A 168,629-nucleotide genomic window follows, 5' to 3' on the forward strand; every position below is an offset into this window, starting at 1 on the left:
TCATCATGAAAAGGGCCGCGATCATTTACTCGTACGATTACCGATTTACCATTATCTAGATTAGTCACACGAGCAAAACTGGGTAAAGGCAGCGTTTTATGAGCGGCAGACATAGCAAACATATCGTATATTTCGCCGTTAGAGGTGTGGTAATTATGAAATTTTCGCCCGTACCACGACGCTATACCTTCCTCAGAATAACCGGTTTCATCAAGCATAGGTGTGTAGCGTTTACCTAGTACTTCATAAGGACGACCAGCACTTGCACTTTTCACTACAGGTGTGACGACGGCATCTTGCATTTCAAGCTCTGTAGGCTTACGCAGCGGAGCAGCATCATGTTCCATTGCATACCTGCCTCGTTGTGAAGAAGAGCTACATGCTGTTAGCAACACACACATTAAAACAATAAATAGAAGGTTCACGCGGTTTATCATTATTTTAAAAGCATCCTTTTATCGGTAGCGATGGACATAATAATACCAAATCCGGCCATCAGGGTTACCATCGATGTGCCACCGTAACTAATTAATGGTAAGGGAACACCCACTACAGGGAGTAAACCCGATACCATGCCAATATTTACAAATACATAAACAAAAAAGGTTAACGTGAGCGCTCCCGCTAGAAGTTTACCAAATGCATCTTGGGCATTAACAGCAATGTAGAGTCCGCGACCTATGATAAATAGGTACATGCAAAGCAGTAAGCAAACACCAAAAAGACCAAACTCTTCACTGAGTACTGAAAAGATAAAGTCAGTGTGTCTTTCTGGTAAAAACTCGAGTTGTGATTGTGTACCTTGCAGCCAACCTTTTCCTTCTATACCACCAGAACCAATGGCTATTTTTGACTGAATTATGTGGTAGCCAGAACCAAGAGGGTCACTTTCAGGATCTAAAAACGTGAGCACCCGTTGGCGTTGGTAGTCGTGCATTCCGTAATGCCAAAATGGCCATGCAGCGAGCGCGATGGTTGCACTAAAAAAACCAATCAAGCGCCAACTTAAACCAGACAAAAACAACACAAAGATGCCAGAACTGGCAATTAAAATCGAGGTACCTAAGTCAGGTTGCTCTTTTATTAAGACGGTTGGTACCATCACGATCGCAAAACCAATAATTAGGTGGATGACTCTCGGTGGTAAGTGGTTACGCCCGATATACCATGCAACCATCATAGGAACGGCTATTTTCATTAATTCAGACGGTTGAAATCGAGTTACCCCCAAATCAAGCCAACGCTGAGCACCTTTTGAGCTAACGCCGAATAGCAAAACACCAACCAGCATCAGAAGCCCCACACAATAAAGGGGTATAACCATGCTTTTTAATGTATTAGGTGAAAATTGAGCAAGAATAAACATACCTAGCACTGCACCAAACATACGGGTTGCATGACGAATCATCATCGCCGAGTCTTGGCCACTGGCGCTGTATACGATAGCAAGACTCGCCACCATCATAGCCATAAGGGCTATAAGAAGTGGTAAATCGAGGTGAAGGCGCTGCCAAATAGAGCGTTTTTTATTTAATGGGATCATGGCGCGTCACTTTGAGCTGTTTGAATTGGGTTAGCCGAAAAATAGTAATCCATTAACTGGCGGGCGATTGGCGCACCAACGGTACTACCACCACCAGTATTTTCTACGACCACAGAAACAACAATTTGTGGGTCATTATAGGGTGCAAAACCAATATAAATCGCGTTATCACGTTGGCGCTCTTTTAATGACTTAGCGTCATAACGCTCACCTTGTGCAATACTGACAACTTGTGCGGTTCCCGTTTTGCCAGCAGGGTCATAAGTCGCCCCTTTAAATGCTTTATGGGCTGTCCCTGTTACTTTATGTACGGTGTTGTGCATCGCATCAAGTGCAATTTGCCAGTGATGTGGATCTTTAAGTACCACAGGTGGCTTTTCATCATTATTGATTTGCGTTACTTCGTTTTCTTTTTTGGCTACTTGAACAAGATGAGGAGGGTGGTCCAAACCACGGTTCACCAAAATGTTAGTTGCATTGGCTATTTGCATCGGAGTGGCAGTCCAATATCCTTGTCCGATACCCACTGAAATTGTATCGCCTCGCCACCACGATTCTCTGAAACGGGCTTCTTTCCATTCTTTGGATGGCATAATTGCCGTTGTTTCTTCATGAATATCAATACCCGAGAGCTCGCCAAAGCCAAATTGAGTCATAAAGTCACTGATTTTTGTGATGCCTAATCGGTAAGCTACATCGTAAAAGTAGGTATCACATGACTCTTCAATGGCTTTGTAAACATCGACATGACCATGGCCCCAACGTCTCCAGTCACGCCATTTGTGTTCAACATTAGGTATTTGGAAAAAGCCAGGGTCCCAAATTTTTGTTTGCTCGGTGACCAGCCCTTCTTCCAATGCCAAAATAGCCATGTGTGGCTTCACTGTTGATGCAGGGGCATACCGGCCTTGGGTTGTACGATTTATAAGTGGTCGATCAGGGTTTAGTAATTCTTTGTAATCTTTGCTACTGATACCATGCACAAACAAGTTAGGGTCGTAGCTTGGATTTGAGTATAGCGCCAATACTCCGCCATCTTTGGCATCAAGCACAACAACCGCACCCCGCATATCTTTTAAGGCATGTTGGGCAATTTGCTGTAAACCTATATCGAGGGTAAGCACTAAATCATGGCCAGGCTCTGGTGGGGTAAGGCTAAGAGTACGAATTACTCGACCACGGTTATTTACTTCAACACGTTGTGAGCCAACCATACCATGCAGGAGTTCTTCGTAATACTTTTCGATACCCAGCTTACCAATGTCGTGCGTTGCACGGTAGTTAGTCGCCTGATCCTCCGCCTCGAGTTTTGTAAGCTCTTTTTTATTAAGCTTAGCAACATAACCTAAGGCATGGGTGAGGGTATCACCATATGGGTAGTAGCGAGCGAGGCGAGCTTCAATACTAAACCCCGGAAATTTATGCTGATTTACCGAAAACTTTGCTACTTCGGTTTCATTTAATCGTGATTTTAGTACTTGGCTTTTAAAGCGACGGTTATGCTTTATATCATCTAAAAAGTCAGCTTTTTGTTGCTCACTGATATCGATAATCTGTTGAACAGCTGTGAGCGCTTTATCGAGGTCGTCGACATCTTCAGGGATCACTTCAAGATTGTAAACTGGTTTGTTTTCGGCCAGTAATACCCCATTTCGGTCATAGATAAGGCCACGATTGGGCGCAATCGGAATGACTTTAATACGATTATCGTTCGAACGAGTTTGGTAATCTTGGTGATCAATTACCTGTATGTTATATAAATTTGATAATAAGACACCAATTAGCAGGGTAACAAACACAAAACCCACAAATGCTCGGCGAGCAAATAAGTTTGCTTCAGCCGAGTGGTCTCGAATCGTGGGTCTGTGTTTTCGCATTGGTTTTACTACTCGCGATGATAAGGGTGGTTGTTATTCAAGCTCCAGCCACGGTAAAGGCTTTCGGCAACAATAATACGCACTAAAGGGTGCGGTAGTGTTAGGTTTGATAGTGACCACTTTTGTTCAGAGGCTGCGATACATTCAGGTGCTAAGCCTTCAGGGCCGCCAATTAACAAGCTAACATCACGGCCATCAAGTTGCCACTTCTCCATACTCTTAGCGAGTTGATGCGTATCCATTGGTTTACCGGTTACTTCCAAGGTAACAATACGGTTACCCTTTGGAATAGCCGCCAAGGTTTTTTCACCTTCGAGTTGTAAAATACGTTTGATATCCGCATTTTTACCACGCTTTCCTGCTGGTATTTCAACAAGTTCAAGTGGCATATCACGCGGAAAACGGCGTTGATACTCTGTAAATCCGGTTTCAACCCATGCTGGCATTTTTGTGCCAACAGCAATCAATTGTATCTTCAAAATGCGTACCTATGTTCTTGCTAAGGGTTAACCCCAAAGTTTCTCTAGATCATAGAAGTCACGTGTTTGATCTTGCATTACGTGTACAACAACATCACCTAGGTCAACAAGTACCCATTCGCCTTCGTTTTGGCCTTCATAACCAAGCGGCTCTTCACCCGCGTGACGCGCCTCTTTGGCAACGTGATCGGCAATTGATTGTACGTGACGCTTAGAGTTACCAGAGCACACTAACATATAGTCAGTAATATCAGATTTACCACGAACATCGAGTTGTACCACATCACGAGCTTTCATATCGTCGATTTTATCAAGGGCAAAGGCGAGTAGTTGTTTAGAATCCAAAGTGTTTTCTCAAAATTAAATTATCGTAATTTGTTATTTTATCACGCAACCGCTATTTATTCATCTGTTTGGTAAAGATGATGCTGCGCAATGTATTGACTGACGCTGTGTGGTAAAAGTTCCGTCATGTCATCATCTAAAAGTAGTTTTTTTCTGATTTTACTGGATGCGGCATCAACTTGTAAGCCATTTAAAAAGAACAGCTTACCTGCATGGTTGTGCGCTAGTTGGTGAAGGTCATCCGTTTCAGCGTGTGTTTTATAATCAGCCAGTTCACCGGTTACTTGGCAGTGTTGCCCAGGACGTTGGTAGACCACAATATGACATAGCTTGACAATATCTTGCCATTTAAACCATTTATCTAGGTTATTGAATGAATCCATTCCAATTAAGAACATAATTGGCGCTGCTGGGTTTTCTGCACGCAGCTCTTGCAAGCTCAACAGTGAATAAGACGCACCATCTCGATTAAGTTCTCGGTAATCAATGGCAAAATGTGGATTGTTTTCAATCGCGAGTTTGAGCATATTAATGCGGTGCTCATCGCTTATACCTGGCTTAGCTTTGTGGGCAGGTATTGCGCAGGGCATAAAATAAAGCGTGTTTAAGCTGCATTGCTGAACACATTGCTCAGCCATATTAATATGACCTAGATGGATTGGGTCAAATGTGCCACCAAAAATAGCAATCATCAATCACCACGCTTAGCCGAATGCTGGATGGCAAGGTAGTGCCATTTCGACAGGCTGACAAAACACTAAACATATATGTGTTAATGCTTGATAAGGTGCGACTAGATTCCCTTGCTTATAAGCGGCATCAAACTGCGCTAGGTGTTTAGTGATTTGTTCAAGAGCTTTAATATTAAGGCGGTTTAGGGCTTGTTGAGTCGTTGCTTGTTGGTTTTTCCAAATATTAAACTGCTTGTATAAATCAGCCATATTGGCACCATTTAATCGCCCGTGTTGCATTGCCAATAAACTTGCTGCTTCTTTATTAATAGCCCAAAAGATACTCATGGCTTCCGTGTTGTCATCAGCAAGTTTGCTCATAATTTTAACGACTTGTTCAGACTGACCTTGTAAAAGAGCATGACTTAAATCGAAAATATCAAACTTAGATTGATTGAGTAGTCCTTGCATCACAGCTTGTTGATCGACTAAATCACTTCCATACAGTAGCGATAGTTTTTCAAGTTCTTGATGGCAAGCAAGCAGGTTTCCTTCAGTGGCATCAATTAAGCTTTGCTTTGCATTGTTGTGCAGGTTTAGGTTTAAACTGTCACACTGCTCATCTAGCCAGCGACTTAAGTGATTCCCCGTCAGCGGGTAGCAAGGTACAAATACACCTTGTTTATCAAGTGCTTTAAACCACGCGCTACGTTGAATGTCTTGACCGGCTTTAGCCCCTTTTAGCACTAAAATAGTGTCTGGATTGACAAGCTCTACGAGCTGTTTAAATATTTGGCTGCCTTGTGTTCCAGGCTTTTGCTCGTTTAAGTCAAACTCGATTAAAGTACGAGCACTAAATAACGACATACTTTGATATTGGGCAATAATTTCTTGCCAATCAAAGCCAGGCATTAGCGTAAATTTAATAACTTCGTCAAAGCCTTGTTGTTTGGCCGTTTGACGAATTTGCATGATGCACTGTGTAATTTGATAGGGCTCTTCACCAAACACCATGTAAAAAGGCGCAAGGCCTTTTTTTAACTGGCTAGGTAGCTGGTTTGCATAGCAACGCATTACAGTTGTGATAACTCTCGTACAATTCGACGACTCGCTTGCTTACGAATCTCGCTTAATAGCAAGTCAAGCTCCTTCGCTTTTGCAAGAGCATTATCAGGGTCGTCTTGGTAATTACGATACAGCTCGAAGTTTTGATTAATAGCTTGCTGACCAGGTCGCTTAAGTGTGTAACTAACACTGTAGGCCAGTTCATATTCTGCAACTTGGCCATTGTCGAATAACGATAGGATTTGACGTTCTAAGCGATCTCTGTGAATTGTTAGCTCCGGCAATAATCGATCGCCATGCTGAAGGTCAACTTTACTGGCAATCAGCTCTTTTTCCACTAACTCGAATAAGGCCGACTTTTCATCATCACCCACCAGTGAAATGACTTTTAAATCGTCAGGTAAGTTTGAGGCTTTCTTTAAATGAAAGCCACAACTTGTTAGTAGCAAACAGACTAGCGCAAGGGCTAGTCCGTTTTTAAGTGCATGAAGCGCTGCCATCTTAGTTGGCAACCACGTTAAGTAGCTTACCAGGTACGTAAATAACTTTACGAACTGTTACGCCATCTGTGAACTTAGTCACGTTTTCTTCAGCAAATGCTAATGCTTCAACTTGCTCTTTGGTTGCATCTGCAGGCACTGTTAACTTAGCACGTAGCTTACCGTTAACTTGTACGATGATTAGCTTCTCATCTTCAACAAGTGCTGACTCATCAACTGTTGGCCAAGCTGCATCTAAGATGTCACCTTCTTTGCCAAGATCTTGCCATAACTGGTGACACATATGCGGCGTGATAGGCGCAAGCATGATAAGTAATGCTTCAAGTGCTTCGTTAGCAATTGCCACATCTTGCTTATCAGCAAGTGGTGCTTTAAGTAACTTGTTCGAGATTTCCATGATTGCGGCAATTGCGGTGTTGAATGTTTGACGACGCTCAACGTCATCAGTCACTTTTGCAATGGCTTTATGTAGTTCACGACGAAGTACTTTTTGGTCGCTATTTAATGCAGATTTATCAAGCGCTTGGTAGCCCACAGTTTCAACATCAACCGCGTATTTCCAAATACGTTTTAAGAAACGCATTGCACCTTCAACACCTGAATCAGACCACTCAAGAGTTTGCTCTGGTGGTGCTGTGAACATCATGAATAAACGCACTGTATCTGCACCGTACTGGGCAATAACTTGTTGCGGGTCGATACCGTTATTTTTCGATTTCGACATTTTGCTCATGCCTGCAGAGAATACCGGCTCACCATCTTCTTTGTGCCACGCTTTAACAACACGACCTTTGTCGTCTGTTTCAGTTTGTACATCAGTTGGTGAAATCCAGATATCACCGCCTTTCTCATCTTTACGATAGAAAGTATCAGCTAATACCATGCCTTGACATAGTAAGCGCTCAAATGGCTCATCTGAGTTTACTAGGCCAAAGTCACGTAATAACTTGTGGAAGAAACGCGAGTAAAGTAAGTGCAAGATCGCATGCTCAATACCACCAATGTATTGGTTTACTGGTAACCAATAATTTGCAGCACCTGGTTCAATCATGCCTTCGTCAAAACGTGGGCTACAGTAACGCGCGTAGTACCAAGACGACTCCATGAAGGTATCGAAGGTATCTGTTTCGTGGAATGCAGGCGCGCCATTTACAGTTGTTTTAGCCCACTCAGGATCAGCTTTGATTGGTGAAGTCACACCATTCATTACTACGTCTTCTGGTAAGCGAACTGGTAGCATGTCTTCTGTTGCTGCAAGCTCATCACCATTTTCGTCGCTTAACATTGGGATTGGAGAACCCCAGTAACGCTGACGGCTAACACCCCAGTCACGTAGACGGAAATTAACTTTACGCTCACCTACACCCAGCGCTTCTAGTTTGTCTGCAACGGCATTAAACGCTGCTTCAAACTCAAGACCGTCAAACTCACCAGAGTTAACTAACACGCCTTTTTCAGTAAATGCTTGATTGTCTAAATCAACCGTTTCTTCAGAACCTGCAGCTGGTGCGATTACTTGAGCAATCTCAAGGCCATACGCTGATGCGAATTCAAAGTCACGTTGGTCGTGTGCAGGTACTGCCATTACAGCGCCTGAGCCGTAATCCATTAATACAAAGTTAGCAACCCAAATAGGTACTTGCTTACCCGTTAATGGGTGAATTGCATAAAAGCCAGTTGCAATGCCTTTTTTGTCCATGGTTGCCATGTCTGCTTCAGCGATTTTCGTGTTTTTACACTCATCAACAAACATTGCTACAGCGTCACTGTTTTTAGCGGCTTCTTGTGCAATTGGGTGACCGGCTGCAACAGCAACATACGTCACACCCATAAAGGTATCTGGGCGCGTTGTATAAACACTGAATGTATCTTCGTTGTCAGCACGCTTGAATTCGATTTCTAAACCTTCAGAACGACCAATCCAGTTACGCTGCATGGTTTTAACTTGCTCAGGCCAGTGATCAAGTTTGTCTAAATCGTCTAATAGCTCTTGTGCATAATCAGTGATTTTGATGAACCATTGTGGAATTTCTTTTTGCTCAACAATGGCACCAGAACGCCAACCACGACCATCAATTACTTGTTCGTTAGCAAGTACTGTTTGGTCAACTGGATCCCAGTTTACTGTTGACATCTTTTTATATACTAAGCCTTTTTCGTAAAGCTTAGTGAAGAACCATTGTTCCCACTTGTAATATTCTGGGTGACATGTAGCGATTTCACGATCCCAATCGTAACCAAAGCCCAATTGCTTTAACTGGTCACGCATGTAATCGATGTTTTCATACGTCCACTTTGCAGGTGCAGTGTTGTTTTTGATTGCTGCATTTTCAGCGGGTAGGCCAAACGCATCCCAACCCATAGGTTGCATTACGTTTTTGCCTTGCAAGCGTTGGAAGCGAGATACTACGTCACCAATGGTGTAGTTACGAACGTGACCCATGTGGAGTCGGCCGCTTGGGTATGGGAACATAGATAGGCAGTAATACTTTTCTTTGCTCTCATCTTCAGTGACTTTAAATACTTGGTTTTCTTCCCAGTAGGCTTGTACTTTTGACTCTATGTCTTGCGGGTTATATTGCTCTTGCATCTACGATTCCAGACTTCTTGCAGATTAATAAAAAATTGTCGATAAGGATAACTCAAAATACACGCTAATCACAGCGGCAAATAAGGGCTTTTATGAAATTCTCACTTTCAGGGCAGGTTAACCTATACTTGACTATAGTAAGTACTGATTTTTCATCATTTTTGAAGGAGTAAACGATGGCAGATTATAAATCATGGCTTAAAGACTTAAGCGAATGGCTAAAGGATGTTAAAGACAACGAGCTAAAAGATGCGATGGATAAGTTTGTTGAATCAGAGCAAGCACTCAAAGACTTAGGACAAGAAAAACTTCATCAATATCGTGACTATTTAAAGCGCGATATCGATCACATTAAAGAAAACGATCACCATTATGATTCCTTGGCATGGATGGAATTAAAAGAGTCTCTATGGTACGAGTTATCGCACATCGAAGACAAAACGCAACTTGAATGGCATGCACTAAATCAAGATTTTAAACACAATGGCGTCTATCATCAGGGAGAATGGATAGCCATGGGCACATTAGTATGTAAAAATTGCCAGCATAGTTACGATGTTTACCATGCTACGCAAATTACCCCATGTATTGAGTGTGGTGGTATTTACTTTAGCCGTAAGGCATTACAACCTTAATCAGTAACGCAGGCTTGGGCTGGGCGTTACCTATAATGCCCAGCTAACGCTGGGAAATAAGAAGTTAGAATGACAAAAAAACTGATCCCTCTACCTGTTAGCGCATTGGCACCTGAAATTGCCGACAATCATGTAGCCACTTGCATGAAAAATCCCTATCCAGAAACACTCACGTTTATTGGTCAACAACGAGCTCAAAGTGCGCTTGATTTCTCATTAGGTATGGAGTTACCTGGTTACAATGTGTATGTGATGGGGGAAGCCGCACTTGGCCGCTTTACTCTTGTTAAAGACAAATTAACAACTCATTCTAAAGAGCGCCCAACGCCAAATGAGTGGCTGTATGTTAATAATTATGATGATCATCGCGAACCAATAGCAATGTTTATGCAAGCAGGGCAGAGCAAGCAACTAGCTGATGATATAGATTCATTTATAGATGAAGTACTTGATACATTTCCTGCTGCATTTGACAATCCAGGTTATCAGCGCAAAAAAAAATCAATCGACCGTGAATTTACCGATACTTACGATGCCGCAATCACTGCCGTGGAAATTGCAGCTCTTGAGCAAAGTGTAGCGTTGATTGAAGAAAATGGCGTTGTTGGTTTTGCGCCTTTAGTTAATGGCAAACAGCTCAGTGATACAGAATTTTCATCTCTTGATGAGCCACTTCGAGACGAGTTTTATGAGGTCATTGAAAAGCTTGAAGATGCGTTAATAGAAGCGCTAATTGAGCTACCACGCTGGAAACGTGAATCCTCAGAAAAATTACGTAACTTAAAAAAATCAACCGCAGAGCTTGCTACTAAACCCTTGATTAAAGCACTTGAGCATAAATATGCTACACATATTGGTGTTCTGCGTTACTTAAAAGACATTCGCGAAGAAATCATCGATGCGGTACTTGAGTGGCTTGACGATGATGACAACGATGAAAACAAAGAGGACTTTGACCGTAAAGGCATGCTAACTGACTTCTTTGCGCCAAATATTCTGGTGGAGTACAAAGAAGGTGATGCTGCCCCTGTGGTGTATGAACCGAATCCAACCTTTGGCAATATTTTCGGTAAAATTGAATATGCAACCTCACAAGGTTCGCTTATCACCAGTTACCGTTCAATCCAACCAGGAGCACTGCACCGTGCGAATGGCGGTTACTTGATTATGGATGCAGAGAAAGTTATGGCTAACCCACAAGTATGGGATGGACTTAAACTGTCTTTAAAAACGCATCAAATCAAAAACGACTTACCCTATCAAGACAGCTCCGTAGGAAGTAGTTTTACGCTACGTCCGCAGCTTATTCCTCTTGATGTAAAAATAGTGCTTTTAGGCTCACGAGACCTTTATTATACCATTGGTGAGTACGACGAAGAGTTTGCTGAGCTGTTTCGTGTACTGGCTGACTTTGATTATTACTTGCCAAGTAGCGATAAACTGCAATATCAGTTCATTACTAAGGTGACTGAATACTGTCAGCAAACATTACATTGCACGACAAACGAAGCCGCTATGGCGCGTTTGCTTAAGTTTAGCTACCGCCAAGCAGAGCATCATAACAAGCTCTCTGCGCGTTTTGCTGATGTACTAGAATTAGTGGCAGAAGCGAGCTTCTATGCAAAGCAGGATGGCCAAACTGTAATAGATGCTCATCATATTGATGAGGCTATTGTTGGGAAACAATACCGCACAGGGCAAATCTCTGAGACCATGCTAAGTGATATCAAAGAGGGGCAAATTTTAATTGCCACTGAAGGTCATGCCGTGGGTAAAGTGAATGGTTTAACTGTACTGCATATTGGTGATACTTCATTTGGTACACCAGCACGCATTACAGCCACTGTTTATGCAGGTGCTGATGGTGTGATTGACGTTGAGCGCGAAGCAGAGCTGGGTAAAGCAATTCACTCAAAAGGGGTGATGCTATTAACCGGTTACTTAGGTAATAAATACGCTCAGCAATTTAGTTTGACGCTCAGTGCTAATATCGCAATCGAACAAAGCTATGGCTATATCGACGGTGATAGCGCGTCACTGGCGGAGTTGTGTGCGCTTATATCAGCAATAACGAACTTACCTATTAGCCAATCAATTGCATTAACTGGCTCTATCAACCAACACGGAGACGTGCAATCAATTGGTGGTGTGAACGAGAAGATCGAAGGCTTCTTTAAGTTATGTAAAATGCGTGGCTTGACCGGTGAGCAAGGGGTGATTATTCCTAAATCTAACCAAGTGAATTTAGTGCTTGATAATGAAGTGCTCGACGCTGTTGAAAAAGGTCGTTTTAATATTTATGCCGTTGAAACAGTAGATCAAGCGTTGAGTTTATTAATGGAAAAAGAAGCTGGCGAAATGACAGAGCAGGGCTATACCGATGATTCTATCAATGCGCTGGCACTTGCTAGGCTTGCCAATATTGCAGATATCGTTAATGGCGATAATGATGAGAAGGACGCGGAATGATTAATTTAATACTTTTACTGATTATTGGTATTTTTTGTTTCTTAATTTTTAAAAATAGCAAAAAGGCTAAGCTACAAGCCCTTGAAAATGAAAAACTCGCTGCTGATTTTTTAGCGAATAACAGTAAAGCTGATGATGTACACGAAACAGCCTCAGGTTTGCAATACAAAATAGAGCAAAGCGCAGGGAATGACGAAAAACCCAATGCTACTAGCAAGGTTAAAGTGCATTATCATGGTACGCTTATGGATGGCAGCGTATTTGATAGCTCAGTAGTACGTAACTCGCCAATTAGCTTTGGTTTAAACCAAGTGATTGCCGGTTGGACTGAGGGTTTACAGTTAATGAGCGAAGGGGATAAATTCACCTTTTATATCCCGCCGCAGCTTGCTTACGGGCGTAAGCGCGTTGGTAGTATTCCAGCTGGCTCATTACTGATATTTGATGTCGAGTTGATAAAGATAGAATCTTAAAACACAAAAAAGGCTTCATCATGAAGCCTTTTTAATGGTTACTTTTTGAATCTTGCAATCACACCAGCAGCACTGAGCAATATCACTATAGCCCATACTGGCAAATTGCCGTATTGGCTATAAATACTATCGCCTTTGATAAGCGTAATATTTGCCTCGAGTACATCGGCTTTAAATTGCGGCATAGCTAATTGCGATTTAGCAATAGGGTCGTAAACGGCGCTAATGCCATTGTTGGTCACTCGAATTAGCGGGCGCTGTAATTCAAGGGCGCGCATACGCGCTATTTGCATGTGCTGATGTGGGCCATGCGAATCACCAAACCACGCATCGTTACTGACCGTGAACAAAATGTCAGAGTCACTGCGATAATTACCACGAACCAACTCAGAAAAAGCAATTTCATAGCAAATAGCCGGTAAAATATTTAAGCCATTTGCCCGTAAATTATTTTGCACTTCATCGCCGCGGGTAAAAGATGACATAGGCAAATCAAATAATGGTGCGATTGGGCGCAGTAATTCTTGGAATGGCACAAATTCACCAATCGGCAATAACTGATGCTTTTGATAGCGGTTTTTAGCTAAATACTGATAGTGGCCTTCGCTATCTTCCAGCTCTTTTTTACCAAGTACGATTAGGGTATTGAAAATATTACGGGTGTCGTATTGGTAATCAACGATACCTGTAATAAGTGCCGTATTATTAAATGTGGCAGCGCTATCAAGACCTGTTAAATAGTCAGTAGCCAATGCTTCGAGCTCTGGGACTGCGGCTTCAGGCCAAACAATTAAATCAGCATTCCAATGCAGGCGGGTCATGTCTTGGTATTTACTCATGGTATTCCAAAATTCTGACGGCTCAAAGCGTAAGTGCTGTTTAATATTACCTTGTACGAGAACTGTTTTGATTGTTTTATCTTGATACTTTGTAGGGCTGCTATTTGCGATAAAATATAAGCCTGTAAGTATTACGACAGAAATAATTAACGGTTTAATATCTTTGCTTATCAAGCGATAAAGCGAAAAGGCAATGAATACGCAAATTAGCGTGATACCAAACTCACCAATCACGGGGGCTAAAAAGTTCAGCGGGCTGTCTGTTTGGGTGTAACCAAAGCTCAGCCAAGGAAAGCCGGTAAGCAAAGTGCCGCGTAAATATTCTGTAATAGCAACGGTAGCAAGTAACCAACAAATAAAGCTATAGGGGCCGTTAGCAAGACGTGTAGTGAGCCAAACGGCTAATGCAGGATACAGGGCTAAATATGCGCACAGTAAAACCATAAGCGAAATAGAGGCAATCAGTGGCATGCCGCCAAAAGTCGCAATAGAAACATGCACCCAGCTAATACCTGCACCAAACCAGCCCAAACCAAAGATAAAGCCATATTTGGCGCTTTGTTTTGCTGCGGCCTTACCACTTGCAAGGGGATTAATGCAGTAAAGAAGGGCACCGAGTGATATAAAAGCAATATACCAAAGGTTAAAGGGGGCGTAACTAAGGGTCAAAAAGAGGCCCGCAATAAGTGCGAGCCAGGCTTTTTTATCTTTTGCAAGAAGGCTTAGGTTAGTTAGCAGTTTCTTCACTGTCGTTATCATCAGCCTTAGGGATAGTTATTTGCAATTGCAAGATGCGACGATTGTCCGCATTGGTGACTTTAAATTGTAAACCATCAATGTCAATGGTTTCACCACGGCTCGGCATATGGCCAAACGCATGCAATACAGTACCACCAATAGTATCTGCATCTGAGGTACTGTAACCTGTTTTAAAGTATTCGTTAAAGTCGTCGACCGGTGTCAGTGCTTGCACGGCATAAACATGCTTTGCAACTTGACGAATATCTTGTTGGTCTTCGCTTTCATCGTGCTCATCTTCAATTTCACCAACGATGATTTCGAGAATATCTTCAATAGTCACAAGACCAGATACACCGCCATATTCATCGATTACAATGGCCATGTGGTAACGCTGTTGACGAAACTCATTAAGGAGCGTGTCAACACGTTTGCTCTCTGGCACCACAACGGCTGGTCGTAAATAATCACGCAGCGAAGGCAGTTGCTCATCTTTATTGATGATCAATGGTAATAAGTCTTTAGCTAATAAAATACCTTCAACATGGTCTTTATCTTCGCATACGACAGGAAAGCGTGAGTGCGTAGAATCGACCATCATAGGTAATAGCTGTTCTAGAGGTGTATCGACTTCTAGGGTTACCATTTGTGAGCGCGGTATCATTATATCGCGCACTTTTAGCTCTGATACACCCAGTACCCCTTCAATCATATCCTTTGTTTCAGGGTCGATAAGGTCGCGTTCTTGCGCATCGGCAATTACTTCTACCAGCTCTTCTCTATTCTGGGGTTCCCCTTGCAACATTTGGGCTATACGGCCCAACCAAGTTTTGCCAGAAGAACCCTGGCTAGTTTGCGAGTTGTCGTCGCTCATTGCGTCTAATTGCTCCGTTAATTTAAATATCGTCTCGATATGGGTCAGCGATGTTCAGATCGGCAAGTAACTGCTTTTCTATGCTTTCCATTTCAAGTGCATCTTCGTCCTTTATATGGTCAAATCCAAGTAAATGCAAGCATCCATGAATCACCATATGGGCAAAATGGTCGTGAAAGGCCTTTTCTTGTTCAATTGACTCGGCTAAAACAATCGCCGGACAAATGATTAAGTCACCGACTAAAGGTAACTCAATACCAGGTGGTGCTTCAAACGGAAACGATAAGACATTAGTCGGCTTGTCTTTACCACGATAGTCATTATTAAGCTGTTGGCTTTGCGCCTCATCACTTATCACAATAGTCAGTTCAGCGTCTTCACGATAATTGCTAAGGGCTTTATCAGCCCAAAGCTGGAATTGTTCAAAGCTGGGTAAGTTATCAAACTCACAGGCTATTTGTAGGTCTAATTCGGTCACGAGTTTGCTTCTTGTTGGTTTGCTTGTGATTCTTTAATACGTTGCTTTTCAGCTCGCTTTAAACGCTCAGCTTCATCATTACGCTCGTAGGCCTCTACAATACGAGCTACGACAGGGTGACGCACAACATCATGAGATTGGAAGAAGTTAAAGCTAATTGCTTCAACATCATTTAGCACCTCAATTGCATGGCGTAGGCCTGAGCGCGCACCGCGCGGTAAATCGACTTGGGTGATATCGCCAGTGATTACCGCTTTTGAATTAAAACCAATACGGGTTAAGAACATTTTCATTTGTTCTGCTGTGGTGTTTTGGCTTTCATCTAGGATGATAAAGGCATCATTCAATGTACGGCCACGCATATATGCAAGTGGGGCAACTTCTATGATGTTTTTTTCGATCAGTTTTTCAACGCGCTCAAAACCAAGCATTTCAAATAATGCGTCGTAAAGAGGGCGCAAATAAGGGTCGATTTTTTGACTCAAATCACCGGGTAAGAAACCCAGTTTTTCACCAGCTTCAACGGCAGGGCGCGTAAGTAGAATGCGACGAATTTCTTGACGCTCAAGGGCATCAACAGCGGCTGCAACAGCGAGGTAAGTTTTACCTGTACCAGCAGGTCCAATACCAAAGGTAATATCGTGATGCAGAATATTTGCAATGTACACGCCTTGGTTGTCGTTTCGCGGTTTAATTACGCCACGGCGGGTTTTAATCACCATGTCTTTGCCATAAACGCCTGGATTTTCATCTTGCTCTAGGGCATTTGATTCGCTAATTGCTAAATGAACCGCTTCAGGTTCTATCTCACCAATTTGGCCACGTACAGGTTGAGTATCAACATAAAGGTTTTTTAAGATTTCGACACTCGCTGCAGCACAGTGAAGCTTACCAGTGACTCTGAAAAAATTATCGCGATGAGCAATTTCTACACCTAATCGGCGCTCAATTTGTTTGATATTTTCGTCAAACGGACCACATAAAGATGAAAGGCGTTTATTGTCGGCGGGTTCTAAATAAATCTCTAAAGTTTTTAATTGATTACTCAAAATAGCTTCCTATTGATGGGTGCAGGCGGTGCCTGCACCAAATTTTCCCCTACGGGACGAAAGTAGCAACGCCAATTTCGTTAGGGGCTTGTGCAGCTTCTGCCTCGGCTGCCTTACTTAAAATAGATGATGGTGCCACATCACGGCGTAAGTTCATCTCTGATTCTGTACGAATTAATTCACCACGTAAAGAATTTGGCAATGCTTCAGTAATACGTACATCAACGAATTGACCGATCACAGAGTGTGGACCTTCAAAATTTACAACTCGGTTGTTCTCTGTACGACCACGTAATTCCATTGGGTTCTTCTTAGAAGGGCCTTCAACTAAAATACGTTGTTCTGTATCAAACATTTGACGGCTGATTTGCTGCGCCATTTGCGTAATACGATTTTGTAACAGGTATAAACGTTCTTTTTTCTCTTGCTCTGATACATCATCAGGTAAATCAGCAGCAGGCGTACCAGGGCGCGCACTGTAGATAAAACTAAAGCTCATATCAAAACCAATATCATTGATAAGGTTCATGGTTGCTTCAAAGTCCGCTTTACTTTCGCCAGGAAAACCAATGATGAAATCTGATGACATGCTTAGGTTAGGGCGAATTTTACGTAACTTACGAATTGTCGATTTGTACTCGATTGCAGTATGGCCACGTTTCATAAGGTTAAGAATGCGGTCTGAACCACTTTGCACAGGTAAGTGTAGGTGATCAACAAGCTCAGGCACGTCTGCATACGCATCAATGATATCTGGCGTAAACTCAACAGGGTGCGAGGTGGTGTAACGAATACGGTCAATACCGTCAATCGCTGCCACATAACGTAATAGATCAGAGAAGTAACAAATTTCACCGTCGTGAGTTTCACCGCGATAGGCATTTACGTTTTGACCAAGTAGGTTCACTTCACGAACACCTTGCTCTGCAAGTTGTGCAACTTCAAGTAATACGTCATCAAGTGGGCGGCTTACTTCTTCACCACGCGTGTAAGGTACTACGCAGAATGTACAGTATTTAGAGCAACCTTCCATAATTGATACGAATGCAGTTGGGCCTTCCGCTTTTGGCTCTGGTAAACGATCGAACTTTTCAATCTCAGGGAATGAAACGTCAACTACCGAGCTGCTGTCGCCACTTTGCACTTGCTTAATCATTTCTGGTAAGCGGTGTAATGTTTGCGGGCCAAAAATTACATCAACAAACGGCGCACGTTGGCGAATTGAGTCACCTTCTTGCGATGCAACACAACCACCAACACCAATGATTAACTCTGGTTTGTCGTCTTTTAATAGCTTCCAACGGCCAAGCTGATGGAATACTTTTTCTTGTGCCTTTTCACGGATTGAACAGGTATTGAGTAAGATCACGTCAGCGTCCTCGGCTTCTTCAGTTAACTGATAGCCGTTAGTCGCATCTAGTAGATCAGCCATTTTCTGAGAGTCGTACTCGTTCATCTGACAACCCCAGGTTTTAATATGCAGCTTTTTACTCATTGAAATATAGCCTCGTTTTCAATTCGGTAGTGACACAAAAATGTGTTAGAAACAGGATTAAGTGGCAAGTATGCCGACTTAAAGGACGCGTATTTTAGCTGGATACCCGCACAGATCCAAGTATAGTTTTTATCTTTGTGGTGTGAAATCAAACAAGTCACTGTTTTGAAATTCTTAAGCAGTAAATGCACTGACACTGATTATTGAATTACGTTACAATTTACAGCGTATTTAAATAGCCAAATGAGCGAATGCTAAATGAATAAAAATAAGGTAATTGTTGTCGGTGGTGGCATGGTAGGTGCTGCTACTGCTGTAAAACTGGCCAAGCAGGGTAGGGATGTCACCGTTATTGAAAAGCATCTTATCGATGCTGATCATATTCTTAGCTCAGGTAAGGTCGATATTCGCATTTCGGCTATTAATCGTTTTTCAGAAAATTTACTTGATGATCTCGGTGCCATGCCGTTACTAAGACAAAATCGCATTGCACCTTATCAACAACTAGAGGCCTACCAGCAGCAAGGTGAGAATTTATTGTTTGATTGCCATGAGATTGGCGAAACGCATTTAGGTCATTTAATCGAAAATAATTTAATTCAAGCAAGCCTCTGGCAGCAATTCGCCAAGTACAACATCGAAGTGATAGAGCAAACGTCAGCCATCATGGATATTACTCAAACGGCTGATTCAATCACCTTACAGTATGGTGACACCCAATATACTGCCGATTTAGTTGTTGCAGCAGACGGTGGACAGTCACAATTACGAACTAAAGCTGGCTTAGGTGTAACGGGTTGGCAATATGGTCAGCATTGCATGGGCGTGTTAATCAAATTAGATGCCCCGCAGCAAGTAAAAACGTGGCAACAATTCACGCCAACCGGACCTGTCGCGTTTTTACCTATGCAGGCACCTTATGCAAATTTAATTTGTTATCACGATGCTGCGGTTTTAAAGCAGTGGCAAACATTGTCGAATGAGCAACTTAAAGCAAAGCTCATTGCGCATTTCCCTGAACTACCGGGCGACTTTGAGCTGCTTGAGCATGCTGTTTTTCCACTTGCACGCCAACACGCCAATGATTATTCGCACGGCCGTTTAGTTTTAGTCGGTGACTCGGCGCACACAATTAACCCGCTCGCTGGGCAAGGTGTGAACTTAGGCTTTCAAGATGTCGTTGCACTGGCAGATGTTTTGGCAGATCAACCTGATGTGGGTCAGCAAGCGTTATTAAAACGATACGAGAAAAAACGCCGCCACGCTAATTTACTGATGATGAGCATGATGGATGCATGTTACTTTGGTTTTTCAAACAAGATAAAACCACTGAGCTGGGTGCGCAGTAAGTTTTTAAAGCTTGCTAATAACACAGGCCCTGCAAAGAACTGGGTTTTAAAATATGCGATTAGCGGGACATTAAGTTAATCACATAGTGATAGAGACTAAACACGGGTTAATGAAAATTAGCCCGTTTTTTTTGTGCTAAATAAAAATGAATTAAATTTTGGAGAAATTAGAAATTAGAAATTAGAAATTAGAAATTAGAAATTAGAAATTAGAAATTAGAAATTAGAAATTAGAAATTAGAAAGAGAAGTAGTTGGCTGGGATACCAGGATTTGAACCTGGGAATGGCAGGATCAAAACCTGCTGCCTTACCGCTTGGCGATATCCCAACGCTAAACTTGAAGAGTTTTAGTTCTACTTAAGAACATGGTGCGGAAGGAGAGACTTGAACTCTCACAACCGAAGTTACTGGAACCTAAATCCAGCGCGTCTACCAATTCCGCCACTCCCGCACATAGTGTGATGCAAGTGTAAAGTAATGGAACCTAAATCCAGCGTCTAATCAAGACTCCAGCCAATTCCGCCACTCCCGCATCATAGGGTCTGCTAATTTTAACTCTTAGCCTGAGTTTTCTTATTCACTTTCTTGGTAGAGAAAGTGGCTGGGATACCAGGATTTGAACCTGGGAATGGCAGGATCAAAACCTGCTGCCTTACCGCTTGGCGATATCCCAACAAAGAATAATTGATAGTTTGAGTTCTTATCAAGAACATGGTGCGGAAGGAGAGACTTGAACTCTCACAACCGAAGTTACTGGAACCTAAATCCAGCGCGTCTACCAATTCCGCCACTCCCGCATCGTTCGTACTAATGTACTGGTAGTTATTTTAGACTCTTCATTGAGCATTCTTTATTCACTTTGAGAAAGTGGCTGGGATACCAGGATTTGAACCTGGGAATGGCAGGATCAAAACCTGCTGCCTTACCGCTTGGCGATATCCCAACAAAGAATAATTTGATAGTTTTGGTTCTTATCAAGAACATGGTGCGGAAGGAGAGACTTGAACTCTCACAACCGAAGTTACTGGAACCTAAATCCAGCGCGTCTACCAATTCCGCCACTCCCGCATCATTCGTACTAAAAGTACTGGTAGTTATTTTAAACTCTTTATTGAGTGCAGCTTTAACTCCTGCAGAGCCATTCTAAAGAAAGAATGGTGGCTAAGACGGGATTTGAACCTGTGACCCCATCATTATGAGTGATGTGCTCTAACCAACTGAGCTACTTAGCCATTGTGGCTGGGATACCAGGATTTGAACCTGGGAATGGCAGGATCAAAACCTGCTGCCTTACCGCTTGGCGATATCCCAACAAAAGCTTGATAGTTTGAGTTCTTATCAAGAACATGGTGCGGAAGGAGAGACTTGAACTCTCACAACCGAAGTTACTGGAACCTAAATCCAGCGCGTCTACCAATTCCGCCACTCCCGCATACCTTTTGCGTTTGCAATAAAGGAACCTAAATCCAGCGTCTTAATCAAGACATCGGCCAATTCCGCCACACCCGCATCATTCGTACTAAAAGTACTGGTAGTTATTTTAAACTCTTCATTGAGCAACAAAAAGAATGGTGGCTAAGACGGGATTTGAACCTGTGACCCCATCATTATGAGTGATGTGCTCTAACCAACTGAGCTACTTAGCCATCTTTTTTGTTAACACTTCATCGCTGAGTGCGGGGCGTATTATGCTGATATGACCTAAATCCGTCAACACCTTTTTTGCAAAAAAACACTTAACAGGGTTTGTTTGCATTAAAATTAAGCTAACAGGTTAAATTTTACTTAAATTGCTGTTTTTTTGTCGGTCAAAGACGACTCTAAAAGTATGTTACGTATTATTGTTAATAAAAGCTCATTTTTAATCTGTTTGATTTTTATACAAAAATTAAGATCATAAATTTAAAAACTATTCTGTTGAGAGTTTTTTTAACTCATGAATGCATTTACAGCTATATAGAGTAGAAGAGTAGGGAGATAAAATGGCGCTATTGCAGTGCTAAAAATAGCATGCGTATCGTGATGTAAACCCAGAAAATAAAAAAGCTCGTAATAACGAGCCTTTTAAATAGAGTTGCTTAAGAACTTATACGTTAAATAAGAAGTTCATGACATCACCGTCTTTAACGATGTACTCTTTACCTTCTTGACGCATTTTACCAGCTTCTTTTGCACCGCTTTCGCCTTTGAACTCAATATAATCGTCAAAAGCGATCGTTTGAGCACGGATAAAGCCACGTTCGAAGTCTGTGTGGATTTTACCAGCAGCTTGTGGTGCCGTCGCACCTACTGGAATGGTCCATGCGCGTACTTCTTTTACACCTGCAGTAAAGTAGGTTTGTAATTTAAGTAACTCGTAACCACCACGGATCACTAAGTTAAGGCCTGGTTCTTCTAAACCTAGGTCAGCCATAAATTCTAATTTATCTTCTTCTTCAAGTTCAGATAACTCAGATTCGATAGCAGCACAAACAGGAATTACAACAGCGTCTTCAGCAGCGGCAATTTCACGTACTTTATCTAGGTAAGGGTTATTTTCAAAACCATCTTCTGCTACATTCGCAATGTACATCGTTGGTTTGATTGTTAAAAAGTTAAGCGTTTTAATTGCCGCTTTTTCTTCTTTCGTGAGTTCTAAAGAACGTAATGTTAAACCTTCATCTAGGTGCGCTTTTACTTTTTCTAACACTGCATTTTGTTCTTTAGCGTCTTTGTCGCCGCCTTTTGCTTTCTTGGCATTACGAACAAGCGCTTTATCTGCGCTATCCATATCTGCAAGTACTAATTCGGTGTTAATAACATCAATATCGTCAGCTGGATCGATAGTACCAGCAACATGGACGATATTTTCGTCTTCAAAACAACGAACAACATGACCAATTGCATCTGTTTCACGAATATTCGCAAGGAACTGGTTACCTAGACCTTCACCTTTTGAAGCGCCTTTTACAAGGCCTGCAATATCAACGAACTCCATCGTTGTTGGTAAAATGCGTTGTGGATTTACGATTTCAGCTAGTGCATTTAAGCGCGCATCAGGAACTGGCACCACACCCGTATTTGGTTCAATAGTACAGAAAGGGAAGTTAGCGGCTTCGATTCCCGCTTTAGTTAGTGCATTAAATAATGTTGATTTACCAACGTTTGGCAAACCAACGATGCCACATTTAAAACCCATAGTAAGATACCTTGTGTAATTTCATTAAAACGGATTAAGGTTTAAATGAATGTAGTCTGTTTTGTGCTTTTAACACACCATCTTTTGCAAGAATTTCCATGCAACGAACTGCTTCGTCGATTGCGGCATCCATTTTTTCTTGATCGTCTTTCGCAGCTTTGCCTAGCACCCAACCTGTTACCATTTCTCGGTGACCAGGGTGTCCAATGCCAATACGAAGGCGCATAAAATCTTTTTGGTTTGCCATTTTCGCAATAATGTCTTTTAAACCATTGTGACCACCGTGGCCGCCACCTTTTTTTAGTTTAGCAATGCCTGGTTCTAAGTCCATTTCGTCGTGAGCAACGAGAATGTTTTCAACAGGAATTTTAAAGAAATTAGCAAGACTACTCACCGATTTACCACTTAAATTCATATAAGTTGTAGGGATCAGTAGTTTAAATTCTTGGCCTTGAATAATCACTTTGCCAGTGAGGCCGTGATATTTAGGATCATGTTTGAGAGTGCAATTATAACGTGCAGCGAGTTCTTCGATGAACCAAGCACCTGCATTATGGCGTGTGTTTGCGTATTCGGGGCCTGGATTAGCCAGGCCCACAAGCATTTGAATAGAATTCAAGGTGTGTACACCTTAAAAATTATTCTGCAGCGTCTTCTGAAGCTTCTTCAGCAGGAGCAGCTTTGTTAGCTTTAACAGTAACAACTGACTGATCGTGATCTGCACCTTTAGCAAGCTCAACAGATGAAACACCTGAAGGAAGTTTAAGGTCAGAAAGGTGGATTGAATCACCAGCTACTAAATCTGCAACGTTAACTTCAACGAACTCAGGAAGTGACTTAGGAAGACACGTGATTTCGATTTCAGTTAATTGGTGAACAACAGTGTTACCTGCTTTAGTTACTTTCTCTTCACCGATGAAGTGTACTGGCACTTTAGTGTGAAGTTTGTGAGAAGCATCTACACGTTGGAAGTCTAAGTGAGTGATCTTAGGCTTGAACGGGTGACGTTGAATATCTTTAAGGATAGCTTCAACTGACTCGCCACCGATGTTTAAAGTAAGGATGTGTGTGTAGAAACCTTCGTCTTCTTGCGCTTTGATCATATCTTTGTGTGCAAGAACGATAGATGCAGCTTCTTTGTCAGCACCGTAAAGGATTGCAGGAACTTTATCTTCACGGCGTAGGCGGCGGCTCGCACCAGTACCTGTTTCTGTACGTAATTCTGCATTGTATGTATAAGTTGACATAATGTCTCCAATAATTAATAGTCTTAGGGCCTTTGCGACCAAGGTCCCTAGCCAAAAGGCGCGCTATCATACCACCCCTTGTGGGGAAAATAAATAACGGCTACAAAAAAAGCACCAAATGGTGCTTTTTTCAATATCATGCGCTGTTGATTAATGCTCAAACATCGCAGAGATTGATTCTTCGTTGCTGATACGACGAATTGTTTCAGCAAGCATGTCTGCAAGCGTAAGTACTTTGATGTTATCAAGTGCTTTAAGCTCGTCAGTAAGTGGTATTGAGTCAGTAACAATCACTTCGTCAATAACTGATTCACGAATGTTCTGTGCTGCATTACCTGAAAGAACTGGGTGGGTTGCATAAGCAAAAACACGTTTTGCACCATGCTCTTTAAGCGCCGCAGCTGCTTTACATAAAGTACCGCCCGTATCAATCATGTCATCAACGATGATACAGTCACGACCTTCAACGTCACCAATAATATGCATTACTTGTGATACGTTTGCTTGTGGGCGACGCTTATCGATGATAGCAAGGTCAGTGTCATTTAATAGCTTCGCGATTGCACGAGCACGAACAACACCACCGATATCAGGAGAAACAACCACGACGTCTTCGAAGTCGCGCTCTTTCATGTCTTCTAATAGCACAGGGCTACCGAATACGTTATCAACCGGTACGTCGAAGAAACCTTGGATTTGTTCTGCGTGTAGGTCAACAGTTAATACGCGGTCAACACCAACACTTGATAAGAAATCTGCAACTACTTTAGCTGTGATTGGTACACGAGCAGAGCGCACACGGCGGTCCTGACGCGAATAACCAAAATAAGGAATAACTGCGGTAATACGTCCAGCGGATGCACGACGTAGGGCATCAACCATAACGATAAGTTCCATCAGATTATCGTTAGTGGGGTTACAGGTTGATTGAACAATGAAAACGTCAGAACCACGAACATTTTCATTAATTTGAACACTGATCTCACCGTCACTAAAACGGCCAACAACAGCATCGCCTAATTCAATATACAAACGTTTTGCAACTTTTTGAGCTAGCTCAGGTGTTGCGTTACCAGCGAAGAGCTTCATGTCAGGCACGGTAGGGTTCCTCAGGCACTGAATTTTGGGACTAACAGGCTATGGTAGGCACCAAAGCAGGTTAACATTTACTTGTACGTTACTTCATTTCAAAGTGAGCATTTAAAGCTGTATGAGCAGGAGAAATTGTAGCACTACTTGCAACAAACCCTGTCCATTTTTCTGGTAATTCGGCTAAAACTTGCTGTGCTTGTGCCTCGGTTGAAAACTCAGCAAAGCAGCAAGCGCCTGTACCAGTCATCTTTGACGGGGCGTATTTTAGCAACCACTGCAGGGCTTTTTCAACCTCGGGGCAGAGCTTTTTAACTAAAGCCTCACAATCATTGCGTAAATTTTCTGTTTGCCAGTCTGCTTTTAGTTTCGGTGTATCGCGTTTTAAATCGGGGTGAGTAAAAATTTTCGCGGTGCTTACATGCTCTCCTGGGTGGATCACACAATACCAACGCTTTGGTAACTCGACGTTATGAAGTTGCTCACCAATGCCGTGCGCAATTGCGGTGTGGCCATTAATAAATACGGGGACATCAGCGCCTAAGGTCACGCCTAAATTTGCTAACTCGTGTAAAGATAAATGACAGTCCCATAATTTATTAAGCGCAAGTAAAGTTGTGGCGGCATCGGAAGAGCCACCACCAACACCGCCGCCCATTGGCAAGCGTTTTAACAGTTTGATAGTAACACCCTGCTGGCAACGACAGTGTTGTTGTAACAAGAGAGCCGCTTTATATATAAGGTTGTCTGTTAATGCAATGCCGTTTGTATCACCCGTCACTTTGATATCTGGATCATGGGTCACTGTAAACGTTAAATCATCACCAAATTCTAAAAAGGTAAATAAGGTTTCTAACTCATGGTAGCCGTCATCACGACGCGCATTTATATGAAGAAATAAATTAAGTTTTGCAGGCGCTATTAACGTTAGCGGGGCGGTTGATACTTGCGTCATGATTAATTTAACTGCCAATCATTAAGTTGAATTTTGATACGGATTTTTTGGTTTTTAAGGCTTAACTTTACAGGAAGCCAATAGCCATCTTGTTTAATGTAATCTGAATAGGTTATTTGCCACTGTTGGCCATTGTGTGCTTGCCAAATAAGATTTTTTAATCGGCCTTGCTCGTCATAGCTGGCTTGGTCGTTTTCGACAGTGCCTTTTAGCCACTTTGCGGCGTTATCTAATGGAATCGAAAAGCCAGTTAAACGGTATAACAACATAGCGGCATCACGATCGGTATAAACATCACCGTCATATTCAAGTTCGGCCCCTTGCGCACTCTGTTTTAAAGACAAAATACGCGTGCCAATAAAACTGGTGAGTACTATGTCACTGTATAGCTCATCATGTTGCCAATTTAAATTAGCAGATTGGCGCTGCTCTGTACTAATAAATGCCATTTTTCCCTGTACTTGCCACTGAGCTTGTTGTTCTAAACGGCTTTTCCAGTCAGGATAAATGTAATCAACGGTTGACATTTTTTGCGCACAACCGCTGATAAATAAAAAAAACATGAATAAAATCAAATATTGTTTAATCAAATGTCGTTCCTTACTTTCCATATTCCGCTGATTTTTGGTAAAATTAACGCCTTTACAGCTGGGCTTAGCAATATTTGGTACATATGACCATCGTAGCACTTGGTATAAATCACAAAACCGCATCCGTAGAATTACGTGAAAAAGTCGCGTTTTCACCTGAGCAAATGGCTGAGGCGTTACAGCAATTAAGCGGTCATGCGCATTTTAATGAAGCGGTTATTGTTTCGACCTGCAACAGAACCGAAATCTATTGTAGCCTTGCTGAGCGTAATTCCCAAACCTTGTTACGTTGGTTGGCAGGTTTTCATGGTTTGGATGAACATGAACTGAGCAATAATACTTATTACCACGAAGGTGATAAAGCAATTAATCATTTAATGCGAGTATCGTGTGGTCTTGATTCTTTAGTGCTAGGCGAGCCGCAAATTCTGGGGCAAATTAAACAGGCTTATCATAACGCTAAAACACACGATGCTATTGGCGTAACCTTCGATCGTTTATTCCAAAAAACCTTTTCGGTGGCGAAACAAGTTCGAACTGAAACGGACATTGGTGCCAGTGCAGTTTCGGTTGCCTATGCCGCTGTTAACCTAGCTAAACATATTTACGGTAAACTCGATAAAACCAATGTACTGCTTATCGGTGCGGGCGAAACTATAGAGCTTGTTGCCAAGCATTTATATCAAAATGACCCACAAAAAATAACCGTAGCGAATCGTACTATTGAGCGAGCGAAGAGCTTAGCAGCAGAGGTCAATGCAGATGTTATCGCGTTGGCTCAGCTACCGGAGCGGTTACATGATGCAGATATTGTTATAAGTTCCACCGCCAGCACGCTACCAATTATTGGTAAGGGTGTCGTGGAACAAGCACTTAAAAAGCGCCGCCACAAACCTATGCTATTTATTGATATTGCCGTTCCACGCGATATCGAAAGCCAAGTAGGCGAGCTTGATGCAGCTTATTTATATTCAGTTGATGACTTACAAGCCATAGTAAGCGAGAATATCGCGGCTCGTGAGCAAGCAGCCGAACAGGCACAAGACATTATCAGTGCACGTACGAATGAGTTCGTTATGTGGCTGCGTTCACTGGATTCAGTGGATTTAATTCGTCATTATCGTAATGACGTCCAAGATATAAAATCTGAACTTGTTGAAAGGGCGCTTAGCCAGTTGCAAACAGGTAAAGAGGCAGAGAAAGTGATACTCGAGTTGGCAAATAAACTGACCAACCGCTTGATGCACGCACCTACCCGTGCCATTCAAGATGCAGCAAAAAATGGCGAAGCTGCTGAGTTAAGTCAATTAAAGAAAATGTTAGGTATTGATCAGGAATAGTCGTTAAATGAAAGAGTCTGTTTATAGAAAATTAGAAACCTTAGTTGAGCGTTATGAGGAAGTGCAAGCGCTACTAAGCGACCCCTCTGTGATCAGCGATCAAAATCGCTTTCGTACCTTATCTAAAGAGTATTCAGAGTTAGAAGAAATTGTTAAAGCGTTTTTAGCGTATCAGCAAGCACAGGATGATGTAGCTACAGCTGAAGAAATGCTAAAAGATTCAGACCCTGATATGCGTGAAATGGCGCAAGAAGAATATAAGGAAGCAAAAGCACAAATAACGGCATTAGAAGACGAAATCCAAATTCTAATGCTACCAAAAGACCCTAAAGACAATAATAACGTCTATTTAGAGGTTCGTGCGGGGACCGGTGGTGATGAAGCCGCTATCTTCGCTGGTGACTTATTCCGTATGTACAGCCGTTACGCTGAAACCAAAAAGTGGAAAGTAGAAGTAGTAAGTACTAACGAAGGTGAGCACGGCGGTTATAAAGAAGTCATTGCGCATATCTCTGGTGAAGGTGTATATGGTCAGCTGAAGTTCGAATCAGGTGCACATCGTGTACAACGTGTACCAGAGACTGAGTCGCAAGGCCGTGTACATACATCAGCTTGTACAGTTGCAGTTATGGCTGAAATTCCTGAAGCGGAAGCAATTGAGATTAACCCAGCGGATATTAAAGTTGATACCTTCCGTGCATCGGGTGCCGGTGGTCAGCACGTAAATAAAACTGACTCAGCAATCCGTATTACACACATTCCAACGGGTGTGGTTGTAGAGTGTCAGGATGAGCGTTCACAGCATAAAAACCGTGCCAAAGCAATGTCTGTGCTTGGTGCACGTTTACAACAAGCTGAAGATGAAAAACGCCAAGCTGCTGAAGCATCAGAGCGTCGCAATCTAGTGGGTAGTGGTGACCGTTCTGAGCGTATTCGTACTTATAACTACCCGCAGGGTCGTATTACCGATCACCGTATTAACTTAACTCTTTATCGTTTGAATGAAGTGGTTGCAGGTGATTTAGGCAGTGTAATCGAACCACTTATGCAAGAACATCAAGCTGACTTACTTGCTGCGATGGGCGATGAATAATCGTGCCACAAAGCATAGAGCAAGCAGTTGTTGCTGCGACGGCGTTACTAACGCCTAGCAGCGACAGTGCAAAATTAGACGCCCAGGTCCTGTTATTATCCATCCTAAATAAACCTCGTAGCTACTTATTCACCTGGCCAGAAAAACACCTTACTGAACAGCAACAGCTTGATTTTGAACAGGCATGCCAACGCCGCTTAAAGGGTGAACCTGTCGCTCATATTGTCGGTTTTCGTGAATTTTGGAGCCTTCCACTTAAGGTAAACCCAACAACCTTGATTCCACGACCTGATACCGAAACGTTAGTTGAATATGCGCTAGGTCTTGACTTACCTGTTAATGCAAACGTGCTTGATTTGGGCACAGGCACAGGAGCTATAGCACTTGCGCTGGCCAGCGAAATGCCAAATTGGCAGGTGACAGGGGTAGATAGAGTGGCTGATGCCGTCGCATTAGCCCAAGAAAACCAACAGCGACTCGATATTAACAACGCCACTTTTGCTTTGAGCAATTGGTTTAGTGCTGTAAAAAAAGAAAAATTTAACTTAATTGTCAGCAATCCCCCCTATATCGAACACGATGATGAGCACTTAAGCCAAGGTGATGTGCGCTTTGAGCCACTCTCTGCATTAGTGGCTGATGACGACGGCATGGCTGATATAAAACAAATTATTACTATCGCGCGTGACTATTTGACAACAAATGGCTATCTTTTAATTGAACATGGTTACCAACAAAGTGTGAAAGTCCAAGAATTTTTTGCACAAATGTCGTATAGCCATATACTTACAGTAAAAGATCTTGGCGGTAATGACCGTGTAACGTTAGCGCAGTGGGCTCATAAATAAAAAGCTTTGCTGGGCATACATAGCCTTTGAGGATCCCAAACAATGGATGAATTTTTGTTTTCGGATGAAGCACTTGATGAAGTGAATGAAGTGGTTCAAGGTAGTTGGAAAGTCATCGTTGTTGATGATGAACCAGAAGTACATGCCGTAACAAAGCTTGCGCTCAGTGACTTTGAATTCCAAGACAAACGTCTTGAGTTTATCAGTGCCTATTCAGGAGAAGAGGCTAAGCAAGTTATTGAACAACACCCTGATGCTGCTATTGTTTTACTAGATGTTGTGATGGAAACGGATGATGCGGGCCTTAAAGTCGCTAAATATATCCGTGAAACTGCGAAGAATAATCATATTCGTATCATTTTGCGAACAGGTCAACCAGGGCAAGCACCTGAACGACAAGTTATCGTTAACTATGACATTAACGACTATAAATCAAAAACAGAACTTACCGCACAGAAGCTTTTTACGGTGGTGATGTCGAGCTTACGCTCTTATCGCGATATTTTATCTATTGAACAATCACGTCAAGGTCTTGAAAAAATAATTAAAGCGTCGCGCGATATTTTTTCAACCCATTCGTTAGAGCACTTCATTGAAGGTGTAATGCAGCAACTTACATCCTTGCTAGGCACTGTTGAGCAAGCTATGTATGCGACAAGCTTAGTTGCTAGTAACCCCCTTGATAATCAAAAAAAGCTAGTGGTTTTTTCAGGTCGAGGAGAGTTTGAGCGCAGTGAAGGTAAAGCGATTGAAGAAGTGCTCAATGATGAACAGCTCAATGCCTGCCAACAAGCTTTGAGAGATAAAACGATTGTTTATCGCGAGAATTATTTATTTGCGTATTGCAGTAGTGAGTTTAACCACAATTCAATGTTGTTTATCTCGGGTATTCCAAAACATTTAACTGACACACAGCGCCATTTAATTGAAATATTCTCGCAAAATGTTCAATTGGCGTATGAGAATGTACAGCTTCAAGCTGAAATTGAGGCAACACAGCAAGAGCTGGTGTTCAGACTTAGTGAAGCATTAGAGCAACGTTCAACTGAAACAGGTAACCATGTAAAACGTGTTTCGCATATTTGTTATGAGCTCGCTTTAGGTTATGGCTTACCTAAACGAGAAGCTGAACTTATTCGTTTAGCCGCACCGCTTCATGATGTGGGTAAAGTGGGTATTCCTGATGCCATTTTAAATAAACCTGGCCCGCTAACAGATGAAGAGTGGGCTATTATGCAGCAGCATGCTGAAAAAGGGCATCTTATCTTAAAAGACTCATCGAGAGAAATTGTCAATACAGGCGCAGTGATTGCATTGTCTCACCATGAACGTTGGGATGGTACCGGTTACCCTAAAGGCTTGAAAGGTGAGGACATTCCTATTGCAGGGCGAATTGTTGCCTTAGCTGATGTATATGATGCACTACGCCATAAACGCTGTTACAAAGAGCCTTGGTCACTTGAGGATGTTGTAAAGGAAATTAATGCACAACAGGGCAAACAATTTGACCCTAAGTTAATAGAAGTGTTTAATCAACGCGTTAAAGAAATAGAAGACGTACTCGTACGTTATCCAGATTAATTAAAAAAGTAGTATTGGGGCATATGGATTATTTAGCAGTAAAGCATACTCACATGTTATTTGCCGTGTTGAGTATTGTATTATTCTACGTTCGTTCTTTCTCACGTTTAAAAACGGGCGCACTAGCAAAAAATAAAGTCGTGTTCATAGGAAGTCATAGTATTGATACACTATTGCTTGTTTCGGCAGTTGCTTTAATCGTAATGGCAGGATTTAACCCATTAGAGCAATCATGGTTATTAGAAAAAATTATACTTGTTATTGCTTATATCGTACTGGGTGTTGTGGCTGCAAAGCAAAGCGCACAGAGTGCGAAAGTAGTATTGCTTGCTATAACTACCTTCATTTTATTAGCAATCGGTTACTTAGCTTCGGCTAAAACTGCACTTCTTTTATAAGAATCCCTCAGCGGTATTTAATGGCCTGTGCCGTCGTACCGCTTTTTTATATCTCATCGTTCAGTATTGGTAACTTAGGGTAAAAGTAGGTAAACTAGCACCTCGTTTTTGAAAGAGATGTAGCAGTATAAATGACCACCCCTTGGTTTGAAGATCAAAATGAATCCTATCAAGATGAGGCCTACGATGCATTTTCTTCTAAAGTGCTTTATCGTTGTATTGATGCCGAATTAAAGTGGGATACGCAAGTAGATTTAACGGCTTGTTATAAACTACTCAATGAATTTGAGCATGCGGTTTCAGTGCTTTGTGTTGAACATAAAGAGCCTCATGAACGCTTAGATAAACTTCTTGATACCTTTTATCAGCAATGGCTTTTCAGTGCTTCAAGCTTAAAAGTGCCTGAATACACTTTAAACAGCTTTAGTTATACCATTACCATGCGTAGTGGCACGCAAACAACACTGGCTATTTTACTGTGTCACTTATTACAACATGCTAACTTGGATGCTTCGGTGACCTTAGGTCAGGGTGAAGTGCAGGTGCATGTTGCCATAAGTGATGAAGAAGGTTATCTCATTGAGCCAAGTACAGGGCAGCAAAGTTGGTATATCATTCCTGAAAATGCCAGTGAAGAGAATGGCGATGAGCAAGAGCCGCTTGAACTGGTGTTTGATGAAGAGATATATAAACTTTATTTAGCTCAGCAAAAATGGTCATTCATTAGCGAAAGTAAATTTGGTCATGCGCTGCATTGCGTTGACATGCTGATGGAATTATTAGGCGATGACCCTTATGAGCGTCGTGACCGTGGCTATCTACTTAATCAGTTAGATTGCCCAAAAATGGCCAGAGATGATCTACAGTATTTTGTTAATGAATGCCCCGATGATCCCGCTATCGATATTATTCAGCACCAAATTGCTGAAATAGAAGACAACAATAATACACACCACTAGTTTTAAGGAACACTTATGACTGACGCCCACAGTGCGCTAATTACCAATGACGCAGTCGTACTTGGTTTACTCGCCGTTATTTTGGGGTTTGTTTTTAAAACCTCGCATAGCAACAACGCAGCGTGTCAAAAATTTTATAAATACGTACCCGCTTTACTGCTTTGCTACTTTTTACCATCATTATTAAATACCTTTGGTATTGTTGATGGTCATTCATCAAACGTTTACTACGTAGCATCTCGTTACTTACTTCCAGCTTGTTTAATTTTATTAACCATCAGTATCGACCTAAAGGCTATTATTAACCTTGGTCCGAAAGCGTTGATTATGTTTTTAACGGGGACCATGGGTATCGTTATTGGCGGACCTCTTGCTATTTTAGTGATGAGTGTAGTTTACCCTGAAGCGGTTGGCGGACATGGCCCTGATGCCGTATGGCGTGGTATGACAACCATTGCGGGTAGCTGGATTGGTGGCGGTGCTAACCAAGCCTCTATGAAAGAGATGTTTGAAGTAGGCGGTGATATCTTCTCAGCTATGGTGACTGTTGATGTTATTGTGGCGAACTTATGGATGGCCGTACTGTTATTAATGGCTGCAAACCATAAGGCAATTGATGCTAAAACTGGCGCAGATACGCGTGCAATTGAAGATTTAAAAGAGCGCGTAGAAAAGTATCACGCTGAGCATGCGCGCATGCCTACGCTTAATGATTATATGACGATTATTGCCATAGCCTTTGGTATTACAGGCCTTGCGCATTTTTGTGCTGACTTTTTAGGACCGTACTTCGGTGCTAACTTCCCTTGGGCACAGGAGTATAGTTTAAATAGTAAGTTCTTTTGGTTAATCGTTATCTCAACCACTATCGGGATTAGTCTATCGTTTACTAAAGTACGTCATATTGAAGCATTTGGCGCCTCAAAGGTTGCATCAAGCTTTTTATATATTCTTGTTGCTTCAATTGGTTTACACATGAATATTACCGCCATTTTTGACTCGCCTATGTACTTTGTACTAGGTGTGATTTGGATGCTAACACATGCAAGCTTGATGTTGATTGTGGCTAAACTAATCAAAGCACCGCTGTTTTATATGGCTGTGGGTTCACAAGCTAATGTTGGTGGTGCTGCATCAGCACCTGTGGTTGCCTCTGCGTTCCATCCATCGCTGGCACCGGTTGGTGTGTTACTTGCGGTTTTGGGCTATGGTGTAGGTACTTACATGGCTTATATTTGTGGTTTAATGCTACAAGCTGTCTCACCTTAAGGAATAGAAATGAACAACCAGTTAATTAAAATTAACGAGATTGAATTAGCAAACAACAAACCATTTGTGTTGTTTGGTGGTATGAATGTACTTGAATCACGTGATTTAGCAATGCGTATTGCTGAGCATTATGTTGAAGTAACTTCAAAGCTGAACATTCCATATGTATTTAAAGCGTCTTTTGATAAAGCGAATCGCTCGTCAATTAATTCATACCGTGGTCCAGGTATGGAAGAAGGCTTAAAAATCTTTGAAGAGATTAAATCTACTTTTAATGTGCCACTTATTACTGATGTACACGAACCACATCAAGCAGCACCCGTTGCTGAGATTGTTGATATTATTCAGTTACCAGCATTCCTTGCCCGCCAAACTGACCTCGTTGTTGCAATGGCAAAAACAGGTGCCATTATCAATGTGAAAAAACCACAGTTTTTAGCACCGCACGAAATGCGCCATATCATTAAGAAATTTAATGATGCAGGTAATAACAATGTTGCCTTGTGCGAGCGCGGCACTAGCTTTGGCTATAACAACCTCGTGGTTGATATGCTTGGCATGGATGATATGAAGCCAATGGCGCCAGTTATTTTTGATGCGACGCATGCATTACAGCGCCCTGGTGGTCGAGCTGACTCGGCGGATGGGCGTCGTGCTCAGGCGGCAGAGCTTGCGCGTAGTGGCATGGCACTCGGTCTTGCGGGTCTTTTCATTGAAGCGCACCCTAATCCTAATGAAGCTAAATGTGATGGCCCTTGTGCACTTGCATTAAGTAAGCTAGAAGGCTACTTAACACAAATGAAAGCTGTGGATGAGCTTATTAAAAGCTTTGCACCATTAGATACCAGTGCCAATGACCTGTAATATTTAATTAGTTGATGAGAAGGCGACTATGGTCGCCTTTTTTTATTTGTGTCGCTATAATCGATGCATAAGAAAAACTAATTCTAAGCTTGGTGTTTATGTCTCGTCGTTTACCTCCATTAAATGCGTTAAAAGCATTTGAAGCTGCTGCACGCCATTTAAGCTTCACCAAAGCTGCGGAAGAGCTCTATGTAACGCAAGCTGCAGTCAGTCATCAAATTAAAACGCTTGAAGAACATTTAGGTTTAAAACTCTTCCTCCGTAAAAATCGCTCTTTACTCTTAACAGAAGAAGGCCAAGGCTACTTCTTGGATATTAAAGAAATTTTTACTCAACTTATTGATGCAACAGAGAAACTACTAGCACGAGGGGCCAAAGGGTCACTTACGGTAAGTTTGACACCAAGTTTTGCAATTCAATGGTTGGTACCAAGGCTTAGTTTATTTAATGAGTTACACCCTGAGATAGATGTACGGATTAAAGCACAAGATCAAGACGAGAACTCTCTGTCGGATGATGTTGATATTGCTATCTACTACGGTCGTGGCCACTGGAGTGGAGTGCAAACTTATAAACTTCATACTGAATACCTTGTGCCTCTATGCAGCCCACTGCTTTTAACTGGCCCTAAGCCACTTGATCAACCAAGTGACTTGGCAAATCATACATTGCTTCACGATACGACCCGTAAAAATTGGAAGACATGGATGAAAACGGCAGGGGTACGTAATGTGCAAGTTAATCAGGGCCCGATCTTTAGTCACTCATCAATGGTTTTACAGGCAGCGGTTCATGGTCAAGGTGTAGCTATAGGTAATAGTGTACTTGCAAAACCAGATATTGATGCAGGGCGTTTGGTTATTCCATTTAGTCACTCTATCGTTAGTAAAAATGCCTATTATTTAGTTATAAGAGAATCTCAAACAGAGCTCGGCAAAATTGTCTCATTTAAAGATTGGATGCTGAGCTTAGTTGAGCAAGAACAAGAGTATTAACATGTTGCAGTGGTTTAAAAGCACAGGCAGTAAAGCCTGCGCACAATTTATATTTGCTCATGGTGCCGGTGCGGGCAGTGATAGCGAATTTATGCAAACAATGGCGAAGCTAATTAGTCAACAAGGTATTGATGTGGCGTTATTTGATTTTCAATACATGCAAATTGCTAAAGAGACTGGCAAACGCAGACCGCCAGATCGAGCCCCCAAGCTGCTTGCATATTTTGCAGAAGTTTTAGCTGGGCGTCAGCCTGAATTGCCGCTATTTATTGGTGGCAAATCGATGGGAGGCAGAATGGCTTCAATGCTGTGCACTGAACAGAATATTCCAAAAGTTGCTGGTGTTGTGGCTTTTGGGTATCCGTTTCACCCACCGGGTAAACCTGAAAAACTTCGCACAGAACATTTTGCAGATGTACCATGCCCGTTTTTAGTACTGCAGGGAGAGCGAGACACGTTTGGTAACCAGCAAGAACTCGCTGAGCTTGAAATGGTTAACCCGCCGGAAATTAAATTTCTCAAAGATGGCGACCATTCATTAAAGCCACGTAAAAAAAGTGGTATTACAGAACAAGAAAATTTACAACAAGCTGCGGATTATGCAGCACAGTTTATTATGAATTTAGTGGCAGGAGATGAGCAATGATCAAACTCTATTTAATGATTGGCAGCTTATTTTGCATGCTTTCGGTGATGCTTGGTGCCTTTGCTGCACATGGTTTAAAAAGCCGTGTTTCAGAATACGCAATTGGGATTTTTAAAACGGCTGCTGAGTATCAAATGGTACATGGTCTTGCTTTAATTGCTATTGCGATATTAATAAAGTGGGGCATGAACTTAAATTGGGCTGGTGGCTTTTTTATCGCGGGTACAGTGTTATTTAGCGGTAGTTTGTATTTACTCGCATTAACGGGCATGAAATGGCTGGGCCCTATCACCCCGATTGGCGGCGTTTGTTTTATTATTGGTTGGGCTATTTTGTTAGTTCAAGCCGCACGATATAAGTTTTAAGGGTTATCTATGTCGAGTGTAGTTATTTATTGTCGCAGTGGTTTTGAAAATGATGCCGCTGCTGAAATTACTTTTCAAGCTGCTGAACAAGGATTTGCAGGTTACGTAAAAACGAAACCAAATACAGGGATTGTTGTTTACGAATGTTTTGATGCTAGCCACGGCGATGAAATCATTAAAAAAATAGATTTCAAAAATATGGTTTTTGCGCGTCAATGGTTTACTGGCATCTTAGTGGATAATATGCCACTTGAAGATCGTGTTAGTGCCATTGTTGATGCTGCTGTTGATTTTCCTGAATGTGGAGACTTACGCGTAGAAACGCCCGATACCAATGAAGGGAAAGAGCTGTCTAAATTTTGTAAGAAGATATCTACTCCCCTTAAAAAAACACTTGAAAAGCGCTCGAAGGTGACACGCGAGCTGGCAGATAAAAAGCCTGTTATGCATGTTGCGTTTTTAACAAATGATTCTGCTTACGTTGGTTATTCATATACGTTCAATAACTCGCCCTTTTTTATGGGGATACCACGTTTACGGATGCCAAGTGATGCACCAAGCCGTTCTACACTTAAGTTAGATGAAGCGTTTAATGTATTTATTCCACCTCATGAAGCTGAGGATCGTGTGCAAGCGGGGATGCGAGGTGTTGATTTAGGTGCTTGCCCAGGTGGTTGGACCTACCAGCTGGTACGTCGAGGCATGTTTGTGAGTGCTATCGATAATGGGCCAATGAATGATGAACTAATGGAAACGGGACAAGTTAAACATTTCCGTGTTGATGGTTTTAAGTATCGTCCCGAAAAGCGGAATATTAGCTGGTTAGTTTGCGATATGGTGGAAAAGCCAGTAAAAGTTACTAATCTTATGATTGATTGGGCGGTAAATGCCTACGCAAAAGAGCTTATTTTTAATCTGAAATTACCAATGAAAAAGCGCTTTGACAGTGTCTATGAATGCTTGAAGTTGATTAAAGAAGAGCTTGAAAAATACGGCGTAAGTTATGAACTCCAAGCGAAGCATCTGTATCACGATCGTGAAGAAGTGACTGTACATTTAAATGTCATAAAGGTGCCGCAAAGCTTATACAGTTAAAGAGAGGACAGAAAATGGGTAATAAACGATTAACGCTCTGCTTGTATGCTTTATTTCCCATTTTCTTAACAGCCTGCGGGGGCGGTGGTGGTGATAGTGAAACGCCAACTACCCCAGCTCCCACAACCAATCAATCTCCTCAGGTTTCAATTTCGGGAGAGCAAAACCTCCAAGAAGGGCAAATAAGTTCCCTTAGCGCAACTGCCACAGACTCAGATGGCACTATTGCAAATTACAGTTGGTCGCAAACACAAGGCCCGACTAGCATTTTCACTTTTAATGCTGCTGTACTTAACTTTACTGCGCCAGATGTTGAAAGTGATACGACGATTACTTTTCAGGTGATGGTAACTGATAATGATGGGGCCTCGGCCTCGGCAAATTATACGATTAATATTCAAAATGATACCAATGCGGCACCTGTAATTAGTAGTGAACCGATAGCTGATATTACTGAATTGAGTGAAGCATCAATCCAAGTAAGTGCTGAGGATAGTGATGGCAGTATTGTATCGATTGAGTGGCAGCAGGTGCGTGGCCCTGTTATTAACTTTACACAAAATGGCCTGATAATAAATTTTACAGCACCTGAAGTACCCAGTACGAGTGAAGTTGAGTTTTTAGTTACAGCAACGGATGATAGGGGAGCATCGTCTGAGCTGTCGGTCACTTTTATGATTGTGAATGTTAATAAAGCACCAATCCTTAACGATACTAACTTTGTCTCAGAGTTTAACCAAAGCACTGAGTTCACGCTTAACGTACAAGATCCAGATAATGACGAGCTGACGGTGAGTTTTGCATCAGAGCTTGATGGTGCAACGATAACAGTTGTTGATGAAGCGAGTTTTACTTACCAGTATGTATCTGCGATTAATCGTATTTCACAGGCACCCATTAGCGTGAGTGTGTCGGATGGCATCGCCACTACACAAGCAACGATCAATGTAGCAATTATAGATAGTACTGCTGCGACAATTATCAATGTTAATCCGCAAAATAACAGCCAAGCTGTGAGCGTAAACGCAAGTTTGTCGATTGATTTTTCTGATGTGATGAAAACGAGCAGCTTATCAGTGAATGAAACGGCAGGGGGGTGTGTAGGCTCGTTGCAATTATCGGATGATGACTTTAGCTCTTGCTTAGCAATAACCTCTTTAAATTTGTCAGGCCCAGAGTCAGATACCAATACCTATTTTAATGGCGTGACGTTTTCACCAGCACTACAGCAAAATAGAACGTATAAATTGAGAGTAACTGAAGATTTAGTCAACTTTGATGATACTGCCATCAATGCGCAAGAAATAACTGAATTTAGCACTGGCAGTGGTGATTTAGTAATTACGGAGGTGGTTGCAATCCGCTTTGGAACCGATGCGCCTTGGTTTGAAGTCTACAATGGCACTGGCAGTGATATCAATTTAGCCGATTATAAGGTTAGAACAAAGAGCCGAAATTCAAGTGATGGAAGTATAACCTCATCAACAATGTTTAACTTACCTAATCAACTAATAGAGGTTGGTGAGTATGCGGTTATCCATAGTCGCTTTGGAGACGAGCTTTTTCATGATGCAGCAGAGCAAAATAAATACATCGCATTTATTGGTGAAGCTGGCTCTACGATTCGTCCATATTGGTTTGTAAATGGGTTTGTTGAACTTCTCTCGAGTGATGAAACAACCACAATCGATTTTGTCAGATTTGGCAATGATACGACTGAGCCAACTTCGCCAGCGCATTGGTCAACTGGCGCAGCCCCAAGTATAAATAATATCACTGGCTCAAGTATTAAGCGTGACAAAGACAGTACAGATACAGACAGCCCTTCAGATTGGATTTATAGCCTTTTCACAACACCTGCTGGTGCTAATGATTTAACGTGTGAAGACGACCTTGATCAAGACGGTATACCCGATTGTGCAGAGCTGCCAGGCTCAAGCTTTGCGGGACTTCCATTATATGATTGGGGAGCGAGAGTTAATCAAAAAGATCTTTTTGTTGAAGTAGACTATATGGACAGTAGTGATGCAGGCATTATTCCGCAAAGGATAGCCCTTGAAAAAGTTATCTCGTCATTTGCCACTGAGAATATTGTTGTTCACTTTGATGTCGGTGATTTATATCACCAAGCAACAGGTATATCAGTTGAAAATCATGATTTAGGTGGCGGTGAACAAGTTATATTCCGTCCCTATACACCTTATAATTTCAATGCAGGTGTAGAAGGTTTATTCCATTATAAAATGGCTAATTTTGATATGCGCCGCAAACCTATTTTTCATTATATGTTAATGGCAAGCAGCCTTAATGAGGATGGGAGTGTTGGTCCAGCAGGGCTGGCTGAAGTGAATGGCAACGATTTAATGATAACATTTGGAAATTGGGGTCTCTCGCTTGATAATGAAGCCTCACGTAATCTGACATATAACTATCAAGCTTCAACGATAATGCATGAGCTTGGGCATAATCTTGGTCTAGAGCATGGTGGCAATAACAGTATTAACTACAAGCCAAACCACTTAAGTATTATGAACTACTTATATCAACTTCGGGGCTTACCAACCATTGGCAACAATGAAGGAGATCGCTATTACTCAAGTCGATACAGAACAAATCCAAATTGTGGCGTAGAAACGTCTGAGTTAGTGAATGGCCCATTGGGTTCACCTGAAAATTTTGTTATGTCTTTTTCGCATGGTTTAGGTGCACCTTTGGATGAAACCTCCATCGAAGAAGCTAATGGCTTGGGTTACCCAGGTTCTGTTGCTGTCGATTATAATTGTAATCTTAACCTGACAGAAACACTTAGCCAGGATACCAATGACGATGCAAGCACGAGTATATTAAACGATGTTGATGAGTGGTCATTAATAGATCTTCGTTTTTACAGTTATTTCTCTGGTAATCGATTTGGTTTAGATTTCACAGAGTTAAACACTGTTAATAACGCAAACACGTCTATTCGTCAGCGGATTATTAAAGAAGAAGCGCCGCCATTGTTTATACTCGATGAAATTCAAGCTGTGAGAAAAGCGGCTGCTGAGCAATGAAGAGACTGATTTTTGCAATTATCTTGGTGAGTTTGCAAGCGTGTGGCCCTGCAAATAATTCGCACTGGCAGATGACAACACGCTTGAATTATAACGATTATCCAGTTAACTGGCAGGCTGAGCGTATAAAAGGCTGCGATACGTGTGAGATAAAAAAAGAGCGACTCTACGAGCCTGATGGTGTTACAGAGCTAAGTACTATCTATCAGCAAGGGCAGTGGCGAGCGCAGAACAGAAAAGCCCATAAAGCGAGACTCGTTTTTGAAATGGGGGCCCAATTTTTGCTGGTTCGCAGTCGAGAGGATGGCTTAATACAGTTAGAAAATAAGCACGCCGACATTGAAATTATCACCAAGCTTGAGCAGCCTTTTGAAGTGATCATGGGGCAGAGTCGTTATGAGGCAGTCATAACAAAGTTTGAAGAGCCGCGGGCTGATTTTGCGCTGTCAGAGCCTTTATCTGTAAAGTTGCATTACAGTGTTTTAAAAAGCCAGTAGGGTTCATATCCACTGGCTTTTTAGTGCGGGTTAATGGCGATATTTGCTGCGGTAATTTTCAACCCACAAGCGCGTGCCACCGCACACAGCGACGGGCATAACAATTAAGTTAATAAAAGGGATGGCTGTTAGAATCATAACCGCCAAGCCAAAGCCGTAAGAGAGCGTTTGCTTTTCTTTTAAATCATCCTTCATATCTTTAAAGCTTACTTTATGATTGTCGAATGCATAATCCTCATACTGAACCGCGTACATCCAGCAGGTAAAAAGTATCCAAAGCAATTGACCTATAACAGGTAAAATCCATAATAAAATGAAAAACCCTATCGCTCTTGGTAGATAATAGCAAAGCTTTGTCCATTCACGGCCAAGCATGCGTGGCACGTCTTTCATTGTATCTAGAATGCCATCATCATTGACTTTTTGACCGGTTAAATACAGCTCGACTTTTTCACTGAGTAAACCATTAAATGGCGCAGCAATAAAGTTAGTAATAACGGTAAAGAGCATGCTGTAGCTAAATAAAATAACCAATACGGCAATCGGCCACATTAACCACTCTAACCAACTTAGCCATTCTGGAAGTAGTGAATTCATATAAGCGAAGCCGTCAGTTAGCCAGCCATATAAAAAAAATAATGAACTACCAAAAAGCACAATATTGATTAATAAAGGAATAAGTACAAAACGTTTTAGCCCTTTTTGGCTAATAAGTTTAAAGCCAGAAAAAAAGTATTCCATACCTTGAGTAAACTGCACGAGATAACCCCATATAATTACTTATTGTCAGCAGTATAAGATTTTCAACGTGTTTGAACAGCCCTTTTCCGTAACAAAGTGTTTTTAAGTGATGTTGTGTTGAACTAAGCGGTACGATGCGGGGTCTGAAAGTACCTATAAAAACGAATAATGAAAACAGCACTAGAGGATCAGTTGAGGATCCTATACTATTGTTAACATAATTAACAAAAACGACATCTTGAAAATGGGAGTTTTATGCAGTTAGTCGATTTAAATCCACATGATCCTGACGTAGTACACGTGTTTTCCGATATAGACCGACTTATAAACTCTTTATATCCAGTCGCCACAGCTCAATCATTAAGTGTTGAAGAGCTCGCTGAGCCAAATGTATATGCGATAGGGTTAAAAAATGATGATGGTATTGTGGCGTGTGGCGCAATCGTGATGCAAGAGGGGAATCCGCCATATGGTGAGATTCGTCGTTTATACGTAAAACCAAGCTATCGAGGAAAGGGATTATCTCGCCGTATTATGCAAATTTTATTGCATTATGCCGGTGAGCAACAAATTCCCCTTATTCGACTTGAAACAGGCCCTAAACAAACAGAATCAATTAATTTGTATGAAAACTTAGGCTTTAGTCGATGTGGTCCATTTGGTAATTACAGCGAAAATCCACAAAGTTTATTTATGGAATTAGGCCTTAATCAGTAAATTTTTACAGCTACTTGTCATTTTAACCCACTACTAAGGCTCACCTTAAGTGGGTTTACCATTTAATTTACACATCAAAAATCACTCGTTACGAGTAAAAATTCTTGTTGGACTTGAATCACTATTTTTCTTTTAATGCGCGGCAACAACCCTTGCCGATTTCGGCACTACTAAAATAAAAGAGAAAGATAGATGAAAGAGACAACATCACTAGAACAAGCTCGCACGAGTTACAATGTTCGTCATTGGAGCCAAGGTTTCTTTGGAATTAATGATCAAGGTGATGTGTATGTTGCGCCAAAGGCCCATGCCCCAGAGCAAACCATTGCACTAATCGATATTGCACAGCAATTACAAGACAAGGGCTTAAGCTTGCCTGCGTTGGTTCGTTTTCCACAAATTTTACATCATCGTGTACATAGTTTATGTCAGGCATTTAACACGGCAATTGAAAATTATGGTTATCCGAAAGACTATTTGCTTGTTTACCCAATTAAAGTAAACCAACAACGAGAAGTTGTTGAAGAAATTGTGGCAAGCCAAGCTGATATTGAAAAGAAACAATTGGGTCTAGAAGCGGGCAGTAAACCTGAGCTATTAACTGTATTAGCAATGGCAGAAAAAACCAGTGCGGTGATTGTATGTAATGGCTATAAAGACCAAGAATACATTCGTTTAGCATTGATTGGCGAAAAGCTAGGTCATAAGGTTTACATTGTTCTCGAAAAATTGTCTGAGCTTGACATGGTGCTTAGCCAAGCAAAAGAGTTAAACGTAAAACCGCGCATTGGTATTCGCGTACGTTTAGCATCGCAAGGTAAAGGTAAATGGCAAGCAAGTGGTGGCGAAAAATCAAAATTTGGTTTATCGGCATCGCAAGTATTGAGTGTAGTTAATCGCTTAAAAGCGTCTGATCAACTTGATTTGATCCAGCTTGTGCATTTCCACTTAGGTTCGCAAATGGCCAACATCCGCGATGTCCGCTTAGGTGTGAGTGAAGCTGCGCGTTTTTACTGTGAGTTACGTAAATTAGGCGCACAAATTGATTGCTTAGATGTGGGTGGTGGTTTAGCAGTAGATTATGACGGAACACGCAGCCAGTCTCATAATTCAATGAACTACAGTCTAAGTGAATATGCTAATAACATCGTATACACCATTGGTGATACCTGTAAGTTATATGAGCAGCCAATGCCGCGCATTATTTCTGAATCCGGTCGTGCGTTAACAGCGCACCATGCTGTATTGATTTCGAATGTGATTGGCACTGAAAGCTATGTACCAGAAGACATTCAAGCGCCAGCCGCTGATGCACCCCTATTATTAAAGAATATGTGGACATCATGGCAACAGTTAAGTGATGACAATGACGACCGTGCATTAATTGAGATTTATCATGATAGCCAAGGCGATTTAGCTGAAGCACATAATCAGTTTGCACTTGGTTTGTTAGATTTAACAGAGCGAGCATGGGCGGAGCAAGTTAACTTACGTGTATGTTATGAACTTAACAAACATATGGATAACAAAAACCGTTTTCATCGCCCGATTATTGATGAATTAAATGCGCGTTTAGCAGATAAGTTTTTTGTGAACTTCTCATTGTTTCAGTCATTACCGGATGCATGGGGTATTGACCAAGTGTTTCCTGTTCTACCATTAAGTGGCTTAACAGAAGCACCACAAAAACGCGCCGTGTTACTTGATATCACTTGTGATTCAGATGGCGCTATGGAGCATTATGTAGACGGTCAAGGTATTGAAAGCACATTACCTGTGCCAGCATTTAGCGAAGAAAAACCTTACTTAATGGGCTTTTTCTTAGTGGGTGCTTACCAAGAAATTTTAGGTGATATGCACAACCTATTTGGCGACACGCACAGTGCAATTATAAAAATGGATGAGCAAGGTCAGGCGCAAATCACTGAAGTTAACGAAGGTGATACCGTTGCAGACATGATGCGTTACGTACATTTAGATGTAGAAAGCTTCCAGCAATCTTACGCCCAGCTGGTGGCAGCTAAATTGCCAGAAACTGAGCAGCAAAGCGTTTTAGATGAGCTGCAAACTGGCTTAAATGGTTACACTTATTTAGAAGAGTTATAAGCAATGTCGACATTGTTTGACCACACAGATCATTCATTATATTCAAACGGCATGACGTTTTTACGTCAGCCGATGGTGCAAAACATCACTGCAATCGATGCCGATGTGGTGGTGTTAGGTTTACCATTTGACTTGGCAACCTCAGGGCGCCCAGGTGCACGTTTAGGGCCAGATGCAATTCGCCGTGCCTCAGTGCACCTAGCATGGGAAGAAACCAAGTACCCGTGGACGTTCCCGTTGTTCGAGCGTTTAAAGTTAGCGGATGCAGGTGATTTTACTTACCCAGTAGGCGACCCAGAGTATTTTACCGCGCAATTAGAATTAGCGGCTGAGCAAATTCTTCGCCAAGGTAAAACATTATTGGGTTTAGGTGGCGACCACTTTGTGACTTTGCCACTACTACGTGCCCATGCTAAGCAACACGGTAAGATGGCATTAGTTCATTTTGATGCCCATACAGATACTTATAGCAATGGCTCACGTTATGATCACGGTACCATGTTTTATCATGCGCCGATGGAAGGATTGATTGATGTTGAGCACAGCATTCAAATCGGTATTCGTACTGACTTTGATCAGAGTAAGCATGAGTTTGCAGTGATTGATGCGATGGCAGCCAATGATTTGCCAGCACAAGATATCGCAGAGCAAATCAAAGCACGCGTGGGTGACTTACCTGTGTACTTAACCTTTGATATTGACTGCCTTGATCCAGCATTCGCGCCAGGGACAGGCACCCCAGTGTGTGGTGGCTTAACTAGCGATAAAGTACTTAAAGTACTTCGTGCATTGAAAGGGATTAATATGGTCGGTATGGATGTGGTTGAAGTATCACCATCCTATGACCAAAGCGAGTTAACAGCGATTGCAGCAGCGACCATTGCCAATGAGTTACTACATTTGTGGGCTTTGAAGCACAAATACTAAATGAGAGAGACAAAGAGCGCCATTAGGCGCTCTTTTTTTTGATATTAGATGAAGCAATTAAGCGCTTCGTACATCAACCTTTAACTTAAGTTTTTGCCCAGGTTGAATGTATTTTTGCCCTGCTAATGAGTTCCACTTAACAATATCTTCTACAGACACATTAAACTTGGCAGCAATTCGTGCTAATGAATCACCACGACGCACTTTATAAGTAATGGTGCGCTCTTTGCTTTGTGTAGCAGCAAGTTGTGACTTTTCTTGTTTATATACTGTGAGTTTTTGACCAACACGCAGTACTGAATCTTTTTTCAGTTTATTCCATGTTGCAAGCTCTGCAATGGTCACATCATACTCACGGCTGATATCCCACAGTGTATCGCCACTGGCGACTTTATGACTCAGCTTTTTACGTGTTGCTTTATTCGCTGCCATACGTACTGATTTTGGTAAATGCTGGCTATTGATTTCACCGTCACTGAGTGGCACAAGTAACTGCTGACCAACACGAATAGTATTTGATGAAAGCTTATTCAGCGTTTTTATCGCGCTTGCGCTCGTTGAAAACTTTTTCGCTATCACTGATAAGCTATCACCACGGGCAACCACATATTGCTGCCAACGTAGGCGATCTTTTTGCTCTGTTTTTGCTAGTTTCTCAGTAAAAGACTCAACTTTATCAGAGGGTAATAATAAAAAATGCGGACCGTTTGGATCCGTTGCCCAGCGATTAAAGCCTGGGTTTAAGCGGTAAAGCTCAGTTAAGCTAATATCAGCCATATCAGCGGCAAGTGCTAAATCAATTTGGCTACCGATATTAACGGCTTCAACTACTTGCGCGTTGATAATCGGTTGCCATTTCACACCAAATTCGTCACTGCGTTTTACAAGATCAGACAGAGCCAATAGCTTTGGTACATACGAAGTGGTTTCTCGTGGCAGGTCTAATGACCAAAAATCGGTAGGTAAGTGTTTTTTGCGGTTCTTTTTAATCGCACGCAGTAAACGACCTTCACCTGAGTTATAGGCGGCAATAGCATTTAACCAATCACCTTCCAAGGTCTTGTGTAAATATGATAAGTAATCAAGCGCTGCACGCGTCGATTGCACAATGTCACGGCGACCGTCGTACCACCAGTTTTGTTTTAAATCGAAACGCTCACCGGTTTGTGGCATAAATTGCCAGATACCAGAGGCACTGCGGTGTGAATAACCAAAGGGGTCAAAGGCACTTTCAACAATGGGTAAAAGCGCTATTTCAATTGGCATTTCACGCTTTTCAACTTCTTCGACAATGAAGTAAAGGTATGGCTCTGCGCGTTTTGCGATGCGGTCAAGGTATGCTTGATGACGTGCATAGTAATTACGCTCAGCAACTACGGGACGGTTTTGTGGCACATCAATAGATAGCTGATAACGAATACGTTCCCATACATCGTCAAAAACTGGTGGTGGCGCATCAATATCAGTTAACTGTTGGTATTGTGCGTTGATCATCAATGCATCATTGACATCACTTGGACTGGCACCACCCAGTTGCTGCTCAACATCATTATTAGCAATGTTAGGTTGTGCAGTATCAGAAGTTGTTAGTTGACAACCACTTAAAGCCAGCGCGAGTGTAAAAACTAGAGGAGATCTATACATATATACCCATACATCAGGTAAAAAAACTCGGCGAATATTACCTGCTCTGAGAACATATTGCCACTTTATGACCAGTTTATGTCAGCTTATTGTTGCAAGATGCTGATCTAAATCTACAAAATTGTAACTGAAGTCATGCTTGTTTTTTTAAAAATTATCTTTCCAAGCCCTGAGACCTGCAAAGCGTTGCCAAGGTTCATCAAGATTCAAATTATTTTTTAGCTCATTGGGAAGTTCATCAGTGATATTAGGCAAGTGGCTACGTAAGAATGGGTTTATTTGCTTTTCTACACTTAACTTAGTTGGTAAGCTTATTTCATTATTAGCACGCAGTGTATCGACTTTCTCACTGTAATTGGCTAAGTATTCATTCGTTGGCTCAACCGCCTTAGCAAAGGCCAGGTTTGCTTGTGTGTATTCGTGCGTGCAGTAGATTTTACACTCATCCGGCAGGGCTCTTAATTTACATAAAGAGTGCCACATTTGCTCGGCACTACCTTCAAATAACCGCCCACAACCTGCACTAAACAGCGTATCGCCAGTAAAACTTAGCTCATCATGTAAGTAACAAATGTGATCCAGAGTATGGCCAGGAGTTGCAAGTACGGTAAAGGTGTAATTATATACGGTGACTTTATCTGCTTCTAACACACCATGATTAATGCCTTTGAACGGACTGTGCTTAGGACCATAAACGGGAATAGTTGGGAATGTTTTTACCAGCGCAGCCACGCCGTCAGTGTGGTCATAATGGTGGTGGGTAATTAAAATCCCCGCGAGTGTTAAGTTATGCTCGCTTAGGTAGTTTAATACGGGCTCAGCTTGACCTGGGTCAACCACCCATGCTGTTTGTTCACTTTCATTTGTGATACACCAAATATAATTATCAGAAAAGGCTTTAATTGCTTTGACTTGCACCATGTTTAATTGCTCTATAAAGTGACAGTTAAGATACAGTATAACGAGCTCAGAAAATGAAACCAGCCCTTAGTTTTCAAGAAGGTCCTAAGCCATACTCATGGCAACAGTTCCCTCATGGTGACTATTTACGTGCTGAAATAGAGCGTAAGTTAGTTCCATGGTTGCCACGCATGTTCGGTTATCACATGTTAAAGCTTGGTAATTTAAGTGGTGAAATAGCAACCAGTGAAAGTCCTATTAAGCATCAAGTTTGCGTCGCAGAGCAGGGGTTATTTACCGGTGTAATTGCGGATGTCGATGAGTTACCTTTTTATGAGCACAGTGTTGATGCTTGCATATTATCGCATTGCTTAGAATATCATTCAGATCCGCACCATATCTTACGTGAGGCGCATCGTACTTTGATCCCCGGTGGCTATATTGTGATTACAGGCTTTAACCCGTTTAGCTTGTGTGGGTTGGCGCAGTTACTACCTTTTAGTCGCCAAAAGCTCCCTTGGACAGGGCGCTTTTTTACACCATCTCGTGTAAAAGATTGGTTGAATCTTTTAGGTTTTGAAATTATTTCCGATGAGCGTTTTATCCATTCATCGCTTGCCAGAGGCAACCGCTTATCGCGCTTTGCAGCGTGGAGACGTTTTGGCCAACAATACTTAAAACCTATGGGAAGTGTGTATATTTTAGTGGCACGAAAACGGGTTGCTCCGCTTACACCAATTAAACCTAAGTGGCATGCAAGGCCCCAATTTTCGCCAGTAAAAGGAGCGGGGCTCAGACAAACATCAAAGCAGCACTGTGAGCGGGATAGCTAAATAATGCTGCTTACTATCCGTTTTGCTTGGATACTGACCTGCACGAATATTTAATTGAATAGAGGGGTGCAGCAGCTTTGGTACAGCTAAAGTTGCATCTCGACCTTCACGAGTCGCAATAAAGCTTTGTTTATCCCCTTTTAAATGAATGTTTTGCTCACGCTGTTCTTTCACTGTGGTGTTGTTCGCAAGAGGGCGACCGTCTGGTTGGTAGTCATGACACATCCAAAGTAGGGTATCGTCAGGTAAGGCTAAAATTCGTTGTAATGAATCATATAGCTCTTGCGCACTGCCGCCAGGGAAGTCGCAGCGGGCTGTACCGCTGTCTGGCATAAAGAAGGTGTCACCGACAAATGCATTGCCATCAATGTGATAACACACGCTGTCAGGCGTGTGGCCAGGCGTGGCAATCACATCAACCGTGTATTCACCTAACTGAAATTGTGTTTTATTAGCAAATAAGGCATCAAAAGGTTCACCATTGCATGGCATATCAAGATTATAAAGTTGACTAAAGTGCTTTTGAACCAGTGTGATCCCTTCGCCAGTGCCGAGCTTGCATGGGTGAGTATCTTGTAATTGCTGCTTGATATAACTTGCCGCAGTGATATGGTCAGCATGGGCATGAGTTTCAAGTAGCCATTGTAATGTCAGCTGCTCAGTCTTTATGTAGCTTATGATCTCATTGGCTGTGGTAAAACTTAACTCACCACTTGGCATATCAAAATCAGCAGGCGCATCAATTAGTAAGCAATCTTTAGTGTGTTCACAACTGACTAAGTAACAGAGAGTGGCGCTTTGTTGATGAAAGAAAGAGTGAATGCGCAGAGCCATAAAAAGTCCTTAGTTATACTTTATAGCTAAATCTTATATCATATAACAAAAATATAAAACGGCTTGCGCTAAGTTTATTTCAAGGGACTTTTAATTACCGTCGTAACCTGTGTCTTCAAGTAAATCATTGCTGCCAGCTGCTTCACGAGCAAGATCGTCAACAATCTCATTATACTTATTGCCGCTATGACCTTTTACCCAGCGCCATTCTACGCTGTGTTGTTGGCAGGCAGCATCAAGTCGTTTCCATAAATCGACATTTTTAACAGGTTTTTTTGCTGCGGTTTTCCAGCCGCGTTTTTTCCAATTTTCGACCCATGATTCAATACCTTGTTTTACATATTGGCTATCGGTGGTCAGAATGACATGACAAGGGCGGGTGAGAGTTTCAAGTGCGACTATGGCTGCGAGCATTTCCATCCGATTATTGGTTGTTAAGGTATAGCCTTGACTTAATAGCTTCTCGTGGCCGTTGTATCGCATCACGATGCCATACCCTCCAGGCCCTGGATTTCCTAAACATGATCCATCGGTGTAAATCTCTACGGTTTTCTGCACTGTTTTACCTTGATATTGTGTACAATAAAGTGAATAAAGAAAGATACCAGAGTCAGGCTTAAGACGATATGGCACATAGACAAATAGTTTTAGATACAGAAACCACGGGTATTGACCCAAAGCAAGGCCACCGCATCATTGAGATCGGTTGTGTTGAACTTGTAAATCGCCGTCTTACTGGCAATAACTTTCATGTGTATATCAATCCGCAACGTGAAATAGAAGAAGAAGCAATAGACGTACATGGTATCACCAATGAATTTTTGCGTGATAAACCTTTGTACCACCAAATTGCCCATGAGTTTTTAGAGTATATTCGCGGCGCTGAACTTGTTATTCATAACGCAGCGTTCGATATCGGCCATATGGACAATGAGTTTGCATTGTTAAATCAAGGTTTTCCAAATACTGCCGATGTATGTAGTGTGCTGGATACTTTGAAAATGGCGCGTGACTTGCACCCAGGTCAAAAGAATAACCTTGATGCACTTTGTCGTCGTTATGATATTGATAACTCAAAACGTACCTTACACGGCGCATTACTGGATTCTGAGATCCTAGCGGATGTTTACTTAGCAATGACAGGGGGTCAAGTTAAGTTAAACTTAAATCAGAATAAAGATGAAGGTTCTGAGCAACAAACTGGGGGGATTCGACGCTTAAGTGCTGACAGAGCCCCTTTAGTTGTATTAAGAGCTACAGAGCAAGAACATGCCGCTCATGAAGAACGTTTAGACTTGGTCGCTAAAGGCGGTGAGTGTTTATGGCGGGCAGAATAAGGTAATAAAATGAAAAAATTATTTCTAGCGGGATTGCTATGTACGTTGCCCTTAATGGGTATATGTGCGGAACAAGATAAAATAACGCCATTGGAGCGAGATGGGATTCAAAATGAGATCCCCCTGCTAGAAAATCGTTTTCGCATTGATCACAAAGTCGAAAAAATTACCTTACTCTTCTTTCGTGAAAGAGGAACCCCCGCGGTTGTATTAGTTAGACCCGATGGTAGCAAGTACCATGTGACCGAGTCATTGAACAATGATGATTTGGATTGGCATGATGAGATGACCTATGACCTAATCACCATAGCAAATCCAATGCCTGGGCCTTGGCAGGTTGTTGGCAGTATTTTACCTGATAGTCGGATTATTGTGATGGGGGAAATTGAGTTAAGCGTGGATCCACTTCCCCCTGTATTATTTCGTGGTGAAACAATAAAACTAACAGGGCGTGTACTCAACGATGGCGAGCCAATAGAAGTCGGGCAATTTAGAGATGTTATTAGCTTACATGTCGACTTTGTAAGTACAAATAATAGTGACTATGCTAACTTTGGAGCGGGGACGCAAAGTATAACCGACTTTAAAGATGATGGGCGGGGCTTTGATGAGCGGCCTCTTGATGGCGTCTTTACGGGTGAATTTCAGTTATCCTTTCCGGCTGGAGAATGGCAACCAGAACTTTATATAGAAACACCTATCCTTAAACGCACTGTAGTACAGAAACCTATTGTTATTCATGAACCGCCATTTAGTTACGAGATGACACTGGCTGAGCATGAAGCAGATGACCATTTGCTCACTATAACTCTTAATCCTGAGGTGATTAAACCTGAAACGGTATTAGTCCAAGGGAAAATCTATTACCCAAATAATGAAGAGCAGATGTTTTCTATGGATGCGAAGGCATCTCAGACACGTCAGCTCGCTATTAAAAATTATGACTGGGGGCGATACAGTGTTGAGTTGTCAGTATTTGGTAGCAATATAAATGATCGAGAATTTATGGCTACATTGCCCACCTATAAATTTGAGATTGATAGGCCAATCGAAGTTGTACCTGAAATTGTTCGCCCTGAAATTGATTTAGAAGCGCAAGCAGAGCAACAACGAATCCTCGAAGAAGAGCAAAGAGCATCAACGATGTTAATGATAACGTTAATTGTTGTTGGAAATTTAACCGTCTTGTTGTTAGGCTGGCTAGCAATTCGAGTTTTTGTACAAAAGAAACCGCTTAAATTTAAATTTTCTTTGCCATTTTTAAAGAAAAAAAACCAAACGAGTAATGACGAACAGACAGCCGGTGAAAAAGAAGTTGGCAAAAATGGCTCAAAAAATGATAAATCAGGTGAAATTTTAAACCTTTCGATGTCAGATGACTAAAAAACCTGTAAAAAAACAAAAAAGCCCTTGACGAACTACAGGGTGATTCGTATTATTCACGCCGCTGTCAGGGGAGACTCTCTCAGCAACGAAAATGTGGAGTGGTAGTTCAGTTGGTTAGAATACCGGCCTGTCACGCCGGGGGTCGCGGGTTCGAGTCCCGTCCACTCCGCCAATTTTCGACAATTTGTAAGTATGTGCTGGAGTGGTAGTTCAGTTGGTTAGAATACCGGCCTGTCACGCCGGGGGTCGCGGGTTCGAGTCCCGTCCACTCCGCCAATTACTTACACAACTTATGGTTGTAAAACATTTTCCTTTGCGGAGTGGTAGTTCAGTTGGTTAGAATACCGGCCTGTCACGCCGGGGGTCGCGGGTTCGAGTCCCGTCCACTCCGCCAATAGGAAAAATAAATAGCATTTAGATACTGCGGAGTGGTAGTTCAGTTGGTTAGAATACCGGCCTGTCACGCCGGGGGTCGCGGGTTCGAGTCCCGTCCACTCCGCCACTATTTAAACGCTATTTTATTACAAAATTTGTATCGCGGAGTGGTAGTTCAGTTGGTTAGAATACCGGCCTGTCACGCCGGGGGTCGCGGGTTCGAGTCCCGTCCACTCCGCCAACAAATTAAGTAATAACAATGATATCTCTGCGGAGTGGTAGTTCAGTTGGTTAGAATACCGGCCTGTCACGCCGGGGGTCGCGGGTTCGAGTCCCGTCCACTCCGCCATTTGATATCATAAACAAATTAAGTGCATTACCCCATGCACATACCACTGCGGAGTGGTAGTTCAGTTGGTTAGAATACCGGCCTGTCACGCCGGGGGTCGCGGGTTCGAGTCCCGTCCACTCCGCCATTTGTTTTCCTCAAGCAGATGATTAAATAAATCTTTACGTTACACCTTACAATTTCCTTATACTGACAACGTATCTCGTATCTCGTATCTCGTATCTCGTATCTCGTATCTCGTATCTCGTATCTCGTATCTCGTATCTCGTATCTCGTATCTCGTATCTCGTATCTCGTATCTCGTATCTCGTATCTCGTATATCTATTTCTATGTTGCCGTGCTGTTAAGTGCGCTAGGTTGTGCCATGTTTTATTTAGGGCATCAAGAACAGCTATTCAATACAATGTTCTATGAGTACAAATCATATGATGTAGTGAAATGTGATGAACTGGATGGCATTTGTATAGTCATACTTCAAAAACACCTATTATCAAGCCCCATAAAGGCCATGTGTGGCTTGAGTTTATCGGTGTCTTATTGGTTGTAATTGGTGCTGGCCTCATCATATTTGAGAGTAAACTGACAAGACAGCATTAATGTGTTGTAGAAGCTGACGCCTGTTAAATGGCGTCAGGTTCTCGGGGAATCAAATGAGCAAACTGTTGCTGGTGGATCTGTTCATATAGGGTAGCTGCATAGCTTTGTGCATCATGTAAGCGGCGTGTGCTAATGTGCTTACGCAAATCGTTAAGTGCCGCTGTTGCTGGTTCATAGCCTTGGCTACTTGCCAGAGTTAACCATACTGCACCGTGAAAAACGCTATGGGGCACACCTTGCCCTTTAATAAAAAATAGCCCCATATAAAATTGCGCTCTTTGATTCGCTGCCATCGCTGCAAGGCGCATCCATTTGGCTGCTAAAGGGGGCTGATCATTTTTTAAGTAATACAAAGCTTTATTTAGTACATTTTCAACAGAGTCTGTACTTTTTGCTGGCTCCCCACCAGTGTCTGGTTGGGTTATGAAGGCAAGTACATTATCGAGTTGTTGTTCTAAATCTAAGCCTACAGGTGTTTTATCAGACATAGTTTAGTTATTTTCTTGAAATAAAAGACCTTATTAGTTTAGAACATTGCAAGGTAAAATGTCCTCTAATTAAGTTAAAATATGATAAAATTAGCCAATTAATCTTAACTTAAAGTTCAACATGTTCGACAGACTCTTCAAATTAAACGATAACGACACCACTATTCGCCGCGAGACCATTGCGGGTATTACCACTTTCATCACCATGGTCTACATCGTATTTGTAAATCCTGCGATGTTAGCTGAAGCGGGTATGGATCAAGGTGCAGCCTTTGTTGCTACGTGTATTGCTGCTGCGATTGGCTGTTTTATTATGGGATTATGGGCTAATTATCCTTTAGCTCTTGCACCAGGGATGGGTCTGAATGCATTTTTCACCTATGGTGTTGTGCTAGGAATGGGCTATAGCTGGCAAGCTGCGCTAGGTGCTGTTTTTATGTCAGGCTGTATTTTCCTGTTCTTAAGTTTATTCAAAGTCCGTGAGTGGATTATTGATGCGATTCCTTTAGTTTTAAAGCGTGCAATTGCAACGGGCATTGGGGCATTTTTAGCACTTATTGCTTTGAAGAATGCGGGCATTATCGTGGCAAGTCCTGCAACACTTGTACAGTTAGGGGATATAACGGCTCCAGGGCCTTTACTCGCTATTTTTAGCTTTTTTGTAATTGCGGCTCTTTTATATCGCGATATGAAAAGCGGTGTACTTATCAGTATTTTATTAGTCACTGCCATTGCGTTAGGTTTAGATTTAGTTGAATACCAAGGTGTTATGTCTTTGCCTCCATCGATCGCACCGACCTTTATGCAACTTGATTTCGCCGCCGCGTTTGAAATATCAATGTTAACGGTTGTCTTTGCGTTTTTGTTTGTAGATTTGTTTGATACATCGGGCACGCTTGTCGCTGTAACGCAAAAAGCAGGCCTTGCCGATGAACATGGTAAAATGCCACGTTTAGGCCGCGCATTAAGTGCAGATAGCACCGCAACTATTGCAGGCTCAATGCTAGGTACATCAACGACCACGTCTTATATTGAATCGGTTTCAGGTGTCTCTGTTGGTGGTCGTACGGGGTTAACTGCGGTTGTTGTGGGTATTTGCTTCTTATTAATGATGTTCTTCGCACCGCTTGCTGCGATGATCCCTGCCTATGCAACAGCAGGAGCGATTTTATATGTTGCAGTGTTGATGATGCAAAATTTAAAGCTGGTTAATTGGGATGACATGACCGATGCGATCCCTGTCAGTGTTGTACTATTGATGACCCCATTAACTTTTTCTATCGCGCACGGTATTGCACTTGGTTTTATTTCGTATACTGCGGTGAAATTAGTATGTGGTAAAAAAGATGAGATCAGTGTGAGTGTATGGATTTTGACTGCATTGTTTATTATTAAGTTTGCATTCTTATCATAAAGTAAGACTTAATACCCAAAAGCCCAAAGAAAAAGTGGCTTACCACTTTTTCTTTGGTGCAAACAAAACATCTAAATCGTCTTGCTCTTGTTCTGCTTTTTTCTTCAGTGACGTTGCATTTGACGCTTTTAATTCAGTGCTAATTGTTTCTAAATAACCTTCCACTTCATTACGCTTTGCATTTGTGTATTCGTCGCTGTAACTAATTGAAGAGAGCGTCGCAAGGGCTTTTTCGAAATATTGTCTTGCAGAGCCAATCATGTTCGCTGAACGAGCGGAAATTCCTCGTTTGATTTGACTCTCTACGTTAATTCTCAGTTGCAGCTTTTCGAGGCGTTTATCTTCTGCAACAAATACTTGGCTATCAACTTTCCCTTTTCCATGCTCAGAGCGAAGTACAGAGCGTAATTTTTTTATACCTTGAATGAGTGATATTAGCTGTTTGTCATTATCTGGTAGCACTAATGACTCTGAGTTATTTCCATCAATTGGTGCACTTAATCGTTCTTTAGATTCATTAAGGCGGTTTTTTAATTCTTTTGAGGTAGGTGATAATTGCACCATTGATGCTAGAGCATCGTAGACTCGACGTTGAATAATACGCAAAAGATTTTCAGACATAGGAATATTTGTACTATTGATAAGTACATCTTCAGCTTCTTCAATAATCTTTTTTTGTTTGGCTAATTCTTTTCGGCGTTCAGCTTCTTGTTTTTCTTTATGCTGTTGAACCGCACTGACCCAAAGAGCAATGACAATCAAAGCAACAATGAGCATAATGATGATAGAAACGATCATAGCTAAATCTCAGTTTTCACTATCTAATTTTTTTATCTTACATTAAAAATATTACATCTGGGTAGTTTTGCGCATACTAATGTGTAATAAAGTTATAATAACTAGTTATTTTTTACTAACTCAAGACTAAGTTAGCATGTTTATTGAGTATTTTCAGATGAATCATCTCTATCGAGTTAACGTTGGATGTGTTAGCCTTAGACAGAATTGCTATAAAAAGTCAGATTGAAAACAAAAAAATTATAATGTGAGTAAATATTACTTGGCATCCTGCTTAGCAGCCTTTATAAATAAAGAATAACAACATTTACAATGCAGCCATGAAACTACAACAACTCAGATACATCGTCGAAGTCCAAAATCATAAACTGAATGTCTCAGCGACAGCTGAAAGCTTATTTACATCCCAGCCAGGGATCTCTAAACAGGTTCGTATGCTAGAAGACGAGCTTGGCGTACAGATTTTCGGTCGAAGTGGTAAGCATTTAACGCATGTCACTAGTGCAGGTCATGAGATAATTAATATTTCCCGCGAAATACTATCGAAGGTTGAGGGGATTAAAGCGGTTGCCAATGAACATACTTTGCCTGATCAAGGAAAGTTAAATATTGCGACTACGCATACGCAAGCACGTTATGCATTACCTAATGTTATTCAAGGCTTCATGAAAAAGTACCCTGCAGTGTCTTTGCACATGCATCAAGGTACGCCACAGCAGATTTCTGATGCAGCAGCACGAGGCGACGCTGATTTTGCCATTGCAACAGAAGCGCTTCATTTATATTCTGATTTAGTTATGTTGCCATGCTATCACTGGAATCGCAGTATTGTAGTGGCAAAAACACACCCTCTTGCGCAAAAAGCTGATAACCTTACGGTTGCTGATGTGGCTAAATACCCACTTATTACTTACGTATTTGGTTTTACTGGCCGCTCTGAATTAGATAAAGCTTTCAATGCTCATGGGCTTGAGCCACATATCGTATTTACTGCAACAGATGCTGATGTGATTAAAACCTATGTACGTTTAGGGTTAGGTGTAGGCGTTGTCGCATCGATGGCAATAGACCAAGTAACAGACACTGATTTAGTGTGCATTGACGCTAGCCACCTGTTTGAAGCCAGCACCACCAAGATTGGCTTTAGAAAAGGCAGTTTTTTACGCAGCTACATGTATGACTTTATCGAGCGTTTTGCACCACACTTAACGAAAGAACTCGTTGAGCGAGCAAGCTTATTACGTAACCAAGAAGATGTTGATAAGCTTTTCGAAAACATTGAGTTACCAGTAAAATAAACAATAAAAAAGCCGCTTTAGCGGCTTTTTTATTGTGCTGAAATTAACACTCGATGATATTAACTGCTAAGCCACCGCGCGCGGTTTCTTTGTATTTTGTTTTCATATCATTACCTGTGTCGAGCATGGTTTTTATTACTTTATCTAGGGTTACTTTTTGCTCGCCAGAACCACGCATTGCAAGGCGTGATGCATTAATCGCTTTAATTGAACCCATTGCATTACGTTCAATACACGGCACTTGCACAAGGCCGCCAACAGGGTCACAGGTTAAACCTAGGTTGTGCTCCATACCGATTTCAGCGGCGTTTTCAACTTGAACAACGTTACCACCCATGATTTCAGTTAGTGCCCCCGCTGCCATTGAGCAAGCAACGCCCACTTCACCTTGGCAACCTACTTCAGCACCCGAAATTGACGCGTTCTTTTTATACAAAATACCAATGGCTGCTGCTGTTAATAAATAACGAGTCGCAATATCACGGTCTACTTCTTTGATGAAAGTGTGATAATACATTAATACTGCAGGTAAAATACCTGCAGCACCATTGGTTGGTGCGGTAACAACACGGCCGCCGGCAGCGTTCTCTTCGTTTACCGCAAGAGCAAATAAATCAACCCAATCCATCGCACGTAGTGGGTCATTGTTTACCTCAATATTTAATTTAAGGTGGAGGCTAGGTGCACGGCGTTTTACTTTTAAACCACCGGGTAAAATCCCTTCTGTGCGCATGCCACGTTCAATACAGGCTTTCATTACTTGCCAAATATTAAATAGCTCATCTTTGATGTCTTTCTCGCTGCGCAGGGTTTTTTCGTTGTGCATCATAAGTGTTGATACACTAAACCCTGATTCACGACATAGCTCTAATAACTCTTTAGCTGTGTTAAACGGATAAGGTGCAGGGTTTTCCTCGCGTATTTCGAGTGCTTTTTGTTTTTCGTTCTCGAATTCTTCGTCAGTTACGATAAATCCGCCGCCGATTGAGTAATACACTTTACTGAATAGCTTTTCGCCATTTTGACTCGCAATGATTTCCATCGCATTTGAGTGCTTTGGTAGTGTTTTACGACGATGGAATACAATCGCACCTTGCTTAGGGAAATTGGCTTTATGGCTTTGGTTTAAGTAAATAACCTGTTCTTTTTCGATTTTTGCCAGAATATCGTCAACTAAATCAGCATCAATGGTTTCTGGATCATAGCCGGCAAGGCCTAAGATCACAGCTTTACCTGAGCCGTGACCAATTCCTGTTTGACCTAATGAGCCAAACAGCTCAACTTTAATATCGGTAACGTTTGCAAGTAAGTTTTTTTCTTCTAATTCGTTTACAAATAAACGCGAAGCGCGCATTGGGCCAACAGTGTGAGATGACGATGGGCCAATACCAATACTAAACATATCGAATGCACTGATCATAATTTGCTACTCATTTTCCTTTTAACGGCATACTACCTGCCTTTGAACGGTGCCACATGATAACGTTTAAACGTGTCTGTGTAACCCTAAAAGCAGGATAATTAAACTGGTAGGGCGAGCTGTTTGATAAAGTTATTAATAATGTTGGCTGTTGCCCCCCACAGCAGACCGTGCGGAGTCATCAAGCCTTGCAACATAATGGTTTTACCATTTCGCTGAAAGGGGAGAGGTTGCCAGTTTTGTTGATTACTCAAATAAGACAAGGGCATTAAAAAACTGGCAGCAACTTCGTTAGGGTCCGCTTGCCATGTTGTGCCTTTGCTAAGCGTACAAACAAAGGGCTCAATCGTGAAACCGGTTAAGGTCGCATATTGGTGCAACTTACCATGGACTGTCACTTGATGTTTGGCAATGCTGAGCTCTTCATTAAGCTCTCGAAGAGCTGTGTGCAGCAAAGATTCATCTTGCTCTTCATACTTACCTCCGGGCAGGCAAATCTCCCCAGGGTGATGAAGTAAATAACTTGGTCGCTTGCACAGCAACAAATGCGCTTTGTCATTCACATCGAGCAGAGGCAGCATCACGGCACTGGCACGCTTTTCGGCATTAAAGCGAATGGTAGCAGGGCGTTCTGTGGTTTGACTTAAACTAAAACGGGCAATTAGGTGCTGACTATTCAATGTTGTTACTTCAACTTTTACTTTAATAAAGGTAGTATTTTATTTACTTTATCGTAAGTCTCTTGGTACTCCAAGTCGACCTTTGAATCAGCCACAATGCCGCCGCCAGCCCAGCAATAGATTGCACCTTGATGACACACTAAAGTGCGAATTGTGATACTGGTATCCATGTTGCCACAAGCACTTAAATAGCCAATTGAGCCGCAGTACACACTACGGCGATGTGGTTCGAGCTCTTCAATAATTTCCATAGCACGAATTTTCGGTGCTCCAGTAATTGAACCACCTGGGAAAGCCGCATGAATTTGGTCAATAGCATCTTTGCCATCCGCTAATTCTGCGCGCACAGTACTTACTAAATGATGTACAGCTGGAAAGCTTTCAATGGCAAATAGCGAAGGTACTGTGACACTACCTGGACGAGCCACTTTGCCTAAATCGTTGCGCAGCAGATCAACAATCATGACATTTTCTGCGCGGTCTTTTTCAGATTGTTGTAAACGAGTTGCCTGCGCTTGGTCTTGTTCAGAGTCAGCCAAACGAGGGAGTGTGCCTTTAATTGGCTTGGTTTCTATTTGGCCCTGATTAATAGAAATAAAACGCTCAGGTGAGATAGATAAAATAGCGCCATCTGGGTGATTTATATAGCTTGAAAACGGTGCTTTATTCGCTTCTCGGAGTTGTTTATATGCTTGCCATGTTGAACCTGAAAATTCAGCTTTAAAACGCTGCGCAAGGTTGATCTGATAACAGTCACCACTTTTTAAATAAGCCTGAATTTTCTCGAACTTTTCGCTGTAGCTGGCTTTACTCATATTTGACTGCCAGTCGCTTTGTAGCACGAACTCTGCACTTGCTGGCGTTTCGTTTAGGTGCTGCTGGTATAGCGCTAAGCGATTTTGATTTGGCTGACAAACGTAAAACCAGCTTTGTTGTTGCTTATCGAAAATAAGGGCATCTGGATAAAGACCGACAGCCATTTGCGGCATGTTAATGTCGTTTTCGGCAGTATTTGGCATGGTTTCAATTACACGACCTAAGTCATAACCAAAATAACCAAGCCAACCGCCCGTAAAAGGCAGATTGTTAGGGTTTGCTGTGTGATTAAATTCCTGAAGACCTGCTTTCATCAAACTAAAACAATCACTTAATTGCGCTTTGCCGTCGACAAAACACTGATTTTCGCGCACTTCTAATTGTTTTAATGGCGCAATAGCAATGATATCGAAGCGGCTATTTATATGCTCGCTATTAGCTGAATCGAGCAACACAGCATGGGGCAAATGAGCAAAATGACTAAATAGCGCGATACAATCACCGCTTAAATCTAATTTAATGCACAAATTTTCATCGTTTATCATCTACATTGCCCTGAATAACTAGCCCGAAACGGGCGAGGAGGGTATCATAAGTTAAATTTGATTGGCAGCGTTATGATTTCCTTTATAGTGATGCCATGACTAACCCGTAGAGTAAATCTTCGTCACCGGTTTACTCAGGATCACGTACAGCGCTACGTGATAAAAACTTAAGGAACCCGTAATGAGCACAATTCGTCAGCAAGACTTCATTGATAGCATTGAAGATGCATTGCAATACATTTCTTTTTATCACCCTCTCGATTTCGTACAAGCCTTAGAAAAAGCTTACAACAAAGAGCAAAGCAAAGCGGCAAAAGATGCCATTGCGCAAATTTTAATTAACTCTCGTATGTCTGCTGAAGGTAAACGTCCACTATGTCAAGATACAGGTATCATTACCTGCTTCGTAAAAGTAGGTATGGATGTTAAGTGGGATAAAACAGACATGACTGTACAGCAAATGGTTGATGAAGGTACACGTCGCGCATACTTAAACCCAGATAACCCGTTACGTGCATCAATTGTTGCAGACCCTGCTGGTACACGTAAAAACACCAAAGATAATACTCCATCAGTTGTTCATATCGACTTAGTGCCAGGCGCTGAAGTAGAAGTAATGGTGGCAGCGAAGGGCGGCGGCTCAGAAAATAAAACGAAAATGGTTATGCTTAACCCATCTGATGATGTGGCTGCATGGGTTGAAAAAACATTACCAACGATGGGGGCGGGCTGGTGTCCACCTGGCATGCTAGGAATAGGTATTGGTGGTACTGCAGAAAAAGCTGCGGTACTTGCTAAAGAATCATTAATGGATCCGGTTGATATTCACGAGCTGATTGAGCGCGGCGCAGAAACAACTGAAGAAAAAATGCGTATCGATATCTTCGAACGTGCTAATAAGTTAGGTATTGGTGCTCAAGGTCTTGGTGGTTTAACAACCGTGGTTGATGTGAAAGTCAAAACGGCACCAACTCACGCAGCATCAAAACCAGTGGTAATGATCCCGAACTGTGCAGCCACTCGTCACGTACACTTCACGTTAGATGGTTCAGGCCCAGCTGATCTTAAAGCGCCTAAACTTGAAGATTGGCCAGAAGTTACGTTCGAAGTAGGTGAAGGTACACGTCGTGTTGACTTAAACACACTGACTAAAGAAGACACGCAAGAATGGAAGATGGGTGAAACGGTTCTTCTGTCTGGTACTATTTTAACGGGTCGTGATGCAGCACATAAACGCCTACAAGATATGATCCAATCAGGTGAAGGTTTACCTGAAGGCGTTGATTTTGATAATAAGTTTATCTACTACGTTGGCCCTGTAGATGCAGTGGGTGATGAAGCGGTAGGTCCTGCTGGCCCTACAACCGCAACGCGTATGGATAAATTCACTGATATGATGCTAGAAAAAACGGGCATCATCGGTATGATTGGTAAGGCTGAGCGTGGTCCTGCAACAGTTGAATCAATCAAAAACAATAAGTCTATTTACTTAATGGCGGTAGGTGGTGCAGCTTACCTTGTATCTAAAGCAATCAAGAAAGCACGCGTTGTTGCATTCGAAGATTTAGGTATGGAAGCAATCTACGAGTTTGAAGTAGAAGATATGCCAGTAACGGTTGCTGTTGATAGTGAAGGTGCAAATGCGCATACGCAAGGCCCTGCTATTTGGAAAGCAAAAATCGAAGAACTTGATGGCAAATTAAAATAACCACCTTGCAATGCTTTTAATAAAAACGGCGCACCTGCGCCGTTTTTTTCAGCTCTGACCAGTCAGAATTCTTTTCTTTGAATACCTTTATAAAGCTGATGCTGCTAGGCTTTATAGGCACATTTTTCTTGTCACTTTTTCTTTACGCTATACTTTACCTTTACGTTCACGTAATAAAGTTGTTGATGTAAATCGCTTGTTTTGAATTAATAATGCTTGTTATTTGCCTTGCTGGGTATATTTTTTCTATAAACTGTTGGTTGTTGAGTTGTTGTTTCAGTGTGAGAACTTTGCTTAGTTTTATCATCTCATTTAGTGGCAAGGGAGCATTCGAAGTGATAAAGTCTCGGCAATTTCAGCGCTCACACCCTTTGGGGTAAGAAAATTTCGGAGTATTTAACTGTGGCTGTATTTAATAAAGTCGACTTTGATAACCACGAGCAAGTGGTGTTTTGTTCAGATAAAGAATCAGGCCTTAAGGCTATCATTGCGGTTCACAATACCAAGTTAGGTCCAGCTGTTGGCGGCTGTAGAATGTGGGACTACGCAACAGATGAAGCTGCCATAACAGATGCACTTCGTTTATCAAAAGGTATGACGTATAAAAATGCTGTGGCACGTTTACCATTCGGTGGCGGTAAGTCAGTTATTATCGGTAATGCAAAAGAAATTAAATCAGAGCAACTTTTCCGTGCATTTGGTCGCCAGTTAGAGCGTTTAAGCGGTAGCTACTATTCAGCTGAAGACGTAAACATCACCTGTGATGATGTGGCTATCATGAATAAAGAAACTAACTATGTATTAGGTCTTGAAGGTAAAAGTGGTAATCCATCACCTTTCACAGCGTACGGTACATTTTTAGGTATTAAAGCAGCTTTACAGCATCAACGTGGTCATCAAGACCTTGCTGGTATTAAAGTAGCAGTGCAAGGTTTAGGTGCTGTGGCATATGGCCTTTGTAAACACTTACACGAAGCGGGCGCAACATTATTTGTAACTGATATCAACGAGCAAGCTGTTGAGCGCGTTGTTAATGACTTCAATGCAACGGCTGTGGGTATTGATGAAATCTACGACTTAGATGTTGATGTGTATGCACCATGTGCACTTGGCGCAACGGTAAATGACACGACTATCCCGCGTTTAAAAGCAACAATTATTGCAGGTTGTGCGAATAACCAATTAGCAGAGTCTCGTCACGGTGAGATCATCCGCGAAAAAGGTATCTTATACGCACCAGATTACGTAATTAACGCAGGTGGTATCATCAACGTTTACTACGAAACTGCACCAGAAGGTTATAGTGCAGAAGCATCAACTAAACACGTTGAAGGCATTTTTGATACGCTAACTGAAATCTTTGCTCGCTCTGAAAAAGAGCAAAAATCAACGCATTTAATTGCCGATGAACTAGCATTAGAAATTATCGAAAACGGCTTATAATTTAGTAAATCGACTAAATTTATAGTTAAAAAAAGGTGCGCAAGTCGCACCTTTTTTGTCTCTGTTATTTATCGCATCAAGGTGACGAAGCTATGCTTGCTAGGTACACTCGGTTTTTAAACCTCGAGGACGCCTAATGAAAACTCCATCTTGTGAAATTACCCCAATTGATCTTAATACTTGGCCTCGTAAACAGCATTTCGCTTTTTTTAAAGAATTTTCTCTGCCATATTTTAATGTGTGTGTTTCACTCGACATGGCAGCTCTTTACAACAAGTGCAAAACCGAGCCGTATTCGTTTTTTCACAGCTATGTTTACCTAACACTTGAAACATGCCATGACTATGCGCCAATGCGTCAACGTATCGTTGATTTTTTACCTGTGCAGCTGTCATCTGTGCGTGGCAGTGTGGTTGAGCTGGCAGAAGATGAAACATTCCGCTTTAGTTATTTTGAAAAGCACGCCTCGATTGAAGATTTCTCAAAACACGCCATTACTGTGGGTAAAACAAGTAAAGCAAAACCGTTTTTCTCTGATGCATTTGCTGCAACAGAAGGGCAGCCTGATCTTATTCATATCTCAGTGCTTCCATGGTTAAACTTTACTGGGTTTGCCCACGCAGTGAGTGAGGGGCATGGCCTTGGTATTCCTAAGTTTGTATTTGGTCAGTATGACTCAAAAACTGGCAAAATGCCGCTTTCAATTGATGTGCATCATGCCTTAATGGACGGGTTACATGTCGCACGTTTTGTAAAACTACTGCAAGAAAAAATTAATAATTTTTGTAAATGATTGTTGCTAATTGTGATTAAACTGAGTAAAAATTAGCACTTAGGTAGTATTTGCTCAGTTGGCTGAATCTTCGCTTATTCTGCAAAACTATACACAGTAATAATGATAATAAGTATCAAGGTTTTATTTTATGGCGCGGGTAATCTGCTGTGTGTTGTTGTTTTTAAGTTTTGGGCTTACAGCCAAACCTGCGCGTCTGTCACTAACAGATTACTTCACTGAAACATGGAGCACTCGCTCTGGCCTACCGCATAACAGTATCAATAGTGTTAGCCAAACAAAAGATGGTTATATTTGGGTGGCGACGTGGGAAGGGTTAGCACGTTTTAACGGACGAGAATTCAAACTCTTAACACGCACAGAAATTCCTGGCTTACCTGATTCTGGTCTACGAAGCTTGATTGCCACAGAAAATGGAGATTTGTACATAGTCGGAGCTCGTGGAGGAATTGCGAAAAGGTCGCAAGGTCATTGGCAGGCACTGCCAGCTTCATCAACAATGGTAAATCATGCCCTTATTACAAAAAGTGGAGAGCTTTGGCTCGCTCTAGAGGGGCAAGGTATACTTTACCGCTCGTCTGAACAAGCACCAGAACAACAGTTACTAGATAAACTCAGCGTTTATCGATTATTGCAAGATAATGATAATGTTATCTGGGCCGCAACGAGCGATGGCTTATATCAAATTATCAATAAAAAAGTCAGTAAAGTGAGCCCACGTTCAGGCTTACCTGATGCATCTGTCTTTACTTTGTTGCTTACTCAATCAGGTGATTTAGTTGTTGGGACTGAGAGTGGAGCTTGGAAAAAGCAACAAGATGTATTCGTTTCCATAAATGATGTTTTAAACAATGAATCAATATCGAGTTTGCTTGAAGATGCACAAGGGGACTTATGGTTTGGCACCATTAATAAAGGTGTTTTTAGGTTAAGTGAGCGAGGGCTTGAGAATCTAGATGCAGATGATGGATTGCCTAACAACCGGATCTTATCTCTTTTGCAAGATCGTGAAAAAAGTATCTGGGTTGGTACTAATGCAGGACTATTTAGATTAAGAGAAGCGCCATTTACCAACTGGAGTCAAAGTCGGGGTTTGGCATCTGATTACGTCAGAACGGTTCTCTCACATTCAGATGGCAGTGTATGGGTTGGTAGTAGCAATGGGCTTAACCGCATTGAAAAGGGTGAAATTAGCACTTTAAGGCAGGCTTATGAACGTGATCCTTTATCGGTATTGAGCTTAACCGAAGATAAAAAAGGTGATGTTTGGTTAGGCACGTATACGGCTGGTTTAATGAAAGTCGTCAATAATAAAATTTACCCCGTAAAGAATAGAAAAAATGGTTTAATCAGTAATGAGGTTCGTTCGTTACTTTTTGATTCTGAAAATAATTTATGGATAGGTACAGCCAGTGGTTTAACAAAGTTAAACGAAGATGGGCAAGTGCATTCTTATACATCAGAACATGGTTTAGCGGGGAACTTTATTATGGCCTTGGCGGAGGACACGCAAGGTCGATTATGGATTGGTACCGGAGTTGGTGTTTCTATCTATACACCGTCTGAGGACAGCTTTGCCACTATTACTTTTCCAGAATACTTTAGCACTGAGTATGCGTTTGGTTTTTATGTTGACGACACTGTCATGTGGTTAGCGACTGACAGGGGGTTGGTTCGTTACAATATGCTAAACGACACAATGTCACTATTTGGTCGTCAAGAAGGACTACCTGTCGATAAATTATTTCAGATTGTTGAGCAAGGTGATTCACTTTGGCTGACAAGTAATAGGGGCATTATTCAAATAAATAAGGCGCAGTTAGTCGCATTTTTAGATCAGCCTAAACGCGTTAATCCACTGACCGTGTCTATGCAACTCTATGATGAGGGTGATGGAATGCTGAGCGCCCAAGCTAATGGAGGGTCGACTCCAGCAGCAACCCTTCACTCTGACGGACAAATCTGGGTTGCGACCGCACGTGGCGTTGCTGTGGCAACGCCTGAGCGATTAAAAGAAGCCAGTACACGTCAGTTATCGACAGTCATTGAAAGTTTTGATGTGGATGGCAGAGCGGTTGCACTGCCACCTAGTGATGAACTACTTAACCTGCCGCCTGGGATTTCTCGTGTATCGTTTAATTATGCGGGGTTGAGTTTTATAATGCCTCAGCGGCTTAACTATCAGACCCAACTGAGCGGTTACAATGAACAGTGGGTTGATAGAGGGCGCTTGGCTATTACTGAATACACGAATTTAGCGCCAGGTGAGTATACTTTTAAAGTGCGTGCAGGCTATCCCAACAGCGATTGGCAAGATAACGAACAAGTTTTACGCTTTAGGATAGCCCCTTACTTTTGGCAGAAGACAAGCTTCAAACTTTTAATTGTTTTTGCGATTATTTTAATAGCTTACAGTATTTACAAATTTCGTTTATACCACTATAAGCGGATTGAAATAGAGTTAACCGAAAAAGTAGAGCAACAAATGCATGACTTGAAAAACCAAGCGGATGCATTTGCGCATTTGGCTAATCATGATCAGTTAACTCAGTTACCTAATCGACGCGCTTTCGATGTTTGTTTGTCACAAAGTTTTGATAAATTTAGAAAAGAGAATAAATTCTTCTCTATTGCGATCATGGATATTGATCATTTTAAATCAGTTAACGACAATTTTTCTCATCTAATAGGTGACAAAGTAATTTGTGAAATAGCGCGCTTACTCACTTTAAATTGTACCCATATAGGTCAAGCAGCTCGCTGGGGTGGCGAGGAATTTACGCTTTTATTCCCAGAAAAAACAGCAAAAGAGGCAGCACGAGTATGTGAGGTTATTCGCCTTGAGATTGCAAACTATGATTTCTCGCATATCGCTAGTGGTTTGTCTGTTACGGTTAGCTTTGGTTTAGCTGACAGTCAAAGTGCAAGTGATTACGATCGGCTTTTAGCACAAGCCGATAAGGCATTGTATTGCGCTAAATCCGCAGGACGAAATCAGGTTGTTATTTACCGCAGTGAATAATTAGTTGCTCAATCAGCTATTGATTACAAAATAAAATGTTTTATTTTTGTACACGTTTTCGGCTTCAAGGTGGTGTTATTAAAGGTACATTACTTACGTAAATGTTTACATAAGAATATAAAATTAACAATTAATTCACTTTTGATCTACATTTTTGTTCCCCGTATGGGGTTTTATAAAAGGGAACAAAAAGATGAATAAACATTTACTAACACTTGCGGTTACGACTGGACTTGGTTTTTCTTCTATAGCGTTTGCCGGTGTGCATAACCATGAAACGTTTGAATTTTCAGACCAAGCAGTTGAACAACTGAATCTTAATTCATTATTAATTATGGATGACCAAACATTTGTATTTAATAATGATCTATTAAATGAAGATTGGGATAACTACTTCGCATCGTATGCCCCTGAACTTCAAAGTAAACAAGCTTTTATACTACACTGGGCTGGCTATTATAGTATTAACCCAAAAGTGATTTTGGCCCTGATTGAACAGCAAAGTGAGGGACTTTCTGATCCTTCGGTTGAATTAGAAAGCGTGTTTAACAATATCTCTGACAAGCAAGGGTTTGATGAGCAGGTGAAAGACGTTGTATTTAAATTAAGTCAACGTTTCTATGCCTTCAAACACTGGCAAGAGCAAGCCGTAAAGCATGATAAAAACTCAAATTCCATAAAGCATCTGATTAGGCCTTCACAAGTGAGTACTGCTGCTACAGCTGCGCTTGCCAGCATGATGAGTAAGCAGCATAATTTGCATGGTCAGCCAAATGATTCTTTAACTCGCTTCTTAGATATATTCGAGCAACTATCACCCGAACAGTCTCTTATCTTGAACACAGACCAGGTCACTTTCTCAGGGGAAGAGCAGTCGGTTCAAGCCACATTTACTATGAACTTACCTTGGTCTCAAGGATATTATTGGTATAGTGGTGGAGCGCATTCAAACACTGGCTCAGGTTATCCTTATTCTTCATTAGACTTTAACAATGGTTCTGGTGGATGGGGAAGTAATACGCCTTGGGTTCAAGCCGCACATGGTGGAGTCATCACTCGTTTTTCGTCATGTAATATACGGGTAACGCACTCAAGTGGCTTTGCAACTAATTATTACCACATGTCTAACTTGCAATACAATAATGGTGACACTGTGCAGCCTGGAACGTTGCTAGGTCGTTATGCGAATAGTTATAACCAAGCACTGTGCGAAGGCGGACAATCATCTGGTCCACACGTGCACTTCACTTTATTACAAAATGGTCAGCAAGTTTCATTACATAACCGTTATATCAGTAATTATCGTATTGATGTTGGTAATAGTAACTATGATTCAAATTGTAATAACTTTTATTTTGAGCGCAACGGACGTAGAACCTGTGCTTGGCAACCCTTATACCGTTAATGATGGTAAAAGCCGTGTTTAACACGGCTTTTAATGTTCAATTAATTTTTCAAGTATTGATCTTTTTTTGTTTGCACACATTTAACTACTAAGACCGTTTTTTAGGCGATGGTAATGCTTAACCTATTTTTGTTACTTTCCTTAGTTATTTTTATTGTGTGTTATTGGCGCTGGGATGATATTAGAAATCATTTTTGGCAAAAAAAGTACCATCGTTTTGCTCTTAACTCACAGCAAAAGAATTTGTTGCTAAAGTACATGCCCATCTACCAAAGAATGACCGACGCCGATCGTGAAAAGCTGGAACGACATATCGTTTGGTTTTTAAATGAAAAACGTTTTATTGGTTGTGATGGCTTAAAACTTAACGAATCTATGAAGTTGATAGTTGCTGCTGATGCGTGCTTGTTAGTCCTCAATAAACCCTGGCCTTTGTACCGTAATGTTAGAGAAATTTTATTGTATCCTAGTGCATATTATGCGCCCGAGACCTCGCGAGATGGTGCCGGTTTGGTAAGTTATCACAACGCTGTTCGTCAAGGGGAATCATGGCCAGGCGGAACGCTGGTATTGAGTTGGCATGATGTCCTAGAGGGGAACCGCTTACCAAGTGATGGTCATAATTTAGTGTTTCACGAATTTGCCCATCAGCTCGACCAAGAAACCGGTAAAACCACGGGCACACCACTGCTTGCTAGTAATGAAGATTACCAAAAATGGGCAAAAGTATTTAGCCGCGCGTTTAATCAACTCAAAACCCATTTAGCTTACGGCATGCCTCATGTTATTCATAGTTATGGTGCGACCAATGAGGCAGAGTTTTTTGCTGTCATCACCGAAACCTTTTTAGAAAAACCTGCTGAACTGAGACAATTTGACCCTGAGATTTATCACTTGCTGGTTGGCTATTATCAGTTTGATCCCATTGCGTGGCATTAGTCGACTATTTACGTCTGTTTAACACGAATCACTGGAATCTTGCTATGCTATTTGGTGCAATCTTAAAAGTGTGCAAATAAGCAAAACAATAAAAAGTGAGACTTCAATGAAGAAAATGCTTCATACGGCCCTAGCTGTATCGGTTTCACTTGCTCTAACTGGGCAAGTGGTGGCAGCTGAACAGTCAAATGATGACAAATGGCAGGTGGACGCACCTAAAGGGCAATTCCTAGACGCTAAAATTAGTGTTGAGCAGGGCACGTGGATGAACGTAGATATTAGCCCTGATGGTAAAACCGTGGTGTTTGACCTACTCGGCGATATTTATACCATGCCATTATCTGGCGGGACTGCAACGCAATTAACCAGTGATATTGCATGGCAAATGCAACCACGCTTTAGCCCTGATGGTAAGCACATTGCGTTTACTTCAGACCAAGGTGGTGGCGATAACATTTGGGTTATGGATTTAAACGGTGAAAATCAAAAAGCAGTCACGAGCGAAACATTTCGTCTGTTAAATAGCCCAGCTTGGAGCCCTGATGGTGATTACTTAGTTGCGCGCAAGCACTTTACTGCAAGCCGCTCTTTAGGGGCTGGTGAAGTATGGCTTTACCACAAAGCGGGTGGTAAAGGTGTACAGCTAACTGCACGCGAAAACGACCAAAAAGACTTAGGCGAGCCAATGTTCTCACCGGATGGTCGTTATGTTTATTTTTCGCATGATGCAACGCCGGGCAAAACATTCCATTACTCTAAAGACTCTGTAGCGGGTATTTATAAAATTAAACGCTATGACCGTGAAACCGGCGAGATTGAAACTATCATTGATGGCATGGGTGGGGCTATTCGACCGACACCTTCACCAGATGGTAAAAAACTTGCGTATATAAAGCGCGATGATTTCCAAACAAGCTTGTACTTATATGATCTTCACACCGGTGAGCATACCAAGCTCTATGGCGAGCTTGAGCGTGATATGCAAGAAACATGGGCTATTCATGGCGTATACCCAACAATTGCTTGGACACCAGATAACGAACAATTGGTTTTTTGGGCGGGTGGTACCATTCATAAGCTAGAGGTGGATGATAAGTCTGTCTCGACTATTCCATTTAAAGTTGAGACCAATAAGCAAATTCAAAAAGCCGTGCGTTTTACACAAAACATCGATAGCGATAATTTTGATGTGAAAATGCTGCGCAATGTACAAATTTCACCGGATGGTGAAACGGCTATATTTGAAGCGCTTGGTCATATTTATAAACGTGATTTAGAGTCTGGCAAAGTGAAACGCCTGACTAAGCAAGACGATCACTTTGAATTATTCCCGCAGTTCTCTCGTGATGGTAAGAAAATTGTTTACACCACATGGGATGATAACGAACAGGGCTCAATCCGTGTTGTGTCTGCGCGCAGTGGCCGTGGCGATACCATTACTCAAGAGCCAGGTAAATATGTAGAGCCAACTTTCAGCCCTGATGGCAAAACGGTTGTTTACCGTAAAGCATCCGGCGGCAGTATCCTTAACCCAACATGGTCATTAGAGCCAGGTATTTACTCAGTAAGTGCCAAAGGCGGTGATTCAACACTTATCACTAAATCAGGTTATCAGCCGCAATTTGGTGCAGCGAATGACCGTATTTATGTGATGAGCCCTTGGCCGAAACCAACATTAAGCGTTGTTGAGCTTGAATCAAAACAAGTTCGCAAACTTTATGAGTCAGAACATGCAACAGAGTTTAGAGTATCACCAGATGGTCAATACTTAGCGTTTGCAGAGCGTTTTAAAGTATTTGTTACGCCATTTGTTGAGCGTGGTAAAACCATTAACATTGGTCCGAAAGATAGCCAATTCCCAATTGAGCAGCTGTCTGTTCGCGCGGGTGAGAACATCAGTTGGAGTGGCACAAGCGATAAACTTTATTGGAGCTTAGGCCCTGAGTTATATCATGCAAGCCTAGCGGGTTTATTTGATATTAACCAAAATGCTGAGACTGATTTTAAAGTTAAAAGTGGTGATAACATCGGTTTTACAAAAACCATGGACGAGCCTAAATCAGTATTCGCTTTAACTGGCGCGCGCATTATCACTATGAATGGTGAGCAGGTTATTGAAAACGGCGTTATTGTTACTGATGGTAAGCATATTAAAGCGGTTGGCAGTAAAGACAGTGTTGCTATTCCTAAAGGCGCTGAGGTAATTGATGTAACTGGTAAGACGATTATGCCTGGGATTGTTGATGCGCATGCGCACGGCTCGCAAGGTAGCGATGAGATCATTCCACAGCAAAACTGGAAGAACTTAGCAGGCTTAGCGTTAGGTGTGACAACGATTCACGATCCATCAAACGACACCACTGAGATTTTTGCTGCAAGCGAAATGCAAAAAGCAGGCATGATTTTCGGCCCTCGTATTTTCTCAACGGGTACTATTTTATATGGTGCGAATATGCCGGGTTACACGTCGCATATTGATTCGTTAGAAGATGCCAAATTCCACCTTGAGCGCTTAAAGAAAGTGGGCGCGTTTAGTGTTAAATCCTATAACCAACCACGTCGTGAGCAGCGTCAGCAAGTCATTGAAGCAGGTCGTGAACTTGAAATGATGGTTGTGCCAGAAGGCGGATCATTACTGCAGCACAACTTAACCATGGTGGTTGATGGTCATACGGGTATTGAGCACTCAATTCCTGTTGCCAATATTTACGATGATATTCGCCAGCTTTGGTCACAGAGTGATGTAGGTTACACACCGACACTGGGTGTCGCATACGGTGGTATTTGGGGTGAAAATTATTGGTACGACAAGACAGATGTGTGGAATCACCCACGCTTAAGTAAGTTTGTACCAAAGAATCAGCTTTTACCTCGTTCAATGCGTCGTGTTAAGGCTCCCGATCATCACTATAACCACTTTAACAATGCGCGTGTTGCCAAAGAGTTGCAAGACTTAGGTGTTTTAGTAAACCTAGGTGCTCATGGTCAGCGTGAAGGTTTAGCGGCACATTGGGAAATTTGGATGTTTGCACAAGGTGGTATGACACCACTTCAAGCAATTCGTGCAGCAACGTTAGATCCTGCTAAATACATTGGTCTTGATAACAACATCGGTTCTCTTGAGCCGGGTAAACTTGCCGATTTAATCGTTATTGACGGTAACCCGCTAACTAACATTCGTGATACAGATAAAATAGATTACACCATGATCAATGGTCGTTTATTTGATGCTGCCACCATGAACGAAGTGGGTGAGAAAAAACGCGAAAAGTTATATTTTGAAAAAATCTAACAAAGCGGAAATCTAAACTGAAAGCGGCCATAGTGCCGCTTTTTTATAATTTATTTATGGCTTTAAATGAGGAAACTGTTTAATTCCTACTAGTTTTGCTTGGCAGATCATGCCCTCTACAAGCGTCATCAAATAATGGCTCTGTGAGTTCAGCTGAGAACTTTCCATGTTATTACACGCTGATAAACGCTGTTTTATTAACTGCTGTACTGCCATTTTATGCTCTTTGCAGGCTTGATTAATTGGACTTGCAGGATCAGCAAATTCGGCGGCAGTGTTAATAAATAAACAGCCATTAAAATCACCTAACTCAGTCACCTCAGAGTTAAACCAAGCTTCATGGCAGCTGATCAAAGCGACTTTAAATTCTTCAATAGTTGTTTGCTTGCTGGTGGCTTGCGTTAACCAATTTAAAAACCTGTTATGTCGCTCACTAAGGCACGCTAGTAGTAGCTCATCTTTACTTGCGAAATGGTGGTACATGGTTTTTTTAGCGACACCCGCGACACTAATAATCTCGTTGATTCCCACATTATGAATGCCTTTTTGATAAAAAAGTGACAGGGCGGTCAAAATAATATGTGTTCGTTTATCCATAACAAGCTCTTAATTGGTGACTAATAATATCTTGACAGAAGTAGACCGATTTGTCTACCATTTGTCGAGTAGACAAGTCGGTCTACTTTTGGGAGGCGTTATGGAAAATAAAGTGAGTAGAGCGGCAATCGCGGGTGTGTTTGCTTGTATGGCAATTTTTGTGTTGGCCTATTTACAGCAACTAGGACATTACGGTGTGTGGTTGATGGCACCGTTTGGTGCAACTGCCGTGTTGGTATTTGGTGTGCCACACAGCCCGCTTGCGAAAGCGAAGAATGTTATCGGTGGGCACCTTTTGACTGCATTAATTGGCGTTGTATTTGTAAATTATGTCGGTGTAGGGCCTGTTGAAATTGCTATAGCAACAGGACTGGCAATCAGTCTCATGATGCTGACAGACACAATACATCCAGCGGCAGGCGCAAACCCAATTTTGATTATACAATCTTTGCAAAGTTGGGATTTTTTAGTGATGCCTGTATTGATTGGCACTGTTTTTATTGTGTTATTTGGTTATTTTAGTCAATGGCTATTAAATATTCTGCTGGAAGGATATAAAAAACCGCTAACGAGTAGCGGTTTTTTAAAATGAATGCATGTAATTAAATTACACAACACCACGTGGTAAACGACAATCGTGGTCTTTTTCAGCTAGGTTAACAATCCAAAGCTCTTCAGCTTTGTAACCATCATCGTTTGCTTTAACAACAGTGAACGATGCTTTTTTTGCTGTTTTAGCTGGCGCAGCGGTTTTAGTTTTGGTTTTTTTCGCTGGGGCTTTTGGTGCTTCTTCTGCCTTAGGCTCAGCTGTTTTACCAGAAGTAAGCTCTTCAGTCAGCGCTGCAACATCGGCTAGGCGCAAGTTTTTGCCACCATCGATGCTATACCAACCAGGTTTTGTAGTAATTTCAGGTTTCTTACCATTCGCTGCTTCGTATGCTGCTTCGAAGGCATTTAACACTTCTGTTTTGTCTAGTTTGCTCATCAGAGACCCTATACGTTGTAAACACAGATTAAGAATATATATTTATACCTATTTTTAGCTTACTTTTCAATTTTTTGCGATTTTCCTTCCATTTTTCGCTCATAACCGCCAAAATTTGCACAAAATAGAGGGTTGGAGAACGATTTTTATATGCAACGCAAACAATTTACTCAATTATTAAACGACATTCTTAAACCTGACTCAATCGCTGATTTTTGCCCCAATGGTTTACAAGTTGAAGGTTCGAGCGTAGTAAAAAAAATAGTAACGGGTGTAACAGCAAGCCAAGCATTGATTGATGCCGCTATTGCAGAAAATGCAGATACGATTTTGGTGCACCATGGCTATTTCTGGAAAGGAGAGTCGCAGCCAATTACGGGAATGAAAAAACGCCGTATTGCAGCGCTTTTAAACAATGATATTAATTTATATGGCTATCATTTACCGCTAGATATACACCCTGACATTGGTAATAACGCACAATTGGCAAAGTTACTCGATATTGAGTTCACTGGAGGGCTTGAATCCGGTCCAAATAGTGTGCCAGTAAAAGGGCGTTTAAAAACACCATTAACTGGTGAAGAATTTGCCGACAAAATAACCCAAGTACTCAATCGCGCACCGTTAACAAGCTTAGTTAGAGAAGAGAAAATCGACACTATTGCTTGGTGTACTGGTGGTGGACAAGGGTATATTGATTTAGCAGCCTCGCAGGATATTGATGCTTATTTGACAGGTGAAGCATCTGAACAAACTATTCACAGCTCACGTGAACAAGGTATCGATTTTTTTGCAGCAGGTCACCACGCGACAGAGCGTTACGGCATTAAAGCGCTGGGTGAGCTATTAGCTGAGCAGCATGGTTTTGATGTCACCTTTATTAATATCGATAATCCAGTCTGACTCTATGGAGACTTCTGCGCCCCTGCATCAAACCAGTGGCGCATATTTCACTGGTAAAATGGACTAAACCAGTAAGGGGGCTTTTTTAACGGCCGTTATTTTGTTTACACGTATTTAAAAAGTGACGATAAACAGGGTTATCTTTCATATTTTTTTTCATTGCTAAATACATCGGGCGTGTTAACCCTAATGCACCTAACGGAATGGATTTAATGAGCCCTTGGCTTTCATAAGGGGTCACTAACCAATCCGGCAAAGCCGCAACCCCCATACCTGCGCTCACTAATTGGAATATCAATAAGCCTTGGTCAACCGTTTTCAGCGTGCCATCAAATCGTGCATTTTGAATAAAATGTTTAAAGATATCTTGGCGTTCACGTGGGATGGGGTAAGAAATTATCGTTTCGTTTTTTAAGTCCAGTGCGGTGACATAGGCTTTTTTAGCCAGTTCATGATCAGGCGAAACAATCAGTTTTAACTTAAAATCAAATAAGTGCGCATATTCTAATTTGTCTGGCTCACGGATATCAGATGTGAGTACTAAGTCCAATTCATCATTCATCAAATCAGGAATAGCGTCATAACTAAAGCCTCTTTCATAATCGACTTTAATATCTGGCCAAAAGTTGTTGAACTCTTTTATCGTCGGTAATAACCAGTGAAAGCAAGCATGGCATTCGACACTTAAACGCAGGTTTGAAATTGGTTGATTAAGGCTTTCTTTTAAACGACATTTTGTTGCTTCAACACGTGGTAAAACTTCGTTTGCTAACTCCAGTAACAGCATACCTTGTGGGGTAAAGCGTACGGGCTGAGTTTTACGCTCGAAAAGTTGGCAGTCTAACTTATTCTCAAGATCTTTAATTTGATGCGATAAAGCCGATTGAGTTAAAAACAACTCTCGGGCTGTATTGACCAAAGATCCTGTTTCTTTAAGGGTTGCTATGGTTTTTAAGTGTTTAATATCGATCATCTTTAAAAAATCTCATGAAAAATGTGAGTCAAACTCAGATTACGGACATAGTACGCCTACAATCATGTTTTTTCAACGTCTAGACGTCTAAAATTTCAGAGGAATTTTACCTCATATTTACAATATACTTTTATTACTTAAATTGACAGCGTTGTCATTTGTTTTTTATTTAAATTGTTTTTTAAATCCATGAAATTACCTCAAGTTGAAACTGAGAAAGCATCAGTTGAATTAGATTTATCTCATCGCTAATGTTTTAGACATCTAAACAGCTAAATGGAATGGATATGGCACAATTACATAATTTAGGCTTTCCTCGAATAGGAAAGAAACGTGAGTTAAAGTTCGCAATAGAATCTTATTGGGCAGGAAAAATAAACCAACAGGTATTACTCGAACGAGGTAAGTCTATTCGAGAAGAAAACTGGGCACTACAAGCTAATGCCGGTATTGACTTACTGCCTGTAGGTGACTTTGCTTGGTATGATCATGTTTTGAATACATCACTTTTGGTGGGAGCAATTCCAAAGCGCCATCATAGTGAGGAAGGTAACGTTGACTTAGATACACTTTTTAGAATTGCTAGAGGGCAAGCGCCTACTGGATGTCAATGTGCGGCAAGTGAGATGACAAAATGGTTTAATACAAATTATCACTATATTGTTCCTGAGTTATCGGAAGATCAAACATTCGAACTGACTTGGACTGAACTATTTGAGCATGTGCAAGAAGCTCATCAATTAGGCCACAAGGTGAAGCCTGTGTTGGTTGGTCCTGTGACTTATTTACATTTGGCTAAGCCTGCTGGAAAGTCGTTTGATACGTTATCATTACTCGAAAGACTTTTACCTGTCTATCAACAGGTATTAGCTAAGCTTGCAAAGCTGGGTGTTGAGTGGGTTCAAATAGATGAACCAGTTCTTGCTTTAGAATTAAACCATGGCCAGCAAAAGGCACTTAAAACAAGTTTTGCAACGCTTTCAGGACAAGGTGTTAAGTTACTACTTGCCAGTTATTTTGACTCGGTAGATGATTATTTTGCCGATATAGCTAATTACCCTGTAGACGGTGTGCATTTTGATTGTGTTGCAGGAAATAACGATATATCAAAGCTTGATACCTTAATAACACAACAACAGGTACTTTCACTGGGTATTATTGACGGTCGTAATATATGGCGCAGTGATTTAACGCAGAAGTATTCTGTATTACACGCGTTAGCTAAAAAAAGAGGCGATAACCTGTGGCTTGCACCATCTTGTTCGTTGCTTCATACACCTGTCGATTTAGATCAAGAGCAGCAATTAGATAGTGAAATAAAATCGTGGCTTGCTTTTGCCAAACAAAAGGGCGAAGAGTTACAACTATTGCGTAATGCGCTTAACACAGGGCAAACACAGTTGCTGTGCGATTACAGTGAGCCAGTTAAGAAACGTTTAATATCAGCAAGAGTTAATAATCAAGATGTACAAAACCGTCTGAGTACATTAACTAACAAAGATGCTAAACGGTCTAGTCCATTCTCAGCTCGAATAGCCAAACAGCAAAGCGCACTTGGGCTACCTTTACTACCGACCACCACGATAGGATCTTTCCCGCAAACTCAATCGATACGTAAAGCACGTAAAGAATTTAAAGCGGGGGTTTTGCCTGCTGCTGAGTATCGTCAGCAGATGGAAGCAGAAATTCGCTATGCTGTTGAAGAGCAAGAGGCGTTACAGCTCGATGTTTTGGTGCATGGTGAGGCAGAGCGTAACGATATGGTTGAGTACTTTGCGGAGTTTTTGCAAGGCTTTGCATTCACCCAATTTGGTTGGGTACAAAGTTATGGCACGCGTTGTGTAAAACCCCCGATTATTTGGGGCGATGTGTCGAGAGAGCAATCTATGACAGTTGAATGGACGCGTTATGCACAATCTCTAACAACGAAAAAAATGAAAGGAATGCTAACTGGCCCAGTGACTATTCTATTTTGGTCATTTATCCGTGATGATTTAAATAAACCTACTATTGCTAAGCAAATAGCATTAGCGCTTCGTGATGAGGTTGTCGATTTAGAGCAAGCTGGTATAAAGATAATTCAAATCGATGAGCCCGCTTTTAGAGAGGGTATGCCATTAAAATCAAGTGACTGGCAATCGTACTTGGATTGGGCTGCTTATGCGTTTCGTGTTTGTGCATCGAAAGTGGCAGATGAAACACAAATTCATACTCATATGTGTTATGCGGAGTTTAACGACATCATCGCGGGTATTGCAGACATGGATGCAGATGTCATCACGATAGAAACATCTCGTTCAAATATGGAGCTATTAAAAGCATTTGAGGATTTTGACTATCCGAATGATATCGGGCCTGGGGTATATGATATTCACAGCCCAAATATCCCCGATATTGCTTGGATTAAAAACTTAATTCATAAAGCGGCTAAAAAAGTGCCAGTAGAGAGGCTCTGGGTCAACCCTGACTGCGGTCTAAAAACCCGCGGTTGGGAAGAAACACGCTTAGCATTACAAAATATGGTTACTGCCGCTAAAGAGTTACGCCGAGAGTTAGGATAACCTCATAAACATACTAAGCCTAAGTCACTCTTAGGCTTTAAAGACCATTTAGAATTACTTTTTCAGCTTCACTGGCTGGCATAGGTTTGGCCTTTAAAAAGCCTTGGCCAAACTTACATTGTGTTTGTTTTAAAATGTTTAATTGTTGTTCTGTTTCAATTCCCTCTGCGACTACATCCAGCTTTAATGATTGGGCTAAGGAAAGAATAGCGTCAACAAGTGGGTTATGCTCTTTCCTTAAATGATCAATAAAGCTTTTATCAATTTTTAAAATATGAATGGGTAGTTGATGTAAATAACCAAGTGCAGAGTAACCTGTACCAAAATCATCTAAACATAGTTTGACTTCAAGCGGAGCAAGGCCTTCTATTATTTTTGTTGCCAATTCTAGGTTACCAATTAAGCCTGACTCTGTTATTTCTAAACATAAAGAGCCCAGCGGTAATTGATACTTTTTATATAAGTCATGTATCTGACTCACAAAGTCGAGGCTGGCAAAATGCCTAGATGACACATTGACAGTGACACGTAAAAAAGGTGTTCCTTGTTTATGCCAAGCAAATATCTGCTTTGCGGCAAGTTCTAATAAGTGCAAATCAAGATTAATGATCTGCCCTGTGTCCTCAGCGATCGGAATAAAATCATTAGGAGCCACTAAACCTTTGCTAGGGTGATGCCATCTAACAAGCGCTTCAAAACCAACAACTTCATTACTTTGAATAGTAAAAATAGGCTGGTAGTAAAGTTCAAAGTCGTTATGCTCGATGCCATGTTGTAAGTCATTTTCAATATCTGCATGTGACTTTAACTTCTTGCGCATTGTGTTATTGAAAAATTTGACTTGTCCGCGACCTGAAGATTTTGCTTCATACATAGCTGCATCAGCATGTTGCAGTAACTTATAAGCCTTGTCTTTTTCAGTTGTACAAAATGCAACACCGATACTCGTTGAAGCTTGCAATAGGTGACCATCGATATTGAGAGGCTCTGCAAGTGCCAATTGGATACGTGCAAGTGCATCATCAATTTGTTGTTTGTCAGTAATGTTTTCCATAAAAATAGCAAATTCGTCACCGCCCAAGCGCGCGAATGTATCTGTATTTCTAATCGTTCCTTGTATTAGCTCACATATTTTGACTAAAAAGTGATCGCCAACCTCATGGCCGAGCGAATCGTTAATACTCTTAAAGCGATCGAAGTCTAAATAAAGTAGGGCATGTTGGCTTTTTTCATCAGAGCGAGCTAAGCGTAAAATCCCGTGTTTAACTCGCTCGATAAGTAATGAACGGTTTGCCAGGCCAGTGAGTTCGTCGTGCAGTGCTTTATGTTCCAGTTCTTGGCGCGAAAGCTGACGGTCAATTGCCATACTTATCTGCCGGCTTACATACGTGAGAAGAGCACGATCATGTTCACTGTAATGGTAATGTTTACTGTAGCTTTGAACAGCAATTACACCACTGATACGTTCATTTACTTTAAAAGGCACACCGAGCCAAGATTCTGCTTGCCTACCAACCATCTTAAAATGGCCTGCTTTTATATGTTTTTCAAACTCTTCTTTATTAAATAATAGAGACTGGTCTATCGTTAAAAGATAATACGAAGCGGTGTCCTTGAGTAATTCTTTGGAAATCTTTTTGTGTGCGTTTGAACGAACACCTTCTTCAATAATATAGACTAAATCAAGTACATCTAGTTGTTTATCATACAAACCGATAAAGAAGTTATCAGCTCGCAGTAAAGAGGTAATAATACTGTGAAGCGATTCAAAAAAGCTGTCTAGTTCGCTTGATTGATAGGTTAAGTTTGCAATTTGCAACATACTGTTTTCAAGCTTTTGAGCATCATTTAACTGCTTTACAGTTTGCTGTAAATTTTCAACGGTGCGAACTTGATTTATCTTCGCACTCAGTAAATGAGCAACCGTTGAGAGCACCTCTAAGTGCGCATCTGTATAATAATGTTTTTGTGGGTGCTCGCAATCAATCACCCCTAAGACCTTTTCTTTATAAACAAGGGGCACACATAACTCAGAAAGAGCAGGGCGGGCATCCGCTATATAACGACTATCTTGAGTGACATCGCCAACCATCAGAGGGAGTCCTGATGATGCAACATAACCGGTGATCCCTTGGTCAAAGTTGATTTCAGTTCTGTCAATATGGTAGGTATCTGAAGAACTCGCAGTTCCCAGTGAAGCAACTTCTTTTAATGTACGTGTTTCGTCATCAGCTAAATAGATAACACATTCAATAAAACCAAGGCGGTTTACAACCTGAGATGTTACATAATCGAGTAATTCTTCTAGCGTATCTAGCTGCATCAATGACGATGAAAACTGATTTATTATACGTAGTTGGTCTGTTTTGACCTCAAGTGCAAATGCGGTATCTAACCTTTTAGACATAAAAAGAAAACTGACTCAAATTAGCTGTTAATTTATTAACTTAACCTACTATTTATATATCCACAAAGTTATTTTCAAAAAAAACCTTAACTGGTGTAAACTAGTCACCTGAATATGAGCTTGGGTAAATAAGCGAGGTTATTTGCCTATAGTTTACGCTATCCCTCTAACTTTAGCCGTGGAAACCAGCAATGTCAGATTTAAATTCGATGCAAACTTTAACAATCACTCGCCCAGACGATTGGCACATTCATTTACGTGATGGTGATCAACTCACCGACACTGTTCGTGATGCAAGCCGTTATATGGGGCGTGCGATCATTATGCCTAATCTTGTTCCACCGGCTACGTGTACAGAAAGCGCATTATCTTACTATGAGCGAATTAAAGCCGCTGGCCCGCAAGGTAATTTTGAGCCTCTAATGGTGCTTTACCTAACGGATAAAACAACGCCTGAAGAAATTGAAAAAGCCAAAGCAACAGGTAAAATTGTTGCGGCTAAATTATACCCTGCAGGCGCGACAACAAACTCAGATTCAGGTGTGACGTCAATTAAAAATATTTACCCAGTGCTTGAGGCAATGCAAGAAGTGGGTATGTTGTTACTTGTACATGGCGAAGTCACTGATTCAGCAATTGATATTTTTGACCGCGAGAAAGTATTTCTAGAAACAGTGTTAGCCGATGTAGTTAATGACTTTCCAACACTTAAAATTGTTCTTGAGCATATCACTACAAAGGATGCTGTCGAGTTTGTTAACAAGGCCTCTGAGAATGTAGCTGCAACAATTACAGCGCATCATTTGCTTTATAACCGTAATCATATGTTAGCCGGTGGTATCCGCCCACATTACTATTGCTTACCAATTTTAAAGCGAAATATTCATCAGCAGGCGCTAATTGAAGCTGCTACAAGCGGAAGTAAAAAATTCTTTTTAGGCACAGACTCTGCGCCGCATTATATAGACAAAAAAGAAGCGGCGTGTGGTTGTGCTGGCGCATATACTGCCCACGCTGCGATTGAACTATATGCTGAAGCGTTTGAAGACGCGGGCGCTTTGGACAAGCTTGAGGGCTTCGCGAGTCATTTTGGTCCTGATTTTTATGGCATGGAGCGAAATCAAGACACTATCACGCTGGTAAGAGAAAGCTGGACGGTGCCTGCAAGCTACAAGCTAGGCGATTCCAAAGTGGTTCCAATCAAGGCTGAAGCACAAATGGATTGGCAAGTTAAATAAGCCTATATAGCAATCAACCAAAAAGCCCACTTTTTTAGTGGGCTTTTTCATTATATTTTAATTGCTTATAAATACTATCGTCATATTTTTTTGCTGTGGCAGTTGACCTCAAAATAATTTTCGATTATTAGAGCTAAAATAAAATTAATGTGTTAGTCTGTAGTTGCTTTGAGTTTTTGCGTATTGAATTTACGGATAATGTGCGGCTTGTACGGTTACCGGTTTGGTTATTGGTTCTTCCTGTACTTTACCCCAAGTTTATTGGGCATTCACTCAGGGAGGATAGAGCCACTACGGCTGAATTTTTAATTATTGACTTACAGGAAAATTTAGTATGTCAAACACGGTTACTGGTAAAGTTAAGTTCTTTAACGAAGCAAAAGGCTTTGGTTTTATTGAACAAGAAAATGGCCCTGATGTATTTGTACACTTCAGCGCTATTACAGGTACAGGCTTCCGCACTCTTAGCGAAGGTCAGCAAGTATCTTTCGGCATCAAACAAGGTCAAAAAGGCCCTGAAGCTGAGAATGTAGAAGTAGCATAAGTAATTATGTGAACCTGAATATATTTTGGTGGGGCAGTCTCTGTTTCACCAAAATTCATTCCTCCCACTTAAAAATATCAAAACGTCCCGAATTACATTTCCTCCTAAAGGCTTATTTAAGTAAATTCTTCTCAGTAGTTATCCTGTAACTAGCTAACTATTCCTTAAAAACCTACTTTCTATAATTAAAGTATTATATGCTGTATCGACAGTTTTATAAAAAATACATTTACTGTTGTTGTGGGAATGATAATGCCAAGCGTGAAGTGTTCTACGCTCGATTGCATTTATTTCACCAATCTTAAAATAACCCGCTAAACTTAGTTAAACTTAAAACAGAAAAAAATCTGGGTTTAGTGACAGTTGTTTGATGAATTATAATGAAGGTTTACTAATTGATGAGCATAGGAAATGATATTCTGCTAGTAGATGATCACCCAATGGTGGCTACTGCAATTAAAATGGTGCTAGCAAAATCAACTCTCGTAAACGAAGTTCACGCTGTTGCAAGTCAAAAGGAAGCGTTACAGTTTCTAAAAACCCATAATATTGCACTTGCAATTTTAGATATTGAACTTGAAGACTCAGATGGGTTCAGTCTTTACAAGCGCGCTGTGAGTAATGGCTTTGCGGGTAAGGTGCTTTTTCTATCAGCAAAACATGATAAGCATATTATTCGCACAGCTGCAAAGTTGGGGGCACAAGGCTTTGTCAACAAGGCTGAAAGCCTAGAAGATATTTCGGCTGCTGTCGAAATGATTTTGCGAGGTTATACGTTTTTCCCTCAAGAGCATTTAATTGCTTCAGAGAAAGATATCGATGAATTACTGACAGAGCGAGAGTTAGCTGTTATGAACTATCTATTACAGGGCCTGTCGAACAAGGATATAGGGGAAAAGCTTTTTATAAGTAACAAAACGGTAAGTACTTATAAAGCAAAAATATTTGAAAAGCTTGAAGTTGACTCAATCATTTCATTAGCAAAGCTTGTAAAAGACCGCGCCATTTTTTAGTCGATCACCCTAAATCATGGGGTTTAGTCAATACACTCACCCAAGTGGATACCTCAGTATTGTACGCAAGCTGTACAATATTGCTCATTGAGTGCATAAAAATTCTTCAAAAGAGATTTTTTAGACGATTTAAAAGATTTTTTTTTTCGAGTTAAATGGCCCTTTACTGTTTTTACAAAATGTTACATTTATGTTTAAGTAAAAACACAAACAAGACCCAATGTTTACCAGTAAAGGGCTATAGAACTTTCCTTTGAATACCTCTGTTATTTTTTTGTTAATTCGTTGTTTTGGCTATTTTCCCTGCAACGACGAGTGACCAATTTTTTCCGATGAAACCCGAACATCAAGTTGACAGAGCTAGATGCATTTAGCATTATTGGAGGGTTGATATCTATTAAAAGATATCAGGGTTGTCCTCTTCGGAGGATAATTAAATTATAAAAGTAACATTACTTAATTGGTTGGGAACTATGTCTGTTAAAATCAGAAAGAGTCTTGTAGCATCTGCGTTGGTTGGCGCATTTGCATTTGCAAGCAGCAATGTGATTGCAGATCCTTTGAAAGATGTGCAAGATGCAGGTCAACAAATTCAAAAGGCTGCTGTTAAGTCTCAAACTAAAATTGACAATATCTATGGTCAAACTCAAGAGCTAATCGCTGAGTACCGTAGCATTGTTGATGAAACTGAGCTTATGAAAGTGTACAACGATCACGTAGCACGTTTGGTCGCTGACCAAAACGCATCTATCGAATCGTTTGACCGTCAAATCGCGACAATCGATAACACGAAACAAAACGTTGTGCCTTTGATGTATCGCATGATCGATACGCTTGAGCAATTCATCAAAGCGGACGTTCCGTTCAATCTTGAAAACCGTCTAGCACGTGTTGAAAGACTTCGTGACATCATGGCATCAGCGTCAGTTACTACATCTGAAAAATTCCGCCAAGTGCTAGAAGCATACACAGTTGAAGCTGCATACAGCTCAGCAGTAACAGCTTCTCAAGGTACACTTGAAATTGATGGTAAAAGCATCAACGTTGACTTTGGTCGTTTAGGCCGTATCACATACGTAGCTCAGTCTTTCGACCTTAAGCATGCGTGGGTGTGGGATAACAATACAAAACAGTGGAAAACATTAGGTGAAGAATACCTAAAACCTGTTAAAGAAGTTATCCGTATGGCGCGTAAACAAGCGACATTAGAACTTGTTAAACTACCAATCTTTGGCGCGGAGTAATCAATAATGAAGAAACTATTTAAAGGTTTTGCTGTTGCAGCAGTACTATCTGTTTCTGCAGGTACCGCGCTTAATGCACACGCAAACACTGGTGCTTTAGACAAAATTCTTGAGCAAGTAAAGCAAGAACGTATCTCTGAAGGTAAATTAAATAAGCAACGTGAACAAGAGTTCCTTTCAGCTCGTGCTGACAAGCAAGCGTTACTTAATAAAGCGAAAAGCGAGCTAGCTGCTGAAAAAGCACGTGGCGATCGCTTATCTAAAGAATATGCGCAAAACGAAAATACTTTAGCAGAAAAAGAGCAAGAGCTTCTTAATGCACAAGGTACGTTAGGCGAAATGTTCGGTGTTGTACGTCGTTCAGCTGCAGATGCAATCGGTACTATCGAAGCATCACTTGTTTCTGCTGAAAAACCAGGACGTGCTGAAGTACTTCGTTCACTTGCGGCAGCTAAAGAGCTACCAACAGTTCGTGAATTAGAAGAGCTTTGGATTGCACTTCAAACTGAAATGACAGAGTCAGCTAAGGTTTCAACTTTCGAAACTGAAGTTGCTGGTCTTGACGGTTCAGCTACAGTGAAAAAAGTAACACGTATCGGTAACTTCAACTTAGTAACTGACGACGGTTATTTAATTTACTCTCCAGAAACTAAATCAATTCAACCACTAGGTAAGCAACCTGATAGCTACATCCTTTCTGGTATTTCTGATTTAGAAAACACTTCTGCTGATAACTACACAGGCGTATTTGTTGACCCTACACGTGGTGCAATCTTACGTATCAACACGCAGAAAAAATCTCTTATGGAATACTACGAGCAAGGTGCTGAAGTAGGTTACATCATCACAGTATTATTACTTGTTGGTCTACTAATCTTCGTAGTGCGTTTCATTGATCTTGCGCTTACTAGCACTAAGATTAAGAGCCAGCTTAAAAACCTTTCTACGCCGAATACAAACAACCCACTGGGTCGTATTCTTAAGGTTTATGCTGACAACAAGAATCAAGACGTTGAAAACCTTGAGCTTAAACTTGACGAAGCAATCCTACGTGAAACGCCTCGCATCGAAGCTGGTATCAACATCATCAAGATCTTGGCAGCAATCGCTCCATTACTAGGTCTACTAGGTACGGTAATCGGTATGATCCTTACGTTCCAAACAATCACATTGTTCGGTACAGGTGATCCGAAGATCATGGCTGGTAATATCTCTCTAGCACTTGTTACTACAGCGTTAGGTCTAATTGCAGCTCTACCACTTATTCTACTTCACTCAATTGTTGCGGGTCGTAGTAAGTCGGTTCTACATGTCCTTGATGAGCAAAGCGCTGGTATCATCGCAGCTCACGCGGAGAAGGAGAAAGCCTAATGCTAGTCCTGATGGAGATCTGGGAATCTATCAGGGATTTTGTTGGCACAGGCGGCCAGGTATTATACGTGGTCGCGATAGCACTCTTTCTTATGTGGGTTTTAATGATTGAGCGCTATTGGTTCCTACTAGCTGAGTTTCCTCGTATGACGAAGAACATTGTAGCTCAGTGGGATGCCCGCCAAGACACTACGTCTTGGTACGCACACAGAATCCGTGAAGCATGGATTTCTGAAGCGTCTGAAAAATTAGATCAGCGTATGTTGTTGATTAAGACATTAGTAGCTGTTTGTCCTTTAATTGGCTTATTAGGTACTGTAACGGGTATGATCGCGGTTTTCGAAACCATGGCAACTCAAGGTACTGGTAACGCACGTTTAATGGCATCAGGTATTTCAATGGCAACGATCCCAACAATGGCTGGAATGGTTGCGGCACTATCTGGAGTATTCTTTAGCTCACGTCTTGAAGCGAGAGCGAGAATGGCGAAAGCTAAACTTGTAGATAGCATGCCTCATCACTAGAGAGAGAATTAAATATGGCACGTAAACAACGTTTTCGTGAAGAAGAAGAAGCAGCGGTTGATATGACGCCAATGCTTGACATCGTATTTATCATGCTTATTTTCTTTATCGTAACTACATCGTTCGTTAAAGAGGCTGGTATCGAAGTCAATAAACCTAAAGCTGCCCAAGCTACGAAGCAGAAAAATGCGAACATTTTTGTTGCTATTCGTGCTGACGGTGCAATCTGGATTGATAAACAGCAAGTTGATGTTGAACGTGTTTCAGCAAAAATCGAAAGTTTATTAGCAGAACAACCTACTGAAGTTGTAATTTTGCAAGCTGATAAAGAAGCAAAACACGGCGTAGTGGTTAAAGTTATGGACCAGATTAAAGCGACGGGTGACAACCTAAGAATTTCAATAGCTGGAGATCAGTAATGATTCGTTTTCTGTTTTCACTGATTGCAGGTGGGGCAGTTACTTTCGGCTTGTTCTACTTCATGGCGTACCTCATCTCCGGTGGAGCTGACCGTGCGACTGAACAAAAAGAGCAGATCGTAGTCGAAATTATGACGAATCCGCCTGAATCTAAGGTGCAGGAGAGGAAGCGTGTTCCGCCTCCGCCTCCACCACCGCCAAAGCAGCCGCCTAAACCGCAGCCGCCTCAGCCGGAAAACAGCAACCCTAACACTGGTGCCTTGTCATTTAATATGCCAAGTATCGATGTGGGTGGCACAGCCGGTGGCCTAAGTGGTCCAGGTGCATTTGGACGTGACGGTGATGCGACACCTATCGTTCGTATTGAACCAAAATACCCAACGCAAGCAGCGCGTGATGGTAAAGAAGGTTGGGTTCAACTTTCATTTACTATCAATGAAGTGGGTGGGGTAGAAGACGTTGAGGTAATCGATGCAGATCCTAAACGTATCTTCGACCGCGAAGCTAAGCGTGCATTGCGTAAGTGGAAGTACCGTCCTAAAGTTATTGACGGAAAACCACAAAAGCAATTTGGTCTTCAAGTACAACTAGACTTTAAACTTAACCAAGGCAACTAAGGAGGCGAGTAATGAGAAATTTATCTAAAGTAACTGCACTTGCAATTCTTATGTCACTATCGGGTGCAGCTTTCACTGCACCAGCTTTAGCAGCGCCAGATTACGCGAAAATTGAAGCGCGTAAAAAAGCAAAAACTAAAGTGATGGGTGAGCGCGTTGGTAAAAAGGTTATTAAAGCGTTTGACTTGTACAACGAGGAAAAGCTTGATGAAGCGATTGCACTTCTTAAAGAAATTGATCCTTCGGATGAATTCGATAAGGCAACAGTCGATCGCTATCTAGGTCAAATGTATGCTCAGAAAGAGCAATACGACCTAGCGATTAAGCATATTTCAGCGGCAGTAAAGCCTGATGTTTTAAACTTTGCCGATCAAGAGCAAGGTCTTAAGCTACTAGGTGATATGTACGCGGGTACTGAGCAATACGCAAAAGCAAAAGATGCGTATTATGCTTGGATGGACTTCACAGGTGAGGAAGACGACAAAGTTTATACACGTATTGCGCAAGCAAACTACGAGTTAAAACAATATAAAGACGTACTTCCTGCTGCAGACAAAGCAATCAAATTGGCAAAAGAACCTGCTAAAGCTTCTTACCAATTAAAGCTAGCGGCCTATTTTGAACTTAAACAGTACAAAAACATGGTTGGTGTAGCTGAAGAGATTGTTCGTGTTTGGCCTGAAGACAAAAAAGCCTGGGTTGGTTTAGGTAAATATTACCTACAAACCGAAGACTTCAAAAAAGGTCTTGCGACCATGGAAGTTGCCTATAAAAATGGCTATTTTGAAAATGAAGTTGAATACAAAGTACTTTCAAACTTTTATTCGTTAACAGAAATTCCTTATAAAGCAGCTGTTGTGCTTGAGAAGGCAATTAACGAAGAAAAAGTTAAGCGTACTAAGCAAAATATCAGTGCAGTGGCATCTAATTACCATCGCTCAAAAGATATTGAGAAAGCAGCTAAGTACTATGAAGAAGCAGCTAAATTTGACGACGATGCAGAGCTTTATCGCAAAGCTGGTTCGTTACTTTTACAATCGCAAAATTATAGTGCTGCCGTTATTCGTTTGAATAAGGCATTAGAGTTAGGTTCTGATAAAAAAGGAACTATCTACTCTGATTTAGCTGAAGCTTACTACTACCAAGAAAAGTACAAGCAAGCTTACAACGCTATTGTTAAAGCAATGGATGACCCGCGCACGCGTAAATTCGCGAAGAGCTGGTCAACCTTCATCAAAGATAAAGCCGCTCGTAACGGTGTAAAAATCTAATTGATGTTGTTTTAAACTAAAAAGCCCCTCTGGGGCTTTTTTTATGGAATTTTAAAATGCTAAGACAGATCGTATTGTTACTTGTTGCGAGTGTAATGTTGCTAGCTTGCTCTGAGCAATCTACAAAATTCCACACGTTTCAAGAAGGGCAAAAAGAGCTTCGTAATATTAATCATTTATTACTGAGCACAACAAACTCCTCAAAAGCAAGTGTTTGGCCTTTTTCTGAGCACTATTTAGAAGCGCGCCATCTTGCTTATCAAGGTTTAAAAAGCACCCAATTAACCGAGTCGCAGCAGGCTCAACTAAACTATTTAATCATTGCCGAGCGATACCCTGAACGTTATTTTGTATGGCCTGTGCAACGTGATGTTCTAAGTCAAGCTAGCTCGCAAAATGATTTCTCCGCACAGTCATTAGCTAGTTGGTTAGAATTAGTAGAAACCCAGCTAATTACAGCAGAGCAAAGTAATCTAAAGCTTAATAAAATTGAATTAAAGCTTTTACATGACATGGTCAAATCTCACCTTGATAACAATGATGAGAGTGTACAAACCGCCCTAAATAAGCTTGATCAATACTTAACTCAATATAAGCCGCGCAGCAAACTTGGTTTAGTTGGCTTAGCAAATGGTAAAGATTGGTATCAAAGTAAATTAAACTATTTTAGTGGTGAGACTAAACCTCCATTAAACTGGCTTAGTCAGATACAAATGTCACTCAAACAACAGGTAAGTACTGATTTTGTATTACCAGTGTCAGACTCGCATTCGACGCCATTAGTCATGAATTATTTTTCAGATAATCATCAACATAACGGTCTTGACTGGCAGTTGGAATTTGTCGACCCGCGACAAAGTAAACGCGAATTAACACAAGGTGAGCAGTACTTTTGGCAGGTAATGATGGAAACAGATCTGGGCATTCATTATCACACGTGGAGTGAGCAACAAGCGCGTGTGAACTTAATGAAACGTTTAGGCGTGAAGCAAGCACAAGCTGAGTGGCTTATTGAAGATATTGTATTATATCCAGGTATGAGCTTTATTTTTGTAAGTAAAGAGGGCACCGCGCTCTAAGGAGCGCAGCGTCTACAGCGTTGAGTGGCAGGGTCAGCCAATAACCGCTCATCATCAATTTTTTCCTCGCAATCACAACAATAGCCATATTGGCCAATATCTATTTGGCATAGGGCGGCTTCTAATTTTTCAAGCCGTGAGATGAGGATTTGATATTCAGGGCCTAAGCTATTTGCTGTAAGCTCAAGCCAATCTGAAGGAGGGTTATCCTTAAGTTGCGATAGCAGTTGCTGATGATAGCCTTGATCAGAATCTGCCAGCATATCAAGTAAACGTTGTCTTACCTGCGCAAGTTCAGCAGATAGCTTTGTTTGTATTTCAGTATTGTTCATCGCGGTTTCTTCCAAGTGGGCAATACTGGCATTATCAAACAAAATGCGTTAGCTAATTATGATTTGTATCAATACTCGGCGCTTTGGCATACTTTCTTAGTACATCAGCGACTTCATCCTTTGCTTTCAAGCGCCTGATTTCATCAAAAAGGGCATGCGCTTGTGGGTACTGGCGTTTTAAGTAACCTAGCCATTGCTTGGTACGTGATGCAAAGTATTTTTCACATTTACTTTCATCTTGGTGCATGGAAGAGTGAATAATATGGTAAATAACATGCTCCCATTGCATTGGCGTATAATCTTCACCATTTACATGGGCTTTAATTTGCCTTGCGAGATCGGGCATAGCCAATGCACCGCGACCTATCATTAAATCATTACAGTGGCTTCTTGTTTGACAAAGCAGGGCATCTTCAATCTGCCAAATTTCGCCATTCGCGATAACCGAAATCGCTTTATCTTTGATTAAAGGAGGAATTTTCTCCCAATAAGCAGGTGGGTTATAACCATCACGTTTTGTTCTAGCGTGAATTGCCAAGCTTGATGCTCCAGCGCTAACAACGGCATCAACAATTTCTTGACTATTGCTATCATCATCAAAACCAAGTCTGATTTTAGCACTCACCTGATGAGCTGGATCGACGGCCTCTCTGACCGTTTTAATAATGTCGTACATGTGCTCAGGATCTTTTAAAAGTACCGCACCGCCTTTACTTTTGTTGACTGTTTTTGCTGGACATCCAAAGTTTAAGTCTATCCCATGTGAGCCAAGGCGGATCGCTTTGACAGCATTATCAGCTAAAGCATTCGCGACTTGTCCAAGTAGTTGTATTCTGACCGGTGTACCAGCACGCGTATAACCACCTTCTTGCAGTTCAGGGCAGTAGCGATGAAATACACGTTCTGGTAGTGTTGCGTCAACAACACGTACAAACTCTGTGACACATAAATCGAATCCACCTAAATCTGTAAGGAGTTGACGCATCTTAAAATCGACAACGCCTTCCATCGGTGCTAAAACTAATTGCATGGATAAATTTTACTTAACAAAAAATGGATGCGTATTCTACCTGTTATTGCCACTATGATAAATCGTAATTTGTATTTGTAGAGTGTCGATTAAATTGAAAAAGTGTGAAAGTAATTTTTATTTGTCGGGTCTAATCTAATAACCGTTATGAAAAAGAGAGTCATCATATGAACACAATTAAGCATAATTCAATCGCATTAACATTAGGTGCAGTCGTTGTTGGTGCGTCAAGTTTCGCAGCAAGTGATGCGCACGCCAACCCATTCGAGTTTCAGCAAATGCAAGCTGGTTATCAGTTAGATGCTGCTGAGGGCAAGTGCGGCGAAGGTAAATGTGGCGGCGATAAAAAAGCTGGCAAAGAAGGCAAGTGCGGCGAAGGCAAATGTGGCGGCGATAAAAAAGCTGGCAAAGAAGGCAAGTGCGGCGAAGGCAAATGTGGCGGCGATAAAAAAGCTGGCAAAGAAGGCAAGTGTGGCGAAGGTAAATGTGGCGGCGATAAAAAAGCTGGCAAAGAAGGCAAGTGCGGCGAAGGTAAATGTGGTGGCGACAAAAAAGCTGCAAAAGAAGGCAAGTGTGGTGAAGGTAAATGCGGCGGCGATAAAAAAGCTGCAAAAGAAGGTAAGTGTGGCGAAGGTAAATGTGGTTCAAACCACTAAGCATTCACTTAGCTTTTAAAAGGGCCATTTAGGCCCTTTTTAGTAGGAGGTAGTATGTCTTTTGAATCAACATCAGTGTTTGGGCAAATAGGGTTAGGCTTACGCCGAGAAATGCTTGATGAAATGTTAACAGGCGTGCCTAGGCCAATTGATTTTCTGGAGGTAGCACCTGAAAATTGGTTAAAGCTGGGTGGTCGGTTTGGAAAACAGTTTAAGCAGTTAACTGAACGTAACGCGTTTGTTTGTCATGGTTTATCTTTATCTATAGGTTCACCTGCTGAACTTAATGTAGAATTTGTGAAATCACTAAAGGCTTTTTTTAAAGAGCATAATGTTCGTTTATTTAGTGAACATCTAAGCTACTGCTCAGGCGAAGGGCATATGTATGATTTAATGCCTATCCCATTTACAGAAGAAGCAATCAAGCATGTTGTTACGCGCATTAAGCAAGTGCAAGATATTCTTGAACAGCAGATTGCTATAGAAAACGTTTCATATTACGCTGCGCCAGGTCAAGAAATGACAGAGCTGGAGTTTACCAACGCCGTGTTAGCAGAGTCTGATTGTAAGCTTTTAATTGATATTAATAATATTTATGTAAACTCAATTAATCATGGTTATGATGCAGAGCAATTTTTAAAAGGTTTACCTAGTCAACGAATTGCTTATGGGCACATTGCAGGACACTATACAGAAGCCGAAGATTTGTTGGTTGACACACATGGCTCACCTGTCATTGACCCTGTTTGGCAACTACTTGAAAAAGCCTATGCTTTTCATGGGGTGTTTCCAACTCTTCTTGAACGCGATTTTAATATTCCACCGATGGCGGAACTGTTAGCAGAGCTAAATATTATTGAGAAATTACAATTTTCAGCAAATAAGGTGAAATACAGTGCCTAGTCATTTTACAGAAGTTCAGCAACAATTTATGGCCCATATTCGTGACCCAAATCACAATAAAAAGCCAATAAATATTGAAGAGCGGAGAATGGCAATTTATCGTGATCTGTTTTTCAATAATGTTGAAGGTTTTGTTAGTTCTGCTTTTCCTGTTCTAAAAAGTTTGTATACAAAAAGTGGTTGGCAAAATTTAATACGCCTCTTTTTTAGTCAACATAATTGTAAGTCTCCATATTTTCTTGATATTGCCGGTGAGTTTTTAGAGTTTCTAGCTACAAGTTACTCAAAGCAATCTACAGATCCTGATTTTATGTTAGAACTGGCACATTATGAGTGGGTTGAACTGGATGTATCCGTTGCACAAGCGCAGGAACACGAAGCAGCTTTACAAACAAATCAGGTTACAAATGCAGGTTTGCTTTTAAGTTGTTTGGCACGTAATTTAAGTTACACATATCCCGTTCATACAATCAGTAAAGACCACCAACCAGAAAGCCCGCTTACGGAGCCATGTTATTTCGTTGTTTATCGAGATAGTGACGATGAGGTGCAGTTTTTATCAACAAATGCGATGACAGCATTGCTATTAAGTATCATTGAAGCGCAACCGGGTATAAATTTAAATCTTCTCTGCCAAGAAGTGGCAAGACACGCTCCTCAATTTAGTCAAGAGCAGCTATATCAAGGGGCGCTTAATACTTTAAGTGCAATGGCTGAGCGTGGCGTGATCGTTACTAAATCATAGGTCTAAAATACAGCAAAAAGCCTTTATTGATAGGGATACATCGACTATCATGTGCGCCTTATTGTGTCGTGCTTAAATAAAGGTAGTAACTATGTCGAATGATAAAGACTTTAAAGATCCGTTCAATGCAACTTATTTCATTGCGTTTTTAGCTGTATTTGTTGGTATTGGCTGTCTAAACGCTATCCTTGGTTGGATCACTGCTTTATCTTAATTTGCGAAAGTAAATTTAAGACACTAGGCTGCATTATGCAGCCTTTTTTATTACTATTGATGCAGTTCAAGGATTAATTTTGGATCTTGCTACCGACTTTCTACTAAGGTGATGTTATACTCTCGAGCTTTGTTAGATAAAATTTTTGAGCAGTATAATTATGACTCAAGCAACTTCAACGCTCATTAAACAGAGCATTGCAACTATTGCTGATTACCCAAAACCGGGCATTATGTTCCGTGATGTAACAACCTTAATGGCCAATGCTGACGCGTTTAAAGCAACAATTGACAGCTTTATATCAGCATATAAAGATCAAGGTTTTACAAAAATAATTGGTACAGAATCACGTGGTTTTATCTTTGGTGCACCACTTTCATATGCACTAGGTATTCCATTTATTCCAGTTCGTAAGCCAGGTAAACTTCCTCGTGAAGTCATTTCACAAAACTATCAATTAGAGTATGGTGAAGATACATTAGAGCTTCATACCGATGCTATAGTTGCTGGTGATAAAGTGTTATTAGTTGATGACTTACTTGCTACAGGTGGCACAATTGAAGCGACTGCAAAACTAGTGGCTAAACTAGGTGGTAATGCAACTGATGCCGCGTTTGTTGTATCTTTGCCTGAGCTAGGTGGTGAGCAACGAGTTGCTGATATGGGCATCAAAATTTTAAAGTTGGTTGAATTCGAAGGCGAATAATTAATGAGTTATCAGGTTCTAGCAAGGAAATGGCGACCACAAACCTTTCACGAGTTAGTGGGGCAGTCTCATGTTAAGCAGGCATTGGTTAATGCATTAACACAAAATAGACTCCATCATGCTTACCTCTTTACTGGAACCCGTGGGGTGGGTAAAACTACCATCGCACGTATATTCGCAAAAAGCCTCAACTGCGATAAGGGTATCTCTGCTGAGCCATGTGGCCAATGCTCAAGTTGTACTGACATTGAAGCAGGCCGTTATATTGATTTATTAGAAATCGATGCGGCTTCACGTACAAAGGTAGAAGATACCCGCGAAATCCTTGATAACGTTCAATACGCACCAACACGTGGTCGTTACAAGGTATACCTAATCGATGAAGTTCACATGCTATCTAAGCATAGTTTTAATGCTTTACTAAAAACATTGGAAGAGCCACCAGAGCATGTGAAGTTTTTATTAGCGACAACTGATCCACAAAAACTGCCAGTGACGATTTTATCTCGTTGCTTACAGTTTAATTTGAACGCGCTGTCGCAATCAGAAATTCATGAGCAGCTTGCCCATGTTTTACAGCAAGAGCAACTCAGCTTTGATGATAAATCCTTGCAGGTACTTGCGAAAGCCGCCGATGGTAGTATGCGCGATGCGCTAAGCTTAACTGATCAAGCAGTTGCCCAAACGAATGGCAATATAAGTTACCAGGCCGTACAAAGTATGCTTGGCTTGATGGATACTCACTACAGTCAAACTATGTTAGCTGCAGTACTTTGCCAAGATGGAGATGCGCTGTTATCTGAGGTAAAAAACCTTGTCAGTCGCAACCCTAATTTTGTTGCTTTGCTTGATGACCTTATTGCACTTACACATCTAATTCAGCTTGCACAGTTAGTACCCAGCGCAGCAGCACTTGATGAGAGTAATCGTGAGTTTATAGAACAGGTTGCGCAAACAACTGATGCGCAGCAGATACAAGTTTATTACCAATTACTGTTGAATGGTAAAAAAGATCTGCAATGGGCGCCGGATGCCAAATTAGGTTTTGAAATGATCATGTTGCGCTTGCTCGCATTCCAACCAACGCAATTTGCTCAAAGTCAAACATCAACGAATAGTCAACAACAGGTTAAACCTAGCGGTGCCGGTGCACTGCGTGATATTTTGAAAAAATCAACGGCGCAACGTGAACAAGCAGCTTCAGAGCAAGCACCAGTTGCACATAGCTCTGCACAGACAACCGCTGTACCTTCAGAGCCTGAGCCAACACAAGCTGAACCTGTTGAAGTAGAATCTATTCAAGCAGAACCTATTCAAGCTGCCGCAGCAGAAACGGCACATAGGCATGAGCCTGCCCAGCAAGTTGAAGCAACAGCAGTAGAACAGCTTGATGTTGATCAACAGACTCAGAAATCTGTTGAAACTGCAATGGCCGCTGAAGTTGAACCAGCGCCACAACAGCAAGAGCAAAGCCACTCAGAGCAAGTGCCTGCAGCTGAATACTCTCCACAGGAGTATTCTTCGCAAGATTACATGGATGATCATGATGCACAAATGGACTCATCACTTGCAGCGCAATACGATGATGTGATGAATAGCGCTTATGATCAGGGCTTTACTGCCAATGAAGCATCTACAGCGCCTCAGCAACAGCAAACTGCACCAGCACAATTACAACAGCAGCAAAGTCAGGCGCAGTCGGCCATTGCTCGTATTTTACAAGACCGCAATATCTCAGGTGCTGGTCGCTTAAGTGGTACAGCTACGCAAACTAATGTTAAAGCAGAACAACAGTCTGAAGCTAAGCCGCCAGCGCAACAAAGCACAGCCGCTACGAATCATCAACCTCAGCAGCAACAAGTGGCTGCAGAAGTAAAAAAGCCCAGCCCCCAGCCGACGGGGGAGAGCAATAATAAAGTAAAAAAAGTCGACTTTAGAGAAAAGCATCAAACAATCACTGAAAATTTAGCGCCTGAGTTGCTTGAGCAAATCAATCCACAAAAAGCGCCAGAGCCTGTGATTGAAGAAGCCAGTATTCCGATACCTGATGATTTTGAAAGCCCGATCAGCAGTATTAAATTCGCACACGAACAAGATGAATGGGCGTATTTAATAAAACGTATGGGGCTAGGTGGCCGAATGCGACAATTTGCATTGCACTCGATTTTCACAAAGAATAATAATCAAATGCACATTGAAGTTGACTCATCACAGCGTCACTTAGACAGTGCAGTACTAAGGCAAAAGCTCAATGCTGCATTAAGTGAAATTTACGGTCATAATGTAGAACTAAGTATCGAGTTTGCTGATGGCGTAATTGATTCACCGTATTTGATCCAACAAAAGATTGATGCAGGTCGTCATCAACAAGCCATTGATGTAATAAATAGTGATGAAAACATAGTGCAATTTCAGCAGTTATTTAGCGCTATAATCGATGAAAACAGTATTCAGGCATTGTAATTAGTTACAATAGCCCTTATCTTCATGCCAATTAAAGTAGTTTTAGAAAGAGAGACAGTTATGTTTAAAGGTGGAATGGGTAACATGATGAAGCAAGCGCAGCAAATGCAAGAGCGCATGCAAAAAGCCCAAGACGAAATCGCTAACCTAGAAGTAGTAGGTGAAGCTGGTGCAGGCCTAGTTAAAGTAACTATGCTTGGTAACCACAATGTACGTCGTGTTGAATTAGATGAAAGCCTAATGGAAGACGACAAAGACATGATAGAAGATTTGCTTGCGGCAGCGTGTAATGATGCTGTACGCCGTGTTGCAGAAGAAACACAAGAGCGCATGAGCAAAGTAACTGGCGGTATGCAATTACCACCAGGTATGAAAATGCCTTTCTAAGTGATTCTATATGCAACTATCGCCTAGTTTAACACAGCTGATTGAAGCACTAAGATGCCAACCTGGCATTGGTCCTAAGTCGGCACAGCGCATTGCTTTTCATTTGCTTGAACGAGACCGTCAAGGTGGCAAGCAGCTTGGTCATGCATTGACTAAAGCCATGGATGAAGTAGGGCATTGTCAGTCGTGCCGTACTTTTACCGAGCAACCCGTGTGCGATATATGTTCAAGTGTTAAACGTCAAGATAGTGGTTTATTGTGTGTGGTCGAATCACCAACCGATGTGCTGGCTATTGAGCAAACCGGTCAATACCAAGGTCTTTACTTTGTTTTAATGGGTCACTTGTCGCCAATCGATGGCATAGGACCAAAAGAAATTGGCCTTGATATTCTTGAAATCAAGTTGCAACAAGGCGGCATTAATGAGGTGATCCTCGCAACCAACCCAAGTGTTGAAGGGGAAACCACAGCCCACTACATTGCTGAGCTTTGTCATAAGTATCAGGTAGGAGCATCCCGTATTGCTCATGGTGTCCCTGTTGGTGGTGAGCTCGATTTACTTGATGGCATGACCCTAATGCATGCATTTAGCGGGCGACGCGCTGTAAACCAAAACTAATACCGCAATGGTATCAAAAGCCTGCTTCATGCAGGCTTTTTTGTGTCTATCCGCTATTTTACCCGTAAATTTAGCTTTTTGCCTTGAACTTCAAAAAGCCTGCCCCATATAAAGAGTCATAGTGCAGATAAGACACTTTGTTAATTGGAGATTTACACAATGACTGCAGCACAAAAAGAAACATTAGGCTTTCAAACAGAAGTCAAACAACTATTAAACCTGATGATTCACTCTCTTTACTCTAATAAAGAGATTTTCCTACGTGAGCTTGTATCAAACGCGTCAGATGCAGCAGATAAATTGCGTTTCCTAGCGCTTTCAAATGGCGATTTATATGAAAATGATGCAGATTTAAAAGTACGTATCAGTGCAGATAAAGACGCAAACACAGTAACCATTACCGATAACGGTATTGGTATGAGCCGTGAAGATGTGATCAATTCACTAGGTACGATTGCAAAATCTGGTACCGCAGAGTTTTTTCAAAACCTAACAGGTGATCAAAGCAAAGATTCACAATTGATTGGTCAATTCGGTGTTGGTTTTTACTCTGCATTTATCGTTGCTGATAAAGTAACAGTGCGTACGCGTAAAGCGGGTGAAAGCCAAGGTATTGAATGGCAATCTGCGGGTGAAGGTGAGTACACATTACAAGAGATTGATAAACCATCACGTGGTACGGAAATCATCCTTCATCTTCGTGAAGACGAAACAGAGTTTGCTGATGAATTCCGCTTACGTAGCATCGTGACTAAATACTCAGACCACATTTCTATTCCAGTTGAAATGTATAAAGCAGAAGTACCTGAATCTGAAGGGCCTGACGGCGAGAAAATTCCAGCACAGCCAGGCGAGTGGGAAGGTATTAACCGCGCAACTGCATTATGGACTCGCGATAAGTCAGAAGTCACAGACGAAGAGTACAAAGAGTTTTATAAGCACATTGGCCATGATTGGGAAGAGCCACTAAGCTGGGCACATAACAAGGTTGAAGGTAAAACAGAATACACGAGCTTGTTATACATCCCGAAAAAAGCACCTTTCGATTTATGGAACCGTGAGCGTCAATCAGGTTTAAAACTGTATGTGCAACGCGTTTTCATCATGGATGACGCTGAGCAGTTTATGCCAAGCTACTTACGTTTTGTGAAAGGTTTACTTGATTCAAACGACTTACCACTAAACGTGTCGCGTGAAATATTGCAAGACAACAAAGTAACGCAAGCAATCCGTAAAGGTTGTACATCGCGTGTACTTAAAATGCTTGAGCGAATGGCGAAAAACCGTGAAGAAGATTACCAATCTTTCTGGAATGAGTTTGGTCAGGTGTTAAAAGAAGGCCCTGCTGAAGATGCGGCTAACAAAGAAGCCATTGCTAAGCTACTGCGTTTCGCTTCTACACATACTGACGAAAGCACACAAAATGTATCGCTTGAGCAATACATTGAGCGTATGAAGCCAGAGCAAGATAAAATTTACTATGTGGTTGCTGATTCATTCGCTGCAGCGAAGAGCTCACCACACTTAGAGATCTTCCGTAAGAAGGGCATCGAAGTATTGCTACTAAGCGACCGTGTTGATGAGTGGATGATGAGCTACTTAACTGAGTTCAACGAAAAATCATTCCAGTCAATCACTCGTGGTGACTTAGATTTAGGTAATATGGATGACGAAGAAACGAAAAAAGCACAAGAAGAATCAGAAAAAGAAGTTGCTGGCCTAGTTGAGCGTATTAAAACAGCACTAGGTGATAACGTTAAAGACGTACGCTTTACGCATCGTCTAACTGACTCGCCTGCATGTGTTGTTGCAGATGAGCATGATATGAGCTCACAAATGCAAAAGTTAATGGAATCAGTTGGTCAAACAGTGCCTGAGCAAAAGCCAATTTTTGAGCTTAACCCAGAGCATCAGCTTGTTAAACACTTAAATGTTGAGCAAGATGAAGACAAGTTTGCCCAGTGGTCACATGTACTTCTTGACCAAGCATTACTGGCTGAGCGCGGTACCTTAAAAGATCCTGCTGGCTTTGTAACTCGCTTAAACAAACTCATGCTAGATATAAGCAAATAAGCGTTTTAGCTGAATGAGTTGGGAAAGGGAGCAAGGCTCCCTTTTTTATTGCCGTTAATATAGGCAATTGGTATAAGTTACTTGAGGTATAGCCTCAGTTGTGGAAGAATTCAGGCTTTAAAAACAAAACTCCACTGATCGACCATTTTAAGATTAGTATCACACAGAGGACAATGATATGCGCATTATTCTTTTGGGCGCGCCGGGTGCAGGTAAAGGTACTCAAGCTCAGTTTTTGATGGACAAATACGGTATTCCACAAATTTCTACGGGCGATATGCTGCGTGCAGCAATTAAAGAAGGTACACCACTTGGTCTTGAAGCTAAAAAAGTAATGGATGCAGGTCAATTAGTATCTGATGAAATTATCATCGGTCTAGTTAAAGAGCGTATTGCTAAGCCAGATTGCGAAAAAGGTTTCTTACTAGATGGTTTCCCTCGTACTATTCCTCAAGCAGATGCAATGAAAGAAAATGGCGTGGTAGTTGACCACGTTATCGAATTTGACGTTGCTGATGAAATCATCGTTGAACGTATGGGCGGTCGTCGCGTACACCCAGGTTCGGGCCGTGTATACCATGTTGTTTACAACCCACCTAAAGTTGATGGCAAAGATGACATCACTGGTGAAGATCTAATCATTCGTGATGACGACACTGAAGAGACAGTACGCAAGCGTTTAGGTATCTACCATGACCAAACTAAACCATTAGTTGATTACTACCAAGCTGAAGCAAAAGCAGGTAACACGCAGTACCATAAATTAGACGGTACACAAGCTGTTGAAACAGTAAGCCAACAACTTGGTGAGTTACTTGGTTAATCTTAGGATTAACTGAGCAATAAAAAACCGCCTTTTGGCGGTTTTTTGCTGAATGTAACTTTAAAGCTTTTTTAAAGCCTCAATTGCACCACTGTAATCAGGCTCTTTCGATAAGTTATCGACAAGTTGTTTGTATACGATTTTGTGCTCGTCATTTAAAACAAATACGGCGCGAGTTAATAAACCCATATCTTTAATAATTAAACCATATTGCTCGCCGAAATTACGCCACACAGAGTCCGAAAGTGCCGTCACTTTGTCTATATTCTCCGCTTTACAAAAGCGCTTCTGCGCAAACGGTAAATCAGCACTTAAAGTCAGCATCGCGATACTAGGGTATTCGGCAGCTACTTTTTCATTAAAGTGTTTAGTCTGAATACTGCATACACCAGTGTCTAAACTTGGCACTACACTAATAAGTACTGCTTTGCCTTTGTAGTCATTTAGAGTGACAGGTGTAAAGCTATCATCTACTACTTTAAAATTAGGTGCTTGTTGACCAACTTCAACACCTTGACCTAGTAAAGTAACTGGTTTTGATTGAGCAGATACTTTACCTGCATCAAGCGTGTTTTCTGGTAACTCACTTGCGTAACTAAATGTACATAGTGAGCCAAGTGCAAATATCAATGGGCGTATCATAACTTCATTCCTTCAAATTAACGCATTTTACATCAGTGTATTATACTGAGTTAATAGCTCCAAGGTTTACAGTAATTTAAAATTGTAAATAAAGGGTAGTTTGATTAACATGTATACGCAGCCCAATTTTTATTAATAATAACAATAATAAAGTTAGTGTTTTGTTTTTCTGACTAGTTAAAAAGTGCGGATTTAGAGAGAGTGTATGTCGACATCGGTATTAGTATGTGATGATTCAAAATTAGCGCGTAGGCAATTAGCGCGCTCTTTACCTGATGATTGGGATATCAAAATTGAATTTGCAGAAAATGGAGTTCATTGCATCGAGCAAATTAAGAAACTCCAACCAGAAATATTATTTCTGGATTTAAACATGCCTGAAATGGATGGTTATGAAGTTCTTCAAGCCATTCAAGAACAAGGGCTGCATGTTCTAACAGTCGTTGTCTCCGGTGATATTCAACCTAATGCACATCAACGTGTCCTTGAGTTAGGGGCTATCGACTTTATTCAAAAGCCTTGTTCACCTGAAAAGCTCGCCAATATCATTGAGCATCATGGCATTAAAGATAAAGCCATGCGTGAGCGTTTAGCAAATAAGTTAGGTGAGCAGGTTGATCCTGACGTACGAGATATATATCAAGAACTTACAAATGTAGCGATGGGTCAGGCAGGTGACTTACTCGCGCGTTTACTCAATGTGTTTGTCAAGCTGCCTATCCCTAATGTGAATGTCTTAGAAGTAAACGAGCTGGATATGGCACTTCGTTCTATTGATGCCAATGCCTCAACGTCTGGTGTTTGCCAGGGTTTTATTGGTGGTGGGGTATCAGGTGAAGCGTTGCTTCTTTTAAATGATTCAAGCTTTAAAGAAATCGCCTCATTGATGAACTATGAAGGTGAGTTAAACAATAAAGTTGAGCTTGAATTATTAATGGACGTCAGCAACATTCTAATTGGTGCTATTTTATCAGGGCTTTCTAAGCAGCTTGATATGCGCTTTAGCCAAGGACACCCCGTTGTTCTTGGTCAACACTGTGATGTCTCTGACTTAGTCAAAGCTAATAAATCTCGTTGGCAACGAACGTTGGCCATTGAGATCAGCTACGGCATTGAAAATCATAATATTAATTGTGATTTGATGTTGCTATTCACCGAGGACTCGTTGAAGACCTTAAAATATAAAGTAGCTTATTTACTAGAAGATTAAACTTATGCCAGCAGCCGACTTTAATATGAATGAACTCCATTGGTTAATGGATATGTTTAATACAGTTGATGTAGGCCTTGTGGTGCTCGACAGGGACTATAAAGTGTGTATTTGGAATGGCTTTATGGAGAACCATTCTGGGCTATTACCAAGTGCGGTGAAAGATAGAGATCTGTTCGATTTGTTTCCATCAATCGATGAAAAGTGGTTTCGAAGTAAATCTGAGTCGGTATTTATTCTTAATAATCGCTCATTCACTATATGGGAGCAGCAACCGTATATTTTCCGTTTTAAAAACTATCGACCTATTACCGGCAAAGCGGATCATATGTATCAAAACGCGACTTTTATACCACTAACCACGACGACAGGTGAAGTTTCTCACATTTGTATCATTATTTACGATGTTACTGACGAAGCAGTTAATAAAAAAGAGCTTGAAGAAGCAAACTCAAAACTTGAATTAATGAGCCGTACAGATGCATTAACGCAACTTACAAACCGCGGGTTTTGGGAACAAAAGCTTCGCAAAGAATACATGCGAATTGTTCGAAGTGGTGGTTGCAGTACATTATTGATGTTTGATATTGATCATTTTAAAAACGTCAACGATGAACACGGACACAGCGGCGGAGATGAAGCGTTACGCCATGTTGCCGATTTACTACGCAAAACCCTTCGAGAAACCGATTTAGCAGGCCGTTATGGTGGGGAAGAGTTCGCCATTACGCTATTGGATACCGATTATGATGGTGCTGTTATATTTGCTGAAAGGTTACGTGAGTTAATTGAGAACTCGTCAATCTATTACAAAGAACAGCAAATAAAACTAACTGTAAGCATTGGTTTTGCTTGTTTTGACGAAAAGTTTGACCGCTATGAAAAATGGATTGAAGCGGCAGATAACGCGCTCTACCATTCAAAAGAAAATGGTCGAAACAAAGTAACAGCTTATTCAGATTTAAAAGACTAAAGGTGTTTAGCGCTTTAGTCTTTTAAAATTCCAACTAATTTTAAGCTTAAAGGTTGCATACGTTAACCTTCATTTTTAACAAACCAGTCGCGAGAGTCTGCACTTATAAATAGCCCAAGCTACTCTGTAGCATGCCTTGTATCACTTGCGGGGCACTCACCTATTACAGATACCTCACCAGTTGCTGACTCTTGCTCTAGTTTTACCTTAAAGCCCCATAATCTATAAAGATGTTTTAATACTTCATCTTTAGATTTAGCAAGGGGGATACTGTTATGAGGCACATAGCGCAAAGTGAGTGAGCGATCGCCTCTTATATCAACATTATAAATTTGTATATTAGGCTCGTGATTGCTTAGGTTATATTGGGCTGAAAGCGTCTCTCTTACTTGGTGGTAACCTATTTCATCATGAATAGCACCGACATTAAGCGTTGGTTCTTTTTCGTGATCGATAATGGTAAAGAGCTTAAAATCACGGATAATTTTTGGCGATAAAAACTGACTTATAAAACTCTCGTCTTTAAAGTTTTGCATTGCAAAGTGGAGTGTTTCCAGCCAATCACTGCCCGCGTATTCTGGAAACCACTTTTTATCTTCCTCAGTCGGGTTCTCACAAATGCGGCGAATATCAACCATCATGTTAAAACCAAGCGCATAGGGGTTAATCCCTGAATAATAATTACTGTTGTAGGGCGGTTGATAAACCACATTGGTGTGACTTTGTAAAAACTCGAGCATAAAGGCGTCGGTGAGCTTATCCTCATCGTACAGGTGATTCAAAATGGTGTAATGCCAAAACGTAGCCCAGCCTTCATTCATCACTTGTGTTTGTTTTTGTGGGTAAAAGTATTGCGAAATTTTACGCACAATACGAATGATTTCTCGTTGCCATGACTCAAGTAGTGGCGCATTTTTTTCAATGAAATACAGGATATTTTCTTGCGGCTCTTCAGGGAAGCGACGCTCACGTTTTTTAGATTCTTGCTGTGAAGTAGGTATAGTGCGCCACAGTTCATTGACCTGCGATTGTAAGTAATCTTCACGTTCTTGCTGACGCTTTTGCTCTTCGTATAGCGAAATACGTTGCGGGCGTTTATAGCGGTCAACACCATAATTCATTAAGGCATGACATGAGTCGATGAGATTCTCAACCTCATTGATGCCATATTTTTCTTCGCACTTAGCAATATAATTTTTGGCAAATAATAAGTAGTCGATGATTGAACTGGCATCAGTCCAGGTTTTAAAAAGGTAATTGCCTTTAAAAAATGAGTTGTGACCATAGCAAGCGTGTGCCATCACCAAAGCTTGCATTGGTAGGGTGTTTTCTTCCATTAAATAGGCAATACACGGGTCTGAGTTAATAACAATCTCATAAGCAAGACCCATTTGCCCACGTTTATAGTTTTGTTCGGTTTGAATGAATTTTTTACCATACGACCAGTGGCTATAACCAATCGGCATACCCACACTCGAATAGGCATCCATCATTTGCTCAGCGGTTATTACTTCGATTTGATTCGGGTAAGTATCGAGCTTATAAATGTTCGCTACCCGTTCAATCTCAGTTTGATATTCTGCTAATAAATCAAATGTCCAATCAGGACCGTCGCTAATACGTTTATCGGCCATACTTTACCTCACTCGCAAGGCTATGCGGCGCCTTGCTGCTGACGATTCTTTTTAAATAATTCACGGAAAATAGGGTAAATGTCCTCAACGCCACGGATATGTTGCATTGCAAAATTGTCGTGGGTTTGCGCTATAGATTGATACTCACGCCATAAACTTTGATGAGCACGGGCGGTAATTTCGATATAGGCGTAATAGCGCACCGCCTTTAACAGTTTATTACGTAAAATTTCGCCACAATTTGGCGAGTCGTCTGCCCAATTGTCACCATCAGAGGCTTGTGCTGCGTAAATGTTCCATTCCTCAGGGTTATAGCGTTCAGCAATGATTTCGTTCATCAGTTTTAATGCACTCGATACTATGGTGCCACCGGTTTCTTGAGAATAGAAAAACTCCTGTTCATCCACCTCTTTAGCTTGGGTATGATGACGAATATAGACAACCTCTATATTTTTGTAGCTACGGGTTAAAAATTGATACAGCAAAATATAAAAGCGTTTCGCCATGTCTTTAGTAGCTTGATCCATTGAGCCTGACACATCCATTAAACAAAACATCACGGCTTTGCTTGTAGGGTGGGGTCGTTTTTCATAGTTACGAAAACGTAAGTCGTAATTATCAATAAAGGGCACTGCTTTAATGCGACTTTGTAGCTCCTCGATTTGCCGTTCAAGTAAAGCAATTGCGGCCTTATCTGGCTCTTCTTCAGCTTGTAACAAGGCTAACTGACCCTCAAGCTCAGCAAGATGACGTTTTTTGCCAGCGGTCATTGCTACTCTGCGAGCAAGTGAACCCTGCAGTGAACGAACAATATCAATATTGCTGGGCATGCCGTCGTTACAAAAACCAGCACGATGGGTTTTCATCTGCACCAGTTTATCGAGCTGATTTTGTTGCAGGTTAGGTAGTTCAAGATCTTCGAACAATAAATCTAAGTATTCATCTTTTGAAATAGAAAATACAAAGTCGTCTTGTCCTTCACCAGAGTCACTGGCTTCACCTTCGCCGCTACCACCCCCTTGACCGCCTCCTTGCGGGCGCTTGATTTTGTCGCCCGTAGAAAATTGGTCATTACCTGGGTGGATCTGCTCACGGTCGCCACCACGTCCTTGATGAAAAATAGGCTCACTGATATCACGTTGCGGAATAGAGATACTCTCGCCGCTGGTGGTATCGGTTACGCTGCGCTTATTAATGGCATCAGATACCGCTTCTTTAATTTGTTTTTTATAACGCCTGATGAACCGTTGACGATTCAAGGTACTTTTGTTTTTTCCATTCAGGCGTCGGTCAATAAAATGCGCCATAACAACCCCCTTAAAACAAACGTTTTTTACTGCGATTTTCTAACGCGTAAATACCATTCAGAAAGTAAACGTACTTGTTTTTGGGTATAGCCTTTCTCAACCATACGATTGACAAAGTCTTCGTGTTTTTTCTGATCTTCAGCCGAAGTTTTCGCATTGAAGGAAATAACCGGTAGGAGATCTTCGGTATTTGAGAACATTTTCTTTTCAATAACCGTGCGAAGTTTTTCGTAACTGGTCCAAAGCGGATTCTTGCCTTGATTGTGTGCACGAGCACGCAGTACGAAATTGACTATTTCATTTCTAAAGTCTTTCGGATTTGAAATACCCGCAGGTTTTTCAATCTTCTCAAGCTCTGCGTTAAGTGCAGCGCGATCAAATAGCTGGCCGGTATCTGGGTCACGGTATTCTTGATCTTGGATCCAAAAATCTGCATAAGTGACATAGCGGTCAAAGATGTTTTGCCCGTATTCAGAGTAAGACTCTAAATAGGCCGTTTGTAACTCTTTGCCAATAAACTCAACGTATTGTGGAATAAGGTAGCCTTTTAAGTGGCTTAAATAACGTTCTTCAACATCGGCAGTAAATTGCTCACGCTCAATTTGCTGTTCAAGTACATAAAATAGATGTACAGGGTTTGCAGCCACTTCTGTCGTATCAAAGTTAAATACCCGCGATAGAATCTTAAACGCAAAGCGGGTAGAAAGCCCTGTCATGCCCTCGTCAACACCGGCATAGTCGCGGTACTCTTGATACGACTTAGCTTTCGGATCGGTGTCTTTTAAGCTTTCGCCATCATATACCCGCATTTTTGAATAAATACTTGAGTTTTCAGGCTCTTTCATTCGCGAAAGCGTGGTAAATTGCGCCAGTGTTTTTAATGTACCAGGTGCGCATGGTGCATCGTGTAATTCACTGTTTTCAAGCAGTTTATTATAAATTTTAACCTCTTCAGAAACACGTAAACAATAAGGTACTTTGACGATGTAAACACGGTCTAGGAATGCTTCATTGTTTTTATTGTTTTTGAATGTTTGCCACTCAGATTCATTTGAGTGAGCTAAAATCATGCCGTTAAACGGTAAGGCACTGATACCTTCAGTCCCATTATAGTTACCTTCTTGCGTTGCAGTAAGCAGTGGGTGTAGCACCTTGATGGGCGCTTTAAACATTTCCACAAACTCCATTAAGCCTTGGTTTGCTAAACAAAGCGCACCCGAGTAGGCATATGCATCGGGGTCATTTTGTGCAAAGTGTTCAAGTTGGCGAATATCGACTTTACCAACGAGTGCTGAGATGTCTTGATTGTTTTCATCGCCGGGCTCTGTTTTAGCAATTGCGACTTGGTTTAAAATGGATGGGTAGCGCTTAACCACTCTAAATTGGCTAATGTCACCGTTAAATTCGCTTAAACGTTTTGCAGCCCATGGTGACATCACTGTTTTTAAATAACGCGGTTTAATACCGTATTCTTTTTCTAAAAGCTCAGCGTCTTCATTTGGGTCAAATAATGCCAGAGGGTGATCGTTAACAGGCGAGCCTTTAATTGAATAAATAGGCACCTGCTGCATCAAGTATTTAAGCTTTTCAGCGATTGATGATTTACCACCACCCACCGGACCAAGTAGATAGAGAACTTGCTTGCACTCTTCTAAACCCTGAGCTGCGTGTTTTAAGTACGCAACGATTTGCTCTATTGCATCTTCCATCCCATAAAAATCGTGGAAGGCAGGGTAGCGTGCAACAACGCGATTTGAAAACAGCCTGCTTAAGCGCGCATCGGTTGATGTATCGATAATTTCAGGCTCACCGATGGCCATTAAAAGCCGCTCAGGCGCGCTGGCATAAGCTGATTTATCCTTTTTACAGATCTCGAGAAATTCCTCAATACTGTATTCTTCTTCTTGCGCTGCTTCGTATCGTGATTGGTAATGCTCAAAAATACTCATAGAGACCTCCGAAAACCCGCTAAAATGACGTGTAATTAGATTAAGAGAAAAGCAAAGGTTATTTAAAGCTTAGTCACGATTTTGACTTTTTGCGCAAGAAAATTAAGAATTTAATTGAAAAAAGCTCATCTTGATTAGGCTTTTTGAGTGAGGGCTTGGCTGCGGCTTAGAAGGGGCGTGCAATAGCAATAAAAAAGACGCCGAAGCGCCTTTTTTTGATTACTGTTAGTAACAGAAGATTAAGCGAAGTTAGCGTTCGCGAAGTCCCAGTTAACTAATGCCCAGAAACCTTTTAAGTAATCTGGACGAACGTTACGGTAATCGATGTAATAAGCGTGTTCCCACAGATCCACAGTAAGGATTGGTGTTACACCTTCATCAGTTAACGGAGTTGCAGCATTTGATGTGTTTACGATATCAAGTGTGCCGTCAGCTAGTTTAACTAACCAAGTCCAGCTTGAACCAAAGTTGTTTACAGCTTTGTCGTTTAATGCATCTTTGAATGCTTCGAAAGAACCCCATTTAGCGTTGATAGCATCAGCGATAGCGCCAGTAGGCTCACCACCACCGTTTGGAGATAGGCTGTTCCAGTAGAAAGTGTGGTTCCAGATTTGTGCAGCATTGTTAAATACACCACCTTCTGAAGAACATACGATTTCTTCTAGAGATTTATTTTCGAATTCTGTGCCTGGGATCAGGCCATTTAATTTTACAACATACGTGTTGTGGTGTTTACCGTGGTGAAACTCTAGAGTTTCCTTTGAAATATGTGGCTCTAATGCATCGATTGCGTATGGTAGTGACGGTAGTTCAAATGCCATTTTTTATCTCCATCTTCTTGGTTGATAGTCCACCTAGTTATAGGTAATAGCAAGCTAAACAGCGTACTTACCTATACCAAGTGGTATTATAGTGTTACTATAATTGTTGAGTATTTTACTCAAGTTTTAGCAAACAGCAATGCTCTTGCTACGACTATTTAAAATTGTGGCTGTGTTTGCCATTCTAAGTAATATATCTGAGGCCACAGTGAATCTTTTTCAAGGCCAATGTAGTAAGCCAATGTATTTTGAGGTTGTAAATGGAAACCATCGATAAAATTAAACAGCAAATTTCTGAAAATCCAATCCTTTTGTATATGAAAGGATCACCAAAATTACCTAACTGTGGTTTTTCTTCTCAAGCATCACAAGCATTAATGTCGTGTGGTGAACCGTTTGCTTACGTCGACATCTTACTAAACCCTGATATCCGTGCAGAGTTACCTGCATACGCTAACTGGCCAACCTTCCCACAGCTTTGGGTTGAAGGTGAGCTTATCGGTGGTTGTGATATTATCATTGAGATGTTTCAGCGTGGTGAATTACAACCACTGATTGCAGAAACTGCTGCAAAGTACAAAGAAGAAGACGCTGAATAACCGTATTTAGTGTAGAAAGAAGCCGCAATTGCGGCTTTTTTTATAGCAATTTTATTAAGCAGGCAGCAAAACATGCACACTCAAACCACCTTGCTCACGGTTGTGTAAGCTTATTTGCCCGTGGTGTGCCTCTACTATTTCTCTGCAAAGTGCCAAACCAAGGCCGCTGCCTGTTGCTTTGGTTGAGTAAAAGGGAATAAGTGCATTTGCCATTACGGCTTCACTCATGCCTTTGCCTTTATCGCTTACTGTGATGTGGGTGCCGCTTGTTTCTTGTTGTACCGTTAAACTGACATCTTCTGGGTTTGAGCCTGACTCATGGGCATTTTTTAACAGATTTATCAGCAGTTGTTCCAGTTGTGTATGATCGGCCTGAGTTGATACATCATCATTAAGAGTCACATTGACCTGCCACTGATTTTTTAATTGCTCAATTAAGTTAGTCCAATTTATTGTGATTAATTGCGGGGTGGGCAGTTTGGCAAATTTACCATAACCTTGTACAAATTCATTTAAGTGCTTGATACGATCTTCTATTGTTGTAAACACTCGTTTTAAACGTGGCTCATCAACTTCTTTAGTGAGTAGTTGAGCACTATGTAGCATGGATGACATAGGACCAAGCGAGTTATTAAGTTCATGGCTAATAATGCGGATGACCTTTTTCCACACTTCGACCTCTTGACGACTGAGCTCTCTCGTTAACTGCTTAAAGACAAGTAGTTGGTGAAATTGGTTGTTTAGTAATAATCGGCCGGTAGCCATATGCCAAGTTTGTGATTCTTGCTCAGCTCTATCTAAAGTGAATAACCCATCAATACCTTTGTTGACGGCGCGTGTAAGTTGCTCAGAGCTGTGCGTAAGCAAGCTTTTAAGTGTTAAACCTTCAAGTGCTGATTGTTTTTCAAATAGGCTGCGTGCGCTGTGGTTGCTGTATACAATAAAGTCTTGATCGTTTACGAGCAGTACCGCTTGCGGCGAGCTTTGTAATACTTTATCGAGCATTAATTCGCGTTGGTAAATCCATTGCTTTTCTTGGCGAAGTTGTTTGGCGGTTTGATTATAAAGGTGGCATAAATTGCCTAATTCGTCCTTGCCGTTATATGCAAGTAATGAAGCAAGTTCGCCATCTTTAAAATTCAGTAAGCCAGTTTCAAGGGCGGCCATGCCATTGACCAGTGGCGCACTCAACTTATAAGCAAGAAAGCCTGATATAAAAGCACAAAGTAAAGAAGCCAGTACTATATTTGCACAAGGTATAGCCAAAAAGTAGCTAGTGGCCAGTAGCGGTAGAACCGCTGCCATAATGCATAAAGCAATAATTTTATAGCGGAGCATCAATATTCAATCTTAAATTTATCAAGTCTACGGTACAGAGCCTGTCTGCTAAGACCAAAATGGCGTGCTACCTTAGCAATTACGCCTTGGTAGTCTCGCATCGCTAGTTCAATGTCTTGTTTTGTTGGCTCCGCTTTGCTCTTTACGGTATTTTCTTTTTCAACTTGTAAGCCAAAATCGGCAAGTTCAATGATGCCCGTTGGTTTTAATACCGCAGCACGCTTACAAGCGTTTTCAAGTTCACGCACATTACCAGGCCAGCTATGGGCGAGAAGGGCTTTTTCAGTGCTAAGTGACAGCGTGCGCTCAGGTAAAAAGTGTGCAACCAAGGCTAAAATGTCATCTGGGCGATCAGCTAAACGTGGTAAATTTAACTCAATTACATTTAAGCGGTAGTAGAGGTCTTCACGAAATTGACCTGTTTTAATGGCGTGGCTTAAATCTTCATTGGTTGCTGAAATAACCCTAACATTCACTTTACGGGTTTGTGTTGAACCTAAACGTTCAAATTCGCCGGTTTGTAAAATGCGTAATAGTTTCATTTGCCCCGATAGCGGCAAGTTACCAATTTCGTCTAAAAATAAGGTGCCACCGTCGGCTGCTTCAAAACGACCAATACGTTGTTTAGTAATGCCGGTATAGGCGCCAGCTTCTGCACCAAATAGCTCAGCTTCAATAAGCTCGCTTGGTAGGGCTCCTGCATTTACAGTGATAAAAGGTGCATCCGTTAATAATGAATTGGCTTGAATTATTTGTGCAATCCGCTCTTTACCACTGCCGTTAGGGCCTGTGATCAAAACTGAAATATCCGACTTAGCAACCTGAATAGCAAGATTGACAATATGCTCCATGGCCGTACTTTTATAAACTAAGCCAACTAAATTGGCATTATGCACAGATGCTTCACGTTCTTGCTGGTGGCGGGCAAAGGTTTCGTTTTGTTGTTTTGCCTTACCCAGTTCTATCAGATTATTTACACAGGTAAGCAGCTTTGTATCGTCCCATGGTTTTGGTAAATAATCTGCAGCACCTGCTTTGACGAGTTCAACGGCCGTTGAAAGCTCTGTCCAAGCGGTGATTAAAATGATCGGTAAATGAGGATTAATCTCTCGTAAGGCATAAAAGAGTTCTTTGCCTTCTTCGCCTGAGGTTGTGTCGGCGGTAAAGTTCATGTCTTGAATAACAAGTGCAATACGCTGGTACTGTACAGCCTGAGTTGCCTCAAAAGGGTTGCTTGCTGTAACAACCTCAAAATTATGAATTTCGAGCAATAATGACAACGCATCTAAGATAGCAGGGTTGTCATCAACGATAAGTATTTTTTCCATATTATTGTTTTAGTTTTTTCCTAATCAGGTGCAAGGTAAATGCTACACTGTTAATCCAGTGTAGCATAGGTTGGGAGAACTAAATTGTTCGGGTTGCAATGCTAGGTGAGATGTTCGCCGCACGTTTTGCTGGAGCAAGTACAGCCAATAAGCTCATAACAAACACACACAAAGCAGTACCAAGTACATAACTAATCTCTAGTTGTGCAATAGAAAAATGCTGCATAAGTAGCTGCCCTAAATAAACAGCAGCAATGATGCCAATGACTAAACCAACACTACAAATCATGGCGTTTTCAACTAAGAAGTAGCTGATGATGGCAGATTTTCTTGCACCTAATGCACGGCGAGTACCGATTTGTTTTGTACGCTTGCTAATATTGAACAGCGTCAGGCCAAAAATACCCAGGGCAGTCACCAAGACTAAGATAGTAATAAGTACAATCAGCATACGCATCATTAATGTATCTTCTGCCATATATTGCTCTTTGTCTTCATCAAGGCCACGAATGCGAGAAATAACACGTTTGTTGTAGTTTTTTAACATAGCCTCTTCAACTCGGTTCATTACAGATTGACGTTGACCTGGTTCAGTTCTTACTACAAATCGTGCATTACTACCGGCTTTAATAAAAGGGAGCAATGCGACATTATCAGGGCGACTATCTTTAAGCCATGGGCCTTTCATTAAATCAATCACGCCGATGATTTTCATTGGGATATCACCGAAATAAATGGTTTGCCCTAGGCCGTTGCCATCAGGGAACAGCTCATCGAGTAGAGTTTTAGTGACAACGGTTACTTTTGAAAGCTCATCGTAATTGTCAGTGACAATCACTTCGTCTTCGGTGTAGTTGCGCCCAGCAATGAGTTTCACACCATAAGTATTGATGCCATGTTCATCGATAAACATGTAAGAAGTACGGGCTGATTTACTCTCTTCAGGCGCTGGCTTCAAGCTAAAGTCAGACGATGAGCCACTGCCTGAAAGCGGTGTATTACTTGAATACGCAGCATCGACTACGCCAGGTATTTGGCGAAGCATGGCTTCATCAAGTTCATACTGTTGAGACAGTGATACGTCTTGACCAAACATCATTACATGAAATACCAAGATATCTTCTTCAGGGTAGCCGGTTTCTTGGCTTAAATAGCTAATTCTGTCTTGGATAATAAATGCAGCATTACTGACAATTGCTGTGGTAATGGCAATTTGTATAAGTAATAAGACTGCGCCAACCTTTGAGCGGCATAAGGCGTTAAAAATAGGTTTAATTTCAAACATGTTACTTTCCTTATTGGCTCTTCAGGTAAATAGCAGGGTTGGTTTTGCACACCAGCCAAGCAGGGTAAAGTCCAGCAATAACACAAGTACTAATGGCTATAACAGGAGCACTCAAGAGCATGCTTAAATCCATGGTTGCTAGGCTTTTATAATAGGTATAACTTTGGCGCACACCTAAAAGGCCAACTTGAGCAAGAATGATCCCAAAAATGCCGCCTAAAAACCCTAGCATGGCTACTTCGACGATGTGCTGGTAAAAAATTTGTCGTTTACTCGCGCCAAGGGCTCTTCGTACACCCACCTCAGAAGCTCTTCGTAAAAATTTAGCAAGCAGTAAACCAAGAATGTTCGCAAGGCATACAGCCAAAAACATAAAGCTAAGACCAACAAGAATCTCATTATCTTCACTGACTACATTGTTGTACTGCATCCACTCATTCACGTCCCGTAGTTTGGCCTCTAGTTGCTCACGATTGAAGCGACCTAGCTTTTGTTGTTCTTGCATGTAAGCCATCAAGAAATCTTGGTAAGCCTGTTTTTCCTCAGGCGTTTTAAGTTCAACCCAAAATTGTAGCCACACTAACTCTGAATTTAACTTATCGTTGAATGTATTGGTTTTTTCGTGTTTCCATCCATTTGTGTTACCCCAGTTTTCTAGCTGACGCGCTTTCATAAGGCTAAAAGGGAGGAATAGTTGCTCTGTTTTATTGAATGAGCCGTTATTTAAATCGTAATACTTAGTTGTAATATCCCAATCATCAATAACACCCACCACCTCGTAACTGGCATCGTCAAGGTAGATAATTTTTCCAATCGAATTTTCGCCAGCAAATAATTTGTCATTCAGTTCTTTGCTGATCACGACAACGGGTGCAGCATTTGCCTCTTGTTGCTCGCTCCAAACACCTCCATATAGAAATGACAAATTAAACATATCGAAAAAGTCAGGTGTAGTGAGGCGAGCTTGGCCAATAAAAGGTTTTATTTTGTCTGAGTCTAAATAAACCGAAAAGCCAGTGCGTACCATAGTGACACGTTTGCCACCTGCATCCGCTTTATTCAAATTCACAGCGTCTTGGTAGGTCAATTGTAAGGGTAGGTTGTCCTTAGTCCACCAAGTGCTGCCATCATCCATAATTTGAAGCTGTACGCTGTAAAGTTGGCTGCTTTTTTCAGGGATCGGATCCGCCGACATCATGTGATAAACAGATAGGCTTGTCATCGTGACACCAATACCAATAGCAATGGCTAGCACCATTAAAAAGCTCACTAATGGCGTGCGCTTAAAGCTACGCCAGCTTAAATCTAAATAATGAAGGAACATGACTACACCCCTGCAGCTTTTAAGTTTTGAGTGCCTTGATACAAGGTTAGGTCTGCGAGTTGACCATCAACGACCTGAATGTTTCGAGGTGCTCTGCGAGCAAGTTCAGGATCGTGAGTAACCATCACAATAGTTGCGCCATCACGATTTATTTGTTCAAGCAATTCCATTACTTGGCGAGCCATTAAGCTATCAAGGTTACCCGTTGGCTCATCGGCAAGTAAAAAACGAGGTTCACCAGCAAGGGCTCTAGCAATAGCTACACGTTGCTGTTGTCCGCCAGATAGCTGTTGAGGGAGATGTTTAGCACGTGATGCTAGACCAACTTGCTCTAAACATTGCTCAATTCGACGTTTACGCTCGGCAGCTTTAATTCCACGGTAACGAAGTGGTACTTCAATATTTTCGTATAGGTTCAAGTCAGGGATGAGGTTGAAACCTTGGAAAATAAAACCTATTTTTTGATTACGAAGGTCGGCACGCTGATTGTCATTGAGTTTACCGACATCAATACCGTCTAATAGATATTGGCCCTCATTAAATGGCTCTAGCATTCCTGCAATGTTTAAAAAAGTGGTTTTACCTGAGCCGCTTGGGCCTGTCACTGCAATAAATTCACCCTCATCTACTTGTAGGTTAAAATCACGAAGTGCATGAGTTTGTACCATTTCAGTTTGATACACTTTATTGATGTTATTCATTTTAAGCATAATTATAATTCCTTGTTGTTAACGTAAAACGAGTACCGGTGCTTGTTTATAACGGTCGTAGTTAGAGATGATTAATTGATCGCCAGCTTGAACGCCTTCTAAGAGCTCCACAGCGTTAATGCTGCTAGCGCCTGTTTTAATATCGATTAAGTAAGCCATATCACCATCGATTCGATAAGCACGCGTCCCACCTTGTTGTAAAAAGGCGCCGCGCTTTACTTGTAAAACATTGTCGCGATTTTCTAAGAGAATGCGGGCTGTGAGACGCTGATTTTGGCGAATTCCAACCAGTTCATCATCAAATCGCACTCGTGTTGTCACTTCACGGTTGTTTACTTCCGGTGATATTGCTGACAATGTTCCCGTCACATGACGAGCACCGAGCGTTAGTTCGACTTGCATCCCTAAACCTAATTCATTGGCATAACTTTCTGGCACTTGAAGCTCGGCTTCAAAGTTACTTAAGTCCACCAAAGTCATTAATGGCTGACTTTGAGTTACGGCCTCTTTTTGTTGAACAAGTAAATTCCCCACGATGCCGCTCACACTGGCTATGATAGTTAGGTCATTTACTTGGCGAAATAAATCATCAACGATAAGCTGCTGTCTTGCTAGATCTCGCTCTGCGGCTTTTAACTCAAAGGCAAGGGTATCTTTAGCAAGCGCAACCTCTTGCTCAGCATGTTTATAAGAAAGTTTTGCTCTTGCTAAATCATCGACTGCTTTTTCTAAATCAATTTGGCTTATTAAGTTTTTCTTTATAGATAATTGGGCACGACGGTTTTCACGGTCAGCAGCATTAAGTTCGACCTGAGCAAGGTCGAGCGCTTTCGTTAAGCTTAGTTTTTGTCTACGTGCTTCAAGTTGCTTGCGTTGAAGCTCACCATCAAGCCTTGCAAGTACAGATTGTTGCTGTTTTAGCTCATTTGTTAGCTCAGGGCTTTTTACAATTGCGATGATGTCATCTTTTTTTACGCTGTCACCTGCTTTTACTTTTAAATCCACAAAGCCGCGTTCAGGGCTGTATACTTTGGGCGCATTTGCAGCAACGATTTTGCCACTTGCGGCGACATCTCTAATGAGAGGTTGCTGAGTTACTTTGCTGATTTGTAGGCTTGCTTTTTCAACGGAAATACTGCCTTCGGTGTCCGCAAAAATACTGCCTATACCAACCGAGCCAATTAATAATACACCGATAATTAGTGCAACTGGTTTTGCAAAGTTATTCCTCTTTGTCACCGAGATATCCTGAGCACTGGTATCTTTTATCATCATAGTTCCTTAATGTTTTCAACTAACATAATCATGAAACCCACTACTAGCATGGTGAGTGGCGATGCAATAAATAAACTAAAAGTGAACATGTCCTGTCCTTAAATCTGCTGATGTGATCTTATATACCAACAACATGCCAACTTTTATTTTTTTGATTTATAAGGGGTTATTTGTTTTGTTGATGTTGTTTCAATGTCCGCGGACAGAAAAAGTGTCCGCAGCGGACACTTTTTAATAAGTGGGTTTACGTGCGCGTAAAGAGCAAGCTTTTAGGAGGGTAAGCGTAAATAGCTATCTAAAGAGTTACAGCAAGTGTCCAGCGAGTCTGGTTTATGTGAGTAGGTGGTATCTAAATTCTGCATTATCATTCAAAAAGTGAATATTTATTCATTTCAGGTGTCAGTTTACGTTAACGTAAAGAGTGGTTTTTGAAATTTTTCTTTTACAAGTTGTTAAATATGACACCAGTGTCATAAAAAAATAACGGTGAAAATACGTCTAAATGTAAAAAATTAGCATAGAATTTACTAAGTGCATTTAAATGAGAAATATTCATGAATATGAATATGTATTCAAAACTCTATTGACTCAGAGATTATTTGGCGATAGTTTTGTTCGTCTGCTAGCCCTGTCACAAGAGACTAAAGGGCTGGTCGTTGTAGCAAGGGGAGGGGTCTATGTTATACGACTCAAAATTAGAAAAAGATAATTGTGGCTTTGGCTTGATAGCCCAAGTCAATGGGCAAGCGAGTCACCGCTTGATCCGAACAGCAATCACAGGGCTTGATCGCATGGAGCACCGTGGCGGTATTTCTGCCGATGGTAAAACCGGTGATGGTTGTGGTTTATTAATGCAAAAACCCGATAGTTTCTTTCGTGCTATTGCTAGCGAACATGACTGGCATCTAGGAAAGAACTACGCCGTAGGCATGGTATTTTTGAATGCCGATCCTGTACTTGCGCAAACAGCTAAAGATGTGTTGAGTGAAGAACTCGAAAAAGAAACCTTGAGCATTCAAGGCTGGCGCGTAGTACCGACCGATGCGTCATGTTTAGGGCCAATTGCAAAAAAACAACTACCAGGCTTTGAACAAATTTTTGTTAGCGCCCCAGAAGGCTGGCGTCCAAAAGATTTAGAGCGCCGTTTATACGTTGCGCGTCGTCGTGTTGAAAAGCGCCTTGAAAACGATGAACATTTTTATATTGCCAGCTTATCTGGTTTGGTAACCGTCTATAAAGGCTTGATGATGCCTGTTGACTTACCTAACTTTTATTTAGATTTAGCTGACATTCGCATGACCAGTGCGATTTGTGTATTCCATCAACGTTTTTCTACTAATACACAACCTCGTTGGCCATTAGCGCAGCCATTCCGTTATTTAGCACACAATGGTGAGATTAATACCATTCAAGGTAACCGCCAGTGGGCCCGTGCCCGTGCGTATAAGTTTGCCTCACCACTTATCCCTGATTTGCAATCAGCTGCGCCGTTCGTAAATGAAAGCGGTTCTGACTCTTCAAGCTTAGACAATATGCTTGAGCTGTTCTTAGCGGGTGGCATGGATTTATTCCGTGCAATGCGTATGCTTGTGCCGCCAGCATGGCAAAAAAACCGTGCTATGGATGAAGACCTACGTGCATTCTACGACTTTAACTCAATGCATATGGAACCATGGGATGGCCCTGCTGGTATTGTTATGTCTGATGGCCGTTTTGCAGCCTGTAACCTTGACCGTAACGGCTTACGCCCAGCGCGTTATGTGATCACCCAAGATGGTTTTATAACACTCGCCTCAGAAGTGGGGATTTGGGACTATGCACCAGACGAAGTCGTTGAAAAAGGTCGTGTTGGCCCTGGTGAGCTGTTAGTTATTGATACTCATCAAGGTAAAATTTGGCATTCAGATGAAATTGACCAGGACCTTAAATCACGTCACCCATACAAAGCATGGCTCGAAGCAAATGTTAAGCGTTTAACACCGTTCGAGCAGCTCTCTGAAAAAGATGCGGGTAATCGTTCATTTGATGACGAAACATTGCTTAAATATCAAAAGATGTTTGGTTTCACCAACGAAGAGCTTGATAGTGTTATTCGTGTGATGGGTGAAAATGGTCAAGAAGCGACAGGCTCAATGGGTGATGACACACCATTTGCCGTACTTTCAGAAGGTCATCGCTCGTTATTTGATTACTTCAGACAAAAGTTTGCGCAAGTAACGAATCCACCGATTGATCCACTTCGTGAAAATCACGTTATGTCATTAGCTACCTGTATAGGCAGTGAGCAAAACGTATTTAACGAAACCACAGGTCACGCTAAGCGTTTGCAGTTTGATACACCAATCCTGATGTATGCAGATATGCAGCAGTTACTTAATGCTGATGATAAATATTACAGCTACTGCAAAATTGATATCACTTACACAGTAGAAGAAGGGCTTGAAAGCGCCATCACACGTATTTGTGACGAAGCGCAAGAGAAAGCAGCTGCTGGTTGTGTGATGTTAGTGTTAAGCGACCGTAACTTCAGCGAAACACAGTTGCCTATTCCTGCTGCGATGGCGGTAGGCTCTATTCAAAAACGTTTAGTTGATAATAATTTGCGCTGTGAATCAAACATTATCATTGAATCAGGTAGTGTTCGCGATGCGCATCAATTCGCTGTATTACTTGGTTTTGGCGCGACGGCTATTTATCCGTACCTTGCTTATGAGTCACTGGTTGCTATGAGTGATAGCAAGGTGATCAATAAGACTTATTGCGAAGTAACGCTTGCGTATCGTAATGCGATAAACAAGGGTCTTTATAAAATCATGTCGAAAATGGGTATTAGCACTGTTGCATCTTATCGCTGCTCAATGTTATTTGAAGCCGTTGGTTTGTCTGAGGCTATCGTCGAAACCTGTTTTAATGGTGTGGCAAGTCGCATTAAAGGGGCGTGTTTTACTGATTTTGATGACGATCAACGTAAGCTTCATAAGTTGGCATTTAGTAAACGTAAATTATTAAGTCATGGCGGCTTACTAAAATATGTTCACGGTGGTGAGTATCACGCGTATAACCCAGATGTTATTCAAACACTACAAAAAGCAGTGCGCTCTGGTGAGTACAGTGATTATGTTGCCTATGCTGATTTAGTAAATAATCGCCCGATCACCAACTTACGTGACATGTTGGCAGTAAAAGTGCCAGATGCAGGTATTAGTATTGATGACGTGGAACCTGCAACTGAGCTATACAAGCGTTTTGACTCAGCAGCAATGAGTATTGGTGCGCTATCGCCAGAAGCGCATGAAGCGCTAGCGATTGCGATGAATCGTTTAGGTGGTTGTTCAAACTCTGGTGAAGGTGGTGAAGATAAACTTCGTTACGGCACAGAGAAAAATTCTCGTATTAAGCAAGTTGCTTCAGGTCGTTTTGGTGTAACACCACATTACTTACGTAGCGCTGATGTAATTCAGATTAAAGTTGCTCAAGGTGCAAAACCAGGCGAGGGTGGTCAATTACCGGGAGAAAAAGTAACGCCGTATATTGCAAAGTTACGTTACTCAGTGCCAGGTGTGACATTGATTTCGCCACCGCCGCATCACGATATTTACTCGATTGAAGATTTAGCCCAGCTTATTTTCGATTTAAAACAAGTCAACCCAGACGCACTGATTTCGGTGAAACTAGTGTCTGAACCAGGGGTTGGGACGATTGCAACGGGTGTTGCCAAAGCGTATGCCGATTTAATTACCATTGCGGGGTATGACGGTGGTACAGGTGCAAGCCCACTTACTTCGGTGAAATATGCAGGTAGCCCTTGGGAGCTTGGCCTTGCTGAAACTCAACAAGCGCTAGTAGAAAATGGTTTACGTCACCGTATTCGCTTACAAACTGATGGCGGACTTAAAACAGGCCTAGACATCATTAAAGCAGCTATTTTAGGTGCTGAAAGCTTTGGCTTTGGTACGGGTCCTATGGTGGCATTAGGTTGTAAATATCTGCGTATTTGTCATTTAAACAACTGTGCGACCGGTGTTGCAACGCAAGACGATACACTGCGTCAAAAGCATTATCATGGCCTGCCAGAAATGGCGATGAACTACTTCAAGTTTATTGCCCAAGAAGCACGTCAAATCATGGCAAGTTTAGGTGTAACACGCTTAACTGATTTAATTGGTCGTTTGGATTTACTTGAAGCGATTGAAGGCAAGACAGAGAAACAAAAGAAAGTGGATTTGTCGTCTGTGATTGCTGTGCCAAACAACCCAACAGGTGAAACCCTGTATTGTAGTGTGCCAAATAGCTCACACTACTTAGGTCAGCTAAATGAAACCTTGCTTGAAAAAGCAAAACAAGCAATTGACGAAAAATCGGGCACCTCATTGGTAAGCCGTATTTGTAATACCGACCGTTCTGTGGGCGCGATGTTATCAGGCTATATAGCCTCAAAACATGGCAACCAAGGCATGGCTGCTGATCCTGTTTCTATTGAGCTTCATGGTACCGCGGGTCAATCATTCGGTGTATGGAATGCCGGTGGTCTTGAAATGACCCTAGTTGGCGATGCCAATGACTATGTTGGTAAGGGCATGGCTGGCGGTAAGCTGGTAATTCGTCCGCCGCTCGGTTCATCGTTTGAAAGCCATAAGGCCACGATTGCAGGTAATACCTGTTTATATGGAGCAACAGGCGGTAAGTTATTTGCTGCTGGCTCTGCAGGTGAACGTTTTGCTGTTCGTAACTCAGGTGTGCAAGCGGTTGTAGAAGGCGTGGGTGATAACGGCTGTGAATATATGACAGGCGGTGTGGTTTGCGTACTTGGCAAAGTGGGTATCAACTTTGGTGCGGGCATGACAGGTGGCTTTGCCTATATTCTTGATGAAGGCAAAGACTTTGAAAAACGCATTAACCCAGAGCTTGTTGAAATCGTTACGCTTGAGGGTTTAGCATCTCACCAAGAACATTTACGTGGTCTAATTGCTGAGCATCTAGAGTTGACTGGCTCAAACCGCGCTGAGCAGATTTTAGCTAACTTTGATTTATACATGCCGATGTTTAAATTGGTCAAGCCAAAATCTAGTGATGTAAAAAGTTTACTCGGACACCGAGCGCGCAGCAGCGCAGAGCTTCGTGTTCAGGCTCAGTAGGGGGTAGTATGAGCGAAAATGTATACCAGTTTATCGATGTACAACGTGTAGATCCGCGCAAAAAGCCAATTTCTGCACGTAAACAATCTTTCGTAGAAATATACGAGCCGTTTTCTGAAACACAAGTTAACTCACAAGCGGACCGTTGTTTAGATTGTGGTAACCCATATTGTGAATGGAAATGTCCAGTTCATAACTATATTCCACAGTGGTTAAAGTTAATTCGTACCGGTCGTATTTTAGAAGCAGCTGAGCTTTCTCATCGAACCAATAGTTTACCGGAGGTGTGTGGCCGAGTTTGTCCACAAGACCGCTTATGTGAGGGCTCATGCACACTTGATGAAGAATTTGGTGCTGTTACTATCGGTAATATCGAAAAGTACATCACTGATACGGCCTTTAAGATGGGCTGGAAACCAGATATGTCGTATGTTGTTTGGTCTGACAAAAAAGTGGCTATCATTGGTGCAGGCCCAGCAGGCTTAGGTTGTGCAGATATTTTAGTACGTAACGGTGTAAAACCTGTGGTGTTTGATCGTCACCCTGAAATTGGTGGTTTACTTACATTTGGTATTCCTTCATTCAAACTTGAAAAAGAAGTGATGCAAAAGCGTCGCGAAATTTTCACTGAAATGGGTGTTGAGTTTAAGCTAAATACTGAAGTGGGTGTTGATATTACCCTTGATGAAATATTGGCAGAATATGATGCCGTATTCTTAGGTGTTGGTACTTATCAAAGTATGCGGGCAGGGCTTGAAAACGAAGACGCCGATGGTGTGTTTGATGCATTGCCTTTCTTAATCGGTAACACAAATCGTGTTATGGGTTATGCTGAGGATAAGCAAGCCTACATTGATATGGCTAACGAAAAAGTAGTCGTGCTTGGTGGCGGTGATACTGCAATGGACTGTGTTAGAACATCAATCCGTCAAGGCGCAACGAAAGTAACCTGTGCGTATCGTCGTGATGAAGAAAATATGCCAGGTTCAAAACGCGAAGTTAAAAATGCCCGTGAAGAGGGCGTTGAGTTTACTTTTAACGTTCAACCTAAAGGTATTGTTGTAGACGAGCATGGTAAAGTCGCTGGTGTTAAAATGGTGAAAACACAACTTGGTGAGCCGGATGAAAATGGTCGTCGTCGTGCTGAAGAGGTTGCCGGTTCTGAACATGTTATTGAAGCCACCAAAGTGCTCATGGCGTTTGGTTTTAAACCTCATAAAATGGACTGGTTAGAACCTTATGGTGTTGAAATAAACCATTGGGGCGGCATTAATGCGCCAGAAAAAGGTGAGTTTACGCATCAAACAACCAATCCGAAAATATTTGCTGGTGGTGACATCGTACGAGGCTCAGACTTAGTCGTGACTGCCATATTTGAAGGCCGTAATGCTGCTGAAGGTATTATGGATTACCTAGAGGTTTAATTAGACTCTCTTGGTTAGTAAAAAAGCAAGCACTCAGCTTGCTTTTTTACTTTAGGCTAGTTGTTTTATTTATTACGCTATTGGTCATTACCAACATCCAATCAAGGCATTCCTTACTTTCATTTTATGACGTTTTAGGAGTAAATAGGCTGTACCAACTACAATAAGGTGGCTACCTATAAACAACCAAATAATGGTCGATAAGGCTTGGCTAAAGTAGCCTAAAATACCACCCAATGCGATCATCAAAAAAGCAGACACATTTAGAACAGATTGTAGCTGTAATTTAAATCTTAAGTGTTTCCAGCGACTAAATACCAGTAAAAGTAAAGCAACAATAGGCAAAGCAATCACTAATGCTTCGACTAAATACAGCCAAACAGATATAAAAGGGCTTGCTGTATCCACAGATTGTGATGCACTTACTGGGGTTGATGTCATCGCTATTGAAGCTGTCACAAATAAAGCTAATTTGCGAAATATCATTATTTTAATGTCCAATTTATGAGCGCTTAAGCGCCCATTACTTCTCTTAAAAAATTATGCATGTGCGCTTATTAACTCTTTCGCATTTGCTCTTGCTGTTTTGCTAATATTATCGCCCCCAAGTAGACGTGCAATTTCGTCTATACGGCCATCTTTTGAGAGTGTATTCATTTGTGTAAAGGTTTCGCCATGAGCAATTTCTTTGGCAACAAAAAACTGTTGATGCCCAGAGCTGGCAACTTGAGGTAAATGTGTAACGCATATAACTTGAGTTGATTTCCCAAGTTGGCGCAGCAGCTTTCCTACGGCGGATGCTGTCGGGCCTGAAATACCCACATCCACTTCATCAAAAATTAAAGTTGGTGTGGTCACGCGCTCTGCAATAATAACTTGAATAGCTAAGCTAATACGCGATAACTCACCACCGGATGCAACTTTTGATAGAGCTTGTAAAGGTTGACCAGGGTTAGTCGATACCAAAAACGAGACTGTGTCAAAACCCATTGCGCTAGGTGCTTTGTCGGGTGTTTGTTGTATATCAATCGCAAACTTGCCATTTTCCATTGATAGATTAACCATGCTATCGCTAATTAGCTGATTAAGCGTATCAGCGTAACGATGGCGACTTTCACTTAATAATTGAGCCGCTTGCCTGTATTGTTCAAGCGCGTCGCTAATTTCGCTTTCAAGTGCGCCAAGGCGGTCGCTGTTATAGCTAATTGATGCTAATTCTTCTGCGATTGATTGATGGAACTCAACAAGTTCTTCAGGTTTAATGTGATGCTTACGCGCCAAGTCCATGATGCCAGTTAAGCGAGTTTCTACATCGTCTAAACGGGCAGGGTCTAGATCTGTCATGTCAACATAACCACGGATCTCTCGGCTAGCTTCTTCGACTTGCACTGCAGCTTCATTTAAAAGCGTGGCGATACCCGAGAGGTTCTCATCATACCCTGCAAGTTCAGTAAATTGCTGGGCACTGTGTTGTAGCAGTGAGCATGCACTTTGCTCATCAGCTTCATATAAATGCTGCAATTCACGTTGGCATGATTCTAAAATAGTTTGGCTGTGGCTTAATTTGTGATGCTCGACTTCTATTTCTTCAAACTCACCAGGTAGTAAAGCAAACTCATCTAATTCGGCAACTTGATACTCGAGTAACTGCTTTTGCGCAGCTTGCTGCTGTTGTTGTTGCTCAAGATGATTAAACTCTTTTAATAATGCTTGGTAAGCTTTATAGCGCTCTTTAACATCAGCAAGCAATGTCGTGTGACCAGCATACGCATCGAGTAAATGCAGTTGATGATCAGATTTTAATAGATGCTGGTGGGCATGTTGGCCATGAATCGATATTAAGTACTGGCCAAGCTCTTTGAGTTGTGCAGCAGTCACTGTGCTGCCATTGATGTAGCTTTTACTACGACCATTTTTGCAAATCACACGACGTAACAGACATTCGCCTTCAGCATTCGATAACAAATGATGCTCTAAGAATTGCTGCGCTAAAGGAAGCGTTGAAATATCAAACTGCGCACAAATTTCTGCACGGTCAGTGCCAGGGCGAACGGCTGTTGCATCGGCTCGTTCACCTAAACACAATGAGAGTGCATCTATTGCAATTGATTTACCGGCACCTGTTTCACCGGTAATGGCTGTCATACCATGATGCCATTCCGTACTTAAACTACTTACAATGGCAAAGTTTTTAATTTCTAACCCAATTAACATACTGTTTATCCATCCAGCTAATTAACTGTTAATTTATACAGTGTTTTTGGGTTTTGCAAACTAAATTTGTATTTTAGGTTAATTCTGTGAGCTGTTCTTGTTGGTTTAAATCTTCAATCTCTTGGGGGGCAATACTTTGCTGGTGATCATCAATTGATTCGATAGAAGGGTAGAACTTGATAGTCTCAACCAATGAAGGGAATGTTTCTTGATAAAAGGTTTTATTAAACTCGATACCATTACGAGGCAGTTGCGCCATAAAATATTGCAAACGGTCTGCAAGTTGGTCGTGTTCAGCTTCACTTTGTAAGCGACTTGCCTCTGCAATGACCGTATTGATAAATAAATCACTGATATATTCGAGTTGATTTAAATTTTCTTCATTATGTGCTTGCACGACGAAATAGTTACTCGTTATTTGGTGTAAGCTGCCTATATTTTTAGGGCGAATGAGCTTGGCTTCACTAAATTCAATTAACTTGATTTTGAAGTCATTGTTGATTTCTTTTACGCGTTGATTGAAGCGCTTTTTTTCTGCTTCGATTGCTTTTTGACGATTACTTTCGATGATCCAGTAACAACCTAGCAAGGTGATCAGCAACAGTAGAGCAAGAAAAACGATATAGCCCATTTCGGATTAGATTCCTTAAATAATTACAGCTTTAAGTCTGAATATTTTGCGCTAATCACTTTGACTTGGCAATTATTTAAAGCAAAAAATGTGTTTTAAAATAACCGACTTCCCCAATTCAGTTTTTTTCTCAGAACATTGTAGTAAGAATAGTCTTTAGGGTGGATTAGCCGTAAACGTTTATCAGCTTTTTTTATCACCACTTCATCACCAGGTAATACTGCCAGCACCACATGACTGTCACAACTAACTTGTAAACTGTCGGTGTTTTCAAGGCTCAGTTTCAGGCGAACTTCGTTATCGGCATCAACAACTAAAGGGCGACTTGAAAGAGTATGAGGAAACATAGGCACAAGTGATATTGCGTTCAGCTCAGGGGTTAAAATTGGCCCACCGCCAGATAATGAATAAGCTGTTGAGCCTGTGGGTGTTGAGACTATTAAACCATCTGAACGCTGTGAAAAAACGAAATCGTTATTAATAAAGGCCTCAAACTCGATCATATGAGCGACTTTATCAGCATGAAGCACCGCTTCGTTTACGGCTGAATTTGCGCTTTTTAACTCAGCGTGGCGATACACCTCTACTTCTAGCAGAAAGCGTTTTTCTTCAATATATTGCCCACTAAGAACGTGTTCTAAGCTGGCTTCAAAGCCTTCTGGGTTGAGGTCTGTTAGAAAGCCTAAATTGCCACGGTTAACGCCAATAACAGCAACATCAAAGCGTGCTAAAACTCTTGCCGCACCCAGCATATTTCCATCACCACCTACTACAATGGCTAAATCCGCACGTTCGCCTAAATCGACTAGCTTTACTAATTGCTCACTGGGCACATCTTCAAGTTGCCTTCCAGTACGTTGTTCAACAAGGACTTCAAAACCTAATGCGAGCAAAAAAGTATGAAGACGTTGTAATGTGTTGGCCGCACCTGAGTGGTTGGGCTTGCCGATTAAGCCGATGGTTTTGAACGGTGAATCCATATTGTGTGCACTTAGCGATGTCATGCAGATAGAGTACATTAAAAATTAAAGCTTTGAAAATACCTTGAAATAAACATGCTATGCCCAGATATTAACTTGCAAGAGATAAGATGTATGAATTTATGAAATTAAACCCTCGAGACCAACAAATTTTTTCAGCTGTGATGAGCCTCTACTGTAATGGTGAAGGCCAACCGGTAGCATCTACGCGCATTGCAAAACAAAAAGGCATGGCAGTGTGTTCTGCGACGATACGAAATGCAATGTCGAGACTTGAAAAAGAAGGGTTACTTTATTCTCCTCACACATCGGCAGGGCGGGTGCCAACGAATGCGGGCTTCGATTACTGGTTGTCGGAGTTTTTTGCATTGTCAGAAGTGGCAGCTTATTGGCAGCCTGAACAAGCTCAATTAGTTGAGCTTGCACATGGTTTAAGTCAGCGTTACAAGGTATGTTGTTGTGTTGGCTTACCTCAGGTAAGTTCGCAGTTAGTGTTTCGAGTTGAAGTGTTAGATTTTGACGGCTCTAATTGGCTTATTCTACTAATAGACCGTGCAGGACAAAGTAACAATATATGCATTTCTAAACCACAAGATGCCAGCGATACGGTTCGCTATCAGTTTGCTACTTGGTTGAATACGGTGTTTAGTCAACAAACGCTTATGGAAGGTTTGTATCGTATGCAAGCGATGGCTAATACCGCTCCCCACAATTGCCATGATTCTTTAACGCAGTGGACACGAGAGTTGAGTCAGAAGCTCGGTTCTGATAACAGCATAGTGGTTGGGGAAAATTATTTATATCGTCAAGTTGATTGCCAAACGAGCTTAAATATCGGGGTCTCGTTTTTGAACTATGTTGAAGATAAGCTGGCGTTTAGAAATGGCTTATCGGTATTAAATACCGAGCAATTACCTTTCACTGATTGTGATGAGTTAATGGTATTGAGTGTGCCGTACTTTAACAACCAACAATATCAAAGTAGATTTTGTGTTATTTGTCCAAAATCAGCACAAATTGAAGCAATCATCCAAGAATTTAAGTCAATCGGGTCACGTGCCTCTTGAATCTTTTGATTCTATCCCCATAATTACCGCAGTTGTAAAGAATTGGAGCATTTAAGCTATGTCAGAGCAGACAAAATCACCAGAGCAAGAAGTTGAATTAAACGAAGAATTTGAACAGATGCAAGCGGACGTTGATGCAGCTGTAGAAGCAGCAGAGCAAATGGAAGGCGAAGAAATGAGCCCTGAAGCAGAAATTGCATTACTGCATAGTGAACTTGAAGCTGCAAAACAGACTATTAATGATCAAAAAGACAGTGTTGTACGTGCTGCCGCAGACGTTGAGAACATGCGTCGTCGCGCTGCTCAAGATGTAGAAAAAGCGCATAAATTTGCACTAGAGAAGTTCGCTAATGAGTTACTACCTGTGATTGATAACTTAGAGCGTGCAATTGAATTTTCTGATAAAGAAAATGAAGAGCTTAAGCCTGTACTTGAAGGCATTGAGATGACCGTTAAGAGCTTTAATGACGCAGTTGCTAAGTTTGGTGTTGAAATTGTAAACCCACAGGGCGAGCAGTTTAACCCAGAGTTCCACCAAGCAATGTCAATTCAGCCAAGTAACGATGTAGCACCTAATACGGTATTAGCTGTGATGCAAAAAGGTTACACACTAAACGGTCGTTTACTTCGCCCTGCGATGGTAATGGTATCCAAAGAAGCTGAATAAGCTTTAAAAATATATAAAAAATGCCTGTTAATCACAGGCATTTTTTTTGGTAAGTTACCTACCATTTAGCTGCTAGGATGATTAAATATTTAAGTCGATTGGTATCGTTTTCTGTGCCACAGCTGTACGAGTAAGATAAGTATCAGTGCACTGAACATCATCGCAGAAAATGGAATGGCACTTTGTGGATGAACAAACGCAAGGATAGGGCCGACTAAAGCACCACTGCCAAATCGAAGTGTACCAATAACCGCCGTTGCCGTACCTGACTTTTCCTCAAATTGCATCAATATTAACGAGTCTGCATTACTTGCTACAATACCTAAACTCATCATTAGTGGCGCTATTGCCGCAACGATAAAGTAAAGTGATAAATGCATCACACTGAATAACAGCAATGCCCCACCAGAAACAAAACCAATACCAAGGCCGATAAATAACAGCTTTCTAGAACCTAAGCGTGGTACCAAACGAGTATTCATAAAGTTACCAAACATTAATGCCAAGACATTAAACGCAAACAACACACCGAATAGCTGCTCATCAACTTTAAAAAAGTCGAGGTAGACATAAGGCACTGATGTTAAAAAGCAGAAGAACGCAAACGAAGCAAACATTGAGCTGGCAATATCTGCTAATGCACTTTTACGTGAAAACACGGTTTTATAACTATTAAAAAATAGTGCAAAACCACGTTGTTGACTTTTAAAAATAGGGATATCTATTAAGTATATTTGTACTAAGGCTAAAATCGCAAAGCTGTATGATGCTAAAGCAATAAATATCACTTGCCATGTTGAAATTCCCATGATCAAAGAACCCAAGGTTGGTGCAATGAGTGGTGCAACCATCATGATCATTGAAACATACGACATACCTTTGGCTGTATGCTCACGGTAGATATGGCGAATAATACCAGGAACAACCACTGTTGCAGCTGCACCTGTAAATGCTTGTATGGCTCTGAGCGTCCAAAATAACTCAATATCATCACAAAAAGCTAAGGCCAATGATGTTATTCCAAATAGCACTAACCCCACTTTTGCAAGTAGCCGCCTGCCTAACTCATCTGCAATAGGCCCAAAAAATAACATACCTAAAGCATAGCCTGCCAAATAGATACTTAGAGATATCTGCACGTTTGGCATCGTGGTCTGTAAATCGTTAGCAATTACAAGCATTGCAGGTAAATACAAATCAATCGCCAGTGGTGTAATAGCAACAATACTTGCGAGTAAAGGTAATAAAATGCGTTTATTTATCGAGTCAGGGGAAGGCATTGCATACTCATTAATCATTTAATAGGTCACTATTGTAGCAGCGTCGCACGCAGGGGTGAACTTAGTTTGCCTGCTAAGTAAAAGAATTAACTAAAAAATAACAATTGCCTTGGTAGTTATTCATTTTCATATAAAATTAAGCAAGGTTTTGGTATATTTAGCTATCACCACTCTCAGTATTTTGAAGGATTAGTATGAAAAAGTTAGTTATGGCAGTGCTCGTTACGACTATTTTAGCAGGCTGTAAAACATCTCCAACGGGACGTACGCAAATTGCACTTTATTCAGACCAGCAAATGAGTCAAATGGGTCAAGCAAGCTTTGCAGAAATGAAAAAAACACAGCCGATTAACTCCGATCCTCGTGTAAATAACTACGTGAAATGTATTGCCAATGATGTAATTGCGGTGCTACCTCAAGAATATGCTAACCAGTCATGGGAGGTGGTTGTATTTGAAGAGGACTCTGCAAATGCATTTGCATTACCAGGGGGTTACATAGGTGTGCATACCGGTTTATTAAAAGTCGCAACTAATCAAGAACAATTAGCGACGGTACTTGGCCACGAAGTCGCGCATGTTATCGCTGAGCACTCAAATGAACGTGTATCGCAAAACTCTCTTTTACAAACGGGCCTGCAAGTCGGTGGCGCAGCACTTGATATGGGTAATGTGCAGTATCGAGGTGAAATCATGCAAGCCTTAGGGTTAGGAGCGCAATACGGTGTGGTACTACCATTTAGTCGCTCACATGAATCAGAGGCGGATATTGTTGGTTTAGATTTAATGGCAGAAGCGGGCTTTAATCCTGAGCAGTCGGTATCTTTATGGCAAAACATGAGTGCAGCAGGTGGCAGTGGTACACCAGAGTTTATGTCGACTCACCCATCTCCTGGTAACCGTATTAAAGAGTTGCAAAAACATATGCCAGATGCGTTAAAAGCCCAACAAACGGCTAGAGCAAAAGGCAAAACTCCTCAGTGTAAACTTTAATCGAAATAATTAAAAAAGCCTGCTGTGAATGATAACAGCAGGCTTTTGTTATTCTATAATTGCTAGTTAATTAAAACGTCCACTCAACGTGAAGCTGCGGGACTGATTCAGTTGTATTTGTACCTAGCTTGTTGTGCCAGTATTGCCACTCAAGGCCCAGCAGTAGGGTGTTTTCTTTCATGCTCATTGCATGACCTAAATCCCACGTGATGATTGGCTGTGCTAATATCCACGCTTTAACGTCTTCGCCAAATTCATTTTCACGCTCTGCAATGTATTCAACATGGCCCGTTACGTTGAATTTTTGTGAGCCGATAGTGAATGGGTAGCCCCAAGCAACATCAATCATCCAGCTGTTTGTTTCAGTCGGAGCACCACCACGTGCTACACCTTCGCTGTCATCAATATACGCTGTGAATAAAGTCGATAAAAAACTAAACCCAGGTGCTTGCCAGCTAAGTTTTACACCGGGTAAATACTTAAGAACTTTCGAGTCGCCAGCAGCGTTAAAACCTGCCGTTAAACCCATATCACTGATTGCGCCATATGAGAAATCACTACCTGAGATTTTTGATAAACTGAAGGTTGAATACCACTCACCATAAAAATCTTTATCTTGATAGCCGTCTTGTAAGCCATCATCACTGTAGTCGATAAAAAAGAAGTTATCGCCATAGTCATAGCCTGATGCATGCTGTAGCGATACCACAGTGGTATTTGATTCGGCTAGTGTGAACGGGTTTTTTTGATCGCCGTTATTAATGTGTAATTGTGTAGAGCTCCAATTAGCGGCATAGCTCGAAGTACTCACTGCACAAAGCGCAGCAACAGAAAGGATCTTTTTCAAGTTCATATCTCAATATTGATGGTGTAAAGGGGGATATAAAGACATAATTATAGCAGATACGCCCATATTTGGGCGTATCGAGAGAAAAATTATTTAACTTATGCTTTATTTCGGCGTAAGCAAATTACTGCTATCGCAGTGAAAGCAAGAATAAAGCAGTAGTAAGAAGAGGTAGAAACTTCCCACGGGCTAATTTTGAAAGTCGCGCCGAGTAAAAGCGCTTGTGCGCCATACGGTAATGAACCTTGCGTTACGCAAGCAAAAATATCAAGTAAGCTTGCTGAACGCTTTCCTGTAATTTCACCATCATCCGCTAATTTTTTAGCAATCGGGCCTGCAACTATAATAGACACGGTATTATTAGCGATACATAAGTTACTGGTCATAACCAGTGCTGCAATCCCTAATTGATCCGCAACTTTACGGTGCCATTTTGCAATGATTTTAGTGATTGCTTGAATTTTGTTAGCAATGTAATCAAGGCCACCATTAATGCGGATAAACTCAGAAAGACCACCGATAAACATCGACAGCAAGAAAATTTCCTGCATGTCAGTAAAGCCTTTATAGATATCTTTAACAAAGCTTGCACCTTCATAGCTGCCAGTAAAGCCCATGAGTGCAGCGAAAATAATACCGCTAAACAGCACCACAAAGACATTAAAGCCCATTACCGCGAGCACTAAGATAAAGGCATAAGGTAACACTAATAAAATATCGAAGTCTTGCGTCTCTACCGCTTCTGCAGCAGGGGTTAAGAAGAATAACAAACCAATAGTTAATGCCGCAGCGGGTAAGGCGATTTTTAAGTTCTCACGGAATTTATCTTTCATCTCACAGCCTTGCGTGCGGGTTGCAGCAATGGTTGTGTCAGAGATGATTGATAAGTTATCACCAAACATGGCACCCGATACAATCGTGCCTGCCATCAGTGATGGATCAATCCCCGTTTTTTGCGCAACTGCATAAGCAATCGGGCCAATGGCTCCAATAGTACCCATTGAAGTACCCATCGCAGTCGATACAACCGCAGCAATTAAAAATAACCCAGGGAGTAATAAAGCCGGTGGAATAAGTGATAAGCCTGCATTAACAACGGCATCAACACCACCGGTTGCACCGGCAACCGCAGAAAATGCACCGGCAAGTAGATAAATCAAACACATAGTGATGATGTTGCTATGGCCAGCACCTTTAATAAAGGTTTCAACACTGTGGTTGATGGTATTTTTATTTAAGATAAATGCCAACATGATGGCTGGCAAAATTGCCACAGGCGCAGGCAATTGATAGAAGGCGTAATCGACACCTTGAGACTGTAAGTATAAGCCAGCGCCTAAAAATAAGCCGACAAACACCAAAAGCGGCAGCAAAGAAAGTTTTGCTTTTGTTTTATTAAATGATGGCTGCATCATATTCCTCGTTAGATAACCAAAAACACAGCCAAACACTTCTTTTAGCTGTATTTAGTCGCTGTCTTAAACAATGAAAGACAACAACAGCGCCCGCAAGCCAAAGACCAAATCGGCGTAAAGGAAGAAGTTTAAATGTATAGATGGCTAAATGCAAAGACTATCTGTTATTATTGTTGTTATTCAATAAAATCTAAAATTAGCTCTGTATTTTTTATAAGCTAACCTGACTATTACATGAGTTTTCGATAAAATCCAGCCAGTTAAGAAGAATAGATAAGGTAACTACATGAACCGCATAGGTGTATTTGGCGCAAACGGCCGCATGGGACTTACACTTTTAGAAGCTGTCTCAAAAAAAGATGATGCAACATTAACCGGCGCGTACGTGCGTGATAACTCGCCACTTTTAGATAGTGCGGTTAATCAATTAAACAGCGCTGCGTCAGCGGATGTATTATTTAGTAAAGAAACCGACGTAAAAGATGCTGATGTATTGATTGATTTCACTTTGCCAGCAGGAATGCGCAACCACCTAAAAATAGCAGTCGAAAAAAATATCGCCATGGTCATTGGTACCACGGGCCTTAACCAAGATGACATTGATGCGCTTAATGATGCTGCGAAGCACATTCCGATTGTTTTTGCTCGCAACTATAGCGTAGGTGTAAATTTACTGCTTAACTTAGTGCAGACTGCGGCTGTGAAGTTTGGCGATGACATGGATATCGAAATATTTGAGGCTCATCATCGTCACAAAATCGATGCGCCATCAGGGACTGCATTGGCAATTGGTGAAGCGATTGCCGAGGCAAAAGGCTGGCAGCATGATGAAGTCGCGCGTTTTGATAGAAGCAATAACGAACACGCAAAATCGCAAAATGAAATCGGTTATTCGGTCATGAGGGGCGGAGATATAGTAGGTGAACACACCGCATACTTCGCAACTTCTGGCGAAAGGCTAGAATTAACTCATAAAGCAAGTTCAAGAATGACCTTCGCGTTAGGTGCAGTAAGAGCTGCGGGCTGGTTGAAAAATAAACCAGCTGGACTTTATGACATGCAAGATGTGCTTGACTTGAAGTAGTTTAGTTTCTTTTTTGGCAGTTTCAGTGAATTTTTAGTTAATAACGCTTATTTTCACTATTTTATTAATTAAGGTTAGATCTAAAAGCTAATTTACTGTAGAATAGCGCCAATTTGCCAAAAATTCATAAATGCGTGTTTCCAATCGCTTTAAACGGGCAGTAGAGCAAATGACTTTACTCCCGTTTTTTACTGTTAGGAGGTTAACTTGACTAAATCCGCTCTGTTAGTCCTAGAAGACGGCACAGTGTTTCGCGGTACTGCAATCGGCGCTGACGGCATGTCAGTCGGTGAAGTAGTATTCAATACGTCTATGACTGGTTATCAAGAAATTTTGACTGACCCTTCATACGCGGAACAAATCGTAACTTTGACGTACCCACATATCGGTAATACGGGTACTAACAGCGAAGACGAAGAAGCGGGTCAAATCTGGGCTAAAGGCCTAGTGATCCGTGATTTGCCACTGCTAGCAAGTAATTTCCGTAACGAGCAATCGTTAAGTGATTACTTAAAAGAACGCAATATCTTAGGTATTGCTGACATCGACACTCGTAAATTAACACGTATTTTACGTGATAAAGGCGCTCAAAATGGTTGTATCATTGCAGGCGACGAGTTAGATGAGAAAAAAGCGCTTGAAGCTGCGCAAGCCTTCCCAGGCTTAAAAGGCATGGATTTAGCAAAAGTTGTCTCAACCAAGGAAAATTTTGAGTGGCGCGAATCAAGCTGGACGTTAGGTTCAGGCTTTAAAACGCTAGAAGCAGCAGACGAGAAGTTCCACGTTGTTGCTTATGACTTCGGTGTTAAACGTAATATCTTACGTATGTTAGTTGACCGCGGCTGTAAATTAACCGTTGTTCCTGCACAAACATCTGCAGAAGACGTACTGGCATTAAACCCAGACGGTATCTTCTTATCAAATGGCCCTGGTGACCCTGAGCCGTGTACTTACGCGATTGAAGCAATTAAAACTTTCCTAGAAACAGACACGCCAATCTTTGGTATTTGTTTAGGTCACCAATTGCTTGCACTTGCTTCAGGTGCACAAACGGTGAAAATGAAGTTTGGTCACCACGGTGGTAACCACCCAGTTAAAGACCTTGACCGCAATGTTGTAATGATCACTGCACAAAACCACGGTTTCGCAGCTGATGAAGCAACATTACCAGCGAACTTACGTGCAACTCACGTTTCATTATTCGATGGCACGCTACAAGGTATTCACCGCACAGATAAGCCTGCATTTAGCTTCCAAGGTCACCCTGAAGCAAGCCCAGGTCCACATGATGCGGCGCCATTATTTGACCACTTCATCGATTTGATGCAAGCACGTTCTAACTAATTTAACCGGAGTAACAATGCCAAAACGTACCGACATAAAAAGCATTCTTATCTTAGGCGCAGGCCCGATCGTAATCGGTCAAGCTTGTGAATTTGACTACTCTGGTGCACAAGCGTGTAAAGCACTACGAGAAGAAGGCTTTCGAGTAATTCTTGTAAACTCGAACCCTGCAACTATCATGACTGACCCTGAAATGGCGGATGCGACGTACATCGAGCCAATTCACTGGGAAGTTGTAGAGAAAATCATTGAAAAAGAAAAGCCTGATGCAGTACTGCCTACTATGGGTGGTCAAACAGCATTAAACTGTGCACTTGATTTAGATAAGCACGGCGTACTGGCTAAACATGGTGTTGAACTTATCGGTGCAACTGCTGATGCAATCGATAAAGCTGAAAACCGTGAGCGTTTTGACGTAGCAATGAAGAACATTGGCCTTGAGTGTCCGCGTGCAGAAATCGCTCACTCAATGGAAGAAGCACACGATGTTCTTAGCCGCATCGGTTTCCCATGTATCATTCGTCCATCATTCACTATGGGTGGTACCGGTGGTGGTGTTGCATACAACCAAGAAGAATTTGATGAAATTTGTGAGCGTGGTTTAGATTTATCACCAACAAATGAACTTTTAATCGATGAATCATTAATCGGTTGGAAAGAATACGAAATGGAAGTTGTTCGTGACAAAAACGACAACTGTATCATCGTATGTTCTATCGAAAACTTTGACCCTATGGGTGTTCACACAGGTGACTCAATCACGGTTGCTCCAGCGCAAACATTGACAGATAAAGAATACCAAATCATGCGTAATGCATCGATGGCGGTACTTCGTGAAATCGGTGTTGAAACAGGTGGTTCAAACGTACAGTTTGGTGTGAATCCAGTTGATGGCCGTATGGTTATCATCGAGATGAACCCTCGTGTATCGCGTTCATCTGCACTCGCATCAAAAGCAACGGGTTTCCCAATTGCGAAAATCGCAGCGAAACTAGCTGTAGGTTACACGCTTGATGAGCTACAAAACGACATCACTGGCGGTAAAACACCAGCGTCTTTCGAGCCGTCAATTGACTACGTTGTTACTAAGATCCCACGTTTTAACTTCGAAAAATTCGCAGGTTCAAACGACCGTCTAACAACACAGATGAAGTCTGTGGGTGAGGTTATGGCGATTGGTCGTAACCAACAAGAGTCTCTGCATAAAGCATTACGTGGTCTTGAAGTAGGCGCAACGGGCTTTAACCCAATTGTTGCCCTTGATGATCCGAAAGCAAAAGAAAAAATCATCCGTGAATTACGTGAGCCAGGTGCTGAGCGTATTTGGTACGTTGCTGATGCAATGCGTCACGGTATGAGCGTAGAGGACGTTTTCGAACTCACTAAGATTGACCCTTGGTACCTAGTGCAAATCGAAGACATCTTAAAAGACGAAGCAACAATCAGCGAAGTAGGTATGGCTGGTTTAAATGCTGAGTTCTTACGCAAGCTTAAGCGTAAAGGTTTCGCTGATGCGCGTATCGCTGAAATTGCCGGTGTTTCTGAAGCAGAAATTCGCAAGAAGCGTCACCAGTTAGATATCGTGCCTGTATACAAGCGCGTTGATACGTGTGCTGCAGAGTTTAGTTCAGATACAGCTTACATGTACTCATCTTATGATGAAGAGTGTGAAGCGAATCCATCTGACAAAGATAAAATCATGGTAATCGGTGGTGGCCCTAACCGTATCGGTCAAGGTATCGAATTCGATTACTGCTGTGTTCACGCAGCATTAGCTTTACGTGAAGACGGCTACGAAACAATCATGGTTAACTGTAACCCTGAAACTGTTTCGACTGACTACGACACATCAGATCGCTTATTCTTCGAGCCAATCACGCTAGAAGACGTATTAGAAATCGTACGTGTTGAAAAGCCTAAAGGTGTTATCGTTCAGTACGGTGGTCAAACGCCACTTAAACTTGCGCGTGCACTAGAAGCGAATGGCGTGCCAGTTATTGGTACTTCTCCAGATGCAATCGACCGTGCTGAAGACCGTGAGCGTTTCCAACAACTTGTTGAGCGTTTGAACCTTCTGCAACCAGAAAATGCAACAGTGACTTCTTTAGAAGAAGCGGTTGTTAAGTCTGCTGAAATTGGTTTCCCACTGGTTGTACGTCCTTCGTACGTACTAGGTGGTCGTGCGATGGAAATCGTATACGATGAAGACGACTTACGTCGTTACATGACTGAAGCGGTATCTGCATCAAATGAAGCGCCAGTACTACTTGACCACTTCTTAGATAACGCAATTGAAGTTGACGTTGACGCTATCTGTGACGGTGAGCAAGTAATCATCGGTGGTATCATGGAGCACATTGAGCAAGCAGGTGTTCACTCAGGTGACTCAGCGTGTTCATTACCAGCTCACTCACTAACTGCTGAAGTACAAGACGTAATGCGTAAGCAAGTGACTGATATGGCACTAGAGCTTGGCGTAGTAGGTCTGATGAATACACAGTTTGCTGTGAAAGACGGTAAAGTTTACTTAATCGAAGTAAACCCACGTGCTGCACGTACAGTCCCGTTTGTTTCTAAAGCGACAGGTATTGCACTTGCAAAAGTTGCTGCGCGTTGTATGGCGGGTCAGTCGCTAGCAAGCCAAGGTATTACAAAAGAAGTAATCCCTCCTTACTACAGCGTAAAAGAAGTGGTACTGCCATTTGCTAAGTTCCAAGGTGTTGACCCAATCCGTGGCCCAGAAATGCGCTCAACGGGTGAGGTAATGGGGGTTGGTGAAACTTTCGCCGAAGCATTCGCTAAAGCACAATTAGGTGCAAGCAACACTTTACCACGCGGTGGTCGCGCGTTACTATCGGTACGCAACAGTGACAAACCACGTATTGTTGAATTAGCTAAAACCATGACAGCTTTAGGTTTTGAGCTAGATGCAACGGGTGGCACTGCAAAAGCGCTAGAAGAAGCGGGTATTGCAGTTCGTCGCGTGAACAAAGTATACGAAGGTCGTCCTCATATTCTTGATAGAATTAAAAATGGTGAATACAGCTACATTGTAAACACTACTGAAGGTCGCCAAGCGATTGAAGATTCGAAGGTGTTACGTCGTGGTGCGTTACAGCACAAAACTAACTACACAACGACACTGAACGCGGCATTTGCTAACTGTACTGCAAACCAAGCAGACGACCGTAGCAAGGTGACGTCAGTTCAGGAACTACACCAGCGAATGAACTAAGGAAATGTGCCAAGGGCGAGGCAATCGCCCTTGGGATTAAGTGAGAATAATATGCAATCAATTCCGATGACGGTTCGTGGTGCAGCATTACTGCGCGAAGAACTTAACGAATTAAAAACAGTTACCCGTCCAAAAATCGTTGCTGATATCGCTGAAGCACGTGAGCACGGTGATTTGAAAGAAAACGCTGAATACCATGCTGCTCGTGAGCAACAAGGTTTTTGCGAAGGTCGTATTCAAGAAATTGAAGCAAAGCTTTCAAACGTACAAATCATCGATGTAACTAAGATGCCAAAAACTGGCAAAGTTATTTTTGGCACAACGGTCACTATCGTTAATGTTGACACTGACGCTGAGGTTAAATACCAAATTGTGGGTGATGATGAAGCAGATATCAAAAACAATCTGATCTCTGTAAATTCGCCAATCGCGCGTGGCTTAATTGGTAAAGAGGTAGATGATGCCGTTACCATTAAAACACCAAACGGTGAAGTCGAGTACGAAATCATTGAAGTTGAGTATATTTAATAGCTTAACCAAGCATTGATAAAAACCGCAGTTACATACTGCGGTTTTTTTATGCCTGTTTACTTCTGGTATGTTATTCGGTACGTTGGCTGCTTGGTTATTCAAAAGAAGAGGTAATAGTGGTGAAAATTCAATATCCTAAAGCGCTATCTTTAGGCGATAGCATCGCCATATGTGCTTTTTCTTCTGGTGTCGATAAGGCATATCATAAAAGATTAGATGTTGTACTCGAAGGGCTAAGTGCGAAGGGGTTTAATGTTGTTGAAGGAGACTGTTTACGTCAACAACACAATAGTGCAAAGGAACGTGCGGCCGAATTGATGCAGTTTTTAACAGATGACTCGATTGCCGCGATTATGCCGCCTTGGGGAGGGGATCTCACCATGGAGATCTTACCTTTGTTAGATTTTAGTGCTATCAGTAATGCAAAACCTAAATGGTTAGTTGGTTTTTCTGATATCAGTACATTTGCTTGCGCACTCACTACCCGATGTGGCTGGGCTACACTGCATGGTGCGAATTTAATGCAGATTCACCCCGATGATAAAGATCCACACCTAGCGGCTTTATTTACCGCCATGGGCCTTGAAGAAAAAGCATCCTTTAAGCAACTTGCTGCGCCGTTTTATCAGCAAGATCAGATTGATTACGCCACTAAACCTGATGCAAAATTCAACTACACAGCCGAAAGCCAATGGCGTTGTATTAACTATAAAGATAAGCGACAAATAGAGGTATCAGGTCGTTTGATTGGCGGCTGTATTGACACACTAGGCTTATTACTGCCTTCAAATTACTATGCGTTGCATGAATTTAAAAAACAGTATGCACCGGAGGGATTAATTCTTTATTTAGAAAATGCAGAACTGAGTCCGATGGCGTTAGCAAGGTGTTTATTATCTTTAAAACTTAATGATGTGTTTACTGATGTCAATGCCGTTATATTTGGGCGTAGCTCAGCAATTAACAATGACTGTTACTTTGATGAATATCAGGCGATTGAGTTAGCATTTCAAGGCAACTTATTCCCTGTTTTGACCGATGCTGATATTGGTCATGTTGCACCAAACCTTGCATTGATCAATGGTGCATTCGCCACCATAACCACGGATCTTTGTGAAGGTATGGCGACAAATGTTCAAATAGACACGGTGTTAAGTTAACACTCAAAAGAGTTTAACTAAATAAACAGTACTCATACCAATGAGTAATGTCACAGAAACGCTTAATAAAGTGCCAAGCATGACATACTCTGTGAGTTGTTTTTCTTCGCTCGCTTTTAAATCTCCAAAGCGAAAGATTGATTTTGCAGCGAGTAGGAATCCTACTCCTGCATATTCACCCATAAGTATAAAGCTTAGCATCAGTCCTCGCTCTAAAAGCCCTATACTGTGGCCAGCTGCAGGAATGCTGCCAGATGTAGCAAAGCCTTGTGTGATTTTTTCAAGCATCATGCGAATAAATACTGAGCTTGGATTTAATACGAGTATATAAGCACAGATAACAAAAAGAGTATCTATAGCAATTAGTTTTTGCCAAATAAGCGCATAAAATTCATCATAATCGGTTAACCATACAGCTAGCATCACCAGCACAATACTATGTGCAAGCTGATCAAGTAGAAATGGAACGACCCCTTTATTGGAATAGGATTTTGCTAAATCAATGAGGAAGTGACTAAGCATAATTAGCAGTGTTGCGCAGACAACACGTGCAAGCTCATTCCAGCCATAATTAAACTCCCAAAGAGCTAAAATGATAAACGAAACAATGCCGTGTGTTAAAACATGCAAATACAACTTTGTTGCGCGAAAGTGTCGGCTGTTTCGGTCATTAACCCAGCTCATTGGCTGTAGATAAAAGTCAGCAACCAAGTGTGCTAAAAATAGGGCGACAAGTAATAAGGTAAAGCTCATGCTATCAATCCTTTGAGTGTTGTATGGCTGTACTTGATAAAACGTTCGACTAATTGGTACTGAGCAAGGTTTAGTAATTTGGTCACATTTTCTCTGCTTGTATTGAGCTCTTTTGCTAGTTCTGCGTGGCTATTATTGCTTGCTGTAAGGTAATTAAATAAAGCATTCGCTTGTTTTTGGCTCATCTTCTCTAGCAATACCTCTATTAAGGCAATATTGAGTAAAAATCCTTCATCGAGATGATTATTTTCCACTTTTATTGTTAACAGCTGATGAGTCATATTATCTAAGCCCTGACCGGATAACGTATACGCACTTCCTGTGGCTGTTTTTATATCGGCGCGAGGATTATCGACTGTGCCAATGGCCATACTTTGACGTAATTCATAGTTAGCGGCTTTCATTTGTAAATATAAGAGTATCGCTACATGACAGACAGATTCTGGTGTTTGTAGCTGTAATTGCAAAGCATCACCACGATAAATGCTAAAACTACTTTCAAAGTGTTGAGTGATAAAACGTAAGCTTTGATCGAGTTGGTATAGCATTGCATCGTATTCTTGTTGTGGGATTCTTTGTGATTTAATTAAATCTCCAGTGATCACCGCAATCATAGCGCATCCTTTTACTGTAACTAAAACTAGTTACTTGTTCATATGTAACCAAATTTGGTTACTGTTGTTCATGTAACCAATTTAGGTTACTTTTGAGTGAATTACAAGTAAGTCGTGCTACAGTAGCAAGATATAAATTATACAAGGTGTATTATGCAAACAATTGAAAAGCCGAGAGTTGCTATCTTTGTCGACGTACAGAATATTTACTACACCTGTAAAGAAAGTTATGGAAAAAACTTCGATTACAACGCCTTTTGGGCAAAAATGCAGGAGCTGTATACAATTGATGGTGCTATTGCCTATGCAATTTATCGTGGCGATGAAAAGCAATCACAATTTCAAAATATTTTGCGAGCAATAGGCTTTGAAGTAAAACTTAAGCCGTTTATTCAGCGACGCGATGGCAGTGCAAAAGGCGATTGGGATGTGGGTATTACTATTGATATGCTTGAAAATGCACGCAAAGTAGACAAAATGGTGTTGCTGTCTGGCGATGGTGACTTTGCATTGTTATTAGGGCATCTAGCACACAACTATCAAATTCCTTGTGATGTGTATGGGGCAGAACAATTGACTGCTGATGTACTAAAAAATGCGGCTGAGAATTTTTACTGTATCGACGACGGCTTGTTACTTAATAACCGCAGAGAATAGCAATAAATATTCCTATTTAAATAAATTGTTTAACTAAAGTATTATTTCAGCTAAGCTAATATGAGCTAGACTCGTTCATAGTTATAGTAATATGCACTTGAAATGGCTCTTTTAATTCAAATAAACAATGAGAACAAGACATACCAAGTAATTGCTAGGTCTGTTTCAAATTTCTTTTCTGTTAATAAAGCTTTTTAATTCAACAAATTAGAAATAATTATGAAAGTTATACGAATTTTTATGAAAAATGTAATGACAACGCTGTCATTTATTGTGTAACATTAAATCAACATGGGTTGAGATGATTTCGCATTCTGATAAGAAAAAATAGTGCGATTTATACAAAAACTAAACGAAGGTTAGGGGTCGTTAAATGATGGCGAAGAGTGTGAGTGAGGACCAATTGTTTATTGGTATCGATGGTGGCGGAACAAAGTGCCGAGCAACCATTTACTCTGTAAAACATGGCGTATTAGGGACAGGCTTAGGCGGTCCGGCAAATCCACTACATGGTTTGGAGCGCACACTTGAATCTATAATGGTCTCAACTCAATTAGCGTTGCGTGATGCTGGGTTGCCGTTAGAGACGGTACATCAACTCTATGCAGGTTTAGGCCTTGCAGGTGTTAACTTGCCGAGCCTATACGATAAAATTATGGAGTGGGAACACCCGTTCAAACAAATGTTTTTAACGACTGACCTACATACGGCTTGTATAGGCGCTCATGAAGGCAGTGACGGTGCAGTCATTATCACAGGCACGGGCTCATGCGGCTTTTCTTGTGTGAATGGGCAAACCACCAATTTTGGTGGCCATGGTTTTGCGTTAGGTGACAAAGGCAGCGGTGCCTGGATGGGACTTGAAGCGATAAAAGCCACGCTGCTGGATTTAGATGGGTTAGGCTCAAAGACCTGTTTAACCAAAGTCATTACCGAACATTTCTCGGCTGATAACGCAATGGCGATTGTTGAGCAAATGTCAGGTCAACCATCTAGTAGTTATGCAAAACTTGCTCGCTATGTGTTTAATGCTGCAAATGAGCAAGATGCAGTGGCACTTGCTATTGTTAAAGACGGTGCAGAGTATGTGAGTAAACTTGCACACCGTTTATTAGAGAACAAACCACCACGTTTGTCTATGATAGGTGGGTTAGCTGAGCCATTAAATAAATGGCTAGACCCTGATATCGCTAAGCTTGTAGAAAACCCAATTCAACCACCTGAAATGGGAGCAGTATATTTCGCACAACAGTCTGTGTTAGAACAAAGCCAAGAGGTAGCAATTTAATGACGATTTTTCATGCTCAGTCACTATTTACCGGCGAAGAATTTTTAAATGATCGTTATTTTAGTGTAGATAATGGGGTATTCACCCTAACTGAAGCAAGCACCGATGTGGTTAAGCTAGAGGGGCTCGTGGTGCCTGGTTTTATTGATGTGCAAGTAAATGGTGGTGGTGGTGCATTTTTTAATGCAGAGCAAACCCCACAATGTTTGCACAATATTGCGAAAGCGCATGGTCGATTTGGTTCAACTGCGATAATGCCAACCCTCATTACTGATAAAGTAGAGGTGATGGCACAAGCTGCTGATGCAACGGCAGAGGCAATTGCCCAAGCAGTGCCGGGTGTGTTAGGTATTCATTTTGAAGGCCCACATTTATCTTTACCTAAGAAAGGCACTCATAGTGAACAGTTTATAAGACCTATTTCAGAGCAAGAGTTTGCGATCTATGCACGTCAAGACTTAGGCATAAAAATGGTGACGCTGGCACCTGAAAATGTCAGAGCAGAAGACATAACGCGATTAGTTGAATGTGGCGTGAAAGTAAGTATTGGCCACACTAACGCTGATTTTGCAACGACTAATAAAGCATTGGCCGCAGGCGCTGATGGTTTTACACACTTATTTAATGCAATGTCGGCATTTACCTCGCGAGAGCCTGGTGTAGTTGGCTCTGCCCTTTGGGATGATAACAGCTGGTGTGGCTTAATTGTTGATGGTCATCATGTTCACCCATCGTCAGCCAAATTAGCGATTCGTACTAAGCAACGCGGTAAGGTTATGTTAGTAACTGATGCAATGCCTCCTGTGGGCACTGACGATATGGAGTTTGATTTCTTTGACGGTCGAAAAGTTATTCGTACCGGTGACCGTTTAAATTCGACAACAGGCGAACTTGCGGGCAGTGTGCTTGATATGGCAAGTGCTGTACGCAATACCGTTAATACATTGGATGTGAGTTTAGCCGAAAGCTTGAGAATGGCGTCTTTGTATCCTGCACAATATCTTGGTTTGAACAAAAAGGGCCGTCTGGTAAATGGCTTCGATGCTGATTTTGTTGTACTTGATGAGCATCAGTATGTAAAAGCAACTTATATTGCAGGTAACGCAGTTTAGAACTTCCCTGTAAAAACCCCGCCGTTGTATCGCGGGGCTTTTTGTATTAAAGGTAATAAAATGACAACAACACAACCTACAAAAAAGCGTTTAGCTTCTTTAGATGCATTACGCGGCATGGATATGTTTTGGATCTTAGGTGGTCAGTCAATATTTGCAGCACTTTTTGTGCTAACAGGCTGGACAGGCTGGAAGCTATTTGAAGCACATACAGTGCACAGTGAATGGCACGGTTTTACTTTTTACGACTTAATATTCCCGCTATTTATTTTCCTATCTGGCGTTGCTATGGGGCTTGCCCCCAAACGCATTGATCACTTAAGTTGGGATGAGCGTAAAGTCTATTATCGCAAAGCTATTAAGCGCTTATTACTGCTCTGTTTTTTAGGTATTTTATATAATCACGGCTGGGGTACAGGCATGCCGATGGCGTTTGATGAGATACGCTACGCCAGTGTATTAGCTCGAATAGCCATTGCGTGGTTTTTCTGTGCCATGTTGGTTTGGCATACAAGCTTACGAACCCAAGTCATAACCGCGGTATCTATTTTACTTGGCTACTGGTTACTGCTTAGCTTTGTGCCTGTACCAGGAGGCAGTACCGGAGACTTATCTGCTGCTGGAAGTTGGAATGCATGGTTCGATAAGTATTTACTACCAGGGATTAGTTATCAAAATCGCGTTGTAGATCCTGAAGGCGTGTTGTCTAATCTACCAGCGATTGTTAACGCACTTATGGGGGTGTTTGCAGGCCAGCTTATTGCACGAGCACAACAAATTGGTGAATGGAAAATGTCTGGCGTGTTATTTATTTCAGGCCTTGTTAGCGTAAGCTTAGGGTGGCTCTGGGATTTACAGTTTCCGGTAAATAAAGAGTTATGGACGAGCTCTTTTGTATTGGTGACGGTAGGGTGGAGCGCTATTTTATTAGCCGTGTTTTATGCCTTGGTTGATATATTACCAGGGCAGCGAGTTGCGTATCCATTTGTTATTATAGGTGCTAATTCGATCATTATTTACCTAGCCTCGAGCTTAGTGAACTGGGGTTATGTAAGCCAAAGTGTTTTTGGTGGTGTTATTCGCGCGGTTCCTGATTCATGGCAGCCATTAATAGCCGTGGTAGCATTACTTGCTGTACAAATGCTTGTGTTGCATTGGATGTACCGTAGAAAAATCTTTGTCAGTGTTTAGTTAACGCTGATAGAAACGTTATTTTTTATTCACTTTTACTTTACAAAGTTAAATCTAAAAGTGATAATGACAGCGTTGTCATAATGGTTATAGCTACTGTACCGTATCCTGGCAGTAGTTTGATCTAAAACCCGATTCGATTGCACGTGGGGTCGGGTTTTAGATCCCATTTTTTTTCAATTTATAATTAGAGCTAATCAATATGCAAATAGTCATTCTTGATGATGCCGCGCAAGTGGCAGCCTACGGGGCTAACATCTTTGCTAAACAACTTATAAAAAAACCAGCATCAGTACTTGGCTTGGCAACTGGCTCAACACCTGTTGCGTTATACCAAGAGCTTATCGCAAAAAATAAAGCGGGTGATATTTCATTTAGCCAAGCGACAACATTTAATTTAGATGAATACTTAGGTCTTACAGGTGAGCATCCGCAAAGTTATCGATACTTTATGAATGAGCAATTATTTAATCACGTAGATATTAACAAAGATAACACGCATGTTCCGCCTGGAGATGCAATCAACCCGTTAGTTGCGTGCAATGAATATGAGCAAAAAATTGCAGCATCAGGAGGGGTTGATGTGCAATTACTTGGTATTGGCCGTAACGGTCATATAGGTTTTAACGAGCCGTCTTCAGGTCTTACCTCGCGCACTCGGGTAAAAACACTTACCAAAGCAACCATTGATGATAACGCACGATTCTTTGGCGAAGGCGAATATCAACCGCATTTATCAATCACTATGGGGATTGGGACTATCTTAGAAGCCAAAAAAGTAGTGCTATTAGCGACGGGTGAAAGTAAAGCTGATGCAGTACAGGCAATGGTTGAAGGCCCGCTCATGGCAAAGTGTCCAGCCTCTGCATTACAAATGCATAAGGATGCTGTCATCATCATTGATAAAGCGGCTGCAAGTAAATTAGAAGATTTAGCGTTCTATCAGCACATTGAAGCTGAGAACCAAAAACTACAAGCGCACCTAGCGACCTTGTAAAATTGTGAGAGAGAGCAAAAAAGCCCATTTGGGCTTTTTTTATGCCTGTTATAAATTGGGTTTATCATCAGCTTGTGGTAGTTTTAGGGGGTAAATAATTTCAAAGGAACGCCATGCTGAATTACTCTCAAATGCCACTGGACCGTGCCTCTAATCATCGAAAAGATCCTAAGTGGCTAAAGGCGAAAATTAATTCTCAGAGTCGCTGGTTACTTGTTAAAAATAATCAGAGTCTATTTGTTAAAGGGTGCCCTGAGGTGTGTTATTTGCGCCTATCTCAGGTTGATCATCTTGATTTATCGAAAGGTATTTTACTTGGCCTTGACGAGCAAGGAATTGCTCATTTTGCGTTAGATGTAAGCAATGTGCCTGATTCACTTATTGACCCTGTTCTTGATGGTACTGAGTTTGTTGATATACGCAAGTTAGGCCCTCAAGTTGAACTAAAGCAAGGCTCAATTGCTGCACTTGCTCGTGGTCTTTGTTTTTGGCATGCAACCCATCGTTTTTGTGGCCGATGTGGACATGAAAATAATATGGTTGAAGCAGGACACTCTCGCTTATGTGAGAACCAAACGTGTCAGCATCAAACGTTTCCTCGCACTGATCCTGCCGTCATTATGATAGTGAAAAAAACCTTTGCTGATGGTGTTGAGCGCTGTTTACTCGGTCGTCAAGCAAGCTGGCCTGAGGGCGTGTTTTCAACATTGGCGGGGTTTGTTGATCCAGGTGAAACACTCGAGCAAGCTGTCGCCCGAGAAGTCATGGAAGAAGCTGGTATTGCTGTCACTGATATTCAGTATATAGCTTCACAACCTTGGCCTTTTCCATCTTCAATCATGTTTGGTTTTATGGCAACAGCAGTATCAGAAGATATTCATGTTGATAAAGATGAATTAGATGACGCTAGGTGGTTTAGTCGTGATGATCTGAATCAATTTGGCCAATGGCATGAACAGGGTAGTCACCTAAAATTAACCCGACATGACTCTATTTCTCGATTTTTGGTTGAGCATTGGCGCAACCTGTAAACTAGATTGGAATAACGATGACAAAGACAAATAAAAATACTCAAATAGTGAGTGCTGGGCGTAAAAAAGCGTATACGCAAGGCGTGGTAAATCCAGTCGTACAGCGAGCATCAACCGTGGTTTTCGACTCGGTTTCTGAGTTAAAAGAAGCAGCTAAAAAACGGGGCGATAAAACGCTTTTTTATGGTCGCCGTGGAACCACCACACACTTCGCACTACAAGAAGCTATTGCTGAACTTGAGGGGGGAGAAGGTTGTGCACTTTATCCATCAGGTGCGGCTGCAATAAGCAATGCGCTATTATCGTTTGTGAAAACGGGCGATCATATTTTGATGGTTGATACTGCTTACGAACCAACTCGTGATTTTTGTGACAAAATATTAGCCGGTCTTGGGATTGAAACAACCTATTATCCACCAGGTATCGGTGCAGGCATTGATGAGTTAATAAAAGAAAATACCCGTGTATTATTTTTAGAATCACCTGGCTCGATTACCATGGAAGTGCAAGATGTACCCGCTATGGTCGCAAAAGCGAACGAGCGTGGTGTCATGACGATGTTAGATAATACTTGGGGTAATGGCCTGCATTTTAGACCGCTTGAGCATGGGGTGGACATTAGTATCCAAGCTGCGACTAAATATATTGTTGGCCATTCCGATGTAATGATGGGAGTGGCGGTTGCTAATAAAAAATACTGGTCAACACTGAGAGAAAACTCATATCTATTAGGCCAATGTACGTCTGCTGATGATGCATATTTAGCATTACGTGGCTTACGCACTATGGCTGTGCGTTTAAAACAGCACGAGCAAGCCGCCATTGAAGTTGCTAAATGGCTTGAAACACACCCATTGGTTGATCATATTCGCCATCCGGCTTTTGCAACATGCCCAGGTCATGAGTTCTTTAAACGCGACTTTGACGGGAGTAATGGCTTATTTTCGTTTGTAATGAAGCAAGGAAATCAACAAGCGATAGATGCGTTTTTAGATAGTTTGCAGCATTTTAAAATGGGCTTTTCTTGGGGTGGATACGAAAGTTTAGTTACTGCAAATTTAACGATGAAAGGGCTACGCTCTGAAACAGGTTGGACGCAAGGCCCAGTGATCCGCTTACATATAGGCTTGGAAGATGTAACAGATTTGCTAGCCGATCTAGATCAAGCTCTTGGTGTTTACGAGAGCCATCTGTAGTTAAAAAGTTTATACTTTGTTACATAAGAGCCGCAATGCGGCTCTTTTTTTTCTGGTAATTCAAGCTGTTTCACCTTAGTGTAATTCCAATAATAATATTCATTAAGGATTGTGAGTGACGCAGTTACACCCTAAACGTCTTGCGCAAATTGCTCAATTTGAACTTGTACGACTATTTTTGACCAAACGTGGTTTGCTAGCGGTTGCTGCATTCGCCATTTGTTGGTTACTTATTTTACGCTATCCTATAGCTGAATCTGTGAATTTGATTAGCTCTGCTGAGTTTGCTGACTTTGCTAGGCAGGCCTTTGGTGCTATCGGTATCAGTCGGTTGCTCGATTGGCCTGAATCAGAGCTAGCGATGTACTGGCTAATCGCTTTATATAGCTTCCCTTGCTTTTGCTTGTTTTTATGTAGCGACCAAACTGTGGGAGATCGTCAGCGTGGTACGCTACGCTTTTTGTCACTACGGGCAACTCGTTCAGAGATTATAATTGGCCGCTTTTTAGGACAAGTATTAATCTTAGCAGCATTGTTATTTGTTACTCTGATGGCAACGCTTGCTATGTTGACGTATCGTGAGCCAAGTTTATTTCTTTCTGGTTTTTCAAGAAGCCTGACACTATTGGTGTTTCTGCTAATTACTGTAATGCCGTTTATTGCTTTAATGAGTTTTCTAAATACGTTTGCGCGCTCATCTCGTCTTGCATTTGTATTAGCTATTTTATTTTTTGCTGGCGGCAACATTATTATTGGTTTGCTTACTTGGCAGCTGCCTTTACTTGAAGTTCTATATTATTTATTTCCTGGCTACCAAATCGATGTAGTCGCGGGACAAAGAGCAGGCATGATGTTAGGGGTCGGTTTACCTGTTTTACAAACAGTTGTGCTGCTTGTGGTGGGTGAACGAATTTTTGCAAGGAGCTCACTATGACAGTATTAATTCAGGCACAAGGTTTATCAAAAAACTATGGAGCTAAGCGAGCGCTTGATAATGTCAGCTTTGAAATAAATAAAGGAGCGCCAGTTGCACTCGTTGGCCCTAATGGTGCTGGTAAAACAACCTTATTTAGTTTGTTATGCGGTTATATTTTACCAAGTTCCGGGCAGTTATCAGTGTTGGACCACGCCCCAGGTAGTGCGGCTTTATTTGGTAAGCTTACGGCATTACCACAAGATGCACAGCTTGATCCGCGTTTTAGTATTGCGCATCAATTAAATTTTTATGGTCAACTGCAAGGTTTAAGTGGCGCGGTTCGTAAAAAAGAAACAGCACGTGTTCTGGAACTTGTTGGTTTATCTGAAGTGGCTAAACAGCGCCCAGACGATCTTTCTCACGGGATGCGTAAGCGAGTCACAATTGCGCAAGCACTAATAGGTGAACCTGAAATTGTAATGCTTGATGAGGCAACTGCAGGTCTTGACCCTATCCACGCGCGTGAGGTTCGTGAGCTTGTGAGCTCTTTAAGCAATGAAGCCACATTTATTTTAAGCTCCCATGATCTAACCGAACTTGAGCGTTTATGTTCGCAAGTATTACACCTAGATAAAGGGGTATTGAGTGAGCATCAAGCGCGTTCTAGCACACAAGATAATAAGCATTATATAACACTACAATTGAATCAACTTTATGATGATGTAGAAGCTAAGCTTGCAAGTCTTGCCCATGTACATCATGTTTATATGAGCCAAGCAAAAGAATATGTCATTGAATTTGAACAGACAGCCGAACCATTTGATATCAATCTATTACAGTTTTGTTATCAACAAGGTTGGCAGTATCGTCAACTAGTGAATGGTCACACACTCGAAAACCAAATTTTTCATAAGGAGAGTTAGTTATGGGTTTACTAAGTGGATTAATGGGTAATGCCAGCGAAGTCGATAATGATGATCTAGAAGAATTACTTGCCAACACGCTTATAGCGGGTGAAACAGTGCAAAAGGCCTATAAGGTGATCCGTGATATGTTTATCTTTACCAATAAAAGATTGATTATTATTGATAAACAAGGTGTTACGGGGTCTAAAGTGGAAATGCTAAGTATTGCTTACTCAAAAATTACTAAATTTAGTAAAGAAAGCGCGGGGCATTTTGATTTAGATGCAGAGCTGAAAATTTGGGTAGGGTCAGATCCTACTCCGATCAGCAAAGACTTCAAAGCAGGTGATAACATTAATGAGGTTTATAGAATAATTAGCGAATTTTCATTATAACACCCTGAAAATAAAGTGATTTATAATATAGTTGGTGTTGAATTGAAAATTCGGGCCAACTTTTTCTTTACATTTACCGACAATTTATTACAATTAGTTGATTAAAAACAAGGAGTTAGTTAAGTTCCCGTTCAGTTTTCTCACGTTAGCATGTGCCCAACTTAGCCATTTGGCTAGTTTTGTAGCAATTAAAACAATGTTTATAGGGAAATCTGTTTATGAAAAAGTTAGCAGTTATTATTTCGAGTATGCTTCTTTCAACTGCCGCGACTGCTGCGGACAGTTATCAATCAATCAGCCACTTAGGGTATACGGACACCGATGGCAATGACACAGTAAGTGTTGATTCAATTTATTACTTCGCACCAAAGAACACTATGGGTCCTTACGACCAGTTTGAGTACATCAACAAAACGACTAACGTTTATGGTGCTTATTCAGACGATGATTTTGGTGATGTATTAGGCTTAGGTGGTGAGTACTTCGTAGAAGATTTTGTATTCGGCGCTGGCTACAATAACTATGACTCTGATTTTGGTTCAAGCACAGATGTATTTAACGTTTCTGCTGGTTACTTCTTCAATCCAAACTTATTATTAAAAGCGACTTTCGTTGACGTTGAAGACGGTGACAACTCAGTGATGTTTGATCTTAAGTATAACCATCAGTTAAACAGCACTGATTACATTGGTTTTACTTTAACTGCTGATGATGAGTTTGATTACCGCGCAGTAAATGCTAAATACTTCGTAGATCTTCAACAAGGTAACTACCTTACAGTTGAAGGTACAATCTCTGATACAGATGATAATGGCAGCTCATGGGAGTTAGGTTCTAACTACTACTTCTCTAAAGCAACGTCAGTATTTGTAACGTTTAACAAAGAAGATGATTACAGCTTTGGTGCTCAACACTTCTTCAATAAAAACGTTGGCTTAAAAGCGGGTTATGGTAACAACTGGGATGACTCAGATTACGATGCATACTTTGCTAACGTAAGCTTACAGTTCTAATCATTAATTTGATTGTAAAAAAGCCCGCATCATGCGGGCTTTTTAGTTTTTAGTATTTTACCATCCGCACTGACGGTCTTTATTTTGCTCATCAAGGTATTTTTGTAATGGCGCAAAGTAATCCAAGATTGCTGTTGCATCCATTTCTTCTTTCCCCGTTATTGTGGCAAGGGCTTCTTGCCATGGGCGACTTGAACCCATTTCTAACATCGCATTCAGCTTTTCACCAGCCTCTTTTGAGTTATACACTGAACAGCGATGAATCGCTTCTTTGTTACCAGCAATTTCACATAAACTTCTGTGGAAGTCGAATTGTAAAATATGCGCTAGGAAATAACGCGTGTAAGGGGTGTTACCCGGTACGTGATACTTAGCACCTGGATCGAAGTCTGCTTCGCTACGAGCGATAGGCGCTTGAACACCTTGATATTTTTCACGTAGTTCCCACCATGCTTTGTTGTAATTTTCGGGTGTTACTTCACCTGAGAACACTTTCCAGCGCCATTGGTCAACTAATAAGCCAAATGGGATAAAAGCAACTTTATCTAGTGCCATTTTCATTAATAGACCGATATCTTTTGATTCATCAGGCACTTCGTCTAATAAACCAATCTCTTTTAAGTAGTCAGGTGTAACAGACAGCGCAATAGTGTCACCAATGGCTTCATGGAAACCATCGTTCGCACTTTCTTGATAATAAATAGGTTGCGTGTTGTAGGCGCGCTGGTAGAAGTTATGACCTAACTCGTGGTGAATAACAGAGAACTCCTCACCGGTACGCTGAATACACATCTTGATACGCAGGTCATCTTTGCTATCTATATTCCATGCTGAAGCGTGACACTGTACGTCACGATCTTGTGGTTTAGTGAATAGTGAGCGTTCATAGAAAGTGTCAGGTAATGGCGCAAAGCCCATTGAAGTAAAGAACTTCTCGGCGCCACGTACCATTTTCAGCTCGTCGTAATCATGCTTTGCTAATAACTCTGTTACGTCGTAGCCAGGATCTGCATTTTCCGGCGCAACTACATCGTAAATATTCCCCCATGTCTGTGCCCACATATTACCTAAAAGGTGCGCAGGAATTGGTTGGTCTTGAGGGACTTTATCTTCGCCATACTTCTCACCGAGCTTGGCACGAACATGACAATGTAATGAATCATAAAGCGGTTTAACTTGACCCCAGATACGGTCAAGTTCTTTTGCAAAATCATCCGCTGGCATATCGTATTTACTACGCCACATCGCGCCAGTATCCGCATAGCCAAGCTCTTTAGCACCTTCGTTAGTAAGCGCAACTTGTTGCTCATAAAGTGGACGCATTGGTTTGGAAAATTGGCGCCAACCTTGCCATAAATCCAGTAGTTCATTGTAGTTGCGGCTTGTTGCCATTTTAGCGGTCATCTGGCCAAGGCTTAAGCAGCTACCATCTTCTTTACAGTACTTACCTTTACCATAAATACCACCTAGTTCAGCAACTAACTGTGAAAGTTTTGCTGTTTTTTCAGCATCCTGTGGGGCAGGCAAAGTTAGTGCTAATTTTAGCTTATCTAGCTTACGGCGCGCATCGTAATCCAGTTCTAAACTATCGAATTTTGCAGCTTCATTAGCAAGACGAACAACAGCTTCGGTCATCTTACGATTAACCTCAGCAGATAACTCTGCAGTATCGTGCGTGATGAAGTTGGCATAAATCCACTCAGCGCGACTAGCCTCTAAATAAAGCGCACTTAACTCTTTTTCTGTATCGGCGATAAATTTAGCAGCATCTTGCGGCGTCACCTGACTTTTTTTGACTTCAGCCGCAGCTGTTTTGGTATTTGTAGCGTCATCATTACAGCCTGAAAGTGCAAGTGCACTAGCCACCATGAGAGCACTCATACTAAGTTTAAATGGAGTCTTTTTCATAACGTTCCCTAGAAGTTTATTGTTATTTATTGCCCCTGCATAATAGCAGCGTCTTGATAAACAACAAACTATGTAGATGAGAACAATTTACGAGACATGGCTTACGTTGTATTTATTACACGATCAGTCATACTTGAAGACAGTTAATTTAAATAAAAGGATTGCATAATGACGACCGTAATCATTCTGCTACTGGTTGCTGTGATTGTGATTTTTGCTGTAAAAGATATTCGCATTAATCTGATCACTCGACCTACGTTTAGTATGTTTAAAAAAGTATTACCCCCCTTATCACAGACAGAACGTGAAGCCATGGAAGCGGGTGACGTGTGGTGGGATGGTGAGCTATTTAGTGGCAACCCTGACTGGCAGAAACTACATAGTTTTCCTAAACCTGAACTCAGTGATAAAGAGCGCGCATTTATGAGTAAGCAGGTTGAGACGTTACTTGCTATGCTTGACGATTATCAAATTGTTCAAAAAGATAAAGACCTACCAAAAGAAGTCTGGGAATATTTAAAAAAAGAAGGTTTTTTTGCGTTAATCATTCCTGAAGAGTTTGGTGGCCGTGAATTTTCAGCCATTGCTAATTCGACCATCGTATCAAAAATTGCAACCAAAAGTTTAACGGCAGCTGTAACCGTGATGGTACCAAACAGTTTAGGCCCAGGTGAGCTACTGCTTCATTACGGAACTAAAGAGCAACAAGAGCGCTGGTTGCCAAGCTTAGCCAAAGGTGATGATGTGCCTTGTTTTGCGTTAACTGGCCCAGAGGCAGGGTCGGATGCCGGTAGTATTCCCGATACTGGCGTTGTTTGCATGGGCATGCATAATGGTGAAGAAGTAATCGGTTTAAAGCTTAATTGGTCAAAACGCTACATTACCCTTGCACCGATAGCCACAGTGCTTGGTCTTGCATTTAAAATGTACGATCCTGATGGTCTGTTGGGCGATAAAAAAGAGTTAGGTATTACTTGTGCGCTTATTCCGACTGATCACGAAGGTGTGCAAACGGGTGAGCGTCATTATCCTCTCAATATGGCATTTATGAATGGCACAACCTATGGTAAAGATGTCTTTATTCCACTTGATTGGATCATTGGTGGCGAAAAGGGGGCTGGTCGAGGTTGGCGCATGTTGGTTGAGTGCTTAAGCGCAGGTCGTGGTATTTCGCTGCCGGCACTCAGCACTGCAACAGGCCACCTTGCATCACGTATGACATCGGCGTATGCGACTGTAAGGCAACAATTCGGTGTATCGATTGGGCAATTCGAAGGCGTGCAAGAAGCGCTTGCGCGTATCGGTGGTTTAACATACACCCTTGAATCTGCAAGGTTAATGACCGCTGGTGCCATAGATTTAAAACTGAGTCCATCGGTCGTGACTGCCATTGCTAAATACCATATGACAGAAATGGGTCGCACTGTAATGAACGATGCCATGGATATTCATTCAGGCAAGGGCATTCAAGTAGGTCCTAATAACTATCTTGCTCATGGTTATATGGGGATCCCTGTATCGATCACCGTCGAAGGGGCAAATATTCTTACTCGTAATTTGATGATTTTTGGTCAAGGTGCGACTCGTTGCCACCCATTTGTTTTAAAAGAAATGGAAGCCGCTGCAATGGAAGATCATGACCTTGCACTGAAAGAGTTTGATTCATTACTGCTACAGCATATTTTGTTTGCAACAAGCAATGCGGGTATGGCTTTTGTACATGGTTTAACACGCAGTTACTTTGCTAAATCTCCAGTGTGTGGAGTGACAAGTCATTATTACAAACAGTTGAGCCGAATGAGTCGAGGCTTAGCATTTTGTACTGATGTTGCTATGTTGGTATTGGGTGGCGAGTTAAAACGCAAAGAGATGATATCGGCGCGTTTAGGCGATGTATTGAGCCACTTATATCTCGCCTCATGTGTTCTGAAGCGTTACGAAGATGAAGGGCGTCAACAAGCCGATTTACCGTTTGTTCAATATGCTGTAGAACATTCGCTTTATAGCATTGGCCAAGCATTTGATGGCTTTTTCAAAAACTTTTCGAACCCGATTGTTAACTTTTTACTGAAACGTATCGTTTTCCCATTAGGTAACCATTACCATCGCCCAAGTGATGAGCTAGCACAAACTATGTGTGAGCACATGAGTAACCCCGGTGTATTTAGGGACAGATTAACCCATTTATGCTATATCGATGATAAAGCGGGAACTGGTGTAATGGAAAATGCGTTCTTAGCTATGATAGATACGCAGGAAGACTTTAAACAATTACGAAAATGGCAAAAAGAAGGCTCGATTTCCCGTAATCTAGAGCTTGAGGATGCTATCGTCGAAGCTGCTGAGAAAAACTTAATTAATGCAACAGTCGCTGAGCGTATGAGTGAAGCAAATGCGCTACGTAAGCAAGCAATCGCTGTGGATAATTTCGCGCCTGGCGAACTTTAATGCGTTCATTAAAAAGCCTTGCTTAGCAAGGCTTTTTTGTCTTCACTTATCTAGCAAAAGGGTCGGGGTTAATTTTTTCAATATACCAATCACCTTTCTTACGTATCATTTTAACGCTACGCATATCATCAATTTTTTTGCCATTGAAGTAGCCAGTGAAAATAAGGTTGATATTGGCTTTATCACCGTACTGCTCTCGCAAACTCATATTCGTCATGTCGACTTCGATCACGACTTCATCGTACTGCATATTAACCAAATTACGGGCAAACTGGTTAGCGGTACCATAAGATTTCATAATCCGCGCCATTTTTGGCGTTGCATATTGGGTCGCTAAGTTTAAATCTTGTTTATTATATAAAGCGTCAAAGAAGAGTGTCGCCGTTACTCCTGGAGTATTTTTTTCACCTTTCGGAGCATCTTCAGGCCCGCATCCGAGCAGTAGAACACTGCTTAGTAGGGCACAAATAAAAAGTATTTTTTTCATTGTTCATGGTTTAGAAAATATAATTTGCCTTTAGTGTGTGACTAAATAACTTTCTTGTAAAGGAGGTTAGGTGTTTTAGGTTGGTTTATTTTTATTTTGCAATAAAAAAGGATGCAGTATGCATCCTTTTTTATCTTAATTAAGCTGTTTATTGAACAAGCTCTTTGTCACTGAATTCTTCAGCAAATAATGGGCTTGATAAATAACGCTCTGTCGCACTTGGTAAAATTACCACAATATTCTTACCTGCATTTTCAGGTTTTTCTGCAAGTCGTTTTGCCGCAACGACTGCTGCACCAGATGAAATACCTACCAAGATACCTTCATTTTTCATTAACTCATGCGCCATTGCAATCGCATCTTCATTTGATACTTGCTCAGCAGCATCAACAACTTCTAGGTCTAAGTTACCTGGGATAAAGCCTGCACCGATACCTTGAATTTTATGAGGACCAGGTTTGATTTCTTCACCTGCTAAAGTTTGGCTAATAACAGGTGAGTTTGTTGGCTCAACAGCAACAGATTGAACATTTAAACCTTTTTCTAGTTTAAGGTAGCGGCTTACACCTGTAATAGTACCGCCCGTGCCGACACCTGCTACGAAAATGTCGATTTTACCATCCATTGCTTCGTAGATTTCAGGACCGGTTGTTTCAAAGTGAATTTTCGGGTTAGCTGGGTTTTCGAATTGTTGTAAAAGAATGTATTTTTCAGGCTCACTCGCTTGAATTTCTTTTGCTTTTTCAATAGCACCATTCATGCCTTTAGCGCCATCTGTTAAGACTAAGTTGGCGCCCAATGCTTTTAATAGTTTACGACGTTCTAAGCTCATCGTATTGGGCATGGTCAGTGTCAATTTATAACCACGCGAAGCAGCAACAAAGGCAAGAGCAATACCTGTATTACCAGATGTCGGTTCGATTAACTCTTTTTCTTTCGTTAAAACACCTGACTTTTCTGCTTCCCAGATCATTGAAGCGCCAATGCGGCATTTAACACTGAAGCTTGGGTTACGTGATTCTACTTTAGCGAAAACATTACCTGAGGTAACGCGATTAAGCTTTACAATTGGCGTATTGCCAATCGTTAATGAATTATCTTCAAAAATGTTAGACATAGTGTTCCCTTGGAAGCAATTTATCAATCGTGATCAAATAGCTTAGGCTACCGATCTGTAATAGTCACACTTTACTTTGCCAAATAAAAAACGAAAGTAAAGTTTGGCTATAACATATAGCGAATAGGCTTATAGCTTTTAGGAATAAGCCAAAAATCATCAGAGCTGCCACATAGTCGGGGGAGTTTTTCCCCTTAAAGAATTAAGAGAGTGATTAGTTCGACTTCTTCAAATAGGCAATCACTTGGCATGTATTTAATTCAACAATTATAACTGAGATCAATTTTCAAATTAGATTCTTGCCAGTTGTGATGGTAAATTGCGCAATCAAACGTAAATTTGGCTGTTTTATAACAAAAGTAAATCAAAACGTGGTAAAAGATTACCACCTAAAAATTGAAGTGATCGTTATGAATTTAATTCTAAAGTTAATTGCTGGCATTGTTGCTGGTATCTTAGTGGGACTATATGTGCCATTAACAAGTGTTGAACTCCTTTATACAGTAAAAGAAATAATAGGTCAGTTGATTACCTTTACGATACCGTTGATCATTTTATTCTTTATTGCATCAGGTATTGCAGGCTTACCAAAGGGCTCAGGTCACTTGCTTGGTAAAACAGTAGGGTTTGCTTATGGCTCGACTATTATTGCGGGCACACTTGCTTTCTTACTAGTTAGTACGATTATTCCGTTGTTTGACGGTGGCTTAACCTACGAAGCTGAAATTGCGACTGAAGTAGGAAGCTTTATCGATTTAGAAATTCCTCCTCTTATGGGGGTTATGACAGCCTTGGCTACAGCATTTGTGTTTGGTATTGGCATGAGTCAACTGCAACTTGATACATTAAAAAAAGTGTCGGACCAAGGACGCGATGTAATTGATGGCTTGTTAGCAAAAGTTATTATCCCCGCGCTCCCTTTTTATATTGCAGGTGTTTTTGCTGAAATGACCGTTGCAGGCACAGTCGTAGATACACTACAAACGTTTGGTATTGTCTTACTTGCTGCACTGATTATGCACTGGTTATGGTTAACAGTTTTATATGTTAGTACGGGTCTTTTATTAAAACGTAATCCAATAGAACTTGTAAAAAATATGCTTCCAGCTTATTTTACTGCTTTAGGGACAATGTCGAGTGCTGCAACGATCCCAGTTTCATTACGTGCGAGCAAAGCAAATAATGTAAAAGAAGATGTTGCAAACTTTACTGTACCATTATGTGCAACCATCCATTTATCAGGCTCAACTATTACGATAGTTACTTGCGCATTAGCCGTTATGTTTTTGTCACCGAATATGGATGTGCCATCATTATTCGGCATGTTGCCATTTATTATGATGTTAGGTGTCGTCATGATTGCAGCACCAGGTGCACCTGGTGGCGCAGTGATGTCAGCATTGGGGCTTTTAACCAGTATGCTTGGCTTCAATGAAGGCGCTGTTGCATTAATGATTGCACTATATTTAGCGCAAGATAGCTTTGGTACTGCTTGTAATGTTACAGGCGATGGTATTATTGCATTGTGGGTTGATCGCTTTAGCGAGAAAGCTTCGTCATAAAATTAATTTGCGAGGCGATATTTGATTTATCGTTTCGCTGTTTCTGTGCTAATGTGGCACATTAAATTGTGCGAAAGCATATATTTGGGTTATTCGAGGGTGTTCCATTGATTAATGTACTTTTAGTTGATGACCATGAACTTGTACGGACAGGGATCAGACGTATACTTGATGATGTTCGTGGTTTTAAAGTGGTTGGTGAAGCTAAAACCGGTGAAGAAGCAGTACAATTTTGCCGTCAAAATTCACCTGATATAGTGTTAATGGACATGAATATGCCAGGTATAGGCGGGTTAGAAGCAACGAAGAAAATCTGTCGTTATTGCCCAGACGTAAAAATAATCGTACTTACTGTGCATTGCGAAGACCCATTCCCTAGTAAAGTGATGCAGATTGGTGCTCATGGTTACCTAACCAAAGGGGCAGGTTCAGATGAGATGGTTAATGCAATTCGTGCTGTAAATGCTGGCCAAAGGTATATCGCACCAGAAATAGCACAGCAAATTGCACTTGCACAGGTTAGTGGTCGAACAGATGAAAATCCGTTTCAGAGTTTATCTGAGCGTGAGTTACAGATTATGTTAATGATTACTAAAGGTGAAAAAGCGCAAGATATCGCAGACCGTCTTAACCTCAGTTCAAAAACAGTGAATAGTTATCGCTACCGCATGTTTGAAAAGCTTAATGTGGGTGGTGATGTAGAGCTAACTCATTTAGCGATCCGCCATAAAATGATCGATATTGATAGTTCGCATTAATTTGCTCAATGTCTGATTTCGATTCTGCCCGCTTTCTTAAAACATTATCAAGCGAACCTGGTGTCTACAGGATGCTTGATAATGAAGGGCAAGTAATTTATGTGGGGAAGGCTAAAAGCCTAAAAAAGCGTGTTAGCAGTTATTTCCGCAGTAATGTTACTGATAGTAAAACCCGTGTCTTAGTAAGTAATATTTGTGGTATTGAAGTCACTCTAACTAATACCGAAACCGAAGCTCTATTACTTGAAAATAATCTAATAAAAAAATATCAGCCTCGCTACAATATTTTACTGCGAGATGATAAATCATATCCGTATATTTTACTGACTGATCATAAACATCCACGCTTAGCTTTTCACCGCGGTAGTCGCAAAATTAAAGGCGAGTATTTTGGGCCTTTTCCCAGTGCAGGTGCCGTATCCGAAAGCTTGCGGTTAATGCAAAAGATCTTCCCTGTTCGACAATGTGAAGATGCTTATTATCGAGCTAGAAGTCGTCCTTGCCTTCAATACCAATTGAAGCGTTGTTCTGCACCCTGTGTTAATAAAGTTTCTGATGAAGAATACAAGCAAGAAGTTGATTTTGTTCGTAAATTTTTATTGGGTAAATCACATGAAGTCATTGCTGACTTGATTGCTAAGATGGAGCAAGCCAGTAAAGAGCTGAAATTTGAATTAGCTGCAAAAGTGCGCGATCAAATAATGCTACTTAGGAAAATGCAGGAACAACAATCTATTTCAGGTAATCATGCTGAAATGGACGTTGTGGGCTTTGCTCATCTGAATGGTTTAAATGCCGTTCACTTATTAATGATCCGCGACCATAAAGTGCTGGGCAGTAAAACCTACTTTCCAAAAGTGCCAAAGGATTCAGGGCAAGAAGAAATTTTGACTTCTTTCTTAGGCCAGTATTATTTAGCGCCTGGTGCAACAGGGCGTATCGCCAAAGAAATTATATTACCGTTTAGTATTGAAGAGGGTGAGCCTTTAAGTGAGGCACTTACCGCTATTTCAGAGCGTAAAGTGAGCTTAAAAGTTGCCAATCGAGGTGAGCGGGCACAGTATCTAAAGCTAGCTAACAAAAATGCATTAAATAGCATCAGTGTAAAACAAAGTACCCAAGACTCAATTAATAAACGCTATGCGCAATTAAAAGAAACGCTACGCCTTGACGATATTAATCGCATGGAATGTTTTGATATCAGTCATACAATGGGTGAGAACACGGTTGCAAGTTGTGTTGTGTTTGATTCGCAAGGACCCAATAATAAAGAGTATCGCCGTTTTAATGTAACGGGGATTACTGGTGGAGATGACTATGCCGCCATGGAGTTTGCATTAAATAAGCGCTACAACAAAGTAGTCGACGAAGAAAAAATACCCGATGTTATTTTCATCGATGGTGGTAAAGGTCAACTGTCTCGTGCTGAACAGTATTTTGAAACGTGGCCGCATAATAAAATGCCTCTGTTAGTGGGTGTTGCAAAAGGGACTAGCCGAAAACCAGGGTTAGAAACTTTACTCATAGATGGAGGACGCAAAACAATTCCACTTGATTCAGATGCGCCGGCTCTTCATTTAATTCAACATATTCGTGATGAATCACACCGTTTTGCTATTGCAGGTCACCGTAATAAAAGACAAAAACAGCGAACTCAATCACTACTCGAAGAGATTTCTGGGGTAGGGCAAAAGCGTCGTCAATCAATTTTAAAATATTTAGGGGGCATGCAAGGGGTAAAAGCTGCTAATATAGAACAATTAAAACAAGTTCCTGGGATCAGCCCTGAAATGGCTGAGAAGATATTTAATCATTTGCATGACAAGGCGTAGCCTTCATGCGAATATAGAAAAAAAGACATCTCCAAGTAGTTATGTGGAATATTCCAAACACACTCACAACCTTTAGACTTTTTCTAATCCCTATTTTTTTGGTGATTTTTTATTTGCCATTCTCATGGGCGTTTTTCGCAGCGGCATTTGTATTCTGGCTTGCGTCAATCACTGATATTCTTGATGGCTACTTAGCTCGTCGACTTGATCAGTCAACACCTTTTGGTGCTTTCTTAGATCCTGTCGCCGATAAAGTAATGGTTTGCGCAGCACTTGTAGCGCTTTCTAGTCACTATCAGAGCTTATATATGACAATACCTGCACTGGTTATTATTAGTCGTGAAATTGTTATTTCTGCACTGCGTGAATGGATGGCCGAGCAGGGTAAACGCGACAATGTGGCCGTATCAAATATGGGCAAATTCAAGACCGCTGCACAAATGCTAGCGATTATTGGCTTAATTTGGCAATTTGACACTTGGATGATCTACTTAAGTTATGGGCTTTTATATATCGCGACACTGTTAACGCTTAGTTCTATGTTGCAATATTTGATGGCTGCGTGGTCTGAGTTGACCAAAAATTGATCCTAAACGTCTAATTACACACCGTTTTAGATAAAAAATAAGCAAACAGTTCAAAACTAGCATTTTTTATATTGACGCGTTTAATAATCTCTGTAGAATGCGTCCGTGTTGAGAGGGCATAGCCCCCAAGATAAAGAAAGCGGCACTAGCTCAGTTGGTAGAGCGCAACCTTGCCAAGGTTGAGGTCACGAGTTCGAGCCTCGTGTGCCGCTCCAATTATCTGGCTTGGCGGAATGGCAGAGTGGCCATGCAGCGGATTGCAAATCCGTCTACCTCGGTTCGACTCCGGGTTCCGCCTCCATTCAACACTCCACACGCTCTAAGAGCAACCCGATGCCCGGGTGGTGGAATTGGTAGACACAAGGGATTTAAAATCCCTCGTTCGTAAGGACGTGCCGGTTCAAGTCCGGCCCCGGGCACCATTTGTGGTTAACTGCAACACCAAGTGTAGTTTTAAAACTTTTAGATTTAACCTTAGAGTTAATATGATGCGGCACTAGCTCAGTTGGTAGAGCGCAACCTTGCCAAGGTTGAGGTCACGAGTTCGAGCCTCGTGTGCCGCTCCATATTAGCTTTATCCACTTGCTTTAAATAGCAAACCCGATGCCCGGGTGGTGGAATTGGTAGACACAAGGGATTTAAAATCCCTCGTTCGTAAGGACGTGCCGGTTCAAGTCCGGCCCCGGGCACCATTTAAACTTAAATAGTTTATTGGATAAAGAAACAAATTTGCGGCACTAGCTCAGTTGGTAGAGCGCAACCTTGCCAAGGTTGAGGTCACGAGTTCGAGCCTCGTGTGCCGCTCCAATTATTTGGAAGCGATAAGGCGGAATGGCAGAGTGGCCATGCAGCGGATTGCAAATCCGTCTACCTCGGTTCGACTCCGGGTTCCGCCTCCATATAATACTCCACACGCTCATATGAGCAACCCGATGCCCGGGTGGTGGAATTGGTAGACACAAGGGATTTAAAATCCCTCGTTCGTAAGGACGTGCCGGTTCAAGTCCGGCCCCGGGCACCATTTATATAATACCTCTTTTCTATTTCATTTATATTTCTTTTAACAATCCCATCAACTTATTTTTTTATTGCCAAAATAGCTCTATAGTTTCCTAAGTCTTTTTTAAGTACAACTGAACTCAATAAATAGAATCAAGGAAAGATAATGGAGCAATTTAAACGGGGCTTAAATCAGTTTTGGGTTGGTGCAGTGTTTGGGGTTTGCTTAGCAATTTCATTAGTGCTTATTCCTATCGCAATTATTATGTCGAACATTAATGACGTACTTAAAATTCATGAAGTTAATGTGTTAGCTGAAAAAGTATCGACTGTTTTCGATAAATCAGAACAGGCTATTAGTAATGCTAAAGCGGCGCTAACCGATTTTGATAATGACGTAGTGATGGATATGCTGACTGCCGTACAATCTTATCAGCAAAAAACACAGTCATTATTATCTTTTGAGCAAAACAAGTATTAAAAGAGCAAATAAAAGAACAGCTTGCACAGCAACTTAAAGCTAAACTCAACGAGCAGCAGACGACATTCATATTGTCTGTCTTTGAAAAGTTAGCAAATACAAAAAAGGGAGCGCAAGCGCTCCCCAATTAAGTACTTATTAAACTAGATTATTTGCGCCATGCGCCTTTAGGAATTGTTTGATCCAGTTTTTTGTTTTGCGAAGGATCAAAAGTAGGTAACTTACCCGCTTTGCGTTGAGTGTTGTAATCCTTAGCTAACCAAATAACGACTCCAGATAACATGAATAGTGCTATTACATTTACAATAGCCATTAGTCCCATTGAAATATCCGCAAGAGTCCACACGATTGGCAACTCGCCAAGTGCACCAAACATGACCATTCCAAGAACAAGTAATCTAAAAACTAACATACCAGCTGCATGATTATGTTCTAAGAACAATAAATTAGTTTCAGCATAAGAATAATTTGCAACAATAGAGGTAAATGCAAAAAACAAAATTGCCACAGCAATAAAAGTTGCGCCCCAACTGCCAACATGCTCCTCTAGTGCTGCTTGTGTTAATGCAATACCAGTCACTCCTGAATCAGGTATCAGTTGTTGGGATAATAAAATCAGTGCCGCAGTAGCGCTACATATGATAATGGTATCAACAAATACACCTAGCATTTGTACGTAACCTTGAGAAGCAGGGTGAGGAGGGTTGGGTGTAGCAGTCGCTGCGGCGTTTGCCGCGCTACCCATACCTGCCTCATTAGAAAACAGACCACGTTTAATACCTTGGATCATTGCCTGCATTACACCATAACCAATAGCACCAGCGCCTGCTTGCTCAATGCCAAATGCGCTATTTATTACATGCATAAATACATCAGGTAATAAATTGTAGTTACTTATACAAACATAAAGAGCGACGAGGAAGTAGGCTAGAGCCATAAAAGGCACG

General features: G+C 41.4%; 146 protein-coding genes and 25 tRNA genes (2 of these 171 running past the window's edge). 101 read left to right on the plus strand and 70 right to left on the minus strand.

Features of this window, described 5'->3' with window-relative positions; genetic code table 11:
* The 9 genes in view from LY624_RS06145 to leuS are tightly spaced (at most 56 nt apart) and all read right to left on the minus strand, a layout consistent with a single transcriptional unit that may run on beyond the window.
* Positions 1-437, minus strand: partial view of a septal ring lytic transglycosylase RlpA family protein gene (locus LY624_RS06145; protein ID WP_130151337.1) — the 5' portion only. 331 nt of this gene lie to the left of the window's left edge; the window shows 437 of its 768 coding nt (coding positions 1-437); the start codon lies at positions 435-437; its stop codon lies off the left edge, out of view.
* Complete coding sequence (gene rodA / locus LY624_RS06150; RefSeq protein WP_130151338.1) at positions 437-1,543, minus strand: rod shape-determining protein RodA; 1,107 nt, start codon at positions 1,541-1,543, stop codon at positions 437-439. Before rodA ends, LY624_RS06145 begins: the two co-directional genes overlap by 1 nt.
* Positions 1,540-3,420, minus strand: coding sequence for a penicillin-binding protein 2 (gene mrdA / locus LY624_RS06155; RefSeq protein WP_130151339.1), 1,881 nt, complete (start codon positions 3,418-3,420; stop codon positions 1,540-1,542). The genes rodA and mrdA overlap by 4 nt, the downstream gene beginning before the upstream one ends.
* An 8-nt stretch (positions 3,421-3,428) precedes the next feature.
* Positions 3,429-3,899, minus strand: a complete 471-nt coding sequence (rlmH, locus tag LY624_RS06160; protein ID WP_062570646.1) for a 23S rRNA (pseudouridine(1915)-N(3))-methyltransferase RlmH — start codon at positions 3,897-3,899, stop codon at positions 3,429-3,431.
* 27 nt (positions 3,900-3,926) lie between these two features.
* Positions 3,927-4,244, minus strand: a complete 318-nt coding sequence (gene rsfS / locus LY624_RS06165; protein WP_062570647.1) for a ribosome silencing factor — start codon at positions 4,242-4,244, stop codon at positions 3,927-3,929.
* Positions 4,245-4,300: 56 nt separating this feature from the next.
* A complete protein-coding gene (nadD, locus tag LY624_RS06170; RefSeq protein ID WP_130151340.1) occupies positions 4,301-4,936 on the minus strand; it encodes a nicotinate-nucleotide adenylyltransferase in 636 nt (211 codons plus the stop codon).
* Between the two features lie 12 nt (positions 4,937-4,948).
* The gene (gene holA, locus LY624_RS06175; protein ID WP_130151341.1) at positions 4,949-5,989 is read right to left on the minus strand and encodes a DNA polymerase III subunit delta; all 1,041 of its coding nucleotides are present in this window, start codon (positions 5,987-5,989) and stop codon (positions 4,949-4,951) included.
* Positions 5,989-6,480, minus strand: coding sequence for an LPS-assembly lipoprotein LptE (locus LY624_RS06180; protein WP_130151342.1), 492 nt, complete (start codon positions 6,478-6,480; stop codon positions 5,989-5,991). Before LY624_RS06180 ends, holA begins: the two co-directional genes overlap by 1 nt.
* A 1-nt stretch (position 6,481) precedes the next feature.
* Complete coding sequence (gene leuS / locus LY624_RS06185) at positions 6,482-9,070, minus strand: leucine--tRNA ligase (RefSeq protein ID WP_130151343.1); 2,589 nt, start codon at positions 9,068-9,070, stop codon at positions 6,482-6,484.
* Between the two features lie 176 nt (positions 9,071-9,246).
* Here leuS and LY624_RS06190 point away from each other — a divergent pair, with 176 nt between their 5' ends.
* From LY624_RS06190 to LY624_RS06200, 3 genes are all read left to right on the plus strand, one after another.
* The gene (locus LY624_RS06190; protein ID WP_130151344.1) at positions 9,247-9,705 is read left to right on the plus strand and encodes a zinc ribbon-containing protein; all 459 of its coding nucleotides are present in this window, start codon (positions 9,247-9,249) and stop codon (positions 9,703-9,705) included.
* A 69-nt stretch (positions 9,706-9,774) separates the two neighbouring features.
* Positions 9,775-12,174, plus strand: a complete 2,400-nt coding sequence (locus tag LY624_RS06195; RefSeq protein ID WP_130151345.1) for a Lon protease family protein — start codon at positions 9,775-9,777, stop codon at positions 12,172-12,174.
* The gene (locus LY624_RS06200) at positions 12,171-12,647 is read left to right on the plus strand and encodes an FKBP-type peptidyl-prolyl cis-trans isomerase (RefSeq protein WP_130151346.1); all 477 of its coding nucleotides are present in this window, start codon (positions 12,171-12,173) and stop codon (positions 12,645-12,647) included. The genes LY624_RS06195 and LY624_RS06200 overlap by 4 nt, the downstream gene beginning before the upstream one ends.
* 38 nt (positions 12,648-12,685) lie before the next feature.
* Here the strand turns inward: LY624_RS06200 and lnt are convergent, their stop codons facing one another.
* The 5 genes from lnt to miaB are packed head-to-tail and all read right to left on the minus strand — an operon-like array spanning position 12,686 to position 18,120.
* Positions 12,686-14,233 carry an apolipoprotein N-acyltransferase gene (gene lnt, locus LY624_RS06205; protein WP_341804118.1) on the minus strand — a complete coding sequence of 516 codons (1,548 nt, stop codon included), beginning with the start codon at positions 14,231-14,233 and terminating at the stop codon, positions 12,686-12,688.
* On the minus strand, positions 14,214-15,098 hold the full coding sequence (gene corC / locus LY624_RS06210; RefSeq protein WP_130151348.1) for a CNNM family magnesium/cobalt transport protein CorC: 885 nt from the start codon (positions 15,096-15,098) through the stop codon (positions 14,214-14,216). The genes lnt and corC overlap by 20 nt, the downstream gene beginning before the upstream one ends.
* A gap of 22 nt (positions 15,099-15,120) precedes the next feature.
* Positions 15,121-15,576, minus strand: coding sequence for an rRNA maturation RNase YbeY (ybeY, locus tag LY624_RS06215; RefSeq protein WP_062570657.1), 456 nt, complete (start codon positions 15,574-15,576; stop codon positions 15,121-15,123).
* The gene (locus LY624_RS06220) at positions 15,573-16,625 is read right to left on the minus strand and encodes a PhoH family protein (RefSeq protein WP_237119403.1); all 1,053 of its coding nucleotides are present in this window, start codon (positions 16,623-16,625) and stop codon (positions 15,573-15,575) included. Before LY624_RS06220 ends, ybeY begins: the two co-directional genes overlap by 4 nt.
* Before the next feature lie 49 nt (positions 16,626-16,674).
* Positions 16,675-18,120, minus strand: a complete 1,446-nt coding sequence (miaB, locus tag LY624_RS06225) for a tRNA (N6-isopentenyl adenosine(37)-C2)-methylthiotransferase MiaB (RefSeq protein ID WP_130151350.1) — start codon at positions 18,118-18,120, stop codon at positions 16,675-16,677.
* A gap of 258 nt (positions 18,121-18,378) precedes the next feature.
* Between miaB and LY624_RS06230 the strand changes: the two genes are divergently transcribed.
* On the plus strand, positions 18,379-19,548 hold the full coding sequence (locus LY624_RS06230; protein ID WP_341804119.1) for an FAD-dependent oxidoreductase: 1,170 nt from the start codon (positions 18,379-18,381) through the stop codon (positions 19,546-19,548).
* Positions 19,549-19,723: 175 nt separating this feature from the next.
* Here LY624_RS06230 and LY624_RS06235 read toward each other — a convergent pair.
* The 16 genes from LY624_RS06235 to lolB form a co-directional block, all read right to left on the minus strand.
* A tRNA-Gln gene (locus LY624_RS06235) sits at positions 19,724-19,798 on the minus strand.
* Positions 19,799-19,836: 38 nt separating this feature from the next.
* A tRNA-Leu gene (locus LY624_RS06240) sits at positions 19,837-19,921 on the minus strand.
* A 147-nt stretch (positions 19,922-20,068) separates the two neighbouring features.
* Positions 20,069-20,143 (minus strand) — tRNA-Gln (locus tag LY624_RS06245).
* Positions 20,144-20,182: 39 nt separating this feature from the next.
* A tRNA-Leu gene (locus LY624_RS06250) sits at positions 20,183-20,267 on the minus strand.
* A gap of 71 nt (positions 20,268-20,338) precedes the next feature.
* A tRNA-Gln gene (locus LY624_RS06255) sits at positions 20,339-20,413 on the minus strand.
* Between the two features lie 40 nt (positions 20,414-20,453).
* Positions 20,454-20,538: transfer RNA gene (locus LY624_RS06260), tRNA-Leu, on the minus strand.
* An 87-nt stretch (positions 20,539-20,625) separates the two neighbouring features.
* Positions 20,626-20,702 (minus strand) — tRNA-Met (locus LY624_RS06265).
* A gap of 4 nt (positions 20,703-20,706) precedes the next feature.
* Positions 20,707-20,781 (minus strand) — tRNA-Gln (locus LY624_RS06270).
* Positions 20,782-20,817: 36 nt separating this feature from the next.
* Positions 20,818-20,902: transfer RNA gene (locus LY624_RS06275), tRNA-Leu, on the minus strand.
* A gap of 137 nt (positions 20,903-21,039) precedes the next feature.
* Positions 21,040-21,116 (minus strand) — tRNA-Met (locus LY624_RS06280).
* 440 nt (positions 21,117-21,556) lie between these two features.
* Positions 21,557-22,648, minus strand: coding sequence for a redox-regulated ATPase YchF (gene ychF / locus LY624_RS06285; protein WP_062570661.1), 1,092 nt, complete (start codon positions 22,646-22,648; stop codon positions 21,557-21,559).
* Positions 22,649-22,682: 34 nt separating this feature from the next.
* Entirely contained in the window at positions 22,683-23,267 is a 585-nt protein-coding gene (pth, locus tag LY624_RS06290; RefSeq protein WP_062570662.1) for an aminoacyl-tRNA hydrolase, read from the minus strand.
* A gap of 19 nt (positions 23,268-23,286) precedes the next feature.
* The gene (locus LY624_RS06295; protein ID WP_062570663.1) at positions 23,287-23,895 is read right to left on the minus strand and encodes a 50S ribosomal protein L25/general stress protein Ctc; all 609 of its coding nucleotides are present in this window, start codon (positions 23,893-23,895) and stop codon (positions 23,287-23,289) included.
* A 150-nt stretch (positions 23,896-24,045) separates the two neighbouring features.
* A complete protein-coding gene (locus LY624_RS06300) occupies positions 24,046-24,993 on the minus strand; it encodes a ribose-phosphate pyrophosphokinase (RefSeq protein WP_062570664.1) in 948 nt (315 codons plus the stop codon).
* Positions 24,994-25,072: 79 nt separating this feature from the next.
* Positions 25,073-25,939 carry a 4-(cytidine 5'-diphospho)-2-C-methyl-D-erythritol kinase gene (ispE, locus tag LY624_RS06305; protein ID WP_130151353.1) on the minus strand — a complete coding sequence of 289 codons (867 nt, stop codon included), beginning with the start codon at positions 25,937-25,939 and terminating at the stop codon, positions 25,073-25,075.
* 2 nt (positions 25,940-25,941) lie between these two features.
* On the minus strand, positions 25,942-26,529 hold the full coding sequence (lolB, locus tag LY624_RS06310; protein ID WP_341804120.1) for a lipoprotein insertase outer membrane protein LolB: 588 nt from the start codon (positions 26,527-26,529) through the stop codon (positions 25,942-25,944).
* 83 nt (positions 26,530-26,612) lie between these two features.
* Between lolB and hemA the strand changes: the two genes are divergently transcribed.
* From hemA to LY624_RS06380, 14 genes are all read left to right on the plus strand, one after another.
* Complete coding sequence (gene hemA, locus LY624_RS06315) at positions 26,613-27,869, plus strand: glutamyl-tRNA reductase (protein WP_205989563.1); 1,257 nt, start codon at positions 26,613-26,615, stop codon at positions 27,867-27,869.
* Between the two features lie 7 nt (positions 27,870-27,876).
* On the plus strand, positions 27,877-28,962 hold the full coding sequence (prfA, locus tag LY624_RS06320; protein ID WP_062570668.1) for a peptide chain release factor 1: 1,086 nt from the start codon (positions 27,877-27,879) through the stop codon (positions 28,960-28,962).
* 2 nt (positions 28,963-28,964) lie between these two features.
* Entirely contained in the window at positions 28,965-29,810 is an 846-nt protein-coding gene (gene prmC, locus LY624_RS06325; RefSeq protein ID WP_341804121.1) for a peptide chain release factor N(5)-glutamine methyltransferase, read from the plus strand.
* 42 nt (positions 29,811-29,852) lie between these two features.
* Complete coding sequence (locus LY624_RS06330; RefSeq protein WP_237119399.1) at positions 29,853-31,391, plus strand: DUF3369 domain-containing protein; 1,539 nt, start codon at positions 29,853-29,855, stop codon at positions 31,389-31,391.
* Between the two features lie 23 nt (positions 31,392-31,414).
* Complete coding sequence (locus tag LY624_RS06335) at positions 31,415-31,789, plus strand: SirB2 family protein (protein ID WP_130151357.1); 375 nt, start codon at positions 31,415-31,417, stop codon at positions 31,787-31,789.
* A 131-nt stretch (positions 31,790-31,920) separates the two neighbouring features.
* Positions 31,921-32,748: a tetratricopeptide repeat protein gene (locus tag LY624_RS06340; protein ID WP_237119397.1), complete on the plus strand. Its 828-nt coding sequence runs from the start codon at positions 31,921-31,923 to the stop codon at positions 32,746-32,748.
* A 15-nt stretch (positions 32,749-32,763) separates the two neighbouring features.
* Entirely contained in the window at positions 32,764-34,017 is a 1,254-nt protein-coding gene (locus LY624_RS06345) for a DUF819 family protein (protein WP_341804122.1), read from the plus strand.
* A gap of 9 nt (positions 34,018-34,026) precedes the next feature.
* Positions 34,027-34,881, plus strand: a complete 855-nt coding sequence (gene kdsA / locus LY624_RS06350) for a 3-deoxy-8-phosphooctulonate synthase (RefSeq protein ID WP_341804123.1) — start codon at positions 34,027-34,029, stop codon at positions 34,879-34,881.
* A gap of 98 nt (positions 34,882-34,979) precedes the next feature.
* Entirely contained in the window at positions 34,980-35,876 is an 897-nt protein-coding gene (locus LY624_RS06355; RefSeq protein WP_130151361.1) for a transcriptional regulator GcvA, read from the plus strand.
* A gap of 1 nt (position 35,877) precedes the next feature.
* Positions 35,878-36,522 (plus strand): alpha/beta family hydrolase, encoded by a 645-nt coding sequence (locus LY624_RS06360; RefSeq protein WP_341804124.1) that lies wholly within the window; start codon positions 35,878-35,880, stop codon positions 36,520-36,522.
* Complete coding sequence (locus LY624_RS06365; RefSeq protein ID WP_063706069.1) at positions 36,519-36,887, plus strand: DUF423 domain-containing protein; 369 nt, start codon at positions 36,519-36,521, stop codon at positions 36,885-36,887. The genes LY624_RS06360 and LY624_RS06365 overlap by 4 nt, the downstream gene beginning before the upstream one ends.
* Positions 36,888-36,896: 9 nt before the next feature.
* Positions 36,897-37,982, plus strand: a complete 1,086-nt coding sequence (rlmM, locus tag LY624_RS06370) for a 23S rRNA (cytidine(2498)-2'-O)-methyltransferase RlmM (protein ID WP_130151363.1) — start codon at positions 36,897-36,899, stop codon at positions 37,980-37,982.
* A gap of 14 nt (positions 37,983-37,996) precedes the next feature.
* Entirely contained in the window at positions 37,997-41,032 is a 3,036-nt protein-coding gene (locus LY624_RS06375) for a PKD domain-containing protein (protein ID WP_341804125.1), read from the plus strand.
* On the plus strand, positions 41,029-41,529 hold the full coding sequence (locus LY624_RS06380) for a hypothetical protein (protein WP_237119393.1): 501 nt from the start codon (positions 41,029-41,031) through the stop codon (positions 41,527-41,529). Before LY624_RS06375 ends, LY624_RS06380 begins: the two co-directional genes overlap by 4 nt.
* 30 nt (positions 41,530-41,559) lie before the next feature.
* Here the strand turns inward: LY624_RS06380 and cysZ are convergent, their stop codons facing one another.
* Positions 41,560-42,270: a sulfate transporter CysZ gene (cysZ, locus tag LY624_RS06385; protein WP_371353615.1), complete on the minus strand. Its 711-nt coding sequence runs from the start codon at positions 42,268-42,270 to the stop codon at positions 41,560-41,562.
* Between the two features lie 255 nt (positions 42,271-42,525).
* On the opposite strand from cysZ, the gene LY624_RS06390 reads away from it, so the two are divergent.
* The 3 genes from LY624_RS06390 to speB all read left to right on the plus strand — a co-directional run bounded on the left by LY624_RS06390 (position 42,526) and on the right by speB (position 46,020).
* Positions 42,526-42,987 carry a GNAT family N-acetyltransferase gene (locus LY624_RS06390; RefSeq protein ID WP_237119391.1) on the plus strand — a complete coding sequence of 154 codons (462 nt, stop codon included), beginning with the start codon at positions 42,526-42,528 and terminating at the stop codon, positions 42,985-42,987.
* Positions 42,988-43,179: 192 nt separating this feature from the next.
* A complete protein-coding gene (speA, locus tag LY624_RS06395; protein WP_135924153.1) occupies positions 43,180-45,093 on the plus strand; it encodes a biosynthetic arginine decarboxylase in 1,914 nt (637 codons plus the stop codon).
* Positions 45,094-45,096: 3 nt separating this feature from the next.
* Entirely contained in the window at positions 45,097-46,020 is a 924-nt protein-coding gene (gene speB / locus LY624_RS06400; protein WP_119852051.1) for an agmatinase, read from the plus strand.
* Positions 46,021-46,077: 57 nt separating this feature from the next.
* On the opposite strand, the gene LY624_RS06405 is transcribed toward speB, so the two are convergent.
* Both LY624_RS06405 and gloB read right to left on the minus strand, forming a co-directional pair.
* Positions 46,078-47,664 (minus strand): LysM peptidoglycan-binding domain-containing protein, encoded by a 1,587-nt coding sequence (locus tag LY624_RS06405; protein ID WP_341804126.1) that lies wholly within the window; start codon positions 47,662-47,664, stop codon positions 46,078-46,080.
* A 147-nt stretch (positions 47,665-47,811) separates the two neighbouring features.
* The gene (gene gloB / locus LY624_RS06410) at positions 47,812-48,585 is read right to left on the minus strand and encodes a hydroxyacylglutathione hydrolase (protein WP_130151371.1); all 774 of its coding nucleotides are present in this window, start codon (positions 48,583-48,585) and stop codon (positions 47,812-47,814) included.
* Positions 48,586-48,638: 53 nt separating this feature from the next.
* Between gloB and LY624_RS06415 the strand changes: the two genes are divergently transcribed.
* Positions 48,639-49,397, plus strand: coding sequence for a class I SAM-dependent methyltransferase (locus LY624_RS06415; protein WP_130151372.1), 759 nt, complete (start codon positions 48,639-48,641; stop codon positions 49,395-49,397).
* Here the strand turns inward: LY624_RS06415 and LY624_RS06420 are convergent.
* Together LY624_RS06420 and rnhA are read right to left on the minus strand one after the other, a co-directional pair.
* Complete coding sequence (locus LY624_RS06420) at positions 49,368-50,231, minus strand: MBL fold metallo-hydrolase (protein ID WP_341804127.1); 864 nt, start codon at positions 50,229-50,231, stop codon at positions 49,368-49,370. The genes LY624_RS06415 and LY624_RS06420 overlap by 30 nt on opposite strands.
* 90 nt (positions 50,232-50,321) lie before the next feature.
* Positions 50,322-50,789: a ribonuclease HI gene (rnhA, locus tag LY624_RS06425; RefSeq protein ID WP_341804128.1), complete on the minus strand. Its 468-nt coding sequence runs from the start codon at positions 50,787-50,789 to the stop codon at positions 50,322-50,324.
* 68 nt (positions 50,790-50,857) lie between these two features.
* On the opposite strand from rnhA, the gene dnaQ reads away from it, so the two are divergent.
* The 9 genes from dnaQ (at position 50,858) to LY624_RS06470 (ending at position 53,805) form a co-directional block, all read left to right on the plus strand.
* Positions 50,858-51,568: a DNA polymerase III subunit epsilon gene (gene dnaQ / locus LY624_RS06430; RefSeq protein ID WP_130151375.1), complete on the plus strand. Its 711-nt coding sequence runs from the start codon at positions 50,858-50,860 to the stop codon at positions 51,566-51,568.
* A 9-nt stretch (positions 51,569-51,577) separates the two neighbouring features.
* Positions 51,578-52,951 (plus strand): TIGR03503 family protein, encoded by a 1,374-nt coding sequence (locus LY624_RS06435; protein WP_130151376.1) that lies wholly within the window; start codon positions 51,578-51,580, stop codon positions 52,949-52,951.
* A 98-nt stretch (positions 52,952-53,049) separates the two neighbouring features.
* Positions 53,050-53,126 (plus strand) — tRNA-Asp (locus tag LY624_RS06440).
* A gap of 27 nt (positions 53,127-53,153) precedes the next feature.
* A tRNA-Asp gene (locus tag LY624_RS06445) sits at positions 53,154-53,230 on the plus strand.
* Positions 53,231-53,271: 41 nt separating this feature from the next.
* Positions 53,272-53,348 (plus strand) — tRNA-Asp (locus tag LY624_RS06450).
* Positions 53,349-53,379: 31 nt separating this feature from the next.
* Positions 53,380-53,456, plus strand: a tRNA-Asp gene (locus LY624_RS06455).
* 37 nt (positions 53,457-53,493) lie between these two features.
* A tRNA-Asp gene (locus LY624_RS06460) sits at positions 53,494-53,570 on the plus strand.
* Between the two features lie 31 nt (positions 53,571-53,601).
* Positions 53,602-53,678: transfer RNA gene (locus tag LY624_RS06465), tRNA-Asp, on the plus strand.
* Between the two features lie 50 nt (positions 53,679-53,728).
* Positions 53,729-53,805 (plus strand) — tRNA-Asp (locus tag LY624_RS06470).
* Between the two features lie 494 nt (positions 53,806-54,299).
* On the opposite strand, the gene LY624_RS06475 is transcribed toward LY624_RS06470, so the two are convergent.
* Positions 54,300-54,764 (minus strand): sel1 repeat family protein, encoded by a 465-nt coding sequence (locus LY624_RS06475; RefSeq protein WP_341804129.1) that lies wholly within the window; start codon positions 54,762-54,764, stop codon positions 54,300-54,302.
* Positions 54,765-54,885: 121 nt separating this feature from the next.
* Between LY624_RS06475 and LY624_RS06480 the strand changes: the two genes are divergently transcribed.
* Positions 54,886-56,178 carry a solute carrier family 23 protein gene (locus tag LY624_RS06480; RefSeq protein WP_165381494.1) on the plus strand — a complete coding sequence of 431 codons (1,293 nt, stop codon included), beginning with the start codon at positions 54,886-54,888 and terminating at the stop codon, positions 56,176-56,178.
* A 39-nt stretch (positions 56,179-56,217) separates the two neighbouring features.
* Here LY624_RS06480 and LY624_RS06485 read toward each other — a convergent pair whose 3' ends face one another.
* Complete coding sequence (locus LY624_RS06485) at positions 56,218-56,976, minus strand: hypothetical protein (protein WP_130151378.1); 759 nt, start codon at positions 56,974-56,976, stop codon at positions 56,218-56,220.
* Between the two features lie 320 nt (positions 56,977-57,296).
* Here LY624_RS06485 and cysB point away from each other — a divergent pair, with 320 nt between their 5' ends.
* The gene (cysB, locus tag LY624_RS06490; protein WP_062570695.1) at positions 57,297-58,274 is read left to right on the plus strand and encodes an HTH-type transcriptional regulator CysB; all 978 of its coding nucleotides are present in this window, start codon (positions 57,297-57,299) and stop codon (positions 58,272-58,274) included.
* A 43-nt stretch (positions 58,275-58,317) separates the two neighbouring features.
* Here cysB and LY624_RS06495 read toward each other — a convergent pair whose 3' ends face one another.
* The 3 genes from LY624_RS06495 to pabB all read right to left on the minus strand — a co-directional run bounded on the left by LY624_RS06495 (position 58,318) and on the right by pabB (position 61,735).
* Positions 58,318-59,694, minus strand: a complete 1,377-nt coding sequence (locus tag LY624_RS06495; RefSeq protein WP_341804130.1) for an L-serine ammonia-lyase — start codon at positions 59,692-59,694, stop codon at positions 58,318-58,320.
* 101 nt (positions 59,695-59,795) lie between these two features.
* Positions 59,796-60,374: an NUDIX hydrolase gene (locus tag LY624_RS06500; protein ID WP_341804131.1), complete on the minus strand. Its 579-nt coding sequence runs from the start codon at positions 60,372-60,374 to the stop codon at positions 59,796-59,798.
* A 17-nt stretch (positions 60,375-60,391) separates the two neighbouring features.
* Positions 60,392-61,735, minus strand: coding sequence for an aminodeoxychorismate synthase component I (gene pabB / locus LY624_RS06505; RefSeq protein ID WP_341804132.1), 1,344 nt, complete (start codon positions 61,733-61,735; stop codon positions 60,392-60,394).
* 181 nt (positions 61,736-61,916) lie between these two features.
* Between pabB and LY624_RS06510 the strand changes: the two genes are divergently transcribed.
* From LY624_RS06510 to LY624_RS06540, 7 genes are all read left to right on the plus strand, one after another.
* On the plus strand, positions 61,917-63,443 hold the full coding sequence (locus LY624_RS06510; RefSeq protein WP_054551614.1) for a fumarate hydratase: 1,527 nt from the start codon (positions 61,917-61,919) through the stop codon (positions 63,441-63,443).
* Positions 63,444-63,845: 402 nt separating this feature from the next.
* Complete coding sequence (locus LY624_RS06515; RefSeq protein ID WP_237119380.1) at positions 63,846-64,886, plus strand: Leu/Phe/Val dehydrogenase; 1,041 nt, start codon at positions 63,846-63,848, stop codon at positions 64,884-64,886.
* 136 nt (positions 64,887-65,022) lie between these two features.
* Positions 65,023-65,679, plus strand: a complete 657-nt coding sequence (locus LY624_RS06520; protein ID WP_445936725.1) for a CatA-like O-acetyltransferase — start codon at positions 65,023-65,025, stop codon at positions 65,677-65,679.
* 130 nt (positions 65,680-65,809) lie between these two features.
* Positions 65,810-68,701, plus strand: a complete 2,892-nt coding sequence (locus LY624_RS06525) for a two-component regulator propeller domain-containing protein (RefSeq protein ID WP_341804133.1) — start codon at positions 65,810-65,812, stop codon at positions 68,699-68,701.
* A gap of 193 nt (positions 68,702-68,894) precedes the next feature.
* Complete coding sequence (locus LY624_RS06530) at positions 68,895-70,106, plus strand: elastinolytic metalloprotease pseudoalterin (protein ID WP_341804134.1); 1,212 nt, start codon at positions 68,895-68,897, stop codon at positions 70,104-70,106.
* Positions 70,107-70,220: 114 nt separating this feature from the next.
* Positions 70,221-71,045 carry a M90 family metallopeptidase gene (locus tag LY624_RS06535; protein WP_130151387.1) on the plus strand — a complete coding sequence of 275 codons (825 nt, stop codon included), beginning with the start codon at positions 70,221-70,223 and terminating at the stop codon, positions 71,043-71,045.
* A 106-nt stretch (positions 71,046-71,151) separates the two neighbouring features.
* Positions 71,152-74,337, plus strand: coding sequence for an amidohydrolase family protein (locus LY624_RS06540; RefSeq protein ID WP_341804135.1), 3,186 nt, complete (start codon positions 71,152-71,154; stop codon positions 74,335-74,337).
* 54 nt (positions 74,338-74,391) lie between these two features.
* Here LY624_RS06540 and LY624_RS06545 read toward each other — a convergent pair whose 3' ends face one another.
* Entirely contained in the window at positions 74,392-74,934 is a 543-nt protein-coding gene (locus tag LY624_RS06545) for a TetR/AcrR family transcriptional regulator (protein WP_341804136.1), read from the minus strand.
* A 100-nt stretch (positions 74,935-75,034) separates the two neighbouring features.
* Between LY624_RS06545 and LY624_RS06550 the strand changes: the two genes are divergently transcribed.
* Positions 75,035-75,526, plus strand: coding sequence for an HPP family protein (locus LY624_RS06550; protein ID WP_341804137.1), 492 nt, complete (start codon positions 75,035-75,037; stop codon positions 75,524-75,526).
* A 15-nt stretch (positions 75,527-75,541) separates the two neighbouring features.
* Here the strand turns inward: LY624_RS06550 and LY624_RS06555 are convergent, their stop codons facing one another.
* On the minus strand, positions 75,542-75,919 hold the full coding sequence (locus tag LY624_RS06555; protein ID WP_062570707.1) for a hypothetical protein: 378 nt from the start codon (positions 75,917-75,919) through the stop codon (positions 75,542-75,544).
* Positions 75,920-76,069: 150 nt separating this feature from the next.
* On the opposite strand from LY624_RS06555, the gene LY624_RS06560 reads away from it, so the two are divergent.
* Positions 76,070-76,822 carry a Nif3-like dinuclear metal center hexameric protein gene (locus tag LY624_RS06560; RefSeq protein ID WP_341804138.1) on the plus strand — a complete coding sequence of 251 codons (753 nt, stop codon included), beginning with the start codon at positions 76,070-76,072 and terminating at the stop codon, positions 76,820-76,822.
* 85 nt (positions 76,823-76,907) lie between these two features.
* On the opposite strand, the gene LY624_RS06565 is transcribed toward LY624_RS06560, so the two are convergent.
* A complete protein-coding gene (locus tag LY624_RS06565; protein ID WP_237119374.1) occupies positions 76,908-77,795 on the minus strand; it encodes a LysR substrate-binding domain-containing protein in 888 nt (295 codons plus the stop codon).
* Positions 77,796-78,082: 287 nt separating this feature from the next.
* Here LY624_RS06565 and metE point away from each other — a divergent pair, with 287 nt between their 5' ends.
* On the plus strand, positions 78,083-80,356 hold the full coding sequence (gene metE, locus LY624_RS06570; protein WP_341804139.1) for a 5-methyltetrahydropteroyltriglutamate--homocysteine S-methyltransferase: 2,274 nt from the start codon (positions 78,083-78,085) through the stop codon (positions 80,354-80,356).
* Between the two features lie 37 nt (positions 80,357-80,393).
* Here metE and LY624_RS06575 read toward each other — a convergent pair whose 3' ends face one another.
* A complete protein-coding gene (locus LY624_RS06575) occupies positions 80,394-82,763 on the minus strand; it encodes a bifunctional diguanylate cyclase/phosphodiesterase (RefSeq protein WP_341804140.1) in 2,370 nt (789 codons plus the stop codon).
* Between the two features lie 191 nt (positions 82,764-82,954).
* On the opposite strand from LY624_RS06575, the gene pyrC reads away from it, so the two are divergent.
* The 10 genes from pyrC (at position 82,955) to LY624_RS06625 (ending at position 92,083) form a co-directional block, all read left to right on the plus strand.
* Complete coding sequence (pyrC, locus tag LY624_RS06580; protein WP_341804141.1) at positions 82,955-84,001, plus strand: dihydroorotase; 1,047 nt, start codon at positions 82,955-82,957, stop codon at positions 83,999-84,001.
* Between the two features lie 334 nt (positions 84,002-84,335).
* Positions 84,336-84,545 (plus strand): cold-shock protein, encoded by a 210-nt coding sequence (locus tag LY624_RS06585; protein ID WP_036967526.1) that lies wholly within the window; start codon positions 84,336-84,338, stop codon positions 84,543-84,545.
* A gap of 398 nt (positions 84,546-84,943) precedes the next feature.
* On the plus strand, positions 84,944-85,558 hold the full coding sequence (locus LY624_RS06590; RefSeq protein ID WP_130151397.1) for a response regulator transcription factor: 615 nt from the start codon (positions 84,944-84,946) through the stop codon (positions 85,556-85,558).
* A gap of 473 nt (positions 85,559-86,031) precedes the next feature.
* The gene (locus LY624_RS06595) at positions 86,032-86,802 is read left to right on the plus strand and encodes a DUF3450 domain-containing protein (protein ID WP_130151398.1); all 771 of its coding nucleotides are present in this window, start codon (positions 86,032-86,034) and stop codon (positions 86,800-86,802) included.
* A gap of 6 nt (positions 86,803-86,808) precedes the next feature.
* On the plus strand, positions 86,809-88,173 hold the full coding sequence (locus LY624_RS06600; RefSeq protein WP_062570715.1) for a MotA/TolQ/ExbB proton channel family protein: 1,365 nt from the start codon (positions 86,809-86,811) through the stop codon (positions 88,171-88,173).
* Complete coding sequence (locus tag LY624_RS06605) at positions 88,173-88,697, plus strand: MotA/TolQ/ExbB proton channel family protein (protein WP_054551558.1); 525 nt, start codon at positions 88,173-88,175, stop codon at positions 88,695-88,697. Before LY624_RS06600 ends, LY624_RS06605 begins: the two co-directional genes overlap by 1 nt.
* A gap of 14 nt (positions 88,698-88,711) precedes the next feature.
* Positions 88,712-89,116, plus strand: coding sequence for an ExbD/TolR family protein (locus tag LY624_RS06610; RefSeq protein WP_058585247.1), 405 nt, complete (start codon positions 88,712-88,714; stop codon positions 89,114-89,116).
* Entirely contained in the window at positions 89,116-89,733 is a 618-nt protein-coding gene (locus tag LY624_RS06615; RefSeq protein ID WP_062570717.1) for an energy transducer TonB, read from the plus strand. The genes LY624_RS06610 and LY624_RS06615 overlap by 1 nt, the downstream gene beginning before the upstream one ends.
* Positions 89,734-89,744: 11 nt before the next feature.
* Positions 89,745-91,004: a tetratricopeptide repeat protein gene (locus LY624_RS06620; protein WP_130151399.1), complete on the plus strand. Its 1,260-nt coding sequence runs from the start codon at positions 89,745-89,747 to the stop codon at positions 91,002-91,004.
* A gap of 56 nt (positions 91,005-91,060) precedes the next feature.
* The gene (locus LY624_RS06625; RefSeq protein ID WP_341804142.1) at positions 91,061-92,083 is read left to right on the plus strand and encodes a hypothetical protein; all 1,023 of its coding nucleotides are present in this window, start codon (positions 91,061-91,063) and stop codon (positions 92,081-92,083) included.
* On the opposite strand, the gene LY624_RS06630 is transcribed toward LY624_RS06625, so the two are convergent.
* Complete coding sequence (locus LY624_RS06630; protein WP_130151401.1) at positions 92,080-92,415, minus strand: TraR/DksA family transcriptional regulator; 336 nt, start codon at positions 92,413-92,415, stop codon at positions 92,080-92,082. The two genes, LY624_RS06625 and LY624_RS06630, sit on opposite strands and share 4 nt — an antisense overlap.
* Before the next feature lie 52 nt (positions 92,416-92,467).
* Positions 92,468-93,445: a tRNA-dihydrouridine synthase gene (locus LY624_RS06635; RefSeq protein WP_341804143.1), complete on the minus strand. Its 978-nt coding sequence runs from the start codon at positions 93,443-93,445 to the stop codon at positions 92,468-92,470.
* Positions 93,446-93,612: 167 nt separating this feature from the next.
* On the opposite strand from LY624_RS06635, the gene LY624_RS06640 reads away from it, so the two are divergent.
* The 10 genes from LY624_RS06640 to adk all read left to right on the plus strand — a co-directional run bounded on the left by LY624_RS06640 (position 93,613) and on the right by adk (position 103,034).
* Positions 93,613-94,101, plus strand: coding sequence for an HvfA family oxazolone/thioamide-modified RiPP metallophore (locus LY624_RS06640; RefSeq protein ID WP_341804144.1), 489 nt, complete (start codon positions 93,613-93,615; stop codon positions 94,099-94,101).
* Positions 94,102-94,155: 54 nt separating this feature from the next.
* Positions 94,156-95,004, plus strand: coding sequence for an HvfB family MNIO-type RiPP peptide maturase (locus LY624_RS06645; protein ID WP_341804145.1), 849 nt, complete (start codon positions 94,156-94,158; stop codon positions 95,002-95,004).
* 28 nt (positions 95,005-95,032) lie between these two features.
* Positions 95,033-95,749 (plus strand): HvfC/BufC N-terminal domain-containing protein, encoded by a 717-nt coding sequence (locus LY624_RS06650; RefSeq protein WP_445936736.1) that lies wholly within the window; start codon positions 95,033-95,035, stop codon positions 95,747-95,749.
* Positions 95,750-95,840: 91 nt separating this feature from the next.
* The gene (locus tag LY624_RS06655; RefSeq protein WP_267136360.1) at positions 95,841-95,963 is read left to right on the plus strand and encodes a hypothetical protein; all 123 of its coding nucleotides are present in this window, start codon (positions 95,841-95,843) and stop codon (positions 95,961-95,963) included.
* A gap of 160 nt (positions 95,964-96,123) precedes the next feature.
* Complete coding sequence (gene apt / locus LY624_RS06660) at positions 96,124-96,669, plus strand: adenine phosphoribosyltransferase (RefSeq protein ID WP_130151406.1); 546 nt, start codon at positions 96,124-96,126, stop codon at positions 96,667-96,669.
* Between the two features lie 3 nt (positions 96,670-96,672).
* Positions 96,673-99,132 (plus strand): DNA polymerase III subunit gamma/tau, encoded by a 2,460-nt coding sequence (gene dnaX / locus LY624_RS06665; RefSeq protein ID WP_341804147.1) that lies wholly within the window; start codon positions 96,673-96,675, stop codon positions 99,130-99,132.
* Between the two features lie 60 nt (positions 99,133-99,192).
* Complete coding sequence (locus LY624_RS06670) at positions 99,193-99,519, plus strand: YbaB/EbfC family nucleoid-associated protein (protein ID WP_016707773.1); 327 nt, start codon at positions 99,193-99,195, stop codon at positions 99,517-99,519.
* Positions 99,520-99,529: 10 nt separating this feature from the next.
* Positions 99,530-100,138: a recombination mediator RecR gene (recR, locus tag LY624_RS06675; RefSeq protein ID WP_341804148.1), complete on the plus strand. Its 609-nt coding sequence runs from the start codon at positions 99,530-99,532 to the stop codon at positions 100,136-100,138.
* Positions 100,139-100,297: 159 nt separating this feature from the next.
* Positions 100,298-102,211, plus strand: coding sequence for a molecular chaperone HtpG (gene htpG, locus LY624_RS06680; RefSeq protein WP_237119364.1), 1,914 nt, complete (start codon positions 100,298-100,300; stop codon positions 102,209-102,211).
* 178 nt (positions 102,212-102,389) lie between these two features.
* Positions 102,390-103,034 (plus strand): adenylate kinase, encoded by a 645-nt coding sequence (gene adk, locus LY624_RS06685; RefSeq protein ID WP_058585238.1) that lies wholly within the window; start codon positions 102,390-102,392, stop codon positions 103,032-103,034.
* 60 nt (positions 103,035-103,094) lie between these two features.
* Here the strand turns inward: adk and tpx are convergent, their stop codons facing one another.
* Entirely contained in the window at positions 103,095-103,676 is a 582-nt protein-coding gene (gene tpx, locus LY624_RS06690) for a thiol peroxidase (RefSeq protein WP_130151410.1), read from the minus strand.
* A gap of 205 nt (positions 103,677-103,881) precedes the next feature.
* Here tpx and LY624_RS06695 point away from each other — a divergent pair, with 205 nt between their 5' ends.
* Together LY624_RS06695 and LY624_RS06700 are read left to right on the plus strand one after the other, a co-directional pair.
* Entirely contained in the window at positions 103,882-104,886 is a 1,005-nt protein-coding gene (locus tag LY624_RS06695; RefSeq protein ID WP_130151411.1) for a response regulator, read from the plus strand.
* A 4-nt stretch (positions 104,887-104,890) separates the two neighbouring features.
* Complete coding sequence (locus LY624_RS06700) at positions 104,891-105,859, plus strand: sensor domain-containing diguanylate cyclase (RefSeq protein ID WP_130151412.1); 969 nt, start codon at positions 104,891-104,893, stop codon at positions 105,857-105,859.
* Between the two features lie 119 nt (positions 105,860-105,978).
* On the opposite strand, the gene LY624_RS06705 is transcribed toward LY624_RS06700, so the two are convergent.
* The 4 genes from LY624_RS06705 to LY624_RS06720 form a co-directional block, all read right to left on the minus strand.
* Positions 105,979-107,493, minus strand: coding sequence for a SpoVR family protein (locus LY624_RS06705; protein ID WP_341804149.1), 1,515 nt, complete (start codon positions 107,491-107,493; stop codon positions 105,979-105,981).
* 20 nt (positions 107,494-107,513) lie between these two features.
* Positions 107,514-108,800, minus strand: a complete 1,287-nt coding sequence (locus LY624_RS06710; protein ID WP_130151414.1) for a YeaH/YhbH family protein — start codon at positions 108,798-108,800, stop codon at positions 107,514-107,516.
* Positions 108,801-108,826: 26 nt separating this feature from the next.
* A complete protein-coding gene (locus tag LY624_RS06715; RefSeq protein ID WP_237127611.1) occupies positions 108,827-110,749 on the minus strand; it encodes a PrkA family serine protein kinase in 1,923 nt (640 codons plus the stop codon).
* Positions 110,750-110,988: 239 nt separating this feature from the next.
* Positions 110,989-111,570, minus strand: coding sequence for a superoxide dismutase (locus LY624_RS06720; RefSeq protein WP_036967613.1), 582 nt, complete (start codon positions 111,568-111,570; stop codon positions 110,989-110,991).
* Between the two features lie 260 nt (positions 111,571-111,830).
* On the opposite strand from LY624_RS06720, the gene LY624_RS06725 reads away from it, so the two are divergent.
* Positions 111,831-112,169: a Grx4 family monothiol glutaredoxin gene (locus LY624_RS06725; RefSeq protein ID WP_062570736.1), complete on the plus strand. Its 339-nt coding sequence runs from the start codon at positions 111,831-111,833 to the stop codon at positions 112,167-112,169.
* A gap of 54 nt (positions 112,170-112,223) precedes the next feature.
* Here the strand turns inward: LY624_RS06725 and LY624_RS06730 are convergent, their stop codons facing one another.
* The 6 genes from LY624_RS06730 to LY624_RS06755 all read right to left on the minus strand — a co-directional run bounded on the left by LY624_RS06730 (position 112,224) and on the right by LY624_RS06755 (position 119,426).
* On the minus strand, positions 112,224-113,507 hold the full coding sequence (locus tag LY624_RS06730) for a sensor histidine kinase (protein ID WP_341804150.1): 1,284 nt from the start codon (positions 113,505-113,507) through the stop codon (positions 112,224-112,226).
* A complete protein-coding gene (locus LY624_RS06735) occupies positions 113,507-114,835 on the minus strand; it encodes a sigma-54-dependent transcriptional regulator (protein WP_341804151.1) in 1,329 nt (442 codons plus the stop codon). The genes LY624_RS06730 and LY624_RS06735 overlap by 1 nt, the downstream gene beginning before the upstream one ends.
* A 79-nt stretch (positions 114,836-114,914) precedes the next feature.
* Positions 114,915-116,120, minus strand: a complete 1,206-nt coding sequence (locus LY624_RS06740) for an ABC transporter permease (RefSeq protein ID WP_130151418.1) — start codon at positions 116,118-116,120, stop codon at positions 114,915-114,917.
* 10 nt (positions 116,121-116,130) lie between these two features.
* Positions 116,131-117,444, minus strand: a complete 1,314-nt coding sequence (locus tag LY624_RS06745) for an ABC transporter permease (protein WP_341804152.1) — start codon at positions 117,442-117,444, stop codon at positions 116,131-116,133.
* A gap of 2 nt (positions 117,445-117,446) precedes the next feature.
* Entirely contained in the window at positions 117,447-118,154 is a 708-nt protein-coding gene (locus LY624_RS06750) for an ABC transporter ATP-binding protein (RefSeq protein ID WP_062570741.1), read from the minus strand.
* A gap of 18 nt (positions 118,155-118,172) precedes the next feature.
* A complete protein-coding gene (locus LY624_RS06755) occupies positions 118,173-119,426 on the minus strand; it encodes an efflux RND transporter periplasmic adaptor subunit (RefSeq protein WP_341804391.1) in 1,254 nt (417 codons plus the stop codon).
* A 680-nt stretch (positions 119,427-120,106) separates the two neighbouring features.
* Here LY624_RS06755 and gltB point away from each other — a divergent pair.
* Together gltB and LY624_RS06765 are read left to right on the plus strand one after the other, a co-directional pair.
* Entirely contained in the window at positions 120,107-124,564 is a 4,458-nt protein-coding gene (gltB, locus tag LY624_RS06760) for a glutamate synthase large subunit (RefSeq protein ID WP_341804153.1), read from the plus strand.
* An 8-nt stretch (positions 124,565-124,572) separates the two neighbouring features.
* Entirely contained in the window at positions 124,573-125,988 is a 1,416-nt protein-coding gene (locus LY624_RS06765) for an FAD-dependent oxidoreductase (protein ID WP_341804154.1), read from the plus strand.
* Between the two features lie 87 nt (positions 125,989-126,075).
* On the opposite strand, the gene LY624_RS06770 is transcribed toward LY624_RS06765, so the two are convergent.
* The 4 genes from LY624_RS06770 to nadK form a co-directional block, all read right to left on the minus strand.
* Positions 126,076-126,474 (minus strand): hypothetical protein, encoded by a 399-nt coding sequence (locus LY624_RS06770; protein ID WP_341804155.1) that lies wholly within the window; start codon positions 126,472-126,474, stop codon positions 126,076-126,078.
* A 54-nt stretch (positions 126,475-126,528) separates the two neighbouring features.
* The gene (gene recN, locus LY624_RS06775; RefSeq protein ID WP_341804156.1) at positions 126,529-128,202 is read right to left on the minus strand and encodes a DNA repair protein RecN; all 1,674 of its coding nucleotides are present in this window, start codon (positions 128,200-128,202) and stop codon (positions 126,529-126,531) included.
* A gap of 73 nt (positions 128,203-128,275) precedes the next feature.
* On the minus strand, positions 128,276-128,833 hold the full coding sequence (locus LY624_RS06780; protein ID WP_130151425.1) for a hypothetical protein: 558 nt from the start codon (positions 128,831-128,833) through the stop codon (positions 128,276-128,278).
* Positions 128,834-128,928: 95 nt separating this feature from the next.
* A complete protein-coding gene (gene nadK / locus LY624_RS06785; RefSeq protein WP_130151426.1) occupies positions 128,929-129,813 on the minus strand; it encodes an NAD(+) kinase in 885 nt (294 codons plus the stop codon).
* A 122-nt stretch (positions 129,814-129,935) separates the two neighbouring features.
* On the opposite strand from nadK, the gene LY624_RS06790 reads away from it, so the two are divergent.
* Complete coding sequence (locus LY624_RS06790; RefSeq protein ID WP_237119354.1) at positions 129,936-130,880, plus strand: HrcA family transcriptional regulator; 945 nt, start codon at positions 129,936-129,938, stop codon at positions 130,878-130,880.
* Between the two features lie 58 nt (positions 130,881-130,938).
* Positions 130,939-131,547, plus strand: a complete 609-nt coding sequence (gene grpE / locus LY624_RS06795; RefSeq protein WP_062570750.1) for a nucleotide exchange factor GrpE — start codon at positions 130,939-130,941, stop codon at positions 131,545-131,547.
* A gap of 89 nt (positions 131,548-131,636) precedes the next feature.
* Here the strand turns inward: grpE and LY624_RS06800 are convergent, their stop codons facing one another.
* Complete coding sequence (locus LY624_RS06800; RefSeq protein ID WP_341804157.1) at positions 131,637-132,845, minus strand: Bcr/CflA family efflux MFS transporter; 1,209 nt, start codon at positions 132,843-132,845, stop codon at positions 131,637-131,639.
* Between the two features lie 176 nt (positions 132,846-133,021).
* On the opposite strand from LY624_RS06800, the gene LY624_RS06805 reads away from it, so the two are divergent.
* Entirely contained in the window at positions 133,022-133,819 is a 798-nt protein-coding gene (locus LY624_RS06805; RefSeq protein WP_341804158.1) for a M48 family metallopeptidase, read from the plus strand.
* Between the two features lie 70 nt (positions 133,820-133,889).
* Here the strand turns inward: LY624_RS06805 and LY624_RS06810 are convergent, their stop codons facing one another.
* Together LY624_RS06810 and LY624_RS06815 are read right to left on the minus strand one after the other, a co-directional pair.
* Entirely contained in the window at positions 133,890-134,672 is a 783-nt protein-coding gene (locus tag LY624_RS06810; protein ID WP_130151428.1) for a nucleoside-binding protein, read from the minus strand.
* Positions 134,673-134,764: 92 nt separating this feature from the next.
* Positions 134,765-136,078 (minus strand): Na+/H+ antiporter NhaC family protein, encoded by a 1,314-nt coding sequence (locus tag LY624_RS06815; protein WP_237119659.1) that lies wholly within the window; start codon positions 136,076-136,078, stop codon positions 134,765-134,767.
* 289 nt (positions 136,079-136,367) lie between these two features.
* On the opposite strand from LY624_RS06815, the gene dapB reads away from it, so the two are divergent.
* The 5 genes from dapB to LY624_RS06840 all read left to right on the plus strand — a co-directional run bounded on the left by dapB (position 136,368) and on the right by LY624_RS06840 (position 143,435).
* Positions 136,368-137,165 (plus strand): 4-hydroxy-tetrahydrodipicolinate reductase, encoded by a 798-nt coding sequence (gene dapB / locus LY624_RS06820; protein ID WP_341804159.1) that lies wholly within the window; start codon positions 136,368-136,370, stop codon positions 137,163-137,165.
* 207 nt (positions 137,166-137,372) lie between these two features.
* Entirely contained in the window at positions 137,373-138,509 is a 1,137-nt protein-coding gene (gene carA, locus LY624_RS06825) for a glutamine-hydrolyzing carbamoyl-phosphate synthase small subunit (protein ID WP_130151430.1), read from the plus strand.
* A gap of 16 nt (positions 138,510-138,525) precedes the next feature.
* A complete protein-coding gene (gene carB / locus LY624_RS06830; protein ID WP_130151431.1) occupies positions 138,526-141,744 on the plus strand; it encodes a carbamoyl-phosphate synthase large subunit in 3,219 nt (1,072 codons plus the stop codon).
* Between the two features lie 51 nt (positions 141,745-141,795).
* The gene (greA, locus tag LY624_RS06835) at positions 141,796-142,272 is read left to right on the plus strand and encodes a transcription elongation factor GreA (RefSeq protein WP_062570756.1); all 477 of its coding nucleotides are present in this window, start codon (positions 141,796-141,798) and stop codon (positions 142,270-142,272) included.
* A gap of 119 nt (positions 142,273-142,391) precedes the next feature.
* The gene (locus LY624_RS06840; RefSeq protein ID WP_341804160.1) at positions 142,392-143,435 is read left to right on the plus strand and encodes a S66 family peptidase; all 1,044 of its coding nucleotides are present in this window, start codon (positions 142,392-142,394) and stop codon (positions 143,433-143,435) included.
* A gap of 3 nt (positions 143,436-143,438) precedes the next feature.
* Here LY624_RS06840 and LY624_RS06845 read toward each other — a convergent pair whose 3' ends face one another.
* Together LY624_RS06845 and LY624_RS06850 are read right to left on the minus strand one after the other, a co-directional pair.
* Complete coding sequence (locus LY624_RS06845) at positions 143,439-144,188, minus strand: DUF3307 domain-containing protein (RefSeq protein WP_130151433.1); 750 nt, start codon at positions 144,186-144,188, stop codon at positions 143,439-143,441.
* Entirely contained in the window at positions 144,185-144,802 is a 618-nt protein-coding gene (locus LY624_RS06850; protein ID WP_130151434.1) for a hypothetical protein, read from the minus strand. The genes LY624_RS06845 and LY624_RS06850 overlap by 4 nt, the downstream gene beginning before the upstream one ends.
* A 153-nt stretch (positions 144,803-144,955) precedes the next feature.
* On the opposite strand from LY624_RS06850, the gene LY624_RS06855 reads away from it, so the two are divergent.
* From LY624_RS06855 to LY624_RS06905, 11 genes are all read left to right on the plus strand, one after another.
* On the plus strand, positions 144,956-145,459 hold the full coding sequence (locus LY624_RS06855) for a LabA-like NYN domain-containing protein (RefSeq protein ID WP_237119350.1): 504 nt from the start codon (positions 144,956-144,958) through the stop codon (positions 145,457-145,459).
* A gap of 373 nt (positions 145,460-145,832) precedes the next feature.
* On the plus strand, positions 145,833-146,747 hold the full coding sequence (gene nagK, locus LY624_RS06860) for an N-acetylglucosamine kinase (protein WP_130151436.1): 915 nt from the start codon (positions 145,833-145,835) through the stop codon (positions 146,745-146,747).
* Positions 146,747-147,859 (plus strand): N-acetylglucosamine-6-phosphate deacetylase, encoded by a 1,113-nt coding sequence (nagA, locus tag LY624_RS06865; protein ID WP_341804161.1) that lies wholly within the window; start codon positions 146,747-146,749, stop codon positions 147,857-147,859. The genes nagK and nagA overlap by 1 nt, the downstream gene beginning before the upstream one ends.
* A 60-nt stretch (positions 147,860-147,919) precedes the next feature.
* The gene (gene nagX / locus LY624_RS06870; protein ID WP_130151438.1) at positions 147,920-149,050 is read left to right on the plus strand and encodes a transmembrane glucosamine N-acetyltransferase NagX; all 1,131 of its coding nucleotides are present in this window, start codon (positions 147,920-147,922) and stop codon (positions 149,048-149,050) included.
* A 202-nt stretch (positions 149,051-149,252) separates the two neighbouring features.
* Positions 149,253-150,047 (plus strand): glucosamine-6-phosphate deaminase, encoded by a 795-nt coding sequence (nagB, locus tag LY624_RS06875; protein ID WP_130151439.1) that lies wholly within the window; start codon positions 149,253-149,255, stop codon positions 150,045-150,047.
* A 113-nt stretch (positions 150,048-150,160) separates the two neighbouring features.
* Positions 150,161-151,078, plus strand: a complete 918-nt coding sequence (gene nudC / locus LY624_RS06880) for an NAD(+) diphosphatase (RefSeq protein ID WP_341804162.1) — start codon at positions 150,161-150,163, stop codon at positions 151,076-151,078.
* Positions 151,079-151,095: 17 nt separating this feature from the next.
* Positions 151,096-152,274, plus strand: a complete 1,179-nt coding sequence (locus LY624_RS06885; protein WP_341804163.1) for a cystathionine beta-lyase — start codon at positions 151,096-151,098, stop codon at positions 152,272-152,274.
* A 115-nt stretch (positions 152,275-152,389) separates the two neighbouring features.
* Entirely contained in the window at positions 152,390-153,208 is an 819-nt protein-coding gene (locus LY624_RS06890; RefSeq protein WP_130151442.1) for an ABC transporter permease, read from the plus strand.
* Positions 153,205-154,113 carry an ABC transporter ATP-binding protein gene (locus LY624_RS06895; RefSeq protein ID WP_130151443.1) on the plus strand — a complete coding sequence of 303 codons (909 nt, stop codon included), beginning with the start codon at positions 153,205-153,207 and terminating at the stop codon, positions 154,111-154,113. Before LY624_RS06890 ends, LY624_RS06895 begins: the two co-directional genes overlap by 4 nt.
* Positions 154,114-154,115: 2 nt before the next feature.
* Complete coding sequence (locus LY624_RS06900) at positions 154,116-154,490, plus strand: PH domain-containing protein (protein WP_062570769.1); 375 nt, start codon at positions 154,116-154,118, stop codon at positions 154,488-154,490.
* A 218-nt stretch (positions 154,491-154,708) separates the two neighbouring features.
* A complete protein-coding gene (locus LY624_RS06905) occupies positions 154,709-155,503 on the plus strand; it encodes a putative porin (RefSeq protein WP_062570770.1) in 795 nt (264 codons plus the stop codon).
* A 57-nt stretch (positions 155,504-155,560) separates the two neighbouring features.
* On the opposite strand, the gene LY624_RS06910 is transcribed toward LY624_RS06905, so the two are convergent.
* Positions 155,561-157,411 (minus strand): M2 family metallopeptidase, encoded by a 1,851-nt coding sequence (locus LY624_RS06910; RefSeq protein WP_341804164.1) that lies wholly within the window; start codon positions 157,409-157,411, stop codon positions 155,561-155,563.
* A 168-nt stretch (positions 157,412-157,579) separates the two neighbouring features.
* Here LY624_RS06910 and LY624_RS06915 point away from each other — a divergent pair, with 168 nt between their 5' ends.
* Positions 157,580-159,859: an acyl-CoA dehydrogenase gene (locus LY624_RS06915; protein WP_130151446.1), complete on the plus strand. Its 2,280-nt coding sequence runs from the start codon at positions 157,580-157,582 to the stop codon at positions 159,857-159,859.
* Positions 159,860-159,905: 46 nt separating this feature from the next.
* On the opposite strand, the gene LY624_RS06920 is transcribed toward LY624_RS06915, so the two are convergent.
* Together LY624_RS06920 and cysK are read right to left on the minus strand one after the other, a co-directional pair.
* Positions 159,906-160,346: a hypothetical protein gene (locus LY624_RS06920; RefSeq protein ID WP_130151447.1), complete on the minus strand. Its 441-nt coding sequence runs from the start codon at positions 160,344-160,346 to the stop codon at positions 159,906-159,908.
* A gap of 148 nt (positions 160,347-160,494) precedes the next feature.
* Positions 160,495-161,463, minus strand: coding sequence for a cysteine synthase A (gene cysK, locus LY624_RS06925; RefSeq protein WP_237119340.1), 969 nt, complete (start codon positions 161,461-161,463; stop codon positions 160,495-160,497).
* A gap of 410 nt (positions 161,464-161,873) precedes the next feature.
* Here cysK and LY624_RS06930 point away from each other — a divergent pair, with 410 nt between their 5' ends.
* The 13 genes from LY624_RS06930 (at position 161,874) to LY624_RS06990 (ending at position 167,682) form a co-directional block, all read left to right on the plus strand.
* Entirely contained in the window at positions 161,874-163,025 is a 1,152-nt protein-coding gene (locus tag LY624_RS06930; RefSeq protein ID WP_341804165.1) for a dicarboxylate/amino acid:cation symporter, read from the plus strand.
* Positions 163,026-163,132: 107 nt separating this feature from the next.
* Complete coding sequence (gene uvrY, locus LY624_RS06935; RefSeq protein WP_062570775.1) at positions 163,133-163,783, plus strand: UvrY/SirA/GacA family response regulator transcription factor; 651 nt, start codon at positions 163,133-163,135, stop codon at positions 163,781-163,783.
* A gap of 8 nt (positions 163,784-163,791) precedes the next feature.
* Positions 163,792-165,615 (plus strand): excinuclease ABC subunit UvrC, encoded by a 1,824-nt coding sequence (gene uvrC / locus LY624_RS06940; protein ID WP_062570776.1) that lies wholly within the window; start codon positions 163,792-163,794, stop codon positions 165,613-165,615.
* A gap of 41 nt (positions 165,616-165,656) precedes the next feature.
* Positions 165,657-166,202 (plus strand): CDP-diacylglycerol--glycerol-3-phosphate 3-phosphatidyltransferase, encoded by a 546-nt coding sequence (gene pgsA, locus LY624_RS06945; RefSeq protein WP_062570777.1) that lies wholly within the window; start codon positions 165,657-165,659, stop codon positions 166,200-166,202.
* Between the two features lie 139 nt (positions 166,203-166,341).
* A tRNA-Gly gene (locus LY624_RS06950) sits at positions 166,342-166,417 on the plus strand.
* A 12-nt stretch (positions 166,418-166,429) separates the two neighbouring features.
* A tRNA-Cys gene (locus tag LY624_RS06955) sits at positions 166,430-166,503 on the plus strand.
* A 34-nt stretch (positions 166,504-166,537) separates the two neighbouring features.
* A tRNA-Leu gene (locus LY624_RS06960) sits at positions 166,538-166,624 on the plus strand.
* A gap of 68 nt (positions 166,625-166,692) precedes the next feature.
* Positions 166,693-166,768, plus strand: a tRNA-Gly gene (locus tag LY624_RS06965).
* Positions 166,769-166,807: 39 nt separating this feature from the next.
* Positions 166,808-166,894, plus strand: a tRNA-Leu gene (locus LY624_RS06970).
* A gap of 39 nt (positions 166,895-166,933) precedes the next feature.
* A tRNA-Gly gene (locus tag LY624_RS06975) sits at positions 166,934-167,009 on the plus strand.
* A gap of 18 nt (positions 167,010-167,027) precedes the next feature.
* Positions 167,028-167,101, plus strand: a tRNA-Cys gene (locus LY624_RS06980).
* A gap of 35 nt (positions 167,102-167,136) precedes the next feature.
* A tRNA-Leu gene (locus tag LY624_RS06985) sits at positions 167,137-167,223 on the plus strand.
* Between the two features lie 144 nt (positions 167,224-167,367).
* A complete protein-coding gene (locus LY624_RS06990; protein ID WP_341804166.1) occupies positions 167,368-167,682 on the plus strand; it encodes a hypothetical protein in 315 nt (104 codons plus the stop codon).
* A 148-nt stretch (positions 167,683-167,830) separates the two neighbouring features.
* On the opposite strand, the gene LY624_RS06995 is transcribed toward LY624_RS06990, so the two are convergent.
* Positions 167,831-168,629, minus strand: the 3' portion of a protein-coding gene (locus tag LY624_RS06995) for an alanine/glycine:cation symporter family protein (RefSeq protein WP_130151452.1). The gene runs 620 nt beyond the window's last position; 799 of the gene's 1,419 nt are visible here — the last part of the coding sequence; its start codon lies beyond the right edge, outside the window; it ends in the stop codon at positions 167,831-167,833.

Origin of the sequence: Pseudoalteromonas sp. N1230-9 (assembly GCF_032716425.1) — a bacterium.
In the GTDB taxonomy this organism is placed as follows: Bacteria; Pseudomonadota; Gammaproteobacteria; order Enterobacterales; family Alteromonadaceae; genus Pseudoalteromonas.

What these genes read in the sequence shown, in the direction of transcription:
- rodA (WP_130151338.1), bottom strand. Translation starts at nt 1,543, where the DNA reads ATGATCCCATTAAATAAAAAACGCTCTATTTGGCAGCGCCTTCACCTC.
- mrdA (WP_130151339.1), bottom strand. Translation starts at nt 3,420, where the DNA reads ATGCGAAAACACAGACCCACGATTCGAGACCACTCGGCTGAAGCAAAC.
- nadD (WP_130151340.1), bottom strand. Translation starts at nt 4,936, where the DNA reads ATGATTGCTATTTTTGGTGGCACATTTGACCCAATCCATCTAGGTCAT.
- holA (WP_130151341.1), bottom strand. Translation starts at nt 5,989, where the DNA reads ATGCGTTGCTATGCAAACCAGCTACCTAGCCAGTTAAAAAAAGGCCTT.
- LY624_RS06180 (WP_130151342.1), bottom strand. Translation starts at nt 6,480, where the DNA reads ATGGCAGCGCTTCATGCACTTAAAAACGGACTAGCCCTTGCGCTAGTC.
- leuS (WP_130151343.1), bottom strand. Translation starts at nt 9,070, where the DNA reads ATGCAAGAGCAATATAACCCGCAAGACATAGAGTCAAAAGTACAAGCC.
- LY624_RS06190 (WP_130151344.1), top strand. Translation starts at nt 9,247, where the DNA reads ATGGCAGATTATAAATCATGGCTTAAAGACTTAAGCGAATGGCTAAAG.
- LY624_RS06195 (WP_130151345.1), top strand. Translation starts at nt 9,775, where the DNA reads ATGACAAAAAAACTGATCCCTCTACCTGTTAGCGCATTGGCACCTGAA.
- LY624_RS06200 (WP_130151346.1), top strand. Translation starts at nt 12,171, where the DNA reads ATGATTAATTTAATACTTTTACTGATTATTGGTATTTTTTGTTTCTTA.
- corC (WP_130151348.1), bottom strand. Translation starts at nt 15,098, where the DNA reads ATGAGCGACGACAACTCGCAAACTAGCCAGGGTTCTTCTGGCAAAACT.
- miaB (WP_130151350.1), bottom strand. Translation starts at nt 18,120, where the DNA reads ATGAGTAAAAAGCTGCATATTAAAACCTGGGGTTGTCAGATGAACGAG.
- LY624_RS06230 (WP_341804119.1), top strand. Translation starts at nt 18,379, where the DNA reads ATGAATAAAAATAAGGTAATTGTTGTCGGTGGTGGCATGGTAGGTGCT.
- ychF (WP_062570661.1), bottom strand. Translation starts at nt 22,648, where the DNA reads ATGGGTTTTAAATGTGGCATCGTTGGTTTGCCAAACGTTGGTAAATCA.
- LY624_RS06295 (WP_062570663.1), bottom strand. Translation starts at nt 23,895, where the DNA reads ATGTCAACTTATACATACAATGCAGAATTACGTACAGAAACAGGTACT.
- ispE (WP_130151353.1), bottom strand. Translation starts at nt 25,939, where the DNA reads ATGACGCAAGTATCAACCGCCCCGCTAACGTTAATAGCGCCTGCAAAA.
- hemA (WP_205989563.1), top strand. Translation starts at nt 26,613, where the DNA reads ATGACCATCGTAGCACTTGGTATAAATCACAAAACCGCATCCGTAGAA.
- prfA (WP_062570668.1), top strand. Translation starts at nt 27,877, where the DNA reads ATGAAAGAGTCTGTTTATAGAAAATTAGAAACCTTAGTTGAGCGTTAT.
- LY624_RS06330 (WP_237119399.1), top strand. Translation starts at nt 29,853, where the DNA reads ATGGATGAATTTTTGTTTTCGGATGAAGCACTTGATGAAGTGAATGAA.
- LY624_RS06335 (WP_130151357.1), top strand. Translation starts at nt 31,415, where the DNA reads ATGGATTATTTAGCAGTAAAGCATACTCACATGTTATTTGCCGTGTTG.
- LY624_RS06340 (WP_237119397.1), top strand. Translation starts at nt 31,921, where the DNA reads ATGACCACCCCTTGGTTTGAAGATCAAAATGAATCCTATCAAGATGAG.
- LY624_RS06345 (WP_341804122.1), top strand. Translation starts at nt 32,764, where the DNA reads ATGACTGACGCCCACAGTGCGCTAATTACCAATGACGCAGTCGTACTT.
- kdsA (WP_341804123.1), top strand. Translation starts at nt 34,027, where the DNA reads ATGAACAACCAGTTAATTAAAATTAACGAGATTGAATTAGCAAACAAC.
- LY624_RS06355 (WP_130151361.1), top strand. Translation starts at nt 34,980, where the DNA reads ATGTCTCGTCGTTTACCTCCATTAAATGCGTTAAAAGCATTTGAAGCT.
- LY624_RS06360 (WP_341804124.1), top strand. Translation starts at nt 35,878, where the DNA reads ATGTTGCAGTGGTTTAAAAGCACAGGCAGTAAAGCCTGCGCACAATTT.
- LY624_RS06365 (WP_063706069.1), top strand. Translation starts at nt 36,519, where the DNA reads ATGATCAAACTCTATTTAATGATTGGCAGCTTATTTTGCATGCTTTCG.
- rlmM (WP_130151363.1), top strand. Translation starts at nt 36,897, where the DNA reads ATGTCGAGTGTAGTTATTTATTGTCGCAGTGGTTTTGAAAATGATGCC.
- LY624_RS06375 (WP_341804125.1), top strand. Translation starts at nt 37,997, where the DNA reads ATGGGTAATAAACGATTAACGCTCTGCTTGTATGCTTTATTTCCCATT.
- LY624_RS06380 (WP_237119393.1), top strand. Translation starts at nt 41,029, where the DNA reads ATGAAGAGACTGATTTTTGCAATTATCTTGGTGAGTTTGCAAGCGTGT.
- cysZ (WP_371353615.1), bottom strand. Translation starts at nt 42,270, where the DNA reads ATGGAATACTTTTTTTCTGGCTTTAAACTTATTAGCCAAAAAGGGCTA.
- LY624_RS06390 (WP_237119391.1), top strand. Translation starts at nt 42,526, where the DNA reads ATGCAGTTAGTCGATTTAAATCCACATGATCCTGACGTAGTACACGTG.
- speA (WP_135924153.1), top strand. Translation starts at nt 43,180, where the DNA reads ATGAAAGAGACAACATCACTAGAACAAGCTCGCACGAGTTACAATGTT.
- speB (WP_119852051.1), top strand. Translation starts at nt 45,097, where the DNA reads ATGTCGACATTGTTTGACCACACAGATCATTCATTATATTCAAACGGC.
- LY624_RS06405 (WP_341804126.1), bottom strand. Translation starts at nt 47,664, where the DNA reads ATGTATAGATCTCCTCTAGTTTTTACACTCGCGCTGGCTTTAAGTGGT.
- gloB (WP_130151371.1), bottom strand. Translation starts at nt 48,585, where the DNA reads ATGGTGCAAGTCAAAGCAATTAAAGCCTTTTCTGATAATTATATTTGG.
- LY624_RS06415 (WP_130151372.1), top strand. Translation starts at nt 48,639, where the DNA reads ATGAAACCAGCCCTTAGTTTTCAAGAAGGTCCTAAGCCATACTCATGG.
- LY624_RS06420 (WP_341804127.1), bottom strand. Translation starts at nt 50,231, where the DNA reads ATGGCTCTGCGCATTCACTCTTTCTTTCATCAACAAAGCGCCACTCTC.
- dnaQ (WP_130151375.1), top strand. Translation starts at nt 50,858, where the DNA reads ATGGCACATAGACAAATAGTTTTAGATACAGAAACCACGGGTATTGAC.
- LY624_RS06435 (WP_130151376.1), top strand. Translation starts at nt 51,578, where the DNA reads ATGAAAAAATTATTTCTAGCGGGATTGCTATGTACGTTGCCCTTAATG.
- LY624_RS06475 (WP_341804129.1), bottom strand. Translation starts at nt 54,764, where the DNA reads ATGTCTGATAAAACACCTGTAGGCTTAGATTTAGAACAACAACTCGAT.
- LY624_RS06480 (WP_165381494.1), top strand. Translation starts at nt 54,886, where the DNA reads ATGTTCGACAGACTCTTCAAATTAAACGATAACGACACCACTATTCGC.
- LY624_RS06485 (WP_130151378.1), bottom strand. Translation starts at nt 56,976, where the DNA reads ATGATCGTTTCTATCATCATTATGCTCATTGTTGCTTTGATTGTCATT.
- cysB (WP_062570695.1), top strand. Translation starts at nt 57,297, where the DNA reads ATGAAACTACAACAACTCAGATACATCGTCGAAGTCCAAAATCATAAA.
- LY624_RS06495 (WP_341804130.1), bottom strand. Translation starts at nt 59,694, where the DNA reads ATGATCAGTGCATTCGATATGTTTAGTATTGGTATTGGCCCATCGTCA.
- pabB (WP_341804132.1), bottom strand. Translation starts at nt 61,735, where the DNA reads ATGATAAACGATGAAAATTTGTGCATTAAATTAGATTTAAGCGGTGAT.
- LY624_RS06510 (WP_054551614.1), top strand. Translation starts at nt 61,917, where the DNA reads ATGAGCACAATTCGTCAGCAAGACTTCATTGATAGCATTGAAGATGCA.
- LY624_RS06520 (WP_445936725.1), top strand. Translation starts at nt 65,023, where the DNA reads ATGAAAACTCCATCTTGTGAAATTACCCCAATTGATCTTAATACTTGG.
- LY624_RS06525 (WP_341804133.1), top strand. Translation starts at nt 65,810, where the DNA reads ATGGCGCGGGTAATCTGCTGTGTGTTGTTGTTTTTAAGTTTTGGGCTT.
- LY624_RS06530 (WP_341804134.1), top strand. Translation starts at nt 68,895, where the DNA reads ATGAATAAACATTTACTAACACTTGCGGTTACGACTGGACTTGGTTTT.
- LY624_RS06535 (WP_130151387.1), top strand. Translation starts at nt 70,221, where the DNA reads ATGCTTAACCTATTTTTGTTACTTTCCTTAGTTATTTTTATTGTGTGT.
- LY624_RS06540 (WP_341804135.1), top strand. Translation starts at nt 71,152, where the DNA reads ATGAAGAAAATGCTTCATACGGCCCTAGCTGTATCGGTTTCACTTGCT.
- LY624_RS06545 (WP_341804136.1), bottom strand. Translation starts at nt 74,934, where the DNA reads ATGGATAAACGAACACATATTATTTTGACCGCCCTGTCACTTTTTTAT.
- LY624_RS06550 (WP_341804137.1), top strand. Translation starts at nt 75,035, where the DNA reads ATGGAAAATAAAGTGAGTAGAGCGGCAATCGCGGGTGTGTTTGCTTGT.
- LY624_RS06555 (WP_062570707.1), bottom strand. Translation starts at nt 75,919, where the DNA reads ATGAGCAAACTAGACAAAACAGAAGTGTTAAATGCCTTCGAAGCAGCA.
- LY624_RS06560 (WP_341804138.1), top strand. Translation starts at nt 76,070, where the DNA reads ATGCAACGCAAACAATTTACTCAATTATTAAACGACATTCTTAAACCT.
- LY624_RS06565 (WP_237119374.1), bottom strand. Translation starts at nt 77,795, where the DNA reads ATGATCGATATTAAACACTTAAAAACCATAGCAACCCTTAAAGAAACA.
- metE (WP_341804139.1), top strand. Translation starts at nt 78,083, where the DNA reads ATGGCACAATTACATAATTTAGGCTTTCCTCGAATAGGAAAGAAACGT.
- LY624_RS06575 (WP_341804140.1), bottom strand. Translation starts at nt 82,763, where the DNA reads ATGTCTAAAAGGTTAGATACCGCATTTGCACTTGAGGTCAAAACAGAC.
- pyrC (WP_341804141.1), top strand. Translation starts at nt 82,955, where the DNA reads ATGTCAGATTTAAATTCGATGCAAACTTTAACAATCACTCGCCCAGAC.
- LY624_RS06585 (WP_036967526.1), top strand. Translation starts at nt 84,336, where the DNA reads ATGTCAAACACGGTTACTGGTAAAGTTAAGTTCTTTAACGAAGCAAAA.
- LY624_RS06590 (WP_130151397.1), top strand. Translation starts at nt 84,944, where the DNA reads ATGAGCATAGGAAATGATATTCTGCTAGTAGATGATCACCCAATGGTG.
- LY624_RS06595 (WP_130151398.1), top strand. Translation starts at nt 86,032, where the DNA reads ATGTCTGTTAAAATCAGAAAGAGTCTTGTAGCATCTGCGTTGGTTGGC.
- LY624_RS06600 (WP_062570715.1), top strand. Translation starts at nt 86,809, where the DNA reads ATGAAGAAACTATTTAAAGGTTTTGCTGTTGCAGCAGTACTATCTGTT.
- LY624_RS06605 (WP_054551558.1), top strand. Translation starts at nt 88,173, where the DNA reads ATGCTAGTCCTGATGGAGATCTGGGAATCTATCAGGGATTTTGTTGGC.
- LY624_RS06610 (WP_058585247.1), top strand. Translation starts at nt 88,712, where the DNA reads ATGGCACGTAAACAACGTTTTCGTGAAGAAGAAGAAGCAGCGGTTGAT.
- LY624_RS06615 (WP_062570717.1), top strand. Translation starts at nt 89,116, where the DNA reads ATGATTCGTTTTCTGTTTTCACTGATTGCAGGTGGGGCAGTTACTTTC.
- LY624_RS06620 (WP_130151399.1), top strand. Translation starts at nt 89,745, where the DNA reads ATGAGAAATTTATCTAAAGTAACTGCACTTGCAATTCTTATGTCACTA.
- LY624_RS06625 (WP_341804142.1), top strand. Translation starts at nt 91,061, where the DNA reads ATGCTAAGACAGATCGTATTGTTACTTGTTGCGAGTGTAATGTTGCTA.
- LY624_RS06630 (WP_130151401.1), bottom strand. Translation starts at nt 92,415, where the DNA reads ATGAACAATACTGAAATACAAACAAAGCTATCTGCTGAACTTGCGCAG.
- LY624_RS06635 (WP_341804143.1), bottom strand. Translation starts at nt 93,445, where the DNA reads ATGCAATTAGTTTTAGCACCGATGGAAGGCGTTGTCGATTTTAAGATG.
- LY624_RS06640 (WP_341804144.1), top strand. Translation starts at nt 93,613, where the DNA reads ATGAACACAATTAAGCATAATTCAATCGCATTAACATTAGGTGCAGTC.
- LY624_RS06645 (WP_341804145.1), top strand. Translation starts at nt 94,156, where the DNA reads ATGTCTTTTGAATCAACATCAGTGTTTGGGCAAATAGGGTTAGGCTTA.
- LY624_RS06650 (WP_445936736.1), top strand. Translation starts at nt 95,033, where the DNA reads ATGGCCCATATTCGTGACCCAAATCACAATAAAAAGCCAATAAATATT.
- LY624_RS06655 (WP_267136360.1), top strand. Translation starts at nt 95,841, where the DNA reads ATGTCGAATGATAAAGACTTTAAAGATCCGTTCAATGCAACTTATTTC.
- apt (WP_130151406.1), top strand. Translation starts at nt 96,124, where the DNA reads ATGACTCAAGCAACTTCAACGCTCATTAAACAGAGCATTGCAACTATT.
- dnaX (WP_341804147.1), top strand. Translation starts at nt 96,673, where the DNA reads ATGAGTTATCAGGTTCTAGCAAGGAAATGGCGACCACAAACCTTTCAC.
- LY624_RS06670 (WP_016707773.1), top strand. Translation starts at nt 99,193, where the DNA reads ATGTTTAAAGGTGGAATGGGTAACATGATGAAGCAAGCGCAGCAAATG.
- recR (WP_341804148.1), top strand. Translation starts at nt 99,530, where the DNA reads ATGCAACTATCGCCTAGTTTAACACAGCTGATTGAAGCACTAAGATGC.
- htpG (WP_237119364.1), top strand. Translation starts at nt 100,298, where the DNA reads ATGACTGCAGCACAAAAAGAAACATTAGGCTTTCAAACAGAAGTCAAA.
- adk (WP_058585238.1), top strand. Translation starts at nt 102,390, where the DNA reads ATGCGCATTATTCTTTTGGGCGCGCCGGGTGCAGGTAAAGGTACTCAA.
- tpx (WP_130151410.1), bottom strand. Translation starts at nt 103,676, where the DNA reads ATGATACGCCCATTGATATTTGCACTTGGCTCACTATGTACATTTAGT.
- LY624_RS06695 (WP_130151411.1), top strand. Translation starts at nt 103,882, where the DNA reads ATGTCGACATCGGTATTAGTATGTGATGATTCAAAATTAGCGCGTAGG.
- LY624_RS06700 (WP_130151412.1), top strand. Translation starts at nt 104,891, where the DNA reads ATGCCAGCAGCCGACTTTAATATGAATGAACTCCATTGGTTAATGGAT.
- LY624_RS06705 (WP_341804149.1), bottom strand. Translation starts at nt 107,493, where the DNA reads ATGGCCGATAAACGTATTAGCGACGGTCCTGATTGGACATTTGATTTA.
- LY624_RS06710 (WP_130151414.1), bottom strand. Translation starts at nt 108,800, where the DNA reads ATGGCGCATTTTATTGACCGACGCCTGAATGGAAAAAACAAAAGTACC.
- LY624_RS06715 (WP_237127611.1), bottom strand. Translation starts at nt 110,749, where the DNA reads ATGAGTATTTTTGAGCATTACCAATCACGATACGAAGCAGCGCAAGAA.
- LY624_RS06720 (WP_036967613.1), bottom strand. Translation starts at nt 111,570, where the DNA reads ATGGCATTTGAACTACCGTCACTACCATACGCAATCGATGCATTAGAG.
- LY624_RS06725 (WP_062570736.1), top strand. Translation starts at nt 111,831, where the DNA reads ATGGAAACCATCGATAAAATTAAACAGCAAATTTCTGAAAATCCAATC.
- LY624_RS06730 (WP_341804150.1), bottom strand. Translation starts at nt 113,507, where the DNA reads ATGCTCCGCTATAAAATTATTGCTTTATGCATTATGGCAGCGGTTCTA.
- LY624_RS06735 (WP_341804151.1), bottom strand. Translation starts at nt 114,835, where the DNA reads ATGGAAAAAATACTTATCGTTGATGACAACCCTGCTATCTTAGATGCG.
- LY624_RS06740 (WP_130151418.1), bottom strand. Translation starts at nt 116,120, where the DNA reads ATGTTTGAAATTAAACCTATTTTTAACGCCTTATGCCGCTCAAAGGTT.
- LY624_RS06745 (WP_341804152.1), bottom strand. Translation starts at nt 117,444, where the DNA reads ATGTTCCTTCATTATTTAGATTTAAGCTGGCGTAGCTTTAAGCGCACG.
- LY624_RS06750 (WP_062570741.1), bottom strand. Translation starts at nt 118,154, where the DNA reads ATGCTTAAAATGAATAACATCAATAAAGTGTATCAAACTGAAATGGTA.
- LY624_RS06755 (WP_341804391.1), bottom strand. Translation starts at nt 119,426, where the DNA reads ATGATAAAAGATACCAGTGCTCAGGATATCTCGGTGACAAAGAGGAAT.
- gltB (WP_341804153.1), top strand. Translation starts at nt 120,107, where the DNA reads ATGTTATACGACTCAAAATTAGAAAAAGATAATTGTGGCTTTGGCTTG.
- LY624_RS06765 (WP_341804154.1), top strand. Translation starts at nt 124,573, where the DNA reads ATGAGCGAAAATGTATACCAGTTTATCGATGTACAACGTGTAGATCCG.
- LY624_RS06770 (WP_341804155.1), bottom strand. Translation starts at nt 126,474, where the DNA reads ATGATATTTCGCAAATTAGCTTTATTTGTGACAGCTTCAATAGCGATG.
- recN (WP_341804156.1), bottom strand. Translation starts at nt 128,202, where the DNA reads ATGTTAATTGGGTTAGAAATTAAAAACTTTGCCATTGTAAGTAGTTTA.
- LY624_RS06780 (WP_130151425.1), bottom strand. Translation starts at nt 128,833, where the DNA reads ATGGGCTATATCGTTTTTCTTGCTCTACTGTTGCTGATCACCTTGCTA.
- nadK (WP_130151426.1), bottom strand. Translation starts at nt 129,813, where the DNA reads ATGGATTCACCGTTCAAAACCATCGGCTTAATCGGCAAGCCCAACCAC.
- LY624_RS06790 (WP_237119354.1), top strand. Translation starts at nt 129,936, where the DNA reads ATGAAATTAAACCCTCGAGACCAACAAATTTTTTCAGCTGTGATGAGC.
- grpE (WP_062570750.1), top strand. Translation starts at nt 130,939, where the DNA reads ATGTCAGAGCAGACAAAATCACCAGAGCAAGAAGTTGAATTAAACGAA.
- LY624_RS06800 (WP_341804157.1), bottom strand. Translation starts at nt 132,845, where the DNA reads ATGATTAATGAGTATGCAATGCCTTCCCCTGACTCGATAAATAAACGC.
- LY624_RS06805 (WP_341804158.1), top strand. Translation starts at nt 133,022, where the DNA reads ATGAAAAAGTTAGTTATGGCAGTGCTCGTTACGACTATTTTAGCAGGC.
- LY624_RS06810 (WP_130151428.1), bottom strand. Translation starts at nt 134,672, where the DNA reads ATGAACTTGAAAAAGATCCTTTCTGTTGCTGCGCTTTGTGCAGTGAGT.
- LY624_RS06815 (WP_237119659.1), bottom strand. Translation starts at nt 136,078, where the DNA reads ATGCAGCCATCATTTAATAAAACAAAAGCAAAACTTTCTTTGCTGCCG.
- dapB (WP_341804159.1), top strand. Translation starts at nt 136,368, where the DNA reads ATGAACCGCATAGGTGTATTTGGCGCAAACGGCCGCATGGGACTTACA.
- carB (WP_130151431.1), top strand. Translation starts at nt 138,526, where the DNA reads ATGCCAAAACGTACCGACATAAAAAGCATTCTTATCTTAGGCGCAGGC.
- greA (WP_062570756.1), top strand. Translation starts at nt 141,796, where the DNA reads ATGCAATCAATTCCGATGACGGTTCGTGGTGCAGCATTACTGCGCGAA.
- LY624_RS06845 (WP_130151433.1), bottom strand. Translation starts at nt 144,188, where the DNA reads ATGAGCTTTACCTTATTACTTGTCGCCCTATTTTTAGCACACTTGGTT.
- LY624_RS06850 (WP_130151434.1), bottom strand. Translation starts at nt 144,802, where the DNA reads ATGATTGCGGTGATCACTGGAGATTTAATTAAATCACAAAGAATCCCA.
- LY624_RS06855 (WP_237119350.1), top strand. Translation starts at nt 144,956, where the DNA reads ATGCAAACAATTGAAAAGCCGAGAGTTGCTATCTTTGTCGACGTACAG.
- nagK (WP_130151436.1), top strand. Translation starts at nt 145,833, where the DNA reads ATGATGGCGAAGAGTGTGAGTGAGGACCAATTGTTTATTGGTATCGAT.
- nagA (WP_341804161.1), top strand. Translation starts at nt 146,747, where the DNA reads ATGACGATTTTTCATGCTCAGTCACTATTTACCGGCGAAGAATTTTTA.
- nagX (WP_130151438.1), top strand. Translation starts at nt 147,920, where the DNA reads ATGACAACAACACAACCTACAAAAAAGCGTTTAGCTTCTTTAGATGCA.
- nagB (WP_130151439.1), top strand. Translation starts at nt 149,253, where the DNA reads ATGCAAATAGTCATTCTTGATGATGCCGCGCAAGTGGCAGCCTACGGG.
- nudC (WP_341804162.1), top strand. Translation starts at nt 150,161, where the DNA reads ATGCTGAATTACTCTCAAATGCCACTGGACCGTGCCTCTAATCATCGA.
- LY624_RS06885 (WP_341804163.1), top strand. Translation starts at nt 151,096, where the DNA reads ATGACAAAGACAAATAAAAATACTCAAATAGTGAGTGCTGGGCGTAAA.
- LY624_RS06895 (WP_130151443.1), top strand. Translation starts at nt 153,205, where the DNA reads ATGACAGTATTAATTCAGGCACAAGGTTTATCAAAAAACTATGGAGCT.
- LY624_RS06900 (WP_062570769.1), top strand. Translation starts at nt 154,116, where the DNA reads ATGGGTTTACTAAGTGGATTAATGGGTAATGCCAGCGAAGTCGATAAT.
- LY624_RS06905 (WP_062570770.1), top strand. Translation starts at nt 154,709, where the DNA reads ATGAAAAAGTTAGCAGTTATTATTTCGAGTATGCTTCTTTCAACTGCC.
- LY624_RS06910 (WP_341804164.1), bottom strand. Translation starts at nt 157,411, where the DNA reads ATGAAAAAGACTCCATTTAAACTTAGTATGAGTGCTCTCATGGTGGCT.
- LY624_RS06915 (WP_130151446.1), top strand. Translation starts at nt 157,580, where the DNA reads ATGACGACCGTAATCATTCTGCTACTGGTTGCTGTGATTGTGATTTTT.
- LY624_RS06920 (WP_130151447.1), bottom strand. Translation starts at nt 160,346, where the DNA reads ATGAAAAAAATACTTTTTATTTGTGCCCTACTAAGCAGTGTTCTACTG.
- cysK (WP_237119340.1), bottom strand. Translation starts at nt 161,463, where the DNA reads ATGTCTAACATTTTTGAAGATAATTCATTAACGATTGGCAATACGCCA.
- LY624_RS06930 (WP_341804165.1), top strand. Translation starts at nt 161,874, where the DNA reads ATGAATTTAATTCTAAAGTTAATTGCTGGCATTGTTGCTGGTATCTTA.
- uvrC (WP_062570776.1), top strand. Translation starts at nt 163,792, where the DNA reads ATGTCTGATTTCGATTCTGCCCGCTTTCTTAAAACATTATCAAGCGAA.
- pgsA (WP_062570777.1), top strand. Translation starts at nt 165,657, where the DNA reads ATGTGGAATATTCCAAACACACTCACAACCTTTAGACTTTTTCTAATC.
- LY624_RS06990 (WP_341804166.1), top strand. Translation starts at nt 167,368, where the DNA reads ATGGAGCAATTTAAACGGGGCTTAAATCAGTTTTGGGTTGGTGCAGTG.